General features: G+C 68.4%; 198 protein-coding genes and 2 riboswitches (1 of these 200 cut by a window edge). Of the genes, 117 read left to right on the top strand and 81 right to left on the bottom strand.

Translation table 11 applies throughout. The annotated features are described in order from the left end of the window. The 3 genes in view from DFR39_RS00990 to DFR39_RS00980 are tightly spaced (at most 25 nt apart) and all read left to right on the top strand, a layout consistent with a single transcriptional unit that may run on beyond the window. Positions 1–527: the 3' portion of an nSTAND1 domain-containing NTPase gene (locus DFR39_RS00990; protein WP_133601668.1), read on the top strand. 2,755 nt of this gene lie to the left of the window's left edge; 527 of the gene's 3,282 nt are visible here — the last part of the coding sequence; its start codon lies off the left edge, out of view; its stop codon occupies positions 525–527. Then, positions 524–997 (top strand): PGDYG domain-containing protein, encoded by a 474-nt coding sequence (locus tag DFR39_RS00985; RefSeq protein WP_133601667.1) that lies wholly within the window; start codon positions 524–526, stop codon positions 995–997. The genes DFR39_RS00990 and DFR39_RS00985 overlap by 4 nt, the downstream gene beginning before the upstream one ends. Positions 998–1,022: 25 nt before the next feature. Continuing rightward, complete coding sequence (locus DFR39_RS00980) at positions 1,023–2,066, top strand: hypothetical protein (protein WP_133601666.1); 1,044 nt, start codon at positions 1,023–1,025, stop codon at positions 2,064–2,066. A 78-nt stretch (positions 2,067–2,144) separates the two neighbouring features. On the opposite strand, the gene DFR39_RS00975 is transcribed toward DFR39_RS00980, so the two are convergent. The 3 genes from DFR39_RS00975 to DFR39_RS00965 form a co-directional block, all read right to left on the bottom strand. Continuing rightward, the gene (locus DFR39_RS00975; protein ID WP_133601665.1) at positions 2,145–2,534 is read right to left on the bottom strand and encodes a hypothetical protein; all 390 of its coding nucleotides are present in this window, start codon (positions 2,532–2,534) and stop codon (positions 2,145–2,147) included. Positions 2,535–2,556: 22 nt separating this feature from the next. Beyond that, positions 2,557–2,955 (bottom strand): ankyrin repeat domain-containing protein, encoded by a 399-nt coding sequence (locus DFR39_RS00970; RefSeq protein ID WP_133601664.1) that lies wholly within the window; start codon positions 2,953–2,955, stop codon positions 2,557–2,559. Positions 2,956–3,062: 107 nt separating this feature from the next. Continuing rightward, complete coding sequence (locus DFR39_RS00965; protein WP_133601663.1) at positions 3,063–3,485, bottom strand: hypothetical protein; 423 nt, start codon at positions 3,483–3,485, stop codon at positions 3,063–3,065. A 155-nt stretch (positions 3,486–3,640) separates the two neighbouring features. Between DFR39_RS00965 and DFR39_RS00960 the strand changes: the two genes are divergently transcribed. From DFR39_RS00960 to DFR39_RS00950, 3 genes are all read left to right on the top strand, one after another. Next, complete coding sequence (locus DFR39_RS00960; RefSeq protein ID WP_133601662.1) at positions 3,641–4,225, top strand: class IV adenylate cyclase; 585 nt, start codon at positions 3,641–3,643, stop codon at positions 4,223–4,225. A gap of 491 nt (positions 4,226–4,716) precedes the next feature. Then, a complete protein-coding gene (locus DFR39_RS00955; protein ID WP_133601661.1) occupies positions 4,717–5,241 on the top strand; it encodes a hypothetical protein in 525 nt (174 codons plus the stop codon). An 89-nt stretch (positions 5,242–5,330) separates the two neighbouring features. Then, positions 5,331–5,873, top strand: a complete 543-nt coding sequence (locus DFR39_RS00950) for a hypothetical protein (RefSeq protein WP_133601660.1) — start codon at positions 5,331–5,333, stop codon at positions 5,871–5,873. A 147-nt stretch (positions 5,874–6,020) separates the two neighbouring features. Here the strand turns inward: DFR39_RS00950 and DFR39_RS00945 are convergent, their stop codons facing one another. Together DFR39_RS00945 and DFR39_RS20335 are read right to left on the bottom strand one after the other, a co-directional pair. Then, on the bottom strand, positions 6,021–8,216 hold the full coding sequence (locus tag DFR39_RS00945; RefSeq protein ID WP_133601659.1) for a KAP family P-loop NTPase fold protein: 2,196 nt from the start codon (positions 8,214–8,216) through the stop codon (positions 6,021–6,023). Between the two features lie 63 nt (positions 8,217–8,279). Then, positions 8,280–9,305, bottom strand: coding sequence for an XdhC family protein (locus DFR39_RS20335; RefSeq protein ID WP_133601658.1), 1,026 nt, complete (start codon positions 9,303–9,305; stop codon positions 8,280–8,282). Positions 9,306–9,584: 279 nt separating this feature from the next. On the opposite strand from DFR39_RS20335, the gene DFR39_RS00935 reads away from it, so the two are divergent. From DFR39_RS00935 to DFR39_RS00910, 6 genes are read left to right on the top strand one after another with little or no spacing between them, the layout of a single operon-like run. Further along, a complete protein-coding gene (locus DFR39_RS00935) occupies positions 9,585–10,064 on the top strand; it encodes a (2Fe-2S)-binding protein (RefSeq protein ID WP_133601657.1) in 480 nt (159 codons plus the stop codon). Between the two features lie 19 nt (positions 10,065–10,083). Next, positions 10,084–12,441 carry a xanthine dehydrogenase family protein molybdopterin-binding subunit gene (locus tag DFR39_RS00930; RefSeq protein ID WP_133601656.1) on the top strand — a complete coding sequence of 786 codons (2,358 nt, stop codon included), beginning with the start codon at positions 10,084–10,086 and terminating at the stop codon, positions 12,439–12,441. Between the two features lie 19 nt (positions 12,442–12,460). Then, positions 12,461–13,252, top strand: a complete 792-nt coding sequence (locus DFR39_RS00925) for an FAD binding domain-containing protein (RefSeq protein ID WP_133601655.1) — start codon at positions 12,461–12,463, stop codon at positions 13,250–13,252. Continuing rightward, positions 13,252–14,151, top strand: coding sequence for an AAA family ATPase (locus DFR39_RS00920; protein WP_133601654.1), 900 nt, complete (start codon positions 13,252–13,254; stop codon positions 14,149–14,151). Before DFR39_RS00925 ends, DFR39_RS00920 begins: the two co-directional genes overlap by 1 nt. After that, entirely contained in the window at positions 14,141–15,331 is a 1,191-nt protein-coding gene (locus DFR39_RS00915) for a vWA domain-containing protein (RefSeq protein WP_133601653.1), read from the top strand. The genes DFR39_RS00920 and DFR39_RS00915 overlap by 11 nt, the downstream gene beginning before the upstream one ends. Continuing rightward, a complete protein-coding gene (locus DFR39_RS00910) occupies positions 15,322–15,891 on the top strand; it encodes an SRPBCC family protein (protein ID WP_133601652.1) in 570 nt (189 codons plus the stop codon). The genes DFR39_RS00915 and DFR39_RS00910 overlap by 10 nt, the downstream gene beginning before the upstream one ends. Here the strand turns inward: DFR39_RS00910 and DFR39_RS00905 are convergent. From DFR39_RS00905 to DFR39_RS00890, 4 genes are read right to left on the bottom strand one after another with little or no spacing between them, the layout of a single operon-like run. After that, positions 15,860–17,110, bottom strand: a complete 1,251-nt coding sequence (locus DFR39_RS00905) for an FAD-binding domain-containing protein (RefSeq protein ID WP_211343762.1) — start codon at positions 17,108–17,110, stop codon at positions 15,860–15,862. The two genes, DFR39_RS00910 and DFR39_RS00905, sit on opposite strands and share 32 nt — an antisense overlap. After that, on the bottom strand, positions 17,110–18,672 hold the full coding sequence (locus DFR39_RS00900; protein ID WP_133601650.1) for a cryptochrome/photolyase family protein: 1,563 nt from the start codon (positions 18,670–18,672) through the stop codon (positions 17,110–17,112). Before DFR39_RS00900 ends, DFR39_RS00905 begins: the two co-directional genes overlap by 1 nt. After that, entirely contained in the window at positions 18,665–18,829 is a 165-nt protein-coding gene (locus tag DFR39_RS19750; RefSeq protein ID WP_162849361.1) for a DUF2256 domain-containing protein, read from the bottom strand. The genes DFR39_RS00900 and DFR39_RS19750 overlap by 8 nt, the downstream gene beginning before the upstream one ends. A 7-nt stretch (positions 18,830–18,836) precedes the next feature. Continuing rightward, complete coding sequence (locus DFR39_RS00890) at positions 18,837–19,199, bottom strand: thiol-disulfide oxidoreductase DCC family protein (RefSeq protein ID WP_162849360.1); 363 nt, start codon at positions 19,197–19,199, stop codon at positions 18,837–18,839. 139 nt (positions 19,200–19,338) lie between these two features. Between DFR39_RS00890 and DFR39_RS00885 the strand changes: the two genes are divergently transcribed. Together DFR39_RS00885 and DFR39_RS00880 are read left to right on the top strand one after the other, a co-directional pair. Next, positions 19,339–20,016: a MerR family transcriptional regulator gene (locus DFR39_RS00885; RefSeq protein WP_246030633.1), complete on the top strand. Its 678-nt coding sequence runs from the start codon at positions 19,339–19,341 to the stop codon at positions 20,014–20,016. Positions 20,017–20,080: 64 nt separating this feature from the next. Further along, entirely contained in the window at positions 20,081–21,190 is a 1,110-nt protein-coding gene (locus DFR39_RS00880; protein WP_133601647.1) for an acyltransferase family protein, read from the top strand. Positions 21,191–21,199: 9 nt separating this feature from the next. Here the strand turns inward: DFR39_RS00880 and DFR39_RS00875 are convergent, their stop codons facing one another. Both DFR39_RS00875 and DFR39_RS00870 read right to left on the bottom strand, forming a co-directional pair. Next, positions 21,200–21,742: a lipocalin family protein gene (locus DFR39_RS00875; RefSeq protein ID WP_133601646.1), complete on the bottom strand. Its 543-nt coding sequence runs from the start codon at positions 21,740–21,742 to the stop codon at positions 21,200–21,202. A 22-nt stretch (positions 21,743–21,764) separates the two neighbouring features. Then, positions 21,765–22,454 carry a helix-turn-helix transcriptional regulator gene (locus DFR39_RS00870; protein ID WP_133601645.1) on the bottom strand — a complete coding sequence of 230 codons (690 nt, stop codon included), beginning with the start codon at positions 22,452–22,454 and terminating at the stop codon, positions 21,765–21,767. A gap of 310 nt (positions 22,455–22,764) precedes the next feature. Between DFR39_RS00870 and DFR39_RS00865 the strand changes: the two genes are divergently transcribed. The 6 genes from DFR39_RS00865 (at position 22,765) to DFR39_RS00840 (ending at position 31,108) form a co-directional block, all read left to right on the top strand. Further along, complete coding sequence (locus DFR39_RS00865) at positions 22,765–24,951, top strand: phosphocholine-specific phospholipase C (RefSeq protein WP_133601644.1); 2,187 nt, start codon at positions 22,765–22,767, stop codon at positions 24,949–24,951. Positions 24,952–25,025: 74 nt separating this feature from the next. Further along, complete coding sequence (locus tag DFR39_RS00860; RefSeq protein WP_133601643.1) at positions 25,026–25,688, top strand: PEP-CTERM sorting domain-containing protein; 663 nt, start codon at positions 25,026–25,028, stop codon at positions 25,686–25,688. A 65-nt stretch (positions 25,689–25,753) separates the two neighbouring features. After that, entirely contained in the window at positions 25,754–27,127 is a 1,374-nt protein-coding gene (locus DFR39_RS00855; protein WP_162849359.1) for a M16 family metallopeptidase, read from the top strand. Next, positions 27,124–28,644 carry a M16 family metallopeptidase gene (locus DFR39_RS00850; RefSeq protein WP_133601641.1) on the top strand — a complete coding sequence of 507 codons (1,521 nt, stop codon included), beginning with the start codon at positions 27,124–27,126 and terminating at the stop codon, positions 28,642–28,644. The genes DFR39_RS00855 and DFR39_RS00850 overlap by 4 nt, the downstream gene beginning before the upstream one ends. 4 nt (positions 28,645–28,648) lie before the next feature. Beyond that, a riboswitch (yybP-ykoY riboswitch) is annotated at positions 28,649–28,858 on the top strand. Between the two features lie 5 nt (positions 28,859–28,863). Beyond that, positions 28,864–29,445: a TMEM165/GDT1 family protein gene (locus DFR39_RS00845; protein WP_133601640.1), complete on the top strand. Its 582-nt coding sequence runs from the start codon at positions 28,864–28,866 to the stop codon at positions 29,443–29,445. 88 nt (positions 29,446–29,533) lie between these two features. Beyond that, positions 29,534–31,108, top strand: coding sequence for an esterase/lipase family protein (locus tag DFR39_RS00840; RefSeq protein WP_133601639.1), 1,575 nt, complete (start codon positions 29,534–29,536; stop codon positions 31,106–31,108). A 34-nt stretch (positions 31,109–31,142) separates the two neighbouring features. On the opposite strand, the gene glpK is transcribed toward DFR39_RS00840, so the two are convergent. Further along, positions 31,143–32,636, bottom strand: a complete 1,494-nt coding sequence (gene glpK, locus DFR39_RS00835) for a glycerol kinase GlpK (protein WP_133601638.1) — start codon at positions 32,634–32,636, stop codon at positions 31,143–31,145. Between the two features lie 34 nt (positions 32,637–32,670). Further along, the gene (locus DFR39_RS00830; RefSeq protein ID WP_419789839.1) at positions 32,671–33,438 is read right to left on the bottom strand and encodes a DeoR/GlpR family DNA-binding transcription regulator; all 768 of its coding nucleotides are present in this window, start codon (positions 33,436–33,438) and stop codon (positions 32,671–32,673) included. A 176-nt stretch (positions 33,439–33,614) separates the two neighbouring features. Here DFR39_RS00830 and glpD point away from each other — a divergent pair, with 176 nt between their 5' ends. The 7 genes from glpD to DFR39_RS00795 all read left to right on the top strand — a co-directional run bounded on the left by glpD (position 33,615) and on the right by DFR39_RS00795 (position 41,293). Beyond that, the gene (gene glpD / locus DFR39_RS00825) at positions 33,615–35,201 is read left to right on the top strand and encodes a glycerol-3-phosphate dehydrogenase (protein WP_419789840.1); all 1,587 of its coding nucleotides are present in this window, start codon (positions 33,615–33,617) and stop codon (positions 35,199–35,201) included. 54 nt (positions 35,202–35,255) lie between these two features. After that, positions 35,256–36,323: an ABC transporter ATP-binding protein gene (locus tag DFR39_RS00820; RefSeq protein ID WP_133601636.1), complete on the top strand. Its 1,068-nt coding sequence runs from the start codon at positions 35,256–35,258 to the stop codon at positions 36,321–36,323. Between the two features lies 1 nt (position 36,324). Further along, entirely contained in the window at positions 36,325–37,440 is a 1,116-nt protein-coding gene (locus tag DFR39_RS00815) for an ABC transporter ATP-binding protein (protein ID WP_133601635.1), read from the top strand. Further along, complete coding sequence (locus DFR39_RS00810; RefSeq protein ID WP_133601634.1) at positions 37,437–38,330, top strand: carbohydrate ABC transporter permease; 894 nt, start codon at positions 37,437–37,439, stop codon at positions 38,328–38,330. The genes DFR39_RS00815 and DFR39_RS00810 overlap by 4 nt, the downstream gene beginning before the upstream one ends. Then, positions 38,323–39,135 (top strand): carbohydrate ABC transporter permease, encoded by an 813-nt coding sequence (locus tag DFR39_RS00805; RefSeq protein ID WP_133601633.1) that lies wholly within the window; start codon positions 38,323–38,325, stop codon positions 39,133–39,135. Before DFR39_RS00810 ends, DFR39_RS00805 begins: the two co-directional genes overlap by 8 nt. A gap of 12 nt (positions 39,136–39,147) precedes the next feature. Next, positions 39,148–39,456, top strand: a complete 309-nt coding sequence (locus DFR39_RS00800; RefSeq protein ID WP_133601632.1) for a DUF2160 domain-containing protein — start codon at positions 39,148–39,150, stop codon at positions 39,454–39,456. Positions 39,457–39,601: 145 nt separating this feature from the next. Further along, on the top strand, positions 39,602–41,293 hold the full coding sequence (locus DFR39_RS00795) for an ABC transporter substrate-binding protein (RefSeq protein ID WP_133602372.1): 1,692 nt from the start codon (positions 39,602–39,604) through the stop codon (positions 41,291–41,293). An 86-nt stretch (positions 41,294–41,379) separates the two neighbouring features. Here the strand turns inward: DFR39_RS00795 and DFR39_RS00790 are convergent, their stop codons facing one another. Then, complete coding sequence (locus DFR39_RS00790) at positions 41,380–41,838, bottom strand: DUF4124 domain-containing protein (protein WP_133601631.1); 459 nt, start codon at positions 41,836–41,838, stop codon at positions 41,380–41,382. A gap of 141 nt (positions 41,839–41,979) precedes the next feature. Then, positions 41,980–42,423, bottom strand: a complete 444-nt coding sequence (locus DFR39_RS00785; protein ID WP_133601630.1) for a GNAT family N-acetyltransferase — start codon at positions 42,421–42,423, stop codon at positions 41,980–41,982. 237 nt (positions 42,424–42,660) lie between these two features. Here DFR39_RS00785 and DFR39_RS00780 point away from each other — a divergent pair, with 237 nt between their 5' ends. Beyond that, complete coding sequence (locus tag DFR39_RS00780) at positions 42,661–43,332, top strand: CAP domain-containing protein (protein ID WP_246030632.1); 672 nt, start codon at positions 42,661–42,663, stop codon at positions 43,330–43,332. A 20-nt stretch (positions 43,333–43,352) separates the two neighbouring features. Here DFR39_RS00780 and DFR39_RS00775 read toward each other — a convergent pair whose 3' ends face one another. After that, positions 43,353–44,291 carry a GGDEF domain-containing protein gene (locus DFR39_RS00775; RefSeq protein WP_133601628.1) on the bottom strand — a complete coding sequence of 313 codons (939 nt, stop codon included), beginning with the start codon at positions 44,289–44,291 and terminating at the stop codon, positions 43,353–43,355. A 32-nt stretch (positions 44,292–44,323) separates the two neighbouring features. After that, the gene (locus DFR39_RS00770; protein ID WP_133601627.1) at positions 44,324–45,370 is read right to left on the bottom strand and encodes a 2-hydroxyacid dehydrogenase; all 1,047 of its coding nucleotides are present in this window, start codon (positions 45,368–45,370) and stop codon (positions 44,324–44,326) included. Positions 45,371–45,532: 162 nt separating this feature from the next. On the opposite strand from DFR39_RS00770, the gene DFR39_RS00765 reads away from it, so the two are divergent. Both DFR39_RS00765 and feoB read left to right on the top strand, forming a co-directional pair. Next, a complete protein-coding gene (locus DFR39_RS00765) occupies positions 45,533–45,793 on the top strand; it encodes a FeoA family protein (RefSeq protein WP_133601626.1) in 261 nt (86 codons plus the stop codon). Then, a complete protein-coding gene (gene feoB / locus DFR39_RS00760; protein WP_133601625.1) occupies positions 45,790–47,691 on the top strand; it encodes a ferrous iron transporter B in 1,902 nt (633 codons plus the stop codon). Before DFR39_RS00765 ends, feoB begins: the two co-directional genes overlap by 4 nt. 35 nt (positions 47,692–47,726) lie before the next feature. On the opposite strand, the gene DFR39_RS00755 is transcribed toward feoB, so the two are convergent. Then, positions 47,727–49,646, bottom strand: coding sequence for a PhoX family protein (locus DFR39_RS00755; RefSeq protein WP_133601624.1), 1,920 nt, complete (start codon positions 49,644–49,646; stop codon positions 47,727–47,729). Between the two features lie 62 nt (positions 49,647–49,708). Here DFR39_RS00755 and DFR39_RS00750 point away from each other — a divergent pair, with 62 nt between their 5' ends. Then, entirely contained in the window at positions 49,709–50,050 is a 342-nt protein-coding gene (locus tag DFR39_RS00750; protein ID WP_133601623.1) for a hypothetical protein, read from the top strand. Between the two features lie 95 nt (positions 50,051–50,145). Here DFR39_RS00750 and DFR39_RS00745 read toward each other — a convergent pair whose 3' ends face one another. From DFR39_RS00745 to DFR39_RS00735, 3 genes are read right to left on the bottom strand one after another with little or no spacing between them, the layout of a single operon-like run. Next, positions 50,146–50,514: a hypothetical protein gene (locus tag DFR39_RS00745; RefSeq protein WP_133601622.1), complete on the bottom strand. Its 369-nt coding sequence runs from the start codon at positions 50,512–50,514 to the stop codon at positions 50,146–50,148. A 28-nt stretch (positions 50,515–50,542) separates the two neighbouring features. Then, complete coding sequence (locus DFR39_RS00740) at positions 50,543–53,296, bottom strand: serine/threonine-protein kinase (RefSeq protein WP_133601621.1); 2,754 nt, start codon at positions 53,294–53,296, stop codon at positions 50,543–50,545. Between the two features lie 7 nt (positions 53,297–53,303). Beyond that, positions 53,304–53,864 carry an ECF-type sigma factor gene (locus DFR39_RS00735; protein WP_133601620.1) on the bottom strand — a complete coding sequence of 187 codons (561 nt, stop codon included), beginning with the start codon at positions 53,862–53,864 and terminating at the stop codon, positions 53,304–53,306. Positions 53,865–54,076: 212 nt separating this feature from the next. Between DFR39_RS00735 and DFR39_RS00730 the strand changes: the two genes are divergently transcribed. Then, complete coding sequence (locus DFR39_RS00730; RefSeq protein ID WP_162849358.1) at positions 54,077–54,730, top strand: diguanylate cyclase domain-containing protein; 654 nt, start codon at positions 54,077–54,079, stop codon at positions 54,728–54,730. Between the two features lie 57 nt (positions 54,731–54,787). Continuing rightward, positions 54,788–55,771: a DMT family transporter gene (locus DFR39_RS00725; protein ID WP_133601618.1), complete on the top strand. Its 984-nt coding sequence runs from the start codon at positions 54,788–54,790 to the stop codon at positions 55,769–55,771. Positions 55,772–55,779: 8 nt separating this feature from the next. On the opposite strand, the gene pssA is transcribed toward DFR39_RS00725, so the two are convergent. From pssA to DFR39_RS00695, 6 genes are all read right to left on the bottom strand, one after another. Continuing rightward, positions 55,780–56,397 (bottom strand): CDP-diacylglycerol--serine O-phosphatidyltransferase, encoded by a 618-nt coding sequence (gene pssA, locus DFR39_RS00720; RefSeq protein ID WP_133601617.1) that lies wholly within the window; start codon positions 56,395–56,397, stop codon positions 55,780–55,782. A 35-nt stretch (positions 56,398–56,432) separates the two neighbouring features. Continuing rightward, positions 56,433–57,554, bottom strand: coding sequence for a nucleotidyltransferase domain-containing protein (locus DFR39_RS00715; RefSeq protein WP_133601616.1), 1,122 nt, complete (start codon positions 57,552–57,554; stop codon positions 56,433–56,435). After that, on the bottom strand, positions 57,551–58,486 hold the full coding sequence (locus tag DFR39_RS00710; protein WP_133601615.1) for an HprK-related kinase A: 936 nt from the start codon (positions 58,484–58,486) through the stop codon (positions 57,551–57,553). Before DFR39_RS00710 ends, DFR39_RS00715 begins: the two co-directional genes overlap by 4 nt. Then, positions 58,483–58,725 carry an HPr-rel-A system PqqD family peptide chaperone gene (locus DFR39_RS19745; RefSeq protein WP_281277224.1) on the bottom strand — a complete coding sequence of 81 codons (243 nt, stop codon included), beginning with the start codon at positions 58,723–58,725 and terminating at the stop codon, positions 58,483–58,485. The genes DFR39_RS00710 and DFR39_RS19745 overlap by 4 nt, the downstream gene beginning before the upstream one ends. A gap of 47 nt (positions 58,726–58,772) precedes the next feature. After that, positions 58,773–59,375, bottom strand: coding sequence for a hypothetical protein (locus tag DFR39_RS00700; protein ID WP_133601613.1), 603 nt, complete (start codon positions 59,373–59,375; stop codon positions 58,773–58,775). A gap of 130 nt (positions 59,376–59,505) precedes the next feature. Next, the gene (locus DFR39_RS00695; RefSeq protein WP_133601612.1) at positions 59,506–62,130 is read right to left on the bottom strand and encodes a bifunctional diguanylate cyclase/phosphodiesterase; all 2,625 of its coding nucleotides are present in this window, start codon (positions 62,128–62,130) and stop codon (positions 59,506–59,508) included. 166 nt (positions 62,131–62,296) lie between these two features. Between DFR39_RS00695 and DFR39_RS00690 the strand changes: the two genes are divergently transcribed. Next, positions 62,297–63,235, top strand: coding sequence for a diguanylate cyclase domain-containing protein (locus DFR39_RS00690; RefSeq protein ID WP_133601611.1), 939 nt, complete (start codon positions 62,297–62,299; stop codon positions 63,233–63,235). Positions 63,236–63,323: 88 nt separating this feature from the next. Continuing rightward, positions 63,324–64,115 (top strand): substrate-binding periplasmic protein, encoded by a 792-nt coding sequence (locus DFR39_RS00685; RefSeq protein ID WP_162849356.1) that lies wholly within the window; start codon positions 63,324–63,326, stop codon positions 64,113–64,115. 18 nt (positions 64,116–64,133) lie between these two features. On the opposite strand, the gene DFR39_RS00680 is transcribed toward DFR39_RS00685, so the two are convergent. The 9 genes from DFR39_RS00680 to DFR39_RS00640 form a co-directional block, all read right to left on the bottom strand. After that, positions 64,134–65,963 (bottom strand): ABC transporter ATP-binding protein, encoded by a 1,830-nt coding sequence (locus DFR39_RS00680; protein WP_246030676.1) that lies wholly within the window; start codon positions 65,961–65,963, stop codon positions 64,134–64,136. Positions 65,964–66,123: 160 nt separating this feature from the next. Further along, entirely contained in the window at positions 66,124–67,806 is a 1,683-nt protein-coding gene (locus DFR39_RS00675; RefSeq protein ID WP_133601608.1) for an alkaline phosphatase family protein, read from the bottom strand. Between the two features lie 292 nt (positions 67,807–68,098). Then, positions 68,099–69,346 (bottom strand): glycolate oxidase subunit GlcF, encoded by a 1,248-nt coding sequence (glcF, locus tag DFR39_RS00670; protein ID WP_133601607.1) that lies wholly within the window; start codon positions 69,344–69,346, stop codon positions 68,099–68,101. A gap of 7 nt (positions 69,347–69,353) precedes the next feature. Next, positions 69,354–70,046 (bottom strand): class I SAM-dependent methyltransferase, encoded by a 693-nt coding sequence (locus tag DFR39_RS00665; RefSeq protein WP_133601606.1) that lies wholly within the window; start codon positions 70,044–70,046, stop codon positions 69,354–69,356. After that, on the bottom strand, positions 70,033–71,121 hold the full coding sequence (glcE, locus tag DFR39_RS00660) for a glycolate oxidase subunit GlcE (protein ID WP_133601605.1): 1,089 nt from the start codon (positions 71,119–71,121) through the stop codon (positions 70,033–70,035). Before glcE ends, DFR39_RS00665 begins: the two co-directional genes overlap by 14 nt. Next, positions 71,121–72,635, bottom strand: coding sequence for an FAD-linked oxidase C-terminal domain-containing protein (locus tag DFR39_RS00655; RefSeq protein ID WP_133601604.1), 1,515 nt, complete (start codon positions 72,633–72,635; stop codon positions 71,121–71,123). Before DFR39_RS00655 ends, glcE begins: the two co-directional genes overlap by 1 nt. Positions 72,636–72,738: 103 nt before the next feature. Continuing rightward, positions 72,739–73,890, bottom strand: a complete 1,152-nt coding sequence (locus DFR39_RS00650) for an FIST signal transduction protein (protein ID WP_133601603.1) — start codon at positions 73,888–73,890, stop codon at positions 72,739–72,741. Continuing rightward, entirely contained in the window at positions 73,887–74,630 is a 744-nt protein-coding gene (locus DFR39_RS00645) for a PhaM family polyhydroxyalkanoate granule multifunctional regulatory protein (RefSeq protein ID WP_133601602.1), read from the bottom strand. Before DFR39_RS00645 ends, DFR39_RS00650 begins: the two co-directional genes overlap by 4 nt. Positions 74,631–74,686: 56 nt before the next feature. Further along, positions 74,687–75,169, bottom strand: coding sequence for a retropepsin-like aspartic protease family protein (locus DFR39_RS00640; RefSeq protein ID WP_133601601.1), 483 nt, complete (start codon positions 75,167–75,169; stop codon positions 74,687–74,689). Positions 75,170–75,370: 201 nt separating this feature from the next. On the opposite strand from DFR39_RS00640, the gene DFR39_RS00635 reads away from it, so the two are divergent. Then, a complete protein-coding gene (locus tag DFR39_RS00635) occupies positions 75,371–77,284 on the top strand; it encodes an amidohydrolase (protein ID WP_211343761.1) in 1,914 nt (637 codons plus the stop codon). A gap of 371 nt (positions 77,285–77,655) precedes the next feature. Further along, positions 77,656–79,767 (top strand): S8 family serine peptidase, encoded by a 2,112-nt coding sequence (locus DFR39_RS20330; protein ID WP_281277209.1) that lies wholly within the window; start codon positions 77,656–77,658, stop codon positions 79,765–79,767. A gap of 288 nt (positions 79,768–80,055) precedes the next feature. Here DFR39_RS20330 and DFR39_RS00625 read toward each other — a convergent pair whose 3' ends face one another. From DFR39_RS00625 to DFR39_RS00610, 4 genes are all read right to left on the bottom strand, one after another. After that, a complete protein-coding gene (locus DFR39_RS00625; protein WP_133601600.1) occupies positions 80,056–80,757 on the bottom strand; it encodes a PEP-CTERM sorting domain-containing protein in 702 nt (233 codons plus the stop codon). Between the two features lie 172 nt (positions 80,758–80,929). Then, positions 80,930–83,242 (bottom strand): ATP-binding protein, encoded by a 2,313-nt coding sequence (locus DFR39_RS00620; RefSeq protein WP_133601599.1) that lies wholly within the window; start codon positions 83,240–83,242, stop codon positions 80,930–80,932. A gap of 113 nt (positions 83,243–83,355) precedes the next feature. Beyond that, positions 83,356–83,643: a BTH_I0359 family protein gene (locus DFR39_RS00615; RefSeq protein ID WP_133601598.1), complete on the bottom strand. Its 288-nt coding sequence runs from the start codon at positions 83,641–83,643 to the stop codon at positions 83,356–83,358. 167 nt (positions 83,644–83,810) lie between these two features. Continuing rightward, a complete protein-coding gene (locus tag DFR39_RS00610; protein WP_133601597.1) occupies positions 83,811–84,851 on the bottom strand; it encodes a DUF3108 domain-containing protein in 1,041 nt (346 codons plus the stop codon). A 46-nt stretch (positions 84,852–84,897) separates the two neighbouring features. Here DFR39_RS00610 and DFR39_RS00605 point away from each other — a divergent pair, with 46 nt between their 5' ends. From DFR39_RS00605 to DFR39_RS00590, 4 genes are read left to right on the top strand one after another with little or no spacing between them, the layout of a single operon-like run. Continuing rightward, positions 84,898–85,908 carry a fumarylacetoacetate hydrolase family protein gene (locus tag DFR39_RS00605; protein ID WP_133601596.1) on the top strand — a complete coding sequence of 337 codons (1,011 nt, stop codon included), beginning with the start codon at positions 84,898–84,900 and terminating at the stop codon, positions 85,906–85,908. A 47-nt stretch (positions 85,909–85,955) separates the two neighbouring features. Next, the gene (locus DFR39_RS00600) at positions 85,956–86,648 is read left to right on the top strand and encodes a DUF4197 domain-containing protein (RefSeq protein WP_133601595.1); all 693 of its coding nucleotides are present in this window, start codon (positions 85,956–85,958) and stop codon (positions 86,646–86,648) included. Continuing rightward, on the top strand, positions 86,648–87,292 hold the full coding sequence (locus DFR39_RS00595) for an MSMEG_1061 family FMN-dependent PPOX-type flavoprotein (RefSeq protein ID WP_133601594.1): 645 nt from the start codon (positions 86,648–86,650) through the stop codon (positions 87,290–87,292). The genes DFR39_RS00600 and DFR39_RS00595 overlap by 1 nt, the downstream gene beginning before the upstream one ends. Before the next feature lie 41 nt (positions 87,293–87,333). Continuing rightward, positions 87,334–87,549, top strand: coding sequence for an oxidoreductase-like domain-containing protein (locus tag DFR39_RS00590; RefSeq protein WP_133601593.1), 216 nt, complete (start codon positions 87,334–87,336; stop codon positions 87,547–87,549). 37 nt (positions 87,550–87,586) lie between these two features. Here the strand turns inward: DFR39_RS00590 and DFR39_RS00585 are convergent, their stop codons facing one another. Together DFR39_RS00585 and DFR39_RS00580 are read right to left on the bottom strand one after the other, a co-directional pair. Then, positions 87,587–88,417 (bottom strand): prohibitin family protein, encoded by an 831-nt coding sequence (locus DFR39_RS00585; RefSeq protein WP_133601592.1) that lies wholly within the window; start codon positions 88,415–88,417, stop codon positions 87,587–87,589. Between the two features lie 89 nt (positions 88,418–88,506). Continuing rightward, positions 88,507–88,902: a rhodanese-like domain-containing protein gene (locus DFR39_RS00580; RefSeq protein ID WP_133601591.1), complete on the bottom strand. Its 396-nt coding sequence runs from the start codon at positions 88,900–88,902 to the stop codon at positions 88,507–88,509. A 36-nt stretch (positions 88,903–88,938) separates the two neighbouring features. Here DFR39_RS00580 and DFR39_RS00575 point away from each other — a divergent pair, with 36 nt between their 5' ends. Continuing rightward, positions 88,939–90,000: a homocysteine S-methyltransferase family protein gene (locus tag DFR39_RS00575; protein ID WP_133601590.1), complete on the top strand. Its 1,062-nt coding sequence runs from the start codon at positions 88,939–88,941 to the stop codon at positions 89,998–90,000. Positions 90,001–90,006: 6 nt separating this feature from the next. Here the strand turns inward: DFR39_RS00575 and DFR39_RS00570 are convergent, their stop codons facing one another. Beyond that, positions 90,007–91,209 carry an HD-GYP domain-containing protein gene (locus DFR39_RS00570; RefSeq protein WP_133601589.1) on the bottom strand — a complete coding sequence of 401 codons (1,203 nt, stop codon included), beginning with the start codon at positions 91,207–91,209 and terminating at the stop codon, positions 90,007–90,009. An 87-nt stretch (positions 91,210–91,296) separates the two neighbouring features. Then, positions 91,297–91,383, top strand: a riboswitch (S-adenosyl-L-homocysteine riboswitch). Between the two features lie 63 nt (positions 91,384–91,446). Between DFR39_RS00570 and metH the strand changes: the two genes are divergently transcribed. After that, positions 91,447–94,185, top strand: a complete 2,739-nt coding sequence (gene metH / locus DFR39_RS00565) for a methionine synthase (protein ID WP_133601588.1) — start codon at positions 91,447–91,449, stop codon at positions 94,183–94,185. 138 nt (positions 94,186–94,323) lie between these two features. Further along, a complete protein-coding gene (locus DFR39_RS00560; protein WP_133601587.1) occupies positions 94,324–95,040 on the top strand; it encodes a glycine zipper 2TM domain-containing protein in 717 nt (238 codons plus the stop codon). A gap of 17 nt (positions 95,041–95,057) precedes the next feature. On the opposite strand, the gene DFR39_RS00555 is transcribed toward DFR39_RS00560, so the two are convergent. The 4 genes from DFR39_RS00555 to DFR39_RS00540 form a co-directional block, all read right to left on the bottom strand. Then, positions 95,058–95,852, bottom strand: a complete 795-nt coding sequence (locus DFR39_RS00555) for a LamB/YcsF family protein (RefSeq protein WP_419789841.1) — start codon at positions 95,850–95,852, stop codon at positions 95,058–95,060. Continuing rightward, positions 95,849–96,808, bottom strand: a complete 960-nt coding sequence (locus DFR39_RS00550) for a 5-oxoprolinase subunit C family protein (RefSeq protein WP_133601586.1) — start codon at positions 96,806–96,808, stop codon at positions 95,849–95,851. The genes DFR39_RS00555 and DFR39_RS00550 overlap by 4 nt, the downstream gene beginning before the upstream one ends. Then, entirely contained in the window at positions 96,805–97,539 is a 735-nt protein-coding gene (gene pxpB, locus DFR39_RS00545) for a 5-oxoprolinase subunit PxpB (protein ID WP_246030631.1), read from the bottom strand. Before pxpB ends, DFR39_RS00550 begins: the two co-directional genes overlap by 4 nt. Positions 97,540–97,610: 71 nt before the next feature. Further along, positions 97,611–99,122: a YifB family Mg chelatase-like AAA ATPase gene (locus DFR39_RS00540; RefSeq protein WP_133601584.1), complete on the bottom strand. Its 1,512-nt coding sequence runs from the start codon at positions 99,120–99,122 to the stop codon at positions 97,611–97,613. A gap of 288 nt (positions 99,123–99,410) precedes the next feature. On the opposite strand from DFR39_RS00540, the gene DFR39_RS00535 reads away from it, so the two are divergent. From DFR39_RS00535 to amt, 3 genes are read left to right on the top strand one after another with little or no spacing between them, the layout of a single operon-like run. Continuing rightward, entirely contained in the window at positions 99,411–100,160 is a 750-nt protein-coding gene (locus DFR39_RS00535; protein ID WP_133601583.1) for a TorF family putative porin, read from the top strand. A 20-nt stretch (positions 100,161–100,180) separates the two neighbouring features. Further along, positions 100,181–100,519: a P-II family nitrogen regulator gene (gene glnK / locus DFR39_RS00530; protein ID WP_133601582.1), complete on the top strand. Its 339-nt coding sequence runs from the start codon at positions 100,181–100,183 to the stop codon at positions 100,517–100,519. 37 nt (positions 100,520–100,556) lie between these two features. Further along, complete coding sequence (gene amt, locus DFR39_RS00525) at positions 100,557–102,083, top strand: ammonium transporter (protein ID WP_133602368.1); 1,527 nt, start codon at positions 100,557–100,559, stop codon at positions 102,081–102,083. 96 nt (positions 102,084–102,179) lie between these two features. Here amt and DFR39_RS00520 read toward each other — a convergent pair whose 3' ends face one another. Further along, positions 102,180–103,301 (bottom strand): TraB/GumN family protein, encoded by a 1,122-nt coding sequence (locus DFR39_RS00520; protein WP_133601581.1) that lies wholly within the window; start codon positions 103,299–103,301, stop codon positions 102,180–102,182. 120 nt (positions 103,302–103,421) lie between these two features. Between DFR39_RS00520 and gshA the strand changes: the two genes are divergently transcribed. Then, complete coding sequence (gene gshA, locus DFR39_RS00515; RefSeq protein ID WP_133601580.1) at positions 103,422–104,717, top strand: glutamate--cysteine ligase; 1,296 nt, start codon at positions 103,422–103,424, stop codon at positions 104,715–104,717. Here gshA and DFR39_RS00510 read toward each other — a convergent pair. Further along, positions 104,708–105,685 carry a LysR family transcriptional regulator gene (locus DFR39_RS00510; protein ID WP_133601579.1) on the bottom strand — a complete coding sequence of 326 codons (978 nt, stop codon included), beginning with the start codon at positions 105,683–105,685 and terminating at the stop codon, positions 104,708–104,710. The two genes, gshA and DFR39_RS00510, sit on opposite strands and share 10 nt — an antisense overlap. Before the next feature lie 104 nt (positions 105,686–105,789). On the opposite strand from DFR39_RS00510, the gene DFR39_RS00505 reads away from it, so the two are divergent. From DFR39_RS00505 to DFR39_RS00490, 4 genes are all read left to right on the top strand, one after another. After that, the gene (locus DFR39_RS00505; RefSeq protein ID WP_162849355.1) at positions 105,790–108,516 is read left to right on the top strand and encodes a TonB-dependent receptor plug domain-containing protein; all 2,727 of its coding nucleotides are present in this window, start codon (positions 105,790–105,792) and stop codon (positions 108,514–108,516) included. Positions 108,517–108,590: 74 nt separating this feature from the next. Then, positions 108,591–110,609, top strand: coding sequence for a S9 family peptidase (locus DFR39_RS00500; protein WP_133601577.1), 2,019 nt, complete (start codon positions 108,591–108,593; stop codon positions 110,607–110,609). A gap of 139 nt (positions 110,610–110,748) precedes the next feature. Then, positions 110,749–112,587, top strand: coding sequence for a potassium transporter Kup (locus DFR39_RS00495; RefSeq protein WP_133601576.1), 1,839 nt, complete (start codon positions 110,749–110,751; stop codon positions 112,585–112,587). Between the two features lie 212 nt (positions 112,588–112,799). Continuing rightward, the gene (locus tag DFR39_RS00490) at positions 112,800–115,085 is read left to right on the top strand and encodes a TonB-dependent hemoglobin/transferrin/lactoferrin family receptor (protein WP_246030630.1); all 2,286 of its coding nucleotides are present in this window, start codon (positions 112,800–112,802) and stop codon (positions 115,083–115,085) included. A gap of 18 nt (positions 115,086–115,103) precedes the next feature. Here DFR39_RS00490 and DFR39_RS00485 read toward each other — a convergent pair whose 3' ends face one another. After that, positions 115,104–115,868, bottom strand: coding sequence for a class II glutamine amidotransferase (locus DFR39_RS00485; protein ID WP_133601575.1), 765 nt, complete (start codon positions 115,866–115,868; stop codon positions 115,104–115,106). A gap of 25 nt (positions 115,869–115,893) precedes the next feature. Between DFR39_RS00485 and DFR39_RS00480 the strand changes: the two genes are divergently transcribed. From DFR39_RS00480 to DFR39_RS00460, 5 genes are all read left to right on the top strand, one after another. Continuing rightward, entirely contained in the window at positions 115,894–117,084 is a 1,191-nt protein-coding gene (locus tag DFR39_RS00480; RefSeq protein WP_281277207.1) for a benzoate/H(+) symporter BenE family transporter, read from the top strand. 45 nt (positions 117,085–117,129) lie between these two features. After that, positions 117,130–117,477: a DUF6172 family protein gene (locus tag DFR39_RS00475; protein ID WP_133601574.1), complete on the top strand. Its 348-nt coding sequence runs from the start codon at positions 117,130–117,132 to the stop codon at positions 117,475–117,477. 73 nt (positions 117,478–117,550) lie between these two features. Beyond that, positions 117,551–118,507: a glutathione synthase gene (gshB, locus tag DFR39_RS00470; RefSeq protein WP_133601573.1), complete on the top strand. Its 957-nt coding sequence runs from the start codon at positions 117,551–117,553 to the stop codon at positions 118,505–118,507. A 44-nt stretch (positions 118,508–118,551) separates the two neighbouring features. Beyond that, complete coding sequence (locus tag DFR39_RS00465) at positions 118,552–120,423, top strand: ATP-binding cassette domain-containing protein (RefSeq protein WP_133601572.1); 1,872 nt, start codon at positions 118,552–118,554, stop codon at positions 120,421–120,423. Beyond that, positions 120,420–120,845 carry a hypothetical protein gene (locus DFR39_RS00460; RefSeq protein ID WP_133601571.1) on the top strand — a complete coding sequence of 142 codons (426 nt, stop codon included), beginning with the start codon at positions 120,420–120,422 and terminating at the stop codon, positions 120,843–120,845. The genes DFR39_RS00465 and DFR39_RS00460 overlap by 4 nt, the downstream gene beginning before the upstream one ends. A 1-nt stretch (position 120,846) precedes the next feature. On the opposite strand, the gene DFR39_RS00455 is transcribed toward DFR39_RS00460, so the two are convergent. Then, positions 120,847–121,491, bottom strand: a complete 645-nt coding sequence (locus DFR39_RS00455; RefSeq protein ID WP_133601570.1) for a response regulator — start codon at positions 121,489–121,491, stop codon at positions 120,847–120,849. 97 nt (positions 121,492–121,588) lie between these two features. Here DFR39_RS00455 and DFR39_RS00450 point away from each other — a divergent pair, with 97 nt between their 5' ends. Further along, positions 121,589–123,154: a GGDEF domain-containing protein gene (locus tag DFR39_RS00450; RefSeq protein WP_133601569.1), complete on the top strand. Its 1,566-nt coding sequence runs from the start codon at positions 121,589–121,591 to the stop codon at positions 123,152–123,154. A gap of 15 nt (positions 123,155–123,169) precedes the next feature. Here the strand turns inward: DFR39_RS00450 and DFR39_RS00445 are convergent, their stop codons facing one another. Beyond that, entirely contained in the window at positions 123,170–124,639 is a 1,470-nt protein-coding gene (locus DFR39_RS00445) for an aminotransferase-like domain-containing protein (RefSeq protein ID WP_133601568.1), read from the bottom strand. 73 nt (positions 124,640–124,712) lie between these two features. On the opposite strand from DFR39_RS00445, the gene DFR39_RS00440 reads away from it, so the two are divergent. The 6 genes from DFR39_RS00440 (at position 124,713) to DFR39_RS00415 (ending at position 129,851) form a co-directional block, all read left to right on the top strand. Beyond that, positions 124,713–125,627: a DMT family transporter gene (locus tag DFR39_RS00440; protein WP_133601567.1), complete on the top strand. Its 915-nt coding sequence runs from the start codon at positions 124,713–124,715 to the stop codon at positions 125,625–125,627. 89 nt (positions 125,628–125,716) lie between these two features. Continuing rightward, complete coding sequence (locus DFR39_RS00435) at positions 125,717–126,928, top strand: aminotransferase-like domain-containing protein (RefSeq protein WP_133601566.1); 1,212 nt, start codon at positions 125,717–125,719, stop codon at positions 126,926–126,928. Positions 126,929–126,948: 20 nt separating this feature from the next. Next, a complete protein-coding gene (locus tag DFR39_RS00430; protein ID WP_133601565.1) occupies positions 126,949–127,791 on the top strand; it encodes a PhzF family phenazine biosynthesis protein in 843 nt (280 codons plus the stop codon). Between the two features lie 9 nt (positions 127,792–127,800). After that, a complete protein-coding gene (locus DFR39_RS00425; RefSeq protein WP_246030629.1) occupies positions 127,801–128,391 on the top strand; it encodes a VOC family protein in 591 nt (196 codons plus the stop codon). Between the two features lie 10 nt (positions 128,392–128,401). Next, entirely contained in the window at positions 128,402–129,133 is a 732-nt protein-coding gene (locus DFR39_RS00420; RefSeq protein ID WP_133601563.1) for an alanyl-tRNA editing protein, read from the top strand. Between the two features lie 100 nt (positions 129,134–129,233). Continuing rightward, positions 129,234–129,851: a glutathione S-transferase N-terminal domain-containing protein gene (locus DFR39_RS00415; protein WP_133601562.1), complete on the top strand. Its 618-nt coding sequence runs from the start codon at positions 129,234–129,236 to the stop codon at positions 129,849–129,851. Between the two features lie 104 nt (positions 129,852–129,955). On the opposite strand, the gene DFR39_RS00410 is transcribed toward DFR39_RS00415, so the two are convergent. Continuing rightward, the gene (locus DFR39_RS00410; RefSeq protein ID WP_419789842.1) at positions 129,956–130,411 is read right to left on the bottom strand and encodes a c-type cytochrome; all 456 of its coding nucleotides are present in this window, start codon (positions 130,409–130,411) and stop codon (positions 129,956–129,958) included. 185 nt (positions 130,412–130,596) lie between these two features. Between DFR39_RS00410 and DFR39_RS00405 the strand changes: the two genes are divergently transcribed. The 13 genes from DFR39_RS00405 (at position 130,597) to DFR39_RS00345 (ending at position 141,186) form a co-directional block, all read left to right on the top strand. Beyond that, positions 130,597–131,286 carry a cytochrome b/b6 domain-containing protein gene (locus DFR39_RS00405; protein ID WP_133601560.1) on the top strand — a complete coding sequence of 230 codons (690 nt, stop codon included), beginning with the start codon at positions 130,597–130,599 and terminating at the stop codon, positions 131,284–131,286. A gap of 28 nt (positions 131,287–131,314) precedes the next feature. Beyond that, positions 131,315–131,815, top strand: a complete 501-nt coding sequence (locus DFR39_RS00400) for a GNAT family N-acetyltransferase (protein WP_133601559.1) — start codon at positions 131,315–131,317, stop codon at positions 131,813–131,815. A gap of 50 nt (positions 131,816–131,865) precedes the next feature. Further along, positions 131,866–132,792 carry an SMP-30/gluconolactonase/LRE family protein gene (locus DFR39_RS00395; protein ID WP_133601558.1) on the top strand — a complete coding sequence of 309 codons (927 nt, stop codon included), beginning with the start codon at positions 131,866–131,868 and terminating at the stop codon, positions 132,790–132,792. A 103-nt stretch (positions 132,793–132,895) separates the two neighbouring features. Next, positions 132,896–133,447, top strand: a complete 552-nt coding sequence (locus tag DFR39_RS00390) for an ATP synthase subunit I (RefSeq protein ID WP_133601557.1) — start codon at positions 132,896–132,898, stop codon at positions 133,445–133,447. 2 nt (positions 133,448–133,449) lie between these two features. Continuing rightward, complete coding sequence (gene atpB, locus DFR39_RS00385) at positions 133,450–134,319, top strand: F0F1 ATP synthase subunit A (protein ID WP_133601556.1); 870 nt, start codon at positions 133,450–133,452, stop codon at positions 134,317–134,319. Between the two features lie 62 nt (positions 134,320–134,381). Further along, positions 134,382–134,630, top strand: coding sequence for a F0F1 ATP synthase subunit C (atpE, locus tag DFR39_RS00380; RefSeq protein ID WP_058933479.1), 249 nt, complete (start codon positions 134,382–134,384; stop codon positions 134,628–134,630). Between the two features lie 37 nt (positions 134,631–134,667). Continuing rightward, the gene (locus DFR39_RS00375; RefSeq protein WP_133601555.1) at positions 134,668–135,138 is read left to right on the top strand and encodes a F0F1 ATP synthase subunit B; all 471 of its coding nucleotides are present in this window, start codon (positions 134,668–134,670) and stop codon (positions 135,136–135,138) included. Between the two features lie 2 nt (positions 135,139–135,140). Then, the gene (locus tag DFR39_RS00370) at positions 135,141–135,674 is read left to right on the top strand and encodes a F0F1 ATP synthase subunit delta (protein WP_133601554.1); all 534 of its coding nucleotides are present in this window, start codon (positions 135,141–135,143) and stop codon (positions 135,672–135,674) included. A gap of 84 nt (positions 135,675–135,758) precedes the next feature. Then, positions 135,759–137,312 carry a F0F1 ATP synthase subunit alpha gene (gene atpA, locus DFR39_RS00365; RefSeq protein WP_133601553.1) on the top strand — a complete coding sequence of 518 codons (1,554 nt, stop codon included), beginning with the start codon at positions 135,759–135,761 and terminating at the stop codon, positions 137,310–137,312. Between the two features lie 55 nt (positions 137,313–137,367). After that, positions 137,368–138,243 (top strand): F0F1 ATP synthase subunit gamma, encoded by an 876-nt coding sequence (gene atpG, locus DFR39_RS00360; protein ID WP_133601552.1) that lies wholly within the window; start codon positions 137,368–137,370, stop codon positions 138,241–138,243. A gap of 47 nt (positions 138,244–138,290) precedes the next feature. Beyond that, positions 138,291–139,703, top strand: a complete 1,413-nt coding sequence (gene atpD / locus DFR39_RS00355) for a F0F1 ATP synthase subunit beta (RefSeq protein WP_133601551.1) — start codon at positions 138,291–138,293, stop codon at positions 139,701–139,703. Positions 139,704–139,777: 74 nt separating this feature from the next. Continuing rightward, positions 139,778–140,191 (top strand): F0F1 ATP synthase subunit epsilon, encoded by a 414-nt coding sequence (locus DFR39_RS00350; RefSeq protein ID WP_133601550.1) that lies wholly within the window; start codon positions 139,778–139,780, stop codon positions 140,189–140,191. Between the two features lie 107 nt (positions 140,192–140,298). Beyond that, positions 140,299–141,186 (top strand): D-hexose-6-phosphate mutarotase, encoded by an 888-nt coding sequence (locus DFR39_RS00345; RefSeq protein ID WP_133601549.1) that lies wholly within the window; start codon positions 140,299–140,301, stop codon positions 141,184–141,186. Here DFR39_RS00345 and DFR39_RS00340 read toward each other — a convergent pair. The 3 genes from DFR39_RS00340 to DFR39_RS00330 are packed head-to-tail and all read right to left on the bottom strand — an operon-like array spanning position 141,173 to position 143,233. After that, positions 141,173–141,688: a TPM domain-containing protein gene (locus DFR39_RS00340; RefSeq protein ID WP_133601548.1), complete on the bottom strand. Its 516-nt coding sequence runs from the start codon at positions 141,686–141,688 to the stop codon at positions 141,173–141,175. The two genes, DFR39_RS00345 and DFR39_RS00340, sit on opposite strands and share 14 nt — an antisense overlap. Further along, positions 141,688–142,605 (bottom strand): TPM domain-containing protein, encoded by a 918-nt coding sequence (locus DFR39_RS00335; RefSeq protein ID WP_133601547.1) that lies wholly within the window; start codon positions 142,603–142,605, stop codon positions 141,688–141,690. The genes DFR39_RS00340 and DFR39_RS00335 overlap by 1 nt, the downstream gene beginning before the upstream one ends. A 7-nt stretch (positions 142,606–142,612) precedes the next feature. Then, positions 142,613–143,233 carry a LemA family protein gene (locus DFR39_RS00330; RefSeq protein WP_133601546.1) on the bottom strand — a complete coding sequence of 207 codons (621 nt, stop codon included), beginning with the start codon at positions 143,231–143,233 and terminating at the stop codon, positions 142,613–142,615. Between the two features lie 95 nt (positions 143,234–143,328). Between DFR39_RS00330 and hemE the strand changes: the two genes are divergently transcribed. Next, positions 143,329–144,426 carry a uroporphyrinogen decarboxylase gene (hemE, locus tag DFR39_RS00325; RefSeq protein ID WP_133601545.1) on the top strand — a complete coding sequence of 366 codons (1,098 nt, stop codon included), beginning with the start codon at positions 143,329–143,331 and terminating at the stop codon, positions 144,424–144,426. A 344-nt stretch (positions 144,427–144,770) separates the two neighbouring features. Then, positions 144,771–146,858 carry a primosomal protein N' gene (locus DFR39_RS00320; RefSeq protein WP_133601544.1) on the top strand — a complete coding sequence of 696 codons (2,088 nt, stop codon included), beginning with the start codon at positions 144,771–144,773 and terminating at the stop codon, positions 146,856–146,858. A 10-nt stretch (positions 146,859–146,868) separates the two neighbouring features. Here the strand turns inward: DFR39_RS00320 and DFR39_RS00315 are convergent, their stop codons facing one another. The 3 genes from DFR39_RS00315 to DFR39_RS00305 form a co-directional block, all read right to left on the bottom strand. Then, positions 146,869–148,410, bottom strand: a complete 1,542-nt coding sequence (locus DFR39_RS00315) for a methyl-accepting chemotaxis protein (protein ID WP_133601543.1) — start codon at positions 148,408–148,410, stop codon at positions 146,869–146,871. Positions 148,411–148,538: 128 nt separating this feature from the next. Beyond that, positions 148,539–149,300, bottom strand: coding sequence for an Hpt domain-containing response regulator (locus DFR39_RS00310; protein WP_133601542.1), 762 nt, complete (start codon positions 149,298–149,300; stop codon positions 148,539–148,541). Beyond that, the gene (locus DFR39_RS00305; RefSeq protein WP_246030628.1) at positions 149,297–149,938 is read right to left on the bottom strand and encodes a helix-turn-helix domain-containing protein; all 642 of its coding nucleotides are present in this window, start codon (positions 149,936–149,938) and stop codon (positions 149,297–149,299) included. Before DFR39_RS00305 ends, DFR39_RS00310 begins: the two co-directional genes overlap by 4 nt. 106 nt (positions 149,939–150,044) lie before the next feature. Between DFR39_RS00305 and DFR39_RS00300 the strand changes: the two genes are divergently transcribed. The 4 genes from DFR39_RS00300 to DFR39_RS00285 all read left to right on the top strand — a co-directional run bounded on the left by DFR39_RS00300 (position 150,045) and on the right by DFR39_RS00285 (position 154,572). Beyond that, a complete protein-coding gene (locus DFR39_RS00300) occupies positions 150,045–150,419 on the top strand; it encodes a response regulator transcription factor (RefSeq protein ID WP_133601541.1) in 375 nt (124 codons plus the stop codon). Positions 150,420–150,516: 97 nt separating this feature from the next. After that, the gene (locus DFR39_RS00295) at positions 150,517–151,212 is read left to right on the top strand and encodes an HD-GYP domain-containing protein (protein ID WP_133601540.1); all 696 of its coding nucleotides are present in this window, start codon (positions 150,517–150,519) and stop codon (positions 151,210–151,212) included. Positions 151,213–151,230: 18 nt separating this feature from the next. Continuing rightward, a complete protein-coding gene (locus DFR39_RS00290) occupies positions 151,231–152,058 on the top strand; it encodes an ABC transporter substrate-binding protein (RefSeq protein ID WP_133601539.1) in 828 nt (275 codons plus the stop codon). Positions 152,059–152,073: 15 nt separating this feature from the next. Continuing rightward, entirely contained in the window at positions 152,074–154,572 is a 2,499-nt protein-coding gene (locus DFR39_RS00285; protein ID WP_133601538.1) for an ATP-binding protein, read from the top strand. A gap of 11 nt (positions 154,573–154,583) precedes the next feature. Here DFR39_RS00285 and DFR39_RS00280 read toward each other — a convergent pair whose 3' ends face one another. Continuing rightward, a complete protein-coding gene (locus tag DFR39_RS00280) occupies positions 154,584–157,028 on the bottom strand; it encodes an alpha/beta hydrolase family protein (RefSeq protein WP_162849353.1) in 2,445 nt (814 codons plus the stop codon). 55 nt (positions 157,029–157,083) lie between these two features. Beyond that, the gene (locus DFR39_RS00275) at positions 157,084–158,052 is read right to left on the bottom strand and encodes an AEC family transporter (protein ID WP_133601536.1); all 969 of its coding nucleotides are present in this window, start codon (positions 158,050–158,052) and stop codon (positions 157,084–157,086) included. A gap of 168 nt (positions 158,053–158,220) precedes the next feature. Here DFR39_RS00275 and DFR39_RS00270 point away from each other — a divergent pair, with 168 nt between their 5' ends. Next, positions 158,221–159,276 (top strand): serine/threonine-protein kinase, encoded by a 1,056-nt coding sequence (locus DFR39_RS00270; protein ID WP_133601535.1) that lies wholly within the window; start codon positions 158,221–158,223, stop codon positions 159,274–159,276. A 21-nt stretch (positions 159,277–159,297) separates the two neighbouring features. On the opposite strand, the gene DFR39_RS00265 is transcribed toward DFR39_RS00270, so the two are convergent. Then, positions 159,298–160,824, bottom strand: a complete 1,527-nt coding sequence (locus DFR39_RS00265) for an alkaline phosphatase D family protein (RefSeq protein ID WP_133601534.1) — start codon at positions 160,822–160,824, stop codon at positions 159,298–159,300. Between the two features lie 114 nt (positions 160,825–160,938). Between DFR39_RS00265 and DFR39_RS20325 the strand changes: the two genes are divergently transcribed. From DFR39_RS20325 to DFR39_RS00225, 8 genes are all read left to right on the top strand, one after another. After that, positions 160,939–163,422: a hypothetical protein gene (locus DFR39_RS20325; protein WP_133601533.1), complete on the top strand. Its 2,484-nt coding sequence runs from the start codon at positions 160,939–160,941 to the stop codon at positions 163,420–163,422. A 55-nt stretch (positions 163,423–163,477) separates the two neighbouring features. Beyond that, on the top strand, positions 163,478–165,577 hold the full coding sequence (locus tag DFR39_RS00255) for an ATP-dependent helicase (protein WP_133601532.1): 2,100 nt from the start codon (positions 163,478–163,480) through the stop codon (positions 165,575–165,577). 160 nt (positions 165,578–165,737) lie between these two features. After that, complete coding sequence (locus DFR39_RS00250; RefSeq protein ID WP_246030673.1) at positions 165,738–167,651, top strand: TonB-dependent receptor plug domain-containing protein; 1,914 nt, start codon at positions 165,738–165,740, stop codon at positions 167,649–167,651. Between the two features lie 37 nt (positions 167,652–167,688). Further along, entirely contained in the window at positions 167,689–168,201 is a 513-nt protein-coding gene (locus tag DFR39_RS00245; protein ID WP_211343760.1) for a YfiR family protein, read from the top strand. A gap of 8 nt (positions 168,202–168,209) precedes the next feature. After that, on the top strand, positions 168,210–170,117 hold the full coding sequence (locus DFR39_RS00240) for a putative bifunctional diguanylate cyclase/phosphodiesterase (RefSeq protein WP_133601529.1): 1,908 nt from the start codon (positions 168,210–168,212) through the stop codon (positions 170,115–170,117). A gap of 91 nt (positions 170,118–170,208) precedes the next feature. Then, on the top strand, positions 170,209–171,420 hold the full coding sequence (gene alaC / locus DFR39_RS00235; protein WP_133601528.1) for an alanine transaminase: 1,212 nt from the start codon (positions 170,209–170,211) through the stop codon (positions 171,418–171,420). A 120-nt stretch (positions 171,421–171,540) separates the two neighbouring features. Next, the gene (locus DFR39_RS00230; RefSeq protein WP_133601527.1) at positions 171,541–173,118 is read left to right on the top strand and encodes an ABC transporter substrate-binding protein; all 1,578 of its coding nucleotides are present in this window, start codon (positions 171,541–171,543) and stop codon (positions 173,116–173,118) included. Positions 173,119–173,279: 161 nt separating this feature from the next. Beyond that, entirely contained in the window at positions 173,280–173,960 is a 681-nt protein-coding gene (locus tag DFR39_RS00225; protein ID WP_133601526.1) for a lysoplasmalogenase, read from the top strand. 10 nt (positions 173,961–173,970) lie between these two features. On the opposite strand, the gene DFR39_RS00220 is transcribed toward DFR39_RS00225, so the two are convergent. After that, a complete protein-coding gene (locus DFR39_RS00220; protein WP_133601525.1) occupies positions 173,971–175,056 on the bottom strand; it encodes a questin oxidase family protein in 1,086 nt (361 codons plus the stop codon). 74 nt (positions 175,057–175,130) lie between these two features. Between DFR39_RS00220 and soxR the strand changes: the two genes are divergently transcribed. Then, a complete protein-coding gene (soxR, locus tag DFR39_RS00215) occupies positions 175,131–175,670 on the top strand; it encodes a redox-sensitive transcriptional activator SoxR (RefSeq protein WP_133601524.1) in 540 nt (179 codons plus the stop codon). Positions 175,671–175,938: 268 nt separating this feature from the next. Continuing rightward, positions 175,939–176,565 (top strand): PEP-CTERM sorting domain-containing protein, encoded by a 627-nt coding sequence (locus tag DFR39_RS00210; RefSeq protein ID WP_246030672.1) that lies wholly within the window; start codon positions 175,939–175,941, stop codon positions 176,563–176,565. Between the two features lie 51 nt (positions 176,566–176,616). Here DFR39_RS00210 and DFR39_RS00205 read toward each other — a convergent pair whose 3' ends face one another. The 6 genes from DFR39_RS00205 to DFR39_RS00180 all read right to left on the bottom strand — a co-directional run bounded on the left by DFR39_RS00205 (position 176,617) and on the right by DFR39_RS00180 (position 181,505). Next, positions 176,617–177,471 carry a LytR/AlgR family response regulator transcription factor gene (locus DFR39_RS00205; RefSeq protein ID WP_133601522.1) on the bottom strand — a complete coding sequence of 285 codons (855 nt, stop codon included), beginning with the start codon at positions 177,469–177,471 and terminating at the stop codon, positions 176,617–176,619. Positions 177,472–177,493: 22 nt separating this feature from the next. After that, positions 177,494–177,913, bottom strand: coding sequence for a hypothetical protein (locus DFR39_RS00200; RefSeq protein ID WP_133601521.1), 420 nt, complete (start codon positions 177,911–177,913; stop codon positions 177,494–177,496). Further along, positions 177,910–179,316 (bottom strand): sensor histidine kinase, encoded by a 1,407-nt coding sequence (locus DFR39_RS00195; protein WP_133601520.1) that lies wholly within the window; start codon positions 179,314–179,316, stop codon positions 177,910–177,912. Before DFR39_RS00195 ends, DFR39_RS00200 begins: the two co-directional genes overlap by 4 nt. 419 nt (positions 179,317–179,735) lie before the next feature. Then, complete coding sequence (locus DFR39_RS00190; RefSeq protein ID WP_133601519.1) at positions 179,736–180,305, bottom strand: YceI family protein; 570 nt, start codon at positions 180,303–180,305, stop codon at positions 179,736–179,738. Positions 180,306–180,367: 62 nt separating this feature from the next. Next, positions 180,368–180,925, bottom strand: coding sequence for a YceI family protein (locus tag DFR39_RS00185; RefSeq protein WP_133601518.1), 558 nt, complete (start codon positions 180,923–180,925; stop codon positions 180,368–180,370). A gap of 34 nt (positions 180,926–180,959) precedes the next feature. After that, entirely contained in the window at positions 180,960–181,505 is a 546-nt protein-coding gene (locus DFR39_RS00180; protein ID WP_133601517.1) for a cytochrome b, read from the bottom strand. Positions 181,506–181,664: 159 nt separating this feature from the next. On the opposite strand from DFR39_RS00180, the gene DFR39_RS00175 reads away from it, so the two are divergent. The 4 genes from DFR39_RS00175 (at position 181,665) to DFR39_RS00160 (ending at position 190,140) form a co-directional block, all read left to right on the top strand. Beyond that, complete coding sequence (locus DFR39_RS00175) at positions 181,665–182,240, top strand: HD domain-containing protein (protein ID WP_133601516.1); 576 nt, start codon at positions 181,665–181,667, stop codon at positions 182,238–182,240. Between the two features lie 361 nt (positions 182,241–182,601). Then, positions 182,602–184,395, top strand: a complete 1,794-nt coding sequence (locus tag DFR39_RS00170) for an ATP-binding response regulator (RefSeq protein ID WP_133601515.1) — start codon at positions 182,602–182,604, stop codon at positions 184,393–184,395. Further along, positions 184,361–188,440 carry an alpha/beta fold hydrolase gene (locus DFR39_RS00165; protein WP_133601514.1) on the top strand — a complete coding sequence of 1,360 codons (4,080 nt, stop codon included), beginning with the start codon at positions 184,361–184,363 and terminating at the stop codon, positions 188,438–188,440. Before DFR39_RS00170 ends, DFR39_RS00165 begins: the two co-directional genes overlap by 35 nt. Then, positions 188,437–190,140 (top strand): alkaline phosphatase D family protein, encoded by a 1,704-nt coding sequence (locus DFR39_RS00160; RefSeq protein ID WP_133601513.1) that lies wholly within the window; start codon positions 188,437–188,439, stop codon positions 190,138–190,140. The genes DFR39_RS00165 and DFR39_RS00160 overlap by 4 nt, the downstream gene beginning before the upstream one ends. 21 nt (positions 190,141–190,161) lie before the next feature. Here DFR39_RS00160 and DFR39_RS00155 read toward each other — a convergent pair whose 3' ends face one another. Next, a complete protein-coding gene (locus DFR39_RS00155; protein WP_246030627.1) occupies positions 190,162–190,836 on the bottom strand; it encodes a DsbA family protein in 675 nt (224 codons plus the stop codon). Continuing rightward, a complete protein-coding gene (locus DFR39_RS00150) occupies positions 190,830–191,681 on the bottom strand; it encodes an MBL fold metallo-hydrolase (protein WP_133602363.1) in 852 nt (283 codons plus the stop codon). Before DFR39_RS00150 ends, DFR39_RS00155 begins: the two co-directional genes overlap by 7 nt. A 175-nt stretch (positions 191,682–191,856) precedes the next feature. On the opposite strand from DFR39_RS00150, the gene DFR39_RS00145 reads away from it, so the two are divergent. Next, on the top strand, positions 191,857–192,768 hold the full coding sequence (locus DFR39_RS00145) for a LysR family transcriptional regulator (protein WP_133601512.1): 912 nt from the start codon (positions 191,857–191,859) through the stop codon (positions 192,766–192,768). 22 nt (positions 192,769–192,790) lie between these two features. Here DFR39_RS00145 and DFR39_RS00140 read toward each other — a convergent pair whose 3' ends face one another. Together DFR39_RS00140 and DFR39_RS00135 are read right to left on the bottom strand one after the other, a co-directional pair. Further along, positions 192,791–195,358: an EAL domain-containing protein gene (locus tag DFR39_RS00140; protein WP_133601511.1), complete on the bottom strand. Its 2,568-nt coding sequence runs from the start codon at positions 195,356–195,358 to the stop codon at positions 192,791–192,793. Between the two features lie 180 nt (positions 195,359–195,538). Beyond that, a complete protein-coding gene (locus tag DFR39_RS00135) occupies positions 195,539–198,265 on the bottom strand; it encodes a M16 family metallopeptidase (protein WP_419789843.1) in 2,727 nt (908 codons plus the stop codon). 138 nt (positions 198,266–198,403) lie between these two features. On the opposite strand from DFR39_RS00135, the gene DFR39_RS00130 reads away from it, so the two are divergent. The 3 genes from DFR39_RS00130 (at position 198,404) to DFR39_RS00120 (ending at position 201,375) form a co-directional block, all read left to right on the top strand. Further along, positions 198,404–198,991 (top strand): restriction endonuclease, encoded by a 588-nt coding sequence (locus tag DFR39_RS00130; RefSeq protein WP_133601510.1) that lies wholly within the window; start codon positions 198,404–198,406, stop codon positions 198,989–198,991. Beyond that, entirely contained in the window at positions 198,991–200,343 is a 1,353-nt protein-coding gene (locus tag DFR39_RS00125; protein WP_133601509.1) for an alpha/beta hydrolase, read from the top strand. Before DFR39_RS00130 ends, DFR39_RS00125 begins: the two co-directional genes overlap by 1 nt. 78 nt (positions 200,344–200,421) lie before the next feature. Beyond that, positions 200,422–201,375: a type 2 periplasmic-binding domain-containing protein gene (locus DFR39_RS00120; protein WP_133601508.1), complete on the top strand. Its 954-nt coding sequence runs from the start codon at positions 200,422–200,424 to the stop codon at positions 201,373–201,375. A 25-nt stretch (positions 201,376–201,400) separates the two neighbouring features. Here DFR39_RS00120 and DFR39_RS00115 read toward each other — a convergent pair whose 3' ends face one another. Then, the gene (locus DFR39_RS00115; protein ID WP_133601507.1) at positions 201,401–204,952 is read right to left on the bottom strand and encodes an indolepyruvate ferredoxin oxidoreductase family protein; all 3,552 of its coding nucleotides are present in this window, start codon (positions 204,950–204,952) and stop codon (positions 201,401–201,403) included. Between the two features lie 349 nt (positions 204,953–205,301). Here DFR39_RS00115 and DFR39_RS00110 point away from each other — a divergent pair, with 349 nt between their 5' ends. From DFR39_RS00110 to DFR39_RS00065, 10 genes are all read left to right on the top strand, one after another. Then, the gene (locus tag DFR39_RS00110; protein WP_246030625.1) at positions 205,302–205,802 is read left to right on the top strand and encodes an Lrp/AsnC family transcriptional regulator; all 501 of its coding nucleotides are present in this window, start codon (positions 205,302–205,304) and stop codon (positions 205,800–205,802) included. Between the two features lie 63 nt (positions 205,803–205,865). Continuing rightward, positions 205,866–206,738 carry an EamA family transporter gene (locus tag DFR39_RS00105; RefSeq protein WP_211343791.1) on the top strand — a complete coding sequence of 291 codons (873 nt, stop codon included), beginning with the start codon at positions 205,866–205,868 and terminating at the stop codon, positions 206,736–206,738. Further along, a complete protein-coding gene (locus DFR39_RS00100) occupies positions 206,738–207,436 on the top strand; it encodes a zinc metalloprotease (protein WP_211343759.1) in 699 nt (232 codons plus the stop codon). The genes DFR39_RS00105 and DFR39_RS00100 overlap by 1 nt, the downstream gene beginning before the upstream one ends. Positions 207,437–207,462: 26 nt before the next feature. Beyond that, the gene (locus DFR39_RS00095; RefSeq protein ID WP_133601504.1) at positions 207,463–208,140 is read left to right on the top strand and encodes a hypothetical protein; all 678 of its coding nucleotides are present in this window, start codon (positions 207,463–207,465) and stop codon (positions 208,138–208,140) included. Positions 208,141–208,201: 61 nt separating this feature from the next. Beyond that, positions 208,202–209,482 (top strand): glycoside hydrolase family 18 protein, encoded by a 1,281-nt coding sequence (locus DFR39_RS00090; protein WP_162849350.1) that lies wholly within the window; start codon positions 208,202–208,204, stop codon positions 209,480–209,482. 413 nt (positions 209,483–209,895) lie between these two features. Further along, positions 209,896–211,521 carry an ABC transporter substrate-binding protein gene (locus DFR39_RS00085; RefSeq protein ID WP_133601502.1) on the top strand — a complete coding sequence of 542 codons (1,626 nt, stop codon included), beginning with the start codon at positions 209,896–209,898 and terminating at the stop codon, positions 211,519–211,521. Positions 211,522–211,552: 31 nt separating this feature from the next. Beyond that, complete coding sequence (locus DFR39_RS00080; RefSeq protein ID WP_133601501.1) at positions 211,553–212,596, top strand: ABC transporter permease; 1,044 nt, start codon at positions 211,553–211,555, stop codon at positions 212,594–212,596. Further along, a complete protein-coding gene (gene nikC, locus DFR39_RS00075) occupies positions 212,593–213,501 on the top strand; it encodes a nickel transporter permease (RefSeq protein WP_133601500.1) in 909 nt (302 codons plus the stop codon). Before DFR39_RS00080 ends, nikC begins: the two co-directional genes overlap by 4 nt. Beyond that, a complete protein-coding gene (locus tag DFR39_RS00070; RefSeq protein WP_133601499.1) occupies positions 213,498–214,340 on the top strand; it encodes an ABC transporter ATP-binding protein in 843 nt (280 codons plus the stop codon). The genes nikC and DFR39_RS00070 overlap by 4 nt, the downstream gene beginning before the upstream one ends. Further along, on the top strand, positions 214,337–215,092 hold the full coding sequence (locus tag DFR39_RS00065) for an ABC transporter ATP-binding protein (RefSeq protein WP_133601498.1): 756 nt from the start codon (positions 214,337–214,339) through the stop codon (positions 215,090–215,092). Before DFR39_RS00070 ends, DFR39_RS00065 begins: the two co-directional genes overlap by 4 nt. A gap of 13 nt (positions 215,093–215,105) precedes the next feature. Here DFR39_RS00065 and DFR39_RS00060 read toward each other — a convergent pair whose 3' ends face one another. Further along, a complete protein-coding gene (locus DFR39_RS00060) occupies positions 215,106–216,080 on the bottom strand; it encodes a GlxA family transcriptional regulator (protein WP_133601497.1) in 975 nt (324 codons plus the stop codon). A 125-nt stretch (positions 216,081–216,205) separates the two neighbouring features. On the opposite strand from DFR39_RS00060, the gene DFR39_RS00055 reads away from it, so the two are divergent. Continuing rightward, complete coding sequence (locus tag DFR39_RS00055; protein WP_133601496.1) at positions 216,206–217,387, top strand: acetylornithine transaminase; 1,182 nt, start codon at positions 216,206–216,208, stop codon at positions 217,385–217,387. A 47-nt stretch (positions 217,388–217,434) separates the two neighbouring features. Next, positions 217,435–217,821 carry a methylglyoxal synthase gene (locus tag DFR39_RS00050; protein WP_133601495.1) on the top strand — a complete coding sequence of 129 codons (387 nt, stop codon included), beginning with the start codon at positions 217,435–217,437 and terminating at the stop codon, positions 217,819–217,821. Between the two features lie 157 nt (positions 217,822–217,978). On the opposite strand, the gene DFR39_RS00045 is transcribed toward DFR39_RS00050, so the two are convergent. Continuing rightward, entirely contained in the window at positions 217,979–219,895 is a 1,917-nt protein-coding gene (locus tag DFR39_RS00045) for a B12-binding domain-containing radical SAM protein (protein WP_133601494.1), read from the bottom strand. 258 nt (positions 219,896–220,153) lie between these two features. Here DFR39_RS00045 and DFR39_RS00040 point away from each other — a divergent pair, with 258 nt between their 5' ends. Further along, entirely contained in the window at positions 220,154–220,549 is a 396-nt protein-coding gene (locus tag DFR39_RS00040; RefSeq protein ID WP_162849349.1) for a hypothetical protein, read from the top strand. On the opposite strand, the gene DFR39_RS00035 is transcribed toward DFR39_RS00040, so the two are convergent. From DFR39_RS00035 to DFR39_RS00025, 3 genes are read right to left on the bottom strand one after another with little or no spacing between them, the layout of a single operon-like run. Next, positions 220,542–222,017 (bottom strand): hypothetical protein, encoded by a 1,476-nt coding sequence (locus DFR39_RS00035; RefSeq protein ID WP_133601492.1) that lies wholly within the window; start codon positions 222,015–222,017, stop codon positions 220,542–220,544. The two genes, DFR39_RS00040 and DFR39_RS00035, sit on opposite strands and share 8 nt — an antisense overlap. After that, the gene (locus DFR39_RS00030; RefSeq protein ID WP_133601491.1) at positions 222,017–222,886 is read right to left on the bottom strand and encodes an ABC transporter ATP-binding protein; all 870 of its coding nucleotides are present in this window, start codon (positions 222,884–222,886) and stop codon (positions 222,017–222,019) included. The genes DFR39_RS00035 and DFR39_RS00030 overlap by 1 nt, the downstream gene beginning before the upstream one ends. After that, the gene (locus DFR39_RS00025) at positions 222,876–223,280 is read right to left on the bottom strand and encodes a GntR family transcriptional regulator (protein WP_133601490.1); all 405 of its coding nucleotides are present in this window, start codon (positions 223,278–223,280) and stop codon (positions 222,876–222,878) included. Before DFR39_RS00025 ends, DFR39_RS00030 begins: the two co-directional genes overlap by 11 nt. 155 nt (positions 223,281–223,435) lie before the next feature. Here DFR39_RS00025 and DFR39_RS00020 point away from each other — a divergent pair, with 155 nt between their 5' ends. Both DFR39_RS00020 and DFR39_RS00015 read left to right on the top strand, forming a co-directional pair. Then, positions 223,436–224,443, top strand: coding sequence for an aldo/keto reductase (locus DFR39_RS00020; RefSeq protein ID WP_133601489.1), 1,008 nt, complete (start codon positions 223,436–223,438; stop codon positions 224,441–224,443). A 76-nt stretch (positions 224,444–224,519) separates the two neighbouring features. Beyond that, complete coding sequence (locus tag DFR39_RS00015; RefSeq protein ID WP_133601488.1) at positions 224,520–224,708, top strand: hypothetical protein; 189 nt, start codon at positions 224,520–224,522, stop codon at positions 224,706–224,708. 289 nt (positions 224,709–224,997) lie between these two features. Here DFR39_RS00015 and DFR39_RS00010 read toward each other — a convergent pair whose 3' ends face one another. Together DFR39_RS00010 and DFR39_RS00005 are read right to left on the bottom strand one after the other, a co-directional pair. After that, on the bottom strand, positions 224,998–225,381 hold the full coding sequence (locus DFR39_RS00010; RefSeq protein ID WP_133601487.1) for a hypothetical protein: 384 nt from the start codon (positions 225,379–225,381) through the stop codon (positions 224,998–225,000). A 131-nt stretch (positions 225,382–225,512) separates the two neighbouring features. Further along, positions 225,513–225,983, bottom strand: coding sequence for a GNAT family N-acetyltransferase (locus DFR39_RS00005; protein ID WP_133601486.1), 471 nt, complete (start codon positions 225,981–225,983; stop codon positions 225,513–225,515). Between the last annotated feature and the right edge of the window lie 221 nt (positions 225,984–226,204).

Raw genomic sequence — 226,204 nt, 5'->3', positions numbered from 1 at the left:
ATCTGGATAGCGTCGCTGCCAAGGCACCGACGGCCGAGCGCGAGCGTGGCGACTGGGCACTCGTCTTGGCCTATCTCGGCGGCGAGCTCGCTGAGGCCGAGTTGCGGGCTGGACGTGCCGAGGCGGCCAGCCGCCGGGCCGCGCAAACGCTGCAGTTCATGGCGTTGTTGGGCGAAGTGACCGTGTTCCGGCAGCGCGATCTGGCCCGCGTCCGCATGACCTTGGCCGAGGCCCTGGTGATGCAGGGTCAGCCGGCAAAGGCGGCAGAGGTGCTGGAGCCCTCGCTGGCCTATTTCCGCCCCTTGATGAGCCGCAGTCAGGAGGCGCCCGAGCAAGCTGCGCTGCATGTGGATCTGCTGCTCACCTCCGCGCTGACGCAGACCGTGCCCGGCCAGAGGCAGGCGCTGCTGGCGCAGACACAGGCCACGTTCACGGCCTTGCCGCAGAACTGGCGCCAGACCTGGATGGGGCAGGACCAGGCCAAGCGTCTTGCCGCCGCGCAGCGCGGCAGTCCGGCGCTGCCATGAGCGGGCCGCCGGTGCCGCTGCGATTTCGCGCGCGTGCCGAGGCCGGCTTTGTGCTGAGCCCGGCCCAGTACCCGGCCCTGCGACGCGTTCGCAAGCGTCCGGTCGAGGTGATGGTGGAGCCGGTGCTGCGGCCCTTGCAGCTCCAAACGCCGGAAGGCCCCCTGCAGCTGCTGCCGGGCGATGTGATTCTGGACGATGGCGATGGGCGGCGCTGGGGCATGAGCCGTGCCCAGCTGATGCGTCGCTACGACTGCCTGGACCCAAGCGGCCAGCGCTGGCGCAGCCGGCCTCTGCAGGCCCAGGCCTTGCAGCCCGCGCAGGCCTTCGAGGTGCAGCTGTTCCTTCATCAGTCGGCGCTCTTGCAGGGGCAGCCGGACGACTGGCTGCTGGACTATGGCGACGGCAGCCTCGGGGTGGTGGCCGGGGACGTTTTCGCCCTCAGCTACGAGATTCTTGAGGAGTCGGTGTGAGATCGCGAGGCGGAGAACGCAATTGATGGCTTTGCATGATGTGCTGCAGCGCCTGCTGCTGATCGGGCACTCGCTGCCCCAGCCGCCGCTGCCCCTGCGCGCCGAGGCGCCTGCCAGGCTGGCCGGCCTGATGGCGGCCGTGCGCCCGGCGCAGCAGGCGCTGAACGCCGAGGCGACGGCCCTGGGCCACCGCTACCGCAGCGCCTTCTGGGGCCTGTACCTGCTCAGTGCGCTGGCCGTGCTGCTGGCCGTGCTGCCGGTGGCCCTGGGTTGGGCGGCTGCCGAGCATCCACTGCATGCCTATGCCCTGGTCTGGGGCTTGCTGGAAGTCGGGGTGATTGCGTCCGTGGCCCTGCTCTACCGCCGCGGCATGCGCGAAGACTGGCAGGGCCGTTGGCTGGCCGCGCGCGCCGAGGCCGAGCTGGCCTGGTACCTGCCCCTGGCCGCCGCGCTGCGCGGCGCCGAGGCGCAGGACCATCGCGATGACTGGTATGCCGGCTTGTTTGGCTCGGCAGGCAAGGGCACCGCGCCGGGCTCCACCCTGCAGCGTCTGTGCCTGGCGCAGTCCGGGGGGCTGGCCCAGGCCCTGGCCGGCGCCTGGCAGTCCGAGGAGTTTCTGCGCGGCTTTGGCCACTGGGCTTGTGCCCTGCTATCCGGCCAGGTGCACTACCACCGGCGCACTGCCGCCCGGTATCGGGCGCTGCTGCATCGCGGCCACCGGCTCAGTGCCGGGCTGTTCGTGCTGACCGCGCTGGCGGCCTTGCTGCACCTGTTCTGGCATGCCCCCTGGCTGCTCATCGCCACCACCAGCTTTCCCGCCTTCGGCGCAGCCTTGCATGGGGCCCTGGTCCAGGCCGAGGCGCATCGACTGGCTGACGCGTCGCAGCAGATGGCGCAGGCCCTGTCCGCCTTGCAGGCGCGCGTCGAGCACACCTTGCAGGCGCCCTCGCTGAGTGGCGAACCCGCCCGCGAACTGTACGAAACCGCCTACGAGGCCCTGGCCCGAATTCTGGAAGAGCATCAGGGCTGGCACATGGTGGTGCGGCCGCACCATCTGCCTTTGGCTTGAGCGGCGGGCTCAAGTGACCTGGGCGGGCATTGTGCTCATGCAGCCCCACTTGGCCGCACAAGGCATCGTCCAGGCCGCTCAGGCCCAGGCGCCCGCCGCCACCAGCCCCGCGGCCGCCAGCAGGCCCAGCCAGCCGGGATGGCGGCCGCACGTGCCCACCAGCACCAGGGCCGCGCTGAGCAGCAGGGCCAGGGCCAGGGCCTGCACGAGCGGCGAGGCGGCCAGCGGCGCGGCCGAGGCATCGGCCAGCCAGAACAGCATGGCCGCCAGACCCCAGCCCAGCACCGTCACGATGTGCCAGCTCGCCCAGAGGATGCGCACATGCGCCTGCCGCAAGACCGGCCCGCCCTGGGTGGGAATGAAGCCGCCCGCGCGCATGCGCCGGAAGATCAGGCGCTCACCCAGCAGGGAGTGCACCAGGCCGATGATGAGCAGCAGCACGGCGGCGGCGAGAAAGCAGCGGTTCATGGTGTGGCCGGCTCACCCCAGCTCAGCGGCGGCCCGGCCGGCGCCCCAGCCATGAGCGCTGGACAAGGCCCCAGAGCAGCCCGCCGGCTGCGCTGGGTGTTGGGGTTGGCGTTGGCGTGGCCTCCGGCGGCGCGCCCAGGGCCAGCAGCCGCGCTTCCACCGCCGGCAGGGCCATGCGCCGGGCGGCGCCCAGGGGCGTGATCGCGTCCAGCTCCGAGGGCAGATCCGGCAGCGCGCCATGCTCCAGCAGATACAGGGCCACCGCCTCCTGCCCGGCCAGGATGGCGCCCACCAGGGGCGTGGTCAGGAATTCCGGATGCGCGTAGTTCAGGTCCACGCCGCATTTGCGGTGGTAGTCCACCAGGGCCAGATCGCCCTCGCAGCCGGCCATGAACAGCTCTTTCCAGTTGCCGCCAGACATGATGGGGGTTGCCTCCGGGGTGTGTGGGTGGAAGGTTCGTGGCTTGGGTGCTTCAGACGCTGGCGTACTGTAGGCCCATCCCGCCCCTGCCGCGGCCGGGGCCGATCTCAGCCTTGCTCCGGAGACGCCTCACCCCGCGCCTGAGCCGCCTGCATGGCCTGCTTCAGGCGAGCCCTGATCCCGCGGGACATCAAGAGGGCCACCGGATAGCCCAGCAGCCGCAGCGGGTTGCGCAGCAGCTGCTGCCACAAGGGGCGGCGCTGCCAGCGCTGCATGCGGCGGCGCAGATAGTCTTCGTTGTAGCCCCAGTCCGGCATGATCATCCACAGCATGCAGGGGAAGATCAGGAAGGAATCCAGCGCAAAGGCGCCGCAGACCTCGCGCAGCGCGATGCGGCGCACAGCAGTCCAGTCGGCGCCTTGTGCCAGCAGCTCGCGGGCGATGGGCGGGTAGTCGGCCTCTTCCAGCCCAATCTCGGTCCAGGCCATGGAAACCGTGGTCCAGACGAGGAAGCGGGCGGCGTCGGTCATGGATGAGAGGGGCGGTTCAAGCGGCTTTTCGACTGTAGGGCCAGGTCTTGTGTTTGTCGTACGGACTGATGGCTCTTTCCCCCCCAAAGACGGCAGGCTGGCCCTCGGTGCTTCTTGCTCCCGGCCCCTTAGCATCGCAGCCCCAGGGAGGGGCTATGACAACACTGATTGAAGTAAAAGCGCGTTGCCACGATATGGAGGCCATGCGCCAGCGGCTTGGCGAGCTGGCAGCAGCAGCGGCCGCAGCCTGCGCGGCAAGTTCGGCAACAGCACCATCACCACCCCTATCGCCACCCACAACGCTTCAGCAAGACGACACCTTTTTCGTCTGCGCCAAGGGGCGGCTCAAGCTGCGCGAGCTGGCCCCGGACCGGGGGCGGCTCATCTTCTACGTCCGGGGTGATGGCGCCGGGGCCAAGCAGACCGATTTCGTGGTGAGCAAGACGGATGCGCCCGCCGCACTTCGTGAGTGCCTGGCTCTGGCCTATGGGGTCTTGGGCCGGGTGCAAAAAACCCGAACCGTCTTTGAGCTGGGCCGCGGCGTCCGGGCGCATCTCGACCAGGTGCTGGGCCTGGGTTGCTTTGTCGAGCTGGAGGTGGTGCTGGACGGGGCCGTCGTTGATGCGGCACGCGGCGAGGCGCTCATTGGCGAGGCCATGGCGGCGCTTGGCATTCGCCGCGAAGACCTGTTGTCGGGGGCGTATCTCGACCTGCTGATGGCGGGGCGTGCTGCGGGGTGAGCCTCCATGCGCGGGCTGGGTCAAAGCGAAGTGGCTTCGATGACGGCGGCGCCGGAATAGTCCGGGCCCCCCAAAAGGTGTGACAAGGGGAATCCCACTGCCTTGCTAGTGCTGGCCTGCCCATAATTGGAGGCGTGGTCAGGTTAGGTTCGGGCTAATTGTTAATGGCCACCGAGATCGGACTGAATTTTGATTCGATACGTTTGTTCGCCGCACGCTGGGGCTGCCTTCTCGGTCAGCGCCGTACGAAGGGGGATAACTATTGATCCTCAGGCACCATGTCCAATTTGATTCACCGAGTTTCCATCCCTCGCCGATTGATCTTGGCGTCCCTTGCAGCTTACTGGCTCGCTCCAACCCCATTGGCCGTGGCCCAGCAGGTTGCTGCGACTATAGGAGGCAGGCCCATACTCATCCCCGTTCCTAATGGGTTCCGGGAGGTCGCTGATGATCCCGATGGGTTCCACACAAAGCAATGGAATAGGGCGCACATGCACGCCGTCTTTGCCATCGCGGACGAGTATGAAGCTCTACTTCAGGGCGCCGCCCCCAATCTTCCGAACTTTGCTTTCGCCTACACGCCAGTCCACGCCCTAAACCAACCGCTTTCAAGTTTGGAGTTTGACAGCGGCAGAAAAGTATTAAGGCAGCGCTTCGAGAATTCCATCCGCGAATCAAATTCTCTTGGGTTGTCGTACGGTAGCGGGAGCGAGTCGCAGCCGCCAACACTTATTCTTCCTGAATCCGACCAGCTACGACCCAATCGCGCGCACGTGTTATCCATTATTGAAGACAAGCAAGGCTGCTTTTCATTTTTGGCTATCTCAAGTGTCCAGCCGGGAATTGTCGAGTCCTCAGCCCCCATGCTCTTATTGAATGTATCCGCCTTTTCTGTCGTAAATGAACGTCTGCTTGTCCTGGGCGTTTCGTGCATCTTCAAGAGTCCTGCTGACGTCGCCGTCCTTATTGGTCGCTCCCAAGGCTGGGTTCAGGCCCTTTATCGTTCCAACAGCTAACGCTTTCGACTTCTGCGCGCCAAAGCACGAGCGTTGGATGTCGGTTTATCGCTTGCATCGAGAACTAAAATCCTGCCCCCGGCTCCTCTATGAAAAAAGAAGATAAGCCACGCCTTGGCCGATTTTTTGGTGCTGCTGGATTGGCCTCATGCGCGCAACTTCTGTCCGGGTTAAAAGTGCATAAGTCAGATATACTTTTGCAGCACTTGCTAGACCTTTATATAGTGCCCCCGGTCACGTTACTTTTTCTTGCTGCGTTGGGAATCGGCATGTATCGCGCTATACCCGGCGGGGTCTTCAGTTTCTTCGTGCGCGATGATGACAGTCATCACAAGGCCTTTGCTGTCTATGGCCCCATGGGCGGGGCATTTGTGGGTTGCGTTCTGGTCCTGTCCGGTTTCGAGCTCTGGTATCAGGGCAGTAGCACGTTGCCGGTTCTGCTATCTGCGTGGATTCTCGTGGTCCAAGCTGTCGGGTTGCCAATCTGTGCGTATATCGTGGCTTGCATCGCCATCGGGCACTATCGCTCGCAAGGGGCTGCGCAGAAGATGCGCCCGATGTTAATAAAAACACTTGCAGCATTCATTGTTCTTGTGGCTGTCAGGGGGCTCTTGGAATGGTATGCAAGCTAGTAATTTTCTCAACGCCGCGCAATGGTACGTTTCTTCAGGTCAGATATCACTCTGGGTCTGGCGCTTCCTGCTGCGTCGTGAGGTAGTTGGGCCAGGCCTTGAATTTTCAGTGACAGTTCAAAACCTTACTTCGGAGCGGCGAACCGCTTAGTGTTCTGTTTTGTGGATCTGCTTCGCGGTGAGAAGCTGTTCCATGGTCGAAATTCGCTGGAAATTCGCTGCCAGTTCGTCCAACTGCTGTCCTGACACATTCATGTAAGCCTTCTTTAGTGTTCCATAGGCAGAGTCGTCCAGCGCATTGATTGAATCGATGAACGCTTTCGGGTCAGAGACCAGGTCGATCAATGGCACTGCGGAAGTATTCCAGTGTTCCGCTGGCAAAGCAGCAACTTGTTCGAGAAGCGCTTCAAGGTCGCCGCTTTCGCGGGCTATGCCTTCAACGGCTTTGCCCGCTTCGGTCAGTGAGCCGATACGACTCAGTGCATAGAGCATGTAGATGCGCGCGCGCTCGGACAAAAGTGCTCGGTTTTCCACCGCGGTTCGCAAACGTGAAAGCACCAGAGGCGTCAGAACGTCGCGAGCCTTCTTAGCCGATGCTTGTCGGCCTTCGTCTTGGTACAAGCGGTCGTCAACGCGATGGCTGAGCCAGTCGAGCAGATAAACGGCTTCCGGCAGTGCTAGATCTTCTTGTACGCGCAATCTGACCGCTATATCGGATGACTCTAGCGCAATGAACAATTCCGAAGCGATTATTGCAATCGAAGTGTCTGGTGCCGCAGAGTTTCCAAACTCGGATGTCGAATATCTGGAAATTGCCTTTAGCAGTGGCTGAAGTTTCTCGATCTGATGCGGTATTGTCTTCGGGTTCAGGCGTTGGCTGATAGCAAACAGGCGCTGCAAATCACGGTATTCAAAAGTGGGACGATCATTGCCAAGAGCTTTGTCGAACTCACTTGGATTCAGCAGCCAGTTGTCGAGGTCGCTTCCAGACACGTCATCGCGATTGGCTCGAAACCTTCTGTAATGCTGCCGCACTGGAAGTGCTGCCAGTCGGCGATTGCGGAGTGAGTTACTTGGGCTCCTGTCGCCGTTTTTCTCGAAATCAGGGAACAACCATCGGAGCACGCGTAGCTCAAAGCGTGATTCAAATTCAGCCGCTATTTGCTCTAGCGCCTCTTGTCGTCGCGAGTACTTTGTCGGGTCGCCATGTGCCCAGGGGTCTGCGTTCTGGTAGTTCTCGCTGTCGTCCTCGTCGCATCCAAGGCTGGAAAGAATTCGATGCCACGTGTTCGTTCCCAAGCGGATCTGCAGCGCTTCAGCAACGCACAGGTCGGCAATATTGATGCTGCCCGCAAGACCTCGGGCTGACCAGCCCACATGATTTGCCCACCGTACAACGTCTCGGGGTGTGGAACATAGCCGGGCAACGGCGCTTAGTGCTTCTTCGAGCAATTGGCTTTCAAAGGGTTTGGTCTCGTGACGGATTGCGCTCGTGACAGTTCTGAAGCGGTTCTCAATGTCCTTCAGCGAATCGCCACGGTCAATCGGCGGGACAGAGATGCTGAGTTGAACGATCTTTTCAAGATAGCGACGCCCGACAGTGACGTCGCTATCTTCCGCCAGCGCGCGCGCCACAGCCTCGGCATCCATAGAGAGCAGGAAGGACGTGTTCGGGAAATCGGCCACGGCCTTGACCAGCTGCATCACGGCGCGAATCTCCCGGGAGCGTAGGCGGTCTATGTCGTCGATTACTACAACCAAGCGTTGCTCCAGTCCGCTGACCGCTGCGCGTGCAGTTTTACGTGCGTCCGTCAGGCTGGGCATCTTCTTGCCATCGCCCTCAAGGCTTTCCCGCGCAGTCTCTAGATGCTCGGAGAGTTTTTCATGTGCTTCAGCAAGGATTTCCCCGGTCTCCTTCAGTATGGGGACCGGCACATATTTGAGGTATCGCCCAAAGCCGAGAGCCTTGGCATAGCGCAGCAGCGAGGTGGCAGCGGTCTTTGCCGCAGCGACGTTGTTTGCAGTGGCGTCAATCTCAAGCCCAATCTGGACCAGAAAGTCGAGAATGAGGTTCGACTCTTCGCCGATCAGCCAGGGATTGAAGTGCACCACTTTTGCTTGGCCACCGGCCCTACCAGCCTTCATCACTTCGGTGACCCGCTCAATCAGCCAGGACTTGCCCGATCCCCAAGGGCCTTCCAGCGCCAGAACCAGGCTTTCATCCGGCTCAGCACGAACCAAGGCCTCCGCGATCCGCTCGGCGAGTTCGGAGCGTGAGTATTTGTCTTCACGGCGTGCAGTTCCGTCTGAGTCGAGCTGCAATGCGGGCGCTTCGAAATTCATAGGGCTTAGATCTAGGTGAGTTGGATGACTGTTGCGGAACAGCTGTTAGGAGGGGCGGTTCTGTTACCCCACCACACACCCCGCCTCCGCCCCCCCACCCTGGGCCGTCATCAAGACCTCCGCGCTGCTGATCCGCACCCCGTGCCGCTCAGCGGTCATATGGGCCAGGATCGAAAGCGCAATCTCCGGCGGGGTGCGGGCGCCGATGTGCAGGCCCACGGGGCCGTGCAGGCGGGCCAGCTCGGCCTCGGTCAGGCCAAAGTGCTCGGCCAGGCGGGCCTTGCGCTTGGCCTGGTTCACGCGGGAGCCGATGGCGCCCACATAGAAGGCGGGTGACTTGAGCGCCTCCATGAGGGCCAGGTCGTCCAGCTTGGGGTCGTGGGTCAGGGCCACCACGGCCGTGTGGCCGTCGGGGGCGAAGCTCATCACCACATCGTCGGGCATCTCGCGGGTGAGCCGCGCGCCGGGGATTTCGGGCTGGTATTCCTCGCGTGGGTCGCAGACCAGCACCTGGTAGTCCAGGGCCAGGGCCATGCTGGCCAGGTATTGCGTGAGCTGGCCGGCGCCGATGATCAGCAGGCGCCACTGCGGGCCGTGGTGGGTGATCAGGCTGCTCTCGCTGAGCTGCACCACATCGGCAATGACGCCCTGGCCGGCCGCCACCGGGTCCAGCAGCTGCACCGCGCCGCTCTTCAAATCCAGATGCCGCTGCACGCGCTCGCCGCGGGCCAGGCGCTCCAGCAGCGCGTCCAGCTGCGAAGCCGGGCCCAGGGGTTCCAGCATCAGCTCCAGGGTGCCGCCGCAGGGCAGGCCAAAGGCCTGGGCCGCCTCGGCGCCCACGCCGTAGCGCAGCAGCTCGGGCCGGCTCAGGGCCAGGGCGCCCTCGCGCACCTTGGCCACCAGATCGTCCTCGATGCAGCCGCCCGAGACGGAGCCGGCAATCAGCCCGTCCCCCCGCACCGCCACCACCGAGCCCACGGGCCGCGGGGCCGAGCCCCAGGTGCGGGTGATGGTGCCCAGCACCACCGCGTGGCCCTCGCGCTGCCAGGCCTGCACCTGGCGCAAGACATTCAGATCGACGTTGTCCATGGTTGTTTCTGGCTCTTGCTCTTGCTCTGGTGCCTTGCGAGCACACCACGCTCGCTCACACGCTGTCTCCCGGGGAGTGCGCACCATAACCCAGCCGCCGCGGGCCCGGCTGTGCCAAAGCGGAGCATCAACCCGGTGCACGGACGCCCTATGTATGGGCATACATGGGGGAAAACGGTGGATGGCGCCCGCGCAGGGCAGCCGCGAGGATTGATCTCGGCAGTAAGCAGATCGGCAAGAGACCGAGCGACGGACAGATAAAACATCAGGAGACAAGCGATGAGCCAGAAGATCACGCTGAAGGTCAATGGCAAGTCGGTCACGCGCGAAGTGGCGCCTGACCGCTTGCTGGTGCAGTTCCTGCGCGAAGACCTCGCGCTCACCGGCACCCATGTGGGCTGCGACACCAGCCAGTGTGGCGCCTGCACCGTGCACCTGAACGGGCGCGCGGTGAAGAGCTGCAATGTGCTGGCGGTGCAGGCCGCCGGGGCCGAAGTCACCACCATCGAGGGCCTGACGCCCGCCACGGGCAGTGGCGAGCTGCACCCCATGCAGGCCGCCTTCAAGGAGTGCCACGGCCTGCAATGCGGCTTCTGCACCCCGGGCATGGTGATGAGCGCCATCGACCTGGTGCAGCACCACCGCTGCAGCTCGGAGGCCGAGATCCGCGAGGGCCTGGAGGGCAATATCTGCCGCTGTACCGGCTACCAGAACATCGTGCGCGCCGTGCAGCTGGGCGCGCAGAACATGGCCAAGTGACGCAGCCGGGAGCCCAATCATGAATGCACCGAACGAAAAAGGATTCATCGGTCAAAGCGTGCGCCGCCGCGAAGACGGCCGCTTTCTGACCGGGCGGGGCCAGTACACCGATGACATCGTGCTGCCGCGCCAGACCTATGCCTATTTCCTGCGCTCGCCCTATGCGCATGCGCGCATCCGCGGCATAGACACCGCGGCCGCGCTGGCGGCCGAGGGCGTGCTGGGCGTCTACACCGGCGAGCATTTCCGCGCCGTGGGCGGCCTGCCCTGCGGCTGGCTGATCCACAGCCTGGACGGCACGCCCATGAAGGAGCCCAAGCACCCCATCCTGGCGGATGGCAAGGTCCGCTATGTGGGCGACCAGGTGGCCCTGGTGGTGGCCGAGAGCTATGCCCAGGCCAAGGCCGCGGCCCAGCTCATCGAGGTGGACTATGAAGACCTGACCCCCGTGGTGGACACCGCGGCGGCCAAGGACTTTGGCACGGCCGTGCATGAGGAGGCGCCCAACAACGTCTGCTACACCTGGGGCTGCGGCGACAAGGCCGGGGTGGACGCCGCCATGGACGGTGCGGCCCACATCACCCGCCTGGAGTTCCGCAACAACCGGCTCATCCCCAACGCCATCGAGCCGCGCGCCGCCAATGCGTCCTACAACCCGGCGGACGACAGCTACACCCTCTATGTGGCCAACCAGAACCCGCATGTGGAGCGCCTGCTGATGTGCGCCTTCGTGCTGGGCATTCCCGAGCACAAGGTGCGCGTGGTGGCGCCCGATGTGGGCGGCGGCTTCGGCTCCAAGATCTTTCTCTATGCCGAAGAGACGGCGCTGACCTGGGCCAGCAAGCAGCTGGGCCGGCCCATCAAGTGGACGGCCGAGCGCAGCGAGAGCTTTCTCTCCGACGCCCATGGCCGCGACCACGCCACCGTGGCCGAGCTGGGTCTGGATGCGCAGGGCCGCTTTGTGGCCATGCGGGTCAACACCACGGCCAATCTGGGCGCCTACCTCAGCACCTTTGCCTCCAGCGTGCCCACCATCCTCTACGCCACCCTGCTGGCCGGCCAGTACACCACGCCCAAGATCTATGCCGAGGTGACGGGCGTGTTCACCAACACCGCGCCGGTAGATGCCTACCGCGGCGCGGGCCGGCCCGAGGCCACCTATGTGGTGGAGCGCCTGGTGGAGACCGCGGCGCACCAGCTCAAGATCGACCCCGCCGAGCTGCGCCGCCGCAACTTCATCAAGAGCTTCCCCTACGCCACGCCCGTGGGCCTGAGCTATGACACCGGCGACTACGAGGCCACGCTGGCCCAGGTGCAGGAGCTGGCCGATGTGGCGGGCTTCGCGGCACGCCGCGCCGCCAGCGAGGCCAAGGGCTTGAAGCGCGGCCTGGGCTACTCCACCTATATCGAGGCCTGCGGCCTGGCGCCCTCGAACATCGCCGGGGCCCTGGGCGCACGCGCCGGTCTCTTCGAGGCGGGCGAGGTGCGGGTGCATCCCACCGGCAAGGTCACCATCTTCACCGGCAGCCACTCGCACGGCCAGGGCCACGAGACCACCTTCGCCCAGGTGGTGGCCGACAAGCTTGGCATCCCCCTGGACGATGTGGACATCCAGCATGGCGACACCGGCAAAGTGCTCTTCGGCATGGGCACCTACGGCAGCCGCTCGCTGGCGGTGGGCGGCACGGCCATCGTCAAGGCGGTGGACAAGGTGATTGCCAAGGGCAAGAAGATCGCCGCCCATCTGCTGGAGGCCAGCGAGGGTGATATCGAGTTCGAGGGCGGCGAGTTCAAGGTGGCGGGCACCGACAAGAAGGTCCCCTTCGCCTCGGTGGCGCTCACCGCCTATGTGCCGCACAACTACCCGCTGGACAAGCTGGAGCCCGGCCTCAACGAGAACGCCTTCTACGACCCCACCAATTTCACCTACCCCGCGGGCAGCTATGTCTGCGAGGTGGAGGTGGACCCGCTGACCGGCGTGGTGCGGGTGGACCGCTTCAGCGCGGTGGACGACTTCGGCAATGTGGTGAACCCCATGATCGTCGAAGGCCAGGTGCATGGCGGCCTGGCCCAGGGCATAGGCCAGGCCCTGCTGGAGCATGGCATCTACGACGAGCACAGCGGCCAGCTGCTCACCGGCAGCTATATGGACTACGCCATGCCGCGCGCCGACGACCTGCCCACCTTCAACGTCAAGACCGCCAAGGGCACGCCCTGCACCCACAACCCGCTGGGCGTGAAAGGCTGCGGCGAGGCCGGTGCCATCGGCTCGCCCCCCGCGGTGATCAACGCCATCTGCGACGCCCTGGGCATCTCGGATGTGCCCATGCCCGCGACCCCGCACAACGTCTGGCAAGCGATTCAAGCCAACCGCTGAACGCGAGGAGACCCACACCATGACATTCGCATTCCAGCAAGCCGCCAGCCTGGCCGACGCCGCCCGCGCCGCCGCGGGCAACGCCGAGGCCAAGATCATCGCGGGCGGGCAGAGCCTGCTTGGCGCCATCAAGCTGGGCCTGGCCGCGCCCGAGGCCTTGATCGACATCTCGGGCCTGGCCGATCTCAAGGGCCTGCGCATCGATGGCGGCAAGGTCCATATCGGCGCCATGAGCACGCACGCCACCGTGGCCGCCTCGCGCGAGCTGCAGCAGGCGATTCCGGCCCTGGCCGATCTGGCCGGCCGCATTGGCGACCGCCAGGTGCGCAACCGGGGGACGCTCGGAGGCAGCCTGGCCAATAACGACCCCGCCGCCTGCTACCCCGCGGCCGTGCTGGGCCTGGGCGCCACGGTGCACACCGACCGGCGCTCCATCGCGGCCGATGACTTCTTCAAGGGCCTGTACGAGACGGCGCTGCAGCCCGGCGAGATCATCACATCGGTGAGCTTTCCCATTCCCGAGAAGGCGGCCTGGCAGAAGTTCAAGCAGCCGGCCTCGCGCTTTTCCATCGTGGGTGTCTTCGTGGCCAAGACGGCCGCGGGCGTGCGCGTGGCCGTCACCGGCGCCGGGGCCTGCGTGTTCCGCGCCAGCGAGATCGAGAAGGCCCTGGCCGCCAGCTGGAGCCCGGCCGCGGCCCAGGCCGTGACGGTGAGCGAGGAGGGGCTGAACAGCGATCTGCACGGCTCGGCCCTCTACCGCGCGGCCCTGATCCCGGTGCTGGCCGCGCGCGCCGTGGCGGCCGCCGGCTGATGCGGCCGGACAGCATAGACGCCACGCTGGAGAGCCTGCGCGCCCAGGGCTATGTGGCCCCGCGCGCGCTGGGCACCGTGGTCTTTCTGGCCCTGCGCCTGGGCCGGCCGCTGTTTCTGGAGGGCGAGCCCGGCACCGGCAAGACTGAGCTGGCCAAGGCCCTGGCCGGCCTGCTGGACCGGCCCCTGATACGCCTGCAGTGCTATGAGGGCCTGGACCTGGCGGCCGCGGCCTATGAGTGGAACTACGCGCGCCAGATGGTGGAGATCAAGCTGGCCCAGGGGCAGGAGAGCCGGGAGGAACTGGCGCGCGAGCTCTTCTCGCGCCGCTTCCTGATCGCGCGGCCGCTCCTGCAGGCGATCGACCCGCCGGACGGCCGCGCGCCGGTGCTGCTGATCGACGAGCTGGACCGCGCGGACGAGCCCTTCGAGGCTTTCTTGCTGGAGCTGCTCTCGGACTTCCAGCTCAGCATTCCCGAGCTGGGCGTGATCCGCGCGGCCGAGCCGCCCCTGGTGCTGCTCACCAGCAACCGAACGCGCGAGGTGCATGACGCCGTCAAGCGCCGCTGCCTCTACCACTGGCTGGATTTTCCGGACGCGGCGCGCGAGCTGGAGATCCTGCGCCTGCGCCTGCCCGGCATCGAGAGCGCGCTGGCGCAGGAGATCGTGGCCGTGGTGCAGGCCCTGCGCGGCATGGACCTCTACAAGCTGCCCGGCCTGGCCGAGACCCTGGAGTGGTCGCGCGCCCTGCTGGAGCTCAATGCCCTGGTGCTGGACCCGGCCACGCTCTCCAGCACCCTGGGCGTGCTGCTCAAGTACCAGGACGATATCGCCCGGCTGCAGGGCTCGGAGGCGGCCCAGCTGCTGGCGCGCGTGCGTGCCGAAACCCATGGCGGCTGACCACCTGGCCGAAAACGTGATGCACTTCGGCCGCGTGCTGCGCCAGGCCGGCCTGCCCCTGGGGACTGACCGCCTGCTGCTGGCCCTGCAGGCGCTGCGCCAGGGCGGGCTCTCCCGGCGCGAGGACTTCAAGGCCACCCTGGCCGCCACCTTGGTGGACCGGGCCGAACACCGCGCCCTGTTCGAGCAGGCTTTTCATGTGTTCTGGCGCGACCCCGATCTGCTGGGCCGGGTCATGGCCATGCTGCTGCCACGCGCCGAGGGCCGGGCCAGCGCGCCGCCCCCGCCCGAGAACCGCCGCTTGGCCGAGGCCCTGTTCCCCCAGGCGCCGCCGGGCGCCGCGCCGCCACCGCCGCCGGCCGAGCAGCGCCTGGACTTCGACGCGGCCCTGAGCGTGAGCGAGCGCGAGCTGCTGCGGCGCAAGGACTTCGAGACCATGAGCCCCGCCGAGTGGCAGGCCGCGCGCCGCCTGCTGGCGCGGCTGGGTCCCCAGCTGCTGGAGCGCCGGCCCAGCCGCCGTGGCCGGCCCGCGCCGCGCGGCCGCCTGGACTGGCCCGCCACGCTGCGCGCCCAGGCTCGGCAAGATCTGGCCCCGCCGCACTGGCGCCGCCCGCGCGAGCGCCTGGCGCCCCTGGTGCTGCTGGCCGATATCTCGGGCTCCATGGAGCGCTATTCGCGCATGCTGCTGCACCTGGCCCATGGCCTGGCCAACCCGCAGCCGCGGCCCGCGCGCCTGCCGCGCATCCACTGCTTTGTGTTCGGCACCCGGCTCACGCCCATAGGCCGCCTGCTGCGCCAGCGCGACCCCGACCTGGCCCTGGCCGCCGTCTCGCAGCGCGTGGCCGACTGGTCCGGCGGCACCCGGCTGGCGGCCAGCCTGCATGCCTTCAACCGCGACTGGGCGCGCCGCGTGCTGACGAGCGACGCCACCGTGCTGCTGATCAGCGACGGCCTGGAATCCGGCAGCGAGGCCGACCCCGGCTGCCAGCAGTTGGCCCTGGAGGCGCGGCGCCTGCGCCTGTCCTGCCGGCGCCTGCTCTGGCTCAACCCCCTGCTGCGTTTTGATGGCTTCGAGCCCCGCGCCGCCGGCATCCGGGCCCTGCTGCCCGAGGTCAGCCGGCATCTTCCCGCTCACAATCTGGCGAGTCTTGAAGCGCTCGTGGAACTGCTATGCAACTGACCGGACAAGAAAACCTGCCCGTGTCCCAGGCCCTGGCCTGGGCCGCGCTCAACGACACCGAGATGCTCAAGGCCGCCATCGCGGGCTGCGAGTCGCTCACGCCCGTGGGCGAGCAGGAGTACGAGCTGCTGATGGCCGTGGCCATTGGCCCGGTGAAGGCCAAGTTCAAGGGCAAGCTCAAGCTCTCGGCGCTGAACCCGCCCAGCAGCTACCAGCTGGCCTTCGAGGGCCAGGGCGGCGCGGCCGGCCATGGCAAGGGCACAGCCCAGGTGCGGCTGGAGCCCCTGGGGCCGGACAGCTGCCTGCTGCACTACACGGTGCTGGCCACGGTGGGCGGCAAGATCGCCCAGATCGGCTCGCGCCTGGTGGACATGGCGGCGCAGAAGATGGCGGCCGATTTCTTTGCCGCCTTCAAGGCCGCCCTGCTGGAGCGCCACCCACCGGCCCTGGCGCCCGAGCCACCGCCTGCGCCGCAGGGCGCCTGGCAGCGCTTTCTGGCCTGGTATCTGGGCTGGCTGGGCCGCATCTTCAAGTCACCGGAGCCGCCGCGCTCGCGCTGAGCAAGCCGGGCAGGGCGTGCAGATCCGGCGCGCGGGCCGCGCCGCAGCGCCGCCACCATTGCGAGAAGGAGTCGCAGGGGGCCTCGGGCCGGGCAAAGACCCGCGGCGCCGGCCGCAGCTGCAGGGCCGGCGCCAGGCTCCAGGCGGCCTGCCAGGGCAGCCAGTGCGGCGCGTCCTGCATCCAGACCCGGCGCGCGCCGCCCATGGCACGGGCCAGGCCGGCAGCGTCCAGCAGGCAGCGCTGCTGCACGCCCGCGCCCTCGCCGGAGCCGGCGCGCATGGCCGCATCCACGAACTGCCAGCGCCGCGCCGACCAGGGCCAGGCCTGGTGGAACTCGCGCAGGTAGACGCCCACGCTCAGCACCTCGGGGCCCAGGTCCGCGGGCGGCGGCGCCAGCGACCAGGGGTGCACCAGCCAGACCTCGCGCCCGCGCCAGTCCACGGCCTCGGCCAGGGGCCCCAGCTCCGGCGGCGGCGTGCCGTGCAGGTCGGGTTCGGCCAGGCCGGGGCCGGACACCGGCGCCGGGGGCAGGCGGCGGCCGGGGCTGCGCGCCAGGGCTTCCAGGGTCTCGTAGCCGCAGTCCAGAGCGCTGCCGTCCACCCGCCAGGGGGAGGGCGCGTAGCGCCGCACATTCTCGGCATTGAAGAGATAGGGCTGGCGGCTGCCCGTGCCCGCCACCCATTGCCAGCTCAGGTGGTTGCTGGCCAGGTCGCCGTCCAGCAGATGGCCGTAGAGCCAGTCGGCGCCCACGCGCCAGTGCAGCTTGCGCCCATGCACCAGATAGCTGGCCAGCCAGAGCCGCGCGTGGTTGTGCAGCCAGCCCTCCTCGTAGAGCTGGGCCACGGCGCGGTCGATCACGGCCAGGCCCGTGCGGCCCTGGCGCACATCCTCGGGCAGCTCCTTGAGGTAGGCGCTGCCCGGCAGGGGGCCGGGGTGCAGGTCCTGCAGGATGGCCTCGCCGCGCCAGTGCCAGCTGTCCTGGAAGTACTCGCGCCAGCCCAGCTCATAGACCCAGCTGTGCTGGGGCTTGAGCCCGGGGTGACGCGCGGCCGCGGCCCGCAGCAGCTCGGGCAGGGCCAGCAGGCCGTGGCTCACATAGGGCGAGAGCCGGCTGACCGCGCCTTCCAGCGCATTGCGCGTGCGGGCATAGGCCTGCGGGTCCAGCTGGGCCAGGCGGGCCAGGGCGGCGCTGCGGCGGGGCGGGAAGGGCGTGTTCATCATGGAGTGCAGGTGGCGGTGTCGGCCTCGCGCAGGGCCTGGGCCTGGCGCTGTATGGCCTGGCGCTCGGCCTCGTCCAGGCGCTGGGCATTGCGGAACTGCATGGCCAGGCGCGGGTTGCTGCCCAGCTGATCGGCGTGGCGGATCAGGAAGTCCCAGTACTGCACGGTGAAGGGGCAGGCCGATTCGCCATGGCGCAGCTCGGGCCGGTAGCGGCAGCCGCTGCAGTGCGGGCTCATGCGCTGGATGTACTTGCCGCTGGCGATATAGGGCTTGCTGGCCATCAGGCCGCCGTCGGCGTACTGGCTCATGCCCAGGGTGTTGGGCAGCTCCACCCATTCCACCGCGTCCACATAGACGGCCAGGTACCAGGCGTGGATCTCGCGCGGCGCCACGCCGCGCAGCAGGGCATAGAGCCCGGTGAGCATCAGGCGCTGGATGTGGTGGGCGTAGCCGGTGTCCAGGGTCTGGACCAGGGCGTCACGCAGGCAGGCCATCTCGGTCTCGCCGCTCCAGTACCAGGCGGGCAGGGGGGCCTGGGCGTCCAGGGCATTGAGGTCCAGATAGTCCGGCATGCGGGTCCAGTAGATGCCGCGCACATACTCGCGCCAGCCCAGGATCTGGCGGATGAAGCCCTCGGCGCTGGCCAGGGGCACCCGGCCCGCGTGATAGGCCGCCTCGGCCGCGGCCACCACCTCGCGCGGCGTGAGCAGCTTGAGGTTGAGCGCGGCCGAGAGCTGGGCGTGGTAGAGCCAGGGCTGGCCCGGCCAGATGGCATCTTGATACTGGCCGAACAGGGGCAGGCGCTCCTCGATGAAGCGAGAGAGCGCCCGCAGCGCGCTTTCGCGCGTGACGGGCCAGGCAAAGCGCGCCAGGCGGCCGGGGTGATGGGCAAAGCGCTGCGCCACCAGGGCCAGCACCTCCTGGGTCAGGGCGTCGGGCGGCTCCCACAGGGGCTCAGGCAGCAGGCCGGGGCCGCGCGCATCGAAGGCGCCGCGGTTCTCGGCATCGAAGTTCCACTGCCCGCCCAGGGGCTCGCCCTGGGCGTCCAGCAGCACGCCGTGGCGGCGGCGCTGCTCGCGGTAGAAGTACTCCATGCGCAGCTGCTTGCGGCCGCGCGCATGGGCGGCGAACTCGCGCACGCTGCAGAAGAAATGCCGGTCCTCCCGCACGTCCAGCGCCAGGCCGGCCTGGGCGGCCACCTTGCGCAGGGCCTGCAGCACGCGCCAGTCGCCCGGCGCCGTCATTACCAGCGCCTGGGGGCGCAGGGCCTCGATGGCCGCGGCCAGCTCGGCGGCCAGGCTGCCGCGGTTGTCGGGCGCGTCCAGGCGCCGGTAGTGCAGGGGCCGGCCGGCGCGCTCCAGGGCCAGGGCGAAATGCCGCATGGCCGCCAGAAAGAGCGCGATGCGCGGCTGGCTGGACCAGACATGGGTGGATTCCTCGGCCACCTCGGCCATCCAGACCGCGTCCTGCGCGGGGTCGAAGCCGTCGAAGGCGCTGGCCTCCAGATCCAGCTGGTCGCCCAGCACCAGCACCAGATGGCGCAGCCGCGGCTCAGTCATGGCGGGGGCGCGCACGGCGGCAGGCCTCGGAGCAGTAGCGCACCTCCTCCCAGACCTTGGCCCAGCGCCGGCGCCAGCTCATGGGCCGGCCGCAGGCGGCGCAGGGTTTGCTGGGCAGGGCCTGCTTATTGCCCCGAAAGCCAGAGGCTTCGCGCATGCCGGCCTCAGCGCCGCCACAAGGGGCGCAGACGCAGAAAGAGGCGGTAGCCCCACTCCAGCAGGGCGGGCAGGGGGCCGCGGTCCAGCAGCCGGCCCAGCCAGGCCCAGCGCGGCAGGCCCTGCCACAGGGCCAAAAAGCCGCGGGCGCCGCTGACCAGCCGCCCCTGGGCGTCGCGCACATGCAGGCGGGCCAGGGCGCTGTCGCGGTCCAGCCCCGGGCCCAGGGCCTGGGGCTCGCAGTGGGCGGCGTCCACCCAGCACAGCTGCTCGGCACCGGGCTGGCTGCGGTAGAGCGCGATCTCGCGCCGGCACAAGGGGCAGGCACCGTCGTAGTAGACGGTCAGCGGTGCGGGGCGGGGCGTGTCCATGGGCGGCAGCATAGGCAGGCGGGGCGCCAGCCGGGCCCGGACGCGCCAATGCACCCCGGCGGCTCTCCGATAATCCGGGTCAAACTCGAGTCAAGCCCGCGTCGAGTTCGAGTCGGGCCCCCGGGGTCCAGGAGCAGACATGGCCAAGCCCAAGCCCAAGCCCAAGAGCGATATGCGGTCCGAGCCGCCGCGCCACTACCGCAGCGCGGCCGTGGCCCGCATGCTGCGCATGCCGGTGGGCACGCTGCGGGTCTGGGAGCGGCGCTACGGCATCAGCGGGGCGGCCACCAGCGCCGCCGGTCACCGGCTCTACAGCGCGGCCGATGTGCAGCGCCTGGCCCTCTTGCGCCAGCTGCTGGCCCTGGGCCATGCCATCGGCAGTCTGGCGGGCCTGGACATGGCGGCCCTGCAGGCCGTGGCGCGCACCCATGCCCAGACCCTGGCCCAGCCCCTGGACCTGCCCGGCCTGGCCCCGCCGGACGCGACCTCCGAGCCCGCGCCGCCCACGCGCCGCTTTGACGATGCCGCCCTGGCCGAACTGGCGGGCCTGTCCACCACCATTGCCTGCGAATGCCCCCAGCACCTGGCCGAGATCCTGATCCGCCTGGGCCAGTTCGAGGCCTATAGCGCCGACTGCCGATCACGCAGCCCGGCCGATGCCGATCTGCATGCCTATCTGCAGCAGATCACGGCCCAGGCCCGGGCCAGCTTCGAGGCGGCGCTGGAGCGCGTGGCCGTGCACGAGGGCCTGTTGACGGGGCGCCCCCTACAATTAGGGGTTCGCGCCGAGCCCGGCCTCGGCGACTCCAGGGACTGAGACGGGTCCCAGCCTCTATCGCTTTGCGCCCCCCCGCCGCAGCGGGGCGGGCGTTCTTGTTTTGATGAACGCCAGAGCCCTCCCTTCCGCCTTCCCGACCCGCCCGCCCGCCCGTCGCCTCCTGCATCTGGACGCCATGAAGGCCCTGGCCGCCCAGCTCATCGTGCTGCACCATCTGGCCGCCTATGGGCCGATTGCCGAGACGGTGCAGACCCTGTGGCCGGCCCTGATCGCCTGGCTCTACGAGTACGGCCGCATGGCGGTTCAGGTCTTTCTGGTGGTGGGCGGCTTTCTCTCGGCGCGCGCCCTGGCCCCGGCCGGGCGGCCCTTGCAGGGCCGACCCCTGGAGCTGCTGTGGCGCCGCTATCTGCGCCTGGTCCTGCCCTTTTTTGCAGCGGTGCTGCTGACCCTGGCCTGCTCGGCCCTGGTGGCGCCCCTGCTGCCCGAGCTGGTGCCGGCCTCGGTCTCCGCGCCCCAGCTGCTGGCCCATGCCCTGCTGCTGCACGATGTGCTGGGTTATGAGGCCCTGACCGTGGGCGCCTGGTATGTGGCCATGGATCTGCAGCTCTTTGCCCTGATGCTGGCCCTGCTGTGGCTGGCCCGGGCCTGCGGCCCGGCCGCGCGCTGGCTGGGGCCGGTGCTGCTCCTGCTGGTCTGCGCGGCCTCGCTCTACCTCTTCAACCGCGATGCGGGCCTGGACATCTGGGCGCCTTACTTCTTTGGCGCCTATGGCCTAGGCGCCCTGATGCACTGGCTGTGTCTGAGCGCACGCCCCGGCCTGGGCCTGAGCCTGCTGGGCCTGCTGGCCCTGGGGGCGCTGATGCTGGACTTCCGCGAGCGCCTGCTGCTGGCCTTGCTGACGGCCGGCCTGCTGTTCTGGCTGCAGCGCCGCCATGAGCAGGGCAGGGCGGCGGTCCTGCTGCGCGGCCCGCTGGCCGGCGCGGTGGCGCATCTGGGCACGCATTCCTATGCGCTCTTTCTGGTGCACTTCCCCATCTGCCTGCTGCTCAATGCCTTGTTCGAGCATCGCGATCCCGAACACCCCTGGGCGGCGGTGGCCGCCATGCTGGCGGCCTGGGGTCTGAGCAATCTGGCGGCCCTGCCCTTCTACCGCTGGATCGAGGCGCCGGCCGGCCGGCTGCGTCTGGGCTGGGCCCGCACGCAAGAGGCCTGATGAGCCCGCTCAGGGTTCCAGCGGCTGGCTTTGCGGCGTGCGCCGGAAGGCGCCGCGCTCAAAGCCTAGGCTGGCGGCCTTGTCCAGCAGGGCCTGCAGCTGGGCTTCATCCAGCTGCGGCTCGCGCGCCAGCAGCCAGGCGTATTTGCGGTCGGGCGTGCCCACCAGCACCCGGCGGTAGTCGGGGTCCAGGTCTAGCACCCAGTAGTCGCCATAGAAGGGCCAGAAGAAGCTGACCCGCAGCTTGGCATTGGCGCTGTCCGGCACCACCTTGGCGTGGCCGCGGATGTTCTCCACCTGGCCGTCGGCACGGCGGCAGCGGTTGATCACCTCCACGCGGCCTTCCAGCAGACGGTAGCGGGCCTGGGTGTCGGCCACGCACTGGCGCTGGAAGCGGTTGGGCAGCAGGGCGATCTCGTACCAGGCGCCGGCATAGCGAGCCAGGTCCACCTCGGCCACGGTGGGCAGGGGCTGGCGCTCGGCGGCCTGGGCCGGCGCGAGGCCGCACAGGGCGGCCAGGATCAGGAGGGGGGCGAAGGCTCGGCTCGTCATGTGGGGGCTCCGGGCGGCGGGCTCAGGCGCGGTCCGCACAGGCGGCGCGGCGCTCCATATCCGCCAGGGTCTTGCCCGGTTCGTCGCGGAAGCGCTCGTCCAGGGCTTGCAGAGCCTGGATGCGGTCGACGCGGAAGCTGCGGAAATCCTCGCGCAGCTCGCACCAGGCCGCCACGGTCCAGACCGGGCCCCAGAAAAAGCAGCCCAGGGGCCGCACCACACGCTCGGTGGTCTGGCCGGCCAGGTCCAGATAGTGCAGGCGCAGCTTGCGGCGCAGCTCGGTGGCCTCGCGCAGCTGCACCAGGCGCTGGCTCAGGGCCTCGTCCATGCCGGACAGCGGGGCGTAGACCGCCAGGCTCTCGGCGGCGGCGCGGGCCGGCGGCGGCAGCACGGCCAGGATCTTGGACAGGGCACCTTCCGCCGGGGCCGCCAGGCCGGCGTCCAGGGCGGGGCGGGCCAGACGCACCACGGCCACCAGGGCCTGGGCCTCTTCCTTGGTGAACATCAGCGGCGGCAGATCAAAGCCCGCCTTCATGCGATAGCCCACCCCGGCCTCCCCATCGATGGGCACGCCCTGCTGCTGCAGGGCCGCCACATCGCGGTAGACGGTACGCACCGAGACCTCCAGGCGCTCGGCCAGGAACTCGGCGGTGGAGAGACGGCGTCCACGTATCAGCTGGACGATCTGGAACAGTCGGTCGGCACGGCGCATGCCGCCATTGTGGCGCGAGTGCGTGGGGCGACCGGCAGCAGGCTGTGGAGCAAGCGCTGCGCGCTATGCGCGCAAGACGAGCAGGGGCGATCCGGGGCGAGCTGAAGGGCGCAAAGCCCTTGTCTGCGGACTTCCGGGCGGCTGGCGGCATGCTGGCGGCGCACTGACGGCGTGTGGGCTGTGGCGCCCCGTGGTCGGCACTAGTCCGATCGGCTCATGGAAGGTCGCAAGGCCTTCAAACGGCACTCCTAGATTGGCGCCCGTTTCGCCAACCTAGACGGGACCCGACAAGGTCCCCAGGAGTCCTCACATGAGTTCCCAGCAAGACCGCCGCGGCTTTCTGCGCAGCCTGGCCGCCGGTGCCGGCGCCTCCGCCGCCCTGGCCAGCTTCCCGCCCGCCATCCAGCGCGCCCTGGCCATCCCGGCCAACCACCGCACCGGCACCCTGAAGGACGTCGAGCACATCGTCATCCTGACGCAGGAGAACCGCAGCTTCGACCACTACTTCGGCACCCTGGCCGGTGTGCGCGGCTTCAGCGATCCCTTCCCCATCCCGGTGCTGGACCGGCCCGGCACCTTCACGCGCAAGAGCGTGTTCGTGCAGCCCATCGGCAATGGCGCGCCCGTGCCCGGCCGCCCGGACTGGGGCGGCGGCCGCAAGGCGATTGCACCCTTCCACCTGAACACCCAGCAGGACTTCGGCGTGATGCGCGTGTCCGGCACGCCGCACAGCTGGCCCGATTCCCAGGCCGCCTGGGACCAGGGCCGCATGAACAACTGGCCCAAGGCCAAGCAGAACCACTCGCTGGGCTATTTCGCCCGCGCCGACCTGCCCTTCCAGTTCGCCCTGGCCGAGGCCTTCACGCTCTGCGACCACTACCACTGCGCCACCCAGACCGGCACCAACACCAACCGCCTCTTCCTGTGGACCGGCCATAACGATCCCCTGGGCGTGGCCGGCGGCCCCTCCACCGACAACAGCCGCGACAACTTCAACACCAACCCCGCCACCGACTACACCTGGGTCACCTATGTGGAGCGGCTGCAGGACGCCGGCATCAGCTGGCAGGTCTACCAGAACATGGCGGACAACTTCACCGACAACCCGCTGGCGGGCTTCCGTCCCTTCCGCAATGCCTGGTACCAGCGCCCCGGCTACTCCCAGGTGCTGCGTGAGCGCGGCGTGAGCACGCGCGATCTGGACAAGCTCAAGGAAGACGTGCTGGCCGGCAAGCTGCCCCAGGTCAGCTGGATCGTGGCCACGGCCGAAGGCTCGGAGCACCCCGGCCCCTCCAGCCCGGCCCAGGGCGCGGACTACACCGCGCGCGTGCTGGACGCGCTGACCGCCAATCCCGAGGTCTGGAGCAAGACCGTGCTGCTCATCAACTTCGATGAGAACGACGGCTTCTTCGACCATATGCCGCCCCCGGCCGTGCCCGCCTACGAGCTCTACGACGATGACCCGGCCCGTGCCCGCCTGGCCGGCGCCTCCACCGTGGACACCGTGGGCGAGTACCACCACAAGCTCAATGGCTCGGACCCCCAGTACCACCGCCGTCCCTATGGCCTGGGCCCGCGCGTGCCCATGTATGTGGTCTCGCCCTGGAGCAAGGGCGGCTGGGTCAACTCCCAGGTCTCGGATCACAGCTCGGTGATCCGCTTCATCGAAGCCCGCTTCGGCGTGCAGGAGCCGCTGATCAGCCCCTGGCGCCGTGCCGTCAGCGGTGATCTGCTGAGCTGCTTCGACTTCCGCAAGCCCGAGGACCAGCCCTTCCTCGGCGAGCTGCCGGCCACCGCCGCCCTGCGTGCCCGCGCCAAGGCCCTCACCAAGACCAAGACGCCCGCCACGCCCAGCAGCCTGGTGGCGCCGGTGCAGGAAGAGGGCCTGCGTCCGGCCCGCGCCCTGCCTTACGAGCTGCAGGTGCAGGCCCGCCAGGAAGCCAGCACCGTGGTGCTGCGCTTCGAGAACGCCGGCGAGGCCGGCGCGGTCTTCCATGTCTACAACCGCCTGGCGCTCGGCGAGCTGCCGCGCCGCTACACCGTGGAAGCCGGCAAGCAGCTGGAAGGCCGCTGGACCCCGACCACGGGCAACTATGACCTCTGGGTGCTGGGCCCCAATGGCTTCCATCGCCACTTCACCGGCTCGGTGGCCCTGAGCGCCACCAAGCCCCAGCCCGAGATCGAGCTGCGCAGCGACCGCGTCTACGGCGAGCTGCTGCTGCGCCTGATCAACCGCGGCAAGGTGGCCGCCAGCTTCGAGCTGCAGGCCCTGAAGTACAGCGAGGAGCCGGCCCAGCTGCATGTGGTGGACGCGGGCGCGGCCCTGGAGCTGCGTCTGCCCCTGGCCGCCAGCCAGCACTGGTACGACTACGGCGTCAAGGTGCGCGAGCTGCCCGGCTTCAGCCGCCGCCTGGCCGGCCATATCGAGACCGGCGAGGACTCCATCAGCGATCCGGCCCTGGGTGGCCCGGCCCTGCTGGACCAGTACCGGCCCTGAGTCTGAACCGCCCGCCCCCCGGCGCGCCCGGGGGGCGGGCACCGAACGGTTTTCAATCCTCTTTGCATCGCATCATGAAACTCAATGCCTTTTTCACGGCCGCCCTGCTGGGCCTGGCCGTCAGCGCCAGCCATGCCGGCATCTACGGTCAGAACCTCATCGTCAACGGCGATGCCGAGCAGGGCACGGCCGGCTGGAACGTCTTTGATGACTACAGCTTCATCCAGTCCGTCAGCTACGGCAACAACTGGGTCAAGCCCAGCGAGCCGGGGCCCAAGGACCGCGGCGCCAAGATGTTCACCGGCCTGGGTGAAAAGGCCGTGGCCTGGCAATCGCTGGATCTGGGCCAGTACTCGCGGGCGGGGGACCGCTACAGCCTGAGCGGCTGGCTGGGCGGCTGGCAGGCCCAGGGCGACAACGCCAAGCTCTATGTGAGCTTTCTGAACGATCTGGGCAATGAGCTGGGCTTCAGCGAGATCGGCCCCGTCTCGGCGGCCGATCGTGGCAACAAGACCGGCCTGTTCTACCGCGAGGCCAGCGGCCTGCTGCCCGAGCAGACCTACACCCTGCAGTTCTGGCTCAGCATGGAACGCCTGGGCGGCGGCGACAACGACGGCTATGCCGACAACCTCAAGTTCAGCCTGAGCGCGGCCGCCGTGCCCGAGCCCGCCAGCTTTGGCCTGGTGGCTATGGGCCTGCTGGCCCTGGGCGTGGCGACCCGCCGCCGCCGCGCCTGAGTCCGGCCGGGGCGCCGGCGCGCCCCGCAACTTGCCGCCCAGGGGCTTGCCCTATGCTTGCGGCCATGCTGCCCGCGTACCGCCCCAGCCGTCGTTCCCTGCTCGCCTGGTCGGCGGGGGCAGGTCTTGCCTGGGCCTGGCCCGCGGCGGCGCTGGCGCCCTTGCCGGTGCCCGATCTGCGGCCGCGTCAACGCCGTCTGGCCAATGGGCTGCAGCTGCTGAGTCTGCCCATGGAGGACACCGCCACCGTGGCGGTGCAGCTCTTCTACCGCGTGGGTGGCAAGGACGATCCGCCGGGCCGCTCGGGCCTGGCCCATCTCTTCGAACACCTGATGTTCAAGGGCACGCGGCATATGGCGGCCGAGCAGTTCGACCGGCTCACCGAGGATGTGGGCGGCAGCAACAACGCCTTCACCGCCGAGGACATGACGGTCTATCACAGCCAGGTGCCGGCCCAGCATCTGGAGGCCCTGCTCTGGGCCGAGGCCGAGCGCATGGCGCATCTGCAGGTGGACCAGGCGGGCCTGGACCGCGAGCGCGCCGTGGTGCGCGAGGAGTACCACCAGCGTGTGCTGGCCGATCCCTATGGCCGGCTCTTCCAGGCCATACCCGTCTACGGCTTTGAGCACCCGGGCTATCGGCGGCCGGTGATCGGCAATATCGAGGAGCTGGAGGCCGCGACGCTGGCCGATGTGCAGGCCTTCCATGCCGAGCATTACCGCCCCGACAAGGCCTTGCTGGTGGTGGTGGGCGCCTTTGATGCGGCGAGTCTGGACCGCTGGGTGGATCGCTATTTCGGCCCCATTGCCGCCCCCGAACGCGCCGCCGCGCCCCCGGCTGTGCCGCAGCCGCGGCGCACGCGCGAGGCCCTGCACCGCCTGGCCGTGCCGGGCCTGCCGCAGCCGGCGGTGCTGGCCCTGTGGCAGGGGCCGCGCGCCGACAGCGCGGAGCTGCCGGCCCTGCAGCTGGCCCAGGCCCTGCTGGCCGAGGGCGAGGCCTCGCGCCTGAACCAGAGCCTGGTGCTGGAGCAGCGCCTGGCCCAGAGCTGCGGCTTCGAGCTCATGCTCAATGCCGAGGCCGGCCTCCTGGCCGCTCACGCCATCTCCACCGGACGCAGCCGGCCCGAGCTCCTGCTGGAGCGGCTCAGCCGCGAGGTGCAGCGCCTGGCGGAAGAGCCGATTCCGCCGGCCCAGCTGGAGCGCGCCCGGGCCCTGCTGCTGACCCAGGCCCTGCTGGAGCGCGAAACGCCCGAGGGCCGCGGCCTGGCCCTGGGCCAGGCCCTGCTGCTGCGGGGCGAGGCGGCCGCGGCCACCCTCGATCTGGAGCAGCTGCAGCGCGTCGGCGCCGAGGCGGTGCAGCGCGTGCTGCGCCGCCATGTGTTGCAGGGGGCCCGCGTCGGCCTGCTCTATGTCGATGCGGCGGGAGGCGCCGCGCGATGAGCAGCCCGGGGCCGATGCGGGCGCGGCGCCGCCTCCTGCTGGGCGCGGCCTCGGCCGGTCTGTGGCCCCATGCCGGGGCCCAGCCGCTGCCCGAGCAGGTGCCCGAGCAGGCGCCCGCGCCGGGGCCCTGGGTGCCGGCCCTGCCCTGGTCCGTGCAGGGCTGGCGCCTGTCCAACGGCCTGCGCGTGCTGATGGCGCCGCGGCCGGGCTGGCCCCTGGTCAGCCTGCAGCTGCAGCTGGGCCTGGGCAGCCTGCTGGATCCGCCCACCAAGGCGGGGCTCGCCCAGCTGCTCCTGGATGTGCTCAGCCGTGGCCGGACCGCGGGCGGCGAGCTGGCCTGGGCGGCCGAGAGCCTGGGCGCCAGCCTGGAGGCGCAGACCCAGTCCCTGGGCGCCAGCCTGAGCCTGAGCCTGGCCGCGCCGCGCCTGCATGAGGGGCTGGCCCTGCTGGCCGAGCTGGTGCTGCGGCCCCAGCTGCCGGCGGCCGGGCTGGAGGCGGCACGCCAGCAGATGCTGGAGCGGCTGCGCGAGGCCCAGGCCGATCCCGCGGCCCTGGCCCAGGCCCTGGGTCGCCGCCTGTTCTGGGGCGATAGCGCGGCGGGGCGTCTGGCCACGCCGGCCTCCCTGGGGCGCATACGCCGCGAGGACTTGCTGGCCCTGCAGCGCAGCCAGCTCAGCCCCCAGCTCAGCAGCCTGATCATCTGCGGCGACTTTGAGCCGGGGCCGCTGCGGGCGCTGCTGGAGCGCCAGTGGGGGCGCTGGCAGCCGGGGCCGCAGCCGGGCCAGCTGCCCACGCCGGTGCAGGCGCGTCCCCTGGGCAGCCGCAGCCTGTGGGTGCATCTGCCCGAGGCCGGCCAGAGCGTGGTGCAGCTGCTGGCGCCCCATGCCGGGCTGGAGGCGGCGGCCGATCTGCCGGTGGCCCAGCTGGCCCAGGCGGTGCTGGGGCAGGGCTATTCCTCGCGTCTGGGGCTGGAGGTTCGCATCAAGCGCGGCCTCAGCTACGGCGCCAGCAGCCAGGTGGAGAGCCTGCCCGGCGGCGGCTGGCTCAGCGCCCAGGCCCAGACCCGCCACGAGGGCGCGGCCGAGGTGGCCGGCCTGATGGCCGCGCAGATCCTGGGCCTGGGCCAGCAGGCGGTGCCGGCCGAGGAGCTGGCCGCACGGCGCAGCAGCTGGCTGGGGGAGCAGCAGCGCCGCATGGAGAGCCGCGTCGGCCTGGCCGCGGCCCTGGGGGAGCAGATCCAGCAGGGGCTGGCACCCGAATCGCCGCAGCGTCTGGCGGCCCGTCTGCAGGCGGTGGACGCCCAGGCCCTGCAGGCCTATGCGGCCCGCTACTGGCGGCCCGAGGGCCTGCGCCGCGTCGTCGTGGGCGACCTGAACCTGGCCGGTGCCGGCCTGCGCGCCCTGGACCCCGGCGCCTGGGTGCTGGCGGCCCGCGATCTGGACCTGGAGAGCCCGCTGCTGCGACATCGTTCACGCCGCGGCGCGGGCGGCACGCCCGGCCCGGGAGGCTCGGGGTAGAATCCCTGCTGTCATTGGGGAGTAGCCGCTGCGGCCGCCCGATCCCGAACACCGGTGATCGCGCCCTGCAGGCCCGTGTCAACAGACTTGGTTCGCAAGAGCCATGGCACGGGCAGTGTCCACACCTGGCAAGACCTTTGACCATGCAGCTCGGCATCCCCTCACACGGCCGGAGCGGCATGGTCAATCGTCCGTGCCTCAGGCCGTGTGGGTTGTTTCATGGAAGCCTTCCTCGTCTCCACCGGCCTCGTGGCCCTGGCCGAAATCGGCGACAAGACCCAGCTGCTGGCTTTTTTGCTGGCCGCGCGGTTCCGCCGTCCCCTGCCCATCTGCCTGGGCATCCTGATCGCCACCCTGGTCAATCACGCCTGTGCCGGGGCTCTGGGCGCCTGGATCACCACCCAGCTCAGCCCGCAGGTGCTGCGCTGGGGCCTGGGCCTGGGCTTTGTGGCCATGGCCATCTGGACCCTGATCCCCGACAAGCTCGATGAAGAGGAAGAGGGCGGCGGCAAGCTCAAGCTGGGCGTGCTGGGCACCACCATCGTGGCCTTCTTCCTGGCCGAGATGGGCGACAAGACCCAGATCGCCACCGTGGCCATGGCCGCGCAGTTCAAGGCCTTCTGGGCCGTGGTGGCCGGCACCACCCTGGGCATGATGATCGCCAATGTGCCCGCCGTCTTCCTGGGCGACCGCTTGGCCGGCCGCATCCCGGTGCGCCTGGTGCATGGGGTGGCGGCCCTGATCTTCCTGCTGCTGGGTCTGGCCGTGCTCTTCGGCGTGGGTGAGCGCCTGGGCCTCTGAGGCCGGGAGGTCCGCATTTGGCGGGATTGCCGGGGCCACGGGCCCTGGCTATAAGCGACGGGGTCGTCCCTGAGCCCCGGAGCGCGCCATGCAGCAGGCCCCCTTCTTTCCCATCATCTATGTGCGTGGCTATGCCATGACCGAGAGCGAGCGCGACGAGACGGCGGCCGACCCCTTCTGCGGCTTCAATCTCGGCTCCACGGTCTACCGCGCCAGCACCGACAAGCGCGAGCCGGCCAAGAAGTTCGTCTTCGAGTCGCCCCTGCTGCGCCTGGGGGCCGAGTTCGGCTATGGCGATGTCTACGAGAACGGCCTGGACATCATGGATGCGGACTGGCAGCCGCGCCGCGGCAATCGCGGCATCCCCTCGCGCTCGGTGATCGTCTATCGCTACTACGACGGCGGCTCGGCCCTGCTGGGCTCGGGCCGGCCCATGGAGATCGAGGACTATGCCCGCGGCCTGTCCGATCTGGTGCTGCGGGTGCGCGATCTGGTGGTGGCCCAGGAGCAGATCCGGCCCGAGGACTTCCGCTGCTATCTGGTGGCCCATTCCATGGGCGGCCTGGTCGTGCGGGCGCTGCTGCAGAACCCGGCCCTGGGTGATGCGGCGGCGCGCGGGGCGGTGGACAAGGTCTTCACCTACGCCACGCCGCACAACGGCATCGAGGCCGCGGGCCTCAAGCTGCCGGCCTGGCTGAGCGTGGCCGAGATCGACAACTTCAGCCATGCGCGCATGGCCCGCTACCTCAATCTGGAGGCGGTGTACCGCCGGCATGGTCGGGTGGACTTTGTGCCCGAGCAGGCTTTTCCCATCGACCGCTTCTTCTGCATGGTGGGCACCAACCGCGCGGACTACGGCGTGGCCATGGGCCTGTCGCGGGCCTTTGCCGGCCATGGCAGCGACGGCCTGGTCAAGGTGGACAACGCCTCGGTCTGGGCCGTGGACCGCCAGCTGCGCATCAGCAAGACCAGCCCCACGGCCTACTGCTACCGCTCGCACTCGGGCTTTTTCGGCATCGTCAACAGCGAGGAGGCCTATCAGAACCTGGTGCGCTTCCTGTTTGGCGATGTGCGGGTGGACATCTGGATGCAGGTGGACGCGGTGCGTCTGCCCGAGGCCCTGCAGGCCCAGGCCGATGAGGTGGAGGCGCTCTATCAGTTCGAGCTGCTGGCCCGGCCACGCGGCAAGCGCTGGTATCTGAGTCGGCGCACGGCCGAGGAGGATTCGCCCGCCTGCCGCACCCATGCCCAGCTCACCCGCCAGCAGGCCAGCGGCGGCAATCTGGTCTATCTCTCCACGGCCTTTCTGGCCAACCGCGCCAAGGTCAGCCAGCAGGACCGCAGCCTGGCCTATGCCATGGACCTGGCGGTGCGGGTGCCCGACTACCAGCTGCGCAAGCGCTTCTGGCCCGACCAGCATTTCGAGGGCAGCCATCTGCTGCGCGACGGTCTGCTCATCTCCCTGGAGCCGCCGCTGCAGCCGGGCGGCGAGTGGCGCATTCTGCACAGCTGGGAGAGCCAGCATGTGGGCCAGGCCACCCAGGCCCTGAGCTATCAGGCCCTGGCCGATGGCGGCCTGCGCCTGGAGCTGCCCCTGCCCAGGTCCGGGCTCACGCCCGGGCTGGACGGCAAGGTGGTGCTCATCGTCTCGGCCTGGCGCTGAGGCGCTTCGGCCCTGCCGCAGCGCCGCGCCGGACTCAGTCCGCGCAGGCCTGGCGCACCGCCTTTTCCCAGCCGGCAATCAGCTCCATGGCGCGCTCCCGCGCCATGGTGGGCATGAAGCGGCGCTCGGCGCGCCAGTGATCGCCCAGCTCCTCCAGCCCGCTGTAGACCCCGGTGCTCAGGCCGGCCAGATAGGCCGCGCCCAAGGCGGTGGTCTCGATCACCTGCGGCCTCACCACCGGAATGCCCAGCAGATCGGCCTGGAACTGCATCAGCAGATTGTTCACGCAGGCGCCGCCGTCCACCCGCAGCTCGCTCACCGGGGCACCGCCCGCGGCCACCGCGTCGCGGCTCATGGCCTGCAGCAGGGCGGCGCTCTGGAAGGCGATGCTCTCCAGCGCGGCGCGCGCGATATGCGCGACCGTGGAGCCGCGCGTCAGGCCCACGATGGCGCCGCGCGCCTCGGCCTTCCAGTAGGGCGCGCCCAGGCCGGTGAAGGCCGGCACGAACATCACGCCGCCGGCGTCGGGCACGCTCTCGGCCAGGCTCTGCACCTCGGAGCTGCCCTTGATGGCCTGCAGCCCGTCGCGCAGCCACTGCACCACGGCGCCACCGATGAAGACGCTGCCCTCCAGGGCGAACTCCGGGCTGCTGCTGGCCTGGGCCGCGCTGGTGGTGATCAGGCCATTGGCCGAGGTCTGGAAGCGGCTGCCGGTGTGCATCAGCATGAAGCAGCCGGTGCCATAGGTGTTCTTGGCCATGCCGGCCTTGAAGCAGGCCTGGCCGAAGAGGGCGCTCTGCTGGTCGCCCGCGATGCCGCCAATGGTGATGGGGCCACCCAGGTGTTCGGCGGCCACGCGGCCGTATTCATGGGCCGAGGGGTAGACGGCGGGGAGCACGGAGGCGGGAATGTCCAGGAGCTCCAGCAGCTCCTGGTCCCAGCGGTTCTCATGCACATTGAAGAGCATGGTGCGCGAGGCATTGCTCACGTCCGTGGCATGCACCTCGCCATTGCTCAGGCGCCAGACCAGCCAGCTGTCCACGGTGCCGAAGGCCAGCTCGCCGCGCTCGGCCTGCTCGCGGGCCTGGGGCACATGGTCCAGGATCCATTTGAGCTTGGTGCCGGAGAAGTAGGCGTCGATCACCAGGCCGGTCTTGCCCTGCACCAGGGGGCCGTGGCCTTGCTCGCGCAGCCGGGCGCAGACGGGCTCGGCGCGGCGGTCCTGCCAGACGATGGCGTGATAGACGGGTTGGCCGGTCTTGCGGTTCCACACCACCGTGGTCTCGCGCTGGTTGGTGATGCCCAGGGCCTTGATGTCCGCGGCCTTGAGATTGGCCTTGGCCAGGGCCTCGCGCGCGGTGGCGAGCTGGCTGTCCCAGATCTCCAGGGCGTCATGCTCCACCCAGCCGGGCTGGGGATAGATCTGGCGGAACTCGCGCTGGGCCATCGCGACGATATGGCCGCGCGCATCGAAGACGATGGCGCGGGAGCTGGAAGTGCCTTGGTCCAGGGCGAGCAGGTAGGTCATGGGTCTCTCGTCTTGTGTGTGCCTGCCGGCGTGATCAGTCTGCGACCACCAGCTCGACGCCGGCGTCGCTCAGCAGGGCGGGGAAGGGCTCGGGCGGCGCGGCATCGGTGCACAGCAGATCGATCTGCGGCAGGCGCGCCACCTCGGCCATGGCGGGGCGGTTGAACTTGCTGTGATCGGCCGCCAGCCAGACCTCGCGCGAGTGCTCGATGATGGTGCGGGCCACCATGACCTCGCGGTAGTCGAAGTCGCGCAGGCTGCCGTCGCTCTCGATGCCCGAGATGCCGATCAGGCCGATGTCCACCTTGAACTGGCGGATGAAGTCCACCGCCGCCTCGCCCACCACGCCGCGGTCGCGGTGGCGCACCGTGCCGCCCACCATCACCAGCTCGCAGTCCGGGTTGTCGCTCAGGATGCTGGCCACATTGAGGTTGTTGGTGATGATGCGCAGGCCCTTGTGCTGCAGCAGCTCGCGCGCCACGGCCTCGGTGGTGGTGCCCAGGTTCAGGATCAGGGAGCAGCCATTGGGAATGCGCTGGGCGATGGCGCGCGCGATGCGCGCCTTGCCCTCGGCCTGCAGGGCCTGGCGCTGGCGGTAGGCGATGTTTTCGGTGGTGCTGGCGGGCACGCGCACGCCGCCATGAAAACGCGCCACCAGGCCTGCCTCGGCCAGGCGCTGGACATCGCGGCGCACGGTCTGCAGGGTCACGCCGAATTTCTCGGCCAGGCTCTCGACGCTCACCGAGCCGCGGGCGCGCACCTCCTGCAGCAGCTCGTTCAGACGGGGATGGCTGGGAATCATGGCCGGCAAGTGTAGAGGCCGCGCTAGTGCGCGTTTTTTAGGGGTGGCTCAGCCTAAAGCGAAGCAAAACGAACACAAAGAAGGGTTTACCCCGGGTTTAATCGCGCGCAAACGAGTTAAAAAGAAAAAAGAAGAACAAAATGGCGAACCTCGATTTGCTATCTCGGAGACCCCTCGTGAACGCTCAGCCCCTCGCTGCCCCTGCCAACGCTGATTCCCATGTCTACGACGTGCTGGTCGTGGGCGGTGGCATCAACGGCGCCGGTATCGCGCGCGATCTGGCCGGTCGCGGCTGGAAGGTGCTGCTGGCCGAGCGCGACGATTTCGCCGCGCACACCTCCTCCTCGTCCACCAAGCTGATCCACGGCGGCCTGCGCTATCTGGAGTACTACGAGTTCTCCCTGGTGCGCAAGGCCCTGCAGGAGCGCGAGGTGCTGCTCAAGAGCGCCCCCCACATCATGTGGCCGCTGCGCTTTGTGATGCCGCACGACCCCGCCATGCGCCCGGCCTGGATGATTCGCGCCGGCCTCTTCCTCTACGACCATCTGGCGCGCCGCGAGGTGCTGCCGGGCTCCAATGGCGTGAATCTGCGGACCTCGCCGGTGGGCAAGCCGCTCAAGCCCCACTACACCCGCGGTTTCGTCTACTCCGATGGCTGGGTGGATGACGCCCGTCTGGTGCTGCTGAACGCGCTGGATGCCCAGGAGAAGGGTGCCGAGCTGCTGACGCGCAGCCCCGTCACCGCCGTGCAGCGCGAGGCCGATGGCTGGCAGGCCACGATCAGCACCCCGCAGGGTGAGCGCCGCGTGCGCGCCCGTGCCCTGGTCAATGCCGCTGGCCCCTGGGCCGAGAGCTTTCTGCGCGAGGTGGCGCGCCCGGCCCGCGGCGAGGCCCTGGCCACCAAGAGCTTGCGCCTGGTCAAGGGCAGCCACATCATCGTCAAGCGCTGCTTCGAGCACGACCACGCCTACATCTTCCAGAACCCCGACAAGCGCATCATCTTCGCCATCCCCTACGAGCAGGACTACACCCTGATCGGGACCACGGATGTGGAGCTGCCGCCCGAGGCTCTGGCCGGCCTGTCCAAGGCGCAGATCGATGCCCAGGAGGTGGACTACCTCTGCGAGCAGGCCAGCCGCTACTTCGCCAAGCCGGTGAGCCGCGATGACGTGGTCTGGAGCTATGCCGGCGTGCGCCCCCTGCTGGACGACGCCTCGGGCGACCCCTCGGCCGTGACCCGCGACTACCTGCTGGAAAGCAATACCCAGGGCGCGCCCCTGCTGAGCGTGTGGGGCGGCAAGATCACCACCTTCCGCAAGCTGGCCGAGGACGCCGCCGATCTGGTGGGCCAGATGCTGGGTGACAAGCGCGAGCCCTGGACCGAGAAGGCCTATCTGCCGGGCGGCGACCTGCAGACCTGGATCGGTTCGCCGCGCCGGCCCGACACCGATTTCGAGCGCCTGGTCACCGCCGTGCGCCAGCGTCATATCTGGCTGCCGGAGAGCCTGGTGCGGCGCCTGTGCCGTGCCTATGGCGCGCGCGTGGGCCGTGTGCTGGGCGGCGCGAGCAGCCTGAGCGAGCTGGGCGCCGAGGTGGCGCCGGGCCTGTACGAGATCGAGCTGCGCTATCTGCAGCGCGAGGAATGGGCGCGCAGCGCCGAGGACGTGCTGTGGCGCCGCTCCAAGCTGGGGCTGCACTACAGCGAGGCGCAACGAGCGGCGGTGGCGGACTGGTTCCAGTCCCATCCCCAGCCCGCGGACTGAAGCCCCGTCCTGGTCGCGACGCACAGAGATGCAAGAAGAGGGAGACAAGCGACGATGCAATTGAGTCTGCAAGGCCTCAGCCATCGGGTCGGTGCCGCCGAGCACCTCTACCCCATGGACCTGACGCTGCAAGCCGGTGCGGTCACCGTGCTGCTGGGCGCGACCCAGGCCGGCAAGACCACGCTGATGCGCCTGATAGCGGGCCTGGACCGGCCCAGCGCGGGCCGGGTGCTGGTGGACGGCCAGGACGTGACCGGCGTGCCGGTGCGCGATCGCAATGTCGCGATGGTGTATCAGCAGTTCATCAACTACCCCTCGATGACGGTGCGCGACAACATCGCCTCGCCGCTGAAGCTGCGCGGCGGGCTGGACCGCGCGGCCATCGCTAAGCAGGTGGATGCGCTGGCCCAGAAGCTGCACATCGAGATGCATCTGGACAAGCTGCCCGCCCAGCTCTCCGGTGGCCAGCAGCAGCGCGTGGCCCTGGCCCGCGCCCTGGCCAAGAACGCGCCCCTGATGCTGCTGGACGAGCCCCTGGTGAATCTGGACTACAAGCTGCGCGAGGAGTTGCGCGAGGAGCTGAGCCAGCTCTTCGCCAGCGGCGATTCCACCGTGGTCTATGCCACCACCGAGCCGGGCGAGGCCCTGCTGCTGGGCGGCTACACCGCGGTGATGGATGCCGGCGAGCTGCTGCAGTACGGCCCCACGGCCGAGGTCTTCCACAAGCCGGCCTCGCTGCGCGTGGCCCGTGCCTTCAGCGATCCGCCCATGAACCTGCTGCCGGCCACGGGCCGCGGCGCCAGCGTGGAACTCAGGCCCGGCCTGAGCCTGGATCTGAGCGCGCAAGGCCCGGTGACCGTGGGCCTGCGCGCCAATGCCCTGCGCGTGAGCGCGCAGCCCGGCGATATCGAGCTGCGCGGCCGCGTGGAGCTGGCCGAGATTTCGGGCTCCGACACCTTTGTCCATGTGCACAGCGAGGTGGGCGAGCTGGTGGCCCAGCTCAGCGGCGTGCATTACTTCGAGCTGGGCGCCTCGCTCAGCCTCTTCTTCAGGGCCGCCGAGGCCTATGTGTTCGACGCCGCGGGCGCCCTGGCCATTGCGCCGGAAAGGCGGGGCCGCTGAGATGGCACGCATCGATCTGGACCTGGCCCACGCCTACCGTCCCAACCCGCAGAGCGAGGCCGACTACGCCCTGCTGCCGCTGAAGATGAGCTTTGAAGATGGGGGCGCCTATGCGCTGCTGGGCCCCTCGGGCTGTGGCAAGACCACCATGCTCAACATCATCTCGGGCCTGCTGCAGCCCTCGCATGGCACGGTGAGCTATGACGGCCGCGACGTCACCGCACTCTCACCCCAGGCGCGCAATATCGCCCAGGTGTTCCAGTTTCCGGTGATCTACGACACGATGACCGTGGCCGAGAACCTGGCCTTTCCGCTGAAGAACCGCGGCGTGGCGCCCGAGCGCATCAAGGCCCGCGTGGGCAAGATCGCCGAGATGCTGGAGATGAGCGGCCAGCTCAACCAGCGCGCCGCCGGCCTCACGGCCGATGCCAAGCAGAAGATCTCGCTGGGTCGCGGCCTGGTGCGCGAGGATGTGTCGGCCGTGCTCTTCGACGAGCCGCTCACCGTGATCGACCCCCACCTCAAGTGGCAGCTGCGGCGCAAGCTCAAGCAGATCCACCACGAGCTCAAGCTCACCCTGATCTATGTGACCCACGACCAGGTGGAGGCCCTGACCTTCGCCGACCAGATCGTGGTCATGTCGCGCGGCCGCGCGGTGCAGGTGGGTTCGGCCGACGCGCTGTTCGAGAAGCCCCAGCACATGTTCGTGGGCAACTTCATCGGCTCGCCGGGCATGAACTTCCTGCCCGCACGTTTCAAGAGCGCGGGCGTGATTGAGGTGGCGGGGCAAGACCTGCCCCTGGGCTTCGGCGTGCTCTACCAGCAGCTGGAAGCGGCGCGCGAGTTCACCCTGGGCGTGCGCCCCGAGTATGTGGCGCTGGCCGAGGCCGGCAGCCCCGGGGCGCTGCGCGCCGAGCTTCGGCAGGTGCAGGACATCGGCACCTACTGGCTGCTGACGGCGAGCGTGGGCGGGCAGTCGCTCAAGCTGCGCCTGAATGCGCAGAGCCGGCCGCCCGTGCCCGGTGGCGAGGTCTGGCTGCAGGTGCTGGGCACCCATACCTGCTTCTACGGCCGCGATGAACAGCTGATCAACGTCAAGGAGGGCCAGGCCGCATGAGCGCTACCGCAAAGCCCGTCAATCAGAAGGCCTGGTTCCTGGTGCTCCCGGTCTTCATCTGCGTGGCCTTCTCGGCCATCCTGCCCCTGATGACCGTGGTGAACTACTCGGTGCAGGACATCATCTCGCCCGAGCGCCGCGTCTTCGTGGGCACCGAATGGTTTGCCGCCGTGATGCGCGACGAGGAGCTGCACAGCGCCCTGTGGCGCCAGCTCGGCTTCTCGGCCGCGGTGCTGGCGGTGGAGATTCCGCTGGGCATCGCCCTGGCCCTGTCCATGCCCGCCCAGGGCTGGAAGGCCTCGGCCGTGCTGGTGATCGTGGCCCTGTCCCTGCTGATCCCCTGGAATGTGGTGGGCACCATCTGGCAGATCTATGGTCGCGCCGATATCGGCCTCCTGGGCGCCGCCCTGCAATGGCTGGGCGTGGACTACAACTACACCGGCAATGCCACCGATGCCTGGCTCACGGTGCTGGTGATGGATGTGTGGCACTGGACGCCCCTGGTGGCCTTGCTGTGTTTTGCCGGCCTGCGTTCCATCCCGGACGCCTACTACCAGGCCGCGCGCATTGACGGGGCCAGCAAGCTGGCCGTGTTTCGCTACATCCAGCTGCCCAAGCTGCGCGGCGTGCTGATGATCGCGGTGCTGCTGCGCTTCATGGACAGCTTCATGATCTACACCGAGCCCTTTGTGCTCACCGGCGGCGGCCCCGGCAACGCCACTACCTTCCTCAGCCAGTACCTGACGCAGAAGGCCGTGGGCCAGTTCGACCTGGGCCCCGCCGCGGCCTTCTCGCTGATCTACTTCCTCATCATCCTGCTGCTGTGCTTCATCCTCTACAACTGGATGCAGGCCCTGGGTCAGGCCGAGAAGGAGCCCCAACATGGATGACAAGCGCTTCAAGAAGCGGACGATCTTCCTGATCGCCTACCTGGTCTTTGCCCTGCTGCCCATCTACTGGATGGTCAATATGAGCTTCAAGACCAATGAGGAGATCCTGTCCAGCTTCAGCTTCTTCCCCGAGCATTTCACCTGGGCCAACTACAAGACGATCTTCACCGACCCGTCCTGGTACTCGGGCTATATCAACAGCCTGATCTATGTGGGCATCAACACGGTGATCTCGATCACCGTGGCCCTGCCGGCGGCCTATGCCTTCAGCCGCTACCGCTTCCTGGGCGACAAGCATGTGTTCTTCTGGCTGCTGACCAACCGCATGACGCCGCCCGCGGTCTTTCTGCTGCCCTTCTTCCAGCTCTACACCACGATGGGGCTGATGGACACGCATATCGCCGTGGCCATGGCGCATCTGCTCTTCAATGTGCCGCTGGCGGTGTGGATTCTGGAAGGCTTTATGAGCGGCATCCCGCGCGAGATCGACGAGACCGCCTATATCGACGGCTATAGCTTCCCGCGCTTCTTCCTCACCATCTTCCTGCCCCTGATTAAGGCGGGCGTGGGCGTGGCGGCCTTCTTCTGCTTCATGTTCAGCTGGGTGGAGCTGCTGCTGGCCCGCACCCTGACCAGCGTGAATGCCAAGCCCATCGTGGCCACCATGACGCGCACGGTCAGCGCCTCGGGCATGGACTGGGCGACCCTGGCCGCCGCCGGCACCCTGACCATCGTGCCGGGCGCCATCGTGATCTGGTTCGTGCGCCACTACATCGCCAAGGGCTTCGCCATGGGCCGTGTCTGAGGAGAAACCGAGATGTTTGATTGGATGTATTGGACGACCCCGGTGGCGGCCTTCTTCAGCTGCATCGTCGTGATGCTGATCGGCATGACGGTCTGGGAGATCAAGTCGCCCACCAGCTTGCGCAAGGGCTTTCTGCCGCTCAAGACCACGCGCGGCGACCGGCTCTTCATCGGCCTGCTGACCGCGGCCTATATCAATCTGGCCTTTGTGGGCCTGGCCGGCCGCATGGCCGAGTGGTTCGCGCTGGAGAGCGAGCCCAGCATCTGGATCAGCTTCATCGCGTCGATGGCCGTGCTGGCCCTGATCATGCGGCGCGGCTGAGGCGGTGTTTTCAAGGATTCGGCCCTTCACACCCCCGGGGCCGCGTCGCGCTGATCGGGGGGCTTTTTGTTCAACAGAGGAGACAAGCGTGCAGTTCAAGAAGACGACAAAGTACACCGCGCTGGCCACGGCGGCCCTGCTGGCCATGGGGGCCGCACAGCTGGCCTGGGCCGGCGAGGCCGAGGCCAAGAAGTGGATCGATGCCGAGTTCCAGCCCAGCACCCTGAGCAAGGAACAGCAGATGGCCGAGATGAAGTGGTTCATCGAAGCCGCCAAGAAGTTGCAGGCCAAGGGCGTGAAGGAAATCTCGGTGGTGTCCGAGACCATCACCACGCATGAGTACGAGGCCAAGACCCTGGCCAAGGCCTTCGAGGAGATCACCGGCATCAAGGTCAAGCACGACCTGATCCAGGAAGGCGATGTGGTCGAGAAGCTGCAGACCTCCATGCAGTCCGGCAAGAGCATCTACGACGGCTGGATCTCCGACTCCGACCTGATCGGTACCCACTACCGCTACGGCAAGATCATGAACCTCACCGACTACATGGCCGGTGCGGGCAAGGAGTTCACCAACCCGGGTCTGGACCTCAAGGACTTCATCGGCACCAGCTTCACCACGGCGCCCGATGGCAAGCTCTACCAGCTGCCCGACCAGCAGTTCGCCAACCTCTACTGGTTCCGTGCCGACCTCTTCGAGCGCAAGGACCTGAAGGACAAGTTCAAGGCCAAGTACGGCTATGAGCTGGGCGTGCCCCTGAACTGGAGCGCCTATGAGGACATCGCCGAGTTCTTCACCAATGATGTGAAGCAGATCGACGGCAAGCCCATCTATGGGCATATGGACTACGGCAAGAAGGACCCCTCGCTGGGCTGGCGCTTCACCGATGCCTGGCTGTCCATGGCCGGTACCGCCGACAAGGGCATTCCCAACGGCCTGCCGGTCGACGAGTGGGGCATCCGTGTGGCCGCCGACAAGTGCACCCCGGTGGGCGCCTCTGTGGCCCGCGGTGGTGCTACCAACTCGCCGGCCGCCGTCTACGCCCTGACCAAGTACGTGGACTGGATGAAGAAGTACGCGCCCAAGGAAGCCACCGGCATGACCTTTGGCGAAGCCGGCCCCGTGCCGGCCCAGGGCCAGATCGCCCAGCAGATCTTCTGGTACACCGCCTTCACCGCCGACATGACCAAGCCCGGCCTGCCCGTGGTCAATGCCGACGGCACGCCCAAGTGGCGCATGGCCCCCGGCCCCAACGGCCCCTACTGGAAGCAGGGCATGCAGAACGGCTACCAGGACGTGGGTAGCTGGACTTTCTTTGCCAACCACGATGCCAACCGCACGGCGGCCGCCTGGCTGTACGCGCAGTTCGTGACGGCCAAGACCACCTCGCTGAAGAAGACCATCGTTGGCCTGACCCCGATCCGCGAAAGTGATATCCGCTCCAAGGCCATGACGGATATGGCGCCCAAGCTGGGCGGCCTGGTCGAGTTCTACCGCAGCCCGGCGCGCGTGGCCTGGACCCCCACCGGCACCAATGTGCCCGACTACCCCAAGCTGGCCCAGCTCTGGTGGAAGAACGTGGCCCAGGCCGTGACCGGCGAGAAGAGCCCGCAGGCCGCCATGGACAATCTGGCCGAGGAGATGGACCAGGTGCTGGCCCGTCTGGAGCGTGCCGGCATGGCCAAGTGCGCGCCCAAGCTCAACAAGAAGGAGACCAACGCCAAGTGGCTGAGCGACAAGGGCGCCCCCTGGGCCAAGCTGGCCAATGAAAAGCCCAAGGGCGAGACCATCGCCTACGACAAGCTGCTCAACGCCTGGAAGGAAGGCCGGGTTCGCTAAGCCGAGCTGAGCCCCAAAGCAAACGCCGCCCTCGGGCGGCGTTTTTCATGTGGCGGCCGCTGCGGCCGCTTGGCGCGCAGAGGGCTTCAGAAGCAGGCGCGCTTGATGTCCTCAACCAGGCGTGGCGTGTCCTTGAACAGATCTTTGGCCAGATTGTGAAAGCCTTCCATGCCAGGCTCTGCAGGCCGGGAGAGGTTTTCGCGAAGCGTGGCGGCTTCGGCCTCTATCTGCTGCATCTCGGCCGCCGAGGGGCAGGGGCGGCCCTTGAAGCTGCGTCCACCAGCGCCTGCCGTGGCCGTGCTGCTGCTGCCGGCCTGCTGGGTGCTGCTGCTGCGGCCCGGCGTGACTGCGGGCACGGCCACATTGGTGGGGCGCACCTCCAGGGTCTGGCTGCGCTCCTCGTTGCTGCAGGGCAGCTGCTGGAAGCTCACGGCACCGCGCTTGTCCACGCATTTGTACTGGGCCTGGACAGCGCCGCACAGGCCACCGGCCAGCAGCAAAAAGGTCAGGGGACGGCGGCAAGCCGCAAGACTGAAGCGGGTCATGGGTTCGGAGTCGGCCGCCGCCACGGGGCGACGGTGCTGCAGAAAGTGAGGCCGCCAGTGTGCGCCGCGCCGGACATTTCTGCTCAGCGCTCGGCGGGCGTGGCGTGCATATTTCACGGCCGCGCACTCACGGCCGGGTGTTCACAGCCGCAGCAAGGCCAGCATGTCCTCGCCGTCCGGGTCCAGACCCTGCTCCACAAAGCCGTGGCGAGCATACAGCCGGCGTGAGCCCTCATTGTCCGGGGCGTAGCAGATCTCGATCTCCCGCACGCCCGGCTGCTGGGCAATTTCGGCCATGGCCAGGCGCAGGGCCTGGCTGCCCAAGCCGCGGCCCTGATCGTCTTTGCCGATCATGAAGCGCCAGATCGACACCCGGGTCTCGCTCTCGGGCACCCACATGATGAAGCCCACGGGGCGCTCGCCGAGATAGATGGCGCGGGGCTGGTAGTCGGGCTCATAAGCGGCCTGCACCAGGGACCAGCTGTTGCTGGCCAGCATGGCTTGCTGCTCCGCTGGCAGGGGCAGATCGCAAATGGCTTCGTAGTTCTCGCGCGTCACGGCGCGCAGGCTCAGGGTTTCTGGCATGGTGCGGCTTGGCATGGGGGGCGCCCATTGTCGGTCCTGGCCTCGACCCCTTTTGCGCCGGCGCTGCGCAGCGCCCAAGGTAAGCCAGCGATTGCAGCGGTAAGCGCTTGTTGCTACAGGGCCTTGGTGGCGCCACAAGGCGCTTGGCGGGCTTCAGAATCCGGCCCTTGTCAGCCCTCACGCCGTAGCGCCATGCATTTGCTCCGCCCCGCTTCCACCGCTCTCGTTCCGCCCCGCTTGGGCGCGGCGACCCGCCTGGGCAGCCTCTTGCTGCTGCTGAGCCTGGCCGCCTGCGGTGGCGGCGGCGGTGGGGAAGAAGATAAGAGCAGCGCCGCCGCTCCCGCCACACCGGCCGGGCCCGCGGCGCCCGCCACGCCCGCCACGCCTGTGGCTCCCACCCCGTCCACCCCGCCCGTCAGCCCCGTGCCCGGCCCCGCCGCCGACTCCGGCCTCAGCAGCGCCCAGCAATGCGAGCTGGCCGACTTCCAGGCCGAGCTGCTGCGCCTGGTCAATGAGCGGCGAGCTCGCGGCGCGGTCTGCGGCACGCAAAGCCTGCCCGCGGCGCCGGCGCTCAGCTGGAAAGCCAGCCTGGCCCAGGGGGCGGCCCGCCATTCGCAGGACATGGTGGACAAGAGCTTCTTCAGCCACACCGGCTCGGACGGCAGCAGCGCCGGCCAGCGCATCAGCGCCGCGGGCTACAGCTGGAGCCGCTGGGGCGAGAACATTGCCTACGGCTACACCAGCAGCGCCGCCGTGGTGGAGGGCTGGATGAAGAGCGAGGGCCATTGCCGCAACATCATGAACGCCGCCTTCACCGAGATGGGTCTAGCCTGTGTGCGGCAGAGCCAGAGCAATAGCGCCAGCAGCGTGCGCTGGGCCTGGACCCAGGTGCTGGCCACGCCGCGCTGAGCCGGGCCAGGCGGGCGGCCTCAGTCACTGGCCAGCACGCAGCGATCGCGGCCGGCGGCCTTGGCCTGGTAGAGCGCCACGTCGGCACGCTGGCACACGCTGCGCGCGCTGTCCCCGGCGCGGGCCACGGCCAGGCCTGCCGAGCAGGTGTAGCGGAACAGGGGCTGCTCGGCCAGCGGTCGTGACTGGCGCAGCTGCTCCAGCAGACGCTCCACGATGGCGCGGGCCTGCTCGGCCTCCACATCGGCCAGCAGGAGCAGAAACTCCTCGCCGCCCATGCGACCGCAGGCATCGCCCCGCCTGGTGCTGCGCTGCAGCCGGCGGGCGAAGTCGCAGAGCACGCGGTCGCCCGCCTCATGGCCCAGGCCGTCATTGATCTGCTTGAAGCGGTCCAGATCGAGCAGGATCACCGCCAGACGTCGCCCCGGCTGGTGCAGGCCGGCCAGCTGTTGCTCCAGCTGCTGCAGCACATGGGCGCGGTTGCTGATGCCGGTGAGCACATCGGTCTGGGCGGCGCGCAGGGCCTGGTCGCGCTGCAGGCGCAGGGCCCGGCCATCGGTCTTGAGCGAGCTGATATCGCTGGCGCAGCAGAACATCCAGCCATTGGGCAGCAGGGTCTCGCACATCCAGATCCAGCGGCCGTCCATCAGATCGGCCTCAAAGGCGCGAAAGGCCTGCTTGCCGCGTCGTGAGGCCACGGCTGCCAGCCAGTTCTCCAGCTCCGCGGGCGGCGCCGAGACCACGCTGCCGCGGCCCGCGCGGGCATTGGCGCGCATCATGTCCAGCCAGCGCGGCTGCGCCTCCGGCGCCAGGTTGAAGGCCTCGCGAAACGCCGGGTTGGCAAAGCGCAGCACATCGTGCTGGTCGAAGACCCCGATCAGCTGCGGGCTGGCCTCCTGCAGGGCCAGCATCTGCGCCAGCAGCTCGGGGTCGGTCGGGGGCAGGGGCGGGCTGTGCATGGTGGCTGGCTGGCACGCGGGGGGGGCTGGGCTCAGGCGGCCGGCACCGCATGGCGCGGCTGCCCTTGCAGCTCGAAGCTGCTCAGATTCTCCACCGTGGTGGCGGCAATGGCACTCAGGGCCTCGGCCGTGAAAAAGCCCTGGTGGCCCGTGATCAGCACATTGGGGAAGGTCAGCAGGCGGGCCAGCACATCGTCCTGCAGGGCTTCGCCGGAGAGGTCGCGGAAGAAGCAGTCGCCTTCCTCCTCATACACATCCAGGGCCAGACCGCCCAGCCGGCCGCTCTTGAGCGCGGCAATGGCCGCCCGCGCATCCAGCACCGCGCCGCGGCTGGTGTTGAGCAGCACCGCACCGGGCTTCATGCGCGCCAGGGCCGCCGCGTCGATGAGGTGGCGGGTCTGGGGGGTGAGCGGGCAGTGCAGGCTGACGATATCGCTGCGGGCCAGCAGCTCCTCCAGCGCCACATAGCGCAGGCCCAGGGCCTCGCATTCGGGGCTGGGCTGCGGATCGCTGCCCAGCAGGGTGCAGCCGAAGCCCGGCCCCATGATGCGCGCAAAGCAGCGGGCGATCTTGCCCGTGCCGACCAGGCCCACGGTGCGGCCATGCAGATCAAAGCCCAGCAGGCCATCCAGGGCGAAATTGCCCTCGCGCACCCGGGCATGGGCGCGGTGGATCTTGCGGTTCAGGCTCAGCAGCAAGGCCGCCGCGTGCTCGGCCACCGCATGGGGCGAGTACTCCGGCACCCGTGCGACCGCCAGGCCCAGGCGGGCGGCCGCGTCGAGATCCACCTGGTTGTAGCCGGCGCAGCGCAGCAGGACCAGGCGCTGGCCCTGGGCCGCCAAGGCCTCCAGCACCGGCGCGTCCAGGCGGTCGTTGACGAAGACGCAGACCGCCAGCGCGCCGGCCGCCGCGCTCACCGTCGCCAGCTCCAGCCGGGCCTCCAGATAGTCGAAGCGCCAGCGTTTTTCCTGCGGGTCGGCGGCCAGGCGGGCGCGCTCCAGGAACTCGCGGTCATAGGGGCGGGCGCTGTAGACCAGCACGCGGGCGAGCTGCTCGGCCCGGGGGTGGGAGCTGTTCATGGCAGGGGCGCGGCAGGGCGCATGGAGCGAGGGATCACCCGGCAAGACTAGCGCAGAACCGGTCGCGCCGGTCCGACTTGATGCGGACGGTGTGCGTACCGTAATGAGAGTCAATCGCAATTAGAATGATGCAGCTTCAATTCGGCGTTCGTCGCCTGCACCATGCCTCAAGACCTGACCCTGACGCTTGCCCAGGCCGAAATTGGCGCATCCCATCGCGTGGCCGGTCTGAATCCGCCGACCCACGCCCCGGAGTGGGGCCCCTGGCTGGAACAGATCGGCTTCGTGGCGGGTGAGCCCGTGCGTGTGCTCAGCCGGGCCTTGCTGGGCGGCGAGCCCCTGGTGGTGCGCATCGGGCAATCGACATTCGCCCTGCGCCGGGCCGAGGCGGCCTGCATCCTGCTGAAGGGCGATATGGCATGAGCGGCGCCTGCAAGGAATCGGTGATCCACATCCACCCCGCCGGGCCTCTGCTGGCCCTGGTGGGCAATCCGAACTGCGGCAAGACCGCGCTGTTCAACCGCCTGACCGGCAGCCGCCAGAAGGTGGCCAACTACGCCGGCGTGACGGTGGAGCGCAAGGAGGGCCGGCTCAAGACGGCCGCGGGCAAGGTCTTGCGTCTGCTGGACCTGCCCGGCACCTACAGCCTCTACCCCCGCTCTCCCGACGAGCGCGTGACCTGCGAGGTGCTGGCCGGTCGCGCCCGCGGCGAGAAGCGGCCGGACTTGGTGGTGTGCGTGCTGGATGCCACCAATCTGCGCCGCAATCTGCGCCTGGTGCTGGCGGTGCAGCGCCTGGGCCTGCCCATGGTGGTGGCGTTGAACATGGCCGATCTGGCGGCGCGTCGCGGCTTGCAGATCGATCCCGAGGCCCTGGGCCGCGCCCTGGGCGTGCCGGTGCTGCGCACCGTGGCCACCCAGGGCGAGGGCCTGGACGCGCTGCGCGACCTGCTGGACCGGCGCGAACTTTGGGACCTGCCGGCTCCGGTCGAGACGCCGGCCGACGGCGCCCAGGACCAGGCGCGGGTCAATGCCATCCTGCAGCAGCTGGGCCTGGACCGCGACACGCCCGAGCTGCCCAGCGACCGGCTGGATCGCGTGCTGCTCCACCCCATCGTGGGTCCGCTGCTGCTGACCCTGCTGCTCTTCGGGCTCTTCCAGGCCGTCTACAGCTGGGCCGAGGCGCCCATGGGCTGGATCGAGGCTGGCAGCGCCTGGCTGGGCGAGCAGGCCGGGGCGGCCCTGCAGGGCACGGCCCTGGACGGCTGGCCGCGCAGCCTGCTGGTGGACGGCCTGATTGCCGGCGTGGGCGGGGTGCTGGTCTTTCTGCCTCAGATCCTGATTCTGTTCTTCTTCATTCTGCTGCTGGAGGAGTCGGGCTATCTGCCGCGCGCGGCCTATCTGCTGGACCGGTTGATGGGTGGCGTGGGCCTGTCGGGGCGCAGCTTCATCCCCTTGCTGTCCAGCTTTGCCTGTGCCATTCCGGGCATCATGGCCACGCGCTCCATCGCCAACCCGCGCGACCGCCTGGTCACCATCCTGATCTCCCCGCTGATGACCTGCTCGGCCCGCCTGCCGGTCTATGCCCTGCTGATCGGAGCCTTCGTGCCTCAGCGCGAGCTGCTGGGCGGCTGGGTGGAGCTGCAGGGCCTGGTGCTCTTCGCGCTTTACGGCGCGGGCATCCTGGGCGCCATGGCCGTGGCCTGGCTGCTCAAGCGCTTCACCCAGAGCGGGCGCCAGGTGCGGCCCCTGATGATGGAGCTGCCCGCCTACCACTGGCCCAGCCTGCGCGCTGTGGCCCTGGGCCTGTGGCAGCGGGCCCAGATCTTTCTGCGCCGCGTGGGCGGCGTGATCCTCACCCTGACCCTGCTGCTGTGGCTGCTGTCCAGCTTTCCCGCTGCGCCGGCCGGAGCCACCCAGCCGCCCATCTACTACAGCGTGGCCGGATGGATAGGCCGCGGCCTGGCCCTCATCTTCGAGCCCCTGGGCTTCAATTGGCAAATCAGCCTGGCCCTGGTGCCCGGCATGGCGGCGCGCGAGGTGGTGGTCAGCGCCCTGGGCACGGTCTACGCGCTCTCGGCCGCCGGTGAGGAAGCGGCCCAGGTCCTGAGCGGTCTGATCGCAGCGCAATGGGGCCTGCCCACGGCCTTCTCGCTCCTGGCCTGGTTTGTGTTCGCGCCGCAATGCCTGTCTACCCTGGCTGCAGTGCGGCGCGAGACCGGGGGCTACAAGATCCCGGCCCTGATGCTGGCCTACCTCTTCGCCCTGGCCTATGCGGCCGCCTTCCTGACGTACCGGATCAGCGGCTGGCTGCTGGGCTGAGCGCGACGCCAAGGCGCTGCGTTCAGCCCTCGGGCTCAAGTGCCGATCACGCCCCCATCGGCCTTGCGGATCACCAGGGTGGCCGAGCGCGGCCGGCCGTCGGGGCGGAAGTCGGGCCAGTTGGAGTTCTTGCTGGGGGCGGCCGGGTCGCTGCGCTCGCTGGGGCTTTCGCCGGGATGCTGGACGTTGATGAAGAAGGTGCGGCCGTCCGGCGTGCTGGTGGCGCCGGTGATCTCGCAGCCCACCGGGCCCACCAGGAAGCGGCGCACCTCACCCGTCAGCGGGTCGGCGGCCAGCATGGCGTTGTTGCCCAGGTTCTTCAGATCGCCCTTGCCCATGGCCGAGGTGCTCATATCGGTCTGGATCCACAGGATGCCGCGGCCGTCCACCCACAGGCCATCGGGGCAGCCCAGGGCGTCGCCCTTGACATTGCCCTGGGCCTCGGCGCGTTCGTTGCTCGGGTCGCCGGCCAGCAGGAAGTGGTTCCAGGCGAAGCGCTCGCCGTCGAAGTCGCCATCTTCCTTCCAGCGGATGATGTGGCCCATGGTGTTGTTGGCGCGCGGATTGGCCGCGTCCACGCCGGGCTGCTTGGCGCCGCCGCGGTTGCTGTTATTCGTCAGGGTGCAGTACACAAAGCCCTGCTGGTCCACGGCGATCCACTCGGGGCGGTCCATCTTGGTGGCGCCCAGCGCGTCGCTGGCCTGGCGGCTCTTGATCAGCACCTCGCCCTGATCCGCAAAGCCCTGGGCCGCGGTGAGCGGGCCCTGGCCATGGCGCAGCGGCAGCCAGCGGCCGCGCCCATCGGCCTCGAAGCGGGCCACATAGAGCGTGCCATGGTCCAGCAGCTCGGCATTGGCCTTGGCGCCGCCGGGGCGGATCTTGTCGCGGCTGACGAATTTGTAGATGTACTCGAAGCGCGCGTCCTCGCCCATATAGACCACGGCGCGGCCGTCGCGGGTCTGGGCCACGGTGGCCCCCTCGTGCGCGGCGCGGCCCAGGGCGGTGCGCTTGACGGGGGTGGCGCTGAAGTCGTAGGGGTCGATCTCCACCACCCAGCCGTGGCGGTTGGCCTCGTTGGGGTGCTTGGCGGCGTCGAAGCGCTCGTCGAACTCGGCCCAGCGATAGCCACCGTCGCCCTTCTTCATGCCCCAGCGGGTCTGGTGGGCGTCGGGCTGCTCAGGACCCCGGAAGTAGTTGATGAAGTTCTCTTCGCAGGTCAGGTAGGTGCCCCAGGGCGTGATGCCGCTGGCGCAGTTGTTGAAGGTGCCCAGCACGCGGCGGCCGCTGGCATCCGCCGCCGTCTTCATCAGCGCATGGCCGGCGGCCGGTCCGCTGATCTGCATGGGCGTGTTGGCCGTGATGCGACGCGCCCAGGGCGAGGGCCGCACCAACTCCCAGCGGCCGTCGGCCTGCTGGGCCACTTCCACCACCGAGATGCCGTGCGCGGCCTGGGCCTTGCGCACCTTGGCAGCGTTCCAGGTCTTCATGCCGTCGGGGTGCAGCAGGCCGTCGTCGGTGTACTCGTGGTTCATCACCAGCAGGCCGCTCTTGGAGCCGTCCTGGCTGAAGAAGTGGATGCCGTCGTGGTGCATGCCCAGCTGCACCTCCTGCTCGGCCGCGCTATTGCTGGCGTCGAACTTGAAGGCCGGGCTGTCGCCCGACACGCCCACCGGATCGCCCCAGGGCGCGATCACCTGCACCGTGTAGCCCTCGGGCACGATCACGCGGTCGGCCGTGGACACCGGCACACTCTTGAAGCTGAAGCGGGGGCCGCTGCTGCCGGTGGCGGTGGTCGAGCAGCCCGCCAGCGGCGCCAGCAGGCCGCCCAGGCCCAGGCTCACCCCCAGGCCCAGGCCGCCACCCAGCAGGCGGCGTCGCGCGGGGTCCGAGACCTCGTGGATGCTCGCATTCGCCGAGCGGTTGCTGTCTTCCATCTGCTCGAAATCCTTGGCCATGGTGGCTCACTCCTGGGCTGCCGACAAAGCCTGCAAGGATTGCGGGGTGGTGTGACAAATGTGTGACAGAAGCTTCGCTGCGCGGCGCATATCAGGATCGCGCGCTGCAGGCCGGGCTGAGCAGCGAGCCCGACTGGTGGTTCGATGCCCGCGCCGCCGCGGCCGGCGATCAGGAATGGCTGCTGGCCGTGCAGCTGACCCATGGGGCCGTCTCGCGCGAGCTGCTGGCCCTGGCCATCAAGCAGTTCCGCCGCGATGCCGAGTCGCTCAGCCCCAAGGACCTGCAAGGCCTGCTGGCCGCCGCCACGAACGGCGGCCGCCAGGGTTTCGACGCCGTGCTGTGCACCCGCAAGGGGGGCGAGCGCAAGCCGATCTCGCTGTCGTGGGGGCGGGATACGGAGTGAACACAGGCCCGAAAGTTGACCGTTTGCCTTTCCTCGGGAATCTCGCCAGCTCTCGGCCCTGGCGCCGCGGGCTCGCCCAGCCGCCGATACAGGACTCAGTCCGTGTTCTCGACCTGAGGATCGGAGCTGGCGTAGAGCTGGGTGGGTACGTTGGTGCTGGTGAATACCAGCACCACGCCTTCGGTGATCTTGGTGCTGGTGGGCATGGCAATGGTGACCGCGTTATTGGCGGCCAGGACCATCGTGGGATCGATCTCCGGGGTGTCGACACGGTCGGCGACGGCGCCGACCATCTGCCAGTTGTTGCCATTGGCCACCAATTGGAAAGTCACGCCGCCGGCCTGCTGCGGGATTCTCAGCGGCGAGTCGACTTGGTGCTGGCACTCGGGGTCGGTGTAGTATGTGCACAGCGCATACAGGTTGCTCGGGTCTGCGCTTGCTTTGACGTAGAAGGTGTTGGCCATGGTGTCAGGGTTCTCCTAGCGGGTGGTTTCAAGAGTTAGGCACCGCCTTCGGTGGTACCGGCTGAGGGGGGCTGGATGCCCAGCGGTGCTGGGCATCCAGCCATTGCTGCAGGGCACGGGCTTCCTCGGCCCGGCCCAGACAGGTTTGGGTTCGTACTGCCAGCCGGGTGAACCCGGCATGCTCCCGCAGCAGAGCGGCCAGGGGGGCACTACTCAGCTCGGCCCACAAGGCCTGGCACCGCGCCGTGCGCTGCGCCGGATCGACACTCAGCGTCTCGGCCTGGAACAGCGATAGCTCCAGCATGGCCTGGCTCAGCGTCAGATCAGCCCCATGTGCGATCTTGTCCCTGCGCAACTGGGCCAGGGTGTTCTCCACCAGGACTTGCGCCGCTGCCAAGTCCTGCCCCTTGTGTCGCAATGCCTGCGCGTGCAATTGCACCAACTCGGCACGCAGCGGGTGCAGCCGAGCCAAGGGCGTACGACCTGCTTCCAGCGCGGCCAGGCGCCGCTGCAGGTCTTCGACAGCCCGGATCTGGCTGGCTTGTCCGCGCAGCACACCGGCCTCGGCGCGAATCAATGCCATCGTCCAGGCACGGTTCTGGGGGTCCAGCGCACTGAGCGTCCGGAAGGCCTCGGTCGCCAGGACAAAGTGCTCGGTTGCGGCCCGTGGCTGGCCATCACGCCACAGCGCATCGGCCAGCCTGTTGGCCGCATGGCCAACCTTCCTCAGCCAAGCTTGATCCGCCGGGTACTTGGTTCGCAGGTCCTGAGCCTGCTCCAGGGCTTGGCGAAAAACGGCCTGAGCTTGCACGTAGCGGCCCATCTGGAGCAGGCTGGAGCCCAGCCAACTCAGACTCTCGGACCATTCCGCTTGCAGCGTGGCATCGTTCGGCCGTTGTGCCAACACGTGGCTTTTCAGCGCAACGGAGCGCCGAAATGCCTGTTCGGCAGTCCGCACGCGGCCCTGGTCGAGAAGCAAGGACCCTAGGCTGTTTTCCGCGTAGGACAGCTCAACCAGCCCGTCCAGGTCCTGAGGCAAGACCGCAAGCCATTGCTCACTGACCTCGCGATAGCGCTCCCAGGCCCGCTGGGCGGGTGCGAATTTCCGCTGCGTGTAGTACACATGCCCCAACCAGAACGCCGCCGCACCCTGCGCCTTGCGCCAGGCGGGGACCAGTTCCGGCGTGGGCGGTTCCGCCTGCAGCAAGGCATTGGCCTGCTGCAGCGGCTCGATGGCCGCCTCCAGCTCCCGCTTGGAGACCCGCACCTCGCCGATCACGGTGAGGGCCTTGGCGCGATGCAGGCGCTCCTGCGGTGAGGCCTGCTCCTTGGCCGCTGCCAGGTGGCTGAGGGCCTTGCCGCCGACGTTGTCCAGCAGTTCCAGCCGGCCAATCGGCCGCAGCTTGTCGGCGAAGTCGCCCAGCATATAGGCCAGCAGATCGTCGGCCTGCTGGCGCCGCGTCTGGGCCTGCTGTTCCGCCGCCGCGGCGCGCTGGGCCTGCAGCACGCTCAGACCGGTCAGACCCAGCAGGGCCGACACGGCCACGCTGCCCGCGCCGACCGCCAGGCGATGGCGGCGCAGGAAGCGGCCCAGCACATAGAGCCGGCTGTCCGGCCGCGCCGCGATGGGTTCGTGCTGCAGCCAGCGGCGCAGGTCCTCGGCCAGGGCGGCGGCGTTCTCATAGCGCTCGCTGGGGCGTTTCTTGAGGGCCTTGGCGCAGATGGTGTCCAGGTCACCGCGCAGCTCGCGGGCGCGGCGGGCCTCGCCCTGGCTGCGCAGCTGATCGGACAGGCGCTTGGGCTCTTCTTCCACCACGGCGCGCAGGCGGTCCAGGGCCTGGGCCTCGGCGCGGGTGGCGCCGGCCGTGGGGTGCTTGCCGCCGCTGAGCAGGAGGTAGAGCAGCACGCCCAGGGCATAGACATCGGTGGCGGTGCTCACCTCGCCGCCCTGCACCTGCTCGGGCGCGGCGAACTGGGGGGTGAAGGCGCGGCCGGCCTGGCGGGTGAGTTCGGTGGCCTCGGCACCGCCCAGGGCCTGGGTCGGGTCGCCCAGCAGCTTGGCAATGCCGAAGTCCAGCAGCTTCACCTGGCCCTGGCGGTCCACCAGGATGTTGCCGGGCTTGAGGTCGCGGTGCAGGATCAGGCGGTTGTGCGCGTGGGCCACGGCGGCCAGCACGTCCAGGAAGAGGGTGATGCGCTGCGCGGTGTCCAGCTGCCGGCTCTCGCAGAAGCGGTCGATGGGCAAGCCCTCTTCCACATACTCCAGCACCAGATAGGGCTGCAGCCCGTCCTGGGCCACGCCGGCATCGATCAGGCGCGCGATATGTGGGTGGGTGAGGCGGGCCAGGATCTGGCCCTCGCGGGCGAAGCGGGCGGCATCACCCTGGCCCAGCAGGCCGGAGGTGAGGAACTTGATGGCCACCAGGCCCTCGAAGCGGCCGTCGGTGCGCCGGGCCAGCCAGACCGAGCCCATGCCGCCGTGACCGATCTCGCGCTCCAGGCGGTAGGCGCCCACGGTCTGGCCGGGCAGGGCCACCACGGCGCTGAGCGTGGGGGGCAGGGCGGGCTGGGCCAGAAAGCCCTGGGCTTCCAGCGCGGCGTCCTGGGCCAGCAGGCGCTCCAGCTCGGCGGCCAGCTCCGGGGCCAGGTCTTGCATGGCAGCCAGGCGGGCGGCCCGGGCCGTGGGCTCCATGTCCAGCAGCTCGTCCAGCAGGGGGCTCAGGCGCTGCCAGCGGGCCTTTGGATCCGAGGGCAGGGCGTTTTCGGGGGCCAAGTCTTGCATGGGGCGCTCAGTGTCTCAGGGCCTGGGCCAGGAAGAGCCGGGCCTTTTGCCAGTCGCGCTGCACGGTGCGCTCGGTCACGCCCAGAGCGGCTGCGATCTCGCTTTCCAGCAGGCCACCAAAGTAGCGCATTTCCACCACCTGGGCCAGGCGCTCGTCCAGGGCGGCCAGTTCCTCCAGGGCCTCGTGCACGCGCAAGACCTGGTCTTCGCCCTGGGCGGGCAGATCGGCCACGGCGGTATTGAAGGTGACCTGCTCCAGATCGCCGCCGCGGCGCTGGGCCTGGCGGGCGCGGATCTGGTCGATCACGATGCTGTGCATCACCTTGGCCGCATAGGCCAGAAAGCGGCCGCGGTCGGCAAAGTCCAGCTCGCCGGCCTGGTGCAGGCGCAGCCAGGACTCGTGCACCAGGGCCGTGGGGTTCAGGGCCGTGGGTTCGCCCGCCTGATGCAGGCGCTGGCGGGCCAGGCGGCGCAGCTCGGCATACAGGCGCTCCAGCACACGCTCGCCGGCCTGGGCGTCGCCCTGGGAGGCGGCTTTCAGCAGCAGGGTGATGGCGGGGCTGTCCATGGTGGCCGGACTCTAGCAGCGCGGCCGGACAAATTCTTTGCAAAGCCCTGTCGGGTTGAGCGGGGTCTTTGCGTTTTAGTGAATGAGGGCATGAACAAGGGCGCGGAATAGCGGTCAGGGAGGCAGCGGCCGCGTCACTCATGTCCTCAACCCGCCCGCCCGGAACTCGGGGGGCGCAGAACATGGAAGCCGTTGTTGGAGGTCTCTTCGTCATGCAGAAGCATCTGCCCCCGCCCTATCCGCTGCCGCCGGCCGCTGCCGTGCTGGCCGAGGCCCTGCCGCCCTCCTGCGGCGAGCAGGCGGCAGGCGGGGGGCAGCGCAAGGCAGCGCAGGCCGAGCTGCCCCGGGTGCAGGGCCTGAGCCAGTTTGCCGTGCTGCTGGAGCGCCAGCTGGGCGAATGTCGCCGCCATGGCTTGCGGGCCGCCGTGCTCTTGCTGGAGGTGGAGCTGGCTGACGCACCGGCGAGCGCGGCCGCGGCCGATGGTCCCGGCGGTCCCGGCGCGCGGGGCCGCGCCCAGGAGGCCTTGCTGCTGGCCCTGGGCACCCGGCTGAGGGCGCGGGTGCGGGGCGGCGATGTGGTGGCCCGGGTGGGAGAGCGCCAGTTTGGCGTGGTGCTGGTGGACGCCGGGCGCGACGAGGCCGAGACCGTGCGGGCCCGCCTGCACAAGGCCTTGTGCGGGCCCTATGGGGTGGAGACGCAGCGCCTGTATGCCCTGCTGCGCATGGGCCGGGCGGTGTATCGGGAGTCGGGGCGCAGCGCCATGGAGCTGCTGCAGGTGGCCGAGCAGGGACTGCACGGCGGCCCCACCGGCCCAGCCCCCGCCCTGCCGCAGGCCGGGGCGCCGCTGTCGCTGGTGCGATCCTGAGCCCCCGCGCCAGCGGCTGAGCGCTTCGCGGCCCCGGCCCTGGGGCATGATGGCGCGATGCTTGCTGGAACCCTGTTTGCCCTGGCGGCCGGCCTGATGTGGGGCCTGGTCTTTGTCGCGCCCCTGATGCTGCCGGACTATCCGGCGGCTCTGCTCACCGTGGGACGCTATCTGGCCTTTGGCCTGATTGCCCTGCCCCTGGCCCTGGTGGACTGGCGTGCCCTGCGCGTGCTGGCGCCGGGCGACTGGCTGGAGGCGCTCAAGCTCAGCGCCATCGGCAACTTTCTCTACTACCTCTGCCTCTCGGCGGCCATACAGCGCGCGGGCGGACCGCTGCCCACGGTCATCATCGGCACCCTGCCCGTGGTGATTGCCATCTGCTCGAATCTGCGTGACCACGAGCGCGACGGCCTGCTGCCCTGGCGGCGTCTGGCGCCCTCCCTGGTCCTGATCGCGGCGGGCATTGCCTGCGTCAACCAGGTGGAGCTGGCGGCCCTGGCCCGCGAGGCCGGGCCGGGCGAGCTGCGCCGCTATGCCGAGGGCGCCCTGCTGGCCGTGGCGGCCCTGGCCTGCTGGACCTGGTATCCCATCCGCAATGCCGACTGGCTGCGCGCCCACAGCGACCGCAGTCCCCGTGCCTGGGCCACGGCCCAGGGCCTGATGACCCTGCCCATGGCCCTGCTGGGCCTGGCCGCCCTGCCGGGCTTGCAATGGGCCGGCCTGCTGGACGCGGGCCTGGACTTGCCCCTGGGTCCGCGGCCCTGGGCCTATATCGGCCTGATGCTGGCCGTGGGCCTGTGTGCCTCCTGGCTGGGCACCCTGTGCTGGAACGAGGCCAGCCAGCGCCTGCCTACCAGCCTGGTGGGGCAGCTCATCGTGTTCGAGACCCTGGCTGCATTGGCCTATGCCTTCGTGCTGCGAGGGCAGGTGCCCGCGACCCTGACCTTGCTGGGCATTGCCCTGCTGGTGGGCGGGGTGGTGTGGGCCCTGCGCGTCAAGCCCGAGCGCCGGGCTGTACCCCAGCCTGAGACCCAGCCTTAGGCCCGGCCTTAGAGCTTGGGAATGCGGATGCGGCTGACCATCAGGGAGCCGGAGACCGCGAACATCAGCACCAGGGGGTGCAGCGTGAAGCCGGCAAGCTTGAGCTCGCCCAACCAGAGCTGATCGCCCAGGGCGCCCTGGGCGGCCGCCACCCACAGCACCAGGACCAGGGCCAGGGAGGTGGGGATGGGCGTGCCCTCGAAGTACTTGACCTTGTCGCCACCCTCGCTGAGCTTTTCGGCGGTGATGTTGAAGCGGGCCAGGCGCGACACGCCGCAGGCCACGAAGAAGACCAGGATGATGCGGTCGTACAGGCCTTGCATGCCGCAGCCATAGGCGATGACGGCGGGCGCCACGCCGAAGGAGATGATGTCGGCCAGGGAGTCCAGCTCGCGGCCCATGGCCGAGCTTTGCTGGCGCCAGCGGGCGATGCGCCCGTCGAGCACGTCGAAGACGAGGGCCGCCGGGATCAGGGCGCAGGCGTAGAAGAGGTGCTGCACCTCGCCGCTCTGCAAATAGCTCATCACCGCAAACAGGGCGCCCACGCCGCAGAAGGCATTGCCCAGGGTGAACCAGTCGGCGAGATGGAACTCGCGGATCATGGAGAAAGGCTTGGGACGGTTCATGGCCCAGAGCATAAGCCAGGCCCGCCTCGGCCGGATCAGGGGCGGGCTTGTACCGCCTGGGCCGCCTGGGCGGATTGGGCTTTGGGCTTGGGGGCCAGGGCCTTGATGCTCAGATGCATGAGCAGCAGGTGCCAGGGCATGCGCAGCCAGTGACCCCGTAGATAGAGCAGGCGGCGGGCCAGGGCGCTGCCGGGGCGATCGCAGCTGGCGTGGTCAGGCTGCAGGGCGCGCAGAAAGAGGGCGTCCATCAGGGCCAGCAGGGGGGCGGAGGGTGCGGCCTCGGCTGTCAGCGCCTGCAGCAGGGACTCGGGCACGGGGCTGCCCAGCAGGCGCTGCGCCTGGCGCAGGGCGTAGAACAGCACCCGGCTCAGGCCCAGCTCGCGGGCCCGGGCGGCCAGGGTCGGCCAGAAATCGGGCCGGGCGGCGCCGAACTCGCGCAGCAGGGCGTCAATATCGACCAGATCGCGCAGGCCCTTGTCGAATTCACCGTCCAGGAACAGATGGCAGGCACTGTGCAGCAGCAGATCGGGGTCGGACAGGCGGTACAGACCGGGGGCGTCCGGCAGGGGCAGGGCGGCGTCCAGCAGGACTTGCGCGTCCACCCGGATGCGGCCGGTGCGCGGCAGGATGTTGTGGTGCACATCGATCACGCTGCTGCGGCGCATATGGCGCATGGGCGGGATCTCGTGCATCCATTCGCGGTAGTAGCGCTGGTCGTGTGCGGTGAGCTCCTCGCTGCCCACCCAGCCATGGATGATGAGCTCGGACTCCACCGCCTCGATGCGGGCCAGGGGCACCAGGATGTCGATATCGGTGAGCAGGCGCCCGCGCCCGGCGCGCAGGCCGGCCTGGGCATAGGCGCCGCCCTTGAGCAGCAGCACCGGGATGTTCAGGCCGGCCAGGGCCTGGGCGATGAAGCGGTTTTCCCAGAGCACCGCGGCATGCTGGCTGTCGGCCACATGGCGGGCCGCCTGCAGGTGGGCCGCCGCCGCCGCGGGCGCCTCGCAGCCTTGCTCCTCAACCCGCCAGGCCAGATGGGCCAGCAGGCGGCTGCGCCGGGCCTGACGGATCAGCAGATCCCATTCGGCCGGGCTCAGGGCGGCCAGGCGCGCGGGCTCGCGCAGGACCTGGATCAGCAGGGCGTGCGGGGCAGTCATGCGGCCACGGGCTCCAGACGGGCCTGGTCGGCAGCCAGACCTTCAAAGAAGTGCATGGCCTCGTCCAGCTGGCTGTAGCTGAAGTCCAGGGCCTGGGCCGGCGCCACCATATCGGCCAGGCATTCAAAGCCGCGGCTGCCGTGCAGGTGGTAGTTGAAGGCGTGCTCCAGCAGCTGCATAAAGCCTCTTGCGCGCGGCAGGGCGCGGGCCTGCAGGGGCGCGCCGGCCTGGTAGCGGGGAAAGACGATCCAGCCCAGCCGGGCCGGTTCCTGATCGCGCCGCACGCTCTCGGCGGGGGGCTTCATATGCGCCACGCTGCCCTTGAGGGTGTCGTGCACCACGGCGCTGAATCGGGCCTCGGGGGCAAAGCTGCGAATCACCTCGATGGAGCGATTCTTCAGGCTCACCGGCCGGGCCAGGGGCTGAAACAGTCCCCGCGCGGGGTCGATCAGGGCCAGCTCGTCCGAGAGCAGGCGCCAGCCCCGGTTGACCAGGGCCGCACACAGGGTGCTCTTGCCCGAGCCGGGTGGCGCCGGCAGCAGGGCGGCGCGCCCACCGCGCTCCACCACGGCGGCATGGATCACGATGTACTGATGGGCGTGTTCGGTGACGCACCAGTTCAGGCCCCACTCCAGCATGGGCGCGGCCTGGGCCAGGGCCATGGGGCTGAAAGGACGGTGTCCGTCCAGCTCGAACTGGGCCTGGGGCCGCAGCCAGCGGCGCAGGCCGGGCTGGGCATCCACCCGGGGGTGAAAGTCCAAGAAGCCGCCTTCATCCAGCAGGGGGTGATCGGCATAGAGCAGGCCCACGGCCTCGGCCACATGGGGCAGGCGGGAGCGCAGGCGCAGGGCAAAGGGGCCGGTGCGCAGGCACAGGCGCCCCGACGAAAGCCGGGCTTGGAGCTCGGCCGGCGGCAGGGCTGCGAGCTTCACGCGGGCAGGGACTCGGCCAGACCGAGATCCTCGAAGTGCTGAAGGCAGCGAGCGAGCTCCAGGGCAAAGCCCTCGGGCAGCAGATCATCGCCTGCCAGTTCGCGGGCCAGCTCGGCTTCCAGCAGGGACGCTTTTGACTGCTGCAGGGTGCGCAGCACCTCGTAGGATTCGCTGCTCAGCAGATGAGTGCTGGCGTTGCGAGGGTTGAAGACCAAGCAGTCTCCATCCCAGTGCCGCACCGGAGCATGTGGGGGCAGCAGGCTCCGCCAGCGGGCGGCCGCCTTGCTCACGCGCTCATCACGTAGTTGAGATACTTCAGGAACTGTGCCGCGTCCTTCCAGACCACACCGGCGCCGCCCGGGCGGTAGCTCTTGCTGATATAGCCTTGCCAGAGCTGCTGAACCTGCAGCACGGTCATGGGGAAGCCTTGGCCACTCAGGGCGTTCAGGTAGGCAGCCGCTACGCGGCGCGCCACTTCCTTGTCTTCGCTGGTGCCGCCGGCGGAGCCGAAGCTGCCGGAAACAACCTGTCGCACAGTCAGGCTGCCGAAGAGGCGGGCGTCATTCATGGCCACCGAGAAGTGCCGATTGGCCGTGTCTGCCCCGCCGGGGTAGTTGCTCGACGACTTGATGGCCCAGGCCGAGGGCCCTTGGCCGCGGCCGATGGTGCAGGAGGGCGTCTGGCCGATGCGGCTGGGCGGTGCGGATTGGAAGCCGGTGGGGCCGTGGCAGGTCTCGGTGCCAGCCAGAACGGGGCGGCTGGCCATGGTCATGGCCACCGGTGCCAGGCCCAGGCCGCCCTTGAGCAGGCGGCGACGAGCGTTCAGGGCTTGGCCATCCGCGGCCTGGGGCCCGGAGGAAGTGGCTTGGTCGAACTGGTCTTTATCCATGGCGTTTCCCGCACAAACATGCCCGCAGGGGGCGCTGTTCCGGCCTCTTGCAACCGGTGATGGGGCAGTGTTTCATACATCCTGGGCCAGGGAAAGCGCCCCCCCCCAGATCGGGTGGCTGCCGTTTGGCTCATGGGCGGGCTTGCCAGGCGTCGATCTCCTGGGGTTTTCCATAGAGATAGCCCTGGGCTCGGGTGCAGCCCAGATCGCGCAGCCGGGCGGCCTCGGCCTCGGTTTCCACCCCCTCCGCCACGGCCTCTACGCCCAGGCCCTCGGCCATGCGCAGCACGGCGGTGACGATGGCGGCGTCCTGTGCCGATTTGGAGAGGTTGCGCACGAAACTCTGGTCAATCTTGAGGCAGTCAAAGGGCAGGCGTTGCAGATAGGCCAGGGAGGAGTAGCCGGTGCCAAAGTCGTCGATGGCGATCTTGACGCCCAGCTGGCGCAGCTGGCGCAGCCTGGATTCGGTGGCAGCGTCCTGGACCAGGAGCAGGGATTCCGTGATTTCCAGGGTCAGGCGCGAGGCCGGCAGGCCGCTGTCGCGCAGGGCTTGTTGCAGGGTGAGGGCGAAGTCGGATTGGATGAGCTGGCGCACCGAGACATTCACATGCAGGCCAAAGCCGGGGGGCAGGCTGTGCAGGCGTTGGGCGATATCGCGCGTGGCCTGGCCCAGCACCCAGTCGCCCAGGGTCAGGATCAGGTCCGACTCTTCGGCCACGGGGATGAAGCTGCCGGGCGGAATCCAGCCGCGTTCCGGGTGTTGCCAGCGCAGCAAGGCTTCCATACCCAGCAGGCGGCCATCGTCCAGGGCGACCAGGGGCTGGTAGTGCACGCGCAACTCCCCGCGTTCCAGGGCCTGGCGCAGCTCCATGGACAGACGGGCGTGCTGGGTGGAGCGCTCCATCATGGCTGGCTCGAACACCACCACCTGGCCACGGCCCAGCTGCTTGGCCTCACCCAGGGCCACACTGGCATGGCGCAGCCAGTCGACCAGGCCGCTGGCAGGCAGGCGTCCGCCCACCACGCCGGCCGAGGCCTTGACCAGGATATCGTCTTCACCCGAACCGAAGGGCTCATCGAACAAGGCCATCACATCGGCCCCCAGGCGGGCCAGGCCGGCCTCGTCCAGCGGCGCCAGCAGGTCTGGCTGCAGCAGGGCGAACTCATCACCACCCACCCGCGCCAGGCGCATGCCCGGCAACTGCTCCCGCAGGCGCGCGGCAATGCCCTGCAGCAGCCGGTCGCCGGTGGCGTGACCCAGGCTGTTGTTGATGGCGCGGAAGCCGTCCAGCCCCACCAGCACCAGGACCGCTGCACGTGGCTGTATCCAGTCGGCCTGTTCCAGCAGGCCGCGGCGGGTCAGGGCGCGGGTGAGCTCGTCATAGACCAGCTGATCCCGCATGCGACCGAAGGACTGCTGCAGACGTTCGGCCATCTCATTGAAGGCGCGCACCAGCAGGGCAGTTTCGCGCAGGGTGGCCGCCTCGGCAATACTGCCCGGGGGGCTGTCCTGCCAGCGCCCGCGTGCCAGACGGTTGGCCGCGGCTGCCGTGTCCAGGATGGGGCGGGTGACCCGGCCTATGCCCCACAGCCCCAGGGCGATGGCCAGCAGGGCGATGCCGGCAATCAGCAGCATGCTGCGCCCCTGGGCGCTGCGGATCTCGCCCAGCAGATCGGCCTCGGGCACCAGGACCACGATGCGCCAGTCCAGGCCGCGGGTGTCGGAGTAGGGGCTGACGCGGCCAAAGTAGCGCTCGCCCAGATGTTCCAGGATGAAGCCGCTGCCGCTTTCCGTGGGCGCGGCATCCACGATGGGTGCAGCGCTGCGCATCAGGGCGATGGCGCTTTCGCGCATCAGGGGGCGCTCGCCGCGTCCGCCCTCGCCCGTGACGCCGCCGGGTTCCGAATGTGCGACCAGCCGACCGTCGAGCTCGGTGATGAAGACCATGCCACGGCCGCGCATGGGCTCATCGCGCAGAAAGCGGTTGAGGCCGGTGAGCTTGACGTCGGCGGCGATCACGCCCAGCAGACTCTTCTCCTGCAGCACCGGTGCAATGGCGGAGATGGTGACCTCGGCGCGCTCATCGCGGTTGACGTAGATGGCCGACCAGGAGGGCTTGAGACTCTGCGCCGCCGGGGCATACCAGGGGCGGACCCGGGGGTCGTAGCCCGGAAACTCGGCCGTGACCTCGCCGGGGCTGTCGCCCGCGAAGATGCGCAGCGCGCCCTGGGTGCTGCGGTCCTTCAGCATCAGGGTGTATCCCCCGGTCTCACGCCGCAGGCCCGCGTAATCACCCTGCTGACTGCCAAAACTCAGCACACTGATCTGGCTTTCGTCCGCGTAGAGATCGCCATAGACACCACGCAGATAGCGCCAGATCTCGCGCATATCGCCCGGGTGGTAGAGGTCGTGACGCGCGATCGCATCGGCCAATGAGAGCTGGATGCGAAAGGGCTCACCCAGAAACAGAGCGAGGCGGTTGCGGGTGTTGGCTGCCAGCGAGGCCAGCTGGCGCTCGCTTTCCTTGAGGACCAGCTGGTCGATATGACGCTGCTGGGTCAGGGCCTGCAGCAGCACCGTCGCGGCGAACAACAGCACGAATGGCACCGCGATGGCGGTGCGCAGCGAGGGTCTCAGGGCACCAGCCAATCCTTGCTCCTTCTTGAGTCCTTGGGCGGCAAGACCGGCCTCCAGCGATCCGCGCAGGCGCTTCGGCTCGGGCAGGGCCGTGGCCTGGGGTTGCGGTGCTGGCATCACTTTACACGGCAATGCCGCGCAGTCTGCGGTCCTTGAAGCTTGCGCGGTCCTGCGCACTGTCGTTTTCCTACCTTCTCTTCCGGTTTCCGCACGGTGCCTTGGCTTGACGGAGCTGGCGCCGATGTTACGGTGTGCGCCTGTATGACAGGAAAGGACTTGCCCCATGAGCGCTGGCGCCATGTCTCAGGATTTGCGGGACATGCTGTGTGCTTTGCTGGACCAGGGCCAGAGTCTGCTGGCCCTGTTCGACCCGCAGGACCGGCTGTGTCACGGCAATCCGGCCTTCTTCCAGGCCTATGGCCTGGTCCCGGGGGCGGGTCAGCCGGGCTGGGCCACCCTCATGCGCGACTGCCATCGCCTGGGACGGGGTGTGCTGATCGAGGCGGACGATATCGAAGCCTGGCTGGCGGCCACCTTGGCCCGCCGCAACAGGCTGCGCCGTACGGCCGCGGCCGTGGATTTCTGGGACGGCCGCTGCTTCTGGATCCAGGAGAGCTTGTCTCCCGAGGGCTGGCTGCTGCTGCAGGGCACGGATATCAGCGCCCTGCGCCAAGAGCGCCGGGGACGCGTGGAGGAAGGCGCCGCGCAGGACGTATGTGTCGATCTGCTGGAGGGCATGCCCCAGGGCCGGGATTTGCAGCAGCTGCTGCAGCAGCGCATGGCGAGCGAGGACGCTTGGCCGCTGTGCGTGGTGGCCCTGGGCCTGGATGGCGTGCCAGCTCTGTCGCAGAACACCGCGCCGGGCCCGGATGACGGGCCGGTGCGGGATCTGGCGCTCAGGCTGCAGGCCAGCACCCGGCGCGAAGACGCTTGCGGCCGCCTGGGCGAGCGGGAGTTCTTGCTCATCTTGCCGACCGCCGGGCGCGGGCAGGCCCGCTCCATCGCCAGCCGGCTCTTGCGGCGTGTGCAGCAGCGGGAGCAGGACGCAACACAGGCTGCGCCGGCCTATACCTGTTCGGCGGGCTTGGTTGAGGCGCGCTGGTCCGAGCCCGCGCCGGATCTGCTGCAGCGGGCCCTCAAGGCCCTGAGCCTGGCGCGTCAGGAGGGCGGCAAGCGGCTGGTGGATCTGGACGAAGGAGATGATGGCCAGCCTTCCCCCTGATCGCCGAGCGCAGCTCGCTGCGCAGCCGATGATTGCGGGCGATGGTGCCCGCGGCGCAGAATGCATGGAATCACGGGAGTGCTCAGCCATGCCTCTTGAAACGTCCCTGATCGCTGCGGCCCCTCGCCGCCGGCTCCTGCTGCTGGCGCCGGCCCTGCTGCTGATGGGTGCGAGGGCGACAGCCAGCCAGACATGGCGCATCACGGTGCTGCTGGAGGAGTTCCGCCCCTTCTCCATGCGGGGGGCCGATGGACAGCCCGAAGGCTTTGCGGTCGAGATCTCGCGTGAGCTGCTGGGGCGGGCGGGCGTGGAGGCGGTCTACGAATTCGATTCCTGGCCGCGCGTGATGCAGCGCGCCCGTGAGCACCCCAATATCCTCGTCCCCGCCATCGTACGGCTGCCCGAGCGCGAGTCGCAGTTCCGCTGGATTGGCCAGATCAGCCAGCGGCGCGGCATGCTCTATCGCCTGCGCAGCCGACCCGATGTAAAGCTTCAGGAAGTGGCCGACGCCAAGCGCTATCTCACGGGTGTGATCAAGGATGATGTGTCCGAGCGCGAACTCTTGGCCCTGGGTCTCCAGCCCGGCGAACATCTGGACACCAGCGGCGACTACACCGTGCTGCTGCGCAAGTTCTTTGCCGGACGCGTGCAGCTGGTGGCCTTCAACAGTCTGTTGATGAGTGCCATCGTGGAGTCCTATGGCTACTCTGCGCAAGACCTGGAACCGGCGCTGGCCTTTTCCTCGTCAAGACCCTCCATGGCCCTGAGCCTGAGGAGCGATGAGGCGCTGGCCCGGCGCCTGCGTCAGGTCTGGGAGCAGATGCGCAGCGATGGCAGCGCAGCGGCGATCGCCAACCGGCACAGCATGCCCCTGCCCTGAGCGGGTGGGCTGCAGTCATCAAGCCTCCTCACCGAGGAAGCCACCGCTTTGGTGGGCCCAGAGCCGGGCATAGAGGCCTCCGCTGGCCAGCAGCTCGGCATGGCTGCCCTGCTCGACGATCTCGCCACCGTCCATCACGATCAGGCGGTCCATGGCCGCGATGGTGGAGAGACGATGGGCGATGGCCACCACGGTCTTGCCCTCCATCAGGCGGTAGAGGCTGCGCTGGATGGCGGTTTCGACCTCGGAGTCCAGGGCGCTGGTGGCCTCGTCCAGCAAGAGGATGGGCGCATCCTTGAGCATCACCCGGGCAATGGCCACGCGCTGGCGCTGGCCGCCGCTGAGCTTGACGCCGCGCTCGCCCACATGGGCCTCGTAACCTTGGCGGCCCTTGGGGTCGGTGAGACTCTGGATGAATTCATGCGCCTCGGCGCGCTCGGCGGCGGCGATCATCTGTGCATCGCTGGCCTCGGGGCGGCCGTAGAGCAGGTTGTCGCGCACCGAGCGGTGCAGCAGGCTGGTGTCCTGGGTCACCATGCCGATCTGGGCGCGCAGGCTGTGCTGGGTGACCTGGGCGATGTCCTGGCCATCGATCAGGATGCGGCCCTGCTCCAGGTCATAGAAGCGCAGCAGCAGGTTCACCAGCGTGGACTTGCCCGCGCCGGAGCGGCCCACCAGGCCGATCTTCTCGCCCGGGCGGATCGTGAGATTCAGGTTCTTGAGCACCGGCTTCTTGCCGCCGTAGGCGAAGCTCACGTTCTCGAAGCGCAGCTCGCCCTGGCTGACCTCCAGCGGCTTGGCCCCGGGCGCGTCCAGCACCGCCACGGGGCGCGACAGGGTGCTGATGCCGTCTTGCACCGTGCCGATGTTCTCGAACAGTTCGGCCATCTCCCACATGATCCAGTGCGAGATGCCGTTCAGGCGCAGGGCCATGGCGGTGGCCGCCGCCACCGCGCCCACGCCCACCTCGCCGCGCATCCACAGCCACAGGGTCAGACCCGTGGTGCTGGCCACCAGCAGCATGCTGAGCGCGTGGTTGACGATCTCGAAGCCGCTGATCAGGCGCATCTGGCGGTAGGCCGTGCCCAGGAACTCCTGCATGGCACCGCGGGCGAACTGGGCCTCGCGCTGGCTGTGCGAGAACAGCTTGACCGTGCTGATATTGGTGTAGGCGTCGGTGATGCGGCCCGTCATCAGGCTGCGCGCATCGGCCTGCTCGCTGGCGGCCTGGCCCAGGCGGGGCACGTAGTAGCGCAGGGCGGCCAGATAGCACAGCAGCCACAGGCCGAAGGGCAGGAGCAGATAGAGGTCAAAGCTGCCCACCACGCCCAGCATGGTGAGGAAGTAGATGGTGATGAAGACCAGGATGTCGGTCACGATCAGCCAGCAGTCGCGCACCGCCAGCGCGGTCTGCATCAGCTTGGCCGAGACGCGGCCAGCGAACTCGTCCTGGTAGAAGGACAGGCTCTGACCCAGCAGGTGGCGGTGGAAGTCCCAGCGCAGCCGCATCGGGAAGTTGCTGGACAGGCCCTGGTACTTGCTGATGGCCTGCAGCGCGACCAGACCCACGCTGCCCAGCAGCAGGGCGCCCAGCAGCAGCAGATTGCCCTTTTCCTTGGCCCAGAGCTCCTGGGGCGCGGTCTGGGCCAGCCAGTCCACCACCGAGCCCATCATGGCGAAGAGCAGGGCTTCGAAGGCCCCGAACAGGGCCGTCAGCAGGGTCATGCCCAGGATCAGGGGCCGCATGCCGGCGGTGGCCGACCAGACGAAGGCAAAGAAGCCCTGCGGGGGCTGCGGGGGCGGCGTGTCCGGATAGGGATCGACGCGCTTTTCAAACCAGCTGAACAACAAGAGGCACCTCGGCAGGCTATCGGGAGGTTATCGGCAGGTCACCGGGAGGCAAGGCTAGCGCAGCGCAGCGGCCAGCGGGTGACAGCAGCGAGCTTGCCCATGGAAGAGGGGTCGCCTTGGCGACCCCTTGCGGTGAGGGTGGCGAAAGGCCCGCGCCTCAGCGCGGCAGGGGCAGGGGCTTGCCCTGGGATTGCGCAGGGGCACGCAGCTTGAGCAGTGTCGCCAGGGTGGGGGCGATATCGGCCACTTCCACCGCCTGCTTCACCTCGCCCTGGCCCACCCAGGCCGGCCCCCAGGCCAGGATGGGCACATGGGTGTCGTAGCGATAGGGCGTGCCGTGCGAGCTGCCGCCGCCGCGCGAGCTATAGAGCCAGTTGGCCTTGACCACCACCTGCAGCGGCGCCGCCACCTCGGGGTGCCAGGACTTGCGCATGGCTTCCAGATAGGGGGTCTTGGTATCGCTGCCCAGCAGCTGCTCCGGGGTGAAGACATCAGCAATGCCGTCCACCGTCAGCAGCAGCTGCTTGGCCGCGGCATAGACCTCGGCGGACTTCAGACCCTTGGACCGGATCAGCTTCTCGTCGAACAGGATGCCGGCGCCGGAGTAGCCGCGCGCCCAGCGGCCCTCGCCAAAGCGCTTGCCCAGCTCGGTGTTGAGCCAGGCCAGGGTCAGGCTGGGGTTGATGCGGCTGGCGTCCAGGCCGCGGCTGGCGGCGTATTCGGGCGTGTCGGCAAAGCCATGGTCGGCGGTGAGCAGGGCCACATAGTTGCCGGGGCCGATCTTGGCGTCCAGGTACTGGAAGAAGCCCTGCAGATAGCGGTCCAGATGCAGGAAATGATCGTGCGAGAGCCGCGACTCGGGGCCGAAGGCGTGGTTCACATAGTCGTGGCTGGAGAGGCTGACCGAGAGGATGTCGGTCTTGTCGTCCGCCCCCAGCTGCTCACCCTCGACGGCGGCGCGGGCAAAGGCCAGGGTCAGCTCGTCACCGAAGGGCGAGGGCAGCAGATTGCCGTAGAACAGCGGGCCTGGCTTGTCCATCTTGTCGCCGACGATGGCGGGCAGCTTGTTGCCGTTGCCGCCGGTGGACTGCCAGGGCTGGCCGTCTGGCACCGAGCGGGCATACGCCGCCTCGGGCAGCAGCGGGGTCCAGCTCTTCTTGAAGAAGGCATCGGCCGGCTTGGCGGCGTTGAAGGCATTCACCCAGGCCGGGTGCTGCTGCATGTAATAGGTGCTGGAGGCGAACTGGCCGCTCTCGCCCATATACATATAGGCCGTGCCTTTGTGGCCGGCCGGCAGGATGGCGCCGCGGTCCTTGCCCGAGATGCCGATCACCTTGGACTCGGGCTGCACGCCGCGCAGCACATCGCCCACGGTCTCCACCCGGAAGTTCCGGGGGCTGGTGCCCGAGAGCGGCGCGGTCTTGTTGCCGATGTACTGGTGGGCCGGGTCCTGGGTGTTGTAGACCGTCTCGAAGGTCTCGCGGTCGCGCCACTCATTGCTGATGATGCCGCTGCGCTGGGGGTAGGCGCCCGAGAGCATCACCGCGTGGCCGGCGGCCGTCACCGTGTGGCCATGGCCGTAATGCGCGTCCGAGAACCAGGCGCCGCGCTGCAGAAAGCGGTTGAAGCCGTCCGGGGCCAGCTGGTCGCGGTAGCCCAGCACCTGGCGCATGGGCAGGCCGTCCACCACCAGGAAGACGATGAGCTTGGGTGGTGTGCTGGAGGCCCGCGGGGCGGGCGAGGTGCCCTGCTGGGGCAGGCCGACGCAGCCGGCGAGCAGGGCGGCGGCGCCAGCCACGCTGGCAATCAGCCAGTGGCGACGCGAGGAGGATGCGGTCATGAGGTTCTACCTGCTTGTTCTTGGCACTCGGGGTGCTGCCCGAGGCCTGCGGAAGGCGCAATGGTAATGAACCGGGCCGCACCACGGGTGCAGCCCGGTTCTCTTGCTGTATCGCGGCGCCGTGGCTCCGGCGGGCTTCAGGCTGGCTGGTGCGTCAAGGCCGCAATGCCCTTCCCCTCCTCGGGTATTGGTGCGGGCACATTCTGTAAAGAAACCGGGCGAGCGCCCCCCAGGTTTGCCCTTGGTTTGGGCGCACAGCGCACGGCTGGCTTGCAAATGGTGCCTACCGGTTTCAGGCCAGCGCGTCGTCCAGGACCTCGACCCAGTGCCGCACCGGCAGGGCGCTGCCGGACTGCAGCTGCTGGATGCAGCCGATATTGGCGGAGACGATGGTCTGGGCCTGCAGCGGCGCCAGGGCGGCGAGCTTGCGGTCGCGCAGCTGCTTGGAGAGTTCGGGCTGCAGCACCGAGTAGGTGCCGGCCGAGCCGCAGCACAGATGGCTGTCGCAGGGCGCCACATCGATCTGGAAGCCCAGCTCGCGCAGCGCGCCCTCCACGCCGCCGCGCAGGCGCTGGCCGTGCTGCAGGGTGCAGGGCGGGTGGTAGGCCAGGCGCTGTGCCGGCTTGCGGCTGCCCAGGCGCGACCTGAGCGCCGGCAGCATCTCGGGCAGCAGCTCGCTGAGGTCGCGGGTCAGGCTGCTGATGCGTGCGGCCTTGTCGCGGTAGGCCGGGTCGTGGGCCAGGGCCTGGCCGTACTCCTTGACCGTGAGCCCGCAGCCCGAGGCGTTCATCACGATGGCCTCCACCCGGCCGGCCTCGGTCAGGCCTTCCACCAGGGGCCACCAGGCGTCGATATTGCGGCGCATATCGGACAGGCCGCCCTCGTGATCGTTCAGATGGCTGCGGATGGCGCCGCAGCAGCCGGCGCCATCGGCCACCAGGGTCTGGATGCCGGCGGCGTCCAGCACCCGGGCGGTGGCCGAGTTGATATTGGGCATCATGGCCGGCTGCACGCAGCCCATGAGCATCAGCACTTTGCGCGCATGGCTGCGGGTCGGCCAGCTGTGGGCCTGGGGCGGCGCCTTGGCCGGCACCTTGTCGCGCAGGGCCGCCGGCACCAGGGGGCGCAGGGCCTGGCCCAGCTTCATTGCTGGGGCGAAGAGCGGCGAGGTCAGGCCCTCCTTGAGCAGCCAGCGCTTCGCGCGCTCGGCGCGCGGGCGCTCCACCTTGGCCTCCACCACCTGCCGACCAATCTCCACCAACTGGCCGTACTGCACGCCCGAGGGGCAGGTGCTCTCACAGTTGCGGCAGGTGAGGCAGCGGTCCAGATGCTGCTGGGTGGCGGCCGTGGGCGTGGCGCCCTCCATGACCTGCTTGATCAGATAGATGCGGCCGCGCGGTCCGTCCAGCTCATCGCCCAGCAGCTGGTAGGTGGGGCAGGTGGCGGTGCAGAAGCCGCAGTGCACGCAGCGGCGCAGGATCTCCTCGGCGGTCCGGCCCTCGGGCGTGCCTTGGAATTCGGGGGCGAGATGGGTCTGCATCGTGGCGTCAGTCCAGGGTGTAGCTCAGGGTCCAGAAATAGCGCAGGGGCTGCCAGCGGATCTCGTGCGCACGGCCCGCCAGCAGGGTCCGGAACTCGGCCTCGGTCGGGAAGTTCTTCATCACCTCGTGCCGGCTGCCGTCCGACAGGCTGCGCAGCTGGTAGCCATTGCCCTCGGCGTCCAGGCGGCTGATCGGTGTGCTGTCGCCTTCCACATAGGCGTTGTCCATCAGCACCACGTGTGCGCCGCGCTGCAGCTGGGCGTGAAACTGACTCAGCCACTCGGCCCGGCGCGAGCGCGGCACATGCGAGAACCACAGCCCGGCAAAGCCGGCGTCGTAGGGCGAGGCCGCGCCAGGCGCCACGAAGTCCAGCGCATAGGCATCGGCCTCGCGGAACTGCACCTTGGCAACGTCCAGGGGCTTGCTGCGGGCGATGGCCAGCACCTCGGGGTTGAGATCGCTGCCCTGCCAGGCGCGCGCCTCGGCCGTGGCCTCGGGCAGCCAGAAGCCGGTGCCGCTGGCCACCTCCAGCACGCTGCGCCCGGCAAACTGCTGGCGCAGCCAGGTCTTGAGCGTGGCGATATCGGGCTGGCGATGCGGCTTGTCAAAGACCCGCTCGTACTCCTGGGCGCGCTGGGCGTAGTAGCGCGGCATCAGCTCGGCCTGCGAGCGCAGGGCGCTGGGGTCAGAGGTCGCCATAAAGCCGTCCCGGGTTGAAGACAGCATGCGGATCGAAGGCCTTCTTGAGGTCGCGATGGATGCGCATCAGCGGCGCCGACAGCGGCGCGAAGACGCCGGCCGCCTTGTCGGCCGCGCGGTAGAGCGTGGCATGGCCGCCCACGGCGGCCGCGGCCTCGCGGACCTGGGCGTCGGCGGCGGGGGTGGTGAGCCAGCGCTGGGCGCCGCCCCACTCGATGAGTTGCTCGCCGGGCAGGTTCAGCACCGGCGCAGTCTGTGGCACCGAGAGCCGCCACAGGCGCGCGCCGCCCTGCACCGCGCGTTCGGCGCCCAGGAAGAATTCATCGCTCTGGTCACGCAGACCGGTCCAGAAGGGCAGAGCCAGGTCTTGCGGGATCAGCTCGCCGCCAAGACTGCGCTGAGCCGCCGCGACCGCGGCCTCGGCACCGGCCAGGCGCAGTATCAGGGCCCCATCCCAGCAGGCGCTCGCCTGCAGGGGCAGGGGCTTGCCGCCCCAGCGGTTCAAGGCCTGCAGGGCTTCGGCGGCCTCCATCTCGAAACGCAGGGTGGCGCTGGCCACGGGCAGGGGCAGGACCTTGATCGAGACTTCGGCAATCAGACCCAGCACGCCCAGGGCACCCGTCATCAGGCGCGACACGTCGTAGCCGGCCACGTTCTTCATCACCGTGCCGCCAAAGTTCATGGCCTCGCCGCGCCCGTTGATCAGGGTGAGGCCCAGCACATGGTCGCGCACCGAGCCGGCGCTGGCGCGCGCCGGGCCCGAGAGTCCCGCGGCCACCATGCCGCCCACCGTACCCCGGCCGCCGAAGCGGGGCGGCTCGAAGGGCAGGTGCTGGCCCTGGGAGGCGAGCAGGGCCTCCAGCTCGGCGATGGGCGTGCCGGCCTTGGCCGTGACGACCAGCTCACTGGGCTCGTAGGCACTGATGCCGGCGAATTCCAGGGTGCTCAGCGGCTCGCCGCGCGCTTCCTGGCCATAGAAGTCCTTGCTGCCATGGCCGCGCAGACACAGGGCCTGGCCGGACTCGGCGGCCTGACGCACGCGCGCCTGCAGATCCGCAATCGTGAGGCCCGCCATCAAAAACGCTCCAGTTCGGGGAAGGCCAGCAGGCCCTTTTTCACATGCATGCGACCGTACTCGGCGCAGCGGTTCAGGGTGGGAATGACCTTGCCCGGGTTGAGCAGGGTCTGCGGGTCGAAGGCGCGCTTGAGCGCCAGCATCTGCTCGCGCTCCTGCTCCGAGAACTGCACGCACATGCTGTTGAGCTTCTCGATGCCCACGCCATGCTCGCCGGTCACCGTGCCGCCCATGGCCACGCTGGTTTCCAGGATCTCGGCACCGAACTGTTCGCAGCGATGCAGCTGCTCCGGGTCATTGGCGTCAAACAGGATCAGGGGGTGCAGATTGCCATCGCCCGCGTGAAAGACATTGGCGCAGCGCAGGCCGTATTTCTGCTCCATCTGCTGGATGGCCAACAGGATGTCGGCCAGGCGCTTGCGCGGGATGGTGGAGTCCATGCACATGTAGTCCGGGCTGATGCGACCCGAGGCGGGGAAGGCGTTCTTGCGTCCGCTCCAGAAGCGCAGGCGCTGGGCCTCGTCCTGGCTCACCGCGATCTGGGTGGCGCCGCTCTCGCGCAGCACCGCACTCATGCGATCGATCTCCTCGGCCACCTCTTCGGGCGTGCCGTCGCTCTCGCACAGCAGGATGGCCTCGGCCGTCAGGTCGTAGCCGGCGTGGACGAAGTCTTCCACCGCCGCGGTCATGGGCTTGTCCATCATCTCCAGGCCGGCGGGAATGATGCCGGCGGCAATGATGGCGGCCACGGCGTCGCCGGCCTTGCGCATGTCATCGAAGCTGGCCATGATGCAGCGCGCCAGCTGGGGCTTGGGCACCAGCTTGACCGTGACTTCGGTGATCACGGCCAGCATGCCCTCGCTGCCCACGATCACGCTCAGCAGGTCCAGGCCGGCGGCGTCCAGGGCCTCGGAGCCGAACTCCACCGGCTCGCCCGCGGCCGTGAAGCCCTTGACGCGCAGCACGTTGTGCAGGGTCAGGCCGTACTTCAGGCAGTGCACGCCGCCCGAGTTCTCGGCCACATTGCCGCCAATGGTGCAGGCGATCTGGCTGCTGGGGTCGGGCGCGTAATAGAGCCCATGCGGCGCGGCCGCCTCCGAGATGGCCAGATTGCGCACCCCGCATTGCACGCGCGCCGTACGGGCCAGGGGATTGATCTCCAGGATGCGGTTGAACTTGGCCAGGGCCAGGGTCACACCCAGGGCATGGGGCAGTGCGCCGCCCGACAAGCCCGTGCCGGCGCCACGCGCCACCACCGGGACCTGCAGTTCGTGACAGGTCTTGAGCACGGCGGCCACCTGGGCCTCGTTCTCCGGCAGGGCCACGGCCAGGGGACGCTCGCGGTAGGCGGAGAGGCCATCGCACTCGTAGGGCGTGGTGTCTTCGGCCGTCCACAGCAGGGCATGGGCGGGTAGCGCGCGGCCGAGTGCGGCCACCACGGCCTTCTGGCGCTCAAAGCGGGCCGGACTGCTGCTGCTGGGGGATTGCGAGGCGGTTGTGGCGACGGCGTTCACGGCGGCTCTCCTGTGGGCGCTACTGTAGCGGCAGCGCCGCCGGCGCTGCTGTGCATCCAGGTTCCGGCACTGCTGCCGTGCGCATGCCGAATCGGCGCCTCACTCAGCGGTCCAGGAACACCGTCAACACGCCGGTAAAGCCATGCAGCCGCCCCTGGGGTGCAATCTCCCCACCGGCGAAGAAGCCCACCAGGGGCAGCTCGCCCAGGCCGTGGCGCAACCACTGCAGCTCGGCGGAGGCCGAGCCGAAATGTGGGCCGCCCCGTCCGGCGCAGCTGATATAGACCGCACCCAGCATGCGCAGCCCTTCTTCCTCGGCCTCGGCGCGCAGGGCCGTGCCCATGCGCAGCAGATCGCGGCGGGCCGCTTCGGGCTGGCGCTCGCAGAAGCTCAGGCTCAAGCCGGTCTCCACGCGCTCGGCCAGGCCCACGGCCCGGCGCGCCGGGTCCAGACCGATCAGATGCCGCACCAGCACCTCGGGGCCATATTCGCTGCGCCCCCGGCTGCCGGCCTGGGACAGGCCGACCAGGGTGCGCCGCAGCCGGGGCAGGGCCTCGCGCAAGGCCGTGCCGCCCGCGGTCACGGGCAGGGCCAGGTCTTGCAGCAGGCAGTCCAGGGCCGGTCTGCCATCCAGCTCCAGCAGCAGCTGGCCCTCGCAGGCCGTGATGCGCCGTTCCGGCCCCAGGGCCTGGCAACCCTGGCTGAGCCGGGTACGCAGCTGCACGCCCCGGCCGAAAGCCACGCCGGAGAGGCCGCCGCGCCAGATGCCCTGGGCGATCTGCACCGCGTCTTCGTGGCCCACGGCCAGCCCCCCGAAGAGATGGCCCTGGGCGGTCTGGCCGGCCAGTTCGGCCAGCAGTTCCTGCAGCTCGGGGGTGTCGCCGTCGGCGTGCACTAGGGCGGCCTCTGCGCGCCAGCCGGCCAGGGGCTGGCGCCCCGAGAACACCCGGAACTGTTCGCGAGGCAGCTCGGCCAGCATCAGGGCCAGGGCCGGCTCGTCCTCGAAGTACTCCACGCCCTCGGCGCAGATGCCCGGAGCGCTGGCACCCACCCAGGCCACGCCCGGCCAACGCTGCTGCAGCTCCTCCAGCAAGGCCTCGGCCTGGGGCACATAGGCCTCGGCCAGATACACCCAGCCCAGGCTGGGGGCGCCCATGCCGCTGGCATGCCGTTGCGCCTCGATCTGGGCGGCCGCCAGGGCCAGGGCCATATGAGGATCGGGATGCGTGGCGTGGGCGTGGAGAAAGCGTTTCATGGGGTCGCGCCGCCGCCGCGCCGGCGCGTGGCACTGCCGCTGGTCTTGCCGCGGCCCGAGCTGCTGGCACGGCTGGTGCGCGTCTTGGGCTTGGCGCCCGCGGCGACGGCGGCGGCCGCGCTGCTGCCTGCCGTCTTGATCATGGCGCCAGGCATGGCGGCGGCCTTCTTGAGCGTCTCGCCCGCGGCGTCGAAGCTCTGCTTGACGATGGCGCCGGCCAGGTTCTTGGCCGCGTCGGTGGCCGTGTCCTTCATGGCATTGGCCGCCAGCTGGGTGAACTGCTGGCTGAGCGAGGACCACCACTGCATGGGATCCACCGTGGGCAGGCTGCCCGCCGCGGGCGCCGCCTCCTTCTTGGCCTTGCCGCTGCCGCCAGCCTTGGCGCTCGGCGTGGCCGCCGTTGGCGTGGCGGGCATTTCAGGCAGGCCCGTGGGCATGGGCGGCACCTTGAGTGCCTGGCTCAGATCGCCCAGGGGCACGTTCATGGACTTGAGCGTGGACAGGGTCATGCGCTGCACCTCCAGGGCCTGGATGGTGGCGCCCAGCATGCGGGCGTTCTGCTCCAGCCAGAACTGCACGGTGCGCAGTTCCTCGATGCGCTTTTCCAGCTCCTCGGGATTGAGCGTGGGGGCCACCCATTGCCCGATGCCCGGCAGGGCCGCGCCGGCGTTCTTGACCAGGCCTTGCAGAAAGTCGAAGCCGGGCACGAATTTGGTGAAGCTGTTGCTGCTGTCGGCCATGGGGTCTCCTGGATCTTGTTGGATGCGGTGGGTGACTTGCCGGCTCGATGGTAAGCCTAGGGCGCTTCAAATGTGAGACGGCCTTGGCTCTGGCTGAACTGCATGCGTCCCAGCAGGTCCATGCCCAGCAGCGGCGCATGCAGCTCGGGCAGCACCGTGACGGGCAGGCGCTCGGCCCGCACACCACCCTCCAGCGTGATGGTGGCCCGGCTGCGCCAGCCCTTGACCAGTCCCCCCGCCGTCTGCGACCGCACCTCGCCTTCGGGCTGCAGGCCCGCCTGGCGGGCCAGGGCCTCGGGCAGGGCGGTGCCGCTGGCACCGGTGTCCACCAGAAAGTCGGCCTCCACGCCATTGATGCGGCCGCGCCAGTGAAAGTGGCCATCCGGCGCGCGCTGCAGCACGATGCGCCCCTCCTGCAGCTCGATGCGCGCCTGCTGCTGCTGGTGCTCCCAGCCCTTGAAGCCCAGAAATACCAGCAGGGTCACGCCCAGCCAGACGGTGACGATCTTCAGGCTATGTGGCAGTTCCTTTTGCGTCATGTCGTTACCATGCCATGGAAACTCGCCACGCTGCGGACCGTGCCGCAAAAGCCTGCCGGGTTGTTATGCCTTGATTGCAACAGGCATGCCTAGTCTGGACCGTCTTGATGTGATGCCGCGATGGCCTTGAGGAGTTCCATGAATCACCCGCCCTACAAAGTTCATGTTCATGCCACTGGCCAGCGAGTGAGGTACTTGCGCATGCTGGCCGCCGCCATGCCGCTGCTGGTGGCGAGCTGGGTCTCGGCACAGGAACTTGCCGACAAGATCTACACCGGTGGCGCCATTCTGACCATGGAAGACGCACAGCCTCGTGCCGAAGCCCTGGCCACACGTCAGGGCCGCATCCTGGCCGTCGGCAGCCGGGCCGAGGTCATGCGGCATGCGGGTGCCGGGACGGTGATGGTTGATCTGGGCGGGCGCGCGCTGCTGCCGGGCTTCGTGGACAGCCATGGCCATGTGGTCGGCGGCGGCCTGCAGGCGTCCTCGGCCAACTTGCTCGCTCCGCCCGACGGACAGGTCAAGGACATGGCCTCGCTGCAGCGCGTGCTGCGGGCCTGGCATGTCGAGCAGGCGGAGATGGTCAAGCGCCTGGGGGCCATCATCGGCTTTGGTTATGACCCGGCCCAGATGGCCGAGCGGCGCCACCCCACGGCGGCCGACTTGGACGCCGTGTCCGCCGATGTTCCGGTCTACCTCATTCATCAGTCGGGGCACTTTGGGGCGGCCAACACGGCGGCGCTGAAGAAGCTGGGCCTCAATGCCCGCAGCCCCGATCCGGCGGGCGGCATCATCCGGCGCCTGGCGGACGGCCGACCCGATGGCGTGATGGAGGAGACCGCGCATTTCCATGCCCTGGTCAAGCTGCTGGGCGGCCTGGGGCCGGAAGGCTTTGCCGAGTTTGCGCGGGCGGGCGCGCGACTCTGGACCCGCTACGGCTACACCACGGCCCAGGAGGGGCGCGCCATGCCGGACACGGTGGGCACGCTGCGGCAGGTCGCCGCCAAGGGCGGCTTTGACATCGATATCGTGGCCTTTCCCGATGTGCTGGTGGACCGCAACTTCATCACCGCCAATATCTCGCAGCACTATGTGAACCGGGTGCGGGTGGGAGGCGCCAAGCTCACCATCGATGGCAGCCCTCAGGGCTTCACGGCCTGGCGCGATCGTCCCTACTACAAGCCCGTGGGCAACTACCCGCCGGGCTATGCCGGCTACCCGGCTGCGACCGAGGCTCAGGTCAATGACGCCATCCGCTGGGCCTTCAAGAACGGGGTGCAGATCCTCACGCATGCCAATGGCGAGCGCGCCTCCGATGTGCTGCTCAGTGCCATCCGCGCGGCCAGGCTGGAGCATGGGCCCGGCCGGCGCCCGGTGCTCATCCATGGCCAGTTCCTGCGCGAGGATCAGGTGGACGCGCTCAAGGAACTGGGCGTCTTCCCCTCGCTGTTCCCCATGCATACCTTCTATTGGGGCGACTGGCACCGGGAGCACACCGTCGGCCCTATCCTGGCGGACGATATTTCGCCAACGGGCTGGGTTCTGCAACGCGACATGATGTTCGGCACCCATCACGATGCGCCGGTCGCTTTCCCCGATTCGATGCGCGTGCTGTACTCCACGGTGACGCGCCGCTCCCGTTCGGGCGACATCCTGGGGCCCAAGCATCGCGTCAAGGTGGAGACGGCGCTCAAGGCCATGACGCTCTGGCCGGCCTGGCAGCACTTTGAGGAAGCCAGCAAGGGCTCTCTCGCGCCGGGCAAGCTGGCCGATCTGGTGCTGCTCTCGGCGGACCCGACGGCCATGGATCCCGAGAAGCTCGACACCCTGAAGGTGATGCAGACCATCAAGGAAGACCGTGTGGTCTACAGCGCCGAGGCCCTGCGCGCCGAGACCTCGGATGTGCCGCTCACCAGCGAGGCGGGCGCAGCGTTCTCTCGTGCCCTGCAGGTGATGGCCTCCTATGCCGAGATGTCGGGCCTGCCCGACACGGAGCTGCGCCGCGGTGTGGCCCTGCTGCGTGCCGCGCAGCCTCAGCATCACGGTGCCTGTGTGTCCAACTTCCTGCTCATGGCCATGCAGCCCAGGAGCGCGGCGCTTGGGCAACGGCCCTGAGGGGCGTTGGGGGGCGTGTCGGCAAGCCAGCGCTTGGCCTCAAGCCCGATGATGCGGCCACAGCCCGGCCATGGGGCGGCCGTCATCGTGACGAGTCTGAAGTGCCTCTGACCTCCGCCGGGCACCCCCACCGCGGACGGGGGGCAGGCCCTTGCGGCAATCCTCGATTTGAGGATTAATGACGAAAACAGCCGACATGTGGCGCGGGGCAACAATAGCTTACAGACCTCGCTAGAGGGCGTTTCCTAAGCTGTCATCACGCGGTAGTCGCAGCCTTCATGGGCCGCACCATCGCAAGGGCAGTGAGCGCCATTCGCCACGGGAGAGCGTGTCCCTGCCATTGGATTGATCCACTGCAGTAGGAGTTGGGTATGGCACTGAGCGCAATTGCACTGGCCGCGAGTCTGGCAGCCAATGGATGTGGCCTGGAATTGGGGCAGTTGCCCGCCAACGAAGGCAATGTCGCGGAAGCGACCCTGCGCTACGGGGACTTGCCGGCGCAGACCCGGCAGCGACTGCGCGAGCGCATGGACAAGCTGCGCTTTGACGAGGTGGTCGAGATCTCGCGCGCGGGCATTGAGGGCCGGCAGAGCTACCGCCCCGAACTCGGCGGTCTGCAGTACGGCAAGCAGTACTGCGAGTCCCTGTCCCGCAGTGACTGGGGCCGCGATATCAAGTACACCGCGCTCAGCTACTGCGAGGGAACCCACTGTCTGCTGGTGACGGTGGAGGGGCGGCATGTGCTGCGCGCTGAGCGCGTTCTGTCCGAGGCTCATCTGGAGGAATTCCTTCGCCAGCAACCCACGGCAGCGGGTGCAGAGCCTCAGTTTGCGCCAGGGCGGCTGCTGGCGGGGGTCCGGGCCGGCTTGAAGGACGCGCAGGTGGAGGCGCAGGCCCGCGGTCTGGGCGCCGCCAAGGCGCGCCGCATTGCCAAGAGCAATCTCTTCGTGATCGACCTGCCCCAGGTGGGCAATGAGCGCGCCATGCTGGCTGTGCTTGGGAACAATCCACATTTCCGCTTCGTCGAGCTGGATTACCGTGTGCCGGCTTCATTGACCCCCAACGATCCCTACTTGGGTAGTCAGTGGCATCTATCGACCGTCAATGCCCCGACCGCCTGGGACAGTGCCCAGGGCGCTGGCGTGACGGTTGCCGTTCTCGACTCCGGCGTCAATGGCTCCCATCCCGATCTGGCGGCGCGCATGGTGCCGGGCTGGAACGTCATTGACGGCAACAACAACACCGCCGATGTCAATGGGCACGGCACCATGGTGGCGGGCGTGTTGGCGGCCAGTCTGAACAACGCCGCGGGTGTCGCGGGCACGGCGGGGGCCGCCCGGCTGATGCCGATACGGATTTCCGATGCGAATGCCTATGCCTACTGGAGTCATGTGGCCAGCGGCTTGTATTGGGCGGCTGATAACGGGGCCAAGGTGGCCAATATCAGCTATGGCGCCGCCAGCAGTTCCTCGGTCATGTCGGCGGCCGATTACATGCGATCCAAGGGGGGCGTGGTCTTCGTCAGTGCGGGCAATGCCGGCACCGAGGTCACCACTGCAACCAGCACCTCGATCACGGTCGTCTCGGCGACCAACAGCGCCGATGTGATCACCTCCTGGTCGAACTGGGGCAGTCTCGTGAGTCTGGCTGCCCCCGGTGAAGGTATTTGGACCACGGAGCGCGCGGGGGGCTATACCGCACCGTCGGGCACCTCGTTTGCGGCACCTTTGGCCGCGGGTGTGGCGGCCTTGGTGATGTCGGCACGACCCGACTTAAGCGTGGCCCAGGTGCAGAACGCGCTCTACAGCAGCGCCAGGGATCTCGGCGCGGCCGGCCGCGACAAGCATTATGGCTTCGGTCGAGTCGATGCGGCGGCGGCGGTTCAGACAGCCAAGGCCATGGCCGTCGCTGATACGCAGGCACCCGTGGTGAGCATCACCAGCCCCGGCAATGGCAGCAGTGTCAGCGGACTGGTGTCGGTGAGTGCCAGCGCGACGGACAACGTGGGGGTGACCAAAGCGGAACTGCTCGTCAATGGCGTGGTCGTCGCCACAGAAACCACCAGCCCCTTTGCCTTCACCTGGGATACGACGTCGAGGGCCAATGGCAATACAACGCTTGTGGTTCGGGGCAGCGATGCGGCGGGCAACACGGGGACGTCGGCGAACCTGACCGTCAGCGTGGCCAATGCCGTGGCCGCCGACACGGTGGCGCCTGTCGTCAGCCTGCTGAACCCCGCCAATGGCGCCGTGGTGTCCGGAACGGTCAGCATCAGCGTGTCGGCCTCCGACAATGCCGGTGCGGCAGGGCTCAAGCAAAGCCTCTTCATCAACGGCGCCTTGGTCGCCAGCGGCACCGGCGGCAGCCTGAGCTACAGCTGGAACACCCGCAAGGCAGCCGCAGGCTCCTACAGCATCAGGGCCGTGGCCACAGATGCCGCGGGCAATAGCACGGCGGCAACGGCATCGGTCAGCAAGAGGTGAATCAGCAAGAGCTGATCGAGGCCCAGTATCTACCCCGGCTGCTGCGAAGTGGTCGGGGTTTTCTTTTGCCGCGGCACCGGGGCTTGCGCCTTGGCGCGCCCCTTCAGGGTGATGGGACTGATCTGCTCCGCCGCACCGCACGCATCGTGTGCCGTGCTGACGCGCAGTGAGCGCGCCGACAGGAGCTGACCGGAGCCTCAAGCTTCAGGCACAAAAAAAGCCGCACCGTCGAAACGGGTGCGGCTTTGGGCTTGGGCGCGAAGCCTGTGCTGCTGCGCGCCAGCGCCGTCAGTGTGCCTTGACCACGGTGTGACGACGGCGGCTCGCAGCGAACAGGCCCAGCAGCCCCAAACCGGCCAAACCCAGGCTGGCGGGTTCGGGAACGGTCCGGGGGCAGGTGCCCGGCAGGCATTGACCGCCACCGCCGCCATCTTCACCGACGCGGCCAAACAGGCTCAGGTGAGACAGGCCCGGCGTATTGCCGCCGTTGTTCAGCCATGTGATCTTGTAGCTGCCCGAACCGGAGTTGTTGTTTGTGGTGAACGCAATATCGTCAAAGAAATACATCGCCCAGCCCGTGGAGCCTGCCTTCAGCAGAACAACGAAGTCCATGAAGAGCGGGCTGACGTTGCCGGTGTACTTGAGATTCCAGGTTCCGGTGGCGGAAGGGTCTGCATCCAGCTTCCAGAGATCGGCGCTTTGGTCCGAGTTGTCGGACTTTTGCAGCAGGCTGAACTGATCTGCCAGCGACGCCCACTTGAGGGCATTCACCGCGGCAAGTTCCTTGGCGTCGCCGTTCAGTGCGACGGTTCCGAGGCCATAGCAGTCATTCGCAGCGGCATTGCGGAAGGTCACATCGCCGTTTTTCTGACCGTCGGCCGTGACCCCAGGCGTCGCATCGACGTTGCTGCAATACTCGGCACCGGCCCATGAGGCCGTGGCGCCCAAGGTCAGGACGGTGGCGGTGAGCAATTGGGTGAATTTCTTCATATGGACACCTCGATGATTGTGAGTGCGCCTTGTGTGCTGGGTTACAAGCAGAATTCGTACCAGTCGCCGCAAGTCATTGTTTTGTAACAATATCAGTTCATTCCTGCCGACTGCGAGCGGCCGCAATGTCAGATATTTCGACAGCTGTGTCCCGAGTCTGTCGGGCGGCGCGTCAAGCCAGGCGCCCAAACCCCATCGCCCGCCGCTGCCGCACCTCCGGCTTCACGCGGTGCTCCGCCTCCAGCTGGCTGAGGAATTCATCCGGGGTGAAGGTCTCGCCCAGGATCTCGACCTGCTGGCGCACGGCCGCGAAGTCGCCGGGGGTGAGCTGGTCCAGGGCGGCCAGGCGCCGGCGTTGATCGGCATCCGGCGTGGCGCCGGACTCGCGTTCGAACATCAGCTCGCGCTGCTCGGGGTGCAGGGCCTTGAAGCGGATCTTGAAGGCGAAGCGGCGCAGCGCGGCCTCGTCCAGCTCCTCGAAGAGATTGGTGGTGCAGATGAAGACGCCGGCAAAGCGCTCCATGCCGGCCAGCATCTCGTTGACCTCGCTCACTTCGTAGTGGCGCTCGGCCATGCGGCGGCTGCGCAGAAAGCTGTCGGCCTCGTCCAGCAGCAGCACGGCCCCTTCGTTCTGGGCGCTCTCGAACATGCGGGCCATGTTCTGCTCGGTCTCGCCCACGAACTTGCTGGCCAGATCGCTGGCAAGCTTGATCATCAGCGGCCGGCCCAGCTCCTGGGCGATGTGCTCGGCCAGGGCGGTCTTGCCACTGCCCGGCGGGCCGTAGAAGCACAGATTGCCGCTGCCGCGCCGCCGTAGCGCCTCCACGATGCGCGGCAGCTCGAAGCGAGATTCCACATTCAGCAGCTCCAGCGCATAGCGCGTGACCACCGCACGGCGTGCATGTTCGTGGCCCAGCTGGCCCAGGGCGCGGTCGGCATTGGCCAGCTGGCGCTCGATCAGAGCCTCGGCGCTCAGGCCCGCTTCGCCGCCGCCGCCGGGGGCGGCCAGCTCGGCAAAGCGCACCGCAGTGCGGATCTGGGCGGGGGTCAGGCCGCGGCGCTCGGCCAGGCGGGCGGCGAACTCGGCGCTCACCTGCACCCCGCCCAGAGCGCGCTGCACCAGGGCGGCCCGAGCACCCGGCGGCGGTGACTTGAGCTCCAGGTGGTACTGGAAGCGGCGGCGGAACGCGGGATCGATCTGCTCGATGCGGTTGGTGACCCAGATCACCGGCACCGGATTGGTTTCCAGGATCTGGTTGACCCAGGCCTTGCCCGAGACCGAGCCCGAGGCCGGCGCGTCCAGCGCGGCGTCGAGCCGGGCCATCAGCTGCACGGTGTCGGTGGACAGGGGCGGGAATACATCCTCCACCTCGTCAAAGAGCAGGGCCACGTCGGAGCTGGCCTTGAGAAACTGCTGGCTGATCTGCAGGCTGCGGTAGCGGTCGCGGCCGGACAGGGAGTTGCCGTCGCGATCGGCGTACTCCACCTCGTAGAGCTGCAGGCCCGCGGCCTCGGCCGCCACCTTGGCCAGCTCGGTCTTGCCGGTGCCGGGCGGGCCGTAGAGCAGCACATTCACACCCGGCTGGCGGCGCGCCACGGCCTCGCGCAGCAGTCCGCCTAGCAGGGCCAGGTCTTGCGTCACGAACTCGAAGTCCTGCGGACGCAGCTCGCTCTTGGCGGCCGGGCGGGTGAACACGGCCATCAGGTCGCCGGGCGCGGGGTACTCGCGCATCAGCACGGGGGGCAACTGGTCGCTGACCTTCATCAGGTCGGCCAGATCGGTGATGTTGTGTTCGGAGATCAGGTTCTCCACCATGCCGATGCGCTCCAGGCGGGAGCCGGCGCGCAGGGCCTCGGCCACCTCCTGGGCGTTGACGTCGGCCACCGCGGCGATGGCGGCAAAGGCTTCCTGGGCGGTGTTGACCTTGAACTCCACCAGAGCGCCGCGCAGCTCACGCTGGTAGCGGGCCAGGGTGCCGTAGAGCAGGATGGCGCGCTCCGCCGGGTTGAGTTGCAGCAGCTGGCCCAGGGCGGCGATATTCTTCTCGACCAGGGTCGATTCCTTCTTGAGCTGGCGGTCCAGCCACTCGCAGGTGGTGGCCAGCAAGGCCATCATGTCCTTGGGCGCGTCCTTGATGTATTCGTCCAGGTAAAAGAAGAGCGTGGCTTCGGCAAAGGGGCCGTGCCAGACGCCGTAGCGATCGAGGAATTCCTCGTCGCTCAGCGCAGTGTGGCCGGCCCAGAGCTCATTGCCTTGGCAGCGCTGGGCCAGATAGGCACGCAGCCTGGCCAGCACACGCAGCGGCCACACCAGATGGCGGCCTGTGAAGGAGAGCAGGCCGTTGAAGTCGCGCCGCAGATTGAAGCGGGCGGCGTGCTTGACCGTGAGCGTGAGCACGAAGTGCGAGCACATGCGGTCCAGCACCGGAGCCCGGGCCAGGCCCGGGGATGCCAGTACGCGTGGGTCGCTGATGCGCTTCACCATGGGGCACTCCTCACGGAACCGGCGCCGTGGGGCGCCGGAATCAGCCCCATCTTGTCTCAGTGTGCCGCGCTGTCAAGCCCGGCCGCCGTGGACATGGATTTTTGGGGTGGGCCTCAGTGCATCACCACCGGCTGCTGACCCAGATTGGCGTAGGTCTCGATGAAGTCATCGATATCTTCCTCGCTGGGGTCTTGCTCCATCAGCGATTCGACGCCTTGCTGGAACTGCTCGGCCAGCGCGCCCTCGATGAAGATCTCGCGGCGGGCGTACTTGTCCACGATCTCGAAGCCGCCGCGGCTGAGCTGCAGCTCAGGCTGGCTGGCATCGTGCTGCAGCAGGCCTTCCACGGGCACATCGAACTGCACCACGATGAAACTGGGGGAGTTGTAGAGCATGTGCATGATGACTCCTCGTTGCCCGGTAGCTGCGGTCAGCCTACGCTCTTTCAAGCCCGGCCTTGGAGAAATACTGGCAGAAGCTCCTGCGTTTCGGGGGATACCCCACGGCGCTTGTGGTGCTGGAGCGTCAGTAGTTCACGCCAGGGCGCTTTTGCCCTCATGATGCCGGGTCAGGGTGGGGTTGCGCCTTGCAGCGCCTCGGTCTGCAGCTCCAGTGTCCAACGCAGCCGATCACCCTGGCTGTGCCGCAGGCGTACCGGCAGATGGTGGCGCGCGGGATCCAGCCAGACCTCCACATCAGGTTCGTAGAGTCCGGGTGCGGCACGCCGCAGATGCAGGGCGCCCGTGACGGTGCCTACGGGCAAGCTCAGGTCTTGCCGGCCCAGGACCTCGAACTCCCAGTCGGCCAGGCTGCCGCGCACGCCCGCCACGGGCAGTTGGATGCGGATGCCGGTCTGGCCCAGGCGGGGATCGCCCTCCATCAGGGCGGCGAGTTGCAGCATCCAGCTCAGCCTGTCCTGGGCGCCGGCGGGCAGAGGGATCTGCTCAGGGCTGGCCGAGAAGCTGATCAGTGCCTGCTCGCGCCGGAAATTGAGCGCGCGGCTGTCCTGCTGCGCCCGCCGCTGTTCGGCAAAGCGAATCGGCGCCAGGCCCAGGGCGTCAAAGCCGCCTTCGCTGCGCCAGGCGGGCAGGGGACGGCCGGCGAGCTCGCGCTGCAAGCGGGCCTGATAGCGGCCTTCGGTCTCGGCATTCTGCCAATGCAGGCGGGCCCAGCCTTCCTGCTCGTCCTGCTGCAGGCGGTACTGCCAGTGCAGGCTGGGCGCGGCGAGGTAGCGCCTAGCGCTGTCCGGCGTCTCTTGCGCGCTCAGCCCCGACGCCGGGGCGGATGATGGCGCAGGTATTGGTGTTGTCCTGGCCAGGCTCATGGGGCGGGCGGGACTGGGCTGCGGTGCGGCCGGGTTTGCGGTCGGTTTGGCGGCGGCTGGCCGCATATCGGGATCGACCGAAGGGGGTTGGAGGGGGGCCGGCGCGCTCTGCTGCCGCGTCTGCATGCTGCTGGTGGCCTTTGGAGCGGAAGGTGCAGAGGGCGTACCGGGGCTGGAGCGTGGCGCGCCGGCCTCCAACCACCACAGCCCCAGGGCGGCATGCAGGCCCAGGGCCGCCAGCACGGCGGCCGGCAGCCCGGGGGCGAGGCGGGGGCGAAGACTCATTGGACAATGCTGCCATGTTCGTCCTCCTGCGGATCTCCTCCATCCGATGAAGCTCGCCACCTACAAGGACGGTTCGCGCGACGGCCAGCTGGTCGTGGTCTCGCGTGACCTCAGCCAGGCCCATTACGCCAACGGCATTGCCACGCGCCTGCAGCAGGTGCTGGATGACTGGAACTTTCTCTCGCCCCAGCTGGAGGAGCTCTACACCACGCTCAACCATGGCCGGGCGCGTCATGCCTTTGCCTTTGATCCCAAGCTCTGCATGGCGCCCCTGCCTCGGGCCTATCAGTGGCTGTCCGGTTCGGCCTATCTAAGCCACCAGGAGCGGCTTCATCAGGCGCGTGGGGCGGAGCTGCCCGATGGCCTGAGTCGCGAGCCCCTGCTGCAGCGCGGCGCCAGCGATGCCTTCTTGGGCCCCTGCGAACCGGCGCGCTTTGCCGCCGAGGCCATGGGCCCCGACTTTGAGGCGCAGCTCGCCGTCATCACGGGCGATGTGGCCCTGGGCGCGTCGCCGGCCCAGGCCCTGGAGGGCGTGCGCCTGCTCGCCCTGGTCAATGACTGGACCCTGCGCCAGCTCATGCAGGCCGAAGCCGGCCGCGGCCTGCTGCAATGCAAGCCCGCCACGGCCTTCGGCCCGGTGGCGGTCACGCCCGACGAGCTTGGCGAGGCCTGGAAGGGTGGGCGTGTCCATCTGAACCTGCAGACGCAGTGGAATGGCCGCAAGGTGGGCCAGTGCGAGGCGGGCGAGGGGATGCACTTCCACTTTGGCGAGCTGATCGCCCATCTGGCCAGGACACGGGCCCTGCGCGCCGGCTCCATCGTGGGCTCGGGCGCGGTGAGTCCCCGGGACGCGAGCCGGGGCTATGGCTGCATTGCCGAGAAGCGCGCCCTGGAGACGCTGGAGCATGGCGAGCCGCGCACCGAGTACATGAAGTTCGGCGACAGCATCCGCATGGAGATGAAGGGCCTGGACGGGCAGAGCCTGTTCGGTGCCATCGACCAGGATGTGCTGTCCCTGCATGAGGCCGCGGAGCCTGATTCCGCCACGGCGGACTGAAGCGGCGGCTTGCTATGCTGGGCAGACCACAAGGAGGATGCCCCGCCATGGATACCGTAGCGCGACGCCAATTTCTGCAGCAGGCCTGCAGCGGCCTGTTCTTGCTGGGCCTGGGGGCCCGGCCCGCCCTGGCCCTGAGTGAGAGCGATGCCGCCGTGGGCATACGCACGGCGCTGGAGCAGGGGGCCGTGGCGGCCGTGAGCCTGCTGGGGCGCAATGACGGTTTCCTGGCCAATCCGCGCGTGCGCATCGAATTGCCGGGCTACCTCAAGGATGCGGCCAAGCTGCTCAAGGCCACCGGCCAGGGGCGGCGCGTGGACGAGCTGATCACCGCCATGAACCGGGCGGCCGAGGCGGCCGTGCCCGAGGCCCGCGCGCTGCTGGTGAACGCGGTCAAGAGCATGAGTGTGGAAGACGGCTTGCAGATCCTGCGCGGCGGCGACGATGCCGCCACCCGCTTCTTCGAGAGCAAGACCCGCACGCCGCTATCGGCCAAGTTCCTGCCCATCGTGAGCCGCGCGACGGAGCGCGTGGCCCTGGCCGACAAGTACAACGCCGTGGCCGGCAAGGCCGCCGGCCTGGGCCTGGTGCGCGGTGAGGACGCAAATATCCAGCAGTACGTCACCGGCCGGGCCCTGGATGGGCTCTACCTGGTGATTGGCGAGGAAGAGAAGAAAATCCGCCAGGACCCGGTGGCCAGCGGCAGCGCCATCCTCAAGAAGGTCTTTGGGGGCCGTTGATGAGCGAGTTCGCGCCATGGCTGGACCGCCGCCACGACCTGGACAGCCTGGACAAGCTGCGCGCCGTCTATCCGGCGCCCGAGGCGCCGGCCACGCTGGACAAGGAGTGCGACCATGTGCACCCCCTCTACCGCCCCTTCATCGAGGCCGCGCCCTTTTGCGTGCTGGCCACGCGCAGCCCGCGCGGCCTGGACACCTCTCCGCGTGGCGACCCCGCGGGCCGCCTGGTTGAGGTGGCCGATGCCCACACCCTGCTGCTGCCCGATCGCCGCGGCAACAACCGCATCGACAGCCTGCGCAATGTGCTGCACGACCCCGAGCTGGCCCTGCTCTTTCTGATTCCCGGCATCGGCGAGGCCTTGCGGGTGCAGGGCCTGGGGCGCATCAGCGCGGCGCCGGACCTGCTGGTTCGCTTCGAGTTCGAGGGCAAGCTGCCACGTTCGGTGCTGGTGGTCGAGGTGAAGCGGGTCTTTTTCCAGTGCGCGCGCGCCATCAAGCGCTCGGGCCTGTGGGACCCGGCCAGCCGCATCGAGCGCACCAGCCTGCCGTCCACCGGTGCCATCCTGCAGGCCCTGAGCCCGCGTGTGGATGGCGCGGCCTATGACGCCGAGCTGGAGGCGCGCCAGGCCCGTACCATGTATTGAGCCGGTCTCACGGGCGCTGGCTTTCTGGTCCAATGCCGGCCATGTTTGATGGTCCCATTAGCGATCGCGCCGGCGCCCTGCGCCTGCGCCGTGAACTGCAGGCCCTCGCCGCCCAGCGCGGCGTGGCGCTCAGCCCGCCGCCCGAGGAGCCCGACAACTGCTGCGACAGCGGCTGCGAGGCCGCCTGCGTGTGGGAGACTTTTTACGCCGAGATGGGCTACTGGCGGGATGAGTGTCTGCTGCGCTTAGAAGACTGAGCGCGGCCCTATCTTCCCGCGCTGCTGGCAGGATGTCTTACTTGCTGCTGCTCCCAGCCCCATTGAGCTGCACGAAGGGTGTGCCGGCGCCCGTGTACTGCGGCAGCTGGCCGTTCCACTTCTTGATGGCCTCGGCCTCGTTTTCCAACTGCTTGAGGCGCAGCAGGTCCGGGGTGATCTCCAGGCGTTTGGCCTTGAGCGATTCGGCCTCGCCGCGCGCCTTGGCCAGGGCCTGCTCGGCCTCCACCTTGATGCGCTCCAGATCGCGTTCGGCGGTGAGCTTCTTCTGCTCGGCCTCGACCTTGGCCTCGATGGCCTTGTCGAACACGGCGCTGAAGTCGTAGTTCACGGCGGCCAGAGAGTCGACGATCACACCATGGCGGCGCAGGCGCTGCTCAAGCGCGTCGCGGATCTTGCCGCTCACCTCGGTGCGTTTGGTCACCAGCTCCTCGGCCGTGTATTGGGCTGCGATGGCCTTGGTGGCCTCCTGAGCTGCCGGCTCGATCACGCGCAAGGCCACCGCATGCTCGTTGCCGATGTTCTGAAAGGTCTGGGCCACCAGGGCGGGGTCCAGGCGCCAGTTCAAGGCGGCAGAGACCGAGACCTGCTGCAGGTCTCGCGACGCCGCCACGCCCTTGCCCTCGTTCTTCTGCAGGCGCACATCGATCATGTGCACCCGGTTTACCAGGGGCACGACAAAGTGGATGCCTTCGCCCAGCGGCTCGGGATCGACCTTGCCGAAGGTGGTGATCACGCCTCGGGTGCCCGACTGCACGATGCGAATCGGATTCAGCAAGCTGAAGACGATGTACAGCGCGAAAAGGGCGGCGGCGACCTTGGCGATCCAGGACAGAGCGGAGGTTTTCATAGGCTCCTCAGTAAAGAGAAGCACACGCTAACAGCTTGGGTCTGCTGTGCCTATGGCACCAAAGTGTGAAGGCCATCAGCGAAGGCGGGCTACATCTGTTCCCACGGCAGCCCCTCAAAACGCCAGCCGTTGAGCGTGTTGCGATGGAAGTGCTCGTCGGGGTCGCCCTCGAAGCCGTGCACGATATTGATCACCTCGCTGAAGCCCGCGGCCTCCAGGGCCGCGCCGGCCGGCAGGGTGCGGGTGCCGGAGCGGCACAGCAGCAGCAGGGGGCGGTCGATCGCCCCACCCACCTCGCGCCGCACCTGGTTGACGAAGCGCTCGGGGTCGGGGTGCATCTCCGGATACTCGTACCAGGCCACGTGGATGGCGCCGGGCGGGTGGCCCACATAGAGGTATTCCAGCTCCATGCGGATGTCGATGAGCAGGGCCTCGGGGTGGGCTTGCAGATAGGCGTGGGCCTCTTTGGGGAGCAGGTGCTTCATGGAAGGGGGTATTGACGCCTTGCCTAGAATGGCGGCATGAGTTCTGCCTCCACCCCGGCCGCTTACACGCGCGGCGCCCAGTTGCCCGCCATTCTGCAACAACGCATTGCCATCCTCGACGGCGCCATGGGCACCATGATCCAGCGCTACAAGCTGGGCGAGGCCGATTACCGGGGCGAGCGCTTCGCCGCGCATCACAAGGACCTCAAGGGCAATAACGATCTGCTGGTGCTGACCAAGCCCGAGGTCATCACCGAGATCCATGAGCAGTACCTGGCCGCCGGGGCCGACATCATCGAGACCAATACCTTTGGCACCACCTCGGTGGCGCAGGAGGACTATGAGCTGGGTGAGTTCGCCTACGAGATGAATGTGGCCGCCGCCCGTCTGGCCCGCGCCGCCTGCGACAAGTACAGCACGCCCGACAAGCCGCGCTTTGCCGCCGGCGCCCTCGGCCCCACGCCGCGCACCGCCAGCATCAGCCCCGATGTGAACGACCCCGGCGCCCGCAATATCGATTTCGACACCCTGCGCGCCGCCTACTACGAGCAGGCCAAGGGCCTGCTGGAGGGGGGGGTGGACCTGTTCCTGGTGGAGACCATCTTCGACACGCTCAATGCCAAGGCCGCGATCTTCGCCCTGGACGAGCTGATGGACGACACCGGTGAGCGCCTGCCGGTCATCATCTCCGGCACCGTCACCGACGCCTCGGGCCGCATCCTCTCGGGCCAGACCGTGACGGCCTTCTGGCACTCGGTGCGCCATGCCAAGCCCCTGGCCATCGGCCTGAACTGTGCCCTGGGCGCCACCCTGATGCGGCCCTATATCGAGGAGCTGGCCAAGGCGGCGGGCGAGGTGGCGGTGAGCTGCTACCCCAATGCCGGCCTGCCCAACCCGATGAGCGATACCGGCTTTGACGAGACGCCGGACGTGACCGGTCGCCTGGTGGGTGAGTTTGCCGCCGCCGGCTTCCTGAACATCGCGGGCGGCTGCTGCGGCACCACGCCGGCGCATATCGCTGCCATTGCGCAGAGCGTTTCCGCCTACAAGCCGCGGGCCAGCGGCCAGCGCTTCTTCACGGAGCTGGTTCAGGACTGAGCGCGCTCAGTAGAGCTTGAGCAGCTTGTCCAGATTCAGACGCAGCTTGAGCTCGTGCGGCGCCAGGCTGGCGGCGATGGCCTGACTGGCCAGGCGGGTGTCTCGTAGCACCGGCTCGCTCAGCGGGTTGCCGCTGCGGCCCAGCAGGGCCGCGACCAGGGGCTCGTTGGCGCTGTGGCCGCGGCGCGCCACCACACCCTGCTCGCCGTTAGCCAGGCGCACCAGGCTGCCCGGAGGATAGAGGCCCACCGACTTGATCAGGGCCGATCCGGGCGCGTCCGGCTGCTGCAGCTCGTCCAGATAGGCCGCTCGCGCGGCCTGGGCCGCCGACAAGGCCGCGCGGCTGCGGCGCGGCGAGAGCCGTGCGCCATAGATGTCCACCCGCTTGAGCACGCGAGCCATCTGCTCGGCCGGGCTGCGCCCTTCCAGCGGGCCGGGGCCCGCCTCGTGGTGCAGGCGCACCACCTGCAGCCAGAGCGCATCACCCACGCCGAGCTGCTGGAGCAGCTCGGCACTGCGGTCGCCATGGCCGCTGAGCAGGGCGCGCTGGGCCTCGTCCGGGCGCTCCTGCTGGGCGGCCAGCTTGTCCTGCAGGCTGCTGATGGCGATGTTCATGCTCAGGGCGGCGCGGGCCAGCACCAGGCGCTGCTCCTCGGGCCAGCCCAGCTGCCGGGCGCAGAGCTCGGCCACGCACAGGCAGAGCAGGCCGTGGCGCGCGCTGTAGTGCTGGTGTTCCTGGCTGGCCTCCTGGATCAGCAGCATCAGGGTGGCATCCGTATGCTGGCGCACGCGGCGCAGCATCTCCTGGATCAGGGTCTCGAAGCGCGGCAGAAAGTCCTCGGCGCGGGGATCGCGCAGCAGCCCGTGGCTGTGCGCCAGCAGATCGGCCCAGGCGGCCCGCTCGTCGGTGGGGGCCTGGGCCTGGCCGCGCTCGCTGCGGGCGCTGAAGTCGCTGCGCACCCGCGAGATCTCGCCCAGGGTGGCGCCGCGCAGCATCAGGGTGTCGGCCTTGTGGGCCATGGCCCGCTGGTACTCGCGGGTTTCCTCGGCCATCACAAAGGCGCCCAGCTCGATCAGGGCGCGCACCTTGGGGCTGTCTTCCAGGCGCTGACCGCGGGCGATCAAGAGCTTGCCCTCCGCGTCGCGGATGGAGAACTCCAGCACTTGGCCGACGCGCAGGCTTTGGGGGGGCAGGGGAATCAGGTCCACGGTGTCTCGCTCTTGTTCTGCACGGATTGTCGTCCCGCGGGCCATGGGCTTGAGGGTGGGCGCCGGGCTTGCGCGTAAAATCGCACACGGTCCGAGGAGCGTTGCGACGGTTGATCCGCCAGGCTCGGAACAGGGGCGGTGATCCACCGGCCCACGCAACGACGCTCACCGATCCACGCACCGTCCGTGGCCGCGGTGAGTTCGCGGCCCCATTTCCTTCGTGATACCGAGGCCGCCATGACCGCCAGCACCACCGCCCAGACTCCGCCCCCGATGAAGCTTTCCGGGCTGGAACCGGTGCTCATCGGCGCGGATTCGCTCTTCGTCAATATCGGCGAGCGCACCAATGTGACCGGCTCCAAGGCCTTTGCCCGCATGATCCTGGCGGGCCAGTTCGAGGAGGCCCTGGCCGTGGCGCGCCAGCAGGTGGAGAACGGCGCCCAGGTCATCGACATCAATATGGACGAGGCCATGCTGGACAGCAAGGCCGCCATGGTGCGCTTCCTGAACCTGATCGCCAGCGAGCCCGAGATCGCCCGCGTGCCCATCATGATCGACAGCTCCAAGTGGGAGGTGATCGAGGCCGGGCTCAAGTGCATCCAGGGCAAGGGCATCGTCAACTCCATCTCGCTCAAGGAAGGCGAGGCCGAGTTCAAGCGCCAGGCCAAGCTGCTCAAGCGCTATGGCGCGGCCACCGTGGTGATGGCCTTCGACGAGACCGGCCAGGCCGACACCTTCCAGCGCAAGATCGAGATCTGCGAGCGCGCCTACCGCATGCTGGTGGACGAGGTGGGCTTCCCGCCCGAGGACATCATCTTCGACCCCAATATCTTCGCGATCGCCACCGGCATCGAGGAGCATGACAACTACGCCGTGGACTTCATCGAGGCCACGCGCTGGATCAAGCAGAACCTGCCAGGCGCCAAGGTCTCGGGCGGCGTCTCCAATGTGTCCTTCAGCTTCCGCGGCAACGAGCCGGTGCGCGAAGCCATACACACCGTCTTCCTGTACCACGCCATCAAGGCCGGCATGGACATGGGCATCGTCAACGCCGGCATGGTGGGCGTGTACGACGACCTCGACCCGGAGCTGCGCGAGCGCGTGGAAGACGTGGTGCTCAACCGCCGCCCCGACGCCGGTGAACGCCTGATCGAGATTGCCGACCGCGCCAAGAGCGCGGGCAAGGACGAGTCGGCCCGCCTGGCCTGGCGTGCCGGCGACGTGAACGCGCGCCTCTCCCATGCCCTGGTGCACGGCATCACCGACTTCATCGTTGAAGACACCGAGGAAGCTTGGGCAGCCATCAAGGCCGGTGGCGGCCGTCCCCTGCATGTGATCGAAGGCCCGCTGATGGCCGGCATGAATGTGGTGGGCGACCTCTTCGGTCAGGGCAAGATGTTCCTGCCCCAGGTGGTCAAGAGCGCGCGCGTGATGAAGAGCGCCGTGGCCCACCTCGTGCCCTATATCGAGGAAGAGAAGCGCCAGCTGGCCGCGGCCGGCGGCGATGTGAAGCCCAAGGGCAAGATCGTGATCGCCACCGTCAAGGGCGATGTGCACGACATCGGCAAGAACATCGTCACCGTGGTCCTGCAGTGCAACAACTACGAGGTGGTGAATATGGGCGTGATGGTGCCTTGCCAGGACATCCTGGCCAAGGCCAAGGTGGAGGGGGCCGACATCATCGGCCTTTCCGGCCTGATCACGCCCAGCCTCGAGGAAATGCAGCATGTGGCCGCCGAGATGCAGCGCGACGACTACTTCCGCATGAAGAAGATCCCGCTGCTGATCGGCGGCGCCACCACCAGCCGGGTGCACACGGCCGTCAAGATCAGCCCGCATTACGAGGGCCCGGTGGTCTATGTGCCCGACGCCTCGCGCTCGGTGGGCGTGTGCACCGAGCTGCTTTCGGACGAGCGTGCCACCCGCTTCATCGACGAGCTCAAGGCCGACTACCAGAAGGTGCGCGAGTTGCACGCCAGCAAGAAGCAGACGCCCCTGGTGAGCCTGGCCCAGGCCCGGGCCAACAAGCTGCAGCTGGACTGGGCCGGCTACCGGCCGCCGGTGCCCAAGTTCATCGGCCGCCGCGTCTTCCGCAACTACGATCTGGCCGACCTGGCCCAGGCCATCGACTGGGGCCCCTTCTTCCAGACCTGGGACCTGGCCGGCCCCTTCCCGGCCATCCTCAAGGACGAGATCGTGGGCACCGAAGCCCAGCGCGTGTTCAGCGACGGCAAGCGCATGCTGCAGCGCCTCATCGAAGGCCGCTGGCTGCAGGCCAATGGCGTGTTCGGCCTCTACCCGGCCGCCCAGGTCAATGATGACGATATCGAGATCTACACCGACGAGTCGCGCAGCGAGGTGCTGATGACGTGGCGCGGCCTGCGCATGCAGTCGGAGCGCCCGGTGGTGGACGGGGTCAAGCGCCCCAACCGCGCCCTGGCCGACTACATCGCGCCCAAGGGCACGGTGCCGGACTACATCGGCCTCTTCGCCGTCACCGCCGGCATCGGGGTGGACAAGAAGGAGGCCCAGTTCGAGGCCGAGCATGACGACTACTCCGCCATCATGCTCAAGGCCCTGGCCGACCGCCTGGCCGAGGCCTTTGCCGAGCGCCTGCACCAGCGCGTGCGCCAGGAGTTCTGGGCCTATGCGCCGGATGAGAGTCTGGACAACGATGCCCTGATTGCTGAAGCCTACCGCGGCATCCGCCCCGCACCCGGCTACCCGGCCTGCCCGGATCATCTGGTCAAGCGCGATCTTTTCCAGGCCCTGAACCCGGCCGAGATCGGCATGGGCCTCACCGAGGCCATGGCCATGACCCCGGCGGCCAGCGTCAGCGGCTTCTATTTCTCGCACCCCGAGGCCAGCTACTTCAATGTGGGCCGCATCGGCGAGGACCAGCTGCAGGACTGGGCCGCCCGCATGGCCCTGGATGAGCGCGAGGCCCAGCGCGCGCTCGCGCCCCTGCTGGGTTGAGCCGCTGGCCCGGCCGCCGATGGACAGGCCGGGCACAAGCGCTTACAAAGACAGGTCGGCGTGACGCCTCGTCAGGCGTTAAGTTCTCAGGCCCGGTGTGACGCCACGGGGCATGCATGAACAACAAGGAGGATCGCGATGAACCTGTCCCTCAACTCCAGCCAGACCATTGCCGTGGTCGCCGTGGCCGGCGCCCTGCTGGCCGGGGCCTATGCCGTGGGCCGCTCCAGCGGCCCGCAGGCGCCTGCGGCCCCGAACAGCAGCGCCGCACCAGGGGCGGAAGCTGCTGCGCCGGCCCCGCTGGTGGCCGAGGCGGCTTCGGCCGAGAAGCGCGCTCAGCCTGCCGAGGCCAGTGCCAAGCCCGAGGCTGTGAAGCCGGTCGTCAGCACCCCCAGCGTCAAACCCGCTGTGGCGGCACCCAAACCCGTGGTCACGGAAAAGCCCGTCGAGAAGCGTGTGGATGCAGTGGCCGACAAGGGCCCGGACAAGGCTGTCGAGAAGCCGGTGGCCAAGCCCGCGCTCTGCGCCGATTGCATGCGCGTCATCGGGGTGCGCAGCGAGGAGCGGCAGGGCGAGGGCTCGGGCCTGGGGGTGATCGGCGGCGCCGTGATCGGTGGTCTGTTGGGCAGCCAGGTCGGTGGTGGCAGTGGCAAGAAGCTGGCTACGATCGGCGGTGCCGTGGCCGGCGGCTATGCGGGCAATGAGATCGAGAAGCGCCAGAAGACCCAGCGGGTCTGGATTGTCAAGCTGGAGCGCGAAGACGGCCGCACCCTCAGCCATGAGCAGGCCAGCGACCCCGGCCTGGTGGTGGGCGATGTGGCCGTGATGCGCGAGGGCGAGCTGCGCCGCTACTGAGCCATGGAGCCCCGGGTCTAGCCGCGCTGCGGCGCGCGCAGCTGCACGCCGTCCGCGCTGAGCGCGGCACGGATGCGGCGCGCGAAGTCCAGGGCGCCGGCCTGGTCGCCATGCAGGCACAGGGTGTCGGCCCGCAGGGCCACGGTCTTGCCGCTCTGGGCGGTGACGCTGCCGCCCAGCATCTGGCGCACCTGGGCCAGGGACTGGTCCTCGTCCTCGATCATGGCGCCGGCCTGGCTGCGCGGCGTGAGGCTGCCGTCGTCCTGGTAGCTGCGGTCGGCAAAGACCTCGCCGGCCACGCGCAGGCCCAGGGCTTGGGCGGTTTCGATCATCACGCTGCCGGCCAGGCCGAAATAGACCAGGCCGGGGTCAAAGTCGCGCACCGCCTCGGCGATGGCCTCGGAGAGCGCGCGGTCCTTGACCGCCATGTTGTAGAGCGCGCCATGCGGCTTCACATGGTTGAGCCGGCCGCCCGCGGCCTGCACAAAGCCCGCCAGGGCGCCCACCTGATAGACCACCATGGCATAGGCCTCGGCGGGTGTGATCTTCATCTCGCGCCGGCCAAAGCCCTGCAGGTCGGGCAGGCCCGGATGCGCCCCGACGGCCACGCCCTTGCTCAGGGCCGCGCCGACGATGCGGCGCATGGTGGGCGGGTCGCCGGCATGGAAGCCGCAGGCGATGTTGGCGGAGCTCACATGGTCCAGGATGGCGATGTCATTGCCCATGGCGTAGGCGCCGAAGCCTTCGCCCATATCGCAATTCAAATCCAGGCAATTCAGATCCAGGCAGTTCAGATCCGGTGTGCTGCTCATAGCAGGGCATCCCTCAGGGTGGCGAGCAGCTGCTCGCGCTGCAGATAAAGTGCCTGCGCCGTCTCCAGCGTCACGGCTTGGAAGCGTAGGGTCTGCTGCGGGCCCAGCTGGGCCAGGCGCGGCAGGTCCACGCTGATGACATGGGCGATCTTGGGATAGCCGCCAGTGCCATGGCGCTCGGCCATCAGCACGATGGGCTGGCCATCGTTGGGCACCTGGATGGTGCCGAAGCTCATGGCTTCCGAGACCAGCTCGCCCGGCGTGCTGCGCGCCAGGGGCGGGCCCTCCAGGCGGTAGCCCATGCGGTCCGACTGGGCGGTGATACGGAACTCCGCCTGCAGCAAGGCTTCGCGCGCGGCCGGTGTGAACAGCGCCCAATGCTCGCCCGGCATCACGCGCAGGGGAACGGCCTGGCCTCGCGGCTCGCGGGGCACGCTGCTGGGCAGGATGGGGCGCACCCCGGGGCCGCGCGGCGTGGGGCGGCCGCTCGCGTCCGGCGCCAGCAGCACATCGCCCTTGCGCAGGGCGCGGCCCGCAAAGCCGCCAAAGCCGCCGCGCACATAGCTGCTGCGGCTGCCCATCAGGGGCGTGATGGCCAAGCCGCCACGCACGGCCAGGTAGGCGCGCAGCCCGGCCTCGCAGGCGCCGAACTCCAGCACGCCGCCGGCCGGCACGTCCACGGCGCGGTCGGGCCGCAGGCGCCGGCCGTCCAGGCGGGCCGAGAGATCGGCGCCGCAGATTGCGATGCGGGTCGCGGCCTCGAAGCGCAGGGTGGGGCCGGTGAGCACGATCTCCAGCGTGGCTTCATCGCCGCTATTGCCGGCCAGCAGATTGGCCAGGCGGTGCGACCACTCGTCCATCACCCCGCTCACAGGCACGCCCAGGCCTTGGTAGCCGTAGCGGCCCAGATCCTGGGCCTGGGTCTGGGCCCCGGGCTTGAGCACTTCGATCTTCATGGGCGGGGCCCTTGCTGCTCGGCCAACAGGGCCAGATAGTCGGCCTGGTCGATCGCCGTAAAGCGGATCGTGTCCCCGGGCGCCAGGCGACAGGGCGCTGAGGCGGCGGGGTCGAAGAGGCGCAGGGGCGTGCGGCCGATCAGATTCCAGCCGCCCGGCGTTTCCAGCGGGTAGATGCAGGTCTGCTCGCGGGCGATGGCCACCGAGCCCGGCGGGATGCGGGTGCGCGGCTGGGCGCGGCGTGGCATGGAGAGCGTCGGGTCCAGGCCGCCGATGAAGGGGAAGCCGGGGGCGAAGCCCAGCATATAGACACGGTGGGCGCTGGCCAGGTGGCGTTCGACGACCTCGGCAGGGCTCAGGCCACAGCGCTGAGCCACCTCGGCCAGATCGGGGCCGTAGTCCTTGTCGGTCGTGCCGTAGCAGACCGGCACCTCGACCACGCGGCCGCTGTCGGCCGCGGCATCCAGGGGCCTGCTCAGGCGTTCCAGCAGCTGCTCGCGCAGGGCGGCGAATGGGCTGGTGCCGAAGCATTCCGGCCGGTAGTGCAGGGCCACGGTGGTGAAGGCCGGCACCACATCGCGCACCCCGGCGATGGGCTGCTCGCGCAGGCGCCGCACCAGGGCATGCACGCGCGCGCTGGCGGCCGGGTCCACCTCGGTGCCCAGGCGTATCAGCAGGCAGCGGTCGCCAACGGGCTCTATGAACTCGGAATCGGTGGGAGGGTTCGGCACAAGGCGTCGCAGGCAGTGTTCTCGTCAAGGCAGGCAGGGGCGCCACCGACACGAAATTATGGCTGCCCTGCTCAGGTCCGCAGGCCGCGGCGCAGCTGCACCGCTTCGGCCATGGCGGCCGGCTCGATGCCGGGGCTGCCCGCCAGATCGGCCACGCTGCGCGCCACCCGCAAGACGCGGTGGTAGGCACGCGCTGACCAGGCCAGGCGCTGGGCCGCCTGCTGCAGCAGGGCCAGGGCGGCGGGCTCGGGGCGTGCCTGCTGCTCCAGGGCCGCCCCCTCCAGCCTTGCGTTGCAGCAGCCCTGGCGGTTCAGGGCCAGCGTGCGTGCTCGTGCCACGCGGGCGGCCACCGTGGCGCTGGGCTCGCCGTCCGGCGCGGCGGCCAGCACCTGGGGCGGCAGGGCCGGCACCTCCACCAGCAGGTCCAGCCGGTCCATGAAGGGGCCGCTGAGCCGACCCTGGTAGCGCGCCACCTGGTCGGGGGTGCAGCGGCACTCGCGGCTGGGGTGGCCCAGATAGCCGCAAGGGCAGGGGTTCATGGCCGCCACCAGCTGAAATCGCGCCGGAAACTCCACCCGGCGCGCGGCCCGGGCAATCAGGATGCGACCGTTTTCCATGGGCTCGCGCAGGGCCTCCAGGGCGCTGCGGGGGTATTCGGGCAACTCGTCCAGGAACAGCACCCCATGCTGGGCCAGGGAGATCTCGCCGGGCCGCGGCGGCGAGCCCCCACCCACCAGGGCCACGCTGGAGGCGCTGTGGTGCGGGGCGCGAAAGGGGCGCTGCCCCCAGGCGGCGGGGTGGAACTCGCCGGCCAGGCTCAGCACGGCGGCGGATTCCAAGGCCTCTTCCTCGCTCAGCGGCGGCAGCAGGCCGGGCAGGCGCTGGGCCAGCATGGACTTGCCCGTGCCCGGCGGGCCGCTGAGCAAGAGGCTCAGGCCGCCCGCCGCCGCGATCTCCAGGGCCCGCTTGGGGCCGGCCTGGCCGCGGATCTCGCGCAGGTCCGGGCCGCCAAGAGTGGGCGCTGCCGCCGCTGCCGCACCGACGGGGGTAAGCGCATGCTCACCGCCGGGCACCAGTGCGGCCACGATGTCCAGCAGATGCTTGGCGCTGTAGACGGGCAGGTCCCGCACCAGGGCGGCTTCGGCCGCGCTGTCCGGCGGCAGCAGCAGGCGGCGTGCCAGACCGGCGTGCTTGATGGCCAGGCCCATGGCCAGGGCCCCGCGCACCGGGCGCAGCTCACCGGCCAGGGAGAGCTCGCCCGCGCACTCCAGACCCTCCAGGCGCTCGGCCTCGATCTGGCCGCTGGCGGCCAGCAGGCCCAGGGCGATGGGCAGATCAAAGCGACCGCCTTCCTTGGGCAGATCGGCCGGGGCCAGGCTGATGGTGATGCGCTTGTTGTGGGGAAACTCCAGACCGCTGTTCTGCAGCGCGGCGCGCACACGCTCGCGGGCCTCCTTGACCTCGGTCTCGGCCAGGCCCACCAGGGTGAAGCTGGGCAGGCCATTCGCGAGGTGCACCTCCACGCTCACCGGCGCGGCGCTGAGCCCATCCAGGGCACGGCTGTGGATAACGGCCAGGGACATTGCTTGCCACCTCCCCGGCCCGCTTCCGCGCTGAGGCTGCGGGCGGGCCTGTGAAGCCGATTGTGCAGCGCGCGCGCCGGCGCAGGTGCACGGATTCGGGGCATGCACCAAGCTGATGCCACGCCGCCCTCGATCCAAGTTGGTGCAGTTTCGCGCGGCCTCCGTGTTTGCCCTGAGCTTCGATGTGCCCTGTTGGAGGAATTTCGGGCATCGCCAGGCTGGCACGGAAGCTGCGATGCAGGGGAAGAACTCGTCCCATCCTCCCCAAAAACTTTCAGGAGTCCCGTGATGAAGTCGATGACCGCCGCGCTGATCTGCAGCACCCTCGCACTGGCTGCCGCGCTGCCTGCCCAGGCTCAGGAAGCCAGCAGCACGCTGAGCTTCAATGCCAGCCTGACCTCGGACTACCGCTACCGCGGCATCTCGCAGTCGCGCCTCAAGCCCGCGCTGCAGGGCGGCCTGGACTATGCCCACGCCAGCGGCTTCTACCTGGGCGCCTGGGGTTCCACCATCAAGTGGATCAAGGACATTCCCGGCGGCGATGCCGGTTACGAGCTGGACCTCTATGGCGGCTACAAGACCGAGATCTCCAAGGGCCTGACCCTGGACCTGGGCCTGCTGAGCTATGTCTATCCCAGCAACAAGCTCAATCCCAGCGCCAACACCACCGAGCTGTATGCCGCCCTGAGCTACGGCCCCGTGACGGCCAAGTACTCGCACGCGGTGACCAACACCTTCGGCAACGCCGACAGCAAGAACAGCGGCTATCTGGATCTGAGCGCCAGCTTCGAGCTGGCCGATGGCTGGATGCTGGCGCCGCATCTGGGCCATCAGAAGATCAAGGGCCCGGTGGGTGGCGCCGCCTCCTACACCGACTATTCGCTGACCCTGTCCAAGGACTTCAGCGGCCTGGTGCCCAGCGTGGCCCTGGTCGGCACGGATGCCGACAAGGGCTTCTATGTGCCCGGCACCAATGCCAATAGCAGCAAGTTCTTGGGCAAGAGCGCCCTGGTCGTGGCGCTCAAGTACAACTTCTAAGACCCCGCGAGGAGAGAGTCATGAAACTGATCACCGCCGTCATCAAGCCCTTCAAGCTTGACGAGGTGCGCGAAGCCCTCAGCGCCATCGGCGTGCAGGGCCTGACCGTCACCGAGGTCAAGGGCTTTGGCCGCCAGAAGGGCCATACCGAGCTGTACCGCGGCGCCGAGTACGTGGTGGACTTCCTGCCCAAGGTCAAGATCGAGGCCGCGGTGGCCGACGATGTGGTCGAGCAGGTCATCGAGGCCATCGAGGGTGCAGCCCGCACCGGCAAGATCGGTGACGGCAAGATCTTTGTCTCGCCCCTGGACCAGGTGATCCGCATCCGCACCGGCGAGACCGGTCAGGACGCCCTCTGAGCGCAGTCGCCCCCAATTTCCCGGAGATTCCTTCATGTTGAAGAAGCTATTTGCCTGCCTGGCCCTGGCAGCGGCGGCGTGTGCGCCGGTCTGGGCCCAAGACGCGGCGGCCTCGGCACCCGCCGTGGCCGAAGCCGCATCGGCCGCCTCGGCCCTGGTGGCCGCTGCAGCCGAGGCCGCCGCCTCGGCCCCTGCCGCCGCAGCCTCCGAGGCTGCCGCTCCGGCCCCCGTGCCCAACAAGGGCGACACCGCCTGGATGATGGTGTCCACCCTGCTGGTCATCCTGATGACCGTGCCGGGCCTGGCCCTCTTCTACGGTGGCCTGGTGCGCAGCAAGAACATGCTGTCGGTGCTGATGCAGGTCACGGTGGCCTTCTCCATGGTCGTGGTGCTGTGGGTGCTGTACGGCTACAGCCTGGCCTTCACCGAGGGCAATGCCTTCATCGGCGGCTTTGACCGGGTGCTGCTCAAGGGCGTCTGGGACAACGCGGCCGGCACCTTCGCCAATGCGGCGACCTTCAGCAAGGGCGTCTACATCCCCGAGATCGTGTTCGCGGCATTCCAGGCCACCTTTGCCGGCATCACCGCCTGCCTGATCGTGGGGGCCTTTGCCGAGCGCATCAAGTTCGGCGCCGTGCTGCTCTTCGTGGCCATCTGGTTCACCTTCAGCTACATCCCCATCGCCCATATGGTCTGGTTCTGGATGGGCCCGGATGCCTACAGCTCCGCCGCCGTGGCGGAAGAGATGACCAGCAAGGCCGGCCTGATCTGGCAGTGGGGCGCGCTGGACTTCGCCGGCGGCACCGTGGTGCATATCAACGCCGCTGTCGCGGGTCTGGTGGGCGCCTATATGGTGGGCAAGCGCATCGGCTACGGCAAGGAAGCCTTCACCCCGCACAGCCTGACCCTGACCATGGTGGGCGCTTCCCTGCTGTGGGTGGGCTGGTTCGGCTTCAATGCCGGCTCGGCCCTGGAAGCCAACGGCTTCGCCGCCCTGGCTTTCGCCAACACCCTGGTGGCCACCGCCGCCGCCGTGCTGGCCTGGTGCATCGGCGAGGCCCTGCTCAAGGGCAAGGCCTCCATGCTGGGCGCCGCTTCGGGTGCCGTGGCCGGTCTGGTGGCCATCACCCCGGCCGCCGGCAATGTGGGCCTGGGTGGCGGTCTGATCATCGGCTTCATCGCCGGCTTCGCCTGCCTCTGGGGCGTGACCGGCCTGAAGAAGCTGCTGGGTGCGGACGACTCCCTGGATGTGTTCGGCGTGCACGGCGTGGGCGGCATCGTCGGCGCCCTGCTGACCGGCGTGTTCAACTCGCCCAATCTGGGCGGCCCCAGCGCCGTGGCCGACTGGGTCACGGTTGGCATGATCGCCCCCGATGCCTACTCCATCGCCAGCCAGGTCTGGGTGCAGGCCAAGGGCGTGCTGCTGACCATCGTCTGGTCGGGTGTGGTGTCCCTGATCGCCTACAAGATCGTGGACATGGTGATCGGTCTGCGTGTCTCGGAAGAAGCCGAGCGCGAGGGCCTGGACATCACCTCGCACGGCGAGACCGCGTATCACAAGTGATGCCGCTGCGGCGCCCGCTGCCGGGCGCCGCGCAGATGGCACAAGGCCGCCCCTCGGGGCGGCCTTTCTTCTTGGCGCTGGGTGTGCGGCGCCCGTCTACTGCAGGCGTTCGAGCTGGTAGCCGCGTTGTTCCAGCAGGCGGGGCAGGGCCTGGGGGCCGGTCATGTGCAGGGCGCCCACGGCGGCAAAGGGGCGGTGGCCGGCCTGGATCAGCGCGTCGATGCGCTCGGCCAGATGCGGGTTGCGCGCGTCGTTCAGGCGCTGCAGCTGGGCCCGCTCGGCGGCGTTGCGCGCGCACTCGCACCATTGCTCATAGTTCGCCAGCGTGTCCAGATCGCTGCGTTCCCAGGCCTCGGCCAGGCGCTTGAGCACCGGGCGCGCCTTGCCCTGCTCCAGCAGGTCCAGCAGCTCCGAGGTGGCCTCCATGGCCTCGGCGGGCTCGCGCGGCAGCAGGGCGTCCAGCTGCAGCTCCACCGTCTCCAGCGAGACCACGGGACGCTGCACGCTGTGCGCCATGCCGCTGAGCACCTGCTCCTGGGCATAGGCCGGATCCAGGCCCTCCCGGCGTGCCTCCACCAGGGTCAGGGTGAAGGCCTGCATCAGCGGATGGGGAATGGTGGCCAGGCTGCCCTTGGGCAGGCAGGCCTTGGCCTCATGGCGGTCCAGGCGCTGGCGCAAGGGGGCGTCGGGCTCCAGACGGCGCAGGCTCAGCCCCGCGCTCATCTGCTGCTGCACGGCCGGATCGGCAGGGTCCAGCTCCAGCGCCAGCATATCGCTGTCCTGCAGGGCCGCGGCCAGCTTGGGGCCGGGAATGGCCCAGTCCAGCTTGCCGACATGAATGCTGCCGTAGAGATAGGCCTGGCGGCCGTCCTTGCTCAGGCGCCAGAGCAGGCCACGGTCGCTGGCACGCGCCTGGGCGGCTTGCAAGGCCTCGGGGCTGGGAGGCTTGGCCGCGGGGGGGCAGGTCTCGACCGGTGCGGCAAGCGCCTGCTTGCGGGCCTGGCCGGCTTTGGCCTTGGCTGTGGTCTTGGCCTTGGGCTTGGCGGGCTTGGCCTGCTGGGTGCTCTTGGGGCTTTTTGAGTTCTTGGCGGTCTTGCTGTTCGTGCCGCTGGGTGCGGCCGCGGCCGGCTGCTGCTGCAGCAGGAACAGGGCGCCGCACAGCAGCAGGGCCAGGGGCAGGCGGCGTGATGGCGGCAAGGAGGACGGACGTTGAGGCATAGCCGGACTCTAAGCCCTGGCAGAGCGGGTGAGGCCTTGCGTACGCAGCAAGCGCCCCCAGCTTGCTCCTAGAATGGTTTCCACTTGCTTCCAACTGCCCGTTCCGGGCGGCAATCGCCCATGGTTCCCCACCTGATCACCGCACTGAACGGCCCCATCAACGAGCTGGAACAGCGCATCCTCGAATCCATGCCGGCGATCGAGCGCTGGTTCCGCCTGGAGTGGATGGAGCACACGCCGCCCTTCTACAGCTCGGTGGACATCCGCAATGCGGGCTTCAAGCTCGCGCCGGTGGACACCAATCTCTTCCCGGGTGGCTTCAACAATCTCAATCCCGAGACCCTGCCTTTGGCAGTGCAAGCCGCCATGGCGGCGATCGAGAAGATCTGCCCCGAGGCCAAGAACCTGCTGCTGGTGCCCGAGGCTCACACCCGCAATACCTTCTACCTGGCCAATATCGCCACCCTGGTGCGCATCTTCAACCAGGCCGGCCTGAATGTGCGCCTGGGCAGCCTGGACCCGGCCATCACCGGGCCCACCCAGCTGGCCCTGGCCGATGGCGGCAGCCTGACCCTGGAGCCCCTGCAGCGCACGCGCGGTCGCCTCGGACTCAAGGACTTCGATCCCTGCACCATCCTGCTCAACGACGATCTGTCGGCCGGCATTCCCGCGGTGCTTCAGAACCTGCATGAGCAATACCTGCTGCCGCCCCTGCATGCGGGCTGGGCCCTGCGGCGCAAGCACCAGCATTTCAAGGCCTATGAAGAGGTGGCCAAGAAGTTTGCCAAGCTCATGGGCATGGACCCCTGGCTGATCAACCCCATGTTCAGCCATCTGGACGGCCTGGACTTCGCCAGCGGCGAGGGGCTGGACGCCTTGCAGACGCAGACCGATGCGCTTTTGACCAAGGTGCGCCGCAAGTACAAGGAATACGGCATCAACGAAAAGCCTTTCGTGATCGTCAAGGCCGACACCGGCAGCCAGGGCCGCTGCATCACCACGGTGCGGGATGCCAAGGATCTGGAGACCCTGGGCCTCAAGCGGGGCGATCAGGCCTGCCGTCTGCCGGACGGCCAGCCGGTGAACGCGGTGCTGATCCAGGAGGGCGTGGCCACCTATGAGCGCGTCAACGAGGCCGTGGCCGAGCCGGTGGTCTACATGATGGACCGCTATGTGGTGGGCGGCTTCTACCGCGTGCACGCCGAGCGCGGCGTGGACGAGAACCTCAATGCCCCCGGCTCCAGCTATGTGCCCCTGGCCTTTGCCGAGTCCACCCAGCTGCCGCGACCCGGTGCCAAGCCCGGCGCCAGCGCGCCCAACCGCTTCTATATGTACGGCGTGATCGCGCGTCTGGCCATGCTGGCCGCCAGCTATGAGCTGGAGGCCACCGATCCCGATGCCGAGGTCTATGCCTGACTGAGCGGGCCCTGCTCCGCGGCCAGTCCCCCCTGCTGCCGGAGCAGTTCGATGAAGCGATCCACAAAGGGGTTGCTCATCTCCTCGGCCTGCCAGGCGCACAGTCCGCCCAGGCCCAGATCCAGGTCCAGCGGCAGCAGGCGCACGGCGCCCGAGAGGGCGGCCGAGCGCGCGATGGGTGAGGGCATGATGGCGACCAGGGGCATGCGCTGCAGCAGGCCCAGGGTCAGCATCAGATCGTCGGTCTGCAGCACATTGCTGGGCAGGGGCAGGCCGAGCTGGTGCCAGAAGCGGTCGCGCCGCACGCGCGAGCGCGTGCCCGGCAGGGGCCAGATCCAGGCCTGCTCGTTGAGCGTCTCCCAGCTCAGCCGCCGCTCACGGGCCAGCGGATGCACGCTGCTGATCACCACCCGCTCCTGCACCGGCATCACGCTGTGGGCGCGCAGCTCCGGGGGCGCGTCACCCACCTGACGGGCCACCACCAGATCCAGCCGGCCCTGGCGCAGGTCCTCGAACATGCCGCTCAGCGCATGGGTGCGAACCGCCAGGCTCAGCTGCGGCAGCTCTTCCTTCATGCGGGCGATGGTGTCAAAGAGCAGGGGGTTGAGGGCCGCATTGGTCGCGCCGATCAGCAGCTCCCCGCTGGCACCGCGCATCAGGGCCGCGGCTTCCTCGCTGCCGCGGCGCAGCAGCTGTTCCATGCGCTGGGCCAGCCGCACCATCTGCGCGCCCAGCGGTGTGGCACGAATGCTGCGGCCGCGGCGCAGAAACAGGGTTTTCCCTAAGGCTCGTTCCACCTCGCCCAGGGACTTGCTGATGGCGGGTTGGGTCACATGCAGGGCATCGGCCGCAGCACTCAGGGAACCCGCCTTGGACAGGGCCAGCAGCATGCGCAGCTGGCGCAGGCTCAGGCGCTGCATCACAAAGGCCTCCACCTGCTCGGGTGTGACCTCTTCTTCTGGAGGCATAACTTCAGGAAAAGCTTTGTAAAGAAAGTGTCATGGATTGTGCCTGCCCAATCCCTAGGGTGTGGAGCTACCTCCTTCCCACTCACCAGATACAGGACCGTCCGATGACCCCTCGTCATTCCCTGATCGCCCTGGCCGCCATGATGGTGGCCCTGCAGGCCCAAGCCCAGACCACAGGCAGCAACACCCTGAACCGTGTTGAGGTCACGGGATCGATGATCAAGCGCATCAGCGCCGAAACACCCTCGCCTGTGCAGGTCATCTCGCGCAGGGAAATCGAGGAGTCCGGTGTGACGACTGTTGACGAATTCCTGCGGCAAAACCCCGCCGTCGGGGCGGGCTCGCTGAACGACACGGCGAGCAATTCATTCAACAGCGGTACCGCCTCCATTGGCCTGCGTGGCCTGGGCTCTGCAGCCACCCTCACCTTGCTGAACGGGCGGCGCCTTGGCGCAGCCCCGACGGCAGACCCGAACACCGGCCGTTCCACCATTTACAACCTGAACGCGATCCCGATGGCTGCGGTCGATCGCATCGAGATTCTGAAGGATGGCGCCTCGGCAACCTATGGCTCCGATGCCATCGCCGGTGTCGTCAACATCATCCTGCGCAAGGACTTCGACGGTTTGGCCATTGACGCTGGTACGGCGTTCAACGATGACGGCAAACACCGTGTCGACCGCGCGTCGCTGGCTTACGGCTTTGGTGAATCACTCGCCAAGGGCCTGAACCTCGTGGCAACCTTGGACTTCAATTCCCGCAAGCCTGTGCGCACGGCCGATACTCGTGACGATGTCCAAGCCGATCTGTACGGACGTTATGAGGGCAGCTTCACCCCCAGCTCGACCAGTGTGCCGACTGGCAACTACTACACCCTCTCTGGCAGCGGCTCGGGTACGTTCCGCCAAGCCGGGTCTGGTTGCCCCGATGCCAACATCATCGGCAAGGGCCTGTCGACCGCGGTACCGCTGTGGACAACCGCCTCCTTTTGGCGAGCCGGCGAATGCCGCTTTGACACCGAAAATGATCCGAACGCGCAACGCGTCGGTGCCCAAGATCGCGTGGGCAGCTTGCTGCGCGCCAGCTACGCCGTCAACGATACGACGCAGGTCTTCGGCGAGCTGATGCTGTCCTCCACCAAGAGCGTCTACGGCCGCGCCAATCCGACCCGCACCGAGTCCCGGACCGTCTGGGCCAATGCGGATGCCAAGCTGCAGGTCTTCGACGGCCTGCGCCTGCCGGTCGGCCATCCCGACAATCCCTTCAACACGACCATCGGCATGCGCTACCGCTTTGCCGACATCCAGTCGCAGGACATTTCTGAAACCCGGAACGCTCGATTCCTGGCCGGCGTCAGCACAACCGTCGGCGCCTGGGATATTGAAACGGCGGTGTTGCATCACTACCAGACGCTGGATCAGCGCGTGACCAACCAGCTGACGGTGCAGGGCCTGAAGAACGCGATTGCCACACGCAGCTATCGCTTCAATGGGCAAACGAATTCGGCGCAAGCCATCAATGACCTGGTTGACGATGTGTTGACGGAAGGCGTGAGCCGCTACACCTCGGTGGATGTGCGGGCAACGCGCGAACTGTTCCAGCTGCCTGGTGGCATGGCCGCGCTGGGCACCGGCGCCGAACTGCGCAAGGAGAGCATGTCGGTGCAACCGGACGCGCTCTTGGCGAGTGGTGGCTTCATCGGCCGCGGCTCTGCCTCGGCCTCGGGTAGCCGCAACTCCGGCGCGGCCTATGTCGAGCTCCAGCTCCCGCTGCTGAAGCAGCTGGAGACGCAAGTCGCCCTGCGCGCCGAGAACTACCAGGACTTTGGTTCGGCCACAACCGGCAAGCTGGGCGCCAAGTACCAGCTGGGCAAGGCGGCCGCGATTCGCAGCACCTATGCGACCGCGTTCCGCGCCCCGGCGCTCTCGCAGATCAATGCCGGCAACGTTGCATCGTTCAGCAACAGCAGCAATCCAGAGGATCCGCTGCGCTGCCCGGTGACGAAGGCGACAGCCGACTGCTCCTCCTCGCGCAGCATCCCGGCCGCGATCCTGGCCAACAAGGAGCTGCGCCCGGAAACCTCCAAGAGCTTCACCCTGGGCCTGCTGCTTGAGCCCAGCCGCTACGTGAACCTGGCGATCGATGGCTTCTATTACGACCGTCGCAACGAGGTGAATCGCCCCAGCGTGGCCGATGTGTTGCGCAATCCGACCGCCTTCCCTGGCGGTATCGTGCGCAACCCGGATCCGAGCACCTGGCTGCCTGGTGTGCCGAACTCCGGCCCGATCGACTATGTGGTCCGCCAGTTCCGCAACCTCAATCGCACCATCGTGGCCGGCTTCGACATCGACGGGCGTGTCCGTCTGCCGCTGCCGGAAACCATGGGTGTCATGGAGCTTGGCCTGCAGACGACCACCCTGACTCGCCGTGATTCCGCATCCCTGCCTGACGATCCTTTGACGAGTGACCGCGGTGACGAGGACACGCCGACCAACCGGGGCAGTGTGTCGGCCAAGTGGAGCGGTGGTGACTGGCGCCTGAGCGGCAAGCTCAATCATGTGGATCCGATGCGCAATACCAGCGTCACTTCCAGCGTCTGCAAGCGCTACACCGACGGTGGCAACCCGGAGCTTTGTGGCATTGCGCGCTGGAACACCGTTGACTTGGGTGTGGGCTACAAGGGCTTCAAGAACCTGAACCTGAGCCTGAACATCGACAACGTTCTGGATCGCAAGGCCAATTACGACGCCTTGGAAACCACCAGCTTCAACAACCAGTACCACAGCGGTCGCGGACGCTACTTCAGCTTCTCCGCCAAGTACAAGTACTGAGCTGAGGCGGGTTAGCGACCCGTGTGACGGGGGCTTCGGCCCCCGTCTTGTTTTGTGCTTCTGGAGTCTTGCGCATGTCCAAACCGAATCGATCCCTGATCCAGTCAGGCCTGACTTCCGTGCTGGCCCTGGGCCTGAGCCTGCTGAGCGCCTGCTCCAGCACGGGTCCCTCCCGGCCCTCGGTCCCCGTTGAACAGCCCGTAGCTGGCCTCCTCACACAAGGCATCCCGCCCCTGCCCACCGCACCCCGCGCGGCACCGGTCTATGAGGCGCCGGCCCTGCGCTTCGTGGACTGGCATCCGCAGCAGCTGGAGATGCTGGTGCTGGCCCGCCATCAAGGCCTGATGCAGCTGCACCGCCTGGCGCAGGCGGGCGGCCGGCTCGAGCTCCTGAGCCGCGGTGCCGATCCGGTGGACGATGCGCGCTGGGAACCCGAGCAGGGGCGCTATCTGGTCTTCAGCCGCGATCAGGGTGGGGACGAGGCCTTCAGGCTCTACCGTCTGGACGCCAGCGGCCCGGCCGGGGAGGGCGTGGCGCTCACGCCCGCCGGCGCGCGGGTCAATGGCTTTGCCTTCCTGCCGCAAGGTCAGGGCTTGGTCTATCTGCTGGAGCAGCTGGACCGCCAGGCCCAGGGGCAGGGCGGCGAGCGGCGCGCGCGCAGCTGGCTGCAGTGGGTGGACCCGCTGAATCCGGCCAGCACCCGCCGCCTGGGCGAGGTGGAAGGCGGGCGCTTCGGCGATCTGCGCGTCAGCCCCGGCGGCGCCATCACCGTGCTGCGCAGCCAGGGCAAGCAGAGTCAGCTGCTGCGCTACACGCTGGATGGCGCGGCGCCCCAGGCCTTGGGCGCGGCGCGCCAGATCGATTCGCAGGAGGAGGCCGATGAGGAGTTTCTGTGGAGCCGCCTGGCCCTGCAGGGCGACTTCCGTCATCTGGTGCGCACCTCCCTGGACAGCGGCGCGCGCGAGCCCCTGCTGGCCCGGGCCCTGGGCGGCGATCTGGAGGCCGTGGCCGTGCCGGCCCCCGGCCTGCAACAGCCCCTGGCCCTGGTGAGCAATGAGGCGGGACTCTCCGCCCTGTGGCTGTACGAGGGCCGCGACGCGGCCGCGGCGCCGCGCCGCATTGCGACGGAGCTGCCGGCCGGCGTGCTGCGCAATCCGCGCTGGCATCCGCGTTACCCGGTGCTGGGCTTCTCCCATGTCTGGACCCAGAGCCCCGGCCAGCTCTACAGCTGGGATGCGCGCGACCAGCGCCTGCAAGCCTGGTCCGGCGCGGACGAGAAGAACCAGCCCCTGCGCACCGAGCTGCTGCGCTGGAAGAGCTTTGACGGGCTGGAGATCACGGGCCTGCACACGCCGCCGCCGGCGCGTTTCACCGGCCCGCGGCCTGTCTACATCAGCCTGCACGGCGGCCCGGCCTCGCAGTCACGTCCCGGCTATCTGTCGGCCACCCTGCGCCAGCTGGTGGAAGAGCATGGCGTGCACCTTATTCAGCCCAATGTGCGTGGCTCGGACGGCTTCGGCAAGCGCTTCCTAGCCCTGGACAACGGCCGTCTGCGCGAGAACGCCACCCGGGATGTGAGCGCCCTGCTGGACCTGATTGCCCGCCGGCCCGATATGGACGCGGCCAAGGTCATCGTGGCGGGGGGCAGCTATGGCGGCTATCTGACCCTGGCCGTGGCGGCGGCCGAGGCGCCGCGCATCGCCGGCAGCATCTGCCGCGTGGGCATTGCCAACTTCGTGAGCTTTCTGGAGAACACAGAAAGCTACCGGCGCGACAACCGCCGCGCCGAGTATGGTGACGAGCGCGACCCGGCCATGCGCGAATTCCTGACCCGCATCTCCCCCCTGTCCCGCGTGCAGCAGATGAGCAAGCCCATGTTCATCGTGCACGGCCGCAACGATCCGCGCGTGCCCTATGGCGAGGCTCAGCAGATGGCGGCCGCCCTGCAGGCCCAGGGCACGCCCCTGTGGTTCCTCACCGCCGAGGAGGAGGGACATAGCGTTGCCAAGCCCGCCAACCGCGAGTATCTGCAGCGCGCCACCCTGGAGTTCGTGCGTCGGGTGCTGGCGGGGCAAGCCCTGAGCGCCCCCTGATCCCGGGCCTGTTTGGGGCTGTTGCACTGCACAAAAGCGGGAGCACAATACGGTTTTTGATATTGCGGCGCCCTGCTCGGCGCCGCCCTCGTCTGTGACAGCCTCGACAACGAAGCAGAGCCCCACCGTCCTGGCGGGCATGACCCTGGGCGCCTTGGGTGTCGTCTATGGCGACATCGGCACCAGCCCGCTGTACGCGCTCAAGGAAGTCTTTCACGGCGGGCATGTGCCCCTGAGTCCGGACAATATCCTGGGCGTACTCTCCCTGCTGTTCTGGACCATGACCATCGTGGTCTCGCTCAAGTACGTGCTGCTCATCCTGCGCGCGGACAATAACGGCGAGGGCGGTCTGATTGCCATGCTGGCCCTGGCGACCCAAGCCGTGCGCGACAAGCCCCGGCTGCGCCGCGTGCTGATGCTGGTGGGACTTTTCGGCACGGCCATCTTCTTTGGCGATGCCGTCATCACCCCGGCCATGACCGTGCTGGGCGCGGTGGAGGGCATCGATGTCTACGCGCCCCAGTACCATGATTTCATCGTGCCGATCGCGGTGCTGGTGCTGGCCGGCTTGTTTGCCGTGCAGCGCCTGGGCACCGCCGGCGTCGGCAAGGCCTTCGGTCCGGTGATGCTGGTCTGGTTCAGCAGCCTGGCCCTTTTGGGCCTGCCCCAGGTCATGGCCAATCCCGAGGTGCTGGCCGCGATGAATCCGGCCCATGCCTTGCGCTTTTGCCTGGAGTACCGCTGGATTGCCTTTGTGGCCCTGGGGGCCGTGGTGCTGGTGGTGACCGGCGGTGAGGCGCTCTATGCCGACCTGGGCCACTTCGGCAAGAGGCCCATACGCATTGCCTGGTATGGCATCGTGATGCCGGCCCTGGTCATCAACTACTTCGGCCAGGGTGCCCTGCTGCTCAAGGACCCCAGTGCGATCAAGAACCCCTTCTACCTGATCGCACCCGACTGGGCCGAGATTCCGCTCTTCGTGCTGGCGACCCTGGCCGCCATCGTGGCCTCCCAGGCCCTGATCACGGCGGCCTTCTCCGTCACCAAGCAGGCCATCCAGCTGGGCATCCTGCCGCGCATGCGCATCCTGCACACCTCGGTGCGCGACACGGGTCAGATCTATGTGCCCTTCGTCAACTGGGGGCTCTTTGTCTTTGTGCTGCTGGCGGTGGTGCTGTTCGGCTCCTCCAGCAAGCTGGCCGGCGCCTATGGCGTGGCGGTGACCATCGACATGACCATCACCACGGTCATGACCTTCTTCGTGATCCGCTATGGCTGGCGCTATCCCTTGCCGCTGTGCGTGGTGGCCACCGGCGTGTTCTTCATCATCGACGTCACCTTCCTGGCCTCCAACCTGCTCAAGCTGCTGCACGGCGGCTGGTTCCCGCTGCTGATCGGCATCGGCATGTTCACCCTGATGCTGACCTGGAAGCAGGGCCGACGTCAGCTCAGCCAGAAGCTGCGTGAGGACGCCATCGATCTGCGCAGCTTCCTGGAAGCGGTTTTCGTCAGCCCGCCCACCCGCGTGGCCGGCACGGCCGTCTTTCTCTCGGCGGAGCAGGGTGTGACGCCCAACGCCCTGCTGCACAACCTTAAGCACAACAAGGTGCTGCACGAGCAGAACCTCTTTGTCTCGGTCAAGCACCATGAGGTGCCCTGGGTGGGCTTCGAGAAGCGTGTGGAAGTGCAGAACCTGGGCAACGATTGCTGGCAGGTCAGCATCAACTTCGGCTTCAAGAACGAGCCCGATGTGCCCGAGGCCCTGAAGCTGCTGGAGCAGCGTGGCGTGCAGCTGGAGGAGATGGAGACCAGCTACTTCCTCTCGCGTGACATCGTCATCCCGACCATGGGTGGCGGCATGGCGCCCTGGCGCGAGAAGCTCTTCGCCAGCATGCACCGCAATGCCGCCGCCGCGGCCGACTTCCTGCACCTGCCCACCAACCGCATCGTGGAGCTGGGCGCCAAGGTCGAGATCTGAGCCCGCCCTGGCCCTGTCTGTCGCGGACTTGCAACGCCAATGAGAATTATTCTCATATAAGATGCGCGCCTTGCCGGTGTGCCAGCCCTCCTGCGGGAGGGCGGCGCACCGATCCCTGCTGAGCCTGCCAGCCTCTCGCCCGCTGCTCGATTTCCCCTAGCAGCCCGACCCGCCGCCGGTACCGCCCGCCGCGGGTCCGTCACGGAGTGCCCATGGCCCGCAGTCTTGTCTCCCCTTCCTCGCGCCGCCGCATGCGCGAGGCCTTTGTCCCCGCCTCCATGGCCCTGGCCGTCATCGGCCTGTGTGCCGCGGCTCAGGCCCAGTCGCCGGCCACACCGGCCGCCCCCCGCCTGGCCCAGCCTGATCTGCCCAAGCTGACCGTCACGGCCACCCGCCTGGAAACGCCCGAGGACCAGGTGGCCGCCACGGTTACCACGCTCAGCGCCCAGGACATCGCGCGCAAGCTGGCAACCGACCTCAAGGACCTGCTGCGCGACGAAGCCGGCGTGGCGGTGCGCTACCAGCCCAACCGCAGTTCGGCCGCCTTCTACAGCACGGGCCGGGGCGGCAACGAGGGCATCAATATCCGTGGCCTCGAGGGCAACCAGGTGCTGCTGCAGACCGATGGCGTGCGTCTGCCCATGGTCTACAGCAGCGGGCCGGTGTTTGCCGGGCGCGGCGATTACATCGATGTGGAGGCCTTCAAGCAGGTGGAAATCCTGCGCGGCGCCTCCTCCAATGCCTATGGCAGCGACGGCCTGTCCGGCGCGGTCAGCTTTGTCACCAAGGATCCGTCCGACCTGCTGCCGCGTGGCCAGTCCTCGCAGGCGGCGCTCAAGCTGGGCCATGCCACGGTGGACAAGTCCAGCAGCCTGGTGCCCAGCTATGCCTTCCGCGCGGCGCAGTGGGAGGGCCTGGTGCTGGCCAGCCTGCGCCGCGGGCACGAGACCGACAACCGGGGCGAGCGCGAGACCCGCGACCGCAGCCGCACCGTGGGCAATCCGCAGGATGTGGCCTCCCACTATGTGCTGGGCAAGCTGATCTACAAGCTCGATGCCCGTCAGCAGCTCAAGCTCTCGCTGGAGCATCTGGACCGCGATGTGGACACCCAGGTCTTTACCCTGTTTGGTGATCCGATGTTTCCGACGCACACGCGCGTCGACGCCGGCGAGCGCATCAACCGCAGCCTGATCAAGCTGGACTACCGCTATGTAGACAGCAGCAATCCGCTGTTCCAGCGCGCGAATGCCCAGCTCTACTGGCAGGACGCCAAGAACCGCCAGCTGGGCTATGAGGAACGCAGCAATACCAGCGTCTGGAACAGCCGCTCGCGCGATGCTTTCTATGCCGAGCGCATGGTGGGCGGCTCCCTGCAATTCGAGAGCCATCTGCCGCAGCAGCGCCTGCTCTACGGCATGGACATCTCCAGCACCCTGGTGCACTCGCTCAAGGAGGGGGCCAACTATCTGAATGGCAGCCTGGTCACGGCCCCGCCGCCGGCCGGCTTCGGACCGGTCAACAAGAGCTTTCCGGATACCGACTACCGGCTGCTGGGCCTCTTCGTTCAGGACGAGATCAGCTGGGGCCAGTTCATGCTCACCCCGGGTCTGCGCCTGGACCGCTTCGAGCTGGATCCGCGCCAGGGTGATCCGCTCTACAGCATCAACAACCCGGCCACGCCGGCCAAGCTCAGCGATCATGAGCTCTCGCCGCGTCTGGGCCTGGTCTGGACCCACACGCCCATGCTGCGCGTCTATGGCCAGTACGCGCATGGCTTTCGCGCGCCCACGCCCAGCCAGCTCAACGGCGGCGTGACCAATCTGAATTCGCGCCCCGCCTACACCTCGGTGGGCAATCCCGATCTCAAGCCCGAGACCAGCGATGCCTTCGAGCTGGGCCTGCGCGGCCGCAGCGACACCCTGCGCTACCAGCTGGCGCTCTTCAAGTCGCGCTACAAGGACTTCATCGCAGCCAACCAGACCGTCGGCGGCAGCGGCAGCGCGGCCGATCCCCTGGTGTTCAAGTCCGTCAATCTCAATGGCGCCCGCATCAGCGGTGTCGAGCTCTCGGGCGCCTGGACCTTCCTGCCGCAATGGACACTGAGTGCCAGCTACGCCCACACCAAGGGTGATAGCGAGGCCCCCGATGGCAGCCGCACGCCGCTGGAGAGCGTGGAACCCGACAAGGGCGTGCTGGGCCTGCGCTACGAGCAGGCCGGGGTCTGGGGCGCCGAGCTCAAGCTCACCGGCATGAAGAGCCAGCGCCGCAATCCCGACCCCAGCCGCAACTACACGCCCAAGGGCTTCGTGGTCGGCGATCTGAACGCCTGGTGGGAGATCGACAAGCGCTGGAGCCTGAATGCGGCCCTGAGCAATATCGGCGATGTGAAGTACTGGCAGTGGTCCGATGTGCGTGGCATTGCGCCTGGCAATATCGCCCTGGATGCCTACACCCAGCCGGGCCGCAACATCAGCGCCAGCGTGCGCTACCAGTTCTGAGCCCTGCGCTGCGGCGCTTCAAAAGGGCTGCAGCTCAAAGCGGCCCGGCTGAAGATGGGCCAGCTGGCGCTGGCCCAGGGGCCGCCAGGCCTCGACATCATCGCCCAGGGGCTCGGAGGCCACGGCGCAGCCGCCAGCCTGCGGCTTGAGGTAGAGGGTGGGGGCCGCGTCGTCACTGGCATAGCGCAGGGCCCAGATCTGCTGGCCGTCGGCCAGCGCAGCCGCAAAGCGCAGCGGTGCCTTGATGTCTCGGGCCTGCATCAGGGCTTCCGTGTGCTGCAGCACGGCGCGCATGGCCTCGGGCGCCGACATGCCCTCCTGCAGCTGGGCCATGATCAGCAGGAACAGCAGTTCCGAGTCCGTGGCCCCGCGCCGCTGCTCGTACAAATGATCGGGCAGCGCGCTCTCCAGGACCCGCCGCAGCTGGCCATAGCCGCCCACCTGGCCGTTGTGGATGAAGAGATAGCGGCCGTAATGAAAGGGGTGGCAGTTCTGCCGCGCGATGCCGCCGCCGGTGGCCGCGCGCACATGGGCGAGGAACAGGCGTGACTGCACCGTGGCCGAGAGCGAGAGCAGGTTTTCGTCCGACCAGGCGGGCATCACCTCGCGGTAGACGCCGGGCGTTTCGCGCTCGCCATACCAGCCGATGCCAAAGCCGTCGCCATTGGTCACGGTTTTGGACTCTTCGGCCTGCAACGACTGCCGCACCAGGGAGTGGCGCGGCCGGCAGACCAGCTGCTCCAGATAGATGGGATCTCCCAGATAGGCCAGGAACCGACACATCGAGCCACCTCCGCGATTGCGCTGCTTGAATGCCCTTATGCTGCCGCGCATGCGGCGTTTGCTCAACGACATTTCGCTGCCCGCCACGGTGGCGGGCTTTGTGGCCGTGCTGGTGGGCTTCACCAGCTCGGTGGCCATCGTCTTCCAGGCCGCCCAGGCCCTGGGGGCCACACCGGCACAGACGGCCTCCTGGATCTGGGCCCTGGGCCTGGGCATGGGCATCACCAGCCTGGGCCTGGCCCTGTGGACGCGCCAGCCCGTGCTCACCGCCTGGTCCACGCCGGCCGCGGCCCTGCTGGCCGGCAGCACGGGCCTGGGCATGAGCGAGGCGATCGGCGCCTTTCTGATGTGTGGCGCGCTGATCCTGCTCTTTGGCGTGACGCGCTGGTTCGAGCGTCTGATGGACCGCATCCCCCTGGCCGTGGCCGCCGCCCTGCTGGCCGGGGTGCTGGCCCGCTTCGGCCTGGACGCGGTGCTCACCGTGCGCAGCGAACCCGCTATCGTGCTGGTCATGGCCCTGGCCTATCTGCTGGGGCGGCGCTGGCTGCCGCGCTATGCCGTGCCCCTGGTGCTGCTCAGCGGCGTGGCGGTGGCGGCCGGCCTGGGCCGCATCCATATGGAAGGCGTGCATTGGGGCTGGGCCGTACCGGTCTGGACCACGCCCAGCTTCAGCCTTTCGGCCCTGGTGGGCGTGGCCCTGCCCATGTTTCTGGTGACCATGGCCTCGCAGAACCTGCCCGGCGTGGCGGCCCAGCGCGCGGCGGGCTACCAGACCCCGGTGTCCGCCTCCATCTCCGCCACCGGCCTGGCCACCCTGATGCTGGCGCCCTTTGGCGGCTATGCCTTCAATCTGGCCGCCATCACGGCCGCCATCTGCACCGGCCGCGAGGCGCATGAGGACCCCGCCCGGCGCTACACCGCCGCGGTGATGGCCGGCGTCTTCTACATCGCCGTGGGCCTGGCCGGCGGTGCGGTTGTGGGCCTGCTGGCCGCCATTCCGCGCGAGCTGGTGGCCGCGGTGGCGGGCCTGGCCCTGCTGGGCACGATTGCCGGCGGGCTGAACACCGCGCTCAAGGACGAGCAGCACCGCGACGCCGCCATCCTGACCTTTCTGGTCACGCTCTCGGGCCTGACGGTGCTGGGCGTAGGCTCGGCCTTCTGGGGGGTGGTGGCCGGCACGGTGGCGCTGCTCTTCGCCCGATTCCGCGCGCGTTGAGAGGCCTGGCCGATAATCTCGCCCCCACCGACAAAGAGGCTTGCCATGAAGAAGACGTTCCAACTCCAGATCGAAGGCAAGCATCCCGAGCGCCTGCTGGAGGCCATCAAGCACGAAATCCGCCAGTACATGAAGCGCGAGCGTCGCAAGACCCTGCCCTCGCAGATGGACTTCTGGGACTTCGACTGCCGCTTCGGCCTGACGGAGGACACCGCCGAGGTCTGCCATGTGGGCGCCTTCATGGACCGCATCAACGAGGCCGCGGCCGCAGGTGCGCCAGCCTTCTACCTGGAGCTGCTGGCCAAGCCGGCCCAGCGCCGCTTTGTGCCGCGCCCGGCCCAGGCCAAGCCGGCCGCCGAGGATGTGGCGGCGGACGACGAGCAAGACGCCTGAACCCCGGGCCCGGCAGCGCGGCGCCCGCCGTGCCACACTGCGGCCCGTCATCCTGCAAGAATGCGCCACGCCCATGATCCTGCTCTTCGTCGCCGACCCGCTGGAAACGTTCAAGACCTACAAGGACACCACGTTCTCGATGATGCGCGAGGCCGCCCGGCGCGGCCATGTGCTCTGGGCCTGCCATCCGGCGGACCTGGTCTGGGTCAGCGGCGGCCGGGTCACGGCGCGCGGCGCGCGGCGCATCGCGCTCACCGGCGATGAACACGACTGGTTCCGCACCGAGGAAACGGCCGATCTGGGCCTGGCCGCCGGCACCGACGCCATCATCATGCGCAAGGACCCGCCCTTTGACAGCGAGTTCTTCTACGCCACGCATCTGCTGTCCCAGGCCGAGCGTGAGGGCGCACGCGTCTTCAACAAGCCGGCCGCGCTGCGCGACCACCCCGAGAAGCTGGCCATCCTGGAGTTTCCCGAGTACATCTCGCCCACCCTGGTGACGCGCAGCCCCGAGGCCATCAAGGCCTTTCACGCCGAGCACCGCGACATCATCCTCAAGCCCCTGGATGGCATGGGGGGCATGGGTATCTTCCGCGTGGGCCCCGATGCGCTGAACCTGGGCTCCATCATCGAGACCCTCAACAAGGGCGGCGCCGAAACCGTAATGGTGCAGCGCTACGTGCCCGAGATCGTCAAGGGCGACAAGCGCGTGCTGGTCATCGGCGGCGAGGTCGTGCCCTGGTGCCTGGCCCGCATTCCGCAGGGCAGCGAGATCCGCGGCAATCTGGCGGCGGGCGGCAAGGGCGTGGCCCAGCCCATCAGCGCGCGCGACCGGGAGATCGCCGAGGGCGTGGCGGCCCGGCTGGCACCGCGCGGCCTGCTCTTGATGGGCCTGGACGTGATCGGCGACTGCCTCACCGAGATCAATGTCACCAGCCCCACGGGCTTTCAGGAGATCAGCCGTCAAAGCGGCATCGATGTGGCCCAGCTCTTTGTCGATGCGCTGGAGCGTGAGCTGGCTCGACGCTAGACCCGAAGCCGGGGCGCTGTCACACCTCGTGGACAATCGCGCCCATGGCAGTCCTCTCCATCTCCAACGCCCATCTCGCTTTCGGCCATGTGCCCCTGCTGGATGGCGCCAACTTCGCCCTTGAGACCGGCGAGCGCGTGGGCCTGATCGGCCGCAACGGCACGGGCAAGTCGTCCTTGCTGAAAATCCTGGCCGGCATCGAGAAGCTGGACGACGGTCTGCTGCAGCTGCAGCAGGGCCTGACCAGCGTCTATGTGCCGCAGGAGCCCGAGCTCAATCCCGAGGCCAGCATCTTCGAGGTGGTGAGCGAGGGCGTGGCCGAGGCCAAGGCCTTGCGCGAGCGCTTCGAGCTGCACGACCCCAACGACGATCTGGCCTGGGTGCAGGAGCGCATCGAGCATATCGGCGGCTGGACCTGGGAGCAGCGCGTGGATGAGACCCTGCAGCGCCTGGGTCTGGACGGCGCCCGCATCGTCGGCACCCTGTCGGGCGGCCTGAAGAAGCGCGTGGCCCTGGCGCGCGCCCTGGTGGCCCAGCCCGATGTGCTGCTGCTGGACGAGCCCACCAACCATCTGGACCTGGACGCCATCGCCTGGCTGGAAGGCCTGCTCAATGAGTTCAAGGGCTCGCTGCTGCTGATCACCCACGACCGCGCCTTCCTGGACAACGTGGCCAACCGCATCGTCGAGCTGGACCGCGGCCAGCTGCGCGGCTATCCGGGCAATTTCGCCGCCTTCCAGGCCGCCAAGGCCTATGAGCTGGAAAACGAAGCCCTGGCCAATGCGCGCTTTGACAAGCTGCTGGCCCAGGAAGAGGTGTGGATACGCAAGGGCGTGGAGGCACGCCGCACCCGCAGCGTGGCCCGGGTGCAGCGCCTGCACGAGATGCGCGAGGCGCGCGCCGCCCGCCGCGATGTGCAGGGCAAGGTCCGCCTGGACATCGACACGGGCTCCAGCAGCGGCAAGATCGTGGCCGAGCTGGAGAACGTGGGCAAGCGCTACGGCGATCGCAGCATCGTGGATGACTTCAGCGCCACCATTCTGCGCGGCGACAAGATCGGCTTGGTAGGCCCCAACGGCGCGGGCAAGACCACCCTGCTCAAGCTGATCCTGGGCGAGTTGCAGCCCGACAGCGGCACGGTGCGCCAGGGCAGCAAGCTCACGGTGGCCTATTTCGACCAGATGCGCGACACGCTGAATCTGGACGCCACCCTGGCCGACACCATCAGCCCCGGCAGCGAGTGGATCGAGATCGGCACGCAGAAGAAGCACGTCAAGAGCTATCTGGGCGACTTTCTGTTCTCGCCGGCGCGGGCCAACTCGCCGGTCAAGAGTCTCTCGGGCGGCGAGCGCAACCGCCTGCTGCTGGCCCGTCTGTTCGCCCGCCCGGCCAATGTGCTGGTGCTGGACGAGCCCACCAATGACCTGGACATCGAGACCCTGGAACTGCTCGAAGAGCTGCTGGCCGACTACGACGGCACGGTCTTCCTGGTCAGTCACGACCGGCGCTTTCTCGACAATGTGGTGACCAGCACCATCGTCAACGAAGGTCCGGGCCGCTGGCGCGAGTACGAGGGCGATATCCAGGACTGGCTGACCCAGTCCAAGCGTGCGGCGGCGCTGCAGGCCAAGGCGGCCCCCGCGGCGGCCCCGGCCCCCGCACCTGCGCCCGCGCCCGCCCCGGTGGTGGCGAGCAAGCGCAAGCTCAGCTACAAGGAGCAGCGCGAGCTCGATGAGCTGCCGGCCAAGGTGGCGGCGCTGGAGGCGGAGCAGGTGCAGATCAATGCCCTGCTCAATGGCGTGGAGCTCTATGCCCAGGGGGCGGCCCGCATCGCGGAGGTGACCGCGCGTGCCGCGGAGATCGACGAAGAGCTGCTGGGCCTGCTGGAGCGCTGGGAAGTGCTGGAGGCCAAATGAGCGAGACCGGCGCTCACGCCAGCCCGGCCGGGGCCTTGCAGCAGGAGTGGCTCTTGCTGCAGTCCCAGCATGAGTCCTATGAGCTGTGGGCGCTGGGCATCAAGCTGTTTGCCGTGTGCTTGCTGGGCTGGGCTGCCATGCCGGGCATGCAGCTGGCGGCCTTGCTGCTCTTGCTCTGGGTGGTGGAAGCGGTGCTCAAGACTTTTCAGTCGCGCCTGGGCGAGCGTCTGCTGCGGGTGGAGGCACTGCTGCGCGATCCGGATGCCGGCGCTGGCCTTGTGATGCAGCTGCACAGCGACTGGCAGGCCGCTCGCCCGGGCCTTGCCGGGCTGCTGGGTGCCTATGCGCGAGCCGCCTGCCGACCCACGGTGGCACTGCCTTATCCCCTGCTGATCGGGCTGGTCGGGGCGGCCGGCGTCTGACTCAAGTTGCCCGGCGGCTCAGCTTGGCCGCCGGCACCATGGCGCCCGAGCCCTTGAGCTGAACGATCAGCTCGCCATGGCTGATCACGATCTGGGCGACCCGATCTGGGCGCCCTTGATAGATCACGTCTTCACCCACGCGCAAAGCGGGGGGCGGCGGGGTCAGGCTCGCGAGCAAGTCTTGCCGCTGTGGTCGCTGTCTGTTCGCCACCGCCTGCAGACGCATGATCAGGTCGGGCCGCTCCAGTGCCAGCTTGGCGAGGGCATCCCGCAGGGTGGTCTTGAGCTCATCGGCGGTGAAGGGCTTGCGCAGCAGGAAGCGTGAGCCCGCCGCCGTTGCCTGCGCCTGATGGGCGGGCGTGACCTCGAAGCTCAGCAAGGCCAGCCGGCAGCTGGGCAGGTCGCGGCGTAGCTCGGCATAGAGCTGCAGGCCGCTCATGCTGGCCTTGGGAAACCAGTCCGTGATCAGGAAGTCGGGCTTGAACTCACGCCCGATGTGCAGTGCGCTTTCGGGGTCGGCACAGTCGCGGAAGGAGTCTGCGGCATAGCCCTGGCTCAGCATCAGGCGGCGCGCATAGGTGCGCACCCCTTCAAGTGGGTCGACAACGAGAAAGCGCGGCTCATGTGGGGCTTCAGTGATGCGCATGGTTGCGGTACGGCCTCAGCTGCGTTGATGCAGTCATGCTAACCGGACCTGCGATCCTCAGGCGATACTGGCTGATCGCTTGGGCCCTGGAGCGGACATGGGATTGCGACTCAAGGTGGCACTTTGGGTGCTTCTGCTCTATCTGATCGGCGGAGGCTTTAGTCTGCTGCTGCTGCGCGATCAGCTGCGAACCAGCTATGGCGAGCTGGATCGCGAGGCCGCTGTCGAACAGCTCGGACAGCTGCTGCAGGCACTCGATGAGCAGTTGCTTCAGCTGGATCTTGGGCTACGTGCATGGAGCCACTGGGATGAACTGCACCGGCATGTGTTGCATCCGGATGCCGCATTTGCAGCGCGCAATCTCAGCCCGCAGACGGTGGCCGCCGCTGGCGTGAGCTGGCTTGCCGTGCATCGGGCCGATGGATCTCTTGCATTGCAGGTCAGCGCGCCGGAAGCCGCGTCCTGGGGCTTGCCGGAGTCCCTCACACCGGGCGTGCTCCGCCAGCTTGAGCAGGCCAAGTTGCAAGGCAGCTCAAGGTCTCTGCCCTGTGGCCTGGCGCGTAGTGGTGCGCAGCTGCTGATGTTGTGCCAGAGGGCACTGCTGGGGAGTGCCGGGCAGGTGCCGACCCATGGCGCAGCAGCGGTCACCATAGCCGCAAGGCTCGATGCACGCATCAGCCACAAGCTCAACAGTCACAGTGCGATGCGCTTCCTGCTTGAGCCTTTAGGTTCGACCCAGGGCCTGAGGGGTGAGGCTTTGGCCGTGGATCTACCTTCCCTGAGCGGACAGGGGCCGGTGCGTCTGCAGGAGCAAGGCGACGAGCTGCAGCTGAGCTGGCCGTTGCGCGATATCTCCGGTGTGCCTGTGGCCGCCTTGCAGGGCTATTGGCCGCGTCAGGGCTTGGCTCTTGCCGAGGCTCTGTTGGGACGCGTCGGCGCCTTGGTGCTGGGCCTGGCCGCGACCCTGGCACTGGGCCTCATGTTGGTGCCGAACCGTTTGGTGATTGTGCGATTGGAGAAACTTGGGCGCGAATTGCGCGAGATTCGTCAATCGCGAGATTGGGCCCGGCGAGTCTCGGTCCAAAGTGACGACGAGGTGACAGAGTTGGCGAAGGGCACCAACGATCTGTTGGCCATCATCGCCGACCAGGTGCAGGCGCTGGAGGCGCTCACGCGCAGCGACCCGCTCACCGGACTGGCCAATCGGCGCGGTTTCGACGAGCGCCTGCATCAGGCCCTGGCCCAGAGCCGGCGCGACGGCCGTCCTCTGTGTCTGCTGCTGGCGGATGTGGACTTCTTCAAGCGCTACAACGACCACTACGGGCACCAGCAGGGCGACCAGGCCCTGAAGACCGTGGCAGCCTGTCTGTCCCAGTCGGCTCGACGCCCTGCGGATCTGGCTGCACGTCTGGGCGGCGAGGAGTTTGCGCTGCTGCTGCCTGACACCGATCTGCCAGGGGCCAGGCATTGCGCCACGGCCCTGCAGCGCGCGATGCGCGAGGCGGCGGTGGTGCATGAGGCGGGGCCCGAGTCGGGCGTGCTGGGCCTCAGTCTGGGGCTGGCTCAGCTGCAGCCCGAGGACGATGCCGAGCGGCTCTATCTGCGCGCGGATCAGGCCCTCTACCGCGCCAAGCAGGGCGGACGCAACCGCCTGAGCGAGTGAGGGCGCGGGCCGCGCTCAGGCGCGCTGCAGGGCGTCTCGCTCACGCTGCAGCTGGCGCCAGAATCGGGCGTCCTGGGCCGTGGCGAAATTCAGGCGCATCAGCGTGCCGGGCTGGCGCGTGGCGCTGAACATCAGCCCCGGCGAGATGTGCCAGCCGGCATCCAGCATGCGCTGGGCCAGACGCTCCGTATCCACGCCGGTGTCCACCCAGCCGAACAGCCCTTGGGGCGGGGCCATGAACTGGCACCCCGCCTCCAGCGCCATGCGCACCACGCGCTGGCGGGCGGCGGCCAGCCGGTCCTGCACCCGTTCGGCATGCCGGCGCAGCTGCCCCTGCTCCAGGCACAGGGCCACGGCGCGTTCCAGCAGAGGGCTGCTGGTCAGGGTCTGCAACATCTTGGCCTCGGTGAGCCGGTTGATGCGCTCCGGGCTGGCGGCCACATAGCCGACCCGGAAGGCCGGCGTGAGGATCTTGGAGAAACCCGAGACATAGATGCTGCGGCGCAGCCCATCCAGGGCCGAGAGGCGCGGCAGGTGGTTGGGCGCGAGGAAGGCATAGGTGTCGTCCTCGACAATGAAGAAGTCGCCCGCCTCCGCCAGTTGCAGGATGCGGTGCGCTGCGCCCAGGCTCAGGGTGTTGCCCGTGGGGTTGTGCAGGACCGAGACCGTCACATAGGCGCGCGGCCCATGCTGCTCGACCAGGCGCGCCATCACATCCAGGTCCGGGCCTTCCGCGCCGCGTGGCACGGGCAGCAGGCGCATGCCGGCCTGGGTTAGCCGCGCAAACTCGATGGCCCAGCCCGGCTCGTCCACCAGCACCGCATCGCCGGGCTTGAGCAGGTTGCGGGTGATCAGGTCCAGGGCATGCGTGGCCCCGACGGTGCTGAGGATCTGTCCCGGGCTGCAGACGATGCCCACATCGTCCAGGCGCCGGGTCAGCGCCCTGCGCAGGCGTTCGTCACCGGCGGGTTCACCGTACTGCAGCAGGAGCAGGCTGTCCTCATCGCTGCTCTGCGCGACGACGCGCCGCATGGTGGTTTGCAGCATGGCCTGATCCAGCCATTCACTGGGCAGCGTGCCCAGGCCCGGTGCCGAGCTGGGGTCGGCCTGGAACATGCTGCGGATCAGGCTGCTCGCATCCAGCGGCTTCTCGGCCTGGCCGCCCGCGCGCGGCGTGCGTGTGCCGCGTGTTGCAAGCGGCGCTGCGGGGGCGGCGCCGTCGCGTACAAAAAAGCCGCGCTGCTTGCGCGCTTCGAGCAGGCCTTGCGCCAGGAGCTGGTCATAGGCGGCCACCACGGTATGGGGGCTCACCCCATGGCGCTGCGCACATTCACGCACCGAGGGCAGGCGCGCCCCGGGCAGCAGCAGGCTCTGGCGGATGCGCTCGGCATAGCGCTGTGCCAGCTGCTGGGCCAGGGGCACGCTGGAGCCGCGCGAGAGCGCCGTGCCCTGTGGGCCGGCCGCCGTGCTTGTACTGGTCTTCATGCCGATACAGTGATTCGTGATGTGAGGAAAAGTGTACTGGTTCTGTATTGGTGTGGGCGCCTAGACTGGCCGCATGAGCAGTGCCCATGCCCCCAGCCCCAGTGAACAGACCCGCGGTCTGTGGCTGGGCTTTCTGGGTGTGTTCATCTTTGCGCTGAGCATTCCCATGACCCGCCTGGCGGGTGGCAGCGCCGAGGCGCCGCAGCTGGATCCGCTGTTCGTGGCGCTGGGGCGGGCGGCGCTGGCGGGCCTGCTGTCGGCGGTGTATCTGCGTCTGATCGGCGCCTCGTGGCCGCGCCGCGAGCACTGGTGGCCGCTGACCTGGGTTGCGCTGGGGGTGGTGTTCGGCTGGCCGCTGCTGCTGGGCTATGCGGTGCGCCATGTCGATGCGGTGCATGCTTCGGTGATCTCGGGTGTGTTGCCGCTCGCCACCGCCGCCATGGCCGCGCTTGTCTTGCGGCAGCGACCCTCGCTCGGTTTCTGGGCCTGCGCCGTCGCCGGTCTTGTCCTGGTGCTGGCCTTTGCGGCCTGGCGTGGTGCGGCGGGCCTGCAATGGGCCGATGGGCTGCTGCTGGCCGCGATCTTGAGCGCCTCGTCCGGCTATGTGGGTGGCGCACGACTGAGCACGCAGATGGCGCCACAGCAGGTGATCTGCTGGGTGCTGGTGCTGAGCCTGCCGCTGACCCTGCCCGCAGGCTTGCTGAGCTGGCCCCAGACGCCTGTGGCGTGGTCGGCCTGGGGCGGTTTTCTGTACGTGTCGGTGTTCTCGATGTGGCTGGGCTTTTTCGCCTGGTATCGCGCTTTGGCCCTGGGTGGCACGCTGCGCGTGAGTCAGGTGCAGGTGCTGCAGCCCTTCTTGTCCATGCTGCTGGCGGTGCCGCTGCTGGGTGAGCATCTGGATGCGATGACCCTGGGCTTTGGCGCTGCGGTGATCGCGGTGGTCTGGCTGGGCAAGCGCATGCCGGTGGACCAGGTACGTCAGGAATAGACCGCCCGCGGATGCTGGCCGCGACTCATTCACAATCAAGCCCTTCACCCGTCGGCACCTGACCGGCGGCATCTTTCGGAGAATTTCCCATGAGCACCGTCTGGACCCAGGCCCGTCGCGCGGCCCGCATGAACCCGTCCATCATCCGCGAGATCCTCAAGGTCACCGAGAAGCCGGGCATCCTGTCCATGGCCGGTGGTCTGCCCTCGGCCGATACCTTTCCGGTGGACGCCATCAAGAGCGCGTGCGATCGGGTGCTGAGCCAGAACCCGCGCGAGTCCCTGCAGTACGCCGCCAGCGAGGGCTTTGCTCCGCTGCGCGAGTGGGTGGCGAGCCGCGTGTCGGCCCTGGGCATGGACGTGAAGCCCGAGCAGGTGCTGGTGACCAGCGGCTCGCAGCAGGGCCTGGACCTGATCGGCAAGATCATGTGTGATGCCGGCGCGCCGGTGGCCGTGGAGACCCCGACCTATCTCGGTGCGCTGCAGGCCTTCAACCCCTTCGAGCCGCTGTATGCCAGCCTGGCCAGTGATGGCGAGGGCGTGCGCCCCGAGGCTCTGCGCGCCCTGCCGCATGATGCGCCGGGCACGCGATTCGCCTATCTGCTGCCCAACTACCAGAACCCGACCGGCCGCGTGATGAGCGCGGCACGCCGCCAGGAGGTGGTGGCCGCGGCCCAGGCCGCGGGCGTGCCCATCGTCGAGGACAACCCCTACGGTGATCTGTGGTTCGACCAGCCGCCGCCCAACGCCCTGTCCTCGCTGTGGCCCGAGGGCAGTGTGTACCTGGGTTCCTTCTCCAAGGTGCTGACCCCCGGTTTCCGCCTGGGCTACATGATTGCCCCGCCCGAGCTGTATCCGAAGCTGCTGCAGGCCAAGCAGGCCGCCGACCTGCACACGCCGGGCTTCAACCAGCGTGTGGTCTACGAGGTGATCAAGGACGGCTTCCTGGACCAGCATGTGCCCCAGATTCGCGCCCGCTACAAGGCCAACCGCGACGCGATGGCGGTGGCCCTGCGCGAGCATCTGCCCGAGGGCTGCGAATGGCAGAGCCCCGAGGGCGGCATGTTCTTCTGGATCCGCCTGCCCGAGGGCCTGGATGCCATGGCCCTGCTGGAAACGGCCGTGGAGGCGGGTGTGGCCTTTGTGCCGGGAGCGGCTTTCTATGCCCAGCGCCCCGACCCGCGCACCCTGCGCCTGTCCTTCGTGACCCTGACGCCGGATCTGATTGCCGAGGGCGTGGCCATCCTGGGCCGCGTGCTGCGCGAGGCCCTGGCCGAGGTGCCGGCCCTGAGCACCCCCTGAACTGTCACGGAGATGTCGCGATGAGCGAGCTGCGCCGCTTTGTACAAGTCGATGTGTTCACGGCCCAGCCGCTCAAGGGCAATCCGCTGGCCGTGGTGGTGGATGCCGCGGGCCTGGACGAGTCGCAGATGGCCGCGTTTGCGCGCTGGACCAATCTCAGCGAAACCACCTTTCTGCTGCCTCCCACCGATCCGGCGGCCGATTACCGGGTGCGCATCTTCACGCCGGGCGGCGAGCTGCCCTTTGCCGGCCACCCCACCCTGGGCTCGGCCCATGCCTGGCTGGCCTCGGGGGGCGATCCCAAGCGCCCGGGGGAGCTGGTGCAGCAGTGTGGCATCGGCCTGGTGCGGGTGAAGCGGGAGGGCGCTCGCCTGGCCTTTGCGGCACCCCCATTGCGTCGCAGTGGGCCGGTGCAGGAGGCGGGGCTGCGCGAGCAGGTGCTGGCATCGCTGCGCGTCCCCTCGGCCGAGCTGCTGGATCTGGTTTGGGTGGACAACGGCCCGGGCTGGATGGCTGCACGCCTGAAGGATGCCGCCGCGGTGCGCGCCCTGCAGCCCGATTTCGTGGCCATGCGCGGGCTCAAGCTGGGTGTGGTGGGCGCTCAGCCCGAAGGGGCCGAGACCCAGTTCGAGCTGCGTGCCTTTGTGCCCACCCTGGGCGTGCCCGAGGATCCGGTGACCGGCAGTCTCAATGCCGGCGTGGCCCTCTGGCTGCAGGCCGCCGGTCTGGCGCCCGAGCACTACGTGGCCTCACAGGGTTCGGCCCTCGGACGTGATGGGCGCGTGTATGTACGGCGTGTTGGGGATCAGACCTGGATTGGCGGCGATGTCACGCCCCTAGTCCACGGTCAGGTGCGGCTCTGAGCGATGGTGATGGAGCTTGATCACTTGGTGGTCGGCGCCCTCACGCTGGACCAGGGCGTGGCCTGGTGCGAGCGCGTGCTGGGCCTGAGCCCGGCCCCGGGCGGCAGCCACGCCCTGATGGGCACGCACAACCGCCTGCTCAATATCAGCTCGCCGGCCTATCCGCGCTGCTACCTGGAGATCATCGCCATCGACCCGGCAGCACCCGGCCCCGTGGGCCGCGCGCGCTGGTTCGATCTGGACCAGCCCAGCCTGCAGCAGGCCCTGCGGGCGCAGGGGCCGGGCCTGATTCACTGGGTGGCACGCGTGGGCCAGATGGATGCGGCCCTGGCCCAGATGCGCAGCGAGGGCGTCGATGCCGGTGAGCCGGTGGCGGCCGAGCGCGGCGATCTGCGCTGGCGCATCGCCCTGCGCCAGGACGGCCGGCGCCTGCGCCGCGAGGGCCTGCCCACCCTGATCGAATGGGCCCCGGGCGGCCCGCACCCGGCCGATCGCCTGCCCGCCAGCGGAGTGAGCCTGCAGCGCTTCGAGGCGCGCGACGGGCTGAACGTCTGGCTGGACACCCCGCGTGGCGACGTGCGGCTGAGCCTGCTGGCTTGAGGAGAGGCGCATGAGCGAACCCACACAAGACCTGTTTCGCGAGGACGCTCAGCGGCGCGAATGCAGCGCTACCCTGCTGCGCGCGGACGAGCGCGGCCTGCTGCTGGACCGCACGGTCTTCTATCCCCTGGGCGGCGGCCAGGCTGGCGACGCCGGCTGGCTGCGCCTGGCCGACGGACGCGAGATTGCCATCGCCGACACCCGCAAGGGCGAGGGCGGCGAGATCCTGCACATCCCGGCGCCGGACGCCGTGCTGGACGGCTTGGTGCCGGGTCTTGCCCTGACGGCGCACATCGACTGGGCGCGCCGCCATGCCCATATGCGCTTTCACACCGCCACCCACCTGCTGTGCGCCCTGGTGCCGCATCCGGTGGACGGCTGCTCCATCACGGCTGGCTATGCCCGCCTGGATTTTCACACCACCGAGCCCCTGGACAAGGAGGCGTTGAGCGCCGGCCTGGCGCGCCTGGTGGCCGGCGCCCATGCGGTGAGCCACAGCTGGATCAGCGACGAGGAGCTGGACGCCAACCCCGGCCTGGTGCGCAGCATGAGCGTGCAGCCCCCGCGCGGCACGGGCCGGGTGCGGGTGCTCAAGATCGAGGGCGTGGACCTGCAGCCCTGCGGCGGCACCCATGTGGCGAACACGGTCGAGATCGGCCCCGTGATCGTCACCAAGATTGAAAAGAAATCGGCCAAGACCCGCAGGGTCGTGCTGGGCTTTGCCCAGCCCAGCGAAGCATGAGGCCGATTTCGTCGGGGAACGCTCATATCGGTGCTGCCGATGTGAGCGGTCACCAAAAGAAGCGCGCCAAGACCCGCAGGGTCGTGCTGGGCTTTGCCTCATGAGCGCGCTGAAAGTTCTGGGGCGGGCCGGCTCCATCAATGTGCGCAAGGTGTTGTGGACCTGTGTCGAACTGGGGCTGGAGTTCGAGCGCGAGGAGCGCGACTGGCGCTCGCCTGAGTTCCTGGCGCTGAACCCCAACGGCCTGATGCCGGTGCTGCTGGACGGGCCGGACTTCGTGCTCTGGGAGAGCAACACCATCTGCCGCTATCTGGTCGGGCGCGAGGGGCGAGTCGACTTGCTGCCGGCTGCGCCGCGCGAGCGTGCGCTGGTGGAGCGCTGGATGGACTGGCAGGCCACCGAGCTGAACAACAGCTGGCGCTATGCCTTCATGGGCCTGGTGCGCAAGAGCCCCACGCACCAGGATGTATCACTGCAGCACGCCAGCATCGAGAGCTGGAACCGGCATATGGCGATGCTGGAGGCGCAGCTGCGAGCCACGGGCGGCTTTGTGGCCGGTCCGCGCTTCAGCCTGGCCGATGTGGTGATCGGTCTGTCCACCCACCGCTGGCGGGCCATGCCGATGGCGCGGCCCGAGCTGCCGGCCGTGGAGACCTACTATCAAAGGCTAGTGGCGAGGCCTGGCTTTAGGGTGCACGGTCCTGGCGCGGGGCCGTAAGGCCCGCGCTTTCGCACCACATCCGAGGAGCCGGCTCTGCCGGTCCTGCGGATGTGCCCCCTTGAGGGGGGCGCGCGAAGCACGTAGGGGGTGGGAGATGCCGCTTAAGGATTGCGGAAATCGTCGTGGCAGGCCTTGCAGGTCTGGGCGGCGCTGCCGAAGGCGGCCTTGAGTTGGTCGAGGTTGTTGGCCTTGGCGGCCACGGCCAGTTTGGCGACCTCGTCCTGCATCTTCTTGGCGCCGGCATCGAACTTGGCGCGCTCGCTCCAGACGTTGGCCTTGGGCGAGCCCTTCTCGGTGCCCGAGGTGCCCTCGACAAAGCCGGCGAAGGGCAGCTTGGCCAGGTCGGCCACGATTTCCGCGTTGGCGGCGGCGGCGGCGCCGTCAAACGACGCGCGGCCCTGGGCCATGGCGCCGATGCGGCTGAAATGGGTGGCCATCACGGTGAAGGCGGCCTTGCGGTACTTGACCGCGTCCTCGGGCTTCTGGAACTGGGCGGCCGCGGGCAGGGCGGCGAGCAGACCGGCCGTGGCCGTCAGTGTGAGCAGGGCTTGCTTCATCTTCATGCTGGGGTCCTCATGGGATGGGTGGATCACTCGCCGGGAACCTGGCGCCAATGCAGTGTACGGAGTCTTGCCGGGCGCTGCAGCAGTTTCGGGCGCAGGGCGTTCATGGGCTATCGTTGGGGCTTTGCCGGGGCCGGGGCTTGTGTCTTGAGCCCCGGGGCGGGACGTGGAGGTGATGCATGCAGCAAGAAGCGGGTATGAAGGCGGTTCGGGTCTGGGATCTGCCCACCCGCCTGTTTCACTGGGCCTTGGTGCTGTGTGTGCTGGGCTCGGTGCTCAGTGCCAAGATCGGCGGCAACGCCATGGTCTGGCATATGCGTCTGGGCTATGCGGTGCTGAGCCTGATCCTGTTTCGCTTGCTGTGGGGCTTTCTGGGCGGGCGCTGGTCGCGCTTCACCAGCTTTGTGCCCGGGCCGGGCAAGCTCTGGCGCTACCTGAGTGGCCGCCCGAAAGCCGGCGATGCCTTCGAGGTCGGGCACAACCCGCTGGGGGCCTTGTCGGTGCTGGCCATGCTGGGCTGGTTGCTGCTCCAATTGGGCTCGGGCCTGATTGCTGACGACGAGATTGCGATCACTGGGCCGCTCGTGCGCTTTGTGAGCACCGAGACCAGCCTGTTCTGGACCTCACATCACAAGAGCTGGGGGCAGTGGGTCTTGTATGCCCTGCTGGGTCTGCACGTGCTGGCGCTGCTGTTCTACCGCGTGGTCAAGGGGCTCAATCTGCTGCGGCCCATGCTGGGTGGTGACAAGCTGCTGCCGGCCCAGGTGCCGGCCTCGCGCGATGGGCTGGCGTCGCGGCTGCTGGCCCTGCTGCTGCTGGCGGGCTGCGCCGCAGCGGTGGCCTGGCTGGTGGGCCTGGGGGCCTTCTGAGCTTGCCCTGCCGCTAAACTCCGTGCCGATGTCCAGCAGCAGCCCACCGAGCATCGAGCTGATCAGCCCCGCGGATGAGGAGGGGTGGTCCGCCACGCGCAGCATTCTGCGCGAGTACAGCCAGAGCCTGGCGGTGAATCTGGGTTTCCAGGGCTTTGAGGCCGAGTTGCAGGGCCTGCCCGGCGACTACCAGGCGCCGGGCGGCTTGATGCTGCTGGCCCTGGTGGATGGGGCGGTGGCCGGTTGCGGCGCCTTCCGGCCCCTGCCCGATGCGGATTACGCCAATGCCTGCGAAATGAAGCGGCTCTATGTGCGGCCGGCCTTCCGGCGCTTCGGCCTGGGGCGCAGCCTGGCCCAGGCCCTGATGGACAGGGCCACCGAGGCCGGCTACTCGGCCATGTTGCTCGACACCCTGGACGATATGGAGGCGGCACGCGGGCTTTATGAAAGCCTGGGCTTTGTCGAGGTGCCGCCCTTCTACTTCAACCCCATCCCCGGGGCGCATTACCTGAAGGTCGATCTGGTTTGAGTTGCCACCCTGGCACCGGTTACGGCCGGTTCCGGGGCTAGCATGCGGGCATGAGCGCCCCCATTCCCACTCTGTCTGCCTCGCCCGAGAGCCTTGAATGCATCAGCCCCCATCGCGCCAGCCTGGGGGAGTCGCCGCTGTGGCACGCCCAGGAGGGCTGTCTCTACTATGTGGACATCGCCGAGCGCCAGGTCTGGTGCGTGGATGTGCGCAGCGGCGAAAGCCGGCACTGGCAGCTGGACAGCCAGCCCGGGTGCATTGCCCGGCTGGAGGATGGCGGCCTGCTGGTCGCGCAGCGCAATGGTCTGTGGCGCCTGGATACACGCAGCGGTGCTCACGAGCGCCTGGCGCCGCCCCCTTATGACGAGAGCCGGCAGCGCTTCAACGATGGCAAGGTGGATGCGCAGGGGCGCTTCTGGGTGGGCACCATCGATGACGCCCGCGCGCCGGCATCCGCGCTCTATCGCTACGCCGACGGGCGTTTCACTGAAATGGGCTCGGGCATCGTGACCTCCAACGGTCTGGCCTTCAGCCCCGATCAGCGCCGGATGTACTGGAGCGATACCAAGGCGCATGAGATCTACAGCCTGCCCTTTGACGTCCTCAGCGGAGAAGTCGGGCCGCGCCAGTGCTTTGCGCGCTTCGAGCCGCGCGCTGCCGGGCAGTCCCTGCAGGACTATGGCGGTCGCCCCGACGGCGCCGCCGTGGACATCGAGGGTTGCTACTGGGTGGCCATGTTCGAGGGGCAATGCCTGCTGCGCCTGTCGCCCGACGGCGCCTTGCTTGAGCGCGTGGACCTGCCGGTGCGTTGCCCCACCATGCCGGCTTTTGGCGACGACGATATGCGCACGCTCTACATCACCACGGCCAGGGAGGGGCGGCCGGCCGAGGAGTTGGCCGCGCAGCCTTGGGCGGGGGCGGTGCTGAGGCTGCGAGTGGTGGTGCCCGGTCTGCCGATAGCCGCGGCCCGCCTCTGACTTGCAAGGGGCGATTTGCCTGGGGGCTGCGGGCGCTGTCGGGATTTCGCCCGTGCTCCCTGCCGGGCCTTGTCAGGCTATTGCGGGTTTCCACATATAATCTTTGGGTTTTGCCGACCGCCCCCAAGCAAACGTGAACCCAAAAGAGACGCGCGCCGGACGACTGGATGCGCAGCCCGACTGGGATGACGCGAGCCAGGGAGATGCGGCCGACGAAGTGGCTTTCAAGGCCCTGACGCGAGAAGAAGCGCAGGCCTTGCGAGCCAGGATTCCTCCGCTCTCGCCTTGGCGAGTGGTGGCGGCTCAGGCTGCTGCGGGGGTGTTCTGTGCCGCGCTCTGGTGGTTGTTCACGCAGGAGGGCGGCAAAGCGTGGTCTGCGCTGTATGGCGTGATCGCGGTGGTGGTGCCCAATGCCTTGATGGCCTGGGGCACCAGCAGACGACCGGTAGGTCATGCGGGAGCGGCCCTGCTCTCGCTGATGTTCTGGGAGTTGATCAAGATAGTGCTGGTCATTGCCATCCTGGTGGCAGTGGCCATGAGGGCGAGTGATCTGAGTTGGCCGGCTCTGCTGCTGACCATGATCGTGAGCCTGAAGGTTAATTGGCTGGCTCTGCTGATGCAGGGTCGAATCAAGAAAATTAGCGACGGAAACTGAACATGGCAGCCGAAGGTCACGCGCCCAGCGCTGGTGAGTACATCACTCACCACCTGCAACACCTGCAGAAGAACTTCTCGTTCGAGAGCGTCAAGCAGACGAGCATCGTCGACTTCAGCCTGTTCAATCTGGACTCCGTGTTCTTCTCGGTGGTTCTGGGTGCTCTGGGCTGCTTCTTGCTGTGGCGCGCCGCACGCAAGGCCACTTCGGGTGTGCCGGGCCGCTTCCAGGCCGCTGTCGAGATCCTGTCCGAGATGGTCGAGAACCAGGCCAAGGGCGTGATCCACAACGCCCAGAGCCGCAAGCTGGTCTCGCCTCTGGCCCTGACCGTGTTCGTCTGGATTTTCCTGATGAACGCCATGGACATGCTGCCGGTGGATCTGATCCCCTCGATTTGGCACAGCGCCGGCCCGGCCATGGGCTTCAAGGACTATATGCGTGTGGTTCCCACCGCCGACCTGTCCACCACCCTGGGCCTGTCCACTGCCGTGCTGCTGATGTGCTTCTACTACAACATCAAGATCAAGGGTCTGGGTGGTTGGGGCCATGAGCTGATCTCCGCGCCCTTCGGTGCCCATCCGGCCCTGTGGCCCTTCAATTTCGCCATGCAGGTGATCGAGTTCGTCGCCAAGACGGTCTCTCACGGCATGCGACTGTTCGGCAATATGTTTGCCGGCGAACTGGTGTTCATGCTGATCGCGCTGATGGGTGGCGCGTTCGCGATGACGGCTACGGGCATTGGTCTGGCCATCGGCCACATCATTGCCGGTACGGTGTGGACGCTGTTCCACATTCTGGTGATCACGCTGCAGGCCTTCATCTTCATGATGCTGACGCTGATCTATATCGGGCAGGCGCACGACGCGCACTGATCCGGCGAGTTAGTAGTTCTTTCCTTCCTTTCCTTTCTCTCTTTTTCCTCTAGGAGCAAACAATGGAAAACATCCTCGGCCTCGTGGCACTGGCTTGCGGCATCATCGTTGGTCTGGGCGCCATCGGCGCTTCCATCGGCATCGCGCTGATGGGCGGCAAGTTCCTGGAGTCTTCCGCTCGCCAGCCCGAGCTGATGAACGAACTGCAGACCAAGATGTTCATTCTGGCCGGTCTGATCGACGCTGCCTTCCTGATCGGTGTGGCTATCGCTCTGCTGTTCGCCTTCGCCAATCCCTTCGTTCTGCGCTAATTTCCGCCGGACCTTTCACGACTGAAAGGATCGTGCCGTGAATATCAACGCAACACTGTTCATCCAGGCGATCGTCTTCGCGATCCTGGTGTGGTTCACCATGCGCTTCGTGTGGCCGCCCATCACCAAGGCGCTGGACGAGCGTGCACAGAAGATCGCTGACGGCCTGGCCGCGGCCGACAAGGCCAAGTCCGAGCTGGCTTCGGCCAACAAGCGCGTCGACGAGCAACTGGCCGCCACCCGCAACGAGACCGCCAAGCTGCTGTCCGACGCGGAGAAGCGTGCCGCCGCTATCGTGGACGAGGCTCGTGGCAAGGCCAACGAAGAGGCTGCCAAGATCATCGCCGCCGCCAAGGCCGAGGCCGAGCAGCAGTCCGTGCGTGCCCGTGAAGCCCTGCGCGAGCAGGTCGCCTCGCTGGCCGTCAAGGGCGCCGAGCAGATCCTGCAAAAGGAGGTCAATGCCTCCGTTCATGCAGAGCTGCTGGGCCGTCTGAAGACGGAGCTGTAATCATGGCTGAGCTCGCAACCATTGCCCGGCCCTATGCCGAAGCGCTCTTCCAGGTCGCGGCCAAGCATGACGTGAAGGCCTGGGGTCAGCAGCTCGACGCGCTGGCCCTGGTGGCCCAGGATGCCGAGCTGCGCTCGTTTGCCGACAACCCCAAGATCACCTCGCAACAGGTGTTCGACGTCATCGCGGCCGCTGCCAAGCTGCCCCTGGCCGACGGGGTGCAGAACTTTCTGCGTGCGGTGATCGAGAACGGGCGTCTGGCAGCGCTGCCGGCGGTGGTCGGGCAATTCCATGCCCTGGCCAATGCCGCGGCCGGCGTGGCCGATGCGCACATCTACAGCGCCTACCCCATCGAGCCGGCTCAGCTGGCCGAGGTGGTGGCGTCTCTGGAGAAGCGCTTCGGCCGCAAGCTCGAAGCTCATGTTCAGCTGGAGCCTTCACTGATCGGCGGTATCCGCGTGGTGGTCGGCGACGAGGTGCTGGACACCTCGGTCAAGGCCCGCCTGGAACGCATGAAGGTGGCGCTCACCGCTTGACGACAAGCGCGACGACACTGAACGAATCACCCCTGTGTCACCCCGCGCTCTGGTAACAGACGCTAGACCAGATGGGAGCAAGCAATGCAACTGAATCCTGCTGAAATTTCCGAACTGATCAAGAGCCGTATCGAAGGGCTCGGTGCATCGACGGACGTCCGTAACCAGGGCACCGTGGTGTCCGTGTCCGACGGTATCGTGCGCATCCACGGCCTGTCCGAGGTGATGCAAGGCGAAATGCTGGAGTTCCCGGCTGGCGCCGATGGTCAGCCCTCCTTCGGCCTGGCCCTGAACCTCGAGCGCGACTCCGTCGGCGCCGTGATTCTGGGTGCCTACGAGCACATCTCCGAAGGCGACACCGTCAAGTGCACGGGCCGCATCCTGGAAGTGCCGGTCGGCCCCGAGCTGATCGGCCGCGTGGTGAACGCCCTGGGTCAGCCCATCGACGGCAAGGGCCCGATCAACGCCAAGATGACGGACGTGATCGAGAAGGTCGCTCCGGGCGTGATCGCCCGTAAGTCGGTGGACCAGCCGGTGCAGACCGGTCTGAAGTCGATTGACTCCATGGTGCCCGTCGGCCGTGGTCAGCGCGAGCTGATCATCGGCGACCGCCAGACCGGCAAGACCGCCGTGGCGATCGACGCGATCATCAACCAGAAGGGTCAGAACATGACCTGCATCTACGTCGCGATCGGCCAGAAGGCTTCGTCGATCAAGAACGTGGTGCGCGCCCTGGAAGCCGCCGGCGCGATGGAGTACACCATCGTCGTGGCCGCCAGCGCCTCTGAGTCCGCTGCCATGCAGTACGTGTCGGCCTACTCCGGCTGCACGATGGGCGAATACTTCCGCGACCGCGGTCAAGACGCCCTGATCGTCTATGACGATCTGTCCAAGCAGGCCGTGGCTTACCGCCAGGTCTCGCTGCTGCTGCGTCGTCCCCCGGGCCGCGAAGCCTTCCCCGGCGACGTGTTCTATCTCCACAGCCGTCTGCTGGAGCGCGCCGCTCGCGTGAACGCCGACTACGTGGAAGCCTTCACCAAGGGTGAAGTGAAGGGCAAGACCGGTTCGCTGACCGCCCTGCCCATCATTGAAACCCAGGCCGGTGACGTGTCCGCCTTCGTTCCGACCAACGTGATCTCGATCACCGACGGTCAGATCTTCCTGGAAACCAACCTGTTCAACGCCGGCATCCGTCCCGCGATCAACGCCGGTATTTCGGTGTCGCGCGTCGGTGGCGCTGCCCAGACCAAGCTGATCAAGTCGCTGTCCGGCGGTATCCGTACCGACCTGGCCCAGTACCGTGAGCTGGCTGCCTTCGCGCAGTTCGCTTCCGACCTGGATGCCGCGACCCGCAAGCAGCTGGACCGTGGCGCCCGCGTGACCGAGCTGCTCAAGCAGGCTCAGTACTCGCCGCTGTCGATCAGCCTGATGGGCGCTTCGCTCTACGCTGCCAACAAGGGTTTCCTTGACGACATCGAAGTGAAGAAGGTCCTGGCTTTCGAGCACGGCCTGCATCAGTTCCTGAAGACCAGCCACGCCGCTCTGCTGGCCAAGCTGGAAGCCGACAAGGCCATGGACAAGGATGCCGAAGCCGAGCTGAACGCTGCGATCACCGCGTTCAAGAAGTCCTTCGCCTAAGCAACCATGACCGGGTGCCAGCGCAAGTGAGCACCCGGCCTTAACAGGAGAAATCATGGCAGCAGGCAAGGAAATACGCGGCAAGATCAAGTCGGTCGAGAACACCAAGAAGATCACCAAGGCCATGGAGATGGTCGCGGCGTCCAAGATGCGCAAGGCGCAGGACCGGATGCGTGCGGCTCGTCCCTACAGCGACAAGATCGGCAATATTGCCGCCAACCTGTCGCAGGCCAACCCTGAGTACAAGCACCCCTTCCTGGTCCAGAACGAAGGCGCCAAGAAGGTGGGCTTCGTGGTCGTGACCACGGACAAGGGTCTGTGCGGTGGCCTCAACACCAACGTGCTGCGCGCGGTCACCGGCAAGCTCAAGGAGCTGGAAGCCGCGGGTCAGAGCGCCGAGGTGGTGGCGATCGGCAACAAGGGTCTGGGCTTCATGAACCGTATCGGCGCCAAGGTGGTGGCTCAGGCCATCCAGCTGGGCGACCAACCGCATATCGAGAAGCTGATCGGCCCGGTCAAGGTGCTGCTCGACAAGTACGTCGCTGGCGAGTTGTCGGCGGTCTACCTGTGCTACACGCGCTTCATCAACACGATGAAGCAGGAGCCGGTGGTGCAGCAGCTGCTGCCCCTGTCGACCGAAGGCATGAAGACCGCAGGCGCCGGCAAGCACTCGTGGGACTACCTCTACGAGCCCGATGCCGCGACCGTGATCGACGAGCTGCTGGTGCGCTACACCGAGGCCCTGGTCTACCAGGCCGTCGCGGAAAACATGGCGTCCGAGCAATCGGCCCGCATGGTGGCGATGAAGGCCGCAACCGACAACGCAGGCACCCTGATCGGTGAGCTGAAGCTGGTCTACAACAAGACCCGCCAGGCCGCGATCACCAAGGAGCTGAGCGAGATCGTGAGCGGCGCCGCCGCCATCGGCTGATCGCGCGTCAAGCAGCAGCAAAGTTTTGGAATTGAAGGAACGAAAAAATGGCTAACACTCAATCGGTGGGCAAGATCGTTCAGTGCATCGGCGCCGTGGTGGACGTGGAGTTCCCGCGTGACCAGATGCCCAAGGTGTACGACGCTCTGAAGATGGAAGGCTCGGCGCTGACGCTGGAAGTCCAGCAGCAGCTGGGCGACGGCGTGGTGCGCACCATTGCTCTGGGTTCTTCCGACGGCCTGCGCCGCGGCACCCAGGTCTACAACACCGGCACCACCATCCAGGTGCCCGTGGGCAAGGCAACGCTCGGCCGCATCATGGACGTGCTGGGCAACCCGATCGACGAGCGTGGCGAAGTGGCTCAGGACCTGACCGCTTCCATCCACCGCGCCGCTCCGGCCTATGACGAGCTGAGCCCCTCGCAGGAACTGCTCGAAACCGGCATCAAGGTGATCGACCTGATCTGCCCCTTCGCCAAGGGCGGCAAGGTGGGTCTGTTCGGTGGCGCCGGCGTCGGCAAGACCGTGAACATGATGGAGCTCATCAACAACATCGCCAAGGCTCACTCGGGTCTGTCGGTGTTCGCTGGTGTGGGCGAGCGTACCCGTGAGGGCAACGACTTCTATCACGAGATGGCCGACTCCGGCGTCGTGAACCTGGAGAAGCTCGAGGACTCCAAGGTGTCCATGGTCTACGGCCAGATGAACGAGCCGCCGGGCAACCGTCTGCGCGTGGCCCTGACCGGCCTGACCATCGCCGAGTCCTTCCGCGACGAAGGCCGTGACGTGCTGTTCTTCGTGGACAACATCTACCGCTACACCCTGGCCGGTACCGAAGTGTCCGCGCTGCTGGGCCGTATGCCTTCCGCCGTGGGCTACCAGCCGACGCTGGCCGAAGAAATGGGCCGTCTGCAGGAGCGCATCACCTCGACCAAGGTCGGTTCGATCACCTCGATCCAGGCCGTGTACGTCCCTGCGGATGACCTGACCGACCCGTCGCCCGCGACCACCTTCGGTCACCTGGACGCCACCGTCGTGCTGTCGCGTGACATTGCCGCTCTGGGTATCTACCCCGCCGTGGACCCGCTGGACTCGACCTCGCGTCAGATTGACCCGAACGTCATCGGCGAAGAGCACTACAGCACCACCCGCTCCGTGCAGGCCGTGCTGCAGCGCTACAAGGAACTGCGCGACATCATCGCGATTCTGGGCATGGACGAGCTGTCCCCCGAGGACAAGCTGGCCGTGGCCCGCGCTCGCAAGATCCAGCGCTTCCTGTCGCAGCCTTTCCACGTGGCCGAAGTCTTCACCGGCTCGCCCGGCAAGTACGTGCCGCTGAAGGAAACCATCCGCGGCTTCAAGATGATCGTCAACGGCGAGTGCGACCACCTGCCCGAGCAGGCCTTCTACATGGTCGGCACGATCGACGAGGCGTTTGAGAAGGCCAAGAAGATTCAGTAATGCGTGACGGGGCGCGGCAGCGCGCCCCTTTCGCAGACCGAATCTCTTTTCTCACACGCTAAGGAAGATTGAACATGGCAACCATTCATGTTGACGTGGTGTCCGCCGAAGAGCAGATCTTCTCCGGCGAGGCCAAGTTCGTCGCGTTGCCGGGTGAAAACGGCGAGCTGGGCATCCTGCCCCAGCACACGCCGCTGATCACCCGCATCAAGCCCGGTGCCGTGCGCATCGAGACGGCTCAAGGCGGCGAGGAGTTCGTCTTCGTGGCCGGCGGCATTCTCGAGGTGCAACCCGGCACGGTGACCGTGCTGGCCGACACCGCGATCCGCGGCAAGGACCTGGACGAAGCCAAGGCGCTCGAGGCCAAGAAGCTGGCCGAGGAAGCGATGAAGAACGCCAAGAGCGATATCGACTTTGCCGCCGCGCAAAGCGAGTTCGCCGCCATGGCCGCTCAGATCGCCGCCCTGCGCAAGTTCCGCAAGAAGTAATCTCCAAGAATCCCGGCGGCGCGCGCGTCGCCGTAAGATTCCAGAGGCCCGCAGACGCAAGTCCGGCGGGCCTTGTCTTTTGATACTGCCCCGATTGCCCCCACGCCATGGCCACACCCATTGCTCTGACCCGCTACCAAGGCCTGGAAGCCCTGGAACTGCTTGCGCCGGATGGCGCACGCGCCATCTTGCTCCTGCATGGTGCCCATCTCGTTTCGTGGACACCTGCCGGCGGCGAGGAACAGCTCTACCTCTCGCCCCAGAGCGCCTTCGCCACCGGGCAGGCCATCCGGGGCGGTGTGCCCGTGTGCTTCCCGCAGTTCGCCGCTCGCGGTCCGCTCAAGAAGCATGGCTTTGCGCGGACCAAGCCCTGGCAGCTGGTCTCGGCCGAAGTCGGGGACGATGATGCCCTGGCGGTGCTGCGGCTGACGGACGACGCGGCGAGCCGCATGGTCTGGCCCCATGGCTTCGAAGCCGAGTTGAGCGTGCGTGTGGCGGGCCAGACCCTGGAGCTCGAGCTGGCCTGCGAGAACACGGGCGAGAGCGCGTTCGAGTTCACCACTGCGCTGCACAGCTATCTGCGTGTGGGTGCTATGGGCGACGCCAGCCTTTCCGGCCTGGCCGGCCTGCACTACCTGGACAGCGTCAGCGGCCAGACCCAACGCCAGCGCAGCGATTTGCTGCTGCCCGGCAGTCCGGGCCTGGAAGACCTGGACCGCATCTACTACCAGGTGGCCAGTCCCCTGCTGCTCACCGAGCAGGGTGAGGGTGAGCCGCGCCGGCTGGAGATTCGTCAGCAAGGCTTTGCCGACGCCGTGGTCTGGAACCCCGGTGCGGCCAAATGCGCCGAACTGGCCGACATGCCCGCAGGGGGCTATGAGCACATGCTCTGCGTCGAAGCCGCTGCCATCGAACACCCGATAAGCCTGGCGCCCGGCGAGAGCTGGGTGGGCTTACAGAGCCTGACCCTGCTGGCCCCGGCTATATCAGGGTAGGTCGGTCCGGCAACTCATTGGGGTTGGAAGTGCCCGCCGCCAACGGGAAATGCTGGTCAAGCAGGGCCCCGATGCGGTCCACCGCATCGGCCAGTCCGGCCTCGAACTCGCCGCGTCTGAAGGCGCTGCGCATCTGTGCCAGCATCTGTTCCCAGAGCTCGGGCGGCACGCGGCGCGTCAGGCCGCGGTCGGCCACGATCTCGATGCGGTGCTCGGCCAGCAGCAGGTAGATCAGCACGCCGTTGTTGTACTCGGTGTCCCAGACCCGCAGCTTGCCGAACATGGCGATGGCGCGCTCGCGTGCTGTGGCGCGGCGCCACAGATAGGACAGGGGCAGGCTGGCCTCCACGCACAGGCGGATCTCGCCACTGTGCGCGGCCTCGCTGGCCGCCACACGCTGGCGCAGGCGCTCCAGCGCGGCGGGCGGCAGCACACGCTGGGCATCGGTCTCGTCCCAGAGCCGGTGGGCGATGAAGCGCCGCCAGAAGCCCTTGTGCTGCATCACCAGTCTCCCGAGGCGCCACCGCCCCCGAAATCACCACCCCCGCCGGACGAGAATCCGCCGCCGTCGCCCCCGCCGCCACCGCTCCACCCGCCGCCGCCCCAGATCACCGGGCCACCGCCATGGCCGCCCGAGCCGCTGCCGCGCGCGCGCTGGCGGCTCGCACCGATGCCTAGCACGCCCACCAGCAGCAGGGCGCCCAGGCCCGCGCCCAAGGCAATCAGCACACTGCTGCTGAAGATCCAGCCCGCGGCCCCGGCCGCACCGCCGGTGGCCAGGCTGCCCAGCTTGCGGCCCAGCATGGCGGTGAGCAGAGCGCCCAGCACCGGCACGGCAATGAAGAAGAGGGCGCTCAGCTCTTCGAGCTGCAGGCCAGCGTCGGACGTGGCGCCCCGCCCCGCCGCACGCGGCTCCGGGGCGGGCAGGTTCTCACCGCGGATGCGCGCCTGCAGCTGATCCACCGCCAGGTTCAACCCGCCCGCGTAGTCGCCTTGCTTGAAGGCCGGCGCGATGGCGTTCTGGATGATTTGGCGTGCGGCCAGATCGGGCACGGCGCCCTCCAGGGCCTTGGCCACCGCGATGCGCACCTTGCGCTCGTCCTTGGCCACCACGATCAGCAGGCCGTCGCCTACCTCGCGTCGGCCCAGCTTCCAGGCGTCACCCAGGCGCTGGGTGTAGTCGGTGATGTCCTCCGGCGCCGTGCCGGGCAGCATCAGGATCACGATCTGCGGTCCGGCCTCGCGCTCGAAGGCTGCGAGCTTGTCCTCCAGGGCCTGGCGCTGTACCGGGCTGAGGGTGCCGGTGCTGTCCATCACCCGTGCCGTCAGCGCGGGCAGGGGTCGCAGCTCGGCCTGGGCCCGGCCCATCAGGGGCCAGACGCACAGAGCCAGCAGGAGAAGGGCGAGCAGCCGCCGCATGGCGGGCTTACTTGGAGGCCGGCTTGTCGAAGCTCACCGTGGGCGCGGCCTTGATCGCGCCCTCGTTCTCCACCTCGAAGCTGGGCTTGACCTGGTAGCTGAAGACCATGGCGGTGAGGTTGGTCGGGAAGCTGCGCGCTAGCACGTTGTAGTCCGCCACCGATTTGATGTAGCGGTTGCGGGCCACGGTGATGCGGTTCTCCGTACCCTCCAGCTGCACGCGCAGGTCCTGGAAGCCCTGATTGGCCTTGAGGTTGGGATAGTTCTCCGTGACCATCAGCAGCCGGCTGAGCGCGCCCGAGAGCTCGCCTTGGGCGGCCTGGAACTGCTTGAGTGCGGCGGGGTCATTGGCCAGCTCGGGCGTGACCTGGATGCTGGTGGCCTTGGCGCGCGCCTCCACCACCTTGGTGAGCGTCTCCTGCTCGAAATTGGCTTCGCCCTTGACCGTGTTGACGATGTTGGGAATGAGATCGGCGCGGCGCTGGTACTGGCTCAGCACCTCGGCCCAGCTGGCCTTGACCTGTTCATCCAGGCGCTGGAACTCGTTGTAGCCACAGCCCGACAGCATCAGGCTGCTGCTGATCACGAGAGCGGCCAGGATGCCGCGGTTCGGCTTCGGTGTGGGCATTGCGATTCCTCCTTGATGTATCTCAATGAGCCAGGGCCTGTCCGGCTTGGTGGCCAGCGGACTCGGGCCGATCACGCAGCGGATAATGCCAGACCATGAGCGCTTTCCCCCAGCTGCAAAACGACAATTTCCTGCGCGCCTGCCTGCGCCAGCCCACCGACCATACGCCCCTCTGGCTGATGCGCCAGGCCGGCCGCTACCTGCCCGAGTACCGGGCTACGCGGGCCAAGGCCGGCAGCTTCATGGGCCTGGCCACGAATGTGGACTACGCCACCGAGGTCACGCTGCAGCCCCTGGAGCGCTACCCGCTGGATGCTGCCATCCTGTTCAGCGACATCCTCACCGTGCCCGACGCCATGGGCCTGGGCCTGTCCTTCGCCCAGGGCGAGGGCCCCAAGTTTGCCAAGGTCGTGCGTGACGAGGCTGCCGTGGCCGAGCTGGCCGTGCCGGACATGGACAAGCTGCGCTATGTGTTCGACGCCGTCACCTCCATCCGCCGCGCGCTCAATGGCCGCGTGCCCCTGATCGGCTTCTCCGGCAGCCCCTGGACCCTGGCCTGCTATATGGTGGAAGGCGGCGGCTCCGACGACTACCGCCAGGTCAAGAGCCTGATGTACGCGCGCCCGGACCTGATGCACCGCATCCTGCAGATCAATGCCGATGCCGTGGCTGCCTACCTCAACACGCAGATCGAGGCCGGCGCCCAGGCGGTGATGATCTTTGACAGCTGGGGCGGCGTGCTGGCCGATGGCATGTTCCAGCGCTTCAGCCTGGAGTACTCCCGGCGTGTGCTGGCCCAGCTCAAGCGCGAGCACGAGGGCCAGCGCATTCCGGCCATCCTCTTCACCAAGGGCGGCGCTCTGTGGCTGGACGAGATCGCCGCCGCCGGCGCCGATGTGGTGGGGCTGGACTGGACCGCCAATCTGGGCCGGGCCCGCGCCCGCGTGGGCCACCAGGTCGCCCTGCAGGGCAATCTGGACCCCAATGTGCTCTTCGCCCCGCCCGCTGCGGTGCGCGAGCAGGCCCGTGCGGTGCTGGACAGCTTTGGCCGCCCGCAGCGCGCCGATGGGGGCTGGGACGGCCATATCTTCAACCTGGGTCATGGCATCAGCCAGTTCACGCCGCCCGAGAGCGTGGCCGAGCTGGTGGACGAGGTGCACCGCTACTCGCGCGAGCTGCGCCGCGCCGTCTGAGACGGTCGCTGGCGCAGGCGTTCAGCGGCGGCCACGGCCCGGTAAGTAAGCACTCAGGCCTTGACTTATCCCCAGTTTGTAGCCAGCGAGGCGGGGTCGTGGACAAAGTCCGCGCGCCGCTCGGTGTTTCCCCGATGGACGGCTAAGTGCTTGATTCATAAGGATTGCACCGTTTTGGGGGGGAATGGCTCTTGCAAAGCCACGCGGCGCCAGCCCGGGCCGGCGCTGCAACTGTTAGCAAGTCACCCACAAAGTTATCCACAGAAATCTCCCCCATGGGGAAAAGGCTTGTGGATCAGCCACTTGGCGCTCAAAGCTCAGACAGTGCTTGAGCGGAGGCCACGATGAGCCAGCGCCTGCGCGTGGCGGTGGAAGCGCCCCAGCACAGCGGTCTGAGTGCGCCGCTGGACTATCTGAGCGAGCAGCCCATCGCCCCCGGCAGCCTGGTGCGCGTGCCCCTGGGTCGGCGCGAGCTGGCCGGCATCGTCTGGCCGGGGCCGTCCGAGGAGGGCGCCGCCGCGCTGGACGAGGCCCAGCTGCGCCCGGTGCTGGCGGTGCTAGACGCGCTGCCCCCGCTCTCAAAGCGCTGGTGCGAGCTGGTCGAGTTTGCCGCCAGCTACTACCAGCGCAGCATCGGCGAGGTGGCGCTCTCGGTGCTGCCGCCCCAGCTGCGCGAGCTCTCGCCCGAGCAGCTGCAGGCCCGGCTCAAGAAGCTGGACAAGAAGCCCAAGAAGCTGCAGGCCGAGGCCAGCCCCGAGCCCGCGCCGCGGCCCGAGCCTCCCACGCTGAGCCCCGACCAGGCTCTGGTGCTGGCCCGTCTGGACGAGCTGCTGCTCACGCCGGGCGACACCGCGCCGCCGCCGGTGCTGCTTTACGGGGTGACGGGCAGCGGCAAGACCGAGGTCTATCTGCGTGCCGCCGAGCATGCGCTGAGCCAGGGCCGCCAGGTGCTGGTGCTGGTGCCCGAGATCAATCTCACGCCCCAGCTGGAGGCGCGCTTCGCGGAGCGCTTTGCGGGCACGCCCATGGTGTCCTTGCACAGCGCGCTCACGCCCGCGCAGCGCCTGGGCAACTGGCTGCAAGCCCATCTGGGGCGCGCCCGCCTGGTGCTGGGCACGCGGCTGGCTGTCTTTGCCTCCCTGCCCGAGCTGGGCCTGATCGCGGTGGACGAGGAGCACGACCCCTCTTACAAGCAGCAGGACGGCGCGCGCTACTCGGCGCGCGATCTGGCGGTCTACCGCGCGCGCCTGGAGAAGGTGCCGGTCATCCTGGGCTCGGCCACGCCCTCGCTGGAGAGCTGGCAGCATGCCAACACCGGCCGCTATCTGCGCCTGGCCCTGCCAGGGCGCATCGGTGGCGGCGCCCTGCCGCGGGTGCGGCTCTTCGACATGAACACGCTGCCGCGCCGCAAGGGTGTGAGCACCGCGCTCTCGCCGCCCCTGCTGGCCGCGCTGCGCCAGCGCCTGGAGGCGGGCGAGCAGAGCCTGGTGTTCCTGAACCGGCGCGGCTATGCGCCGGTGCTGCACTGTGCGGAGTGCGGCTGGAAGAGCGAATGCCCGCACTGCAGCGCCTACCGCGTCTTCCACAAGGCCGACCGCACGCTGCGCTGCCATCACTGCGGCTTCAGCCAGCGCGTGCCGCATGAATGCCCGGACTGCGGCAACCAGGACGTCGCCCCCCTGGGCCGCGGCACCGAGCAGCTGGAGGAACAACTCGCCGCGGCCCTGCCGGGCGCGCGCGTGGCCCGCATCGATGCCGACACCACCCGCCTCAAGGGCACGCTGGAGAGCCAGCTGCAGGCGGTGCACGAGGGCGAGGTGGACATTCTGGTGGGCACCCAGATGGTGACCAAGGGCCATGACTTCCGCCGCATCACCCTGGTGGCCGCCATCAACCCGGACAGCGCGCTCTTCAGCAGCGACTTCCGCGCGCCCGAGCGCCTCTTCGCCCTGCTGATGCAGGCGGCGGGCCGCGCCGGCCGCGACGCCGAACAGGCCGCGCGCAGCGAGATGTGGGTGCAGACCTGGCATCCCGAGCATGCGCTCTACCGCGCCCTGCTGCAGCACGACTTCGAGGCCTTTGCCCGCAGCCAGCTCGCCGAGCGCGAGAGCGCCGGCCTGCCGCCCTATTCACACCTGGCCCTCTTGCGTGCCGAGGCACGCACGGCCGAGGCGGCCCAGGCCTTTCTCAGCGCCGCGGCGCGCTGGGCCCAGGCCCTGCCCGAGGCGCGAGACCTGATGATCTACCCGCCCGTGCCCATGAGCGTGGCGCGGGTAGCGAATATGGAGCGCCTGCAGATGCTGGTGGAGTCGCCCACGCGCGGCGCCTTGCAGCGCCTGCTCTGGCTCTGGATGCCCGAGCTGCATGCCTTGAAACGCGAGCACCGCGGCCTGCAGCGCTGGGCGGTGGATGTGGACCCTCTGGCGATCTGAGCGGATTGCCTCAGCCCCGCGGACTGGTGCGGAAGATGGACATGGCGCGTACCAGGCCGGCAGCCTGCTCTCGCAGGCTCTCTGCGGCGGCTGCGCTTTGCTCCACGAGCGCGGCATTTTGCTGGGTGGCCTGATCCATGTGGCTCACCGCCTCGCTGACCTGGGAAACGCCACTCATCTGTTCCCGGCTGCCAGCGGCAATCTCACTCACGATGTCACTGACGCGCTGTACCGAAGTCCGAACTTCCTGCATGGTCCGCCCTGCCTGATCGACCAAGCCAGCCCCCGTCGCCACTCGCTCGACGCTTTGACTGATCAGACTCCTGACTTGGCGCGCAGCTTCAGCACTGCGCTGCGCCAAAGTCCGGACTTCACCCGCAACCACGGCGAAGCCCCGGCCTTGTTCCCCGGCGCGGGCTGCTTCCACCGCGGCGTTGAGCGCGAGGATGTTGGTTTGGAAAGCGATGCCGTTGATGACGGTGATGATGTCCTCCACCTGCTTGGACGCATGTTCAATGGCGCGCATCTGCGTTACGACATCGTCAACCACCTTACGCCCCTGCTCGGCAACGCCAGAGGCTTGCTGGGCTAGGCGACTTGCCTGTGCTGCACTGTCGGCGTTGCTGAGGGCTGTGCCGTTGATCTGCTCCATCGAGGCGGCCGTCTGTTGCAGGGCCGAAGCCTGCTTTTCGGTTCTGACGCTGAGATCCGAGTTGCCCTGGCTGATCTGTGCGCTCGCCGTCGCGACGCTCTCGGCGTTGTCGCGGATATCACTGACCAGTTCGGCCAGCCTGCCTTGCATTGCCAGCAAGGCGGCAAGCAATGGGCTGAATTCGTCACGACCCTCGTCTTTGACAAGCTGATCCAGTTCGCCGTCGCGCACCTTCTCTGCGACCGCTTGCGACACGCTCACGCGGCCTCTCAGCTGCCGGACCAGTATCCATACCGAGCTCAGCATCAGCAGGGCTACCAGCAGGACCACGCCTTTGATCTCCCACATGATGGTGTCCGCATCGCGAACCAAGTCCCGCTCAATCGATTCGCTCAGCGCCTGTCGGTGGTACTGAACGCCATGCCCCATCACGTCGAGAACCGCATTGCGGGCAGGAACGGTCTTCTCGACCAAAAAGGCGAATGCTGCATCGCGGTCACCGGCCTGAACCATGGACAGATTCGCCTCTGCGATGGACCAGAAGGCATCGAGTTGCTGGTTCAGTTCCCGGGCGCTGCCCTGAAGGCCTTGGTAGGCTGCCCGAGCTGCATCGAGCGCTGCGCGGTGCTCAGAAATCTGGACCAGAGCCGCAGAGCGCTCCGCTTCATTGCGAGCCAGCATGGCGTGGCGCAGCTGCAGGGAAGCCCGGGTCAAGTTGAGCTCCATGGTGCGGACATGATCCAGTGCAGCAACATGGCTGAGGCCGATGTTCTTGGCGGCCCCGCTCAGACTCGACAGCTGTACCCACACCATCACCGCCAGAGCGCCTAGCGCGAGGCTGACGACGCAACTCATCAGATACATCCGCTGGGCAAAGCTCCATCGCTTGAGGCTGAACATGGCTGGCTCCTCGCTGTGACTGCCGCTTACGCCGACGATGTTCTTAGTTTATTTGATTGGAATGATATTAGTGGTAATTTGTGCGTGATGTATTTAGCATATTGCGTGACCTGCGAGCTAGGTCAATATCATCTCAGTTGTTTCAGCGCGTCTCGCAACTGCGGCCATAGGGCTGTCAAGGCGGGCCAGTCGTTCCGTTGACTGGCCTCTTCGAGGGTCAGCGCATCAGAGGCCGCCTCGGGATGACCCAGGCTGCGAAGCACCGACTTGAGGCTGTGGGCGAGGCGGCGCAGTGCTGGTGCATCGCCGTCTGTCAGGGCCTTGTCGCCCTCGGCCAGATCTGCCTGGAACTGTTGCAGGCAGCTGGCGCGGAAGGACAGATACAGCGGGGCATTGCCGCCGAAGTACTCAGCGATGGCGGCGGCCTGCCGGACCTCGGGGCCGGGGGGCGGTTCGGCGGAGGTCGCAACGCTGGAGGAGTGCACGACTTTGTCGGCCACCTCCGGCCCTTGCGCCAGCGCGTCACGCACGCAAGCATCCAGTTCGGCCAGTCCGCAGGGCTTGGAAAGCAGGCGCCAGACTTCGGGGCGCTCCAGGCGCCCCCGGGTGGCGGGCGTCAGGCCGGCGCTGAAGACCGCCACCCGGGCGCCGGCCCGCAGCGCAGGCTCGGCGGCCAAGGCATCGATCAGCTCGAAGCCGGAGCGCTCGGGCAGCATCAGATCCGTCAGGACCAGGGCCACCGGGGCACGAGCCAGCTCGGCCAGGCCCGCATCCACGGAACCGACGGTCAGCAGCTCGATCTCGAACTCTTCCAGGGCCAGCTGCACAAAGCGCTGCAGAGAGGGGTCATCCTCGACCAGCAGCACCCGGGGCCGGCCCCCCGCGCTCATGAGTTCACGCCTTCGGGTCTGGCCGCCAATTGCTCGCGCAGCAGCACCGGCAATTCCATCACCAGCCGCGGCTTGTGCACCACCGGCAGGCCCTGCAGGGCGAACTCGTAGGGCTGTCGCTGGGTTTCGTCCAGCGAGGTCACCACGATCAGGCGGCTGCCCGCGAATTGGGGCTGTGAGCGCAGGCTGGTGATCAGGGTCGCACCATCGATGCCCGGCAGCAGAATGTCCACCAGCAGCAATTCGGGTTGCAGCTGGCCGTAGAGCGCCAGTCCGGCGATGCCGTCCGAGGCCATGTGCAGCTCCAGTTCCGGGAACTGCTGGGCCAGCAGCATGGAGATGAGGTTCTGGTAATGTACCGAGTCCTCGATCAGCAGCAGGCGTGGACGCCGGGCGCCACCAGCCTGCGAGCCGGGCGTGGTCGCAGCGGCGCCAGCATTGCGCTGGGCCAGCCTGGCTTCCACCGAGGCGCGGGCAATCCGGCGGTGGCCGCCCGGCGTCTTCCAGGCCTCCAGCTCTCCGCGGTCTACCATCAGTTGCACCGAACGTACGGCCATACCCAGCAGGCGTGCCACCTCCAGGGTGCTGTAGTCGGTCTGGGGGGCGGGCATGGCGGATGCGGGACTGGTCTTGGGCATCGCGCAATTCTGCCGATTTTTTTGAGCTCAGTTCGAAAAGAGCTTGATTGATAAAAGTGATACATCCAATAATGACATCAAGACCAAGAGCACCAAGGAGTGCGCCATGAGCAAGACCGTTCTGATCGTTGACGACCATGCCGATATCCGTCGATTGATCCGCATGACGCTGGAGTTCGAGGACTACCAGATCCATGAGGCGGCCGATGGCGAGAGCGCGCTGCAGCTGGCCGCCGCCCTACGGCCCGATGTGGTGCTGCTGGATGTGATGATGCCTCGCGCCCTGGATGGTTTGCAGGTCTGCGCGCGGCTCAAGGCCGAGCCGCGCTTTGCGGGCATGCAGGTCATCCTGCTGAGCGCCCGGGGCCAGGCTCGGGACCGCGAGGCCGGGCTGCGGGCCGGCGCTGATGCCTACATGATCAAACCCTTCAGCCCCTTGCAGCTGATCGAGCATCTGGCGAGTTTGTCGCATTCGGACTGAGGGGAACTTCATGCAGGAAGTCCCGGCTCCAAGACGCGCTGCGCCCGTTTGGTCAGGATCTGATTGCACTGTGTTTGACGCTGCGGCGGCGGCGCAGATGGAGCGCATCGTGGCCGATCTTGGCCGCATGTATCACGAGCGCAATGAGGCGCTGCGTGAGGTGACCCGGGCTCATCATGAGGCTCTGTTGCGCCTGTCTCTGGCGGCGGACTTCAAGGATGACGAGACGGGCGTCCATATCCTTCGAATGGGCTACCTGGCCGAGACCTTGGCGCTTTTCATGGGTGAGCCCCGCGAGTTCGCCCAGCAACTGCGACGCGCTGCGCCCATGCATGACATCGGCAAGATCGGCATTCCCGACGCAGTCTTGAAGAAGCCGGGGGCCTACACCCCGCAGGAGCGCGCCGTCATGAATGAACATCCCCGCATGGGGGCGCGCATTCTGGGGCGCTCGCGGATTCCCTTGTTCCAGCTGGCGGCGGAGGTGGCCCTGGGGCACCACGAGCGCTGGGACGGCCGCGGCTATCCGAGCCAGTTGGCGGGTGCTGCCATTCCCTTGTCGGCGCGAATTGTTGCCGTGGTTGACTACTTTGACGCCCTGACCATGGATCGCTGCTATCGCAAGGCCTTTCCCGACGAAATCGCACTGTGCATGCTCATGGATCAGCGCGAAGCGGCGTTTGACCCTCGCGTGGTTGATGCGTTTGTGGCGAACGCACCGTCGCTGATCGCGCTGCGCGATGCCATCAATCGTGAGCCCCCCGATTTCGAGATCCTGGTTGAAAGTGACTGAGTTCAAAGGAGTCCCACCATGATGAAGCGCCGCTCCCATTCGTCCACACCGCTGGGTATCCATCTGATGCTTTTTGCCGCCGCAGTCTTGCTTGCGCCGAGCCTTGCTCAGGCGGCCGAGAGCCCCACCTTGCAACGTCTGCGCAGCAGCGGCGAGCTCAAGGTTTGCATCTGGCCGGACTACTACGGCATTACCTACCGCAACCCCAACACCCTGGAGCTGGGCGGTATAGACATCGAGCTTTCCGCCGAGTTGGCCAAGGACCTCAAGCTCAAGCTCACGTATGTGGAGTCCTCCTTCACCCAGCTGATTGAGGACGTGAGCAGCAGTCGCTGCGACGTCGCCATGTTCGCCGTGGGCGTGCTGCCTCAGCGTCAGGCCCGTCTGGCCTTCACCAAGCCCTATCTCCAGAGCGATATCTACGGCGTGACCACGCGTTCCAATCGTGCGGTGCGTGACTGGGTCGACATCGATAGACCCGGTATCGTGGTTGGTGTGCAGGCTGGCACCTTCATGGAGCCTGTGATGACGGCCTCGCTCAAGAAGGCGCAGATCTTGGTGGTGCGGCCTCCGGCCACGCGTGAGCGGGAGCTGGAGGCAGGGCGCATCGATGTGTTCATGACCGACTATCCCTACAGCCGCCGCCTGCTCGATAACGCCGATTGGGCCCGTTTGGTGCCGCCACCGCAGCCTTTTCATGTGCTGCCCTATGCCTATGCCACGCGGCAGAACGATCCCGCATGGCTGGCTCGGCTTGACGAGTTCGTGGCTGCGATCAAGCGAGACGGGCGACTCAAGGCCGCCGCGGCGCGTCACGGCCTGGGCGATATCGTGGTCCAGCAGTAGGGCCGGACGAACATCATGCAGCAGCCAGCCCTCGACGTCTCTGGCCTCAGCCGCCTGATTCGGGTCGCCGCGGCCGGGCTTGCTCTGGCCTGCGTGGGGGCGCTGGCAGCCTTTGCGGTGTACGAGCGCAGGGAAGCCCTAGAACATGAGCATGCCCGGCTGGAGCTGCTGGCTCGTCTCCTGGATGATCACGCGACCCGCAGTGTCGAGTCGGCCTCCCTGGCACTTCGCACCATCGGCGATGGCATTCGGCTGCAGTCGCGGCTGGAACCCGATCTGCTGGTGCCCATGCTGAATCAGGCCCTGGTGGCGCAGCCCATGCTGAGAAGCTTGGCGCTTGTTGACCTGCCGCAAGGGCAAGTCCTGGTCAGCTCGGATTCGAGAGACCGCGGTCTCAGCCTGGATGTTGGCCGACTGGGAACACTTCCAGCGCTGGGCAAGGAAGCGCTGCTCCCCTTGCAACCGGGTCGGGGTTTGAGCAGCCTGGGTCGCATCGATCTCGCGGCGGGCGTCAGCTCCTTGCCCCTGGCCCGTCGCATGATGGCCCCTGGCGGGCGAGAGATCCTGCTACTGGCCATGATCAATCCCGACGCCCTCTCCAACTATCAGCAGTCTGCCCTGGGATTCGATGCCAATCTGCGAGCTGCCTTGGCGAGCTACGACGGTCAGCTGCTGGCCGCGACGGACACGGTCAAGAATCCCATAGGCAGCGAACTGACCACCCATGCCGTCTTTGAACAGCTGAAACAACAGAACCATGGCAGCTACACGGGCGCAGGCTTGGGCCCGGGCTTGCAGCTGGTGGCCTACCGTCTGGCGCGGGAGCGACCGTTGGTGGTCATGGTGGAAGTGGCGCAAGACGACGCCCTGAGTGGCTGGCGTGACATCAAGTGGCTCATTCTGGGCACAGGGGGGACCTGCCTGCTGCTGATCGGACTGGGTGCCAGGATTCTGCTACGCAGCCTGCGTGTGCGGGAGACGGCGCGCCGGGCTCTGGACCGCGCCCATGAGCAGGTGGCCCTGCGTGAGCGGGAGCTCAGTGTGTTGCTCAAGAGCGTGCAGGAACTGATTTTCCGCACCGATGCTCAAGGTCGGCTGAGTTTTGTCAACGCGCGCTGGAGCATGTTCAAGCAGGAGCGCGTCGATGGGGTCCTGGGGCTTGCTCTGGCGGACATGGTGGACCCTCAGGACAAGGAGCGCGTCGTGGCGCTCCTGAGTGCCGAGAACCGCGAGGGCGTGCGCAGTGCCGAGATCAGCATGGGCACGGTTGAAGGTCTGCGGCGTCACTTCCAGGTGGCGGTGGTTCCGCTGCTCGGTCAGGGGCAGCTGCTCGGGTTTGCCGGGAGCGCCGTTGACGTCACCGAACGTCGCCAGGCAGAGAAGCGGCTGCAGCTGCAGCTTCAATTCAGTGAGCAACTTCTGGAGCTGAGTCCACAGCCCATCTCGATGTTCGACGGGAAGAGTAACTATGCCATGGTGAACCGGGCTTGGGAGGAGTTCACCGGCCGCGATCGTCGTGATGTGGTGGGCCGACCGGTGGGTTTCTTCATGCCCTTGCAGGAACGTGCGCTGCATGAGGCGCAGGACCGGCAACTGCGCCAAATCGGCGGCCGTCTGAGTTACGAGGCCCGACTGCTGCACCGGGACGGCAGCACCCATGACATGCTGGTCACCAAGGTGGTCGTACCCGACCCGCGCAGTGGCGAACTGGGGATTCTGGCAACCCTGACCGATGTGAGCGAATTTCGTGCTGCAGAGCGGGCTACGCGTGATGCGCGCGATGCGGCCGAGGAGGCGTCACGGGCCAAGTCAGAGTTCATTGCCAACATCAGTCATGAGCTGCGCACGCCGCTGCAGTCCATCCTCGGTTTCTCGGAACTGGGGCAGGCTCGTGGACGCGATGCGCCCAAGCTGGCGGCGATGTTTGGCGACATTCACGCTTCGGGTCAGCGCATGTTGGCCCTGGTGAATGACCTGCTTGATGTGTCCAAGATCGAGAGCGCTGTGGGTACTTTTGATCTCGAGCGCTGCGAGCTGCGCCAGCTGATGGAATCGGTCGCGCATGAGCTGGAGCCTTTGCTGTCCCGGCGCATGCTTCGGCTGGAGACGAGGCTGGGCCAGCGGCCCTTGATGGCCAAGGTCGACCCTCTGCGGTTTCAGCAGGTCATACGCAATGTCCTGGCCAACGCCATCAAGTTTTCGCCGGAGCGCGGCACCATAGAGCTGGATGCCGGCTTGACGCCGGAGCATGAGGTGCTGATCACGGTGGCAGATCGAGGACCCGGCATTCCGCCCGAGGAGCTGGACCAAATCTTCGAGGCCTTCATCCAGAGCAGCAGCACCAAGGATGGCTCGGGCGGCACGGGTCTGGGATTGGCCATCTGCCGCAAGATCATCGAGATCCATGGTGGCCAGATCCGTGCCGAGAATCGGCCCGGCGGCGGCGCGGTTTTCCGCATCGTCCTGCCCTTGCGTGTGGGGCCAGGAGACACCCACATCAGCACCGTGCTTTGAGCGGTCGACTCCTAGGGGCGAGGCTCGGTGCTGCGGGGGTCGCCCAAGTGGGTCTTGAGCCACTGGGCCATTTCCCACTGCACATGCCCCACCGACTCGCGGGCCGTGTAGCCGTGCCCCTCATGGGGCAGATTGACATAGCGCACCGTGCCACCCAGCCCGGCCAGGGCCTGGAACAGGCGCTCGCTTTGCATGGGGAAGGTGCCGGAATTGCTGTCGGCCTCGCCGTGGATCAGCAGCAGGGGCTCCTTGATGCGCTCGGCATAGAGGAAGGGCGAGAGTTTGAGATAGGTGTCGCGGGCATCCCAGAGCGAGCGACGTTCGCTCTGGAAACCGAAGGGCGTGAGTGTGCGGTTGTAGGCGCCGCTGCGCGCAATGCCGGCCTTGAAGAGCTTGGTGTGGGCCAGCAGATTGGCGGCCATGAAGGCGCCGTAGCTGTGACCGCCTATGGCCAGGCGCTTGGGGTCGACCACGCCCAGCTCCTCGGCCTTGTCGATGATGGCGCGGGCATTCATCGTGATCTGCTCGATGAAGCCGTCGTTCATGCTGCGCTGCTCGCCCACCACGGGCATGGTGGCCTCGTTGAGCACCACAAAGCCCTCCAGGGCCAGCAGCTGGGGGCTGATGCCGGGGTAGGCCGCAAAGCGGCTGGGCGCGCCGCTGAGCTGGCCTGCCACGGAGGCGTCATTGAACTCCAGGGGGTAGGCCCAGATCAGGGCGGGCCGGCGCTCACCCTCCCGGTAGTCGGGCGGCAGGTACAGCCAGAAGGAGAGTTCCACGCCGTCGGCGCGCTTGAAGCTGACCAGCTCCCGCTTGATGCGGCGCAGCTGGGGGCTGGGATCCTTGATGCGTGTCAGCAGCTGGGGGGCGCCTCCGGCCGCCGGACCCAACTCGCGCAGCACCAGATTCGGGGCTTCGCTGGGGCTCTCGCGCTGCATCAGCCAGCGCCTCTCGTCCAGCGGCATCAGTGGCAGTTCGTAGCTGGCCTCTCCCGACTGGAACAGGCGCTGCACGCCCAGGTCACGGATGGAGAGCCGGTCCACAAAGGGCCGCTCGCCGCGTGGGCTGGCACCGGCGCCAATCATGAAGATCTCGCCCTGGGCCGTGGTCTGCACCACCTGATGGCCATTGGGCAGGGTGCGCATCAGAGGCTGCCCCGGATGGCGGTAGCGCTCGCGCACCGAGTGCTCGAACAGCGGCTTGCTCTGGCTGCCGCGCAGGGGCAGCAGATAGCTGCGGGTCCAGGCGCGGTTGCGATCGGTCTCGGTCAGCAGGGCATGCTGACCATCATCCAAAAATCGCAGCCGCGTGAAGCGGTGCGGCATGCGCTGAACCTCCATTGCCTCGCCACTGTAGGGCGGGTCCAGGCGCATCACCCGGTCGCGAAAGGCCACGCGCGCGTTCGGATTGCCACCGTCCAGCGCCTCCACCCAATAGACAGCCGCATCCTTGGTGGGCGAGGCGTAGAAGACGCGCGGACCCGGCAGGGCGCCATCGATGGCCACGCCGCTCTTCATGGGCAGCTTGGCCAGTTCGCGCAGCAGGCGGCCATCGCGCTGGCGCAGCTCCACGACCTGGGGAAAGTCGTCCCAGGTCAGGTGGTAGCTGAAGGGGCGGACCAGACGTTCGGTCAGCAAGACCTGACCCTGATCGCCCACGCTGCTGACGGCTGAGAAGAGGGCTGGCTCACCCAGTTCGCGGATCTGTCCGGTGGCCAGGTCCACCAGGGTCAGCTGGGAGCGGGCGTGGTATTCGAAAGCGGCCTCGTCCTGCGGGGACTTCAGCAGATCCGCATAGGTGCGTTCCGGCGAGGCCTTGCCCAGGCTTTCCTGCACGGCGGGGCTGGGCAGCGCGCGCGGCGGTGCGCCGCGGCGCTTGGGAATGCCCAGCACCACCAGCTCGCGCGGATTGAGCCAGGCTTGCTCGCCCTGACCCAGGGCATTGTTCAGGCGCAAAAAGGGAATCTGCCGGATCTGGCCACTGGCGGTGTCGCCAACCCAGAGTTCGTTGCTGGCCGGTCCGCGCCGCTCCAGCACGAAGCGCTGGCCATCGGGCGCCCAGCTGAAGCTGTGGAAACCGCTGCCGGGCAGCTCCACCACACGCTCCGGCGCCTCGGGCTGCAGCAGGCTGCGCAGACGCAGGCGCTGCACCGTGGCCAGGGGCTGGGGCGTGGCGCTCACGGCATCGAAGCGCAGGCCGGCCAGTCGCAGCGTGGGGCGAGCCAGCTCCTCCAGGCTGTTGAAGCGGCGCAGCTCCAGCAGGGCCAGGGTCTGGCGATCCGGGGCGACCAGCAGGCGCGGCAGCGCCGGGGCATCCAGGGCCTCGCGCACGGCGGGGCCGGGTTGTTGATAGCCCATGGCCATCGCCCGGCCCATGGGCAGCAGGCTCGCCAGCAGGGGCAGGGCGAGCAGCAGGGCCGGCAGCAGGGCGCCTCGGCGGGGAAACGACAGCGACATCGGTGAGGGGCTTGGGGTTCGGGGCGGCATGGCCGGGCCGAAAAGCGCAACCATATCAGGACCGGGCGCCAATGCCGAACAGCCAGGCCAGGCCGCTGAAACTCACAAAGGCCAGGGCCGTGGAGGCCATGATGATGCGGGCCACACGGCCGTTGTCGGCCCCGTAGCGCTCGGCCAGCAGTGACACATTGCTGGCGCTGGGCAGGGCCGCCGCCAGGGTCAGCACCAGCAGCTGGAAGTCGCTGAGGCCCAGGCCCAGCTTCTGGGCCAGCAGGCCCAGGCCGAAGACCAGGGCGGGGTGCAGCAGCAGCTTGATGCCGGCCACCGGCAGGTAGAGCGCGGCGGGCGTGCGGCTGTGGGCGTGCTGGCCGGCGCGCCACAAGACGGCGCCTATGGTGAACAGGGCCACGGGGCTGGCAGCATCGGCCAGCATGCGGATCACGGTGTCCAGCGGGCCGGGCGGGCGCAGGCCCGTGATGGAGGCCAGGGCACCCAGGGCAATCGCCCAGGGCAAGGGGTTGGACAGGGCGCCGCGCAGCGCTTGCAGGGCGGCACGCCGGGCATTGCCGGCGCCCGCATCATGGGCACGGGCCAAGCCTATGCACAGGGAGCTGGTGAGGAAGAGATCGGCCAGGATGGTGCAGATCACGGGCGCCGCCGCGGCCGGGCCCAGCAAGGCCACCAGCAGGGGCACGCCCATGAAACCGGTGTTGGGAAAGGCGGCCACCAGGGCGCCAAAGGCGGCGTCCTTGAGGCGCACCCGATCGGACAGGGTCAGCCACAGGGTCAGGCCCACGATCAGCAGGGCGCATAGCGCATAGAGCCCCAGCACCACCGGGTCCAGAAGCTCCAGCACCGGGGTGTTCATGCCGAAGCGAAACAGCATGCAGGGCAGGGCGAAGAAGAGCACGAAGCCATTGAGGCCGGGAATGGCGCTTTCGGCCAGCACACCGCTGCGGGCGGCCAGATAGCCGCACAGCACCAGGGCGAAGAAAGGCAGGGTGACCGATAGGATGGCTTGCATGGGGGCGCAGTATCGCAAGCAGGCCCCGGCGGCGTCTCGATGAGCTGGCGTGCGGAAGTTGACGCCGAGCGTGAGCGATTGCGCGCCCCTCCCTGTTTTGAGGGGGGCGTCGCGCAGACAGGCCCCCGGGGAACCCCTAGCATTGTCGGGTTCAATCTTGAGCGCGTGATGCCTGCCGCCCGTTTTTCCGCCTCCTTCCCCGCCCCAGCCCGGGTCGACTCGTCGCCCGCGGGCCAGTTGGTGGCGGGCGAGCGGCTGGGCGTCTGGCGTGTGGTGCAGGCCTTGCACAGCGCGGACACGGGTCGTTGGTACCGGGTCGAGCACCAAAGAGCGGGTCAGCAGGCCGGCGCCTTGCTGGTCTATCACCGTGCGGAGGATGGTCAGGCCATGCTGCTGCGCCTGGCCGAGCAGGTGAGTCAGACGGCCGAGCTGTGCCACCCGGTGATCGCGGTGCCGCTGGACAGCGGCGTGACCCCGGCCGGCCAGCCCTATCTGGTGATGGCCTGGCCCGAGGAGGGCGAGCCCCTGCTGGGGCCGGCCACCTATGCCATGCCCCTGCGCCAGCGCCTGGCCCTGCTGCTGCCCCTGTGCGACGCCCTGCAGGCCGCGCATGAGCAGGGGCTGCTGCTGCGCGAGCTGGATCCCGGTCTGCTGTGGCGCCTGGGCGGCGAACGCTTGCGCCTGCTCAGCCTGGGTCTTGCCGAGCTGGGCGCGGCCCCCGAAACGCCCCGGCCGCGCTACACGCCCGCGGCCCTGCCCTTTGTGGCGCCCGAGCTGCGTGACGGTGGGGCGGCCTCTCTGGCCAGCGAGTCCTGGGCCCTGGGCCTGCTGGCCTGCTGGCTCATCAACGGTCGCCAGCCGCGGCCTGACAGCAATGGCGTCGTCCGCCCCTCGGCATCGGCCCTGGCCTCCCTGGGCACGGCCGAGCGTTTCAGTCTGGAGGCCCTGCTGCTCAAGGCCATGGCCGACGAGCCGGCCTTGCGCCACCCCTCGGCGCGCGAGCTGGGCGAGGATTTGCGCGCATGGTTGGCCGGACGCAACCATTCGGCGCTCAGCCTGGCTCCCATGCCGGAACCCGCTCCCCCCAGCCTGCCCAAGACGGGGGCTGGCGCGCCGGCATCGCGGCGGCCCTGGCGCGGCTTGGCCCTGACGGGCGGCCTGGTCCTGCTGACCCTGGGCGCCTGGGCCGCCGCGCATCAGGGTGTGCTGCCCCCCTTGTTCTGAGCGCGCTTCACGCGCGCATTCTCAGACGGGCTGGGCGCCCGGCCGCCCGGCCTGCACTACAAAGCGCGCCATGCTGCTCAGCGGGCTGCTGTCGGCCCAGGGCTCGTCGACCGCGCGCAGCTCGGCCTCCAGACGCTGGGCGCTCAGCTCGAAGCGCATATAGCCGCGCCGGTCGCTGCGACCCAGCTTGATATGGGGGTTCCAGGGCAGGACCTGATCCAGGCGCTCCTGGGCCATGCCATGGCTGCTGATCGAGGTGCCGCAGAACTCACTGGCCAGGACCGGGGCCTTGGGGTCGCCGTAGTCCGCCTTGAGCTCGGCCACGTAGTGGGCATGGACGTCGCCACCCAGCACTACCGGATTGCGGGCGCCGGCGGCCTGCATATCGCGCAGCAGGCGCTCCCGCGCCAGGGGGTAGCCGTCCCAGCCATCGGTCCAGTGTCTGCCCGGCCCCTCGGCGGGATCCTGCCAGTTCATGCGGGCCATCAGGGTCTGCTGGGCCAGCAGATTCCAGGGGCGCTCTCTATCCCAGGCGCGGCGCAGCCACTGTTCCTGGGCGCCGCCCAGCAGGCTGCGGCGCGGATCCAGCAGGGCGGGGCAGTCCTGCAGATCCACCGTGTTGGAGCCGCCCCGGCCCGGCTTGGGGCAGGCCTGGGGGGCGCGCCACTGCCGGTTGTCCAGGGTGATGATGCGGGCCAGGCCGCCCCAGTCGTAGCTGGCGTGGATGCGCATGTCCGGCCCCCGGGGGCGCGCGGCCTTGGGAAAGGGCTGGTGCTCCCAGTAGGCCTGGGCGGCCGCGGCGCGCCGTCGCAGGAACTCGGCCTCGGGATCCAGGCTTTGTGACTGAGTGCCTGCCCAGTCGTTGTCCACCTCGTGGTCGTCCCAGGTGAGGATCCAGGGGGCGCTGGCGTGGGCGGCCTGCAGATGGGGGTCTTGCTTGTACTGGGCGTAGCGCTGGCGGTAGTCCTCCAGCGTGCGGCACAGGCCGCCCGTGTGGCGGCGGCGGGCCTTGCTGCTGGCCGGCGTGGCGTACTCGTAGATGTAGTCCCCCAGAAAGAGCAGCAGATCGAGTTCCTGAGAGGCGATCTCGCGCCAGGCCGCGTACTCGCCATGGTCCCAGCGCTGGCAGGAGGCAATGGCAAAGCGCAGACGCTCCGCGCCCGCGGAGGCCGCGGGGGCTGTTCGGGTGCGGCCTGTGGGGCTGCGCTGCCCCAGGGCCATGAAGCGGTACCAGTACCAGCGCCCCGGCTTCAGCCCTGCCGGTTCGGCGTGCACGCTATGGGCTTCGGAGGCGCGGGCGATCTCGCTGCCGCGCGCCACGACGCGCTGGAACTGTTCGTCCTCGGCCATCTCCCAATGCACCGTGACGGCGTCCGGCAGGGCCGGCCCCATCAAGCGGGTCCACAGCACCAGGCTCTCGGGCAGGGGGCTGCCCGAGGCCACGCCCAGCGTGAACAGCGCGTCCGGGCTGGCGTCGGCATGGCGCAGCAGGAAGGCCGGTGCGGCACCGGCGGCCAGGGCGGCCTGCAGCAGCCGGCGGCGGGGCATGGGGAGCTGAAACCTTGGGTTCATCGCGTCAGCTTAGCGGCATTTGCGCCGCGCACCCTTGGCTATCATGCGCCGAGCCCTGCGCGACCTGCGCCGCCCTACATCTTGCCGCCGATGAAACTGTCGCGACCCCAATCCTTCCCGCAATGGCTGGCGTTGGTTCTGGCCCTGGCATGTGCGCTGCCCGGCCTGGCTTTGGCCTTGCATTACCCGCTGTCGCCCGTGGGCATGGGCCTGCTCTGCCTGCTGCTCGCCGGCCTGGCCTTCGTGGCCTGGCGTGAGCTGCCCCTGCTGGTTCCCGCACTGCTGCCAGTGATCGGCTGGGCGCCCTGGACGGGCTGGATCAGTTTCGAGGAGCTGGACCTGCTGGTTCTGTCTGTCTGCAGCGGGGCTTATGCCGCCCTGGCCCTGGGCGGATCCCGTCTCCGGGCGCCGGCCTGGCAGCGGCCTCTGGCCTGGAGCGCGCTGTCGCGTCTGCTGCTGGGATTGTTTGCCCTGTCCCTGCTCGTGGCCGCATGGCGTGGCGTGCAGGATGCCGGGGGCTGGCGCTGGGGCTGGTGGCAGAGCTACCAGGAACCCATGAATAGCTTGCGAGCCCTCAAAGCCTTTGTGCTGGTTCTATTGCTCCTGCCGCTGTGGCGGGCCGCGGCCGATGCCCAGCCCCGGCGCCTGCGTTTGTTGGGGCTGGCCATGAGCCTGGCGCTGCTGGGCGTGGCGCTGTCCGCCCTCTGGGAACGCTATGCCTTTCCGGGCCTGCTCAACTTCAGCAGCGACTACCGCACCGTGGCCCTGTTTTGGGAGGCGCATATGGGCGGAGCGCCGCTGGACGGGGTGGTGGCCCTGAGCCTGCCCTTTGCGCTGGTCTGGTTGTTGCGCGAGCGCCGGCCCTTGCGCTTCGGGCTGCTGCTGGGGCTGATGCTGTTGGGCGCCTACACGGTGTTGGCCAGCTTCTCGCGCGGCCTGTATCTGGCTGCTCCCCTGGGGCTGGGGATGGGCGCCTGGCTGCTGTCGCGCCAGTTCAAGGATGCGGCCAAGGGCGCGGCGATCCCTGCCGATGGGGGCGGCATCTCGTCGACTCGCCGCCCTATGCGTTGGCTGTTGCTGGCTCTGCTCGGCTTCGCCATAGCCGCCGTGCTCCTGTTCCCGGTGGGCGGCTACCGAACCTTGCTGGCCCTGTCCGGTAGCGCTTTTCTGCTCTTGCTGCTGCCCCCGCTGTGGCAACGCCAGACTCGGGCTCAGCGCCTCTTGGCCCTGATGCTGGCCCTGATGCCGGTGCTGCTGCTCGGCATGCTGGCCTGGATGCTGATCCAGCATGTGTCCAAGCTGGCCTATGTGCTGCATGGGCTGGTCGTGATCGGTGGCGCGGCCCTCGCTCTGCGCTGGCGCCACGGTGCCCAGCGCAATGCCCAGGCCTGCTTGCTGGCCGCGGCGTTCTTGGCCAGCCTCGCCTGTGTGGTCTTGGTGGCAGGGCAGTGGGGTGGGGCGCAGGTGCTGGATCGCGCCCTGCCGCCGGCGCTGCTGCTGGCTCTGGGCTGGGTGTTGCTGCAACTGGGGCCGGGTGCTCTGGCCGATCAGCTGCCTAGCCTGTCCTGGCGCAGCAAGGGGCTGGCCGCGACCCTGTGTCTGCTGGTGGCCGTGACCGTGGGCGTGGGCTTTGGCGGCGCCTATGCCGGGGATCGCTTCTCCACCGCGCAGCGTGATTTGCAGGCACGGCTGCAGCATTGGTCCCTGGGCCTGTCCTTGCTGCAGACGCCTGGTGACTGGCTGCTGGGCCGGGGTGCGGGGCGCTTTGCCGCCGACTTCTTCTATGCCATGCCGGCCGCCGAGCGTGTGGGGCACTATCAGGCACTGGAGTCCCAAAACGGCGATCCCGCCTTTCTCCGGCTGAGTGCCGGCCAGCATGTGCTGGGTTGGGGAGAGCTGTTCCGCATCAGCCAGCGCATTGATGCACCGCCGGCGGGAGCGCCGCTGCGCATGGCGCTGCGCCTGCGAACCGAGCGTGATGTGAATCTGCATCTGGAGATCTGCGACAAGCTGCTGCTCTACAACGCGGAATGCGTCACGCGCAATATGCCCATCAAGGCGCTGTCGGGGCAGTGGCAGTCGCTCGGCGTGGAGCTGGGGAACGCGCCAAGCCTGGGTCGCGAACTCCGCCCGGTGGTCTTCTCGGTCGCCGTGGATACGCGTGGCGCCCGTGTTGATCTGGCCCAGCTCTCGCTGCGTGCCGGCGAGGGGCCCGAGCTGCTGCGCAATGGCGACTTCGGGGCCGGCATGGCACGGTGGTTCAGCTCCAGCGATCATCACCACATGCCCTGGCATATGAAGAGCCTGCCCCTGCATGTGCTGTTCGAGCAGGGCTTGCTGGGCCTGGGCCTCTGGTCGGCCATGCTGCTGGCGGTGCTGTGGCGCTGTACCCTGGGCTCTGCACGCCAGCATGAGCTGGCCCCTGCAGTGGTGGGGGGCTTGCTGGCCTTTGTGGTGGTGGGCTTGTTTGACAGTCTGATCGACGCGCCCCGCCTCAGCTTCATGTTCTATGCCGTGTTGGCCCTTGGTCTGGGACTCAGGGCGCCACCGCCCCCGCCGCGCGCCGGTTCCTAGCACATCGGGCGGCGAGGCGGCTCGCTATCATGCGCCCCTTGCTCCCCGAACCGCCATGGCCAAAGCCTCTCACTCCCTGAATCCCGCCCAGTCCGAGGCGGTCCACCATCTGCACGGACCCTGCCTGGTGATCGCGGGTGCCGGCTCGGGCAAGACCAGCGTGATCACGCAGAAGCTGGCGCGCCTGCTGCAGGCCGGCTATCAGGCCAAGAACATCGCGGCCATCACCTTCACCAACAAGGCCGCGCAGGAAATGCGCGAGCGCGCCAAGAACCTGATCGGTCCGCGCGCGGCCAAGGATCTGGTGATCGCCACCTTCCACTCCCTGGGCGTGCGCATCCTGCGCAGCGAGGGCTCACGCCTGGGGCTGAAGGAGCAGTTCTCCATCCTGGACAGCGACGATGTGCTGGGCGTGCTGCGCGATGCCGGCGGCACCGTGGACGCCAAGCAGGCCCAGCGCTGGCAGTGGACCATCTCGCTGTGGAAGAACCAGAACCTCACGCCCCGCCAGGCCCTGGCCATGGCCAAGGACGACGATGAACGCGCCGCCGCCATCGTGATGGAGCGCTACCAGGAGCGCCTGGCCGCCTACCAGGCGGTGGACTTTGACGACCTGATCTCCCTGCCCCTGCGCCTGTTCCAGGACGACGCCGAGGCGCGCGGAAAATGGCAGGACACCCTGCGCTATGTGCTGGTGGACGAGTACCAGGACACCAATGCGGTGCAGTACGAGCTGCTCAAGCAATTGGTGGGGGACCGCGGCATGTTCACCGCCGTGGGCGATGACGACCAGAGCATCTACGGCTGGCGTGGCGCCACCATCGAGAACCTCAAGCGCCTGCCGCTGGACTATCCGAATCTGAAGGTCATTCCGCTGGAGCAGAACTACCGCTCCACCGGCGCGATTCTGCGTGCGGCCAACAATGTGATCGGCTCCAACCCCAAGCTCTTTCCCAAGACCTTGTGGAGCGAGTTTGGCGAGGGCGAGCCGGTCAGCCTGATCGAGAGCGACGGCGAGGAGCATGAGGCCGAGCGCGCCGTGGCCCGCATCCAGGCCATACGCGCCAATGGCGGCACGGTCAGTGGCGGCGGCGATGGCGTGGCGGCGGTGAACTTCAGCGACTTCGCCATCCTCTACCGCGCCAACCACCAGGCCCGCATGTTCGAGCAGGCCCTGCGCCGCGCCCAGATCCCCTACAAGGTCTCGGGCGGCCAGAGCTTCTTCGACCGCGCCGAGATCAAGGACCTCTGCGCCTGGCTGCGCCTCTTGGTGAACCAGGACGACGACCCCGCCTTCCTGCGCGCCGTCACCACGCCCAAGCGCGGCATCGGCCACCAGACCCTGGCGGCGCTGAGCCAGTTCTCGGGCCGCTGGAAGTGCAGCATGTTCGAGGCCCTGTTCGCCGAAAGCCTGGGCACCGTGCTCTCGGCCAAGGCCATTGGCTCCCTGCACGAATTCGGCCGCTATCTGAACGAGCTGGAGTACCGCGCCCGCCACGCCGTGGGGGCCGAGGAGGCCAAGGCCTTGCTGATGGAGTGGCTCTCGGACATCGGCTACGAGCAGCATCTGCTGGACAGCGAAGAAAACGAGAAGGTGGCCACGGCCCGCTGGGGCAATGTGCTGGACTTCATCGACTGGGTGGCCAAGCGCTGCGGCGGCGAGATCACCCAGGACGGCGGCGCCACCTTCGAGGAGCCCAAGAAGTCGGTGCTGGAGGTGGCGCAGACCATCAGCGTCATCCTCTCCCTGGCCGAGCGCGGCGACGAGCAGGACCAGGTGGTACTGACCACCCTGCACGCCAGCAAGGGCCTGGAGTGGCCCCATGTTTTCCTGGCCGGCGTCAACGAGGGCCTGCTGCCCTTCAAGGCCGATGATGAGGACATGACGCCCCAGCGCCTGGAGGAAGAGCGCCGCCTGATGTATGTGGGCATCACCCGCGCGCGCAAGACCCTGGCCGTCTCCACCCTGCGGCGCCGCAAGAAGGGCCGCGAGACCGTGATGGGCGTGCCCAGCCGCTTCATCAACGAGATGAAGCTGGGTGAGGGTGACGGCCCCAAGGAAGACCCGCGCGAGAAGCTCAAGCGCATGCGCGAGCAGCTGGCGGCCCGGGCGGCGGCCACTGCGGCAGCGCAGCAAAAAGATCCCGAGCGCTGAGTTTTGTGCGGCATTGCTCCTCGCGGGCGATGTATTCGCGCCAAGTGCATGGCGCGCACGCGCCGGGCAGGCTTAGCATGGCGCTATGCGGTGGTGCAAACACAGTGGCGTGAGGGCGGCGGCCAAGAGGTCAGCGGGCAGGACAGGGCTGGCCGCCGTGATGGCCGGCGTTTTCTGCGCGGCTGGCGGCCACGCCGGGGCTCAGGAGAGCGAGGAGCTGGAGCAGCTCTTGCAGCGGGCGGTTGAAGGGCCGTCCCGCTATGCGCAGAGCCTGCTGGATGCGCCGGCGGCCGTGAGCGTGATCGGGCGCCGCGAGTCTGAGCTGCTGGGCCATGCCACCGTGGGCGAGATGATGGGCCGCCTGCCAGGGGTCTATATCGGCGACACGCGGCAGTACAGCAGCGTGGGCTTGCGAGGCTTCAGCCGCTCGGGCGACTACAACGCGCGCCTGCTGATGGCCATCGACGGTTTCCGCGTCAACGATGCCTTGTACGACCAGGCCCTGCCCGGCCAGGAGTTCCCCCTGGTGGCGGAATGGGTCAAGCGTGTGGAGCTGGTCCATGGCCCCAGCTCCTCGGTCTATGGCGGCAACGCCCTGCTGGGCGTGGTCAATCTGGTGACCATGGACGGCGCGGACGCGCCGGGCCTGCGCTTGCTGGGCTCGGCCGGCAGCTTCGGCACGCGCCGGCTCATGGCCCAGTACGGGAGCAAGCAGGAAGGCGGCGGCGACCTCTTCGTGGGCCTGAACCTCTGGCGCAGCGCCGGCGAATCCCTGGAACTGCCCGAGCTGGGGCTGCCCTCGCCACGCCTGAGCGGGCTGGACGGCAGCGAGTACGCCAGCCTGTTTGCCAAGTACCGCTGGGGCGCCTGGCGTGCCAGCGTCTCGGCCATGCAGCGCGACAAGGATGTGGCCACGGCACCCTATGGCACCGTGCCCGGCCAGCCCGGCACCCGTTACCGGGACGGCTACGCCTATGCCGAGCTGGGCTACGACGAAGGCTGGAGCCGCGAGCTCCGTCGCAGCCTGCGCCTGGGCCTGGCGCGCAGCAGCTTTGATGGCCGCTATGTCCTGGGCGAGGGATGGGTCAACCGCGACGAGGCCCGTAGCCATTGGTTCAGCATGGACGCCAGGCTGCAGTGGCGGGGCTGGCTCAACCATGATGTGATGCTGGGCCTGGATGCGCGTGTGGTGCCCCGAGGCATGCAGCGCAACTTCGACGAGCAGCCCTACCGGCTGGTTCTGGACAGCCGCGAGTCCATGCAGGGGCTGGGCCTGTATCTGCAGGACCAGTGGCGCCTGTCCGAGACCTGGCAGCTGAGCAGCGGCCTGCGGCTGGATGCCATCAAGAGCTATCGCGCCGAGTGGTCCCCACGCCTCGCCCTGATTTATCGCCCTCGGCCCGGTGAGGCCATCAAGCTGATGGCGAGCCGGGCCTTCCGGGTTCCCAATCTGGCCGAGCGCTTCTATGCCGACGAGGTGTCTCAGCGGGCCCATCCGGAACTCGGGCCTGAGCATCTGAACACCCTGGAGCTGGCCTGGGAGCGGAGCCTGGACGCCCGCACCGCCTTGACGTTGCATGTCTATCACACCGAGCTGCGCGGCATGATCGAGATGAGGGTGCCCGAGGCCGGCGGGGTGGGGCGCTACGAGAACCTGTCTCGCGTGCGCACCCGGGGCCTGGACCTGGGGCTGGAGCAGCGCCTGGCCGGGGACTGGCAATGGCGGGCCGACCTCTCCCTGGTGGATGCGCGGGCCGCCGGCCAGCGCCTGAGCAACTCGCCGCGCTGGCTGCTCAAGGGCCATCTGATTGCGCCGCTGGCACCCCAATGGTCCCTGGGCCTGGAGGCCCAGGCCATGACGCGGCGCCAGGGCCGCGTGGATGAGGTGCCCGGCTACCTCAGCGCCAATGCCCTGCTGCGCTACACCGGCTGGCGCGGGCAGGTGCTGGCACTGCGTGTCAAGAATCTGGGCGATCGCCGCTTCTGGGACCCCGCCGGATCGGAAAGCGAAGCCCTGCAGCGGCTGCCGCAGGAGCGGCGCAGTCTGCGGCTGGACTGGCAGCTGATGTTCTAGCGCGCAGGAGCCCGCCATGTCCGACCAGGCCTCTGCCATGAGCACCCGCCGAGTCCGGCGCGGGGTCGTGGCGCTGGCCTGCGTGGCTGCGCTGGGTGCCGTCTGGGCCCAGGGCGATAGCGAAGCCCGGCTCAAGGCCCAGGTGCTGGTCAAGGCGCTGCGCTTTGTGGAGTGGCCTCCCGGTGGCTTGTCCGATGGGCAGCCTCTGCAGCTCTGCCTGGCCGAGGACTCCGCCCTGGCCCAGGAGCTGCGCGGCCTGGATGGCCAGGCCCTGGGGCGGCATGCCTTGCAGGTGCGGGCGGTCCGGCCGCGTCAGTTCGCGGCCTGCCATGTGGTGCTGGTTGGTGAAGCCCAACTGCCGCTGCCCGCCCAGCCCGCCACGCTGTGGGTCACGGAATCTCCGGGCATGCTGGAGCGCGGGCTCATGCTCAGTCTGCAGGTCGAGGAGGGACGCGTGGTCTTTGACGTGGGCCTGGACGCCACGCGGCGTGCCGGTTTGGACATCAGCGCCAAGCTGTTGCGCCTGGCGCGTTTCGTGAAGAAGGGCTGAGTCCGGATATGGCGGCGCCTCGCAAGCCCAGCTGGTTGCAGCAGGTCCTGATGGAGCAGCGCGAGGCCCTGCTGGCCCTGGCGGCCCTGATCCTGTTCTCGATCCTGCTGGCGCTGGCCCAGTATGTCCAGCTGGACCGCCGGTTTTCCCAGGATCTGCAGACGAATGCCCGCATCGTGGCGGATACCGCGGCGGCGGCCGTGCTTTTCGACAATGCCGAGGATGCGCGCGAGATCCTGGCGGCGCTGCGCAGCTCGGAAGACATTCAGCAGGCGCTGCTGCTCGACAAGGCGCGGCTGGTTCTGGCGGCCTATACCCGCAGTCGCGACGAGGGGGTGGGCCTGTTCTTCCAGTGGGCCGGGGTGGATCGGGTGCGTGTGCCGGTGGTGGCGGGTGGCGAGGAGGTGGGCGAGCTCCTGCTGCATGCCAGCCGGGTGAGGCTGTGGCAGGATCTGGCGCGTTTTGTCGGCACCTCGCTGGCGCTGCTGGTCTCGGCTCTGGGGCTGGCCTGGCTGGCTTCGCGTGAGCTCCGCGCGCGCATGCGCGATGCGGCGCGCCGCATGCAATACCTGGCCCTGCACGATGCGCTGACCGATCTGCCCAATCGCGAAAGCCTGCGCCTGGCCCTGGAGGATGCGGCTGAGCTGGCGCGCGACCGTGGCCAGCCCTCGGCCCTGCTCTTCATCGATCTGGACAATTTCAAGCAGATCAACGATGACCACGGGCATGCCGCCGGTGATCAAGTGCTGAGGGCGGTGGCCCAGCGCTTGCGCGAGCTGCTGCGTCCGGGCGATCTGGCGGCCCGCCTGGCCGGCGACGAGTTCGCCCTGCTCTTGCGCTCGCCCGTGGATGTGGCGCTGGCCACCCGCACCGCCGCGCGTCTGGTTCAGTGCCTGGCTCAGCCGGTGGAGGATGTGCTGGGCGAGTCCCTGCGGGTGCGTGTCTCCGTGGGGGTGGCGCTGCTGCCCCTGCATGCCAGTGGGGCCGAGGAGGCCATGCAGCTGGCCGATAGCGCCATGTACCAGGCCAAGCGGCAGGGCAAGGATGGCTATCAGCTGTTCACCCAGGAGCTGGGCGAGTCCCTGCGGGCGCGTCACCGCCTGGAGCTGGATCTCAGCGAGGCCTTGCGTCATGGCGATCTGCAGCTGGCCTACCAGCCGCTCTTCGATGTGCAGGGGCGCATCCAGGCCTTCGAGGGCCTGGCACGTTGGCGGCATGCCCAGCGGGGGGCGGTCTCACCGGCCGAGTTTGTGCCCGTGGCCGAGGCCGGCGGCTTGATCGACGAGATGGGCCTGTGTCTGCTGCAAACCCTGGCCCGGGATAGGCAGCACTGGCTATCCCAGGGGCAGGTCTGCCCACCGGTGGCCCTCAACCTCTCGTCGCGCCAGTGCCGGCGCCCGCAACAGCGCGAGCGCTTTCTGGCGACCCTGGAGATCCTGGGGCTGGGGCCGGAGGCGGTGGAGTTCGAGCTCACCGAGGGGGCGCTGTTCGAGGATCTGGGCAGCGAAGAGTCCATGGTGTCCCTGCTGCAAAAGCGCGGCTATGTCTTGGCCATTGATGACTTCGGCACCGGCTACAGCTCCCTGTCCTATCTGCGCCGTCTGCGCTGTCGCAAGCTCAAGATCGACCGGGTCTTTGTCAATGAAGTCGCCCGGCATCGGGATGCGCAAACCCTGGTGGGTGCGATCGCCGGCGTGGCCCATGCCATGCACATGCAGGTGGTGGCCGAGGGCGTGGAGAACGAGGCCGACCACGACTGTCTGGCGGCCCTGGGCTGCGATCTGCTCCAGGGTTTCGGTCTCTCCCGGCCGCTGACACCGCAGCAGGCCCTGGCCCTGCTGCGCTTGCAGCAGGCCGGCGAACGCGCCAGGGTGCAGGCCCAGCAAGCCTGGTATGAGACGCCGCCGCCGGCCTGAGGTCCGGATGCGCTAGCATCGAAGCCGGTCCGGCGCCATTGCCGGCCACGTCGCTCGGACGGTTCCGGGCGCTTACGTGAGACACACCACCATGACTTCTGCCTCCGGCAGCAAGCGCCGCTTCGCGCGCATCGATCGCCTGCCTCCCTACGTCTTCAACATCACCGCCGAGCTCAAGCTGGCGGCGCGCCGACGCGGCGAGGACATCATCGACATGAGCATGGGCAACCCCGACGGGGCCACGCCGCCGCACATCGTCGCCAAGCTCACTGAGGTCGCGCAGCGGCCCGATACCCACGGCTACTCGGCCAGCAAGGGCATCCCGCGCCTGCGCCGCGCCATCTCGCACTGGTACGAGCGCCGCTATGGCGTGGCCATCGATCCGGACAGCGAGGCCATCGTCACCATAGGCTCCAAGGAGGGCCTGGCGCATTTGATGCTGGCCACGCTGGACCGCGGCGACACGGTGCTGGTGCCCGACCCCAGCTACCCCATCCACATCTATGGCGCCGTGATCGCCGGGGCCGATATCCGCGCCATCCCGGTGAGCAGCGAGGTGGACTTCTTCACCGAGCTGGAAAAGACCATACGCGGCAGCTATCCCAAGCCCAAGATGATGGTCTTCGGCTTCCCCTCAAACCCGACCGCGCAATGCGTGGACCTCGCCTTCTTCGAGCGCGTGGTGGCCCTGGCCAAGAAGCACGACATCCTGGTGGTGCACGATCTGGCTTATGCCGACATCGTGTTCGACGGCTACCAGGCCCCGTCCATCATGCAGGTGCCCGGCGCCAAGGACGTGGCGGTGGAGTTCTTCACCCTGAGCAAGAGCTACAACATGGCCGGCTGGCGCGTGGGCTTCATGGTGGGCAATGCCGATCTGGTGGCCGCGCTGGCCCGCATCAAGAGCTATCACGACTACGGCACCTTCACGCCCCTGCAGGTGGCGGCCATCGCCGCGCTGGAGGGGGATCAGCACTGCGTTCGAGAAATTGCCGCCAGCTACCAGCGCCGCCGCGATGTGCTGCACAAGGGCCTCAACGAGGCCGGCTGGGCCGTGGACCTGCCCAGGGCCAGCATGTACATCTGGGCACCCATTCCCGAGCCCTACCGCGCCCTGGGCTCGCTGGAGTTCGCGCGCCAGCTGCTGGAGAAGGCCAAGGTCTGCGTCTCGCCGGGCATCGGCTTTGGCGACCATGGCGACGGCCATGTGCGCTTCGCCCTGATCGAGAACGAGTCGCGCATCCGCCAGGCGGTGCGCGGCATCAAGGCCATGTTCAAGGCGGACGGGCTGATCAAGGCCTGACCCCCGCAGGGCCAGCGGGCCGGGTGTGACCCGGCCCGGCAGAAGCTTATGGGGATTGGGTATTTGCCCGCCCCCGCGGAAGCGGGCAGTATTCAGGGTTTTCCACTAGCAGGTCACCCCATGCCACGCCCCTTGCGTACCCTTGCCATCGCCGCCCTGCTGGCCCTGTCGGGCACGGCCGCCGTCGTGCAGGCCAAGCCCCTGCGCTGGTCCAGCCAGGGCGATGTGCAGAGCTTCGACCCCCATGCCTACAACAGCGCGCTGAACAACCAGTTCAACGCCTTTGTCTACGAAGGCCTGGTGGCCTACGACCAGGCCTTCACCATCGAGCCGGCCCTGGCCTCCAAATGGACCCAGGTGGAGCCCACGCGCTGGCGCTTCGAGCTGCGGCCCAATGTCAAGTTCCACGACGGCACGCCGCTGACAGCCGATGATGTGGTCTTCTCCTTCGAGCGCGCCCTGGCGCCCAGCTCCAACTTCAAGGTGCTGCTGCAGGGCGTGACGGGCGTGAAGAAGCTCTCGCCCTCCAGCGTGGAGATCCAGCTCTCGGCGCCCAATCCGGTGCTGCTGCGCCAGATCACCGGCGTGCGCATCATGTCCAAGGCCTGGGCGACCAAGCACAAGATCGAGCAGCCGCAGAACTTCGCGCAGAAGGAAGAGACCTATGCGGTGCGCAATGCCAACGGCACCGGCCCCTTTGTGCTCAAGAGCAGCCAGCCCGGCGTCAAGACCGAGCTGACGCTGAACCCGAACTGGTGGGGCAAGCTGCAGGGCAATGTGAGCCAGATCGTCTACACGCCCATCGGCTCCGACGCCACCCGCCTGGCGGCCCTGCTCTCGGGCGAGCTGGACTTCGTGCTCGACCCCGCGCCGCAGGACGTGCCCAAGCTGCGCAACACCCCGGGCGTGAAGATCATCGAGGGCGCCGAGTTCCGCACCATCTTCCTGGGCCTGGACCAGGCCAGCGATGAACTCTCCAGCAGCAATATCAAGGGCCGCAATCCCTTCAAGGATCTGCGCGTGCGCCAGGCCCTGTACCAGGCCATCGATATCGAGACGCTCAAGCGCGTGACCATGCGCGGCCTCGCGCAGCCGGCCGGCTCTCTGGTCGCGCCCCAGGCCGACGGCTGGACGGCCGAGGGCGACCGCCGCCTGCCCTTCGACCTGGCCCGCGCCAAGGCCTTGCTGACCGAAGCCGGCTACCCCGAGGGCTTCTCCGTACAGCTGGACTGCCCGAATGACCGCTACGTCAATGACGAGGAAATCTGCAAGGCCCTGACCGCCATGTGGGCCAAGGCGGGCGTGCAGGCCAAGCTGGTGAGCCAGGGCTCCAGCGTCTACTTCCCCAAGCTGCAGCGCAAGGAAAGCAATCTGCATCTGCTGGGCTGGGGCGTGGCCACTTTTGACGCGCTCTACTCCCTGCAAGCCCTGGTGCACAGCCCGGTTGGGGCCGATGGCAGCTGGAACTACGGCCGCTACGCCAACCCCAAGCTGGACGCCCTGATCGACGCCGCCAAGGTGGAAGGCGATGTGGCCAAGCGCCGCGGCCAGCTGCGCGAGGCGCTGAAGATCGTGCAGGACGATGTGGCGGTGATCCCCCTGCACCACCAGGTCATCCCCTGGGCCGCGCGCAGCAATGTGCAGGTGGTGCACCGCGCCAACAACCACATCGATGTGCGCTGGATCCGTATTGATTGACTCACCCCCTACCGGCTTCGCCGGCCCCCTCAAGGGGGCGGCAGCGTCCGCCCGGCAAAGCCGGATCGGCGCTGCCCGCTCGGTCAACACCCGAGGGCCAGGTCTGGCCTGGGGTGATTGCTAGGGTGGGGAGGGCGGCGCTTCTGCCAAGATGCGCCGCCATGGCCTTTGCTCCCTCCACCGTTCTGCTGGCCGCGCTGACCTTCTGCAGCGCGGCCTTTGCCATTTTTGCCAGCCTCACGGGCCAGGCCTGGCTGCTGTGGATCAGCAAGCCGCTGACCACGATGCTGATCCTGGCCTATGCCTGGCCGCGCGGCCGGGCCGATGCGCAGCAGGCCCCGGCCCGACCCTGGGTGCTGGGCGGTCTGCTGGCCTCGCTGGCCGGGGATGTGGCCCTGATGTGGCCGGGCGAGGGCTTCTTCATCGTCGGCCTGCTGAGCTTTCTGCTGGCGCATCTGGCCTATCTGCGCGCCTTCACCCGGCTGCGCCGCCTGGCGGCCTGGCCGCCGGCCTTTGTGTTCTACGCCCTGCTGGCCGCTGCGGTGCTGAGCCAGCTCTGGCCCGGCGTGCCCGCCGGGCTGCGCCTGCCGGTGATCGCCTATGTGCTGTGCCTGGCCGCCATGGGCGCGCAGGCGGCCGTGCTGTGGCGCGGCGGTGCGGCGCATGGCCGCCGCCTGGCCCTGGGCGGCCTGCTCTTCGTGCTCTCGGACGCGCTGCTGGCCACCAACAAATTCGCCGGCCCCCTGCCCGCGGCCGCGCTCTGGGTGTTGGCGAGCTACTGGGCGGCGCAATGGTGCATTGCGAGCTGGCTGCTGCCGCGCGAGCCAGCGGCAGCCCGCTGAGATTGACGTCTCACGGTGCCTGCGGCGTCTTGGGCTGCAATGCCCTTGCGGCGGCTGCCTGCCATACCGGCGCGGGGTCGGCCGCCGCGTGTGCACGGCAGGCGGCCACCAGCTTGATCACATGATCGTCGTGCTGTGCGATGGCGTCTGCGGCGAGTCGGGGCCAATCGGGCAGGACGGCCTCGTCCCCCGCCGGCAATGCCGCCGTGGCCTGGACCGCGCCGCTGGCCATCAGTGCAGCGGCGGCGGCGTGGATGAACTGCCGTGCTGATCCCGGCTCGCCGTCCAGCCAGGGCTGCAGCGCGCGCAGTGCGGCGCTGGCGGTGATCAGGTGCAGCACTGTGAAGCTGGCAGTCGCGGCATAGAGCGCGGCGGCGCCGCGTGCCAGCGCGGGCAGCTCAGCATCGGGCAGCCGTCCGGCAAGCGCCCGCCAGTCGGCGCGCAAGCCCCAGTCGGCCATGCGCTCGGCGATCAGTCCGCGCTGTGGCATCGCCTCGGCGCCGGGCAGCGCCCTGAGTGCGGCAAGCCAGTCGGTGAGGGTCATGGGACGCATGTCGGTGGGCGCAGGCAGGGGCTGGTAGCGGCTTGCCCAGTAGGCCAGCGCGGCGGCCAGCTCGCCCTGATGGCCATGGCGTAGCGCGTGTCCGGTGCGGATCAGGCCATGGAAGGCCACGGCGCTGACACCGGGCATCAGCACGGGCAGCTCGGCGCGCAGCAGCCCATCCCGGCCTCGCGCGGCCAGGGCGGCGCGGTAGTGGGCGAACCACTGCGGGTAGTCTTCAATGCGCCCCATGCATTCGGGGCGGTGCGCGTCCCTTGCATGCTCAGGCACGGGCCGCAAACGCAGGGCATAGTGGCGCTGGAACTCGCGCAGCCGCTGGCTGCTCGCGCCCAGCTGCTGCAGCGCGTCCAGCGCCATCGGCAGGTGCGAGCTGAGCTGTGCGCGGTATTCGGGCCACAGCGCCAGCCCCTCATCCAACAGCGCCAGGAGGGTGGCGGCGCTGTCGCCGGGGCCGGACGCGTGCGCGCGGCTGCTAGCGGTGGGCGCAGCGTCGGCCGCGGCTGTCGTCTTTGTCTCGCTTGTCGGGTTCAGCATGATGGCCTCGTGTTGACGAAGTGGATCAGGTGCCGGACAATAAAAGTTCAAGTTAACTTGATGTCAAGCGGGTGATGAGCAAATCCATCTCGGGGCCAGGTGCGGGCCACAAGGGCGTCCGCAGTGGTGCGGCGGAGGAGGTCGGGGCCAAGGACGGCGGTAGCGATGCCTGGATCGCCATCGGCGAACTGGCGCGGCGCTCCGGCGTGCCCGCCAGCGCACTGCGCTTCTACGAGGAACGCGGCCTGATCGCCGGCGGACGCAGTGCCGCGGGCCGGCGCCAGTATCCGCGCCATGTCCTGCGACGCGTCGGCTTCATCCGCGCCGCGCAAGCCGTGGGCCTGGCGCTGGATGAGATTGCTGCCGCGCTGGCCTCCTTGCCCGAGGGGCGCACGCCCACCAAGGCCGATTGGCAGCGTCTGTCCGCCGGCTGGGCGCCGCTGCTCGATGCGCGCATTGCCGCACTGACCCGCCTGCGCGACCAGCTCGGCGCCTGCATTGGCTGCGGCTGCCTGTCGCTGAAGTCTTGTCGGCTCTACAACCCTTTGGACCGAGCCTCGCTGAGGGGGAGTGGCCCGCGCTATCTGTTGGGTGACAAGCCGGTGTCGGGCTGAGCTCAGCGGGTACGTTGCGACAGCTCAAATCAGGTCTTGCCGGGTGCGAGCGGCAGCGACAGCGGTCTTGACCTCAGCAACTTGACGACTGTCCCGCCTGCGGGGGGCATTTAACAATGCTTAAGAGTTGTTCCTCGAAAGCGTTTCTAGGATGGATTCGGATACTGGCTGCGGCTCGCAGTCGGGCCCGTCTGCTCTGTCCTGGGTCTTTTGCGCTGGGCGGAGCTCAACTTAGGGAGTTCACATCATGAAGAGTGTTTTGATTGGCGTGGTGCTGTGTTTGTCGTCCCTGCATGCTGCGCACGCCATGAATCTTGTCCAGGATGGCAGCTTTGAGAGCACTGTGCTGGCGGATGGCACGTACACGATTGTTCGACAAGCGACGCTCGGGCCCTGGACTCTGGGCAGCAATGGACTTGAGCTTCGCAACAAAGTTGTGGGCTCTGCCTATGACGGCAAGGTCTTTGCGGAACTGGACGCCTTTGGTGGCAACAGCTGGATTTCCCAGAGCTTGAGCACCACGGCGGGGCAGTGGTACGAGCTCAGCTTTGCCTATGCCAATCGACCGGCCTTCCCCGCGAACAGCAATGGCTTGGGTTGGTCGCTGGACTGGAGCGCAGGATCAAGGACGGGTGCCGTACCCCAGCTGCCCTTCAACCCCACGGGCGAGCACGTGTGGAAGATATTCACCACGCGCTTTCAGGCCACCGAGAGCAGTACGCTGCTGAAGCTTTCGGCGACAGGGCTGTCTGATGGGGCTGGCAGCTCTTTGGACGCCATCAGCGTGATGCCTGTGGCTGCACCGATTCCCGAGCCCGAAAGCTGGGCTCTGATGGTCTTGGGCCTCCTGGTGCTTGGGGGCTGGCAGCTGCGGCGCCGTCAAGCGGCACAGTGATCCTGAACGTGCCAAGGGCCAACTAGCGGACGCGGCAGCACGCCACGGCGCTCACATGCCTTTGAACAGGTGCGTGTAGCTGCGGCTGACTTCCAGCTTCTCGCTCAGGCCCTTCACGCCCACCAGCTGGCGGCCGCGGAAATCGCGCGTCACGCCCGCGATGGCCTTGACGTTGACCAGGGTGGAGCGGTGGATCTGCCAGAAGAGCTGTGGGTCCAGTTCGTCCACCAGTTCCTTGATAGGCTTGCGGATCAGGGCTTCCAGCGTGGCCGTCTGCACCCGGGTGTACTTCTCGTCGCTGATGAAGAAGAGCACCTCTTCCACGGGGATCATCTGGATGGCCTGACCCACGGTGGCCTGTATCCACTGCAGGTAAGCCGGCTTGCCGCCGGGATTGAGCTGGGCCGAGAGCTTGTGCAGCAGCTGCTGCAGCGGGGCGGCGGGTCCGCCCCCGGCCTCGGGCGCAGCATCGGCGTCCTGTCGCTGGGCCAGGCGCTTCTTGATGCGCTGGACCGTGACTTGCAGGCGCTCGCGTTCGGCGGGCTTGAGCACATAGTCGGCCACGCCCTGTTCGAAGGCTTCCACCGCGTACTGGTCGTAGGCGGTGATGAAGACGATCTCGGGCACCAGCCATTCATCGTCATCCCCCTCGCCGGGCAGCTGGGCGATCTGGCGTGCCGCATCCACGCCGGTGAGGCCGGGCATGCGGATGTCCAGGAAGACCAGATCCGGCTTGTGCTCCCGCACCAGATCCACGGCCTCCAGCCCGTTCTTGGCCTCGGCCACGATCTGCAGCTCGGGCCAGACCTCGGTGAGGCGGCTGCGCAGCTGCTCGCGCATCAGGCGTTCGTCGTCGGCCAGCACGGCGCGGACGGGCTGGGAGCGGGGGGCGGTGATGTCGTTCATGGGCGCAATGCTAGTCCGGCCTTCAGGCCTGGGTGGCCGTGGCGGCCTGGGGTTTTTCCGGGGCGGGGCGACGGTCGCGCAGCAGCAGCCACAGCGGCAGGCCCAGCAGCAGCAGGGGCGAGAGCAGCAGTCCGCCCACGCCCACCAAGGCCAGCAGGCCCAGGCCCAGCACGCTGGCGACGATCAGCATGGGCAGGCCCAGGCCCAGCAGCAGGGCCAGCGGCAGCACGAGGAGCAGCACAAAACCGGTGATCAGCCCGCCCAGCACCAGGCCACTCCAGTGCATGGCGTGCAGCTCGTGCAGGGGCAGGGTCTCGCCATTGACGCTGATCTGCACCTCGGGGTGGCTGGCCAACTCCTGCCAGACCGCAAACCCGCCGGCCAGGGCCAGCACGGCCAGCAGCAGGCTCAGGCTAAGCAGGATCTTGAAGAACGTCTTCATACGAGGGTCTCCTCTTCTTCGCGGCTGCGATAGGGCACGGTGATGGTGACGGCGGTGCCGCAGGGCTGGTTCTCCTTGATGGTCACGCTGGCCTTGCTGCCGTAGAGCAGGCTCAGGCGCTCGCGGATATTCGCCAGACCCACGCCCGTGCCGGCGGTGGCCGCGCGGCCAAAGCCCAGGCCGGTATCGGCCACGGTGACGGCCAGCTTGCCATGCACGATCTCGGCCTTGACCTTGAGGCTGCCGCCTTCGGCCTTGGGCTCCAGGCCGTGCTTGATGGCGTTCTCCACCAGGCTCTGGATCATCATCTGCGGGAACTCGGCCGAGAGCAGGCCCTGGGGCACATCGATCTCGGTCTGCAAGCGTTCTTCCATGCGGACCTTGAGGATTTCCAGATAGGGCCGGATCACAGCCAGCTCGCGGCCCAGATCGCGTCCGCCGTTGGCATTGGCCTCGCGCATGCTGGGCATGGAGGCGCGCAGCAGGGCGATCAGGTTCTTCTGCATCTGGGAGGCGCGCGGCGGGTCCACCTCGATCAGGTGGTCGATGGACGCCAGGGTATTGAACAGGAAGTGTGGCTCCACCTGGGCCTGCATGGCGGCCATGCGCGCCTCCACCACCTGGCGCTTGAGCGACTCGGCCTCGGCGGTCTCGGTGGCCTGGGCGGCCTTGACCTCGGCCTGGATGCGGCCCTTGTAGGTGATCTTGATGATGGCGGATGCGACAACGAAGAACACCGCCAGGTCGATCAGGAAGTCGCCCAGGCGCACCACCCGGATCCGCATCCGGGGTTCCTCCGCCGCTTCCCGCTCATGAACGCGCATTGCCTCGATCGCGTCGAGCCTGGCCTGCTCGGCGTCGCGGATGGCTTGCTCGGCGTCGCGGGCCGCCTCCTCCAGGGTGCGACGGGCCTCGGCCACGGCCTCGCGCACTTCCTCGGGCTTGACGCTGTCGGGCAGGCGGATGTCGATGGCGGGGAGGCGGCGGTCCTCGGCGGCGCCCGAGGCTGGCGCCGATGCAGCCGAGGCGGCGGGGGCGGGCTTGCCGATCTCGCGCGGGATGATGCGGACGCCGCGCTCGTCGATGGTCACTTCGTAGCGCACGCCCTCGCCGCTGGGCGCGGGCTTGGCGGGTTCAAGCGGCTTGACCGGCTTGGCCGGCTTGAGTTCCTGCGGTTTGCGCGGCGCCTTCTCCTCGACATGCTCGGTGATCCGCCAGGTGAAGGGCGGCAGGCTTTCGAGCACATTGGCGCCAACCAGCAGCAGCACGGACAGCAGCACGAAGCGCTTCCAGCTGAGTCCCACCAGCCAGTTGGCATAGGCGTGAAAGCCCCGGACGAGGGCGGCGCTGAGCGCCTGCCAGCGGGCGTAGAGCGTGGGGGAGGTGGGTGCGGGGGCATTCATGGGAGGACCTTTTGGATGCTGCGCACTGTACGCAAGCCGGACTGGCTGTCACATGGTCTCGCGACACACTGCAGCGATGGGGCGCCCAGCTGCACAGCCCCGCGACAGGCGGTGCGTCGCGCCCGGCCGCCCGCGAGCCTGCGCCGGCCGGCATGCGTGCGGCCAGCGGGGCGCCGGACCATGAAAAAAGCCCCGCGTCGCGAGGCTTTGTGGGGGTGTTGTAGCGGCGGCTCAGCCCCAGGATTGGAGCCAGAGGATCAGCAAGAGCAGCAAGGCCATTGCGAGTTGCACACTGCGTTGTTGGAACACGAATCTCTCCCTATGCTGCGGTGCATCATAGGTCCTGAGTCGGTCCGAGGCCTCTCCCTAATTAGCGGGATTGGCGCCCGCTTTGTAAGCAGTCGCTACCGTTGCGGGCCTTATTGACGCACGGCCTCGACCTGGATCACCAGCTTGACGTTCTTGGGGAAGCCCCAGGCCAGGCCGTAGTCGATGCCCCATTGGGTACGGTCGATGGTGGCCTCGAAGTCGCCGCCGCAGACCTCGCGCTTGAACATGGGGTTCTGGTAGCAGTTGAACTGCGTGGCCTTGAGGGTGACCGGGTGGGTCTTGTCCTTCAGGGTCAGCTGGCCGCTCACCTCGGTCACCTTGTCGCCATTGAAGACGAACTTGTCGCCCACAAACTTGGCGGTGGGGAACTTGGCGGCGGCAAAGAAGTCATCGCCCTTCAGATGGGCGTCCATGGGGCCCACGCCGGTGTTGACCGAGGCGATGTCGAAGGTGATTTCCACCTTGCCGGTCTTGGCGGCCTTGTCCAGGGTCACGGTGCCTTCCTTCTTGTCGAAGCGGCCGCGGTTGGTCGAGGTGCCGAAGTGGCTGATCTCGTAGGTCACGAAGGTGTGGGTGGGGTCGATCGCGTAGCTGGCGGACTGCGCCTGGGCGAAGGAGGCCGCGGCCAGGGTGAGGGCGGCGATCAGGGTCTTCTTCATCGGTGGTTCCTGTCTGCGAGAGGGTGGTTGGAAAGCGGGAGGGGCAAGCGTTGGGGCCTAGGTCAGAGTGCGGCCAGGCCCTTGAAGACCAGCTTGAACTTGACCTGCACATCGTTGGCGACCATGGAGGTGTCGGCCCATTCGCCGTCGCCGATCTTGAATTCCAGGCGCTTGAGCACAAAGCCGCCGGTGGCGGTGGACAGGCCACCCGCCTGACTCAGGGCCACGGGCACGCTGATGTCGCGGGTCTGGCCCTTGATGCTGAGCTTGCCGCTGACCTCGAACTTGCCCGGGCCCGTGGCCTTGATGGCCGTGCTCTGGAACTGGGCCTGGGGCAGCTTCTTGCTGTCGAACCAGGCGGGCTTGGCCAGCTCGGCGTCCAGCTCGGGTGCGGGCAGGCTGACACTGGCCAGATCGATGTTGAAGGCCACCTTGCCGGCCTCAGGCTTCTTGGGGTCCAGGTTCAGCTGGGCCTCAAAGCGCTTGAAGCGGCCATCCACCGGCACGCCCATCTGGCGGCTGGTGAAGCTCAGCTCGCTCTGGGCCGGCTGGAACTGGGCCTGGGCTTGGGCGCCCAGGGCGGCAAGCAGCAGGGTGGTCGTGAGGGCAAGACGGCGCATGTCAGACGGTCCTTGTGTCGAAATAGGGCGGGGTTCAGGCGCCGCGGCCGGGCCACATGCGGGCCAGCAGGCGGTCGCGGTCCACGAACTGATGCTTGAGGGCGGCCGCCACATGGGCGGCCACGACGGCTGCCAGGCCATAGGCCAGCCAGCGGTGCGTGGCCTTGAGCGTCTCGGCCAGGGCCGGATCGGGCGCGACCAGGTCGGGCAGCGGCAGCAGTCCGAACCAGACGATGGGGAAACCGGCCGCCGAGCTGTAAGTCCAGCCCGCCAGCGGCACGGCAAAGAAGAAGAGGTAGAGCAGGCCGTGCACCGCATGCGCGGCCACTTGTTGCCAGCGCGGACCCGGCGCCGCGGCCGGCGCCAGGCGCCGCAGGCTCCAGAGCAGACGCAGGGCGGCCAGGGCCAGCACCGTCATGCCCGCCCACTTGTGCCAGTTGTAGAGCTTGAGCCGACTCATGGAGAAGGGCAGGCTCACCATATAGAGGCCCACCCCCAGCAGGCCGATGATGGCCAGGGCCATCAGCCAATGCAGGGCGATGCTGAGCAGGTCGTAACGGTGGCGGGGGCTGGGCGTCATGGTGAAGCAGTGTGCATGCCACCTCCCGGCCGGCGGTTCAGGGGGCTTGAGTCCATGATTCACAGAATTTGAATGACCGAGGGCGGCCTTGGACCGTCATGCACGGGTCATGGGCGCCACCCAAGATATCAAGTCCTTCAGTGAAAGAGGACGAGCGCCATGGACCTGGTCTCCAAGATCGATGCGCTGTTTGCGCGCCGCGGCGCCTGCCGCTACGAGGGGGAGCGCCGTGAGGGCGTGAGCGCCCTGGAGCATGCGCTGCAATGCGCCCAGCTCGCCGAATGGGCGCATGCGGACAACAGCCTGGTCGTCGCGGCGCTCTTGCACGATCTGGGACAGCTGATGGATGGCGGGCCTCAGGACCCGCTGCGGGACGATCGCCACGAACAACTGGCCTTGCCCCTGCTGGCGGCGGGCCTGGGGCCCGATGTGCTGGAACCCATACGCCTGCATGTGCAGGCCAAGCGCTACCTAGTGAGCACCGACCCCGGCTATGAGAGCGGGCTGTCCCCGGCCTCGCGCCATAGCCTGGCCTTGCAGGGCGGGAGCATGAAGCCGGAGGAGCAGCTGGTGTTCATGGCCCATCCCCACGCCAGCGCCGCACTGCAGCTGCGGCGCTGGGACGATCTGGCCAAGGTGCCGGGCAAGCGCACGCCGCCGCTGGGCTACTACCTGGTCCTTGTCGAGGATGAGCTGGCGCGTATGCGCCGCCCCCGGCGTGTGGCGATTGCCTGAGCACCGGCCCGCGTGGCCGGCATCTCCCACTTGAGGGGGATGGCGGCCGTGAGTGCGGACTCCGATACTGCTTTTCGACCGATGCGCTGCCTGGACCTCAGCGTAGCGGTCAAGGGGAGGAGTGCTATGCCGGCATGGCAAATCCGCAAGGATTTGCCTGCCGGCATAGTTTTTTCCACGCTGCCGACGCTGTGCGCCTGAGCCTCGCTGGCGGGCCTGCCTTGGAGTGGTATGGTTCGCGCTTTACAAAAATGCACATTGTTGAGGTGACGGCGACGACCGTGGCCCCGAGGTTCAGGCATGAGTGCGCAGCGTATCGGGAATGAGAGGCCCAGGGGCTTTGCGGTGAGGGCGCTGCGCCATGCTCAGCGCTGAGCGTCGCACCGAGCAGGGCGAGGTCGACGTCGCCCTGCTGCAGTTGCTGGCCAAGCAGGGCCGGCGCGTGCCCTATCCGGTCGGTCTGAGCGCGGTGGTCATCGCCCTGATGGCCGGTGACCGGATCTCCCCTTGGCTCAGCGGCGGCTGGGTGGCCCTGGTGTTTGGCGTCCTGGCCCTGCGCTGGTGGCTGCTGGGTCGGCTGCCGGACATGGAGTCGCTCACCCTGCGCCGGCGCCTGCAGGTGGCGGTGGCCCTGAGTGCCCTCAACGGCCTGGTGTTTGCCCTGTCCCTGCTGTTCACGCCCTACCTCAACGACTACCAGCGCATGGTGCACACCATCCTGCTGCTGGGCTTGGCGGCCGGGGCGGTGGCCACCACGGCGGGCAATCGGCCCGTGTTCCAGGCCTTTCTGGCGCCCGTGTCCCTGGCCAATGCCGCGGCCTGGATGAGTGGCGCCGCCGGGGTGCACGAGGTCACCTGGATCGAGCTGGTGCTGGGCGTGCTGATCCTGGGATTCGCCTGGATTCTGAGCAGCCTGGCGCGCGACACCTGGCGGGTGTTCGTGGAGTCGGTCAATATCCGCGCCCAGCAGCTCAAGAGCAACCAGCAGCTGCGCCTGGCCCTGAACCAGGCCGAGTCGGCCATACAGGCCAAGACCCGCTTCTTTGCCTCGGCCAGCCACGACTTGCGCCAGCCCATGCACACCCTGTCCCTGCTGGGGGCGGCCCTGCATATGCGGCCTCTGGATCCGGCCAGCGCCGAGATCGCGCGCAATATGAATCTGGCCGTGCGCTCCCTGTCCTCGCAGATGGATGCCCTGCTGGACATCTCCAAGCTGGACGCGCAGGTGGTGCCGGTCAGCAACGAGAGCTTCTCACTCGCCGGCTGGCTTTCGCGCCTGCAGCAGGAGTTTCTGCCCGCGGCCCAGGGCAAGGGGCTGAGCATCTATCTGGACTGTCCACCCCAGGCCTGGGTAGAGAGCGACCCGGTGCTGCTGGAGCGCGTGGTGCGCAATCTGATCGACAACGCGATCAAGTACACCCAGCAGGGCGCCGTCTACATCAATGCCCAGCGCCAGGGTGAGGTCTGGCGGGTGCAGGTGCGCGACACCGGCATCGGCATTGCCGAGGAGGAGCAGGCGCGGGTCTTCGAGGAGTTCTACCAAATCGGCAATCCCGAGCGCGACCGGGCCAAGGGCCTGGGCCTGGGCCTGTCCATCGTCAGCCGTCTGGTGGACTTGCTGGATCTGCATCTGGAGATGGAGTCCGAGGCCGGTGTGGGCTCCTGTTTCAGCCTGAGCATCACGGCCGCCGAGTCCCGGCAGGCGGTGCAGACGCCGGAGCAGGATGACGCGACCCTGCTGCTGAGCCGCCTGCGCGTGCTGGTGATCGACGATGAGGACCAGGTGCGCGGCGCCATGCAGACCCTGCTGGCCGCCTATGGCTGCGAGGTGGATCTGGCCGGCAGCACCCGCGAGGCCATGGTCAAGGGCCTGACCCGCGCGCCGGACATCGTGCTTTGCGATATGCGCCTGCGCGGGGCGGACGACGGCCTGGCGGCGCTGCGCTCCCTGCGCTCCGCCCATCCGCGGCTGCCCGCGGTGCTGATCAGCGGCGACACGGCGCCCGAGCGCCTGCGCGAGGCCCATGAGGCCGGCCTGACCCTGCTGCACAAGCCGGTCTCGGCAGAACAACTGGTGGCGGCCATGCAAGCCGCCATCGCGGAACGAGGGAGTGTCAAACATGTCATGCGGGGAGAAGCCGGCAGCATCGGCTGAACATCAGGCCTCATCGGCCCCACCGGAGCTGGCCCTGCGCTGGCTGTCCGAGCCCCTGGAGGCCCTGCTGGCCGCGGGCGATACCGAGTTCGACATCCTGATCGTGGGCAGCGGCTACGGCGGTGCCGCCGCGGCGGAGCATTTCTCGCGCTGCCGCGGGCCCGAGGGCCAGGTCTTGCGCATCGCGGTGCTGGAGCGCGGCCGCGAGTACCTCCCAGGCTCTTTCCCCGAGCGCATGGCCGATCTGCCCGGCCATGTGCGCTTTGCCGCGGCGGGCAGCGCCAGCGTGAGCGGCTACCGCGAGTCGCTGTTCGACTTCCGTGTGGGCCCGGACATGTGCGTGGCCCTGGCCAGCGGCCTGGGCGGCGGCTCCCTGATCAATGCCGGCGTGATGGAGCCGGCCCGCCCCGAAGTCTTTGCCGGCGGCGCCTGGCCCGAGGGCCTGCGCCGCGACCCTGGCCAGATGGCCGCCTGGTACGAGCGCGCCGGCCGCGCCCTGGGCAGCCTGGATGCCAGCGGTGCGCCCAACACCATCGAGCGCCTGGACAGCTACACGCCGCGCCGCGCCCGTTTCTTGCGCGAGCTGGACCCGCAGCGCGCCCGCAGCGTGCCCATCACCGTGGCCCTGGACGCCCAGCCGCGCAGCCCGGCGGGCCTGGATCTGTCGCGCTGCATCGCCTGCGGCGACTGCGCCACCGGCTGCAACCATGGGGCCAAGCAGTCGCTGGATACCAATCTGCTGCTGCAGGCGCACCAGCGCGGCGTGCGCCTGGTGACGGGGGCCACGGCCCTGCGCCTGGAGCAGCGCGCCGGCGAGGGCGAGGGCTGGGACCTGCTGCTGCGCTACACCGACGAGCTGCTGCACGCGCGCGAGCCCCACAAGCCTCTGCGCCTGCGCGCCCGCCAGGTGCTGCTGGCGGCCGGCAGCCTGGGCAGCACCGAGATCCTGCTGCGTTCACGCGCGGGTGGCCTGCCCCTGTCCGACCGCCTGGGCCATCAGTTCAGCGGCAATGGCGATGTGATCGCCCTGGGCCTGGACGCGCCCCAGGCCCTGAACGCCCTGGCCGACGAGGCCCTGGCCCCGGCGGCCCGCCAGGTGGGCCCCACCATCACCGCCATGCTGGATGCGCGGGAGGCCGGCGGCTTTGTGGTGCAGGACCTGGGCATCCCCGCCGGCCTGCGCTGGAGCCTGGAGGAGAGCTTTGCCCTGGCCGAGTCCCTGGACGCCCTGGCCCGGCCGGATCACAGCGAGCACCTGGGCGGCGAGGACTTTGAGGACCCGCTGAGCGTGCGCCCCGCGCGCGGCGCCCATCTGCTGCCGGTGGCCATCATGGGCCGTGACGCGGCCCAGGGCCGCCTCTTGATGCCGGCGCTGGACGATGAGGACGCGGCCGACGCGCAGGAGCCCGGCTGCCTGGCCGTGGACTGGCCCGCCGCCCGCCAGGACCCCGAGGTGCAGCGCCGCCATGACTGGCTGGCCCAGCGCCTGCAGGGGCAGGGCGCGCGCCTGCTGGCCAATCCGCTGTGGCGCCTGCTGCCGGCCGAGATGGAATTCCTGCTGGGCGACCAGCGTGGCCCCATGATCACCGTCCATCCCCTGGGCGGCTGCGCCATGGCCGACGATGCGGCGCGCGGCGTGGTCAATGAATGGGGTCAGGTCTTCAGCGCTCGTGCGGGCGATCAGGTCTACCCCGGTCTGGCGGTGCTGGACGGCGCCATCCTGCCCACGGCCCTGGGCATCAACCCGGCGCTCACCATCACCGCCTTGGCCCTGCGGGCCCTGGACGGTCTGCAGCGCCACTGGGGCCTGCGCGACGCGCCTAACGCAGCCCTGCCCCCGCCGGGCCCGCGCCCGGTCTATCGGCGGGTGGATCCGCAGCGCGTGGAGCCGCAGCAGCCCACCGTGGTGGAGATTCGCGAGCGTCTGGGCGGCTTTGTGCGCCTGGACGGCGCGCCGCGCTATCTGGAGCTGAGCTTTGTCTACCAGCCCAAGCCTGTGCGCGAGCTGCTGCTGGCCGGGCCGCAGCGCCATCTGCTGGGCGGGCCCCAGTGCCGGCTGCGCCTCTTCGAGGCCCAGCCCGATCCCGATGCGCCGGGCCGCTGGATGGTGGTCAAGGCCGGCAGCGCGCGCGGCCAGGGCAAGCTCTGGATGCATGCCGAGCGCGCCGATGCCGATGCGCTCTGGGTGGCGCCGCTGAGCCAGGCGCGGCTGGCGGTCTTCCACCGCGCGCCCAGCCGCCCCGGCCAGCGCCAGCGCCGCGCGCTCTGGGCCTGGTTTCGCAACCGCGGCTGGCGCGACAGCTGGCAGGCCGCCATCGCCCATCTGCATGGCAGCGAGGCGCCCAAGCCCGGCGCGCCCTCGGCCTGGCAGACCGTGCTCTCGCGCGCCCGCAATGCCCTGGCCCTGGCCAGCCATGGCGGCCAGATCCGGCTGATGGAATACGAGATGCGCGTGGGCGCGGGCCAGGGCCCGGGCGCCTGCGGCGCGCAGCTGGATGGCCTGCAGCTCAAGGGCTTCAAGCGCATCAGCTACACGCGGCGCGGCAATCCCTGGAAGCAGCTCAGCCGCATCCGCCTGGAGGATGGGCCCTTCGAGCCGCTGGACGATATGAAGGGTGGCGAAGGCCCCGAGCTGGAGCTGGATCTCTTCGATCTGGAGCGCCAGCGCCAGCCCCTGCTGCGCATCACCCAGGCCCAGGACCTGCCCAGTGCCATCCGCGATATCGGCTCCCTGCTGGCCTATCTGCTGCGCCTGATGATCCAGGTCCATGTCTGGACCTTCCGCAAGCCCGATGCCGCGCCGCCGCGCGAGATCAAGCGCCTGCCCGAGGCCGTGCCCGGCCTGCCCGAGCCCGAGATCAGCGAGATCGCCACCGGCCGCTGGGGCGAGGCCGGCGCCTCGCGCGAGCCGGTGAACCGCCAGCTGCGCAAGGACGACGACAGGCCGGTGATGATCCGCCTCACGCGCTACCGCGCCCGCGCGGGCGCCCATGGCCAGCCCCTGCTGATGATCCATGGCTACAGCGCCAGCGGCACCACCTTTTCCCACCACTCGGTGCAGCCCGGCCCGGCCAAGCTGCTTTGGGACGCGGGCTTCGACATCTGGGTGCTGGACATGCGCACCAGCGCCGGCCTGCCCACCGCGCGCCTGCCCTGGACCTTCGAGGAATGCGCGCTCAACGACATCCCGGTGGCCGTGGATGAGGTGCTGCGCGCCACCGGCCGCGCGAATCTGGATGTGCTGGCCCACTGCATGGGCTCGGCGATGCTGCACATGGCCCTGCTCCAGCCCCAGGCCCAGCGCTGCGAGCATTTCTTCCCGCTGCGCGAGAAGCTGATGAAGCAGCGGCGCATCCGCCGCCTGGTGATCTCCCAGGTCACGCCGTTGATGATCTACTCGCCCACCAACACCTTGCGGGCCTATCTGATGCAGTGGCTGCGGCCCTATCTGCCGCTGGAGGATTACAGCTTCCGCCCCGGCGGCGCCCAGAGTGAGCCCCTGGGCCTGCTGGACCAGCTGATCGACCGCCTGCTGGCCAGCCTGCCCTATCCGGACGAGGAGTTCGACATCGAGAACCCGCCCTTCCCCAGCATCCGCAAGACGCCCTGGACCGCCACCCGCCACCGCATGGACCTGCTCTATGGCCGCGACTTCGCGATCAAGAACGTGGCCCCGCCGGTGTTCGATTTCATCGACGATCATTTCGGGCCGCTCAATATGGACACCGTGGCCCAGGCCATCCACTTCGCGCGCCAGCACGAGATCAGCGACTGGCGCGGTGCCAGCCTCTACCTGGACGATATGGCCAAGAGCCTGGCCCAGCTGCAGGCCTTTCCGGTGCTCTCGGTGCACGGGCAGGACAACGGCCTGTGCCAGTCCGAGAGCGGGGAGCTCACGCGCGACCTCTACGAGCGCGTGGCCCCGGGCCGCTACCGCCACAAGATCGTGCACGGCCATGGGCACCAGGACTGCCTGATCGGCCACGACATCCAGGACGTGGTGTTCAAGGACGTGATCGCCTTCCTGCTGGAGGAGCAGCCATGAAGCGCCTGCTGGCCGAGCTCTGCAGCGTCTTCCCGCCCCTGCACCGGGTGGAGCGCGCGCGCGCCCTCTCGCCGGAGGGCGTGGACGAGGTGCGCGTGCTCACCGCCCTGCGCCCCGAGCGCGGCTGGCCGCGCCACTGGGCCTGGCTGCCGGTGCGCATGGCCGAGGACGAGCAGGGCGGCGCCATCACCCCGCTGCGCGCCGATCTGCCCCTGAGCCAGCAGCTCCATCTGCAGCCCTTCGAGCATGCCGATGTGAGCCGCCTGCCCGGCGATGCGCTGCGCGGCGCGCTGCCGGCGGCCTGGTTCCCGCCGCTGCAGGACCCGGTCAGCGGCCAGGCCTGCGGCCTGCTCTGCCTGTTTGTCTACGCCGATCTGGCCCAGCAGCAGCGCGAGGGCCAGGCCGGCGAGACCACGCTGGACGCCGCCCTGGCCACCGCCCTGGCCCAGGACCCGCTGCAGCTGCGCCATGCCTTCACGCCCCTGCCGCCCGAGGACGAGACCGCGGCCCGCCCCGGCGAGGGCCTGGGTTTTGTGCTGGCCGCCTGCCAGTACCCGCCGCAGATGCTGGACGTGAGCCCCGGCGCCGAGCGCGACCCCGCGCGCGCCGGCCCGGGCCAGGCCGCGCTGGCGCGCCTGCTGGCCTTCACCCGCGCCAGCGCGGCGGGGCGCCAGACCTCCCTGCTGCTGCTGGCCGGCGACCAGATCTATGCCGATGCCACCGGCGGCCTGGCCGATGGCCGCAACAGCGTGGACCGCTATGCGCGGCCCTACCAGCAGTTCAAGGCCGGTCTGCCGCGCCATCTGCCGCCCAGCCTGGCGCGCATCGTGCACGCACCGGACGACCACGAGATCGTGGACAACTGGGAGCCCGTGGCCGACCCGAGCGCGCCCGGCGGTCAGCGCCGCGGCCCCCTGGTCGATGCGGCCCTGGCCGCGGCCTGGGCGGCACGCTGGGAGGCGGGCGAGCGCGAGGGCGTGCTGGAGCATTTCTGGCACCGCTTCGACTGGCGCGGCGCGGCCTTCTTCGTGGCCGATGCCCGCACGGAGCGCGAGCCGCGCCATGTGGCGCGCCTGGACCAGGCCCAGATGCTGTCCGCCTGCCAGCGCCAGGCCTTCGAGGCCTGGCTGCAGGCCCGCGCCGGCCGGCCGCGCTTTGTGCTCAGCGGCTCTTTGCCGCTGCCGCGGCGCCGCGCCACCCGGGCCCATGCCGCCAGCGCCCTGCGCTCCGATGCCTGGGACGGCTATCCCGCCAGCCTGCACTGGCTGCTGGGCACGCTGTGGACGCAGCGGGCCCAGGACGTGGTGCTGCTGTCGGGCGACGAGCACCGCTCCGGCTATGTGCGCGCCGAGATCGCGCCGGTGGATGGCAGCGGGCCTGCGGTGCGACTCGTCAGCATCCACAGCTCGGCCCTGTACGCACCCTGGCCTTTTGCCGTGACCCGCGCCGAGGACTTTGCCGCTCCCGAAAGCTTCGAGTTTCAGGCGCCCGGGGGCCAGGTCTTGCGCTGCACCGTGAGCGCTTGGCATGACGCGCCGGGCGATGGTTTTGCCCATCTGCGCCTGGACCCGGACGGCTCACGCCTGCGCCTGTGGTTCGACCGTGCCGGGCGAGCGCTGCACCAGGCCCTGGCCGGCGCCGACGAGGCGCAGTGGCCGGCGCCCGATGGCGAGTTCCCGCTGGGCGGCGGGCAGGGCTGAGGTCTTGGCCCGTTGCCGCGTTCAGGCCAGGACCTGCGCCAAATTCTGCACCCAGGCCTGCGGATCGCCGTAGTAGCGCGAGTGATCCAGGCGCAGCAGGCGGCCGTCGGGGGCTTGCAGCAGCAGGCTGGGGAAGCCCTGCACGCCGCCGGCCTGCATCAGGGCGCGGCTCTCGCGCAGATGGGCCTGGGTGGCCGCGCCGCTCAGGCGCGCGTACGCGGCTTCGAAGGCGGCGCCGTCCAGCCCCTGCTCGCGGGCCAGGCCCAGCAGCACGGCCGGTTCGGCGATGCGCTGGCCTTCCACGTAATGGGCGCGCTGCACCCGCTCCAGCAGGGCCAGGCCGACGTGGGCGCCGCCCAGCTCGCTGGCGGCGAGCACCGCGGTGATGGGGGGCTCGGAGTCGAGCAGCGCATCGGGTTCGCGCAGCAGGCCGTCGGTGTAGCCGCTGCCGAAAGGCTGGCCGCTCAGGGCCTGGATGCGGCGGTCATGCGGCTGCACATAGGCCCGCAGCTCGGGCGTGATGGGCCGGCGGGCGGCGCCGGCAAAGAGGCCGCCGCCGTGCAGCACCAGGCTCAGCCCCGGCAGCTGGGCCGCCGTGGCCTGCAGCAGCGGGGCCGCGCCCCAGCACCAGCCGCACAGCGGATCGAAGACATAGTGCAGGACGGGCACGCGGCCCGCGGCGCTGGCGCTTACCACTTCATCTCACCCTTGTTGACCTTGGCACCGATGTCCAGGGCGATGCCCAGGCCGGCCTGCGGGTAGGCGGCCTTCATGGTCTCGATCAGGGCGGCGGCATTGGCGGCGCGGGGCAGCTCGGTCTCGAAGCGCTGCAGATAGTCGCGGGTGTAGCGCAGCACCGAGGCGTCCTGCACCGTGCCGGGCAGCATATGACCGGGCACCACCACGGCGGGCTTGAGGGCCAGCTGCTCGTCGATCTTGGCCACCCAGGCGGCGCGCTCGGCCATGGTCTGGGTGTCGGCGGTCCAGGCGTGCAGGCCGCCGAAGCTGTTCACGCCGCCGACCACGGCCTTGAGCGAGGGAATCCAGACATAGCTGCGGTGGGCCAGGCTGTCATTGAGGCCGCGGATCTCCAGGGTCTGGCCTTCCAGCGTCAGGGTATTGCCCTCCAGCACCTGGGGCAGCAGGGGCTGGCGCGGCGCATTGGCGCCCAGACGCGGGCCCCAGACCTTGAGCTTGGTGGGCAGGGAGGCTTCGATCTTCTTGAAGGTGGGCGCGGCGGTGACGACGCGGGCGGCCGGGAACTCCTGCTTCAGCACTTCCAGGCCGAAGTAGTAGTCGGGATCGGCGGCCGAGACATAGATGGTGGACAGGGTCTTGCCGCTGTCCAGCACGGCGGCGGCGATGCGCAGGGCGTCGGCGCGGGTGAAGCCCGCGTCCAGCAGCAGGGCTTCCTTGGCGCCCATGACCAGCACCGAGTTCACATGGAAGCTGGCCGCGCCGTGATTGATGACCTTGAGCTCCAGCGGGGCGCTGGCGGCGGCCGGGGCGGCGGCGGTCTGGGCCTGGCCGGCGGCGACCATGCCCAGGCCCAGGGCGGAGACGAGGCCCAGGCGGCGCATCAGGCGGGAGAGGGTGTTGTGGCGGTTCATACGAGGTCCTTGGCGTTCAGGGTGTTGCGATGGACTGAACTTTATTTGCTCGGATTGCGCGGATAAACAGCCTTTGAAGCGCATGTTTGTTGCATGATTCGGGCATATGGACACCTTGCAAGCCATGCGCGTCTTTGTGGAGGTGGTGGAGCGCGGCAGCCTCAGCGCCGCGGCCGCCAGCCTGGACATCTCGCGCGCCATGGCCACCCGCCAGCTGGAGGGACTGGAGCGCTGGCTGGGCACGCGGCTGCTGCAGCGCAGTACCCGGCGCCTGAGCCTGACCGATGCCGGCCTGGAAGCCCTGCCGCGCTGCCGCCAGCTGGTGGAGCTGGCCGAGGATGCGCGCCAGGCGGCCGGCGCGCGCCAGCAGCAGGTGCGGGGGCTGCTGCGCATCAGCGCCTCCATGTCCTTTGCCCAGCTGCACCTGGCCGCGGCGGCGGCCGATTTCCTGACGGCCCACCCCCAGACCCAGATCGAGCTGCTGGCCTCGGAGCATCCGGTCAATCTGGTGGAGGACCGCATCGACCTGGCCCTGCGCATCAGCAACCAGCTGGACCCGGCCCTGATCGCGCGCCGCCTGAGCGTGTGCCGCTCGGTGCTCTGCGCCGCCCCGGCCTATCTGGCCGGCCGACCCGCGCCCGAGCGCCCCGAGCAGCTGGCCGAGCATGTCTGCCTGGGTCATGCCCGCTTCGGCAGCGAGGAGTGGCGGCTGCGCCGCGCGGGCCAGGAGCAGCGCGTGCCCCTGGTCGGGCCGCCGCGGCTGCGCTCCAACGAGGCCACGGTGCTGCTGCAGGGCGCGCTGGCCGGCGCCGGCATTGCCCTGCTGCCCACCTATCTGGCAGGTCCGGCCCTGGCCGCGGGCCAGCTGCAGCGCCTGCTGCCGGGCTGGGAACCCGAGGAGCTGGGCATACACGCCGTCTACACCAGCCGGCGCCACCAGCCCCTGCTGCTGCGCCGCTTCGTGGACTTTCTGGCCGAGCGTTTCGACCCCGAGCGCCCCTACTGGGACCAGGCCTGAGGCCGGTCTCTTGGGCGCAGGCCTAGCCCAGGTGCTGCCGCAGCCAGGGCTCCAGGTCCTGGGGCGGCAGGGGCTTGGAGAACAGATAGCCCTGGGCCACGGGATAGCCTTGCTCGCGCAGCAGGCGGTTCTGCTGCTCGTTCTCCACGCCCTCGGCCACCACGGTCAGCTGCAGGCTCTTGCCTATACCCAGGATGGCATTGCTGAGCGCGCGCGCCATTTCGTCGCCTTCGAGGTCGGCCACGAAGATGCGGTCCAGCTTGAGCTCGCTGACCGGCAGGCGGCGCAGATAGCTGAGGCTGGAGTAGCCGGTGCCGAAATCGTCCATGGACAGCCGCACCCCCTGAGCCTGGACCTCGGCAATCGTCTTCATGGTGCTGGGATTGGTGTCCAGCAGCACGCTCTCGGTGATCTCCAGGGTCAGGTCGCTGGCCTGCAGCGCGTGGCGTTCCAGCGCGCTGGCAATGATGTTGGGCAGCTCCAGATTGTGGAAGGCCGTGGGCGAGAGATTGACCGAAACGGCTGGCACGTTCAGTCCCTGGGCGCGCCAGGCGGCGAGCTGGCGGCAGGCCTCGCGCAGGGCCCAGCGGCCCAGCTCGGCGATCAGGCCGCATTCCTCGGCCAGGGGGATGAAGCGCGTGGGCGGGATGGGACCCAGCGCGGCATGGGTCCAGCGTGCCAGGGCTTCCACACCGTAGAGACGGCCCGTGGCCAGCTCGATCTGGGGCTGGTAGTGCAGGCACAGCGAGCCCTGGGCCAGGGCCTCGCGCAGCGCGGTCTCCAGGGCCAGGCGTTCCTGGGCCATGCGGTTCATCTCGGCGCTGAAGAAGCGGAAGCTCCCGCGCTCGGCGCTCTTGGCCTGGTACATGGCCATATCGGCTCGCTGCAGCAGGGTCTCCATCTCGCGCCCGTCGCCGGGGAACATGGCGATGCCCACGCTGGCGGAGATGGACAGGCGGGTGTCGGCAATGCTCATGGGTGCGGCCAGCAGGGCCTGCAGGCGCTCCACGGTGTTGGTGGCGTGCTCTGCATCGCACTGGGGCAGCACCACCACGAACTCATCGCCCGAGAGCCGGCCGGCAATGTCCGAGGCGCGCAGCTCGTGCTGCAGCCGCTTTGCCACCTCGCGCAGCAGGGCGTCGCCCGCCGGGTGGCCCAGGGAGTCGTTCACCTGCTTGAAGCGGTCCAGGTCCAGGAAGAGCACGGCCAGCTGCTCCTCGTTGCGCGCGGCGGAGGCGATGGCCTGGTCGGCACGCGCGTGCAGCAGGCTGCGGTTGGGCAGGCCCGTGAGCCCGTCATAGAAGGCCAGCTGGCGGATGCGCTTGCGTGCCAGCTCACGCTCCAGGGCCAGGCTGCACAGATGGGTGCAGGCGTCCACCAGCTGCTGGTGGAAAGGAGAGTTCAGATCGCTGTGCTTGCGGCGTGAGTAGAAGGCGAAGGTGCCGATCACGCGGCCCTCGCCATTGAAGAAGGGCGTGGACCAGCAGGCCTTGAGACCCTGGGGCTGGAACAGGGCGCGGTAGTCGGCCCACAAGGGGTCGTGGTCCATATCGCCGACCATGACCGATTCCCGGCGCCAGGCCGCGGTCCCGCAGGAGCCGACCTGGGGGCCTATCGCCAGGCCTTCCAGCTTGGAGGAGTACTCCATGGGCAGGCCGGGCGCGGCCAGCGGATGGAGCAGGCCCTGTTCATCCACCTCCAGGATGGAGGCGATCAGGTCCGGGGCGATGCGCTCCACCTCGCGGCAGATCAGCTCCATCACCTCGACCAGGGGGCGCTCGCGGGCCATGGCTTCCAGCACGCGGTGCTGCAGCGCCTCGTGCATCTTGGCGCGGGTGATGTCGGTCAAGAGGGTGACCGTGTACTGCCAGGCGCCGTCAGGGCCGGCCACCGGATTGCTGATCACCTTGGCCCAGTAGCGCTGGCCCTCGCGGCCGCTGACGATCTCTTCGCGGCCCACGGCGCGACCGGCGCGCAGGCCTGCCCGATAGTCCTCGGCAAAGGTCTGCGGCAGCTGGGGGGCCAGCAGGGCGATGGGTTCCCGGCCCAGCACCTCCGGCGGTGTCCAGCCGAACATGCGGCTAAAGCCGGTATTGACGTAGACGATGCGCGACTCGGCATCGCTGATCACCACGGCCGCATCGCTGGCGTCGGCCACCAGGGAGAGTCGGCGCAGATGCTCCTGCTGCTCGCGCTCGTGCTGCAGGCGCTCGCTCACATCGCTGGCGACCTTGAGCACCTGCTGCACCCGGCCCTGCGCGTCGAACACCGGGGTGTAGCTGGCTTCCAGCCAGCAGCTGCTGCCGTCGCGGCGCCGGCGCTCCACCAGTCCGCTGTGGCTGCCACCGGCCAGCAGGCCGGCCCAGAAGCGCTGGTACTCCTCGCGCTCGGCCTGTCCATCCGTGCAGAAGGCCTGGTGGGGCAGACCCAGGGCTTGCTCGCGGCTGTAGCCCAGCAGGGCCAGATAGCGCTCATTGGCCTGGCGCAACACGCCGTCGGTGTCAAACTCGGCCATGGCCATGACCCGGTCCAACGCGTCCAGCTGGGCCAGGCGCTGGGCCTCTTGGACCGCCTTTTCGGCTTCGAGCATCTCGTCTCTTTTCGTCGCACGCTGCGCGCAGCGTCTTGATGCGCATCAAGGAGCCCCAGGCAAGCCCTTGGGCGTCCTATTCATGGGGGTTGGCGAGATGATAGTGCGCCGCGCCGCTGAGGCGGTCCCAATAGCGCAACACGGCCCGTGGGCCGTGTTGCTGCAGGGAAACGCGTGCGCTCAGGGCTGCTTGAAATCGCCCGCGAAGATGAGCTGGAAGTCCGCCAGCTTCAGGTACTTGCGCAGGGCCGCGTTGACCTGTTCCGGCGTCAGCCGGCTCAGCGCCTCATCCACCTGCTGGCTGCGCGCCAGCGTGCGCTTGAGCAGCAGATTGGCCGCCAGGGTCTGGGCCAGGGCCGGGTCTTGCGCGCGCGCCAGGGCGCGGCTGCTCAGCAGGGCCTGCTTGCCGGCGGCCACCTCCTCGGCGCTGAAGCCGTCCTTGAGCGCACGGGCCACCTCTTCGCGCAGGGCCGTCTCGACCTTGCTGCGATTGCTCGGCGCAAAGATGGCGCCCAGGTTCCAGGGCGAGTTCTCGTCCAGGGGGCTCCACTGCACAAAGGACCAGACGCCATAGGACAGGCCTTCCTTCTCGCGGATGCGCTTCCACAGACGCGAGTCGCTGCCCTCGCCCAGCAGGTAGTTGGCCATCAGCAGGGCGGGATAGTCGGCATGCTCGTCGCTCAGGGCCAGGGGCATGCGGCCGGCCAGCACGGCGTTCTGCTTGTCGGGCGTCTGAATCAGCTGCAGCTTGCCGGGCACGGCCAGGCTGGGTCGGGGCACCCGGGCATAGGGAGCGGGCGCGCGCCAGTCGCCGAAGGCGGTCTCGGCGGCCTGCTTGAGGGCGGCCGCGTCGAAGTCGCCCACCAGGCCCAGCTGGGCCTGGCTGGCACCGTAGAAACGGGCGTGGAAGGCCCGCACCTGCTCGATGCTCACCGCTTGCGTATCGGCCGCGATCTCGTCAAAGGTCCGCGCATGGCGCACATCGCCGCGGGTGTAGGGGCCGTTGAAGGCCAGGGCGATGGCGTTCGCCGCCACGGCCTGGGGCTCATCGCGTTGGGCCTGCAGGGCGGCCAGGCTCTGGGCGCGCACCTCGTCCAGGCTGTCGGGGCCCAGGCGCGGCTGGCGCAGCATCTCGCCGATCAGGGCCAGGGCCTCGGCCGCATGCTCGCGGCGCGTGGTCCAGGCCACGCTCACGCCTTCGCTGCCGGGCATGACCTGCAGCTCCACCTTGAGCGCGTCCAGGCGGTCGCGCAGCTGCTGGCGGTCCAGGCGCTGCGTGCCCTTGTCCAGCAGGGCCGCCGTGGCATCGCTGACGGCGCGCAGGCCCTGCAGGCCGGCGGCGTCACCCCAGCGCAGGCTCAGCACGCCCTGCACCGCATTGCCGCGGGTGGGCTTGGGCAGCAGGGCCAGCTGCAGGCCGCTGGCCAGGGTGGCGCGCTGGGTCTGGCGGTCGATGTTGGCGGGGCTGGCGTCGAAGGCCGCCACCTGAGTCGCGGCGGCAGCCGGTACGAACTGCTTCATCTCGGCCGCCACCTCCACCATGGCCGGCGCCGGGGCGCGCTGGGGCTTGTCGGTGGGGATGTAATGGGCCAGGGTGCGGTTGCTGGGCAGCAGGCGCTCACGCGCCACGCGCTGCACATCGTCCAGCTTGGCGCTGCGGATGCGGTCGCGCAGCAGGAAGAAGAGGCGCCAGTCGCCCTGGCTCACGGTCTCGGACAAGGCGGTGCCCACCTGCTCGGGATCGGTGAACAGCTGCTCCCAGCGGTTCAGCCAGCGCGTCTGGGCACGCTTGAGTTCTTCGGCCGTGATGGGCTGGGCCATCAGTTCCTGCTCCACCACCTGCAGCAGCCGCTGGCTCATGAGCTCCAGACTGGCGCCGGGGGCCAGCTCGGCATTCAGCACGGTGAAGCCCGGATCATGCAGGGGCGCGGCGAAGGCGGCCACGGAGGCGGCCAGCTTGTCCCGCTCCACCAGGGCCTTGTGCAGACGGCCGGCCGGAGCTTCGGTCAGGATGAGATTGAGCAGCTCCACTGCCGCATAGTCCGGGTGCGGGCCCGGCGGCACATGGTAGGCCAGGGTGGCGCTGGCCACGCCGCCGGTGCGGCGTACCGCGACAAAGCGCTCGCCGTCCTGCACCGGATCCAGGGTGTAGAGCTTGGGCAGCTTGCGCGTGGGCTTCTTGATCTTGCCAAAGCTCTGCTGCACCCAGGCCAGCACCTTGGCGCTGTCGAACTTGCCCGAGACGATGAGGGTGGCGTTGTCCGGCTGGTAGTACTGGCGGTAGAAGGCCTGCAGGCGCGGGATGTCCACGTTCTCCACATCGGCGCGCGCGCCTATGGTGCTCTTGCCATAGTTGTGCCACTGGTACATGGTGGCCAGCAGGCGCTCGAAGACGATGTTGCCGGGGTCGTTCTCCCCCATCTCCATCTCGTTGCGCACCACGGTCATCTCGGTGTCCAGATCGCTGCGGGCCACCCGGCTGTTGACCATGATGTCGGCCTGCCACTCCAAGTACCAGCGCAGATTGGCCTCGTTGGCGGCAAAGCTGGCGAAGTAGTTGGTGCGGTCCAGCCAGGTGCTGCCATTGGACTGCAGGCCACGCTTGGCGAATTCGGCGTCCGGTGCGGGGTTCTTGGCCGTGGGCTTGAACAGCAGATGCTCCAGCAGATGGGCCATGCCGGTCTCGCCATAGTTCTCGTGGCGGGAGCCGACCTTGTAGGTCATATTGACCGTGGTGCTGGGCTTGGAGCTGTCCGGGGCCAGCAGCACTTGGAGGCCGTTGGCCAGGCGGTACTCGGTGATGCCCTCGACGCTGGCCACGGGTTTGAGCGGCGCCTGGGCGGTGGCGGCGCTGGCGGCCATCAGGCCGGCGCCGAGGATCAGCGTGATGCGGCGGATCATCATCATGTGCATGCGTTCTTGCTCCTGTGTCGGGATGCGCGGCGCAGAGCGTAGCAGCATGGCGGCGACGCGCATGGCGCGGTGGTCGCGGGCGATCATCGATACTCCTGGCCTTTGAACCGGAGCCCGTCCTTGAAGCTGACCATGGCGAAGAACTCGCTGTTCGCGATCCTGCTGCGTTCGTCCTGGTGGATCGGCTTGCTGATCGCGGCCGTGCTGGCCCTGCTGAGCTTTGCGCTGCTGCCGGCGGACCTGCGGCTGGTGGGCGCGCTCTCGGGATTCCCCTTTCTGGTGGTCAGCGCGCTGGCCCTGCGTCGCCAATGGGGCCTGCCCAGCGCCGCGCGCATCGCCCAGACGCAGGAGGCCCTGGCCGACCTGGGCTGGCCGGCCTTCTCGGCACTGCTGGAGCAGGCCTTCCGACGCGAGGGCTACACACTGAGGCTGCCGTCGGGCAAGAGCGAGGCCTATGACTTCGAGCTGGAGCGCGGGGGCCGCCTCACCCTGGTCAGCGCGCGGCGCTGGAAATCGGCCCGCACCGGGCTGGAGGCGCTGCGTGCGCTGCAGGCCGCGCGTGAGGCCAGGCAGGCCGACGCGGTGATCTATATCGGCCTGGCCGCGTTGAGCGAGAACGCCCGACCCTATGCCGCCGCGCAGGGCATCGACATCTGGCAGGCGAGCGAACTGGCCGGCCTGTTGCGCGATCTGCCCTCGGGCAAGGGGAGGCCACACTGATGAATAAGCGCCGAATCGCAAGCGCCGCCCTGGGGGCGGCACTGCTGTCCCTGGCCCTGCTGGGCGCTTGCGCCCATCGGGCGGCCGAGTCGCCTCCCATGCCGCCCGAGGCGGCGCCGCAGGCCCGCGCCTGCCCCAGCGGCATGCCGGCCGACACCCGCTGCCTGGGTGGCCAGGACAGTGCCGGCGCCTTCTACCTGATCGCCATTCCCAAGGACTGGCGGGGCGAGCTGGTGCTGCACAGCCACGGCGGCCCCTTTCTTGGCGCGCCGACCATGAAGCGCGTCGAGGAGGACTTGCAGCGCTGGTCCATCATGCCGCGCGCCGGCTATGCCTGGGCCGGCTCCAGCTTCCGCCAGGGCGGGGTGGCGGTGCGTGCCGCGGCCGAGGACACCGAGCGCCTGCGTCGGCTCTTTGTCCAGCATGTCGCCCAGCCCAAGCTGACCCTGCTGCATGGCCAGTCCTGGGGCGCCAGCGTGGCGGCCATCGCGGCCGAGATGTACCCGCGGGCCTATGACGGCGTGCTGCTCACCAGCGGCGTGCTGGCCGGCGGCACCCGGTCCTACGAGTTCCGCCTGGATCTGCGCGTGGTCTACCAGTACCTGTGCAACAACCATCCGCGCCCCGAGGAGCCGCCGTATCCGCTGTGGCGCGGCCTGCCGGCCGGTAGCGCGCTGAGCCAGGCCGAACTGGCCCGGCGCATCAACGACTGCCTGGCGCTGGACAAGCCCGCGGCCGAGCGCAGCGCCGAGCAGGCGCGCAAGATCCGCACCATCACCGAGGTGATCCAGATCCCGGAGCGCAACATCCTGGGCCATCTGAACTGGGCCACCTTCCACTTCCAGGACATTGCCGAGAAGCGCAGCGGCGGGGCCAGCGTGTTCGGCAATACCGGCGCGCAGTACCGCGGCTCGGATGATGACCGCGCGCTCAATGCCGGCGTGCTGCGCTATGCGGCCGACCCGGCGGCGGTGGCGCGTTTCGGCGCCGACACCGATCCCGGCGGCCGAATCGCGGTGCCGGTGCTGACGGTCCATGGCATCCGCGACCCGATCGCCTTCGTCGAGCTGCAGCACAGCTTTGGCGAGACCATGGCGCGGGCCGGCCGCGCCGGGTCGCTGGTGCAGACCTTTAGCGACGATGCCGAACACAGCTACCTCAGCGACGCCAGCTATGTGGCCCTGATGGAGGCCCTGAAAGCCTGGCTGCGCGAGGGGCGCAAGCCGACGCCGGCCGCGGTGGCGCAGGGCTGCGAGCGGGCGCAGGCGCAATTCCCTTCCAGCTGCCGCTTCCGGCCGGACTATCAGCCTGCGTCGCTGGAGACGCGCGTTGCGCCGCGCCTGCGGCCCTGAGGCCGGGAGCTTTTGCGCTGCGTCAGCAGGACGCCGCCGCGGAACTCATGGCGCCATGATTTGGCGCACACTGCAGGCATGGAGCCACAGCGATCCGAGACCGCCCACACGCTGCCTGACGGTGCGCCGAGTGCCTCGCGGCGCCGGCTGTGCCAGGGCCTGGCCGCCCTGGGCGGGCTGGCCCTGAGCGCAGGGCCGAGGGCGGCGCCGCAGCCCGATGCCTTGCGCATCAGGCATGCGCTCTCGCAGGAGCAGAACGCCAAGGTGCTGAGCTACGAGCAGACCGTGCTGCGCCTGCTGCTGGACAAGACCCAGGCCAGCCATGGCCCCTATCAGCTGGAGGCGGCGCCGCCCCTGTCGCAGAACCGCGCCTCGCTGGAGCTGGCCAGCGGCGGCCTGGATCTGCTGAGCTCCATCACCTCGGTGCAGCGCGAGCAGGGGGCGCTGCCGCTGCGCGTCTGTCTGTACCGAGGCTTGCTCGGTGTGCGCCTGCCCATTGCCCTGGCCAGCCGGCGCCGGGCCCTGGAGGACATCGTGGATCTGGAGCAGGCGCGACGCCTGCGTCTGGGGCAGGTGGCGGACTGGCCCGACACCCGCATCCTGGCCGCCAATGGCTGCTCGGTCGAGCGCCTGTCCCGGCTGAGCGTTTTTCCGGAAATGCTCAGGCGCGAGCGCATCGACCTGTTCGCCCTGGGCGCCACCGAGGTCTATCCCATCGTGGATGCCTTGCCCGGCCTGGCCGTGCTGGAGAGCTGGCTGCTGGCCTACCCGTCCGCCTACTACTTCTTTGTCAGCCCGCATCGGCCCGAGCTGGCCCAGCGTCTGCAGCAGGGCTGGGAGCTAGCCCTGGCGGACGGCAGCTTCGAAGCCCTGTTCGAGCAATGGGTGAGCCCGCAGCTCAAGCGGGCCCGCTTGGCCGAGCGCCGCTGGCTGCGTCTGCGCAACCCCGATCTGCCCCCGCTCACCCCCCTGGGCGAAGCCAAGCTCTGGCACCCCCTGGTGCGCAGCCGCTTGCTGGCGGAGCCGGGCTGAAGCAGCCCGGCTCCGCTGGCGCCGATCAGGCCTGGCGCCAGCGCTCCATCAGGCCCTGCCACTTGGCGCGGGCCGCGTGCACATGGCGCTCCTTCACATGGCCGTAGCCGCGGATCTCCTCGGGGATGCGTGCGATGTCCACGGCCAGGGCCAGGCGCTCGGCCGTGAGGCCCTTGGCCAGGATCTGCTCGATGCTCTGGCGGTAGTCCTGGATGAGCTGGCGTTCCATCTTGCGCTCGGCGGTGTGGCCGAACACATCGAAGGCCGTGCCGCGCAGACCCTTGAGCTTGGCCAGGATGCCGAAGGCCGGGCGGATCCAGGCGCCCATCTGCTGCTTGACCAGCTCGCCCTTCTCGTTCTTCTTGGCCAGCAGGGGCGGGGCCAGGTGGTGCACGATCTTGTAGTCACCCTCGAACTGCGCGGCGATCTTCTCGACGAACTTCTTGTCGCTGTGCAGGCGCGCAACCTCGTACTCGTCCTTGTAGGCCATGAGTTTGAAGAGGTAGCGGGCCACGGCCTCGCTCAGACGGGTGGAGCCCAGCGGCGCCTCGGCGGCGCGCACCTTCTCGACGAAGGCCTGGTACTGCGCGGCATAGGCCTCGTTCTGGTAGTCCGTCAGGAAGCTCAGGCGCTTGGCCAGCATCTCGTCCAGGCTGTCGCGCTTGACGATGTTGATGACCTGCTGGGCGGCGTAGAGCGACTGCACCGCGGCCAGATCATGGGCGCAGCGACGGCCCCATTCGAAGGCGGCCTTGTTGTTGTCGATCTGCACGCCGTTGAGCTCCATGGCGCGCATCAGGGCCTCATAGCTCAGCGGCACGCGGCCCTGCTGCCAGGCGTAGCCCAGCATCAGCGGGTTGGTGTAGAGCGAATCGCCCAGCAGCTTGAGCGCCACCTCCTCGGCATCGAAGCGGCCCACGCCGTCCTGGCCGACGGCCTGGATCACGGCGCTTTCGCATGCGGCGCCGGGGAAGGACCAGTTGGGGTTGTTGACCAGGCTGGCTGTGGGCGAGCCGTGGGTGTTGAGCGCCACATAGGTGCGGCCCTCGCGCATCACGGCCAGGGTGCTCTTGTTGGCGGCGACGATGGCGTCGCAGGCGATCACCAGATCGGCCTCGGCCGTGCCCACCTTGGTGCAGTGGATGGCGTTGGCCTCGTTGGCGATCTGGATATGGCTCCAGGTGGCGCCGCCCTTTTGGGCCAGGCCCGCGGCGTCCTGCGTGATCACGCCCTTGCCCTCCAGGTGGGCCGCCATGCCCAGCAGCTGGCCGATGGTGATCACGCCCGTGCCGCCCACGCCGGCCACCACGATGCCCCAGGCGCTCTCTGCGTTGGGGATGCGGGGCTGGGGCAGGGCGGGCAGGCCGGCATCGAAGGGGCTCAGGCGCTTGTCCTTCTTGGGCTTCTTCAGCTCGCCGCCCTCGATGGTGACGAAGCTGGGGCAAAAGCCCTTCACGCAGCTGAAGTCCTTGTTGCAGGTGCTCTGGTTGATCTGGCGCTTGCGGCCGAACTCGGTCTCCAGCGGCTCGATGGACAGGCAGTTGCTCTGCACCGAGCAGTCGCCGCAGCCCTCGCAGACCAGCTCGTTGATCACGGTGCGCTTGGCCGGGTCGGCCAGCTTGCCGCGCTTGCGGCGGCGGCGCTTCTCGGTGGCGCAGGTCTGGTCGTAGATGATGGCGGTGACGCCGGGGATCTCGCGGAACTGGCGCTGGATGGCGTCCAGCTCGTCGCGGTGGTGCACGGTCACGCCGCTGGCCAGGGCGCGGCCCATGTACTTCTCGGGCTCGTCGCTGACGATGACCAGCTTGGCCACGCCTTCCGAGATCAGGCTGTTCATGATCTGGGTGACCGAGTGGCCCTCGGGGCGCTCGCCCACCTGCTGGCCGCCGGTCATGGCCACGGCGTCGTTGTACAGCACCTTGTAGGTGATGTTCACGCCCGAGGCGATGCTCTGGCGTATGGCCAGGATGCCGCTGTGGAAGTAGGTGCCATCGCCCAGGTTGGAGAAGATGTGCTTGGCGGTGCTGAAGGGCGCCTGGCCCACCCAGGGCACGCCCTCGCCGCCCATCTGGGTGAAGGTGGCGGTGTTGCGGCCCGGCATCCAGGTCACCATGTAGTGGCAGCCGATGCCGCCCACGGCGCGCGAGCCCTCGGGCACGCGGGTGCTGGTGTTGTGCGGGCAGCCCGAGCAGAACCAGGGCGTGCGGTCGGCGCCGGCGGCCAGCTTGGCCTCTTCCTGCAGCGCGCGTTCGCGCGACTCGATCAGGCTCATGCGCGCATCCAGGCGGGCCGCCACATCGGCATCCACACCCAGCTTCTTCAGGCGCTTGGCAATGGCGCGCGCGATCAGGGCCGGGGTCAGGTCGGCCTCGGGGCGCAGCAGCCAGTTCTTGCTGGGATTGGGCAGGCCCCACTCACCGCCGCTCTGGCCGTCGTCATCGAACTTGCCCAGCACATGCGGGCGCACATCGGAGCGCCAGTTGTAGAGCTGTTCCTTGATCTGGTATTCGATGACCTGGCGCTTCTCTTCGATCACCAGGATCTCTTGCAGACCGGTGGCGAAGTCGCGCGTGATGCTGGCCTCCAGCGGCCAGACCACATTCACCTTGTGCAGGCGTATGCCCAGACGGCGGCAGCTGGCCTCGTCCAGACCCAGGTCGTGCAGGGCCTGACGCGTGTCGTTCCAGGCCTTGCCGCTGGCGATGATGCCGAAGCGGTCCTGCTCGCCGGCGATCACGTTGTAGTTGAGCTTGTTGGCGCGCACATAGGCCAGGGCGGCGTACCACTTGTGGTCCATCATGCGCGCTTCTTGGTCCAGCGGCGGATCGGGCCAGCGGATGTGCAGGCCGCCCTCGGGCATCTGGAAGTCTTCGGGCAGGATGATGTTGACGCGGTCCGGGTCCACGCTCACCGAGGCCGAGGACTCGACGATCTCCTGGATGGTCTTGAGTCCCGACCACAGGCCCGAGAAGCGGCTCATGGCAAAGGCATGCAGGCCCATGTCCAGGATGTCCTGCACGCTGCTGGGGAAGAAGACCGGGAAGCCCGCGGCCTTGAACACATGGTCGCTCTGGTGGGCGGCGGTGGAGCTTTTGGCGATATGGTCGTCGCCCGCCACCGCGATCACGCCGCCGTGGCGCGAGGTGCCGGCCATATTGGCGTGCTTGAACACATCGATGCAGCGGTCCACGCCCGGGCCCTTGCCGTACCAGATGCCGAACACGCCATCGAACTTCTTCTGCTCGGGGAAGAGGTCCAGCTGCTGCGTGCCCCACACGGCGGTGGCGCCCAGCTCCTCGTTCACACCGGGCTGGAACACGATGTTCTGCTTGGCCAGATGCTTCTTGGCCGCCATCAGGGCCTGGTCGTAGCCGCCCAGGGGCGAGCCGCGATAACCCGAGATGAAGCCCGCGGTGTTGAGCCCGGCGATGGCGTCGCGCGTGCGCTGCAGCATGGGCAGGCGCACCAGGGCCTGCACGCCGCTCATGAAGGCGCGGCCGTGGTCCAGCGCATATTTGTCGTCCAGCGAGACCTTCTCCAGGGCGCGCAGGATGTGTTCGGGCAGCGGTGCATTCATTGGCTTTGGGCTCCTGAGGGGTCATCGACATGCAGGAGGCCTGGGCGCTTGTGGCGCCGGCCCTGTCGACAGCAGTATGGGCGGTTTTGCGTGTTTGCGGCGCAGCCGGGCCTTGGCGCAAGGCTTGTGGCTTGCGCGCCTGCAAAGGGCACCGGGCTGCGGCGCTTCGGGCGCGTATTCCCGCCGGGCAGTGTAGGCAAATGGCCCCGCGCGGTGCTTTCTTCTTGATGGCCAAACCAGTGTGCTGGAGCAATAATCTTGCTCAAACAACCGCTTTAGGTGCAAATTGGCTTCCAGAAAACCGACATCAGGGAAAACCATAGGTTCCCCATCGGCGGCGGCGACCGGCGTGGGGGCGGAGGAGGGCGGTGAGGGCCTGGACCGCTATCACATTGCCATCCTGGCCGAACTGCAGCGCGAGGCGCGCCTGTCCAACGCGGAGCTGGCCGCGCGCATCGGGCTCTCGGCCGCGCCCACCTGGCGGCGCGTGCGCTGGCTGGAGGAGCAGGGCTATATCACCGGCTACCGTGCCGAGATCGACCGCCGCAAGATCGGCCTGGGCGTGCTGGCCTTTGTGCGCGTGGACACCGAGCGCAGCGCCGGCAGCGCCACCCGCGAGCTGGAGGCCGCCATCCGCGCCCTGCCCGAGGTGATCGCCTGCCACTACATCTCGGGGGCGGGCACCTTCGAGCTGCAGGTCATGGCCACCGACCTCGATGCCTTCAGCCGCTTCTCCATCGACACCTTGCTGAACCTGCCCAATGTGAAGGACATCCACACCAGCTTTTCGCTGGGCGAGGTCAAGGCCAGTGGCGCCCTGCCGCTGGGGCATCTGCGCGGGGGCACTTGATCGGATACGCTGGCGCGTCCTGCCACCGCCCCTAACAGCCGCTTCATGAGCACCAGCGCAAGCCTGCCCTCCCGACATCTGTTGCTCGCCCTGGCCGTGGTCGCCACCTGGGGCAGCAATTTCGTCATCATCCGGCTGGGCCTCAACGCCTTTCCGCCGCTGCTGTTCGCGGCGCTGCGCTTCGCGCTGGCGGTGCTGCCGGCCATCTTCTTTCTGCCCAGGCCCGATGTGCCTTGGCGCAATCTGGCGGCCTATGGCGCGCTTGTGGGCGTGGGCCAGTTCGGCCTGCTCTATCTGGCCATGGGCTCGCAGATCTCGCCCGGCCTCGCGTCGCTGGTGATCCAGACCCAGGTCTTCTTCACGCTGCTGCTGGCCATGCGCCTGAGCCACGAAGCGCCCCAGCCCTACCAATGGCTGGCCCTGCTGCTGGCCGCCTCGGGCCTGGCGGTGATCGGCGCGCACACCGATGCCCACACCACGGTGCTGGGCCTGGCCATGGTGCTGCTGGCCGCCTTCAGCTGGGCCAGCGGCAATATCGTCGGCAAGCGCGCCGGCCGCGTGAACATGCTGGCCTATGTGGTGTGGAGCTCGGTGTTCGCCGCGCCGCCGCTCTTGCTGCTGTCGCTGGTGTTCGAGGGCCCGGCGCGCATCGCCGAGGGCCTGGCCAGCGCGGGGCCGGTGGCCTGGGGCGCCCTGGTCTGGCAGGCGGTGGGCAACACCTTGTTCGGTTATGGCGTCTGGGGCTGGCTGCTGTCGCGCCACCCCACCAACCAGATCGTGCCGCTGGCCCTGCTGGTGCCGGTGTTCGGCATGAGCACCGCGGCCTGGTGGCTGGGAGAAGACTTGCCGGCCTGGAAGCTTGGCGCCGCCGCCCTGGTGCTCAGCGGCCTGGCCTTGAACCTGCTGTGGCCCCTGCGGCCCTGGCGCGCGCGCTGATGATGGTGCGGTGTCTCCTGGCCTCCACCCTGGCCCTGCTGGCCGCGCTGAGCAGCCCACGGGCGCAGGCCTTCAGCGACACCCGCGCCCAGGAGATCGCCCAGTGCCTGCCGGGCGAGCTGCAGACCTGGAACGATGGCCGCGACACGCCCTCGCCGCATGGCGCCTGGCTGTTTGTCTATGCGCATGCCGGCGCGCCGCAGGCGTTCAGCGCCGCGCAGGTGCTGGGTGTGCTGCAGCGCGCCGCACAGGCCTGGGCGCCCTGCGGCCTGCCGGTGCAGGTGATGGACGAGGCGCAGGCCCGCGCGCAGCCGCCCGATCCCGCGCAAGGCCGGGTGCGGGTGCAGTGGGACGATGCCGCGGTGCGCGGCAACTTCGCTGCCGCCAACCTGACGCAGCGCACGCTGAACCTGAGCCCCGCGATGTTCGCGCTGCTGCGCCAGCGCAATCCTGCGCATCCGGCCCTGCAGACCCTGCAGATGAGCGTCTCGCACGAGATGGGTCACTTCCTCGGGCTGGTGGCGCATTCGCGCCGCTGCGTGGACGTGATGTCCTACTACCACGACGGCCGCGGCAATCACTGCAGCGCACGCGTGCCGGACGCGATGAAGAGTTTTGTGGAGTACCGCTCCAGCCTGCCCACGGCCTGCGATATCGCGCGCTGCCGCGCCGTCAACGGCATGGCAGCGGCCCCCTGAGGCCGGCCGGCGCTATGCTGCAGCTCATGAATGCCACACGCCGTCTTTGCCTGCTCGCGACCGCCGCCGTGATGCTGCAGGGCTCAGACCTCGCCCAGGCCCAGCTGCCGCGCCAGAACCTGCTGGTGGAGCTGCGCTGGGTGGAGTCCGGCATCAGCGCCGCGGCCGTGGCCGGTGTGCGCCAGGGCGCGGTGGTGGTGGGCACCGGCGGCAGTGTCTCGACGCGTCCTGGCGGTGTGAGCCTGTCCACCCGCCGGGTGGAGCAGGACAGCAGCCAGCAACACCAGCTGCTGGTGCTCAATGGCGGCACGGCCAGCGTCATGCTGGCCGAGGTGGAGCTGCTGCAATGGCTGGACTACGGCGTCTCCCTGCGCAGCCCGGGCGAAGCGCGGCCCCAGCCCGCCGCCCGTGGCGAAGCCCTGCTGCGCAGCGTGCCGGTGGAGCGTCGCAGCGGCTTTGTGCTTAGCCCCAGCTGGCCCGGCGGCGAGCAGCCCGTGCGGGTGGAACTGCGCGCCCTGGCGCCCAGCGGCGCCCGGGGCGAAGCCGAGATTCTCTCCACCGTGCAAGTGCCCCTGGGTCAGTGGCTGACGGTGGCGCGCCGCGGTCTGCAGCAGCAGCGCAGCGAGAGCGGCGTGCTCAGCAGCCGCGATGCCGAGCAGCAGAGCCAGCGCGAGCTGCAGCTGCGGGTGCAGCCGGCACCTTGATGGGCTTTATTGGTATTTGATTGGTGTTAGTCTCCCGGCCTCTCAGCCGGAGCTTTCTTTCATGCCCTCGCTTGCCCAGACCGCCGCTGCCGCCCTTGCGGCCCTGCTCTTTGCTTCCGCCGTACCGGCCCAGACGTCCCAGGCGGCCGAGCCGCCCCTGTTTGGCGCCGGCCCGCTGGCCGTGGAGCGCAGCAGCCCCAAGGTGGTGGGCGTCTACATGCCCAACTGGGAGTCGCCGGCCCTGCTGGAGCAGCTGCCGGCAGGCAGCGTCAGCCATGTGCTCTACGCCTTTTTGCGCATCTGCGGTCCGGGCCAGCTGCCGGTGGATGCGCCCAAGTGCGAGGGCCGTGCCGACTTCGAGCTGGGCACAGGTGCGGTGGACAAGCGCTTTGACGCCGCCTTCAGCCAGCTCAAGGCCCGCCAGCCCCATGTGAAGGTGCTGGCCTCGGTGGGCGGCTGGGGCGGCTCCGACCCCTTCTTCCATCTGGCCAACGAGCCCGCGCGGCGCGCCGTCTTCATCGCCTCGGCCCTGCGCTTTCTGCGCGAGCATCCGGGCTTTGACGGCATCGACATCGACTGGGAGCACCCCGGCAGCAATGGCGCCGCCAACGGCGTGGCCCTGGGCAGCCCGGCCGATGGCCAGGGCTATGCCGATCTGATGACGGAGCTGCGCGCCGGTCTGAACCGCCTGACGGCCGAGACCGGGCGGCTCTATCTGCTGAGCACCGCGCTCAACACCACCAGCGCCATCATCGATCGCATCAACTTCCGCCAGGCGGAGCAGGCCCTGGATCTGGTCTTCATGATGAGCTACGACTACTACGGCGGCTGGTCCGAGCGCGTGGGTCATCACAGCGCCCTGCGCAGCAGCGCGCCCGAGGCCGACGACAGCCTGGAGCGCGGCGTGCGCAATCTGCGCGCCGCGGGCGTGCCGGCGTCCAAGCTGGTGGCGGGCGTGGCCATGTATGGCCGCGGTTTCTCGGGCGTGCGCGAGCCGCGCACCGGGGCGACCAAGAAGGCCGCCTATCCTGGGGCCGAGGGTGCCATGGTCTACCGCGAGATCGCGGCCCGCTATCTGGATCGCCAGGGCCGGGGCCAGCGCGGCTTTGCGGCCCGCCTCGACCCGGTGACCCAGGCCTGGTCCCTGCACCATCCGGGTCTGCAGCTCTATATCGGCTACGACGATCCGCGCGCCGTGCTGGCCAAGGGCCGCTTCGTCCAGGAAGCCGGCCTGGCCGGTGTGTTCGCCTGGGAGCTCAGCCAGGACAACGGCGACCTGCTCAACGCCATGAATCGCGGCGTGGGCAATCTGCTGATCGCACCACCGCGGACCAAGCCCTGAGCCAGATCAAGTCGCCGCGAGGCGCTTGGCCGCAACATTCGCATCGAGCGGCCGCCGCATCCTTCTGATCAGGGCGGCAACCCGATGTGGTGGTCGCTCGTTTTCCGCGACCGGCAGTGAGCCGTCCTTCGCGCCCCTTCCTGCCGCCGCCCCTCCCTTCGCTTCTTCCATCCCGACCGCAGGTCCGGTCTCGGTGCCCTGGGCGCCGCCATGGTGCCCGCGCCCGCTTTGCTGGTGCGAGCGTGCGCTGTGCGCGCGGCACATGTGCTGCAGCTATGGGCTTTGCATCAGCCGCTATCGATGTCGCGGCGCCGGCTTCTGGTTTCTACCCGGGGCAGGGCGCGAGCGCCGGGCAAGAATCGGCGCGGGCCTGTGGTGCCCGCCTATCCGTCAGCCTGTCTGTAGAGGAGCGTATGAGAAAAACCCTGCCGCCGACCCAGTACACGATCTCCCGCCGTGCCGTGCACGGTCTGCTGGCCAGCAGTCTGGCCCTGGCTTGCGGCTTCCAGCTGGCCCAGGCCGCCACGCCCAAGGACACCCTGGTCCAGGCGCTGGCCTTCGACGACATCATCACCATGGATCCCGCCGAGTCCTTCGAGATCTCGGCCGGCGAGATCATGGGCAATACCTACGACCGCCTGGTGCGCCTGAATGTGGCCAATCCCTCCGAGCTGGTGGGCGATATCGCCAAGAGCTGGAAGGTGGGCGAGGACGGCAAGACCTACAGCTTCGAGCTCAAGCCCGGGCTGAAGTTCGCCTCGGGCAATCCCCTCACCGCCGAGGACGTGGCCTGGTCTCTGCAGCGCGCCATCCTGCTGAACAAGACCCCCGCCTTCATCCTGGCCCAGCTGGGCTGGAACAAGGACAACGTGGCCCAGCGCGTGCGCGCCACCGGCCCGCTGAGCCTGGTGCTGGAGACCGAGAAGAGCTTCGCGCCCACCCTGGTGCTGAACTGCCTGACGGCCAATGTGGCCTCGGTGCTGGACAAGAAGCTGCTGCTCAGCAAGGAAGCCAATGGCGATATGGGCTACGCCTGGCTCAAGACCAATTACGCCGGCTCCGGCCCCTACAAGCTGCGCGAGTGGCGTGCCAACGAGATCATTGCCCTGGAGCGCAATGCCAACAGCGCCACCAAGGCCCCCCTGGCTCGCGTGATCTACCGCCATGTCAAGGAAGCCTCCACCCAGCGCCTGATGCTGGAGAAGGGCGATATCGATGTGGCCCGCAATCTGGCACCCCAGGATCTCAATGCCCTGGCCGCCAACAAGGAGGTGAAGACTGCCACCACGCCCAAGGGCACGGTGTTCTACATCTCCATGAACCTCAAGCACCCGGCCTTCGCCAAGCCCGAGGTGCGCGAGGCCATGAAGTACCTGCTGGACTACGAGGGCATTGGTGCCACCATGGTTCAGCACATCGGCCGCATCCACCAGAACTTCCTGCCCGTGGGTCTGCTGGGCGCCGCCACCGACAAGCCCTACAAGCTCGATGTGGACAAGGCCAAGGCCCTGCTGGCCAAGGCCGGCTACCCCAATGGCTTCAAGGCCAGCATCGATATGCGCACCGTGCAGCCGGTGCAGGGCATTGCCGAGAACTTCCAGCAGACCGCCAAGCGCGCCGGCGTGGAGATCGAGATCATCCCGGGCGATGGCAAGCAGACCCTCACCAAGTACCGCGCCCGCAGCCACGATATGTACATCGGCACCTGGGGCTCGGACTACTGGGATCCGCACACCAATGCCGACACCTTTGTGCGCAACCCCGACAACAGCGACGAGGCCAAGGCCAAGCCCCTGGCCTGGCGCAATAGCTGGGACATTCCGGAGCTGACCAAGAAGGCCGACGCCGCCATGCTCGAGCGCGACGGCAAGAAGCGCGCCGCCATGTATCAGGCCCTGCAGGCCGAGTTCCGCCAGACCAGCCCCTTCATCATGGTCTACCAGCAGACCGATGTGGCGGCCTATCGCAGCCATGTGCAGTCCCTGGTGCTGGGGCCGACCTCGGACACCAACTACGTCTTCACGGTCAGCAAGAAGTAGTTCCCGCGCGCGCCGAGCGAAAGCCCTTTGCATGTCGTCCCGTTTGAAGCCCGGCGCGAAAGCGCTGGGCAGCTTTCTCGTCACCATCGCGCTGACCTATCTGGGTCTGCTGGCCGTGACCTTCTTCATCGGCCGCGTGATCCCGGTGGACCCGGTGCTGGCCATCGTCGGTGACCGCGCCACCGAGGACCAGATCGCCCAGGTGCGTGCCCAGCTGGGCCTGGACCTGCCCCTGTGGCAGCAGTTCCTGATCTATCTGGGCAAGGTGGCCCAGGGCGATTTCGGCACCTCGGTGCTCAGTGCCAATCCGGTGCTGGACGATATCCGCCGCGTCTTTCCGGCCACGCTGGAGCTGGCCACGGTGGGCATACTCATCGGCGCCGGTCTGGGCGTGCCCCTGGGCGTCTGGGCCGCGGTGCGGCGTGGCGGCCTGGCCGACCAGGCGGTGCGCGTGATGGGCCTGGTCGGCTATTCCGTGCCCATCTTCTGGCTGGGCCTGATGGCCCTGGTGCTGTTCTACGCCAAGCTGGGCTGGGTGGGCGGCCCCGGGCGCATCGATGTGGCCTTCGAGTACAGCATCAGCCCGGTCACCGGGCTCATGCTGGTGGACACCGTGCTGGGCGCGCTGGAGGGCAATGGCTGGGAGCCCTTCTGGAATGCCCTCTCGCACCTGGCCCTGCCGGGCGCCCTGCTGGGCTACTTCTCCCTGGCCTATATCAGCCGCATGACGCGCAGCTTCATGCTGCATGAGCTGGCCCAGGAATACGTGGTGGCCGCGCGGGCCAAGGGCCTGTCGGAGGCCCGCATCATCTGGCGCCATGCCCTGCGCAATGCCATGGTGCCCCTGGTCACCGTGATCGCCCTGTCCTACGCCGGCCTGCTGGAGGGCTCGGTGCTGACCGAGACCGTCTTCGCCTGGCCGGGCCTGGGTCTGTACATCACCAACTCGCTGCAGAACGCCGATATGAACGCGGTGCTGGGCGGCACCCTGGTGGTGGGCTCCATCTTCATCGCCCTCAATCTGCTGTCTGACTTGCTGTACCGACTGCTGGACCCCCGGACCCGTGCCCGATGAGCACCGCCAAAGAATCCCTTCATGACTGGCTGATGAGCGAGCGTCCCGGCTCGCGCCGCCAGGCCGCGCTGGGCCGGGCCTATGCCGGCTGGCGCGGCTTTGCCCGCAACCGCCTGGCCCTGGGCGGCCTGCTCATCGTGCTGGGCCTGCTCTTTGTGGCGGCCTTTGCCAACCAGCTCGCGCCCTACCATCCCAATGTGGGCGATCTGACGAGCACGCGCCTGCTGCCGCCGTCTAGCGCGCACTGGTTCGGCACCGATGACCAGGGCCGCGACATCCTCTCGCGTCTGATCCACGGCTCGCGCATCACGCTCTTTGTGGTGGTGCTGGTGGCCGTGCTGGCCGCGCCCATCGGCCTGATCGTGGGCACGGTGGCGGGCTATCGCGGCGGCTGGATCGATGCGGCGCTGATGCGCGTCACCGACATCTTTCTGGCCTTCCCGCGCCTGATCCTGGCCCTGGCCTTTGTGGCGGCTCTCGGGCCCGGCATCGAGAACGCGGTGCTGGCCATTGCCCTGACCTCCTGGCCGCCCTATGCCCGCATTGCGCGCGCCGAGACCCTCACCATCCGCCAGGCCGACTACATCGCCGCCGTGCAGCTGGTGGGCGCCTCGCACAGCCGCATCGTGCTGCGCCACATCATGCCCCTGTGCCTGCCCTCGGTGATCGTGCGCGTCACCCTGGACATGGCCGGCATCATCCTCACCGCCGCCGGCCTGGGTTTTCTGGGCCTGGGCGCCCAGCCGCCGCTGCCCGAGTGGGGCGCCATGATCGCCGCCGGCCGCCAGTACGTGCTGGACCAGTGGTGGGTGGCCGCGGGGCCGGGTCTTGCCATCTTTGTCGTCAGCCTGGCCTTCAATCTGCTGGGCGACGGTCTGCGCGACGCGCTGGATCCCAAGAAATGAGTTGCACGCCTTTGCTCGAAGTCGAGGACCTGCGGGTCAGCTTCCCCACCCGCGACGGCGGCGTGTTCGAGGCCGTGCGCGGCGTGAGCTTCAGCCTGGGCCAGGAGCGCCTGGGCATCGTGGGTGAGTCGGGCTCCGGCAAGTCGCAGACCGGCCGCGCCATCCTGGGCCTCTCGGCGCCCGAGGCGCGCATCACGGCCCGGCGCCTGGCCTTCAAGGGTCAGGACTTGCTCGCCGCCACGCTGGCCCAGCGCCGGGCCCTGCGCGGCGGCGCCATCGCCATGGTGCTGCAGGACCCCAAGTACTCGCTCAACCCGGTCATGCGCATCGGCGCGCAGATCGAGGAGACCCTGCGCGTGCACACCAAGCTCTCGGCCAAGGCCGCCCGGCAGCGCGTGCTGCAGGCCCTGGCCGATGTGGCCATCAGCGACCCCGAGCGCGTCTACCAGCTCTATCCGCACGAGGTCTCGGGCGGCATGGGCCAGCGCGTGATGATCGCCATGATGCTGATCGCCGAGCCCCAGCTGCTGATCGCCGACGAGCCCACCTCGGCCCTGGACGTGACCGTGCAGCTGCAGGTGTTGTCCATCCTGGACAAGCTGGTGAAAGAGCGCGGCATGGGCCTGATCTTCGTCTCGCACGACCTGCGCCTGGTGTCGAGCTTCTGCGACCGCGTGCTGGTCATGTATGCCGGCAAGGTGGTGGAGGAGGTGCGCTCCGGCGCCCTGCACGAGGCGCAGCACCCCTACACCCAGGGCCTCTTGAACTGCCTGCCGCGTCTGGGCGAGTCGCGCCACCCGCTGCCCACGCTGGACCGCCAGGAGAGCTGGAAGCTATGAGTCGCCTCGGTATCGAGATTGAAGGCCTGCAGGTCCGCTTCGGCGACTTCACGGCGGTGCACGAGGCCACCTTCAGCGTGGCGCCGGGCGAGAGCTTCGGCCTGGTGGGCGAGTCGGGCTCCGGCAAGTCCACCATCCTGCGAGCCATCTGCGGCCTGGCGCCGCGCAGCGCCGGCACGGTCAGGCTCACGGGCGAGGGAGAGCTGCCCGCGCCCGGCAGCCCCGCCTTTCGCCGCCGCGTGCAGATGGTGTTCCAGGACCCCTACGGTTCCCTGCACCCGCGCCACACGGTGGACCGCATCCTGGCCGAGCCCCTGGCCATCCACGGCATGCCCGAGGCCGAGGCGCGCATCCGTCGTGCGCTCGACGAGGTGGGCCTGGGCCAGGGCTTTCGCTTCCGCTACCCGCACCAGCTCAGCGGCGGCCAGCGCCAGCGCATTGCCATCGCGCGGGCCCTGATCCTGGAGCCCCAGATCCTGCTGCTGGACGAGCCCACCTCGGCGCTGGACGCCTCGGTGCAGGCCGAGGTCTTGAACCTGCTGGAGGCGCTGCGCCGCGAGCGCGGCCTGTCCTTCCTGATGGTGAGCCACGACCTGGGCGTGGTCACCCATCTGTGCGAACGCCTGCTGGTGATGCAGGGCGGTCGTATGGTGGAGCAGCTGGCCGCCGCGGATCTGGCCGCCCAGCGTGTGAGCCAGGACTACACCCGGCAGCTGATGCAGGCCTCGGTGGGCTTTCGCCGCGCGGCCTGAGCGGCCCCTGGCCCTAGCCCCGCTTGCGCAAGCTGGCCGGCGGGCGGCCCAGCAGGCGCTGGAATGAGCGGCGCATGCGCTCGGTGCTGCCAAAGCCGCAGTCCTGCGCAATGCGCTGCACCGAGGGCTGGCCGCTCTCCAGCGCGGCGCGCGCGGCCTCCACGCGCAGGCGCTCCACCACCTGGGCCGGTGTGGCGCCGGTCTCCGCCACAAAGCTGCGGGCAAAGTGGCGCGGGCTCATGCACATGCGGGCGGCCAGGGCTTCGACCCGGTGGTCCTGGCGCAGATCGCGCCGGATCTCGTCCAGCAGCGCGCCAAAGCGGCCCTCGGGCCGCTGCAGCTCCAGCAGGGGTGAGAACTGCGACTGCCCGCCCGGCCGCCGCCGCTCCACCACCAGCTGGCGCGCCGCCTCGCGCGCCAGCGCCTCGCCGCAGTCATGCGCCACCAGGGCCAGGCACAGATCGATGCCGGCCGTCATGCCCGCACTGGTCCAGAGCTCGGGCCGGCGTGCCGGGCCGGCGCGTGAGGAGGCCGGCTCGCGCACATAGATGCGGTCCGGCTGCAGGCGCACGGCCGGAAACTCGGTGGCGAACTGCCGGCTGCGCGACCAGTGCGTGGTGGCGCCGCGCTCGTCCAGCAGGCCGGCCGCGGCCAGCAGCAGGCTGCCGCTGCAGATGCTGGCGATGCGCGCGCCGCTGCGGCTGGCGCGCTGCAGCCAGCGCACCAGGCGGGTGTCCCGGCCCGCGGCGTCCACCCCGTCGCCGCCGATCACCATCACCAGATCGCCCTCGCCGCAGACGCGGGGCAGGCCTTGCACCGGCCAGTCCACGCCGGCCGAGCTGCGCGCCGTGCCCGCCCGGCTGGCCACCAGGCGCCAGTGGTAGCTGTCGGGCTGCTGCAGCCGCGCCAGCTCGAACACCGCCATGGGTCCGGCCAGATCCAGCTGCTGGAAGCCGGGAAAGAGTACGAAGACGATGCGGCAGCTCATGCGGCATTGTGGCGGCATTCCTGCCGAGCCGCGATGGCAGAAAAGGTGGGAACTGCGTCATGGCTGTCACGGCCCGTCTTGCGCACACTGCGAGCCATCGACGCCAAACACCGGGAGCACGCCGCATGAGCACGCTGGGCGACAGCCTCATCACCATCACCCACAGACCGGAGCTCGTCTTCGCGCAGGGCCAGGGCAGCTGGCTGCTCGACGAGGCCGGCAAGCGCTATCTGGACCTCGTGCAGGGCTGGGCCGTCAACAGCCTGGGGCATGCGCCCGCCGTGATTGCGCAGGCGCTGAGCGAGCAGGCGCGGCGCCTGCTCAATCCCAGCCCGGCCTTCTACAACCGGCCCATGCTGGACCTGGCCGATCGTCTGGTGGCGCTGAGCTGCTTTGACCGGGTCTTTCTCGCCAGCTCGGGGGCCGAGGCCAATGAGGCGGCCGTGAAGCTGGCGCGCCGCTGGGGCCGCAAGCACCGGGGCGGCGCCCACGAGATCATCAGCTTCGAGCAGGGCTTTCACGGCCGCACCCTGGCCATGATGAGCGCCTCGGGCAAGCCGGGCTGGGACCGCATCTACACGCCCATGCCCGCGGGCTTTGCCAAGGCACGGCTCAATGACATCGAGTCCGTGGCGCGCGCCGCGGGGCCGGACGCGGTGGCCGTGATGATCGAGTTCGTGCAGGGCGAGGCCGGGGTGAACCTGGCCGACCCGGGCTTTGTGCGCGAGCTGCGCGCGCTGTGCAGCGAGCGCGAGCTGCTGTTGATTGCCGACGAGGTGCAGACCGGCATCGGCCGCTGCGGCCGGGCCTTCGCCTACGAGCTCTTCGATGTGGAGCCGGACCTGATGACCCTGGCCAAGGGCCTGGGCGGCGGCGTGCCCCTGTCGGCCCTGCTGTGCAAGCAGGCCTTCAACTGCTTTGAGCCCGGCGATCAGGGCGGCACCTACTGCGGCAATCCGCTGATGGCCGCCGTGGGCCTGGCCGTGCTCGACGAGGTCTGCCGCCCCGAGTTTTTGGCGGCGGTGCGGCAGCGCGCGCGCTATCTCGCCCAGGGCCTGCAGCAGATCGTTCGGGATCATGGCCTGCTGGGAGAGCGTGGCGCCGGCCTGCTGCGCGCCCTGGTGCTGCCGGGCAATCAGGCCGAGCAGGTCGTGGCGGCCGCGCGCGAGCTCGCGCCCGTGGGCCTGCTGCTGAATGCGCCGCGGCCGAATCTGCTGCGCTTCATGCCCGCCCTGAACATCAGCGAGGCCGAGATCGACCAGGCGCTGGACCTGCTGAGGGCGGCGCTGCGCCAGGTGCTGGGCTGAGCGGGCGCCTCAGCTTGACGCAGGCCCGTAACCGGCCTCGGCCTAAGATGCCGGCCATGAGACTTGCCCTGATCGCCCACGACCACAAGAAGGACGCCATGGTGGCCCTGGCCGCCGAGTTCGCCGATTTTCTGCAGCGCTGCGAGCTGATCGCCACCGGCACCACCGGCGGCCGGCTGCGCGACGAGCTGGGCCTGAGCCGCGTGCACTGCGTGCTCTCCGGCCCCCTGGGCGGCGACTTGCAGATCGGCGCACGCCTGGCGGTGGGCGAACTGGACGGCGTGATCTTTCTGCGCGACCCCATGACGCCCCAGCCCCACGAGCCCGACATCAACGCTCTGGTGCGCGCCTGCGATGTGCACGATGTGCCCTGCGCCACCAATGTGTCGGGCGCGCGGCTGATGCTGGCGGCCTGGGCGGCGAAGATGGGCTAAGCGCCCTCGGCGCAAACGCCCAACGCCGCCACAAGCAGGAGAAGGGGCAGGCCTGATGCGCAGGTAAAGGAGGAGGCCGCGCAGCGGCCGGGGGACACGTAGCAGCAGGCCTGCCCCTTCTCCTGCGCCCGCCCGCCTATCCGCTTCGCGCCAGCAATCAGTGCCGCCCCGCCAGCGCCTTGGCAATCCGGTGCTTGTTCACCGTGGGCTTGGGCACGCGGATGTCGAACCAGCGGCGCACGTCCTCGTCCAGGCCGATGCCGTGCATGAAGTTGTAGATGGCCTTCTTGAGCGCGCGGCCCAGGGCGTCGTGGTCCACGCCGGTGGGGTCGATAAAGCCCACATCGTTCTTGGCGAAGGGGCTGTCGGGCAGGGGCAGCAGCTGCACCCCGTATTCCTCGGGGTTCTTGCCCACCGGGGAGTGCACGGTGCAAGCAAAGCGGTGGAAGAAGCCGCTGTGTATGCAGCCGTTCAGGAAGAGCTGGCGCACGTATTCCAGCGCGTCCACCGTGTCCTGCACCGTCTGCGTGGGAAAGCCGTACATCAAGTAGGCGTGCACCAGGATGCCGGCATCGGCAAAGCCCTTGGTCACGCGCGCCACCTGGTCCACCGACACGCCCTTCTTCATCAGGGCCAGCAGGCGGTCCGAGGCCACCTCCAGCCCGCCTGAGATGGCGATGCAGCCGCTGTCGGCCAGCTGCTGGCAGAGCTCGGGCGTGAAGGTCTTCTCGAAGCGGATATTGCCCCACCAGCTGATGGCCGTGCCGCGGCGCTGCAGCTCCTGGGCCAGGGCCTTGAGCGCCTTGGGCGGCGCGGCCTCGTCCACGAAATGAAAGCCCGTCTGCCCCGTCTCGGCCACGATGGCCTCGATGCGGTCCACCAGCACCTCGGCCGAGGCGGCCTCGTAGCGCGAGATGTAGTCCAGCGAGACATCGCAGAAGCTGCACTTCTTCCAGTAGCAGCCGTGCGCCACGGTGAGCTTGTTCCAGCGCCCGTCGCTCCACAGCCGGTTCATGGGGTTGAGCATGTCCAGCAGGGAGAGGTATCGATCCAGCGGCAGGCCGTCCCAGGTGGGCGTGCCCACCTCATCGAACGGGATGTCGGGCTCGCCACCGAAGTTGATGTAGCGGACCTCGCCGTCCTCGCGCACAAAGGTACGCACCAGGCGCTGGCGCGAGCGCTGGCCTTGGCAGTGCTCCAGCAGGGCCAGCAGGGGGCGCTCGCCGGCATCCAGGGTGATGTAGTCGATATGGTCGAACACGCGCGGCTCCCGCAGCTCGCGCAGCTCGGTGTTCACAAAGCCGCCGCCCAGCACCGTCACCACGGCCGGGTTCGCCGCCTTGATGCTCTGCGCCATGCGCAGGGCCGCGTACACCGCGCCGGGGAAGGGCACCGAGAGCAGCACCAGCTGTGGCTGGTGGCGCTCCAGGGCCTCTAGCGTGAGCGCGTGCAGGGTCTGGTCCACCAGATTGGGCGGCGCGGCCAAGGCCTGGGCCAGGGGCTCGAAGGTGGGCTGGGCCGTGGCCAGCTTCTCGGCATAGCGCACGAACTCGAAGCGCTCGTCCACGGCCTCGCGCAGCACATCGGCCAGATCGTTCAGATAGAGCGTGGCCAGATGCCGCGCCCGGTCCTGCAGGCCCAGGGCGCCAAAGGCCCAGGCCAGCGGGTCCTCGCCCTCCTCGTGGCCCAGATAAGCGTCCAGCGTGGCGAAGCGCGCGCCCTCGGGCAGCAGGCCGCGGGTGTTGATGCGGTGGGCCAGGGTCGGGTCCTGGCCTTGCAGAAAAGCGATCACCCGCTCGATGGTGGCCTCATAGCGCGGGTACTCGGCCAGGAACTGCTGCACCTGGCGGCTGTGGCGCTGCGGCGGCAGGGCCTCGGCCACCTCGCGCAGCCGGGCCAGGCCGGGGCGCGAGAGCAGGCGCAGCACCAGGCCCAGGGCCAGATCCTCCTGCACCGCCGGCACGCCGCGCGAGCGCAGAAAGCCGGTCAGATAGGCGGTGGAGGGGTAGGGCGTGTTCAGCTGCGTCATCGGCGGGATGAGGCTGAGCACGCGCAGGGGCGTGGCGGCGGACATGGCGGGCGGGGAAAAGCAGCGGGGCTGCGCGGGGGAGGGCGCCCATTTTGCCAGGGGGGGCGGCGGGTCGGGCCGCGCGGGCTTTGTGCCGACGTTCTTGCCCGCCTTTGCGTGCGCTGTCTTCCTTAGTTTGCAGGACGAGCACCGGCCCGGCCGGGTGTTAGCGTCCCTCGCGGCCATGGTGGCCGCAAAGGACGTGCAATGAAGCGTGTACTGGCAAAGGTTCTGGTGGCGGGTTCGCTCGCTTGTGCAACGGTCATGCTGCCCCTGCAGGCGCGGGCCGGCGACTGGCCCATGACCCAGGGCGACTTCTGGGATGTCACGGGCGTGACCCTCAAGGGCGGCGGGGCCATGGCCTACGCCAACTTCCTGGCCAGCGCCTGGAAGGCCGATCAGGAGTACGCCAAGTCCAAGGGCTGGATCAAGAGCTATATGGTCATGTCCAACGTCCATGCGCGCAAAGGCGAGCCCGATCTCTACCTGGTGGTGGTGAGCGAGCGTCTGCCCAGCGGCCCCGAGGCCGAGAAGCGCAGTGACGAATACCTGGCTTGGAAGAAGAAGACCAACGCCCAGCTGCAAAAGGAGTCGGGCGACCGGGCCGAGGTGCGCGAGATTCAGGGCAATTTGCTGCTGCAGGAGCTGCGCTTCAAGTGAGCGCAGGCGTCTGGCCCGTTCGTTTGCGGGCTAGTTCGCTCAGATCTGCCCGCGCCCAGGCTCGCCGCGCCAAGAGGGTGAAGACAGCGGCCAGGGCGAGCTCAGCCACGTGATGGGCTGGGCCGCGCGTCCACAGCACGGTGTTCCACAGGCTCTCCCCCCCAAGCAGCATCGGCGCGAGGAGCACAGCCGTGAACAGCAAGCCAGCGCCCAGTAAACCGGTGATCACCTTTTTGGCGCTGCCCAACATGCCGCGCAAGCAGGTGGCCAGCGCCACCGCCAGGCTGAGGTCAGCCAGCAGGGGGAGGCCGTAGCGCCACGCCAGGGTGGGAAATTGGCGCCAAGGAGGCGAGGGCAAAAAGGGCAGCAGCGTGAACAGCAGGGCAAGGGCCAGGGAAAGGGCCACGATGAAGCCCACCAGGGATGCCAGGGTGGAACCCACGATGCGCGGCCCCAGATGGCGCCGGAAGTGCCCGCCAGGGGCCAGCAGCACGCGCCAGTGCGAGACGGCACCACGCAGCAGGCATGTGGCGAGCAGAGTCAGCGCCAGCAGGCGCAGGCCATGCCCTGGCGTCACCGTGCTGCCCCAGGTCTGCAAGAAGTGCCGTTCGCTATCAGGATTGCTGAGATTGCTGGCAATCTGCGGCAGCATGGCTATCGGGATACTGCCCAGCTCGGCCGGGTTGTCGACACGTCGCCAGGGCTCGCTCCAGCGCATCCAGATGCCGCCCAGGCTTTGCTTGAAGCGCAGAACCGGCCCGGGCAAGTTTCCAAGCTCGCGCGCTTCCCGTGCCAGACGGCCATGGATCAGGCGGCTGGCCATGGCCGCCATGCCCATCATCATCAGCAGGCTTGTCACGCCCCCGGCAAGGGCCACTGCGGGCGAGAGACCTTGCAGGGCCCATGCAAGCACGAGCGCTTCGGGCGTCGTTGCCATATGCCAGTACGACAGCGCCAGCAAGGCACTGCCGGCTCCCAGGCCCCAGGGCCATGACAGCAGGCCTTGCAGGGCTGCTGCCAGCAGCAGGGCCAGCCCGAGCAGACCGGCCAGCATGGCTGCGCCCCATAGGGCACTCAACACCGTCATCGCCCAGTGTTCACCAGCAGGCGGCATGAGCAGACGCAGCACCAGCAGGGGCAACGCGATCACGGCCCAGAACAGCAGCAGATCGCGCTGATGGTCCCGCAGGGCCTTGTGCCAGAGCGCGAGCGGCGCCACCCGACCCAGCCAGACGCGGTGCTGCACCCGCAGCTGGGCCAGGGTGGCGAAGGGCAGGGGCAGCAGCAGCGCCGTGGCCAGGAGGCTCAGCCCGGTGTGCCAGCCCGCATCCAGCTGCCCCATCGCCAGGCCGCTCATGAGCAGCGCGACCAGCACGGTGCCGCCCATGACGGCGCAGATGACCCACAGAACGACCCAGCCGACGGGCGTGCGCTCGAAGAATCCAAAACGGCGGGCCGGGGCGCTCATCATGCGTTCAGCTCGGCAAACAGCTCGTCCAGCCCCAGGGCCTGACCGGCCGCAGGCGGCGCCTCGGCCACACGCGCATCGAACAGCACCCGCTCCCGGCCCGCGAGCTCGCGCCGGTTCAGAACGCCGGCACCGCGGGGCAGGGCGGTGTGGCCCGCGGGCAGCTCCAGCAGGCGCACATGCTCGGTCAGCGCATCCCATTCACCCACCAGCTGCAGCTGGCCCGCGCGCAGAAAAGCCACGTGGGTCACCACGCGCTCCAGGTCCGTGAGCAGATGGCTGCTGATGAGCACGGTGCGCGGCGGCCCCTCGGCGTCGCGGCGCTCAAACAGCGAGCGCATGAAGTTGCGTCGCGCCATGGGGTCCAGGCTGGACACGGGTTCATCCAGCAGCAGCAGGTCCGGGTCGTGCGCCAGGGCCAGCAGCACGCTGAGCTTTTGCTGATCGCCGCCCGAGAGCCGGCTGGCGCGCACGCCCAGCGGCAGATCCAGCTGCGAAGCCAGCAGCAGCGCCCGACGCTCGTCGTAACCCCGATAGAGCGCGCTGAAGCGGCGCAGATGCTGCTCCGCCGTGAGCCAGTCAAAGAGATCCGGCGTCTGTGCCACATAGCCCAGGCGCTCGCGCACCGCATCTGGCAGCTCCAGCGAGGGGGCGCCCAGCAGGTGGCAATGCCCCGTGTCCGGTGCACTCAGGCCCACGAGGCAGCGCAGCAGCGTGCTCTTGCCCGCCCCGTTGCGGCCCACCAGACCGACCACCGCGCCGACCGGCACCCGCAGATTGATATGGTTCAGGGCGATGCAGTTGCCGCGCCACAGGCTCAGTCCCTCGGCCACCAGCGCAGGCGGGGCGGCGTCATCATCAAACAGCATCGTCTTGTTCTCCGGCAGGAAGAGATTTCAGGCAGCGCTGGAACACGGCCAGCGCCTCCTCATCGCTCAGGCCCAGCTGGCGGGCTTGCTGGGCCGCCAGCTGCAGCGCCGGCTCCAGCAGCGCGCGCCGCTGGCCGGCCCGCGCCGTGGCCGCCGGGCGCGTGGCGATCACCATGCCCAGGCCGCGGCGCCGCTCCAGCAGACCTTCGGCTTCCAGAAGGCTGTAAGCCTTGCTGACGGTCATGGGGTTGATGGCGTGCTCCTGTGCCACCGCGCGCACGCTGGGCAGCTCCTCGCCCGCCCGCCATTGGCCGCTGGCCACATGACGCCGCACCTGCTCGACGATCTGTCGGTAGATGGGCTCGGCCGCGGACGGATGGATGCTGAAGCGCATGCGACAACTGTATTGCTGTACTAATACGGTGGTCAATTCCACCCGATGGGGGATGCGTCCTGCACAGCCGGCAAGTTGGAGCGCGCTGGCTACGATAGGCACCAGCCTTGGCACGCGTGGCGTGCTGCCGCCCTCAAACTCCCGGAGTGTTTGCCATGCAATACCGTTCCCTGGGCCGCAAGAGCCCGCTGCAGGTCTCGGCCCTGTGCCTGGGCACCATGATGTTTGCCGACCAGACCGCGCTGGCCGAGGCCCGGTCCATCGTGGACCATGCCGCCGAGCATGGCGTGAACTTCATCGACACCGCCGATGTCTACTCCCTGGGCGGCAGCGAGCGCATGGTGGGCGAGCTGCTCCAGGGCCGGCGCCACGACTGGGTGCTGGCCAGCAAGCTGGGCAACAAGATGTCCGATCGGCCCAATGAGCGCGGCTACTCGCGCGCCTGGGTGCAGCGTGAATGCGAGGCCAGCCTGCAGCGCCTGGGCACCGATCACATCGATCTGTACTACCTGCACCGCGACTACCTGGGCCTGGACCTGGAGGAGCCGCTGCGCGCCATCGCGGCGCTCATCGAGCAGGGCAAGATCCGCTACTGGGGCCTGTCCAACTTCCGCGGCTTTCGTATTGCCGAGGCGGTGCAGCTGGCGCGTGCGCTCAACATGCCCGCGCCGGTGGCCTGCCAGCCCTACTACAACCTGCTCAACCGCCAGCCCGAGGTCGAGATCCTGGCCGCCTGCGATCATTTCGGCCTGGGCGTGGTGCCCTATAGCCCCATCGCCCGCGGCGTGCTCTCGGGCAAATACGCGCCCGGCGCGCAGCCTGAGCAGGGCAGCCGCGCCGGCCGTGGCGACAAGCGGATTCTTGAAACCGAGTTCCGCGCGGAATCCCTGCAGATTGCCCAGACCCTCAAGGCCCATTGCGAAGCCACCGGCGGCCGCAGCCTGGCCCACTTCGCCACTGCCTGGGTGCTGGCGCACCGCGCCGTCAGCGCCGTCATCGCCGGCCCGCGCACCCTGGCCCAGTGGACCGACTACTTCGGCGCGCTGGACCTGACGATCAGCGCCGAGGACGAAGCCCTGGTGGACCGCCTGGTGCCGCCGGGGCATCCCTCCACGCCGGGGTATCTGGATCCGGCGTATCCGATTGAAGCGAGGCGGGGCTAGGCGCGCCAGCACGGGCGCCACGCTCTGGCACTCAGTCGTCGATCAGCGGCAGGCCGCTCGGTGGATAGGCATAGGCATGGCCGTCAAGGCTGCTGCGTACAAGCTCGCCCGGCTGGTCTGCGCGATGCTGAGCAAGTGCGAGGAATACACCGATGCGGGGCAGGACTACTTCGAGGAACGCTGCCGCGAGTGCGTACTGAGGAACCTCACCGAACGGGCCAAGAAGCTCGGCATGCAGATCGTTCCGGCGCCTCATCCCGTCTGAAAACACCATTGCAGATCAACTACTTGGGAGGTGTTTCTTGAGAGGCGGCGCGTGCTTGCTTGGCGACCGAGACGACGGCGCGTGACCTGAGACGTTTCGTGTAGCCAGATGGAAGGTGAGTTCTCTCGTAACCTTGAAACGAGGAGAACTCATGAAGAAGCGATTTTGTGCGTTGTCGTACCCTGCTGATGGGGGATGGCACGATCAATGACTCGGGAGGTGTGTCTTGAGAGAGAAAGACGCCACCCGCGGCGGCGGCACTTGTGCCGGCCGCCCGATGGAAAGCGGCTTACTTCACCTGCCCCTCGCCCACAAGGCGACCACCCTCGTACACCGTGAACGACCTTCTGTCTTCGATGACGCGAACCCGCTCGCCGCAAACTAGCACGACCTCTTCGGTTTGGCCCGGCTCCACCTTCTCGATGGACTGCGGGATCCGAACCGCGCAGGTGACTCGGTCCCGTTCCCCGGACAACTGAACCTGCGGACGGTAGTTGTCATAGATAGGGCTGACCCTCCCAACTTTGCCTGCAGCAGGTAGCAGTTTGAGTGCGACGTTGATCGCGATGTTGGCAGGAAAGGTGACGAACTTCGGATCGGAGGCTCTCGCGCTTGCGCATGAAAGGGCAGCAATGAGGGCGACCACAGTGGCTTGGATTGGAGTGCGCTTCATCGTGTCAGTGTATGGGGGAGCGAAACGAGCGCTGGTTCAGCAGCGGTTTCATTTCGAGAGTCGGCCAGGGTCAGGTCTTGATGAAGAAACGATGCGTCGGTGTCGACGCGGCGGGATGTCCCTGTAAAGGGTCAGGCCGCGACCGCGGGTGATGGTGGGTAAAACTCCAGGATTTCGTCCTCGTATTGGTCGAGTTCTCCCGTGCTCTGCCAGCGGAGATGCCTGTAGAAGCCGTACGAGCGGACGTTTGGGTCCGATGAGCAGCCCAAGAAGAGGCGTCTGTGCCCGAGCTGGGTCAGGGTGTTGCAGACGAGTCCGAGCAGATGGCGGGCAATCCCGCGTCCTTCATGGCTTGGCAAGACAAGCAAGACCACAAGCTCTCCAGTCTTGGCTGCGCCGAAGCAGTAGCCAACCATCTGGTCGCCATCCTGGCAGACGTATCCGTGCAGCTCGCCAGATCGAATGTCTTCTCCCCACGTCTGGCTCGTGATGCCGATCTCTGCGAGTCGCTGCTCGGATATAGCGTTCTCTCGTGTGAGACCTCGGAGGCGGACGCACTCGGGAGCGTCACTGGGTAGGGCAGGCCTGTATTCGAAGGTCACGATGTTGCGCTGCTTGATTGAGCGGGCCAACGTTTGAGTTCGCCTGCGGCCGGCAGGCGGCGAAGCCGGCTGGCGCACGTCGGGTGCAACGAAGGGTTATGCGTACTTCGGCTCATCGCTTTGCGTTTCGCAGCAGGGTAAGCACGTCCTGGCGACCAAGGAACTGCGCCGCAGCTTCGGAGTTCGGCGTCGGCTGCGCGCCATGCTGAAGAAGAAGGCGA

Origin of the sequence: Roseateles asaccharophilus, from assembly GCF_004362405.1 — a bacterium.
In the GTDB taxonomy this organism is placed as follows: Bacteria; Pseudomonadota; Gammaproteobacteria; order Burkholderiales; family Burkholderiaceae_C; genus Kinneretia; species Kinneretia asaccharophila.
Note: the sequence above shows the minus strand (reverse complement) of the source record. Positions and strands in the feature narration are given on the sequence as shown.

Bases quoted from the DNA above. Each gene is read 5' to 3' on its own strand.
- DFR39_RS00985 (WP_133601667.1), top strand. From the start codon at position 524: ATGAGCGGGCCGCCGGTGCCGCTGCGATTTCGCGCGCGTGCCGAGGCC.
- DFR39_RS00980 (WP_133601666.1), top strand. From the start codon at position 1,023: ATGGCTTTGCATGATGTGCTGCAGCGCCTGCTGCTGATCGGGCACTCG.
- DFR39_RS00975 (WP_133601665.1), bottom strand. From the start codon at position 2,534: ATGAACCGCTGCTTTCTCGCCGCCGCCGTGCTGCTGCTCATCATCGGC.
- DFR39_RS00970 (WP_133601664.1), bottom strand. From the start codon at position 2,955: ATGTCTGGCGGCAACTGGAAAGAGCTGTTCATGGCCGGCTGCGAGGGC.
- DFR39_RS00965 (WP_133601663.1), bottom strand. From the start codon at position 3,485: ATGACCGACGCCGCCCGCTTCCTCGTCTGGACCACGGTTTCCATGGCC.
- DFR39_RS00960 (WP_133601662.1), top strand. From the start codon at position 3,641: ATGACAACACTGATTGAAGTAAAAGCGCGTTGCCACGATATGGAGGCC.
- DFR39_RS00955 (WP_133601661.1), top strand. From the start codon at position 4,717: ATGCACGCCGTCTTTGCCATCGCGGACGAGTATGAAGCTCTACTTCAG.
- DFR39_RS00950 (WP_133601660.1), top strand. From the start codon at position 5,331: ATGAAAAAAGAAGATAAGCCACGCCTTGGCCGATTTTTTGGTGCTGCT.
- DFR39_RS00945 (WP_133601659.1), bottom strand. From the start codon at position 8,216: ATGAATTTCGAAGCGCCCGCATTGCAGCTCGACTCAGACGGAACTGCA.
- DFR39_RS20335 (WP_133601658.1), bottom strand. From the start codon at position 9,305: ATGGACAACGTCGATCTGAATGTCTTGCGCCAGGTGCAGGCCTGGCAG.
- DFR39_RS00935 (WP_133601657.1), top strand. From the start codon at position 9,585: ATGAGCCAGAAGATCACGCTGAAGGTCAATGGCAAGTCGGTCACGCGC.
- DFR39_RS00930 (WP_133601656.1), top strand. From the start codon at position 10,084: ATGAATGCACCGAACGAAAAAGGATTCATCGGTCAAAGCGTGCGCCGC.
- DFR39_RS00925 (WP_133601655.1), top strand. From the start codon at position 12,461: ATGACATTCGCATTCCAGCAAGCCGCCAGCCTGGCCGACGCCGCCCGC.
- DFR39_RS00920 (WP_133601654.1), top strand. From the start codon at position 13,252: ATGCGGCCGGACAGCATAGACGCCACGCTGGAGAGCCTGCGCGCCCAG.
- DFR39_RS00915 (WP_133601653.1), top strand. From the start codon at position 14,141: ATGGCGGCTGACCACCTGGCCGAAAACGTGATGCACTTCGGCCGCGTG.
- DFR39_RS00910 (WP_133601652.1), top strand. From the start codon at position 15,322: ATGCAACTGACCGGACAAGAAAACCTGCCCGTGTCCCAGGCCCTGGCC.
- DFR39_RS00905 (WP_211343762.1), bottom strand. From the start codon at position 17,110: ATGAACACGCCCTTCCCGCCCCGCCGCAGCGCCGCCCTGGCCCGCCTG.
- DFR39_RS00900 (WP_133601650.1), bottom strand. From the start codon at position 18,672: ATGACTGAGCCGCGGCTGCGCCATCTGGTGCTGGTGCTGGGCGACCAG.
- DFR39_RS19750 (WP_162849361.1), bottom strand. From the start codon at position 18,829: ATGCGCGAAGCCTCTGGCTTTCGGGGCAATAAGCAGGCCCTGCCCAGC.
- DFR39_RS00890 (WP_162849360.1), bottom strand. From the start codon at position 19,199: ATGGACACGCCCCGCCCCGCACCGCTGACCGTCTACTACGACGGTGCC.
- DFR39_RS00885 (WP_246030633.1), top strand. From the start codon at position 19,339: ATGGCCAAGCCCAAGCCCAAGCCCAAGAGCGATATGCGGTCCGAGCCG.
- DFR39_RS00880 (WP_133601647.1), top strand. From the start codon at position 20,081: ATGAACGCCAGAGCCCTCCCTTCCGCCTTCCCGACCCGCCCGCCCGCC.
- DFR39_RS00875 (WP_133601646.1), bottom strand. From the start codon at position 21,742: ATGACGAGCCGAGCCTTCGCCCCCCTCCTGATCCTGGCCGCCCTGTGC.
- DFR39_RS00870 (WP_133601645.1), bottom strand. From the start codon at position 22,454: ATGCGCCGTGCCGACCGACTGTTCCAGATCGTCCAGCTGATACGTGGA.
- DFR39_RS00865 (WP_133601644.1), top strand. From the start codon at position 22,765: ATGAGTTCCCAGCAAGACCGCCGCGGCTTTCTGCGCAGCCTGGCCGCC.
- DFR39_RS00860 (WP_133601643.1), top strand. From the start codon at position 25,026: ATGAAACTCAATGCCTTTTTCACGGCCGCCCTGCTGGGCCTGGCCGTC.
- DFR39_RS00855 (WP_162849359.1), top strand. From the start codon at position 25,754: ATGCTGCCCGCGTACCGCCCCAGCCGTCGTTCCCTGCTCGCCTGGTCG.
- DFR39_RS00850 (WP_133601641.1), top strand. From the start codon at position 27,124: ATGAGCAGCCCGGGGCCGATGCGGGCGCGGCGCCGCCTCCTGCTGGGC.
- DFR39_RS00845 (WP_133601640.1), top strand. From the start codon at position 28,864: ATGGAAGCCTTCCTCGTCTCCACCGGCCTCGTGGCCCTGGCCGAAATC.
- DFR39_RS00840 (WP_133601639.1), top strand. From the start codon at position 29,534: ATGCAGCAGGCCCCCTTCTTTCCCATCATCTATGTGCGTGGCTATGCC.
- glpK (WP_133601638.1), bottom strand. From the start codon at position 32,636: ATGACCTACCTGCTCGCCCTGGACCAAGGCACTTCCAGCTCCCGCGCC.
- DFR39_RS00830 (WP_419789839.1), bottom strand. From the start codon at position 33,438: ATGATTCCCAGCCATCCCCGTCTGAACGAGCTGCTGCAGGAGGTGCGC.
- DFR39_RS00820 (WP_133601636.1), top strand. From the start codon at position 35,256: ATGCAATTGAGTCTGCAAGGCCTCAGCCATCGGGTCGGTGCCGCCGAG.
- DFR39_RS00815 (WP_133601635.1), top strand. From the start codon at position 36,325: ATGGCACGCATCGATCTGGACCTGGCCCACGCCTACCGTCCCAACCCG.
- DFR39_RS00810 (WP_133601634.1), top strand. From the start codon at position 37,437: ATGAGCGCTACCGCAAAGCCCGTCAATCAGAAGGCCTGGTTCCTGGTG.
- DFR39_RS00805 (WP_133601633.1), top strand. From the start codon at position 38,323: ATGGATGACAAGCGCTTCAAGAAGCGGACGATCTTCCTGATCGCCTAC.
- DFR39_RS00800 (WP_133601632.1), top strand. From the start codon at position 39,148: ATGTTTGATTGGATGTATTGGACGACCCCGGTGGCGGCCTTCTTCAGC.
- DFR39_RS00795 (WP_133602372.1), top strand. From the start codon at position 39,602: ATGGGGGCCGCACAGCTGGCCTGGGCCGGCGAGGCCGAGGCCAAGAAG.
- DFR39_RS00790 (WP_133601631.1), bottom strand. From the start codon at position 41,838: ATGACCCGCTTCAGTCTTGCGGCTTGCCGCCGTCCCCTGACCTTTTTG.
- DFR39_RS00785 (WP_133601630.1), bottom strand. From the start codon at position 42,423: ATGCCAGAAACCCTGAGCCTGCGCGCCGTGACGCGCGAGAACTACGAA.
- DFR39_RS00775 (WP_133601628.1), bottom strand. From the start codon at position 44,291: ATGCACAGCCCGCCCCTGCCCCCGACCGACCCCGAGCTGCTGGCGCAG.
- DFR39_RS00770 (WP_133601627.1), bottom strand. From the start codon at position 45,370: ATGAACAGCTCCCACCCCCGGGCCGAGCAGCTCGCCCGCGTGCTGGTC.
- DFR39_RS00765 (WP_133601626.1), top strand. From the start codon at position 45,533: ATGCCTCAAGACCTGACCCTGACGCTTGCCCAGGCCGAAATTGGCGCA.
- feoB (WP_133601625.1), top strand. From the start codon at position 45,790: ATGAGCGGCGCCTGCAAGGAATCGGTGATCCACATCCACCCCGCCGGG.
- DFR39_RS00755 (WP_133601624.1), bottom strand. From the start codon at position 49,646: ATGGCCAAGGATTTCGAGCAGATGGAAGACAGCAACCGCTCGGCGAAT.
- DFR39_RS00745 (WP_133601622.1), bottom strand. From the start codon at position 50,514: ATGGCCAACACCTTCTACGTCAAAGCAAGCGCAGACCCGAGCAACCTG.
- DFR39_RS00740 (WP_133601621.1), bottom strand. From the start codon at position 53,296: ATGCAAGACTTGGCCCCCGAAAACGCCCTGCCCTCGGATCCAAAGGCC.
- DFR39_RS00735 (WP_133601620.1), bottom strand. From the start codon at position 53,864: ATGGACAGCCCCGCCATCACCCTGCTGCTGAAAGCCGCCTCCCAGGGC.
- DFR39_RS00730 (WP_162849358.1), top strand. From the start codon at position 54,077: ATGCAGAAGCATCTGCCCCCGCCCTATCCGCTGCCGCCGGCCGCTGCC.
- DFR39_RS00725 (WP_133601618.1), top strand. From the start codon at position 54,788: ATGCTTGCTGGAACCCTGTTTGCCCTGGCGGCCGGCCTGATGTGGGGC.
- pssA (WP_133601617.1), bottom strand. From the start codon at position 56,397: ATGAACCGTCCCAAGCCTTTCTCCATGATCCGCGAGTTCCATCTCGCC.
- DFR39_RS00715 (WP_133601616.1), bottom strand. From the start codon at position 57,554: ATGACTGCCCCGCACGCCCTGCTGATCCAGGTCCTGCGCGAGCCCGCG.
- DFR39_RS00700 (WP_133601613.1), bottom strand. From the start codon at position 59,375: ATGGATAAAGACCAGTTCGACCAAGCCACTTCCTCCGGGCCCCAGGCC.
- DFR39_RS00695 (WP_133601612.1), bottom strand. From the start codon at position 62,130: ATGCCAGCACCGCAACCCCAGGCCACGGCCCTGCCCGAGCCGAAGCGC.
- DFR39_RS00690 (WP_133601611.1), top strand. From the start codon at position 62,297: ATGAGCGCTGGCGCCATGTCTCAGGATTTGCGGGACATGCTGTGTGCT.
- DFR39_RS00685 (WP_162849356.1), top strand. From the start codon at position 63,324: ATGCCTCTTGAAACGTCCCTGATCGCTGCGGCCCCTCGCCGCCGGCTC.
- DFR39_RS00675 (WP_133601608.1), bottom strand. From the start codon at position 67,806: ATGACCGCATCCTCCTCGCGTCGCCACTGGCTGATTGCCAGCGTGGCT.
- glcF (WP_133601607.1), bottom strand. From the start codon at position 69,346: ATGCAGACCCATCTCGCCCCCGAATTCCAAGGCACGCCCGAGGGCCGG.
- DFR39_RS00665 (WP_133601606.1), bottom strand. From the start codon at position 70,046: ATGGCGACCTCTGACCCCAGCGCCCTGCGCTCGCAGGCCGAGCTGATG.
- glcE (WP_133601605.1), bottom strand. From the start codon at position 71,121: ATGGCGGGCCTCACGATTGCGGATCTGCAGGCGCGCGTGCGTCAGGCC.
- DFR39_RS00650 (WP_133601603.1), bottom strand. From the start codon at position 73,890: ATGAAACGCTTTCTCCACGCCCACGCCACGCATCCCGATCCTCATATG.
- DFR39_RS00645 (WP_133601602.1), bottom strand. From the start codon at position 74,630: ATGGCCGACAGCAGCAACAGCTTCACCAAATTCGTGCCCGGCTTCGAC.
- DFR39_RS00640 (WP_133601601.1), bottom strand. From the start codon at position 75,169: ATGACGCAAAAGGAACTGCCACATAGCCTGAAGATCGTCACCGTCTGG.
- DFR39_RS00635 (WP_211343761.1), top strand. From the start codon at position 75,371: ATGCTGGCCGCCGCCATGCCGCTGCTGGTGGCGAGCTGGGTCTCGGCA.
- DFR39_RS20330 (WP_281277209.1), top strand. From the start codon at position 77,656: ATGGCACTGAGCGCAATTGCACTGGCCGCGAGTCTGGCAGCCAATGGA.
- DFR39_RS00625 (WP_133601600.1), bottom strand. From the start codon at position 80,757: ATGAAGAAATTCACCCAATTGCTCACCGCCACCGTCCTGACCTTGGGC.
- DFR39_RS00620 (WP_133601599.1), bottom strand. From the start codon at position 83,242: ATGGTGAAGCGCATCAGCGACCCACGCGTACTGGCATCCCCGGGCCTG.
- DFR39_RS00615 (WP_133601598.1), bottom strand. From the start codon at position 83,643: ATGCACATGCTCTACAACTCCCCCAGTTTCATCGTGGTGCAGTTCGAT.
- DFR39_RS00610 (WP_133601597.1), bottom strand. From the start codon at position 84,851: ATGAGTCTTCGCCCCCGCCTCGCCCCCGGGCTGCCGGCCGCCGTGCTG.
- DFR39_RS00605 (WP_133601596.1), top strand. From the start codon at position 84,898: ATGAAGCTCGCCACCTACAAGGACGGTTCGCGCGACGGCCAGCTGGTC.
- DFR39_RS00600 (WP_133601595.1), top strand. From the start codon at position 85,956: ATGGATACCGTAGCGCGACGCCAATTTCTGCAGCAGGCCTGCAGCGGC.
- DFR39_RS00595 (WP_133601594.1), top strand. From the start codon at position 86,648: ATGAGCGAGTTCGCGCCATGGCTGGACCGCCGCCACGACCTGGACAGC.
- DFR39_RS00590 (WP_133601593.1), top strand. From the start codon at position 87,334: ATGTTTGATGGTCCCATTAGCGATCGCGCCGGCGCCCTGCGCCTGCGC.
- DFR39_RS00585 (WP_133601592.1), bottom strand. From the start codon at position 88,417: ATGAAAACCTCCGCTCTGTCCTGGATCGCCAAGGTCGCCGCCGCCCTT.
- DFR39_RS00580 (WP_133601591.1), bottom strand. From the start codon at position 88,902: ATGAAGCACCTGCTCCCCAAAGAGGCCCACGCCTATCTGCAAGCCCAC.
- DFR39_RS00575 (WP_133601590.1), top strand. From the start codon at position 88,939: ATGAGTTCTGCCTCCACCCCGGCCGCTTACACGCGCGGCGCCCAGTTG.
- metH (WP_133601588.1), top strand. From the start codon at position 91,447: ATGACCGCCAGCACCACCGCCCAGACTCCGCCCCCGATGAAGCTTTCC.
- DFR39_RS00560 (WP_133601587.1), top strand. From the start codon at position 94,324: ATGAACCTGTCCCTCAACTCCAGCCAGACCATTGCCGTGGTCGCCGTG.
- DFR39_RS00555 (WP_419789841.1), bottom strand. From the start codon at position 95,852: ATGAGCAGCACACCGGATCTGAACTGCCTGGATCTGAATTGCCTGGAT.
- DFR39_RS00550 (WP_133601586.1), bottom strand. From the start codon at position 96,808: ATGAAGATCGAAGTGCTCAAGCCCGGGGCCCAGACCCAGGCCCAGGAT.
- DFR39_RS00540 (WP_133601584.1), bottom strand. From the start codon at position 99,122: ATGTCCCTGGCCGTTATCCACAGCCGTGCCCTGGATGGGCTCAGCGCC.
- DFR39_RS00535 (WP_133601583.1), top strand. From the start codon at position 99,411: ATGAAGTCGATGACCGCCGCGCTGATCTGCAGCACCCTCGCACTGGCT.
- glnK (WP_133601582.1), top strand. From the start codon at position 100,181: ATGAAACTGATCACCGCCGTCATCAAGCCCTTCAAGCTTGACGAGGTG.
- DFR39_RS00520 (WP_133601581.1), bottom strand. From the start codon at position 103,301: ATGCCTCAACGTCCGTCCTCCTTGCCGCCATCACGCCGCCTGCCCCTG.
- gshA (WP_133601580.1), top strand. From the start codon at position 103,422: ATGGTTCCCCACCTGATCACCGCACTGAACGGCCCCATCAACGAGCTG.
- DFR39_RS00510 (WP_133601579.1), bottom strand. From the start codon at position 105,685: ATGCCTCCAGAAGAAGAGGTCACACCCGAGCAGGTGGAGGCCTTTGTG.
- DFR39_RS00505 (WP_162849355.1), top strand. From the start codon at position 105,790: ATGACCCCTCGTCATTCCCTGATCGCCCTGGCCGCCATGATGGTGGCC.
- DFR39_RS00500 (WP_133601577.1), top strand. From the start codon at position 108,591: ATGTCCAAACCGAATCGATCCCTGATCCAGTCAGGCCTGACTTCCGTG.
- DFR39_RS00495 (WP_133601576.1), top strand. From the start codon at position 110,749: ATGACCCTGGGCGCCTTGGGTGTCGTCTATGGCGACATCGGCACCAGC.
- DFR39_RS00490 (WP_246030630.1), top strand. From the start codon at position 112,800: ATGGCCCGCAGTCTTGTCTCCCCTTCCTCGCGCCGCCGCATGCGCGAG.
- DFR39_RS00485 (WP_133601575.1), bottom strand. From the start codon at position 115,868: ATGTGTCGGTTCCTGGCCTATCTGGGAGATCCCATCTATCTGGAGCAG.
- DFR39_RS00475 (WP_133601574.1), top strand. From the start codon at position 117,130: ATGAAGAAGACGTTCCAACTCCAGATCGAAGGCAAGCATCCCGAGCGC.
- gshB (WP_133601573.1), top strand. From the start codon at position 117,551: ATGATCCTGCTCTTCGTCGCCGACCCGCTGGAAACGTTCAAGACCTAC.
- DFR39_RS00465 (WP_133601572.1), top strand. From the start codon at position 118,552: ATGGCAGTCCTCTCCATCTCCAACGCCCATCTCGCTTTCGGCCATGTG.
- DFR39_RS00460 (WP_133601571.1), top strand. From the start codon at position 120,420: ATGAGCGAGACCGGCGCTCACGCCAGCCCGGCCGGGGCCTTGCAGCAG.
- DFR39_RS00455 (WP_133601570.1), bottom strand. From the start codon at position 121,491: ATGCGCATCACTGAAGCCCCACATGAGCCGCGCTTTCTCGTTGTCGAC.
- DFR39_RS00450 (WP_133601569.1), top strand. From the start codon at position 121,589: ATGGGATTGCGACTCAAGGTGGCACTTTGGGTGCTTCTGCTCTATCTG.
- DFR39_RS00445 (WP_133601568.1), bottom strand. From the start codon at position 124,639: ATGAAGACCAGTACAAGCACGGCGGCCGGCCCACAGGGCACGGCGCTC.
- DFR39_RS00440 (WP_133601567.1), top strand. From the start codon at position 124,713: ATGAGCAGTGCCCATGCCCCCAGCCCCAGTGAACAGACCCGCGGTCTG.
- DFR39_RS00435 (WP_133601566.1), top strand. From the start codon at position 125,717: ATGAGCACCGTCTGGACCCAGGCCCGTCGCGCGGCCCGCATGAACCCG.
- DFR39_RS00430 (WP_133601565.1), top strand. From the start codon at position 126,949: ATGAGCGAGCTGCGCCGCTTTGTACAAGTCGATGTGTTCACGGCCCAG.
- DFR39_RS00425 (WP_246030629.1), top strand. From the start codon at position 127,801: ATGGAGCTTGATCACTTGGTGGTCGGCGCCCTCACGCTGGACCAGGGC.
- DFR39_RS00420 (WP_133601563.1), top strand. From the start codon at position 128,402: ATGAGCGAACCCACACAAGACCTGTTTCGCGAGGACGCTCAGCGGCGC.
- DFR39_RS00415 (WP_133601562.1), top strand. From the start codon at position 129,234: ATGAGCGCGCTGAAAGTTCTGGGGCGGGCCGGCTCCATCAATGTGCGC.
- DFR39_RS00410 (WP_419789842.1), bottom strand. From the start codon at position 130,411: ATGAAGCAAGCCCTGCTCACACTGACGGCCACGGCCGGTCTGCTCGCC.
- DFR39_RS00405 (WP_133601560.1), top strand. From the start codon at position 130,597: ATGCAGCAAGAAGCGGGTATGAAGGCGGTTCGGGTCTGGGATCTGCCC.
- DFR39_RS00400 (WP_133601559.1), top strand. From the start codon at position 131,315: ATGTCCAGCAGCAGCCCACCGAGCATCGAGCTGATCAGCCCCGCGGAT.
- DFR39_RS00395 (WP_133601558.1), top strand. From the start codon at position 131,866: ATGAGCGCCCCCATTCCCACTCTGTCTGCCTCGCCCGAGAGCCTTGAA.
- atpB (WP_133601556.1), top strand. From the start codon at position 133,450: ATGGCAGCCGAAGGTCACGCGCCCAGCGCTGGTGAGTACATCACTCAC.
- atpE (WP_058933479.1), top strand. From the start codon at position 134,382: ATGGAAAACATCCTCGGCCTCGTGGCACTGGCTTGCGGCATCATCGTT.
- DFR39_RS00370 (WP_133601554.1), top strand. From the start codon at position 135,141: ATGGCTGAGCTCGCAACCATTGCCCGGCCCTATGCCGAAGCGCTCTTC.
- atpA (WP_133601553.1), top strand. From the start codon at position 135,759: ATGCAACTGAATCCTGCTGAAATTTCCGAACTGATCAAGAGCCGTATC.
- atpG (WP_133601552.1), top strand. From the start codon at position 137,368: ATGGCAGCAGGCAAGGAAATACGCGGCAAGATCAAGTCGGTCGAGAAC.
- atpD (WP_133601551.1), top strand. From the start codon at position 138,291: ATGGCTAACACTCAATCGGTGGGCAAGATCGTTCAGTGCATCGGCGCC.
- DFR39_RS00350 (WP_133601550.1), top strand. From the start codon at position 139,778: ATGGCAACCATTCATGTTGACGTGGTGTCCGCCGAAGAGCAGATCTTC.
- DFR39_RS00345 (WP_133601549.1), top strand. From the start codon at position 140,299: ATGGCCACACCCATTGCTCTGACCCGCTACCAAGGCCTGGAAGCCCTG.
- DFR39_RS00340 (WP_133601548.1), bottom strand. From the start codon at position 141,688: ATGCAGCACAAGGGCTTCTGGCGGCGCTTCATCGCCCACCGGCTCTGG.
- DFR39_RS00335 (WP_133601547.1), bottom strand. From the start codon at position 142,605: ATGCGGCGGCTGCTCGCCCTTCTCCTGCTGGCTCTGTGCGTCTGGCCC.
- DFR39_RS00330 (WP_133601546.1), bottom strand. From the start codon at position 143,233: ATGCCCACACCGAAGCCGAACCGCGGCATCCTGGCCGCTCTCGTGATC.
- hemE (WP_133601545.1), top strand. From the start codon at position 143,329: ATGAGCGCTTTCCCCCAGCTGCAAAACGACAATTTCCTGCGCGCCTGC.
- DFR39_RS00320 (WP_133601544.1), top strand. From the start codon at position 144,771: ATGAGCCAGCGCCTGCGCGTGGCGGTGGAAGCGCCCCAGCACAGCGGT.
- DFR39_RS00315 (WP_133601543.1), bottom strand. From the start codon at position 148,410: ATGTTCAGCCTCAAGCGATGGAGCTTTGCCCAGCGGATGTATCTGATG.
- DFR39_RS00310 (WP_133601542.1), bottom strand. From the start codon at position 149,300: ATGAGCGCGGGGGGCCGGCCCCGGGTGCTGCTGGTCGAGGATGACCCC.
- DFR39_RS00305 (WP_246030628.1), bottom strand. From the start codon at position 149,938: ATGCCCAAGACCAGTCCCGCATCCGCCATGCCCGCCCCCCAGACCGAC.
- DFR39_RS00300 (WP_133601541.1), top strand. From the start codon at position 150,045: ATGAGCAAGACCGTTCTGATCGTTGACGACCATGCCGATATCCGTCGA.
- DFR39_RS00295 (WP_133601540.1), top strand. From the start codon at position 150,517: ATGGAGCGCATCGTGGCCGATCTTGGCCGCATGTATCACGAGCGCAAT.
- DFR39_RS00290 (WP_133601539.1), top strand. From the start codon at position 151,231: ATGATGAAGCGCCGCTCCCATTCGTCCACACCGCTGGGTATCCATCTG.
- DFR39_RS00285 (WP_133601538.1), top strand. From the start codon at position 152,074: ATGCAGCAGCCAGCCCTCGACGTCTCTGGCCTCAGCCGCCTGATTCGG.
- DFR39_RS00280 (WP_162849353.1), bottom strand. From the start codon at position 157,028: ATGTCGCTGTCGTTTCCCCGCCGAGGCGCCCTGCTGCCGGCCCTGCTG.
- DFR39_RS00275 (WP_133601536.1), bottom strand. From the start codon at position 158,052: ATGCAAGCCATCCTATCGGTCACCCTGCCTTTCTTCGCCCTGGTGCTG.
- DFR39_RS00270 (WP_133601535.1), top strand. From the start codon at position 158,221: ATGCCTGCCGCCCGTTTTTCCGCCTCCTTCCCCGCCCCAGCCCGGGTC.
- DFR39_RS00265 (WP_133601534.1), bottom strand. From the start codon at position 160,824: ATGCCCCGCCGCCGGCTGCTGCAGGCCGCCCTGGCCGCCGGTGCCGCA.
- DFR39_RS20325 (WP_133601533.1), top strand. From the start codon at position 160,939: ATGAAACTGTCGCGACCCCAATCCTTCCCGCAATGGCTGGCGTTGGTT.
- DFR39_RS00255 (WP_133601532.1), top strand. From the start codon at position 163,478: ATGGCCAAAGCCTCTCACTCCCTGAATCCCGCCCAGTCCGAGGCGGTC.
- DFR39_RS00250 (WP_246030673.1), top strand. From the start codon at position 165,738: ATGGCCGGCGTTTTCTGCGCGGCTGGCGGCCACGCCGGGGCTCAGGAG.
- DFR39_RS00245 (WP_211343760.1), top strand. From the start codon at position 167,689: ATGAGCACCCGCCGAGTCCGGCGCGGGGTCGTGGCGCTGGCCTGCGTG.
- DFR39_RS00240 (WP_133601529.1), top strand. From the start codon at position 168,210: ATGGCGGCGCCTCGCAAGCCCAGCTGGTTGCAGCAGGTCCTGATGGAG.
- alaC (WP_133601528.1), top strand. From the start codon at position 170,209: ATGACTTCTGCCTCCGGCAGCAAGCGCCGCTTCGCGCGCATCGATCGC.
- DFR39_RS00230 (WP_133601527.1), top strand. From the start codon at position 171,541: ATGCCACGCCCCTTGCGTACCCTTGCCATCGCCGCCCTGCTGGCCCTG.
- DFR39_RS00225 (WP_133601526.1), top strand. From the start codon at position 173,280: ATGGCCTTTGCTCCCTCCACCGTTCTGCTGGCCGCGCTGACCTTCTGC.
- DFR39_RS00220 (WP_133601525.1), bottom strand. From the start codon at position 175,056: ATGCTGAACCCGACAAGCGAGACAAAGACGACAGCCGCGGCCGACGCT.
- soxR (WP_133601524.1), top strand. From the start codon at position 175,131: ATGAGCAAATCCATCTCGGGGCCAGGTGCGGGCCACAAGGGCGTCCGC.
- DFR39_RS00205 (WP_133601522.1), bottom strand. From the start codon at position 177,471: ATGAACGACATCACCGCCCCCCGCTCCCAGCCCGTCCGCGCCGTGCTG.
- DFR39_RS00200 (WP_133601521.1), bottom strand. From the start codon at position 177,913: ATGAAGACGTTCTTCAAGATCCTGCTTAGCCTGAGCCTGCTGCTGGCC.
- DFR39_RS00195 (WP_133601520.1), bottom strand. From the start codon at position 179,316: ATGAATGCCCCCGCACCCACCTCCCCCACGCTCTACGCCCGCTGGCAG.
- DFR39_RS00190 (WP_133601519.1), bottom strand. From the start codon at position 180,305: ATGAAGAAGACCCTGATCGCCGCCCTCACCCTGGCCGCGGCCTCCTTC.
- DFR39_RS00185 (WP_133601518.1), bottom strand. From the start codon at position 180,925: ATGCGCCGTCTTGCCCTCACGACCACCCTGCTGCTTGCCGCCCTGGGC.
- DFR39_RS00180 (WP_133601517.1), bottom strand. From the start codon at position 181,505: ATGACGCCCAGCCCCCGCCACCGTTACGACCTGCTCAGCATCGCCCTG.
- DFR39_RS00175 (WP_133601516.1), top strand. From the start codon at position 181,665: ATGGACCTGGTCTCCAAGATCGATGCGCTGTTTGCGCGCCGCGGCGCC.
- DFR39_RS00170 (WP_133601515.1), top strand. From the start codon at position 182,602: ATGCTCAGCGCTGAGCGTCGCACCGAGCAGGGCGAGGTCGACGTCGCC.
- DFR39_RS00165 (WP_133601514.1), top strand. From the start codon at position 184,361: ATGTCATGCGGGGAGAAGCCGGCAGCATCGGCTGAACATCAGGCCTCA.
- DFR39_RS00160 (WP_133601513.1), top strand. From the start codon at position 188,437: ATGAAGCGCCTGCTGGCCGAGCTCTGCAGCGTCTTCCCGCCCCTGCAC.
- DFR39_RS00150 (WP_133602363.1), bottom strand. From the start codon at position 191,681: ATGGTCGCCGCCGGCCAGGCCCAGACCGCCGCCGCCCCGGCCGCCGCC.
- DFR39_RS00145 (WP_133601512.1), top strand. From the start codon at position 191,857: ATGGACACCTTGCAAGCCATGCGCGTCTTTGTGGAGGTGGTGGAGCGC.
- DFR39_RS00140 (WP_133601511.1), bottom strand. From the start codon at position 195,358: ATGCTCGAAGCCGAAAAGGCGGTCCAAGAGGCCCAGCGCCTGGCCCAG.
- DFR39_RS00135 (WP_419789843.1), bottom strand. From the start codon at position 198,265: ATGATGATGATCCGCCGCATCACGCTGATCCTCGGCGCCGGCCTGATG.
- DFR39_RS00130 (WP_133601510.1), top strand. From the start codon at position 198,404: ATGGCGAAGAACTCGCTGTTCGCGATCCTGCTGCGTTCGTCCTGGTGG.
- DFR39_RS00125 (WP_133601509.1), top strand. From the start codon at position 198,991: ATGAATAAGCGCCGAATCGCAAGCGCCGCCCTGGGGGCGGCACTGCTG.
- DFR39_RS00120 (WP_133601508.1), top strand. From the start codon at position 200,422: ATGGAGCCACAGCGATCCGAGACCGCCCACACGCTGCCTGACGGTGCG.
- DFR39_RS00115 (WP_133601507.1), bottom strand. From the start codon at position 204,952: ATGAATGCACCGCTGCCCGAACACATCCTGCGCGCCCTGGAGAAGGTC.
- DFR39_RS00100 (WP_211343759.1), top strand. From the start codon at position 206,738: ATGATGGTGCGGTGTCTCCTGGCCTCCACCCTGGCCCTGCTGGCCGCG.
- DFR39_RS00095 (WP_133601504.1), top strand. From the start codon at position 207,463: ATGAATGCCACACGCCGTCTTTGCCTGCTCGCGACCGCCGCCGTGATG.
- DFR39_RS00090 (WP_162849350.1), top strand. From the start codon at position 208,202: ATGCCCTCGCTTGCCCAGACCGCCGCTGCCGCCCTTGCGGCCCTGCTC.
- DFR39_RS00085 (WP_133601502.1), top strand. From the start codon at position 209,896: ATGAGAAAAACCCTGCCGCCGACCCAGTACACGATCTCCCGCCGTGCC.
- DFR39_RS00080 (WP_133601501.1), top strand. From the start codon at position 211,553: ATGTCGTCCCGTTTGAAGCCCGGCGCGAAAGCGCTGGGCAGCTTTCTC.
- nikC (WP_133601500.1), top strand. From the start codon at position 212,593: ATGAGCACCGCCAAAGAATCCCTTCATGACTGGCTGATGAGCGAGCGT.
- DFR39_RS00070 (WP_133601499.1), top strand. From the start codon at position 213,498: ATGAGTTGCACGCCTTTGCTCGAAGTCGAGGACCTGCGGGTCAGCTTC.
- DFR39_RS00065 (WP_133601498.1), top strand. From the start codon at position 214,337: ATGAGTCGCCTCGGTATCGAGATTGAAGGCCTGCAGGTCCGCTTCGGC.
- DFR39_RS00060 (WP_133601497.1), bottom strand. From the start codon at position 216,080: ATGAGCTGCCGCATCGTCTTCGTACTCTTTCCCGGCTTCCAGCAGCTG.
- DFR39_RS00055 (WP_133601496.1), top strand. From the start codon at position 216,206: ATGAGCACGCTGGGCGACAGCCTCATCACCATCACCCACAGACCGGAG.
- DFR39_RS00050 (WP_133601495.1), top strand. From the start codon at position 217,435: ATGCCGGCCATGAGACTTGCCCTGATCGCCCACGACCACAAGAAGGAC.
- DFR39_RS00045 (WP_133601494.1), bottom strand. From the start codon at position 219,895: ATGTCCGCCGCCACGCCCCTGCGCGTGCTCAGCCTCATCCCGCCGATG.
- DFR39_RS00040 (WP_162849349.1), top strand. From the start codon at position 220,154: ATGCTGCCCCTGCAGGCGCGGGCCGGCGACTGGCCCATGACCCAGGGC.
- DFR39_RS00035 (WP_133601492.1), bottom strand. From the start codon at position 222,017: ATGAGCGCCCCGGCCCGCCGTTTTGGATTCTTCGAGCGCACGCCCGTC.
- DFR39_RS00030 (WP_133601491.1), bottom strand. From the start codon at position 222,886: ATGCTGTTTGATGATGACGCCGCCCCGCCTGCGCTGGTGGCCGAGGGA.
- DFR39_RS00025 (WP_133601490.1), bottom strand. From the start codon at position 223,280: ATGCGCTTCAGCATCCATCCGTCCGCGGCCGAGCCCATCTACCGACAG.
- DFR39_RS00020 (WP_133601489.1), top strand. From the start codon at position 223,436: ATGCAATACCGTTCCCTGGGCCGCAAGAGCCCGCTGCAGGTCTCGGCC.
- DFR39_RS00015 (WP_133601488.1), top strand. From the start codon at position 224,520: ATGGCCGTCAAGGCTGCTGCGTACAAGCTCGCCCGGCTGGTCTGCGCG.
- DFR39_RS00010 (WP_133601487.1), bottom strand. From the start codon at position 225,381: ATGAAGCGCACTCCAATCCAAGCCACTGTGGTCGCCCTCATTGCTGCC.